This window comes from Corynebacterium sp. NML 150383 (assembly GCF_002285085.1).
GTDB classification, from domain to species: domain Bacteria; phylum Actinomycetota; class Actinomycetes; order Mycobacteriales; family Mycobacteriaceae; genus Corynebacterium; species Corynebacterium gottingense.
Window position 1 is genome coordinate 1 of sequence record NZ_NSGK01000003.1, and the last position, 226,818, is coordinate 226,818.

Consider the following 226,818-nt stretch of genomic DNA (forward strand, 5'->3'; position numbering starts at 1 on the left):
CCTTTCTGCGCTTGTGTAGTGGAATAGCCATCCGGCTATTCCACCGCTGCAGGCGTCCAAAAAGCTACTAGACATCCTGTCCAAAAACTTCCTGGACTCCTTGTCCAAAAAGTCCCTAGACATGACACATCTAGCTCGCTCACTGTCCACCGAACAAGCTTCTCCCGATATGACTCATCGCCAGTTGCGGTAGAAGGAACAGCTTTGTCGTTAGCAACCGGACTGACCGGTGGGACGTATTTGCCACCGGCGTTGTTTTGCTGACGCGCAAGCTTCTTCTTCTCTCGCTTCTTACTACCCACCGCTAGACAGTAGAAGCCGACTGCATGGCACTGTAGAAATCTTGCATGACTTCTTGACTAACTTCGTTAGTAGAAGAGGCACCATCTACCACACCCTCACGCGCCTCACGCCAAGGACGCTCGCTATGGGACAAGTCGCTCAACTGTTGCCCGCTTAGGTGACCATACGCACCAAGAACCGTGTCAATAGTTTCTTTTTCGTCGGCAGTGAGACGGTCGGAATCACCGGGGAACATGTTAACGTTCGCGGTGAACTCGCCACGGTGATAACCGTAAAGCTCCCGCGTCACCGGACCATTGGCCCACGCTTCAATCCGGGCGTTGAAAAGCGGCTTTTCATCCCAAACCAAGTTCCATGCTTGCGAGTAGTACACGAGCTTCTGAAGCTTCATGGTGCTCACGTGACCGCCTTGACGCTCCAAAATGTACCTTGCTACATCGTTCACACGTGCCATGACTTGCTCCTTTCACTCATGTAGCGGGTTTGCTCGATTACTTCTAACCGCCCCAATTATCCATGTATTCCGAGGAAGTTGTTAGCTCGACACGTCCACCTCCCCCTGTAAACACCATGTACAAGTCGAACTAGCAGCAAGAATGACCTTTCTCACAGCGGGTTAAAGCACCCCTGTCATCGGTACACCAAACGGGGCTGGGATACCCGTTCGATTGCGGTGATGGTGACGTTGCGCGCGATGGACTCGGATATTTTGACCCAGCAGACCCTGGGCCGTGGCCTGCGACTGCCGTTCGGCAAGTACACGGAGGAGGAACCCATTGACACGCTCGACGTGGTGGCGCACGATTCGTTCCGTCTCCTGCTCGATAGCGAGAAGGTGCTGCGCTCGTTCGGCGTGGAGAAGGTGCTGGACCCGGCACCACAGCCGGGCACCGGAACCGGCGCGGGTACTGGTTCGCCCCCAGCCCCCGCGCCCTCACCGGACCCGGACCCCGCGACGACGCTGCGCGAACTCGGCGGCGACGGCACGGACCCCGAGAAGTGGCACCTCACGCCCACGCCGCGCGCCGTGGTTGAACTCGTGGAACGTTTTCGCACCGTGTCGTTCCTGTTCCCGCGCACCACGCGCGTGCGCGAGGACTCCTACTACTCGCTGAGCAAACTGCCCAACAGCGAAGTGGAGCGGGCCGCCTACCGCGTCACGGAGATGGACACGGCGGTGATGGAGCGCTACAAACCGAACTTCAAGCCGCACACCATTACGCCGGAGCGACTGCGCCAGCAACCCGTGGCCGGGCTGGAAGTGGACGCTGAAACCGTGCGCAGGGAACTCAAGACGACGCTTTTGCGCCACCGGCTGATTGAGCCGAACAACGACAACATTGGACAGATTGACAACCGTATCCTACCCGAGTTCCTGCGCGCCGTACCACTTCACACATGGACAATGGACACGCTCGCCGTGGCCGCGACGTTGCTTAGTGAACTCGTTGACCGCGAGGTCGCCGCGTTCGCAAAGACACTGCAACCCGTGGTCAAACTGTGCCCGCCGGTCCTACGCACTCGCGGCGGGCAAAACCATCGCACCCCGCCCTGGCAACGGCGAAAAGTACGTGCGGTACCAGTTCTACACCGGCTGGGAGAACAACCTGTACAACGCCGCCGCATTAGACTCTGAAGCGGGCGAGGCCAAACTGGCCTGCGACCTCGACGTCTCCCCCGGCATTAAGTGGTGGACCCGGCTCTACCGCGAGGACGGGGCCAGCTCCACCCACCACCCGGACTTCATCGTCCGTGACAAGGACGGGCGGACCTGGATTGTTGAAGGCAAGGACGAACGTGGACGAACCGACGACGAGGTGCAGCGCAAGCGGGCCGCTGCCGAGGAGGCAATCAACCTCATGGCTGCGGACCCTGACATGCGCGATCTGAAGGTGGGCTACGTCATCGCCTACGAGAAGGACATTCGGGACTCCGGTACGTGGGCGAAACTCCTGGCGGTGAGTTCGCCCGTGACCTCCCCGAACTAGCACGGCGCGGGAGAACCGGGTCGGGTTTGCCGGGGACCGGGGTAAATGGCTACGCGCGGCTCCTGGCCACCCGGTTTCACAAACGTCTCCGCGCGCGTAAGTCAAAACCTCGAGGGTGTTCCCTCGGGGTTTGCTTATGCCCGGATGCCTAGGTCGAAGTCGTCAACTCCGGAGAGGCTTCGCGGGTTAAGTCGTGTGGTGATGCCGATCCGATTCCGGGCGTTGATCGCTACGATCGCCATGAGCAGGTTTCTCGCACCCTTCTCCCCGTGCAGGTGCTCGACCCGATCCCAGAGCTCGTCCGGCACGGACTCCTCCCCGTGGATTCACGTCACTGCGTCGGTGAGCTCGAGCGCTGCGCACTCTTCGTCGGAGAATTGCTCCTTGTAGTCGGTCCAGCGCTCGGTGCTGCTGATCTTTTCTTCGCTCCAGCCGTCCTTCTTCGCCTCACGACGGTGCATGGCCAGGCAATACACGCACTGGTTGAGCGCGGAAGCCCGCAGCTGCACCAGGTGCTGATAGCGCTTGTCGACGCGCGCTCGGACGTACGTTTCCAGCCCGAGCATTGGCGCGTAGGCGACTTTTGGAATCGGTTTTCTGTGTGCAGTCACAGGGTAAAGCTACGCGGCCCGGACCAAAGTGGCCCGGGCCGCGAGTGCATCGTTTCTCGTGGGTCGCGTTCTTAGCCTTCCTGCGGCTCGATGATCGTGGCCTTCGCCTCCACGAATTCGATACCCTGCCCCTGGCTTCCCAGGGCAATGGTCTCTCGGTCGATGAGGTAGACCGCCGGGTTGGCCTGCAGAATCGTCTTCAGGTCCTTGGCGGCAGCCTCTGCCGCCGGGTCGCACAGCGCCTGGGTCTGTGCAAGATCGCCGACGTGCAGCTTGCCCTGCTCATCGAAGTGATAGGTCCCGTTGCCTGAGTTGCATCCGTCGCCGTAGGAGAAGGTGCCATCCGGGCTGAATTCGATGGTCACGTTCTCGTTGGCCTTCGCCTGCAGCGGGCGCTCGACGGAAGAAGCCCACAGGTGCTCGGGAGCCTGCTGCGCGTACTCGGGCAGCGCGGTGATCAGGCCGCCCTGCTCGGCCGGATCACCCGGCTGCTGAGCGCTGGAGCCCGGCAGCTGCGGTGCGCCGCCGAGCAGGGTGGAGCTCAACCCGACTGCGGTCTCGACGATCGCAGGGTCAGACGACAGGCCCTGCGGCAGCTCCTGCGCGTGGGCGGTGCCGGTGGCGCCACCCATCAGGGCGACGGCAAGGGTAGCGGTGGACAGTTTCTTCATGATCTTGGAAGCCATGGCTCTCAACCTACCGAGCAAAACCGCCAAATCAACCACCTTGAGAGAACTAGAACGGTATCTCCAGGGCGCTCCTAAACGCGGCGGTCGAAGCTGAACATCGCATGAAAATTAACGCGAACAGTTGACAATCCGTTGTGTTTATACAACACTCTGAGTCATGTCCCCAAAGAAAAAACCTGTGGATCCGATCTTCAACCGTATCCGCGTGCTGCGCACCGAACGGGACATGTCGCGCGGGCAACTCGCGGAAGCGGTTGAAGTCAATCCACAAACCATCGGAGCGCTCGAACGCGGCGACCACTACCCCAGCCTCGACCTCGCCTTCAAAATCTGCGACGTCTTCGGGCTGCCGGTGGAAGCCGTGTTCTCCCGTACCGAGTTCACGCCAATGTCAACCGAGATCTACCGCACACCCTAAACCCCGAAAGGACTCCCCATGGCACCGAAAGATGTTCACGCGAGCGTCGTGAAGCGAAAGCGACTCACTCTGGCCACCGACGTCGGAATCGCGATCGTACTGCTCGCTGCGGTCCTCCAATTATTCAACCCCACCGTGTCCACTGCGCTGTGGCTCGGCGGGGGTGCGCTCGCCGCGGTCGGACTCTTGCTGCTTCGCAAGTCCATCGGCGGGCCGACCTGCCGCGCGCCGAGCTCGACGAGTATGAAACCCAGCGGCACATCGAGGCCCGCGACGAGGGACTAAGCTGGTCCATCTTCTCCTCGACCGCCATGTTTGTCCTAGCAGGATTCTTGGCGCTCGCGACGCGCCTCGGATTCGAACCTTCAAACGTGGACGTGGCGCTGTTCTTTGCCAAACTGCTCTTCTGCCAGATGCTCTGGATCCCGTTCGTGGTGGCGCGCTCGCTGGCGGGCAAGATCAACCGCGACGCGCTCATCGCCGCCGGGTAACTACTGCGCGGCGACCTTTGTAAACTCGATCGCCTTCGCCTCGCTCCCGAGCGCGACACCACCGGCGACCTCGTACACGGCCGGGGTGGACTGCAGCACCGACTTCAGCGCGGCGGCGTTGTTCATCGTCGCGGAATCGCACATGACGCGGGTCTCCGAAAGGCCGCTGACGTGCAGCGCGCCGGCGTCGTCGATGGTGTACAGGCCGTTGCCGGAGTTGCAGCCGTCGCTGTAGGTAAGCGTGCCGTCGGCGCGCAGCTCCACGGTCATCGCCTGGCTCTGCTTAGCCTCGAGCAGCCCGGTCACCGCGCGCTGCGCCTGGGACTTGGGCAGCGGCTGCGCGTCGGCGGGCAGGGTGGTCACGACGGAAGACTGCGACGCGCGCTGCTCCGCCGCCTTCCCGCTCGCGCCGCCAAGTACGGTGGCGTTGAGCTCGCCAAGGCGGTCGGTATCGACGTAGTCGGTCACGTTCAGGTTTGCGACGCTCGGCACAGACGACAGGTCCTGCGCCCCCGCCGTACCGACGCCGCTGAGCGCCAGCGCGCCGATCGCTGCCGCGGCAGCCGTCTTGGTGGTCAATTTCCGTACGATCTGGTTAGCCATGCGGACCAACGTACCGGCGCCCAGGCGCGATCTCCCGCGGAACGAACACGTCTCATGAAAGCGTTACGGTCCTGCCACCGCGCACCAAGGTCGAGTGTGGGGTGGTCTTTGCTACGCTTGAGGGACTTTTACGCTACGTCGATAAGGAGCCCCCATGCCGTTCCGTTTCCGCCGCTCCAAGAAGTTCGGGCCGTTCCGATTCACCCTGTCCGGCTCCGGCCTCTCCGCGTCCGTCGGCTCCGGGCCGTTCCGCTACACGTTCAACTCCAACGGCGGCCGCACGCGCACGATGCGCACCGGTATTCCGGGCTTGCGCTACGAGGAGCGCGACACCCCGAACCAGGTGCGCAGGAAGAAGCGCGCGAAGCAGCAGCGCAAGCAGGTTGGCAAGGAGCAGACTCGCTTCAACGAGATTTCGCAGCAGTACCGCTAGCCACCAGCCACCAAATCGCTGCGGTGGCAAGCACGGTCGCGCCTATCGACGCCACCGCATCCCCCACCGTCGCCTCAGCCAAGCCCGCAACGGGCACGTGGAAGGGATCCGGTAGGATCGCGAGCGTGTTCGCCACGGCGTGCACTGCCAACGACGCCTCTAGCCCGCCCGTTGCCCACGTGAGGAACGCGCCGCAGAGCGCGAACGTCGCGACGCTGAGCTGGCCTCGCCAGCCGTAGTCGTGGACGGAGACGAACATCAACGCGGGGACGAGGTAGGCCACCCACGGCGAGCGGGTCCACTGCCCTACTGCCTGCACCAGCGAGCCGCGAAACACCAGCTCTTCCGACAGCGCCTGCAGCGGGATGAGCGCGACGAGGATGCACAACGCACCGAAGTTCTCTGCGGTGAACGCACCGTCCGCGGGTTCGCTCCGCCACAGCGTGTACCCTAGCTCCGCACCGAACGCGACGAGCGCCGGCACCAGCGCGATGCCAAAGATGCGCCACCGGAAGCGGCGCTCCACCGACCACAGCGCGGACGGGCGCCGGCCCCGCAACCACGCGGCGATGAACGCCGCAGGGATCGTCGCGGCCTCTATTGACCCCGCCGCGAGCGCGAGCCAGGGCGTGTCCACGAACTCGAACTCGCCCATCGCTTTGACCGACGGGTTGAAGAACTGATCCGCCGCGCTGAAAAGCGCGAGCATCGCGGCGTAGATGCCGAAGAAGAGTATGAGGACGACGACGAACTCGAGAAGCGGACGCCACCAGGCAACGCGCGGCGCCCCGTCGCGGCCGAGCATATGATAGGAACCCATAACTTCATGATACGCCGCTGGGGTGGGGTAACGTGGCGTCGTGAAGCAATAGGGATTACCATAAGCCCGTGACTGACAAATTTCGCCAACTCCCGCCACCGGGCCCCGCGTGGGGCGGCAGCCTCATGGGCACCTCGATCGTCGCGCGCCTGCTCGTCGAGGAGGACCTCCTCTTCCTCGCCGGCGTCTTCGCCGCCATCGCGTGCGTGATCCTGGTCGTGCTCACCGTAGGCTTTGCGCGCTACCGCCAGCCCAGCTTCGAGCGCACCACGATGGCCGAGTGGTCGATGTACTTTATCGGCATCCTCGCGCTCGGCGCCGCGCTGTCCGGGCTCACCGGCGACGGCGTGTACAGGCTCATCGGCTTCTGGATCGGCGGCCCAGTCACCGTCATCACCTGGGCGATCCAGCTCACGCGATTCGACGGCGAGCCCCGGTTCACCTGGGGTCTGCCGCTGGTCGGGCCGATGATTTCCGCGTCCGTCTCCGGCTGGCTCGCACACGACTACGGCCCGCTCTACCACGTGATGGGCACCGCCCTGTTTGTCATGTCGCTGCTTACCGCGGTGCCGACGTTCGCCCGCGTCTACTGGGCCGCCTGGCACGGCCGCGTCGACTTCGAGGGCGCGAAGTCCGCCACCGCGTGGGTGCCACTCGGCGTGGTCGGGCAATCCACCACCGCGATGCAGATCCTCTTCCCCGGCCCAGTCTCCATCTACTACGGCCTGGTCGCGCTGATCATCGCGATCCCGCTCGCGATATACGCCATGATCACCTTCTACCCCAACGCCGCGCGCTGGGTACCGTACTCTCCGGCATGGTGGTCGTGCACCTTCCCGCCGGGCACCGTCAGCATGGGCGGACACCAGATGGCGATGGTCAGCGGGTCGCAGTGGCTGGACGCGATCGCACTGAGCATCCCGGTGCTGCTCGTCGCGCACTGGGCGCTGTGCTCGAGCCGGTTCGTCAGTTGGGTGGCGGAGGGGCGCACGAGCTAGGCGCGCACCGCGAGCACCGCGTAGGTGTAATCCAGCAGCGGGGTGGGCACGCCCGCAGCGGCGGCCTGCCGGCGGATCGCGCCGACCTGCGCGTCGAGCTCGCTCGGCAGTCCGTCCGCGATGTCGCGCTGCATCGAGCTCGTCGCGCCCGCGTATTGCTGGTCCGCAAACGCGAGGGTTTGCGAGACCGCGTCCGCCGGCAGCCGCACGCCAAGCCCGCGGGCTGCGGCCTCGACTTCTTTCATCAGGGCGCGGAGTTGGGGGCGCAAAGCGTCGCGAAGCACGCCCATCGGCACGCCGGCAACCGCGCCGAGCGCGCCCGTGGTGGTGACAAACATGGCTTTTGACCATACGTCCGTAAGCACGTCGCCCGGCGCGTACAGCTCGCCGCCGATCCCCGCCTCATCCAGCGCCGCGCGGAACGCCCGGGCAGTTTCGCTTATCGACGCCCCCGCCACCGGCCCAAAGCTCAACGCCAAAGGCCCGGGATTGAGCACGATCTCTGCCGGCCCGACACGCGTGGCGTAGCAGCGGGCCACCCCGGCGAGGACCCGGTCGGCGCCGAAAATGCGCGCGGCGGTGTCGTGGATTTCGACCGAGTTCTGCGTCGTGACGATGGGCACGCCGCCGAGCTGCCGCGCGTCCGCGAGGTCCGCGAACGTCGGGTTATCCGGCAGCGCCTTCGTGGCGACAACCACGATGTCCGCCCCGCCCATCAGGTCCGCGGCCTCCCCGGCGTGCTCCGCCGCGTGGACCCGGACGGCGCGCGCCGGCTCGTCGCCGCGGCTGAGCAGCACGCCGCGCTGCCTGAGCGCCGCGAGCGTCTCCCCGCGCGCGACAAACGACACCTCGTGACCAGCCTCTGCGAGCACGCCGCCGAAGTACCCGCCGATCGCGCCCGCACCAATGCACACCACCTTCATGGTGCACAGTCTATCCGCGCGCACGCCGCCGCGTGCGCCTTTACTCCGGCGGCGACGGCCCCGCGTAGGTGGGCTCACCGGCCGGCGCGCCCTGGGCCGGCCCGCCGATCACGGCGCCGGTATCGGCGTAGGCCCGGCCGGTGAAGCGCGGCGCGGCGTACTTCGGACCGACCCACGCGATGCGCCCGTCGATGCGGGTCATGCGGCCGCGCTTTGGGTCGCCGTTGACGGCATTGTGGTGCGGGCACAGCCAGCACATGTTCGCCGGGGTGGTCTCTCCCCCGTGCGCGTACTCGGTGAGGTGGTGGGCCTGGCACTTGGAAATCGGCGCGTTGCAGTCAGGCCAGCAGCACGTCGGCGAGTCCACCTCCAACGCGAGCCGCTGCACCCGGGACGCGAGGCGCATGCGGTGGGTGTTGATCGGGCCAAGGTGCTCCGCGGCGAGCGTGATGTAGCCGTCCGGCAGGATCCGGCGCTTGAGCAACTGGCTGGTGGTCATGCGGACCCCGGTGTTGGTGACGACGACCGGCTCGGTGTCGTCGCTGTCGTCGGTGCCGGCGAGCACGTGGTCGATGTCCTTGTCGGTGACAATCGCGTGCACCGCCACCGGCGCCTGGACGATGCGCCGGTTGTTGACAATCCAGTCGATCGCATCGATGGGCTTGCCCCGCTCGTCGGGCGTCTCAAAGGTGGTGACCACGTCCTGCAGCCGGTTAGTAGGGCCGGTGAGCCGGATGATGAACTTGTCGTTTTTCATGTCGCGCTGGATCCGCACCCCGTCCTCGGGCACGCGCGGCGCGATGAAGTCCTTGCGCAGCCGGGCGGCTTTCTTTGCGATGGTGGCGGTATCCCCCTGCGCGGCGCACAGCTCGGCGGTGTATTCCCAACGCTTGGTCGGGTTGCTGATGCGGCGAGCGGTGCGCTCGATCAGCTCCAGCGTCTCAATGCAGTGACTGTTGGCTTCCGCCGCGGAGCGTGCCTCGGCCTGGTAGCGCGAGTGGCTGGTCGGCCGAAAGAACCGCCGCGCGAGCCGCACCAGCGTATCCGCGTAGTCCTCGGCCGCGCCCATCCCCACCAGCGCGGGCGCGTCGAGCCCGGCCTCGTCGACGAGCCGGAGCGTGGCAATACCCCCAGCGCGGAAGGCCAAAAAGGCCCGTAGTTGTTCCTCCCCCATAGGCCCACAACCTAGCCCACCCCCATGCACCCCGCAACCGCAAGGTTGAGATCCACCGCGATCCCGCCGACGCGCCCGCGGGACGTGAACTGCCACACCTGCGGTGCCGGGAACCCGAGCGGCCGCGGCCACGGCCCGAGGCGCGCGGGGTCGGTCACGGAGTTGTCGCCCCACTGCGCCAGCCACAGCGCGCCGAACTCCGCCGGGTTGGCAAGGCGCATGTGGCGTCGCCAGTAGCGGGCGGTGGTGTAGATACCGGCGACGGGGACGTCGGCGGCACGGAAGGCGGTGGCGGCGGCGCGGACGTCGGCAAGCGAAAGCCCCGCGGGTGACTCCACGTCGAGCCACATCGGCAGCCGCCTCCCGCCCAACACGTCGAGGGCGGCGCCGACCTGCTCGGCGACGGTCGTGCCCTCCGACGGGCTGCGTAGGTAGTGGTAGGTGGACAGGGAGCAGTGGGACGAGTGGGCGTCGAGAAGCAATTGCTCGAAGCACGGGTCCTGGTAGGTGCCGTCGGTGGTGCGAAGGACCGCGAAATCGAAGCCTGCGAAGTCGAGGCCGGCCTGGTATTCGGAGCAGTCGACGCCGAGCCTCACCGCTTTGACAGCCCCATCCGCGGAGTGAACGACTCGGGGTGGCGGCGCTGGGCGGCCGCGTCCGCGATGGCCAGGCGCCACTTCGGGTCCGTGACGGGCATGCGCGAGATGGGGAACCAGCCGACCTCGGTCGACTCGTCGTCGCCCACCACCGGCTCCGCGGCGGGGTTTACCGGCTCGAGGCGCAGCTGCACGGACATGTAGCTGGCCTGGTCGCCGTTGGCGTGCACGAGAGGGCCGACGGACCCCGCGCCAAGGATCGCGGCGGGCGTAGCCTCGATGCCGGTCTCCTCGCGCACCTCGCGCACCGCCGCGTCGTGCGGCTGCTCCCCCGGCTCTGCGATCCCGGTCACCGGTGTCCACTCGCCGTTGTCCGCGCGGCGCACGAGCAGCACGTCCGGCACCGCCCAGGCGGACTGGTCGGCGGAATCGCGCAGCACGATCGCGGCGACCGACGGCAGCCAGAGCGGGTCGTGGCCGATCTTCTCGCGGATCTGCACGATAAATTCCGGGATTGGCACGGCGTGTCCTTTCGTTCGTCGTTCGCGTGCCCACGAGTCTACGTCGGCTAGGATAGCTGCGATGCACACCCTGAAGCGCCTCCCCAAAGCCGTATTTATCACCGTCTACGGCGCGGTGCTGATCGCGCTCGTGGTCATGATCGCGGCGCTGACCAGCTACCAGACCAACGCGCGCACCACGCAGACGACGCCGGCGCCGCCGGTTACCGCCTGGAACCCCGCGCCTGCCGACGCCCCCAACGTCGCCGCCAGCGTCCGCCCCAACGTCATCGCCGACGCGCAGGTAGGCGCCACGAAGACCGGTGTGATGCTGCGCGGTGACCTCACCCCCACCGCCATGGTGAGTGCGGAGACCGCCGGCCATATCTCGCGCCTGCTCGAGCAGAACTGCCTGGACACGCTCACTCTCGAGACACCCGACAACATGCGCTTCGAGCTGCTGGGCTTTTGCTTCACGACGCTCCCGCCCCAGACCATCGCCGACCTCCTCCACTTCGGCGACGAGCACGGTGCCAACTCGGTCACGGTGACCAACAACCTGGAGCGCCAGGGTGGCGGTCAACTCGCGCAGCTGTACTGGCTCGACGCGACGCACGAGCAGGTGGAGGCGCTGCAGCCGGCGTGGGAGGAGTTCGGCCTGCGCCCGTACCTGGACCGCGCGACCTTCGAGGCGTTCACGGAGGACGAGCTCACCATCATGGAGGCGAATCCCTCGCGGCCGCACACCTACAAGCACGAACCGACCGGCGCGGCGCTGCGCGAGAAGTGGGGCATGCCGGAGCCTGGCCAATCCTGGTAGCTTCGCAGCGCAGCGCTACCAGCGCTGCGTCTCCCACTGTGCGTCCGGCACGACCTGGTCGATCACGGTCATCATCTGCTCGACGTTTGAGTAGGACATGAGCTTCGGGTTCTCCATCCCCTCCCAGCAGTCCTCGCCGCTGCGGCCGGCCTCCGTGCCGGAGACGATGCCGATGATTACGGCGCGGCCGTTGACGTGGGTGAACACCGGGCCGCCAGAGTCACCGGCGGCGGCGCAGACTGCGGCGATGTCGCCGAAGGTTTCGCGGTCCTCGTCGTCACCCGCGTTCACGATCTGCACCCGCTGCGTGTCTTCGAACTCGCCGCAGGTGTAGCCGGTGGTGGCGCCGGTTTTGCAGACGTGGCCCACCGGCGGGACTTCGTCGGCGATGCCGGTGGGGATTGGGTCGCCAATCACGTCCATGTAGCGGTCCGGGTCGGTGATCTTGATGATGCCAACGTCGATGCCGTCGGAAGCGCTGGCGTCGTGAGCAAACAGCCCCGAGTAGACGAACTGGCCGACCTCGTGCGCGTAGTCGAAGGCGCGCGAGGCGTTCGTGGGCCACACGAGGTCACCGGCGTGGCCGCAGTGCCCCGCGGTGACGGCGTAGTGCTGGCCCGCCGCGTCGCTGAAGCTGAACGCGACGGTGCACGACTGCGCCGTGAAGCTCTCGCCGGGCTGCGGCTGGTGGTCCGTCGTCTGGATGCGCGTGCCGGGCGCCCACAGCGCGAACGCTGGCACGCGGACCTGGTTGGCCTGGCCGTCAGACTCGGCGGCCTCCGTCTCCAGCGGGGTCTGCACCGCCTCGCGCGCCTGGCGCTCCTCGACGGAGCCGGTGGGCAGCTGCGAGGTGGTCAAGCCGAGCCACACCACGGAGGCGACGAACAGGGCGACCGCGACGATGCAGACCACCCAGCTCACGGTGCGTGCCGTGGTGCTGCGCGGGGCGGGTGCGGCGCGGTGCTGCGGCGCGGGCTCCGGGAACGTCCAGCGCTCGCCGTAGGTCGGCTGGTACTTCCTGGCGTGGTTGCCGGTCGATGAATCGTTTGAGTGGGTCACGCTACTCGGCGTCCGAGTGCTCCTCCTCGTCGTTTTCCGACTCAGCATCGCCGGATGCCTGGATCTTCAGGTCGCGGATGAACTTCTCCGGGTCGAACTCGGTGAAGTAGTCGGGGCCGGCGAACTGTTCTTGTGCCATGGTGTGCTCCTTTTTCGTGCTGGGGCTTACTGCCCGAGGGTATCGACGATGAACTGCTTGACGCGCTCCGCGTCGTTGGGCAGGTCCGTGACGTGGCGGTCGGCGGCCAAGATGGAGGCGAAGCGCTCCGGCACCTCCGGCTCGCGGCCGGTTGCCTCGACGATTGTGTCGGCGAACTTGACCGGCAGCGCGGTCTCCAGGACCACGATGCGGGTGTCGGTCTCGCCGGCAAGGTCGCGTGCGACGTGGATGCCGTCGGCGGTGTGCGGGTCCACCATTACCCCGTGCTCCTCCCACGTCTGCTTGATCGTGGCGAGTCGGTCGGCATGGGTGGACGAGCCCGAGACGAAGCCGAAGTCGTTCCGGATGCGGTCCAGGACCTCCTGGCCGCCCAGATCGTCCAGGTCGAAGCCGCCCTCCTTCACCTTGGTACCGAAGAGGCGCTTGGTGGCGGAGGCGTCGCGCTGGAGGGCGTCGAAAAGCATGCGCTCGAAGTTGGATGCCTTCGAGATGTCCATGGACGGCGACGAGGTGGCCTGGGTTTCCGCCGAGGAACGCGGGCGGTAGTTGCCGGTGCGGAAGAACTCGTCGAGCACGTCGTTTTCGTTCGTGGCCACGATGAGGCGGTCGATGGGCAGGCCCATGCGCTTAACGACGTACCCCGCGCACACGTCGCCAAAGTTGCCGGTCGGGACAGCGAACGAGAGTTTTTCGTCGTTCGACTCGGTCACGCGCAGGTAGGTCGAGATGTAGTAGACGGTCTGCGCAAGCAGGCGCGCCCAGTTGATGGAGTTCACCGCGCCGATGGAGTACTTGGCCTTGAAGGCGGCGTCGGCGTTGACCTCCTTGACCACGTCCTGGCAATCGTCGAAGACGCCGTCGAGAGCGATGTTGTGGATGTTCGGGTCGTCCAGCCCGAACATCTGCGCCTGCTGGAACGGGGTCATGCGGCCGGCGGGGGTGAGCATGAAGACGCGGATGTTGTTGCGTCCGCGCATCGCGTACTCGGCGGACGAGCCGGTGTCGCCCGAGGTCGCGCCCAACACGGCGAGCGCCTCGCCGCGGCGGGTCAGCTCGTACTCGAACAGCTCGCCGAGCAGCTGCATCGCCATGTCCTTGAACGCGGCGGTGGGGCCCTCGGACAGGTGGGCGATGGAGAGCGTTTCGTCCAGCTCCGTGACCGGCACGATGTCCGGGTGGGCGAACTTGGGAGTGCTGTAGGCCTTGGCGGTGAGTTCCTCGATCACCGCTGGCGGGATGTCGTCCACGAACAGCTTCACAACCTCGGCCGCAAGGGCTGCGTACCCCTCGGCGGCGAGGAGGTCACGCCAGGCGTCGAGAAGCGAAGGCTCCAGGCGCGGATACGTGGCCGGCATGAACAGACCGCCGTCGGCGCTCAATCCCCCGAGCAGGATGTCGGTGAACTTGTGCGGTGAGGCGGTCGTATCGCGAGTTGAAATGTAATCCACGGGCGTCGAGTTTACGGGACCGGGTTGGAATTCGTAGATATTTTTGCGGCGCATCGGGCTGTGCAACGCGCACCAGCTGCCTCAAAGGTAATCCCAATTAAACATAACGGGCGTTAGGGTACTACCATTCATTGCCATGGCAAACAATCATCCACGCGAACAACTGACAACCAAAGCCCTTATCGTGTGGTTCGGCGCAGTCGCTGTGTATGCCGTAGCCATCCTCGGCCGCACCTCCTTCGGTGTGGCAAGCGTGGAAGCTATCGACAGATTCAACGTCGACGCATCACGAATCGCAGTCTTTACCGCAGTCCAGGTCGGTGTCTACGCCTTCGCGCAGATCCCCACCGGGCTGCTCATCGACAGGCTCGGCCCTCGCTTCATGCTCGTCGCCGGCGCCATCATCATGGCCGTGGGGCAGATCGTCCTCGGCCTGACCACGTCGTACGGCGTGGCCATTGTCGCCCGCGTCCTCATCGGCGCCGGCGACGCCACCGCGTTCCTGTCCGGCATGCGCATCCTGCCCTACTGGTTCCCGCCGCGGAAGACCCCGCTGTTCACCCAGCTCACCGCGGCGCTCGGCCAGCTCGGCCAGTTCCTCTCCGCGGTCCCCTTCCTCGCCCTGCTCACCGCCAAGGGCTGGACCGTCTCCTTCGTCTCCCTCGGCGCGCTCGGCCTACTTGTCGCGCTCCTCGCCGCGATCGCAGTCGCCGACACCCCGGAATGGGCCGAGATGACGCCCGGCCAGCGCCGCGAGATCAAGCAGCAGCGCCAGGACGACCGCACCCCGATGAAGGAGGTGCTCGGCGTGGTCCTGCGCTCCCCCATCGCCTGGGAGGCATTCTTCATCCACGGCTGGGTCATCTTCTGGATGTTCAGCTTCTGCCTCCTGTGGGGCCTGCCGCTCATGACGCTCGGCATGGGCCTTACCGAAAGCCAGGCCGGCACCGTGCTCATCCTGTTCACGGTGGTCAACATCGCCTCGGCGCCGTTCGTCGGCGCGGTCTCCGCCCGCATGGGCTCGAGCCGCGACCTCGGCGCCCTCATCCTCGGCGGCGTCACCCCGCTGGCGTGGATCATCTTCTTCCTGCCCAGCGAGCCGCGCAGCTACGCGGCCATCCTCACCATGGCCATCATCATGGGCCTGTGCGTGCCCACCTCGAACTTCGGCTTCGACGCCGTGCGCGAAAACCTGCCCACCAACATGGTCGCCACCGGCACCGGCCTGGGCAACATGGGCGGGTTCGTAGCGACCATGATCGGCGCGCAGACCGTCGGCGTGCTGCTCGACCACTCCTCACACGGGCAAGCCTACCAGTGGCACGACTTCCAGCTCGCCTGGATCGCCTTCTACGTCACGGCCGCCGTGTTGCTCATCGGCCTGCTCGTGTCGCGCCGCAAGGCGAAGCGCCTCACCGCGACACCGCGCGTCAAGATCGTCAACGAGGCGCCCGCCGAGCGGCAGAAGCTGCAGGACGCGTAGCCGTTACCGCCGGGGCGGCTCCTGGCGCCCGGTCAGGATGTCCACGACGGAGCGGATGGCGGCGTCGCCAAGCTGCGGCAGCTGCCCGCCCGTCGCCGGCGCGTGCTCGCCCCGCGCGGCGCCCCGCTCGGCCCGCACTTCGGGCTCGACCTCGAGCGACAGCGTCGTATCTTCAAGGTGCAGCGCGGCACGCTTATCGACGCCAGCCACACGCGCCCCCTCCACCAGCGCCACCAGGTCGGCGTAGGTCGCATCGGTCAGATCAATAGAAAAGTGAACAGCCATGCCCCCACTCTACGGGCGCGAGCGGGAGACGGCGCTAATCAAACTCGCGGGTGGGCTTTTCTCCCCAGAACACCTCTTCAATCACCTGGTGAGCCCGGCGCGTAATGCGCAGGTAGTCCTCCAAGAACTGCTGCTGGTCGTCCGGGTCGTAGCCGGCGGAGCCCGCCACCTGCGCCAGGTGCGGCCCCGGCGCGGGCAGCTGGTCGGTGCGCTTGCCCGCGACCAGCACGAGCGCGCTGCGGGCGCGCGTGGCCGTGAGCCAGGCGGTCCGGAGGATCTCCGCCTTCGACGCGGCCAGCACCTCCGGGTCGTCTAACTCCGCGAGGAAGTCCAGCGAGTCCAGGGTGGACGTGGTGTGGAGCCCCTGGTGCTCGTGGGCGTGCATCATGGTGAGGAGCTGGACGGTCCACTCGACGTCGGCAAGCGCCCCGCGCCCCAGCTTGGTGTGGGTGGCGCGGTCGGCGCCGCGTGGGAGGCGCTCGTTGTCCACGCGGGCTTTGATGCGGCGGATCTCGCGGATGTCGGCCCTGCTCGCCCCGCCCTTGGGGTAGCGGAACTGGTCAATCATCTGTAGGAACTGCTCGCCGAGCGGCGCGTGGCCGGCGACGCCGGTGGCGCGCAGCAGCGCCTGCTTCTCCCACACCTCGCCCCACTCGCGGTAGTAGCGCTCGTAGGAGGCGATCGTGCGCGCGACGGCGCCGGAGCGGCCCTCGGGGCGCAGCCCCAGGTCCACCTCGAGCGGCGGGTCGCCCGACGGCTTGGCCAGGCGCTTGCGCATCTGGTCCACGATGCGCGCCGCCCACGCGGTGGCGTCGGACTCCGAGGTCTCCCCCACGGGCTCGGCAACCACCATGACGTCGGCGTCGGAGCCGTAGCCAAGCTCCGCGCCGCCGAGGCGGCCCATGCCAATAAACGCGATGCGCGCCGGCTGCTCGGCCAGCTCCTGGTCCTGCAGGTCGGCGTAGATTTCAGATTCCAGCGCCGCCTGCAGCACCGCCTCCCACACGATGGTTAGCTCGGTGCACACCTGGCGCACCTCCATCAGGCCCAGCAGGTCCGCAGACGCGATGCGTGCCAGCTCCGCGCGGCGCAGGGAGCGCGCCACCGCGACGGCCTTGTCGGGGTTGCCTCGGTGCCGGTTGGCGGAGTTGATGATCGCCTTGTACACCTGGTCCGGCGCGGGTTCGAGCAGGCGCGGCCCGCTGGAGCCGTCGCCGAGCAGCTTGACCACGTCGGGGGCGGAGATGATGAGGTCGGAGGTGTACGGCGAGTTGCCCAGGATGTGCATGAGGCGCATGCCGACGACGCTTTCGTCGCGAAGCATGCGCAGAAACCAGCTGCGATCCAGCGCGGCGTCCGACAGTTTGCGGTAGTTGAGCAGGCCCGCGCCCGGGTCGGCAGTGCCGGCGAGCCAGTGCATGAGCGTGGGCAGGAGGATCGCCTGCAGCTTCGCCTTGCGCGAGGTGCCCTTAACCAGCGCGTTGAGGTGGTCGTAGGCGCGGGCGGGGTGGCGGTAGCCCAGCGCGGCCAGCTGCGCCTTGACCGCGTCGGCGGAGAAGGTCGCCTCGCCGATGGACAGGTCTACGACGGCCTCCAGCAGCGGGCGGTAGAAGAGGCGCTCGTGCAGGTTGGACACCACCTGGCGCAGCTGCGACAGCGCCCGCTGCATCTCCTCGACCGCGGTGCGGCGCGCGGTGGCCTGAAACCCGGCGGCGCGGGCGAGCCAGCGCAGCCGCTTCTCGTCGTCCGCGTCGGGCAGCTGGTGGGTCCGCTTGAAGCGCTGCAGCTGCAGGCGGTGCTCCAGGAGTCGGAGGAACTCGTAGGCGCGGATGAGTTTGCTCGTGTCTTCGCGGCCGACGTAGCCGCCGTCGCGAAGCGATTCGAGCGCCGCGACCGTGTTGGGGTTGCGCAGGTCGGCGTCGATGCGCCCGTGCACGAGCTGCAGCAGCTGCACGGCGAACTCCACGTCGCGCAGGCCTCCCTCCCCCAGCTTCAGCTCGCGCTGCCGCAGCGACTCGGGCACGTTGGCCAGCACGCGCCGCCGCATCGCCTGCACGTCCTCCACGAAGGATTCGCGCTGGGAGGCCTCCCACACGAGCGGAGCAAGCGTATCGACGTAGCACTGCCCCAACTCCAGCGACCCCGTCAGCGGCCGCGCCTTGAGCAGGGCCTGGAACTCCCACGTCTCGGCCCACCGCTTGTAGTACGCCACGTGGCTGTCCAGGGTGCGCACGAGCGCGCCGGCCTTGCCCTCGGGGCGCAGGTTGCCGTCCACCTCGAAGAAGCAGGCGGTGCCCAGCTGCATGAACTCGCTGGCGGTGCGGGTCGCCTTGGCGGTGGCGTCGTCGGCGACGAAGATGACGTCCACGTCGGAGATGTAGTTCAGCTCGCGGGCGCCGCACTTGCCCATGGCGACGACGGCGAGCCGTGTGTCCGGTTCCTCGTCGCCGTAGATGTGGCGGACGGCGACGGCGAGGGCGGCGGTCAGCGCGGCGTCGGCAAGCGCGGTCAGCGTCTCGGTGGTGCGGGTGTAGCCGAGCGGTTCCGTCCCGCCGTAGCCTTTCACCGGGGCGAACGTGCCCGCCAGGTCCGCGGCGGCGACCCGCATCATGAGCGTGCGGTACGCGTCGCGCAGCGCCTCCTTCGCGGCGTGCTTGTCGTCGAAGCGCGCGCCGGCGCGGTACGTCGCCTCCGCGATCGGCGCGGCGTCCACGGCGGCGAGCATCGCCTCGCGCATCTCCTCGGCGGTGGGCAACTCGCCCGCCAGCGCGCGCCACTGCTCCGGGTTGGCCACCAAGTGGTCCGCCAGCGCCGTCGAGCCGCCGAGCAGCGCGAAGAAGCGCGTGCAAAACGCCGGATCGGCCGCCAGCTGGTCGCGCACCTCGGCCCACTCGCCCGGCGCGTGCTCCTGCAGCGCCCCGGCGAAACGGTGCGTGTTGTTCAGGGCCAGGTCGGGGTCACCGGTGCCGGCGAGGGTCCAGAGCGAGGGGGCGTCGACAAGCGAAAGCTCCTCGATGTCCTCCGCGGCGCGCGGCGAGACGAGGCCGAGTTTTGCTGGGGTGGGAAGCGCCATATTAAAGGTCCATCCCGCTCTCCAGCTCCCACGGGGTGACCTGGCAGGTGTAGTCGTGCCACTCGTCCCACTTGGCGCGCAGGAAGTACTCGAAGACCTGCTCGCCGAGCACCTCGGCCATGAACTCGGACTGCTCGAGGTAGCGCAGCGCCTGGTCGAGCGAGTTGGGCAGGTCGCGGTAGCCCATCGCGCGGCGCTCGCGGCGGGTGAGCGAGAAGACGTCGTCGCGGGCGGGCTCGTCCAACTCGTAGCCCTGCTCGATCCCGCGCAGGCCGGCGGCCAGGACCGCCGCGTAGGCCAGGTAGGGGTTCGCGGCGGAGTCCAGCGAGCGGACCTCCACGCGGCGCGACTCCGCCTTGTGCAGCCGGTAGGTGGGCACGCGGACCATCGCGGAGCGGTTGGACACGCCCCAGGTCGCGGCGGTGGGTGCCTCGGAGCCGAACTGGAGGCGCTTGTAGGAGTTGACGTACTGGTTGGTCAGGGCGGAGATCTCGTTGGCGTGCTCGATGATGCCGGCGATGAACTGGCGGCCGGTGCGCGACAGGCTGATCTCATCGTCCGGGTCGTGGAAGGCATTCTCGTCGCCCTCGAACAGGGAGAAGTGCGTGTGCATGGCGGAGCCGTCCATGTCCCGGAACGGCTTGGGCATAAACGTGGCGTGCACGCCGTTGGCTTCGGCGACCGTCTTCACGATGTAGCGGAACGTCACCACGTTGTCCGCCATGGTCAGCGCGTCAGTGTGGCGCAGATCGATCTCCTGCTGGCCGGCGCTGGCCTCGTGGTGCGAAAACTCGGTGACGATGCCCATGTACTCCAGGGCGCTGATCGCCTGCCGGCGCAGCTTCGGCGCCTCGTTGCGCTTGGCCTGGTCGAAGTAGCCGCCCTTGTCGGCCGGCCGCGGATGCTCGCCCGGTTCGAAGGGCTTGACCACGTAGAACTCGATCTCGGGGCTGGCCAGGAACTCAAAGCCCATGTCGCGGGCGTTCTGGATCTGGCGGCGCAGCACCTGCCGCGGGTCCGCGTAGAGCGGGTCGCCGTCCGGCATGGTGATGTCGCAGAACATGCGCGCGGTCTGCAGCCCGGAGTCCTCGTCAAACGGCAGCGCCTGGTAGGTCGACGGGTCCGGCTTCAGCAGCGTGTCGGACTCGGAGATGCGGGTGAAGCCCTCGATGGAGGAGCCGTCAAACCCCGCGCCCTCATCAAACGCGGATTCCAGCTCCGCGGGCGACATCATCACGGTTTTCAGCGAGCCGAAGATGTCGGTGAACCAGAGCCGCAGAAACGCGATGTCCTGCTGCTCTACCTTGCGCAGGACCTCTTCCTGTTGAGTGTTCATACGGCCCACTGTAGCCGGGCTAGACTCTATGCCAGCCGAAGTGAGGAGAGGAACGTATGCCACAACCACAGGAATTTCTGGAACTCGAGGTCAAGCTCGCCGTCGACGCCGACACAAAGCCACCCAGGCTTTCGCTTATCGACGCCACACTGTCCCCCATCTCCACCACCACCCACGAACTTTCCGCCATCTACTTCGATACCGCGGACCTGCGCCTGACGCGCTCCAAGATCACCCTGCGCCGCCGCACCGGCGGCAAGGACGCCGGCTGGCACGTCAAGCTACCCGGCGAGTCCGGCGGGCGCCGCGAGCTGCAGCACCCGCTGTCGGACGGCACCGGTAGTGGCAACGGAGTTGGCAGCGATGCCGACACCGTCCCCGAGCCGCTGCTGGACGCGGTGCGCGACGTCCTCGGCCCCGTCCACCCGCCGCTGAAGCCGATCGCGCGCGTGGACAACCGACGCGTGGAAACCGTGATCGGCGTGCGCTACCCGGACCCGGCCGACTCGCTCGCGGTGGCGGAGTTCTGCGACGACCACGTCTCCGCCGAGTCCTACCTGCCCGGCGGCACGGCCTCCGAGTGGCGCGAGTGGGAGCTTGAGCTCACCGACGCCATCGCCGGCACCCCCGCCGGCGAGCGCCTGCTCAGCCGCGCCACCGAGGCGATGCTGGCCGCGGGCGCCCGCCGCGCGGACTCGCCGTCCAAGCTGGCCACGGCGCTTGGCGACAGCTTCAACAACGCGCCCCTGCCGTCCGCGGGCACCGGCGACGCGGCCGCCGACGCCGTGTACGCCTCCCTGCGCGACAAGCGCGACGCCATCATGAGCTGGGAGCCGCGCGTGCGCGCCGACGAATACGACTCGGTCCACCAGATGCGCGTAGCCACCCGCGAGCTGCGCTCCTTGCTGGAGACTTTCGACGGCGTGATTACCGCCGGCGACCTCGCCCACCTCGAGGCGGAGCTCAAGCACGCCGCGGCGGTCCTCGGCATGGCCCGCGACGCCGAGGTGGTCGAGCAGCGCTTCCACGACCTGCTGGCCAGCGACCAGTCCGACAAGATCGACGTGATCACCGCCGCCCACATCAACCGCGACATGCGCGGCGTCTACGAGGAGGCCCACGCCGACATCGTCGACATGTTCGACTCCGAGCGCTTCACCGCCCTGCTCGCCGAGGTCGACGCGCTGCTTCACGACGCCCTCACGCCCCACCTCCCCGGTGAGGTTGATGAGGATGAGGGTGGCGCGGACAAGCATGAGCCCGAGGAACCCGCCGACGCGGTGCTCTACGCGCACCTGCGGGCGGCGTACAAGAAGCTGAAGAAGCGCAACGCAAAGGTGGAAAAATACTACGGCGACACCTCCCTGCCGCTGCTGCAGCGCGAGTCGTACGTGCACGACGTGCGCAAGACGGCGAAGAAGCTGCGCTACGCCGCGGTAGCCGCCAAGGACGCGGGCCTGAAGACTGGGCCGCTGGCCAAGGCGTGCAAGCGGCTGCAGACCATCCTCGGCGATTTCCAGGACGCGGTGACCGCGCGCGAGCACATCGAGCGCCTCGCTCGGGCGGCGCGCGACCGCGGCGAAGATACCTTCGCGTACGGCATCCTCTACCAGCGAGAACTGGAGATCGGGCGCGCAGCGCTCGAGGACTACCCGAAGGCGATCAAGGACATCAAGAAGGCATTCAAGCAGGTGTAGAGCCGGGGGGCGCGTTGCAGGCCTTGTAGCTGGATGACGAACAGGGGGTGACGAAGATGCGGAATTTTTGTCGCACCCTCGTCATCCCCTTCTCGTCATGGAGCGGGTTCCCCTCGGGCGCACGGCTCGCGTCCTAGTCCTCCCAGGCCTCATCCTGGTCGTCGGCGACCTGGTTGCGCTGCGCCGCGGTCTCCAGCGCGCGCTCCGCCTCCTCGCGGGTGTCGTACGGGCCCATGCGGTTGTCCCAGGACGCAACCTTGCCCTGGGTGACCTCGCCGGTGGACGGGTTGAAGTAGAACTTTTCGTCTGCCATGGTCGGCTCCTTCGTGTATTCCGGGGGTTCGCGGTGGGCCGCAAACGGTGGACATTTTGCCCCACCATACCCGCCGACGGCGGTTGGTAGTCTGGAGTTTCCTCGTACCAATCCCCCTTTGCGCAGAGTGGAGAACGCTTTATGTCTTTGTGGCCTGCCCCCGACGCCCAACCATCCGACCTGGTGGAACGCGCTCGCAAGGAGCACGAACGGCGCGTTGGCGCGCAGCCGACACACGTCGCATCCGCCCCGGCAACGTGGATCCTCGCCGGGGAAAACGTGGACCACTTCGGCGGCGCCACGCTCATCGGGCTCGGCGGGCTGCGCGCCGCGGTGGCGGTAAGCCCGCGCGACGACCATAAGCTCCGCTTCGCGGCCTCCGCGCCGGGCTCGGAGCCGGTCCTGACCACCGCCCCGCTCGGCGACCCCGACGGCGCCGACCACCCCCTGGGCAAGCGGTGGGCCGGCCTGGTCCACCAGCTGATCCAACGACAGGTGCTCTCGCGAGAAACGGCGGGCCTAGACGTGACGGTCGTTTCCGACATCCCGCTCGGCGCCGGGCTCGGGGCGCTTTGGGCCGCGGACTCGGCCATGTGCCTCGCCCTCGCCGCCGGGCACGGCGACATCAACGACGCGCCCTTCCGCGCCCGCCTCGCCGACATCGCCGCCCACGCGGTGGAGACGTACTCGTCGCTCAACGGCCTGCGCTCCCGCCACACCGCGGCCCTGCGCGCCACCGGCAACGGCATCGCCGTGATCGATTACGCGGACGGCTCGCTCACCGAGGCGCCGCACCCGACCCGCGAGGGCGTGCGCATCTTCTCCGTCGCGGAGACGTTCGGTGAGGCGGACGCGGGCCAGGTGGAGGGCATCGCCACCCACCGCGCGTTCATCAGCGCGGCGTGCGCCAACTTCGGCGTCCACTCGCTGCGCAAGCTGCCCGACGCCATCGAGCGCGTCGTCGAGTGGGTCCAGGCGCGCCACACCGTCGGCGACACCACCGCGCCAGCGCCGGAGACGGCACGGGCGTGGGTCCACTTCTGCGAGGCGGAGACGCTGCGCAGCATGGCCGTAGCCAGGGCGCTGCGCTCTCGCCACACCAACGACCTGTTCGCCCTGGTGAACTCGCCAACCGAGCTGCGCGGACTCACTGTCCCCACCGAGCTCGTGGCCCTGTGCCGCGAGCGGGGCGCGCTCGCGGCACGGCCCGCGGCCACCGGCACCTCCAGGGCGGTGCTCGCGCTCGTGCCGCGCCGGGACGCGGACGAGTTCGCCCGCCGCATGGCCGAGCAGTTCGACGTCGTCGAGATCACGCCGGGCACCACCGCGCGCCTCGAGGACGCCCCGCGTCCTAGCCGGCAAACCTAGTCGGCAAAACCTAGTCGGCAGACCTAGTCGGCGGGCCAGGCGAAGGAGACTTCGCGCTGGGTGGCGTCGGCAAGCACGAGCGAAAACTTCGTCTCCGTGCCCTCCCCCGGCGCGCCGACGGACGGCGCGAGCACCGGCGGGTCCGCGATGAAGATGCGGGCGCGGTCCTCCTCGTTGACCGTGAGCGTCACGCCCTCGAAGTTGTGGCCGACCCACGGCTCGAGCACGGTCGCCTCGGTCAGGTTCAAGCACGCCTTGTCCACGGTGTTGGCCAGCTGGGACGTCCGCCCCATCGTCTTCATCACCCTTGGTGCGTCCTCGCGCACCCACTCCGGCACCTCCGCGCCCGCGCAGATAGCCAGGCAGACTTCGGTGGCGTAGCGGTCGACCAGCCGGCGCAGCGGCGCGGTGACGTGACTGTAGTAGCCGCCGATGCCCGCGTGTACCTCCGGCTCCTTCTCCGACAGGTCCACGTAGCCCGCTCCGCGCAGCAGCTTCTGCGCCTCGCGCATCATGGCCATCCCGCGCGGGGTGTCCGCGTCGATCCCGGCGAGGAACTCGCCGATGTTGCCGCCGACCTCGTAGCCCAGGTTCGACGCCTCGCGCCGGAACTCAGCCTCCGCCTCACCGGTCGCGGGCCCGAGCGTGCGCAGGAACCCGACGCCAGCCTCCACCATCATGTTGCCCGCCACCATGCCGGTGAGCAGGGAGATCTCCGAGTTGTAGTCCATGACGGGGTGGCGCGGCTCGATGACCAGCTCGAAGGTCCCGCCCTCGCCGACCACGCGCACGCTGGGCAGCCGCAGGTTGATCGCCTCGCGCCGCAGCGAGCTACGCTGCCGCAGCTGACCGACCTCGGGAAGCAAGCGTATCGACGCGTGCGGCTCCCCCCGCACGAAGTCCTCGTGCACCCTGTCGTAGTCCAGCCGGGCCACCGAGCGCACCAGGGCGCGCTCGACGTGGGCGCTGTCCACCTCGCCGTCCTGGTCCAGCTCGAACGTCCACAACACCGCCGGCCGGTCCACGTCCGGCAGCAGCGAGGCGGAACCCTCGCTCAGGCTCGGCGGGTGCAGGCGTGCCGGCTCGTCGGGAAGGTAGATGGTCTGGCCGCGCTGCAGCGACTCGTCCCTCACCGCCCCGCCCGGCTCCACAAAGGCGGCGACGTCCGCGATCGCGTACGTGACGGTGTAGCCGCCGCCTCCTCCTTCGCCGCGCTCGGCGATGTGCACCGCCTGGTCCAGGTCGCGGGAGCCGACTGGGTCGATGGTGACGAGGGGGATCGAGCGGGCGTCGATACGCTGCCCGGCGAACCGATCGGTGAGCTGCGTCGCTTCCTCGAGCACCTGCGGAGGGAAGTCGGTGGGGACGGAAAATTCGCTCGCGATAGCGCGAAAGTTCAGCGGCGCGGCATACAGTTTCATACCCCGCCATCGTGCCAGAGTCTGCGGGAGCGCGCAGTGCGAATGAGCCGGCCTATGAGCCGGATTCTGTGCCCCGGACGGGGCGGTGACCATCCATCTGGGCCACCCATCGCTGGGCGCCTCAAGCAGCTACCTTCGGACATGGGCGGGCAGCCTCATCGCGTCCGACGACCCCTGCGCACGCGCAGCGGTTCTTGCCTTGCTCCCGGTGGGGTTTACCTGGCCGCCGATGTCACCACCAGCGCCGGTGCGCTCTTACCGCACCCTTTCACCCTTACCCCGCGACTAGCGCGAGGCGGTCTACTTTCTGTTGCACTTTCCCGCGGATCACTCCGGGTTGCCGTTAGCAACCACCGTGCCCTGTGGAGTCCGGACTTTCCTCGGCCACCCGCCAGCCCGCATGCGCGGCGGTTCGGGCGGCCGCGGTCACCCGGCCGACTCATTCGCAAGCCGTCATTGTACCTTACCTGTGGTGCGCGACATCGTTGACGCAGCGTACGACCCCAAAATCGTCGTAGAAATCCACCACGGACACGCTGGCCAGGTCCAGATAGGTGTGCTTGAACACCTCAGCCCCGGCGCCGAGCCCCTGCCGGATCACACTCTTGATCGGCATCATGTGGCTGACCACCAGGATGGTCTGCCCGGCGCGCTCCTCCTGTAGCTTCAGCCGCGCGCGGGTCACCCGACGGTGCAGCGCGGCGAGCGATTCGCCCCGCGGCGGGGCTTTGCTTACCGACGCCTCCCATTCCCCAAACTCCTGCGGAAACTTCCCCCGGGCCTCGTCCCTCGTCAGCCCCTCGAAGTCGCCGAAGTTGATCTCTCGGAATCCGTCGTTGGTTGCAAACGCGTCGAACCCGAGCGCGTCGGCCGCAGCTTCCGCGGTCTGCTGGGCGCGCGCCTGCGGCGAGGCGACGATCGCGTCGATAGGCCCAAACTGCGACTCCTGCGCCAGCGCGGTGAGCGCCCCGGCGGCCCGGCGCGCCTGCGCCCGGCCCAGCTCGGTCAGCTCCGGGTTGGAGGTGCCGGAGAGGCGGTGCTCCGCGGAGTGCGCGGTCTGCCCGTGGCGCAGCAGGATGAAGCGCGTGCGGGTTGCGCCGCCGTTGCCGTAGACCAGCGCGCCGGGGTGGCCGGCTGCTGCCCGGTCGTTCGGAGCTTTGGCGGTAGCGCGGGCGGGCGGCCCGCTGTGCAGGCTTGCTTCCTCCACGATGCGGGGCGTGCCGTCCTTCGTCGCGGCGTCCATCGCCTTGTTGGACAGCTCGTCGGCCTTCTTGTTCTTCGCGCGCGGCACCCAGGTGTAGGTGACGCGGTCGAAGCCGCCGGCGAGCTTGCGGGCCTTGACGGCGAGCTTCTGCATGTCAGGGTGCTTGATCTTCCAGCGGCCGTTCATCTGCTCGACAACCAGCTTGGAGTCCATGGACACCGCCACCTCGGTGGCTCCCAGCTCGGCGGCGGCCTCGAGGCCGCGCAGCAGGCCGTGGTACTCGGCGACGTTGTTGGAGGACTTGGAGCCCACCACGTAGACGATCTCGGCGAGGGTCTCTCCGCCCTCGCCGTAGACAACGGCGCCGGAGCCGGCCACGCCGGGGTTGCCGCGCGAGCCGCCGTCAGTAAAGACGCTGACCTTCATCGGCTCCCCTACTCCTCGATGGTCAGTCCGGTGCGGGCCGCAGCCTCGTCCGGGGTGAGGCGCACGCGCACGAGCAAGGCGCCGCAGTTCGGGCAGGTGGGAACCTCGTCGGCGGGCGTGCCCATCACCGCGGCGCGCTCGGAGGCGGGCAGCTGGATGAAGCAGGCGTTGCAGGTGCGGCCGTTGAACGCGGCGGCACCCATCTCGTCGTAAACCTCGAGGACGTCGTCGGGGAGCTTGTGGCGCAGCGCGGCGGTGTCCACCTGCTCGCGGTCCGGCAGCGCCTCGACGGCGCGGCGGGCGGCCTCCACCTTGCGGTCCGCCTCGTCCAGGCGCGCGCCGTGGTTGTCGCGGTTGTTGCGCAGCGCGGCGATCTCGTTGTGCGCCTCCTTGAGCTCGGAGAGCAGGTCCGCGATGCGCGACTTCGCCGCGTAGCGGTCGTGCTCCAGGTCCTTGCGGCGCTCCGGGTTGGTCTCGGCGCCGAGCTGGCGCTTGTCATCAATCTCGCGCTTCTTCAGCTTGCGCTCGTCCTCCTGGATGCGCAGGATCTCCAGCTCCATGTCGTCCACGGCCATCTGCGCGGCGGCCGACGCCGCTTGCAGGTCCTTGCGCTCCTTGAGCAGCCTCTCCAGCTCCTGCTCCTCCGGCCGCGCCGAGTCCGGGTGCGCGGCCACGCGGTCCGCCTTGGCCAACTCGAGCAGGATCGGCTGCTCCTCTGCGGAAAGCTTCACGGGTACTCCTCCCTTGTCTTACTTCTCTGCCCCGGGGCGCCCGGGGTGTGCAGACACCGTCCACGGGTCGGTGCGGATGTCCAGCACCTGTGTCTGCACGCCTAGCGGCTCAACGATACTCGCCGCCTGCTCCGTCCACGGAAACTCGCTCGCCCAGTGCGCCGTATCAATCACGGCGGGCCCGCCCGCGCGCAGGTGTTCGTCCACCGGGTGGTGCCGCAGGTCCGAGGTCACGTATACGTCAACGCCAAGCTTTGCGACGTCACCGAGGAACCCATCCCCCGCCCCCGAGGACACCGCGACGCGGCGCACCAGCCGGTCCGGGTCCCCCGCAGCGCGCACGCCCCACACCGTTTCCGGCAGCGCGTCGGCCACCTGCTGCGTAAACTCGCGCAGCGTCATCGGCTCGGGCAGCTCGCCCACGCGGCCGAGCCCGTAGGCGCCCTCCAGCTCGCGTGTGCCCGCGGGCCGCGACATCTGGACCACGTCGAAGGCGGGCTCCTCGTAGGGGTGGGAGGCGCGGAGGGCGTCGGTAAGCGAGGCGCGCAGGCGCGTGGGGGCGACGAACTCGACGCGGACCTCGGGCGCGGTGAAGTGTGCACCCACCTCGCCGTCGGTGGGGTCGGCGCCCTCGACGGGGGTGAACTCGCCGGTACCGTCGTGGCTGAACGCGCACTCGCGGTAGTTGCCAATCGCGCCGGCGCCGGCGTCGAACAGCGCGCGCTTGACGCTGTCAGCATCGGCGGGCGGCACGTGGACGCCCCAGCGGTCGGTGCCGTCGAGGAAGATCGGCTTGATCGGGCGGCCCGGGGTGATGCCCACCAGCTCGGCGAGCTTGTCGGACACGCCCGGCCGGGCGGAATCCGCATTCGTGTGCGCGGCGAACAGGGCGCAACCGCCCGCGATCAGGGTGTGGACCACCTTGCCCTTCGGGGTGTTCGCCGCCACCGAGCTCACCCCGCGCAGCAGCAGCGGGTGGTGGACCACGAGGAGTTGCGCGCCCGCGTCCACCGCGGCCTGCGCAACCTCCAGCGTGCAGTCGAGGGCGAAGGCCACCTTGGTCACCTCCGCGTCCGGGTCCCCGCAGACCAGGCCCACCTTGTCCCAGCTCTCGGCCAGCTGCGGCGGGTAGGCGGTCTCCAGGGCGCGGACAACATCAGCTACAACAGTCATGGCACCAAGCCTACAAATTTGCCATGCTGGGGTCCGTGATTGATAGAGCAAACAACGGCGGGCAGGACACCATCCTGCTTGACGTGGACGGCACCATCATCGATTCCTATCCCGGCATCCGCGAAGGATTCCTCCGCGGGCTCGACGCAGTGGGCGCGACGCGCCCCGCCGAGGACTTCATCCGCCGCATCCCCGGTCCGCCGATGCGCGACTCCATGGCGGCAGCGGGCCTGGGACCCGACCAGGTCGAGCGTGCCATGCAGGCGTACTCCGACTACATGAGCAGCGAGGGCTGGCAGCGCTTCACCGTCTTCGACGGCATGGCGGAGCTCATCGCCCGGTGGGAGGACGAGGGGTGGAAGGTGTGCACGGCGACGTCGAAAAGCGAGCACTTCGCGCGGCTGGCGCTGGAGCGCGCGGGCGTGCTTGAGCACATCGACTTCCTCGGCGCGGCGAACTGGGACGCCGGGCGCAGCACAAAGATCGAGGTCATCCAGTACGTTCTGGACAACGCGGACCCGTACCACCCGGTGATGGTGGGCGACCGGATTCACGACTTCGCCGGCGCGGCCGAGTTCGGCCTGCCGTCCATAGCCGTGACCTGGGGCTACGGCGCCGAAGAAGAATGGGAACAGGCCACCTACGTGGCGCACACTTCGACTGAACTGGAGGACATTGTCCGTGAGTACTGCTAACCCCTTGCACATCGACTTCGTCTGCACCGGCAACATCTGCCGCTCGCCGATGGCCGAGGTCATCGTGCGCGACGCGCTCACCGCAGCGGGACTGGGTGGCGATGTCCGCGTCACTTCCTCTGGCATCGGCGGCTGGCACGTCGGCGGCCCGGCGGACGAGCGCGCGCAAGCCGAGCTCGCCGCACACGGCTACAACGGCTCGCAGCACAGAGCCGCGCAGTTCGGCGGCGACCGCTTCGACGCCGACCTCATCGTTGCCCTGGATACCAACCACGTCTCCGAGCTCGTCGCGCGCGGCGTACCGGAGCAGCGCGTGCGCCTGATCCGCTCCTTCGACCCCGCCGCGCCCGAGGGCGCCGGGGTCGCCGACCCCTACTACGGCGGCCCGGCCGGCTTTACCACCATGCGAGAGCAGATCGAGGCCGCCGCCGACGGCATCGTCGCCTGGGTCCGCGACCGGGTTCAGTCCCAGCCCCGCACCGACTAAACTAGGCCAGCGTGAAGGGCGAACAGGAACGAGAACAGAAACGAGACAGCACGCGCGGAACCGCTGAGAAGCGGTGGTGGAAAACCTTTCTCACCCCGGGCTGGATCATCGCCGCGATCCTGATCGCCCTGTTCTCCTACTACGCGTTCACCTTCCTCGCCCCCTGGCAGCTGGGGAAGAACGAGGCGCTCGAGCAGCGCAACGAGCACATCAGCGAAGCGTTCGACCACGACCCGGTCCCGCTTTCGGACCTGCTCGGAGCGGACGGCACCATCAGCCAGGACAGCGAGTGGGCCCGCGTCACCGCCACCGGCCACTACCTAGACCGCACCGTGCTGCTGCGCCTGCGCCCCGTGGACCGCAACCCCGCCTTCCAGGTCCTCACCCCCTTCGCGCTGGACAACGGCCCCACCATCCTGATCAATCGCGGGTGGGTCCCCGCCGAGAACTCCACCCAGGTGCCCGACATCGCGCCCGCCCCCACCGGCGACGTCACGCTGGAAGCCATGCTCCTGGCGGGCGAGCCCACGCACTCCAAGGCGCCGATGCAGGACCAGGGCTACGACATGGTCTACTCCATCGCCCCCGCCCAGGTCGGCGAGCTCACCGGCACCGAGCTGGTCGCCCCCTACCTGCAGCTGCTCTCCGGCCAGCCCGGCGAGCTCACCGCCATCCCGCTGCCCGTGCTCGAGACCGGCAACCACCTCTCCTACGGCCTGCAGTGGATCGCGTTCGGCATCATGGCGCCGGCGGGCCTCATTTACTTCATCGTCGCCGAGACCCGCGAGCGCCGTCGCTTCCGCGAGGAGCAGGAGCAAATGCTTTTCGACGCCCCCGCCTCCGGCCCCGGGCCCGACCCCGAGTCTGCGGATGGGGAGGGTCAGGGTGGCGTCGAAAAGCATGCCCCAATGCCCCCGGCCCCCGCGCGGTCGCGGGCGCGCTACGGCGACGGTCGGCGCAACCCGTGGCAGCGCGCCTACGATAGGCAGGAGGAACGCTGACCCCGGCGCAGGAAGGATCCCGATGCCACCGCAACTGACCGTCACCGACCACGACATTCTCGCCGCCCACCTGGACCTTTTCCGCCGCGCCGGGCTGACGCTCGCACCCGGCATCGAGATCGCCGACGTTGAGGACGGCGTCTGCGACGACCTCGAGGGCTTCCGCGTTGCCCCCGCGACAACGGTGCTTTCGCTTATCGACGCCGACGCACACCCCTTCTTCACCTCCGTCACCTTCTCCGACGGACTCGACGGTCCCCGCATCCCCACCACGCACGCGCAGCTGCCGGCCTACGTGCACGCGATCTGCGACCCCGCCGGCACGGACCTACGCGACGTCGCCGTCGTGCCCGACCCGGGCTCCGCTACTGCCGGCACGCTGCGCCTCCAGTTCGGCGAGTGGGACGTGGTCGACGTCTCCTACGACCTGGCGAACGGTGGCTGGGAGCCGGACCGCGTGAACGGGTCGCGCGGGCTGGTCCCCGACCTCATCGCCGCCGCACTGCCGACGGGCGGGGAGGCCGCCCTCTTTGCCACCGCCGACGGCGACACCGCGATCATCTACCTCACGCCGGAGACCGGCACGGATGCGGGCGTTGCGCACGGCCGCCCCGCGCCGCACACCTCCCCGGATGCAAAGAAGCCGGTCACCGCCGCGGCCGCGCGGGCGGCGGAGCGCAACACGGCGATTGACAACCTGCTCACGGTCCTGGCTGCGGAGTCCGAAGCAGACGCGTAGGGTTGGTGACATGACAATCACCAGCAAAGTCCTGCAGAAAGTCAGCCCCGACGCACCGTTCAAGGTCGTCGAGATCGAGCGCCGCGACCCGCGCGAAGACGACGTGGTCATTGACATCAAGGCCGCGGGTATCTGCCACTCCGACATCCACACGATCCGCAACGAGTGGGGCGAGGCCCACTTCCCGCTCACCGTGGGCCACGAGATCGCGGGCGTGGTCGAAGCGGTGGGCAGCAAGGTGACCAAGTTCAAGGTCGGCGACCGCGTGGGCGTCGGCTGCCTGGTCAACTCCTGCGGCGAGTGCGAGCAGTGCAAGAACGGCCAGGAGCAGAACTGCCTGAACGGCAACGTGGGCACGTACAACTCCGAGGACGTCGACGGCACGATCACCCAGGGCGGCTACGCCGAGAAAGTCGTGGTCAACGAGGGGTTTGTGTGCACGATCCCCGACGGGCTGGATTTCGACGTCGCCGCGCCCCTCCTCTGCGCCGGCATCACCACCTACGGGCCGCTCGCCCGCTGGAACGTGAAGGAAGGCGACAAGGTGGCCATCGTCGGGCTCGGCGGGCTCGGCCACATGGGCGTGCAAATCGCCGCCGCGAAGGGCGCCGAGGTCACCGTGATCTCGCGCTCGCTGCGCAAGGAGAAGGAGGCGTACGAGCTCGGCGCCCACCACGTGCTGGCCACCGGCGAGGACGAGGACTTCTTTGCCAACCACCGCGGCGCGTTCGACGTGATCCTGTCCACCATCTCCGCGCACTACTCGCTTGATGACTACCTGCAGCTTCTCAAGCCGCGCGGCATCATGTCCGTCGTCGGCCTGCCGCCGGAGCAGCTGGGCGTACACATGGGCAGCCTGGTCGGCGGCGGTAAGGTCCTGACCGGCAACAACATCGGTGGCATCGCCGAGACCCAGGAGATGCTCGACTTCTGCGCAGAACACGGCATCGGCGCGGTGATTGAGAAGATCGGCGTGGACGACGTCGACGCCGCCTACGAGCGCGTCGTGGCGGGCGACGTGAAGTTCCGCTTCGTCATCGACACCGCGACGTTCGCGGGAGCTACTTCCGCAGCAGTTTAATCACGGCGACGATTCCGGACAGGATCGTGCTGAGCGCCGCCCCCATGAACACGAGCGCGACCGTGATCGCGACCGGGTGCTCGCCCGGCATTCCCAGCCCGGCACCGAGCACGATGATCAGCACGGCGGTCACGGCCATCGTGATCGCCGACCACTTGCACACCCGCACGGCGCCGTTCCGCTTCTTCGCCAGCGGCGCCTCGTCCGGCACGGTCACCGTGCTCGACGGGGTGCTCGCCGGGGTGCTTGACGACGCCAACGGGTCCTCAAACAACTCATCCGCAGCCGAGTACGCATACGGACTCCCCGGCACCGGCGTGGCCACCGGGCGCGGGAGCGGCTCCGGCGCTGGCTCTACCAGCGCTTCAGGCGCTGCCGGCTCGGGCGCGCCGTCGGCGGCGAGCTCCACGACGAGCTCCACGAGCTTGCTGCAGCGCTTCTCCCCCACGCCGCGCAGCTGAAGCAGGTGGGCGGCGCTGGCCTTGAGCATCAGCGGGTGCTGCTCGCGCCAGGCATCGAGGTACTTGTCAATCCCGGTGCCCGTCGCCTCGGGCCGGTGCTCCGGGCGGAGGTGGTCGGACATCTCGTACAGCGGGCGTTCGGGGTTGCGTGCGATCCACAGCGCCGCGATCTGCGCCGGCGACGCGCCCGTCCGTTGCGCGTCCTCGGGGGTGAGCCAGGAGAAGGGGGCGGTGGCGGTGGCGTCGATAATCGCCCCCGCACTGCCTGAGCCCATTGCGGCGATGAGCTGGGCAAACCGGGTCTCTTTGACGATTGGCACGCCGTACTCACGGGCCTTGCGCGCCTTGCCGCTCATGGAGTCGGGGTTGGCGGCGACGAGCACCGCGCACTTCTTGGTCACCCCGCCCACGTCCAGGCCCGCGGCCGTGGCGCGCTCGGTCCACGTGTCGCGCGGGATGTCCAGCGCGCCGGTGAACGCGACCCGGTCGCCGGGCTTGAGCACGACGCCGTCGTCGTCAGATTGCGGGTCTTCGAGCAGGCCTGCTGTGTTCACGCCCAGGGCTTCGGCGACCGCGAGCAGCTCCGCGCGCTCATCGTCGGTGATCACCCCATCGGACCAGGCCTCGACGACGAGCTGCCGGGTGAACTCCTCGTTGATCGCCTCGACGTCCTCCGCCGCCAACCCGGTCGCGGCGGCCTCGAGCAGGCGCGCCTCGGCGCGGGTGATCTCCTTATCCTTGAGCGCGTGCGCCAGCCTGCGCCGATACGTCTCCTCGCCCCACTCGCCGCTCGACGGCAGCGCGCGCGAAAGCTGCGCAATCCGCGTGCCCGCCTGCCGCGCCTGCTGGCTGTAGAAGTACCGCAGGAGCTCCGCCGTGGCCTCGGCGTCCGCCAACGCGGAGTGCGCCCGCTTGTTCGTGATGTTCGCCAGCGCGAGAGCTTCGCTCAGCTTACCGACGCCCATATACTCCCTGGCCAGCCGCATCGTATCCACCCACGCCTCCGGCACCCAGTTGGCCATCCCCACCCTGGCCAGCTCGGTCTGCAGGAACCGCTTCTCAAACGACGCGTTGTGGGCGACCGGCGTGCGCCCCTGCATTAGGCCGCGCAATTCGTCCGCGACCTGGTCAAACGTCGGCGCGTCAACCACATCGGTCGCGGAAATGCCGTGAATGTGCGTGTTGGGGATGTCACGCATGGGCTGCACCAGCGTCCGCCACGTCCGCTCCGCCGACAGGTCCGGCCCCAATTGGACGACACCGATCTCCACGATCCGGTCGAACTTGCCAAACCCCGTGGTCTCGAGGTCGATGACCGCATACCCGCTGTCCTGGCCCACCGCTGACATCCTCCTCCGCGTCGCGCGACTGTTCCCTCCAGGCTAGTGGGCGGCCCGTGCGCGGAGTGCGCGTGGTCCGGGTGGGCACCTGCGCGCGCCTGGTGCGCCTCGGTTGCGCCCTGATGTGCTCCGGTTGCGCCCCCGCTTGGCCAGATACCGATACCAGCATGACGAAAAGCAACGAAATGGGATCGCGGACAAAAGGTTGGAGTGTCCCCGGGGGCGGAGAGGTTTCTTCGATGTCTGCTCGGTTTCCCCGTGAGATTCGGGAGCAAGCAGTTGATAAGTTCTTTGAAGGCATGCCGTACAAGCGCATCTGCGATTGGCTGGAAGAAAGCTATGGCCAACGCCCTTCTGCGTCTACGGTCGGGTTATGGGTCAGACAAAGGCGTTACGGTCGCCCTCTTAGCCCGCAGTCGGGTATGCATGCCCCGGAAACAGTCGCTGATGCGGTCGCACGTCGTGTGACCTCAACACAGTCGTTTGCAATTATCGGCGACCAAGTTGGCGTCGCCAGTGTGTCAGTGCGGAAATGGACTTCGCGGTACTGGCCCGATGCGCAAGAGGTTGCCGCTGCCGCGTCGCTGCCGTTCGACGAGGTCTATGCGATCACAATGGAGCGTGTGAGCAAAGACCGCAGAAGCAAACGCACCAAGCACCAACGACGCATCGCTGATAAGCACAACGCCTCGCCTCGCCCGGCACCGGTAGATTCCTGGTTGCCAGGCCCAGGTCCTGTCCCTGATATGGATGCGCTGCCTGATGACCCTGCAGAGTTAAAGAAACTCCTCGCCCAGGAACGCGAACGCCAAGCGGTCAAAGACGCGATCATTGAAGTGCTCATGGGCGGCAGCGAACACACCCAGGGCAGTGGTGATGCATCGGGAAAAGCCCTCGTCCGTGATGGTGCATTGTCCACAGCTGCGAAAGCTGCTGTGGACTGCGCCCTTACGGACACCCACCACATCAGTATCGCCAAAGCATGCGCGCTTGCCGGGATCGCGCAGTCAACGTTTTATCACCACCAGGGCAAACACCAACGCAGTGTGGCAAAACGCAAGGCACGCCGCGACAAGTACAAGGTACTCATCCGCCAAGCCGTCGATGAGTGCGGGCAAAGCTACGGCTACCGGCGCATCCACGCGTGGCTTGTTCGCAGCGGGCATCGCATATCGGAAAAAATCGTGCGTGAGCTGATGGACGCACTCGGCTGCCACCCACCAGCAAAAGCATCCACGAAGTACTCCTCATACACCGGTGAAACCGCACACCGCCCGACAAACCTGCTGCTCATTGGCGATAACGAGCGCCCTGCCAATGAGACCCTCTAACCCACAGAATGTACCGCAAAGCAAACGCCCCACCTTTAGGTGAGGCGTCGCGATAAGTACGGTAACAGATGCGGTTACGATATCCGCTGTTCACGGGTTGTGAGTCTGAGACTCGGCCCGAGCGACGCGCGCTGTTAGTCTGCGACTATGGCTTGAGCGTCTATCTCTAGACTACTTCATGACGCGCTCTCGTCAACTCCGTCAAAGACTTTTTGTGACTGGTTTGGAGTTTCAGCAAATGAGTTCGGCAATCAGCAAAGTGTGTTTCACCTAGTGCTGCAGCGATATCCTTAGCTAACCGGGCCTTTGGTGTTCTATCTTCTAGGAACCTCTCAAGTCCATGGTCTTCTATTTTCTTCCTTGTGTGAAATACGGCGCTGGCCAGAAGATCCGCAACCTGTAAAGCTGGGCAAGTCCTCGAATCTAAGCTGACTGCGGTGATTACACGCTTGTTACCAAATCGACAATTTAAGGAAGCTGCGAGTTCATCACCGTATGAGATTCCCGCCGGGACATCAATATGATCCAGCAATGCAACGCTGACTTCGCGACGAGTAATAAGTCCACGCAGCAGTCTGTCGGTTGCAAATAGATGCCCTTGCCACTGGTCTCTATCCGACCACGGGTCAAAATGACGCTTATCAAGCACGAAAGCTCCAAAAGTGCATCCCGAAGATACGGCCTCAGAAAAGATTTCAGAGAGAATAGGTTGGGAATTCCGATTCACTTTTGAAAATTTGATCTCGTCCGCATTAGTAAATCGATTTTTGTCTCGACATGCCTTGATAGTTCGACTAAGTTTGTCGGGATCGGTGGTTCTAACTGCCGCGGTTACGAAATGCTTGCCGAGGCTCCCTTTGCTCCCCGCCTCATCTACGAAATATGCCGCCCCTTCAGCGGAAAGAGGAAGGTGAATTGTGGGAGCCGTAGATCTATTCATGGATCGATAGTATCAACATCGACCACCACACGAATATTGATGATTGACCTGTCAGCTTGCCTTAAGGAACGCGATATAAGGCGGTTTGGTGCTCGCGTTGACAGCGAGTGTGGCCGGTCAACACTGACTGTCGTGCTTATCCGTTACCCTTCGCAATACCTCGCTGAGTAGATACTCGTTCCGACTCCCTCAGTGTGTGGCGGTAATCTTCCCTCGTTCTGCCCACTTCCGAAGCAGCTCCAGTGTCACATTCACCCCCTGTTGCGCGAGTAGTGCGCAGATGACTGTGGAGTTGTGCCGCGCTTCTGCCCGCGGGGGTGATGTATTGACTCGCTTGTCGATGTGGTGGGTGAGGTAGGCGGTCTGCTCGATGATGAGCTCCAGGAGGTCGTCATCACCACCACGACTCGCCGCCGAACTCGGCGTCACTACACACCTCATCAGCGTATGGCGCACCATGGCACTCCACGCCACCACATAAAAACAAGCCACCCCAGCACTCGCCAACAACCAAATCAGGAGTGCCAGGGTCCACCTATCCAACCCACAAGGAAGGACACACCCATTATGGCAAGCATTACACCATACACCACGAAATCCGGCAAACGCTGGCGTGTCCAGTACCGCGACCCTGCTGGCAAGGTCCGCTCAAAACGCGGGTTTGCGCGCAAGAGCGACGCCCAAGCATGGGCCGACAAACACGCAGTCGCCGTCGCAGACGGTGATTGGATCGCCCCGGAACTCGGCACCACCACCATCGCGGACCTCGCGAAAACATGGGAAAAGTCGTGGGCGCATCTCAAACCAGCGACCAAGAGTATCAACGAATCGACGTGGCGTATCCACGTGGTGCCCGCGTGGGGCGACCGGCAGATAAAGACGATCCGGCAGTCGGAAGTGCAGGTGTGGCTCGGCACGATCAAGTAGCACACGTCCGGCAAAGACCCGGAACCGACGGATTCGCCGGCGTCGCCGACGACGGTGCGCAACTGCCACATGGTGCTCGCCCAAATCCTCGACCTAGCCGTGCAAGATCGGATGATCGCGTCGAACCCCGCCCGCGGAGTGAAGCTGCCGACGAAGAACCCCGGGGTGAAGGTGTACCTCACGCCCGAGCAGCTGCAAGAGTTGGTCGACGAGTGCGGGGACATGGGCGACCTCATCGCCCTGCTGGGCACGTCAGGCCTGCGTTACGGAGAGGCGACCGCGCTACGAGTGGGTGATATTGATTTCCTGCGGCGTCGTGTGCGGGTGGAGCGAAATGTGCGCCACACCAGCGACGGGCCGGTGTACGGCACACCAAAGACTGGTGAGCGGCGCACTGTGGCTATCACCGCCTGGGTGGCTGGCATGTTGGAGAAGCGCACCCGTGGAAAGGCCAAGGAGGACTTGGTGTGGTCGGCGGGTGATGGTGGGCCGCTGCGACCGTTGGGGCACACCTCATTCTTTGCGCATGCGGTGAAGCGCTGCCAGGGCGCTGACTCGTCGTTCCCGTCGAAGTTGACCCCGCACGGGCTCCGGCACGTGGCTGCCGGACTCATGGTTGGTTCCGGGGCGAGTGTGAAAGTGGTGCAGCGGCAGCTGGGGCACGCGTCGGCGGCAATGACCCTGGACAGGTACAGCGATCTCTTTGATGGGGATTTGGATGTCGTGGCGGAGCGGTTGGATGCAGTGTTTTCTTCCGCGTGTCGTGGGAATGTCGTGGCGGAGTGAAAAAGCCCCTTCCCGGTTTCTCGGAAAGGGGCTTTGACCTGGTGCGCCATGAGGGGCTCGAACCCCCGACCTACTGGGTGTAAACCAGTTGCTCTTCCAGCTGAGCTAACGGCGCGCTAGCGGTAAAGGCTAGCAGAACTTGCCTCCGACCGCCTAACGCGCAGGTCAAGGCGCGCCGCGACGCTACTTCTTGGTGCCCGCGGGGGTGAGGCAGGAGCCCTGCCACTCGCCGAAGCGGTCGGCCTTGGTCTGCATCAGTCCGGCGAGCTGGGCGGACTCGGAGATCTCGCCCGGGTGGACGCCGCCGGGCTTGGAGGCGCCCGGGGTCATGAGCCAGACGCGGCCGGAGTCGCCGAGGTTGCGGATGGCATCCATGAGCGCGTCGACGAGGTCGCCGTCGTCGGAGCGGAACCAGAGCAGGACAACGTCGCAGAGCTCGTCGGTGGACTCGTCCAGAAGCTGTTCGCCGACCGCGTCCTCGATGGCCTCCGAGATGGAGGAATCGGCGTCTTCGTCCCAGCCGATCTCCTGCACGATGTCGTCGGCGTGAATGCCCAAGCGGTCTGCGTACGTGTTGACACCTGCGGCGCCCAAAGTCTTGTTTCCTCCATGTTTGGTAATGAACGACAGTGCAATAGAGCTTACATCTGTTGTAATGGGAGTGAGGGGTGAAAGGGGAAATGGGGGCGTCGATAGGCAACTGCCCCCGCGCAGGGGCAAAAACAAAAAACCAAGTAATGTGGGAAGAAACATTGCCCAACCATTTAGGGAGGATTTCTCGTGGCTGAGAAAGACAAGGCCAAAGCGTCAAACATCGAGCTGATTCGCGACGGTGTGGCGTCTTACCTACACGACAGCGACCCGGAAGAGACCCAAGAGTGGATGGACTCGCTCGACGGCCTGCTCGAGGAATCTGACCCCGAGCGCGCGCGTTACCTCATGCTGCGCCTGCTCGAGCGGGCGAACGCCAAGCGCGTCCACCTGCCCGCACTGTCCTCGACCGACTTTGTCAACACCATCCCCACCACCATGGAGCCCGAGTTCCCGGGCGACGAGCAGATTGAGAAGCGCTACCGCCGTTGGATGCGCTGGAACGCCGCCATCATGGTCCACCGCGCGCAGCGCCCGGGCGTGAAGGTCGGCGGCCACATCTCCACCTACGCCTCTGCGGCCGCACTCTACGAGGTCGGCTTCAACCACTTCTTCCACGGCAAGGACGCGGAGCAGCGCGGCGACCAGGTCTTCTTCCAGGGCCACGCCTCCCCGGGCATGTACTCCCGCGCGTTCCTCGAGGGCCGCCTGAGCGAGGACGACCTGGACGGCTTCCGCCAGGAGCACTCCCGCCCGCAGGGCGGCATGCCGTCCTACCCGCACCCGCACGGCATGCCCGAGTTCTGGGAGTACCCGACCGTGTCCATGGGCCTTGGCCCGATGAACGCGATCTACCAGGCACGCTTTAACAAGTACCTGCAGGACCGCGGCATCAAGGACACCGACGAGCAGCACGTCTGGGCATTCCTCGGCGACGGCGAGATGGACGAGCCGGAGTCCCGCGGCCTGCTCCAGATGGCGTCGCTGTACGAGCTGGACAACCTCACCTTCGTGATCAACTGCAACCTGCAGCGCCTCGACGGCCCGGTGCGCGGCAACGGCCAGATCATTCAGGAGCTGGAGACCTTCTTCATCGGTGCTGGCTGGAACGTCATCAAGGTCGTGTGGGGCCGCGAGTGGGACGAGCTGCTGGAGAAGGACGAGGACGGCGCGCTGGTCAACATCATGAACACCACGAAGGATGGTGACTACCAGACCTTCAAGGCCAACGATGGCGCCTACGTCCGCGAGCACTTCTTCGGCCGCGACGAGCGCACGAAGAAGCTCGTCGAGGACATGACCGACGAGGAAATCTGGGCGCTGCGCCGCGGCGGCCACGACTACCGCAAGGTCTACGCCGCCTACAAGCGCGCACTGGAGACCAAGGGCAAGCCGACCGTCATCCTCGCGCACACCATCAAGGGCTACGGGCTCGGCCACAACTTCGAGGGCCGCAACGCGACCCACCAGATGAAGAACCTCACGCTCGAGGACCTCAAGCAGTTCCGCGACAAGCAGGAAATCCCGATCTCCGACGAAGAGCTGGAGAAGGATCCCTACATGCCGCCCTATTACCACCCGGGCGAGGACGCAGAAGAGATCAAGTACCTCAAGGAGCGTCGCAAGGAGCTCGGTGGCTTCCTGCCGGAGCGCCGCGAGCAGTACACGCCGCTTGAGCAGGCCGACTTTGAAAAGACCTACAAGGCCATGTTCAAGGACTCGGGCAAGCAGAAGGTCGCGACCACCATGGCGCTTGTACGTACCTTCAAGGCCATGATGCGCGACAAGGAGCTGGGCAAGCGCGTCGTCCCGATCATCCCGGACGAGGCCCGCACCTTCGGCCTGGACTCCTGGTTCCCGGTGCAGAAGATCTACAACCCGAAGGGCCAGAACTACGTGCCGGTCGACCACGACCTGCAGCTGTCCTACCGCGAGTCGCCGCAGGGCCAGATCCTGCACGAGGGCATCAACGAGGACGGCTCCTCCGCATCCTTCATCGCCGCCGGTACGTCCTACGCCACCCACGGCGAGCCGATGATCCCGATGTACATCTTCTACTCCATGTTCGGCTTCCAGCGCACCGGCGATAACTTCTGGGCTGCTGGTGACCAGATGGCCCGCGGCTTCATCATCGGCGCCACCGCAGGCCGCACCACCCTGACCGGTGAGGGCCTGCAGCACATGGACGGCCACTCCCCCGTCCTGGCCTCCACCAACCCGGCCGTGGTCACCTACGACCCGGCGTTCGCCTACGAGATGCCGTACCTGGTGTCCAAGGGCATCGAGCTCATGTACGGTAAGGGCTCCGGCGAGGACGAGAACGTGATGTACTACATCACCGTCTACAACGAGCCGACCCACCAGCCGGCCCGCCCGGAGAACCTGGACGTCGAGGGCCTGCACAAGGGCATCTACCTGTACGACGAGGGCGAGAAGAAGGAGCACAACGTCTCCCTGCTCGCCTCCGGCGTGGGCATGCAGCAGGCGCTGCGTGCACAGGAAATCCTGCAGGAGCAGTACAACGTCGGCGCCGCGATCTACTCCGTCACCTCGTGGGTCGAGCTGGCCCGCGACGGCGCGCGCGTTGCCAAGGAGCAGCTGCTCCACCCGGGTGAGGACGCCGGCGAGGCGTTCGCCACCACGCAGCTGAAGCAGACCGAGGGCCCGTACATCGCCACCTCGGACTTCACCACCAGCCTGCAGGAGCAGATCCGCGCCTACGTTCCGGGCCAGTACATCGTGCTCGGCGCGGACGGCTTCGGCTTCGCGGACACCCGCGAGGGTGCCCGTCGCTACTTCAACATCGACGCGGAGTCTATGGCCGTCGCCGCCCTCCTCGGCCTGGCCAACGAAGGCAAGATTGACAAGTCCGTCGCCGCCCAGGCAGCGAAGGACCTGCACATCGACGACCCGACCGAGCCGAACCCGAATGGCGGCACCGAGTAAGGAGCTTTCGCTTCTCGACGCCCCGTCGCCCCCGCCGCGCCACGCGCGGCGGGGGCGTCCCGCGTTTCAGGAAACAGCGCGCATCAGGCGCGCCCGAGGCTCACACTCTAGGCCGAGCGCGTGGGGACGGTGATGCCGTCGCCAAAAATACCCGCCAGCTGCGGGAGTAGGAACGCGACGGCGCCACCGATGGCGGCAATCAGCCCGATGACCAGGGCCGCCACCTGCGCGTTAGAGGAACCCGCCTGCGCGGTTCCGGTCTTCCCCGGCTCCGCGGGCTTCCCGGTGCCAGCAGTGCCTGCAGTACCCGTACCCGTGCTCACGCCCTTGCCAGTGTTGCTCACCACGAACGTCGTGCTGTCAGTGGTCCCGTCTGCGTAGGTAGTGGTGACGGCGAACTCGGAGCCCCACGCCGTGTCCTTGGGGATCGTCGTGGTGACGGTCCCGTGCTCGTCCACGTGCACGTTCCACTTCTCGGAGGACTCGACGTGCCACCTGTTCACGTCGCTGCCAAGCGGCGTCTCGTACAGGTTGAACGGCGAGATGGTCAGCTTCTGGCCGGGGTCGCCCTCAACGGAGTCATACAGCGGCTCGTAGAGGTATTCGCTGGTGGGCGTGAGCTTCGGGGTCACCTGCACGATCTCAGTCGAGCCGTCCGGGTAGTTGATGCGGATGTCCACCTTGTCCGAGGTGTTCGGCCCAGCGTGCACCAGGGTGGGGCGCGAATGGGTGAGGTTGACCTGCAGCTGGTCCTTCTCACGCTTGGTCATCAGCGGCTTGGTCAGGTTGTCCTGCGCGATCAGCTTCCAGGTCGCCCCGTCGGGCATGCCCTCGAGGTCGAAGAAGGCTGAGGTGCTGATCCACTGCCCCGGGACGGTGCGCACCACCTGCGGCTCCGCGGAAACGTAGGGCTGGTAGGCGTCCTTCATTGCCTCGGCGGCCTGTGCTGCGGGCGCGACGACGGCGCTCGCACCCACGGCGAGGGCAACGGCGCAGGTGACCGAGGTGGGGGCGATTCGCAGCACGGCTAGGCTCCTTGGATCAGGCGGACGATGGCGGTGGTGACGGCACCGGGTGCGTCGAGCGGAGGCATGTGCCCGGAGTCCGGCAACACCTGCATGTACGCGCGCGGCCAGATTTCGTGCAACTTCTCCGACTGGGTGACGGGGGTGACGTCATCACGGTCTCCCACCAGGATATACCCAGGGATCTCAGAAAGGACTATACCTGCTTGCAGCTCGGAGTGAGAAAGCAGGTCCTGGAAGTAGCCGGCGTAGGTCTCCAGGGGTGTTTCGCGGATCATGGCGGCGTGGAAGTCCACGATGTCGTACGGCATCGGCCGGAAGTAGAACGCCAGCGCCAGGATGGGCGAGATGGTGTCCGTCACGATCTCGCGCACGCCCTCGGCAAACCCGGGTGTGTAGCGCACTGCCTTCTCCAGCACCCCGCCGATAGGCCCCGCGAGCACCTGCGGCAGACCCTGCATGGTGAACGGCTCGACGGCGCTGGACACCTGCACACTGCCGGTCCAGGTGAACTCGTCCGCGTAGCGGCGCATCATGGACAGCGACACCGGACCTCCGAGCGAGTGCCCCACCACGATCACGGGGCCGGTGGCGCCGCGCTCGCGGAGGACGGCGACGCAAGCGTCGGCGGCGTGGTCGATGGTCAGGGCTTCGGGTGCCGCGGTCGCGTTCTGCCCGTGGCCGGGCAGGTCCACGAGGAGCTGGCGCACCTCGGGGCACCGCTCGCGCACGTCCCGGACCTGCATGTAAAAGGTCTCCGCGGAGATGTTGAAGCCGTGGACGTAGATGACGGTGGGCGCCGCGGGGTCGGCCGGACCGACTTCGTACCAGTGGACGCTGGGGTGGTGGGCGGTGGCGTCGATAAGCGTGGTGCCCGTGCGCTCGTAGCTGAGGCCGAAGGCGCCGTCGGCGTCGTGCAGCTTGGCGCGCGTGTCCAGCAGGTTGCGGCGCGCGGCAGGAGTGAGGGTGCGAAGGTACGCGAGCGGATGCAGCATGTTTACACCTTATTATGAGGGTATGGAACTCTCACAACGCCTCAATCTCGGGGACTTGGGCAAGCTTGTCGACGCCCCCTCGACCGACACCTCCACCGAATCCGAAGGCAACGACGCGTTCTCCCGGCTCGCCGCGCTGATCGAGCGCATCACCGGCGAGGAGGACAGCGTGCACCGCGAGACAATGCTTGCGGACGCGGACGTGTCCTCGCTGGACCGGGTCGAGCTGGCCATCCGGATCGAGGACGAGTTCGGCGCGCGCGTGACCGAGCAGATCTACGATGAATACGAGACTGTTGGCCAACTCGCAGAGTACTTGGAGGAACACGAGTGAGCATCGCGTACTTAACCGACATGGACGGTGTCCTGCACCGCGAGGGCGACATGATTCCGGGCGCAGACCAATTCATCGCGCGGCTGCGCGAGGAGGACATCCCGTTCATGGTGCTCACGAACAACTCGATGCAGACCCCGCGGGATCTGTCCGCGAAGCTGACGCGGATGGGCCTGCATATTGAGCCGGAGCGGATCTGGACCTCTGCCACGGCGACGGCGAAGTTCCTCTCCCAGCAGGCCGGCGAGGCCTCTGCCTACGTGATCGGCGAGGCCGGGCTGACCACCGCGCTGCACGAGATGGGCTGGATCCTCACCGAGGCGGATCCGGACTTCGTGGTGCTGGGCGAGACCCGCACCTATTCCTTCGAAGCGCTGACCACGGCCTGCAACCTGATCCGCGGCGGCGCCCGCTTCATCGCCACCAACCCGGACCTCACCGGCCCTGGGCCCAGCGGCGTTATCCCGGCGACGGGCGCGGTCGCCGCCATGATCACCGCGGTGACCGGCCGCGAGCCCTACTACGTGGGCAAACCGAACCCGGTAATGATGCGCTCGGCGCTGAACAACATTGGCGCCCACTCCGAGCACACCGTGATGATCGGTGACCGCATGGACACCGACGTGAAATCCGGCATGGAGGCCGGCATGCGCACCGTGCTCGTGCGCACGGGCATTAGCGACGACGCCGAGATCGCCCGCTACCCGTACCGCCCCACCCAGATCGTGGACTCGGTCGCGGATCTGGTTGGGCGGATCCGCGAGCCGTTCGGGGACTAGTCAGCGACGTAGAAGCGCTGCTTGTTCACAAACTCGTCCATGCCGAGGGTGCCCAGCTCGCGGCCGAAACCGGAGTTCTTCACGCCGCCGAACGGCAGCTCCGGGCCGCGCGCCTGCGGGATGTTCACGTGGATCATGCCGGTGACCACGCGGTTGGCCACCTTCTTCGCGCGCTCCTCGTCCTGCGAGAAGACGGCGCCGCCAAGGCCGTAGTTGGAGTTGTTGGCCACCTCGACGGCCTCGTCCTCGCTGGCCACCTTGTAGATCTCGGCGACGGGGCCGAAGAACTCGGCGTAGTAGGACTCGGAGCCGACAGGGACGTCGGTAAGCACGGCGGGGGTGAAGTAGGCACCGTCGCCGGTCAGCTCGCCGCCGACGTGCAGCGTCGCGCCTTCCTCGACAGCCTTCTTGACCTGCTCGTCCAGGATCTCCGCGGCGCCGCGGGAGGACAGCGGGTAGAAGTGCCCCTCCTCGGGGTTCATCGGGTCGCCCTGGGTGAACGCCTTCGCGCGTCGCACCATGGCGTCGACGAAGTCGTCGTAGATGTCCTCCATGACGATGATGCGCTTGTTCGAGGTGCAGGCCTGGCCGGTGTTGGCGATGCGCTTGCCCCACGCGGTGTCGGCGGCGGCCTCAACGTCGTCGGTGTCCAGGATGATGTAGGCGTCGGTGCCGCCGAGCTCCAGCAGCGCCTTCTTCAGGTTCTGACCCGCGGTGGCGGCGACGGCGCGTCCAGCACGCTCGGAGCCGGTGAGCGAGACGCCCTGCACGCGCATGTCTTCAAGCAGGCTCGCGACCTGGTCGTGGGTGGCGCGGATGTTGGTGTACAGGTGGGCCGGGGCGCTGGTGGCCTGGATCGCTTCGTCGAGAATTGCCTGGATGGCCTCGGCGGAGCGCGGGCAGATCTCGGCGTGCTTGAGCAGCACGGTGTTGCCCGCCATGAGGGTCGGGGCAGCGAAGCGCGCGACCTGGTAGTATGGGAAGTTCCACGGCATGACGCCAACGATCACACCGGTGGGGACCTTGCGGATCACAGCCTCGCCGCCGGTGTGCTCGATCGGCTCGTCGGCGCTGAGCTCGGCGCCGTGGTCGGCGTAGTAGTTGAAGATGTTGACCACGTCGTTGAGCTCGTTTTCGCCCTGGTCGAGCGGCTTGCCCATTTCCTCGGCGATAATGCGGGTGAGTTCGGGGCGCTTGGCGTCGAAAAGCTCGGCGACCTTGTGCAGCAGGGCCGCGCGGTCCTCAAAGCTGACCTCGCGCCACTTGGCGAACGCGGCGTCGGCGCGGTCAAGCGCGGTGGCGAGGTCCTCGTCGGAGATGAAGTCGAAGGTCTCGACGACCTGGTTGTTTACGGGATTTTGTACGCGATACTGACTAGACATGCGCTCCATCGTACGACCGTGGCGTGACGCTCGCTACAAACCCATGCGATTTTGCGTATGCGTCCAACTTCTCGGCGAACGTGACCAGCGCCTCCGCAGGCGCCCGCAAGGTTTCGCGACACTCGTACGTGCCGTCGGCCGCGCGGCGCCACCGGGTAAACCAGATCGCGTCGTCCTCGCTCGTGGTCGGGGCCTCGGGCAGCTCGCAGAGCAGCTTCTCGACGCCACGCCTCCGCCGCCCCTCCATCCCGGCCACCGTGAGCGTGGCCGTAGCGGTGCTGTGCTGGCGGGTGTGGGTGGCTTCGCGCGCAGTCAACGAGGTGTACGGCGCGACCAATGTCGTAGTCATGGTGTGGGGGACCTTCCGTGGATTGCTTCGCGGTTTCGGTGAACAACACCCCACACCCGGTGACTAGGCGGGTTCCGGCGCGGTGACTAGGCGCGCCGACGGGGTGCAAGACGAGAGGTTCGTCTTCCCCAACGGCCTCTGGCTTAACGCGACCAATCTTGCGCCACACACGTTCACTCCGGCAACCCTAAACCCCAGGTTGATCCCCCTATTTACTCAAGCTGAGGTAGAGGGTGAGCGCCCCGAACACGGGCGAAGCCGCACCGCGTTCCACCACATCCACCCCTTTATATGGGATATGTCTCCCCCGTGGGTCTAGTGTGTGTAACAACACCCTAACCCATCACTTCGGAAAGATATCCCATGACTGAGACCCTGCAGGCCAACGCGGAACACGTGAGCGAAAACGACCAGTTGCGCGACGCTGCACAGCAATGGCTCGCCGACCTGGAAGCGGCGACGGCGACAGCCGACCCAGACGCGGCGGGCCAGGCCGCCGCCGACCTCTTCGAACCCGAAGGGTTCTGGCGCGACCTCATCGGCATGACCTGGAACCTCTACACCGCTGAGGGACGGGAAGAGATCGCGCGCATGGTCGCCGCGACGCACCCGGACAGCACGATCACCAACACGGAACTCACGGACGTCGCGGACGAGGGCGACGGCGTCACGCGCGTGCACTTCACCTGCGATACGGGCCATTTCCACTGCCGCGGCATCGCCAGGCTTCGTGGCGGCAAGGCGTGGACCCTGCTCATCTCCGGCCGCGAGCTGAAAGACTTCCCGGAGAAGAAGGGCCGCAACCGCGAGCTGGGCGCGCAGCACGGCCCGACGCAGGATCCGGAGAACTGGGCGGATCGCAGGGAGAAGCGCCGCGCCGCCCTCGGCGTTTCGGAGCAGCCGTACGTGCTCATCATCGGCGGTGGCCAAGGCGGCATCGCCCTGGGAGCGCGGCTGAAGCGTCAGGGGGTGCCCGCGCTGATCGTCGATAAGGCGGACCGCCCCGGCGACCAGTGGCGCGGCCGCTACCACTCCCTGTGCCTGCACGACCCGGTGTGGTACGACCACATGCCCTACCTGCCGTTCCCCGACGATTGGCCGGTGTTCACCCCGAAGGACAAGATGGGCGACTGGCTCGAGCACTACGTGGGCATCATGGACCTGGACTACTGGACCAACGCCGAGGTCAAGCACGCGGAGTTCGACGAGGCCCAGCAGCGCTGGGACGTGCGCCTGACCCGCGACGGCAACGAGATGACGCTACACCCGACCCAGCTCGTCTTCGCCACCGGCATGTCTGGTGTGCCAAACCGCCCGCAGCTGAAGGGCCAGGAAAACTTCGCCGGCGAGATCCGCCACTCTTCTGAGCATCCCGGCGGTGATGTGGACGCTGGCAAGGACGTGGTGATCCTCGGCGCAAACAACTCCGCCCACGACATCGCCGCTGACCTGGTGCACAACGGCGCGCGCCCGGTGATGATCCAGCGCTCGTCCACCCACATCTCGCAGTCGAGTTCGCTGATGAAGTACGTCTTCGGCCCGCTGTACTCGGAGGATGCGGTGGAGGCCGGCATCGACACCGACACCGCGGACCTGCTGTTCGCCTCCTGGCCGTACAAGGTGCTCCCCGACGCACAGCGTCCCGCCTTCGACCAGATCCGCAAGGACGACGCCGAGTTCTACGACTCGCTCGCAGACCGCGGCTTCATGGTGGACTTCGGCGACGACGACTCCGGCCTCTTCCTCAAGTACCTGCGCCGCGGCTCCGGCTACTACATCAACGTTGGCGCCTCCGAGCTCGTCGCGGACGGCTCGATCCCCGTCCACTCCCCCACCACGATCGCCGAGGTCAAGGAGCATTCAGTCGTGCTTGACAATGGCACCGAACTCCCCGCCGACGTCATCGTGCTCGCCACCGGCTACGGCTCTATGAACGGCTGGGTCGAGCGCCTCATTGACAAGGAGACCGCCGACCGCGTCGGCCGCGTCTGGGGCCTTGGCTCCGACACCACCAAGGACCCGGGCCCGTGGGAGCGCGAGCTGCGCAACATGTGGAAGCCCACCCAGGTAGACCAGCTGTGGTTCCACGGCGGCAACCTCCACCAGTCCCGCCACTACTCGCGCTACCTCGCCCTCCAGCTCAAGGCCCGCTACGAGGGCATGGCCACCCCCGTCTACGAGCTCGCGGAGGTCCACCACACCTCCTAGCAGTTTGCCTATCGACGCCACCGCGCCCCCTACAGCAGCCGCACCGCCAACACGCCGGCGATGATGACTGCGAGGCCGAGGGCACGGGTGGCGTCGATAGGCGTCTTGCGCGCGCCGAACGCCCCCACCGACTCCATCACCTGGCCGCCGACGATCGTGCCCGCGTTGAACGCGATGACCGTGGTGGCGGTGCCCAGGATCGGCACGAGCGTGGCGCCGCCGATGACGAAGATCGCGCCCACCACGCCGCCGAGCCACATCCACCACGGCCCTGGCTGCACCTTCCGGGTCAGCTGCTTCGGACTGGTGGCCAGCACCGCGATCAGCAGCAGCACCGCGCCGACCGCCAAGTTGATCTCGGCCGCGTGCAGCGACGAGCCCGCGATCGTGCCGAGGTACCCGTTGACAGCGGCCTGGACCGACGAGCACATCCCCACGCCCACGCCGATGAGCCGGTAGAGCCACACCTCGGGCCCGTGAGCATCGCCCGCAACATTCTTCCTGCCCACGCCCAGCGTGACCACGATGCCCACCAGCACCACCAGGGCACCGACGATGCGCATGAAGCTCACGTGCTCCTGCGGCGAGTGGAACAGGCCGAAGTGGTCGATGCTTAACCCCATGATGATCTGCCCAAGGATGGGCAGCACCACCGTCTGCACCGCGCCGAGCTTGGGAAACAGCAAAATATTGCCCAGCACGAAGCAGGACCCCATGAGTCCGCCGAGCCAGATCCACCACGGCGTCTCCGTGCCCGGCGCGAACTGCGGCAATGGGTTTCCTACCAGCACGGTAGTGGCCAGGATGGACAGCAGCAGCGCGATGCTAAACGACGTCAGCGCCGGGACCACCGGCTTATTGTTCACGCTCTGGCGCATGCGGGAGTTGGCGGCGGTTTGGATGGGGATGATCGCGCCGATCGCCAGCGCAATGGGGAGGTGCAACATAGGCACTCATGCTATCTGGTCGGGTGCCGCGAGGGGACGGCGCGCAATACTTCCCCGTCCCGCGAATGGCCTAGACCGTCCCAACTGGGGAAACGCTTGAGGGGGTCGCGGGGCCGCGGAAATTTTACGCATTCTCGTCATCCCGCAGCCCCGGAGACAACCCCGGAGGCAACCCCGGGCCCCTACCCCAGGTTCTCGGCGGCGCGCACGACCAGGTCCCAGAACCGGTCGGCGTCCAGCTCGGTGGCTACCGAGGTGTGGCAGCCGGCGGGGGCGGGGGCTCGGAAATCGGCGACGGTGCGGCCGGCGGTGAGTGCGCCGGAGAGCTCCACGTCCACCGGCACGGGCACGGTCTTTACCACCGACGGGTCGATGAGGTAGGCGATGCAGCAGGGGTCGTGGACCGGCGGGTTGTCAAAGCCCTGGTTGTCTTTGTAGTTGGTGCGGAACGCGCCGAAAAGCCCGACGACCAGGTCGCCCACGGGCGTGCCGAGCGCGGCGAACCGCTGCTCCACCTCGGGCGTGGCCAGGGCCTGGTGAGTGAGGTCCAGGCCGACCATCACCACGGGCCAGGACTCGTTGAAGACGATGTGGGCGGCCTCGGGGTCGGCGACCACGTTGAACTCGGCGGATGCGGTCCAGTTGCCGGTGCCGTAGGCCCCGCCCATGAGCACGACCTCGCGGACGCGCTCCACGATTCGGGGCTCCAGGCGGGCGGCGAGGGCGATGTTGGTCAGCGGGCCCGTGGGCACGAGGGTGACGGTGCCGGGTTCCTCGGCCATGATGGTGTCGATGATCGCGCGCACCGCGTGCCCCTCCTGGACCGCAACCTCCGGTTCCGGAAGGTCGAAGCCGTGGATCTCCATGCCGGAGTCGCCGTGGATGGCCTCAGCGGTTTCCACCGGGCGCACCAGGGGGCGGTGCGCGCCGCGGTAGACGGGCACGTCGGTGCGGCCGGCCACCGTGAGCACCTGGGCTGCGTTACGGGTGACCTTGTCGATGGTGTGGTTGCCGCCGATCGTCGTTAAGCACAACAGCTCGATCGAGGGGTCGCCGAGGGCGAGGAGAATGGCTACCGCATCGTCGTGGCCCGGGTCGCAGTCCAGGATGATCTTACGCACGCGCGGCCTCCTCGGCGGCGATCGTGTCGGGGAGGTCCTGCGGGCGCGGGATGAGGAACGAGGTGCAGAACGCGGCGATGAGCAGCACCAGGCCGGCGATCATGCCCGCGCGGTAGCCACCGCCGTTGTCCGCAAACGAGGTGACCACGGCGAAGATGACGGTGAAGGAGATGCCGGCGCCCAGGTTGAACGCACCCGCGTTTAGACCCGGCAGGTAGCCCTGGTTGGACTTCGGCGCGAGCACGACGTGGAGCGAGCCGAGCATGATGTTGGCAATGCCTGCGTAGGTGACGCCGGCGGCGACGGAGACGAGGAAGAGCAGCCACGGCGTCGGGTTGCCCACCACGAACACGCCGAGCAGGACGGACAGGGCGGCGCCGCCGATGCCGATCTTGAGCACCGTGGTGTAGCCGAGGCGGCCAGCCATGTAGCCCGCGATCGGCCCGAAGATGAGGCCGGCGATGGCGTAGGGGGTGAGCGTCCAGAAGGAGACGGTGCCGGCGGACAGGCCCGGGCCGTTCGTCGCGTCCTGCGCCAGGTTGGGCACCAGGCCGTTCATGACAGCGAAGATGCCAGTCATGGTGAGCGTGGTGGTGGTCAGCAGCGCCCAGGTGCGGCGCTGGGTAAGCAACTCGGGCTGGACCAGCGGGTGCGAGCTCGAATTTTCGGCGCGCCAGAAGAAGAACAGCGCGACCGCGCCGATGATGAGCAGCACGATGACCAGGAACCAGTTGGCCTCCGCGAGCGCGCCGGCCTCGTTGAACGCGGTGAGGATCGTGCCGATGGCCACCACCAGGAGGGCCACGCCCAGCCAGTCCATGCGCTGGGTCTCGCTGGACTTCGTCTCCGCCACGCCGAAGCGGATGGTAAAGACGGCTGCGAGCGCGAATGCGCCGATGACCCAGAACAGGGAGCGGAAGCCGAAGGCGGAGGTGAGCCAGCCGCCGAGCAGGGCGTCCACGCCGGCGATACCACCGTTGATGGAGGTCAGCACGCCAACCAGCAGGGCGAACTGCTTCTCATCGCGCACGGCCTGGCGCAGCATGACGGAGGTCAGCGCCACCGTCGGGCCGGACACGCCCTGCACCACACGCCCCAGGAACAGCATTGGCACGTTGGTGGACAGGGCGGCGATGATGGAGCCGATCACGGTCACGCACATCATGGCCACGAGCACCTTGCGGCGCCCGATCAGGTCTCCCCAGCGGGGCATGAACAGGGAGAACAGCGCCGCTGCGGTGAAGAACGCGGTCTGCGTCATTCCGATCTGGTTGGTGGTAGCGTTAAGCTCCACCTCCATGGTCGCCAGCGCCGGGGCGAGCATGGATGCGTTGAGCTGGAATGCGAAAATAGCGGTGAGCAGGGCCAGCATGAGCGGCCAGACCTGCGAGGACGGAAGTTTGTGCCCGGCCGCGCCGGGCGCCTGGTTGGGTTGCATACCCATCAGCCTAGGGCATGGGGTGCAAAATCACTTCCCCAGCGCTGCCCAGATCGCGGTGTTGGTCTCCTGCCACAGGGGCTTGGCCCAGTCGCCGAACTCGCGGTCCGTCAGCGCCACCATCGCCTGCCCATCGGCGACCCACAGGTAGGTGCCCGCCATACCGAAGTGGCCGACCGTGTCTGCAGGCATCCCGTCGCCCGTCCAGTGCGGCGCCTTCTCCCCCTTGATCTCAAAACCCAGCCCCCACGGGCACGGCTTCTGCATCCCGTAGCCGGGCACCACGCCGCGCAGGTCCCCGAACTGGTTGCTGAACGCCTCTCGCAGCGTCTCCTCGCTCAAAAGCTTCGGCGCCATAAGCTCCTGCGCGAACAGGGCGAGATCGCTTATCGACGCCCTCCCGCCATGCCCCGCCGACCCATACACTTCAGCCGTACGCATCCCCAGGGGCTCGAAGACCCCCTCGCGCATGTAGTCCGCGAAGGCGAACCCAGTCTCTTGTTCCAGGTAGTCCGCGAGGATCTCGTAGCCGGCCGAGGAGTAGATGCGTCGCTCGCCCACCGGCTTTTGCAGCTCGCGGGAGGCGAAGCCGACGCCGGAGGCGTGCGCGAGGAGGTGGCGGACGGTCGCGCCTTCGGGCCCGCAGGCACTCTCAAGGGAAAAAGCTCCTTCCTCGACGGCGAGGAGGAACCCGTAGGCCGAGAGCAGCTTGGTCACGCTGGCGAGTTCGTAGACGCGCTCGGCGTCGCCGTAGGTGGCGGTGCGCGTGCCGATCAGGGCGGCGCTGACGTTGTCGGCGGGCCAGGTGTCGAGGTAGTCGTCGAGGCGGAAATCCATGGTGCCGAGCGTACCTGCACTCCACTGATGTGGACGTGACACACGTGGCGTGTAAGCTAGCTCTCACCTAAGTGCCTCCGGGCCACGGGTCACCGGCCGAACGGCCTTCATAACTGCACGCAGCCTGCTCGGGGATCCGGGCAGGCCCCAACGAGCACGAGAGGGAGAATCGATGACCGGTTCCTCCAAAGTCAGGCCCGGTTCCGCGGGCACAAAGACGAAACCCGACAAGCGCGACCACCGCGCGCACGACACTCACGGCGAGGGCGCTGGCTTCCTCGGCATCATTGAAAAGATCGGCAACAAGCTGCCGGACCCATTCTGGCTGTTTGTCATCCTCGCGGGTGTCGTAGCCGTGACCTCCTGGATCGGCCACAAGGCTGGCATGTCCGCAGTAGACCCCGGCACGGGCGAGACGATCGAGGTCCAGTCCCTGCTGACCACCGAGAACATCTCGCGCATGGTGACCGACGCGGTGGAAAACTTCATCGCCTTCCCGCCGCTCGGCGTGGTGCTGTCGGTGATGCTGGGCGTGGCCGTGGCGGAGCAGACCGGCTTCCTCGGCGCGCTGGTGCGCGCGATGGTGGCCAAGGTCGGCCCCGGCATGCTCACCTTCATGGTGGCGCTGGCCGGCGTGACCGGCTCGGTCGCCTCCGACGCGATCTACGTCATCATCATCCCGTTGGGCGCGCTGGCGTTCCACGCGCTTGGCCGCTCTCCGGTGGTGGGCGCGATGGTGGCGTTCGCGGCGTCGTCGGCAGGCTTCAATGCGTCCCTGATCCTGAACATCACGGACCTCCTGCTCGCCGGTATCTCCACCTCCGCCGCCAATATTGTGGACGAGGCCTACGAGGTCTCGCCGCTGGCCAACATCTACTTCGTCATCCCGTCCGCCATCGTGCTCGCGCTGGTGATCACCGCCGTGACCGAGTTCTACGTGGACAAGAAGGCGCAGGCGCTGGTCAACCACGACCACATCGAGACCGAGGAGCTCTCCTTTGACAAGATTGAGAGCCGCGAGCACGCCAAGGCGCTGAAGGAGGCCGAATCCGGCGACCCGCTGCTGGAGGAGGCCGCCGGAAAGACCAAGGAGAAGGCCGCAGCCGAGAACGCGGCGGCCGACGGGCGCCCCGACGACTACCAGGAGGGCGAGCTCACCGAGGATCAGCTCAAGCTCTCCCCCATCGAATGGAAGGGCATGGTGTGGTCCACGATCGCGCTCGTGTTGTTCCTGATCGCGTACTTCTGCCTGCTGTTCATCCCGGGTTCGCCGTTCGCGCGCCCCGAGGAGGGTTTTATGGAGTCTCCGCTGATCCGCGCGATCGCAGTCCCGATTTCCCTGGCGTTCTTCCTCATGGGCCTGGTCTACGGCCTCATTGTCGGCACGATCACCTCGGCCGCGGACATCCCCGAGTTCATGGCCCGCGGCCTGAAGACGCTGCTGCCCATGCTGGTGCTCTTCTTCGCCGTCTCTCAGTTCCTGGCCTGGTTCAACTGGTCCAACCTGGGCGCCTGGACGGCGATCAACGGCGCGGAGCTGCTGCAGCGCTGGAACCTGCCAAACGTGCTGCTCTTCCTGGGCTTCGTACTCATGGTCACGCTGATCAACCTGTTCATCACGTCCGGCTCCGCGCAGTGGGCGCTCATGGCCCCGGTGGTCGTCCCGATGATGATGTACGTAGGCGTTGCCCCCGAGGTGACCCAGATGCTCTACCGCATTGGCGATTCCCCGTCCAACATCATCACCCCGATGTCGCCGTACTTCGCCCTCGCGCTGACGTTCCTGCAGCGCTACTACAAGAAGGCCGGCGTGGGCACGCTCATGTCGCTGGCCCTGCCTTACACGATTGCCATGCTGGCGGGCTGGTTCATCTTCTTCCTCATCTGGTACTACGTGGGCATCCCGCTCGGCCCGGGCTCGCCGATGCACTACCAGGTCTAAGTCAACGACGCGATTCGGCCCCACGCTTTCCCTGTTCCGGGAGAGCGCGGGGCCTCGGTGTTTTTGGGCGTTTACTTCGACGTCGACGGGATGATCCCAGGCAACGGGTTGGGCGCAATCCCCTGGAGCACCATGTAGTAGCCGGTCGACCCGGCCGCGAATGCACCGAGCAGCGCGGTAAGCACGATGTCGGCGCGGCTCGCGTTGCGCACCACCGCGGAGAGACTGCCCGCGGCGATGGCATCCTCGAAGCTGGAGCCGACGGCGCGCTCGTAGCTGTGCTTTACCGAGCTGCCGGAGTTGACCACTACGGTAGCGTCTCGCTGGAACTCGTCGTAGCTGGGACGACTTGGAGTGGCTGCGTGGGAAGAAATTGGGGAGATTGACATGGTGGCCACTGCAATTGCGGTGGCGACGACGGGGACTCGATATTGCATGCCGCTCACAGTAACACGTTTTTGTATCGCTTTTGTGGGGTTGCGGACCTAAACGATCGCTCCACACCATTGAGCGGCCGCCCCCCCCCCACTGCCCGCTTGATGGTCAAACACCACTCAGGCTCCCACACCCCCCTAGGGAACTCCCTACCGAGGCACTCTCTCCACCAAAGAGGGGAAACTGACAGCGCAACCGCCCCCGCTAGCAACTCAGCTGCCCTTTAGTTCCCTGAGATCTTACTGAGATAGGTTGCGCAGGCGACAGCCAGGTTATTAAATACGTTTGTCCGGCCTTTCGTAATCTTGAAGGATTTTTCATGAACAACTTCAAAGACATCAACAAGCTCCTCAACAACGTTGAAGCTCTCATCCCCCAAATTGTCGGCGCAATCGTCGCGTTGACCGCGCTCATCGGTACTGTCGCTGGCCTGGCGGAGAACGGCAGCAGCGTCAACCCGAGCAACGGCGACTCTGGAGCCGTCGCGCCCTCCAACCCCGGCTCGACTCCGAAGCTTGCAAAGGAAAAGCTGCTTATCCCAGGTAGCAGGGACGGCATCACCTACGACCACGTTGACTACGGCGTCGAGGTCAAGGCAGGCGATAAGGTCTACACCAACTCCGCGCGTAACGGCCAGTGCTATCGCTACAACGGGTGCTACGTGGAGCGCAAGCTGAACAGCGAATTCCGAAAGGCCACCTTCACCGCGGTGTGGGACGAGAACGTCGTCAACGACGCAGTCAAAGAGGGCGAGATCAAGATCTACGTCAACGGCAACCTCAACCAGAGCAAGATCGTGAAGAAGGGGGCCGCAATCAAATTCGAGGTGCCTGTCAGCAAGATTGACACACTGAAGATTCAGTTCCCCAAGAAGGATGGTCAGGGTCTCTCGATCATCAACGGTGTGCTGTACCGCTAAAACCAATCAGCACCAGCGAGTGGGCGGGGTCTGAAACCAAACCCCGCCCACTTTTGTATGCGCTAGCGACTACTCCAAATCGTCAGCGCCCATGCCCTCACCGACTGCCCCATCCCCAGCCGCGCCCGCCTCCTGCTCCGCGATCATCGCTTCCTGCGCGGGCCACATTTGCGACGCGCACTGCTGCGTCCAGCCGCTCGTCCCATCAGTGAAAAACGTGGTCCCGGTTTCGTGGATGCTCGGGTCGCCGCACGAGGCAATCTGCTTGTCCATCACGTGAGGTGCCTCGTTGCCCGGCGCCTCCGTAAAGCCAATGACGGGTTCAGCGGGCTCAGCCTCGGCCGGCGGGAAGGTCTGCTCAGTAACCACAGTTGCGGAGGCCTCCGATGCAGGCGCGTCCGCCGACTCCGTAGCCTGCGTCGCCGGAAAGGCGTGGGTAGCACTGCCCGTTTCCACTTCCGCTAGGTCGAATTTCGCGCCCTCAATCCCCAGCGTCATCGCAGCCTCCGGGACCGCAAACGCCCCGTACACACGCACCTTCTCCTCCGCGGATGCGTCAGTCGACCACGGCTCGTACCCCGATGGCTTCTCGCACGCATCCACAGGCTTGCCCGTGTTCTTGAAGTTCTCCTTGTCCCACACCACCGGCGCGTCAAGGCGAACCTCCCCGTCCTCCGCACTGAGTACGCCACGCACCTGCACGAGCGTCTCTCCCTCAGCCACGGCGGCGTCCCCGCCAGCTGCACACTGCCCGCCAAGCAGGATCTCTTCGACCTCAAGGCTGCCCTGGCACTCCCCTCCGTCGCAGCCAACGGGCAGGGTATCCCCAACCGCCGCGAACTCCGACACGGAGGTTGTCGACGTCACCGTCGTCGACTCCGCCTCCCCTGGTCCGGCCCCAGAACCCGAACAACTCGAAAGCACCAGCACGCACGCCGCACCGAGCGCCACCATCACACGATTCACTTTGACTCGTACTCCTTGCACAGGAAAAACAATGACACACTTCTCACACTAGTGAGCCACGACTCCATTACCCGTGTTCCTGCTCTTCCCCGGCCTGCCCTGCACCTGTGCGTTGAGGAAAGAGTCCCTCCGCAACGACTACCTCGATGCTCACGATTTACAACACGGTAAAATACATGCACGCGCTCATGTCCAAGGCTTCCGGTTAAAACCGTTCTGCGAAGCTTCACAGTATCAAGGCTGGATTGGGTCCCCGCATCATCTTCAAAACGGTCCTCTGCGGCGTCCCTGCCCGTATTCGCCAAGGCATTTGACAACGGTACAACGCACTGGTTCCACTCCCGTGCAGCGCCCTCTTCAGCTTGTTCCCGAAGCTTCCTTCAGCGGTTTCGTCATGCGTATTCATACCGAATGCCCCCCTCAGCTGATCCACTCCCCGTTTGCTGTACCAATGCAAGGGACAGGTCTGTGTGTGAGGCGGTGCCACCGACAGCGAGTGCACCGACGTGGGCCATCCCCAGGTGCGTGAGCCAAATCTGTGCATACACCCTATTCACGTGGCTGCGCTATCAACGTCTCGTTGTGGAGTTGGCACATGGGTTAAGGTCTTTAGTGCCCACCCGATAGGAGAACACCCCACATGTATCAACTCTTCGTTGACGAGTCCTACCAGAAAGGTCACTATTACGTGGCGGGCGTCCTCGTTGACGAAAAGCAATGTGAGACCTTGGTGACGCGACTCGATGAGCTTGCTGACGGTCTGCGAGAACGCAACGGCTGGCTTGCCTCACCCGAGTTTCATGGCCATGCCTTGATGAATGGGTTAGACGACTGGAAAAGCCTCAATGGCAACTTTGGAGCGTGTGTGTCCATCTATCAAAAGGTGCTGCACGCAATACAGAACTCGGGTGCCCGGGTATACCTTGAAGGCGTTGATGTTAACCGGCTTAATGCGCGATACAAGTACCCCGATAGCCCTCACGACGTGGCGCTCCGCCACACGCTTGAGCGCGTCAATGAGTACTGCGCACGCAACGGGGAGATGTGCAAGGTCATCGCCGACATGGTGCCGCAGCAAGACGATTTTAACGAGGCAATCCAAGGAGTTACCCGCGTCAGCACTCCGGGCTATCGCAGTCAAAAACTACTTTGCGTTGACGGCGACATCGAGTTTGTTGACTCTAGGGAAAGTAGGGGCGTGCAGGCAGCAGACATGTCTGTCTATGTGCTACGCCGCCACCGAGAAGAAACAACCGCTAGTAAGTTGGCACGCAGGGCAACTGCGCGACTCGTAAAGGCACTCGGTCCCGCTCTCGTCCACGAGCGCAAGTGGCTTCCTTAGCCCAGAAAAAGCTCTGGAGCCTACGCGGCTCCAGGCGACAACGTTCCGGTATCCGGCTCGTCGTAGTCTTAATTTAACCGATTTTGGCGCTTTTGGTCAAGATTTTGCACAGTTGAACTTGCGTTGCCCTCGTACACGGACAAAACCCGGGCACATCTATCGCCTCTCCCGAAGACCGCAGTGCAATCACCAATTCTGCCCGTGTCAACCTCTCCTTGCGCAGGGCATTTCCCAATCACCGCGGCGGAAACAGTGCTATCCCCCACACACCAAGCGCCACGGCAAGGCCCACGAGCACCCACCACAGCACCCCGCGCGGCCGCGCAAACCACAGATCCGCAGCGAGCCACACCGCGCTCGGCACCGCCAGCGCCAGGCCGAGGAATGTGAGTGCTCGCCAATCGGGCAGCTCCCGGGCGCTGAGCAGCATCACCACGCCTAGCGCGAGCAGCCCTCCCGCCAACGCGCGTGGCCGCGGCCATCCAAGCGGAATAATCATGGGCCCGATGCTACCCACGCCCTCCACACGCGCACCAACAAACTACGCTTATGCACCATGACCGGCCACTACCTCGACACCTATGACGCCGCCTGCAACCGCACAGCCGCGCAGGTCATGGCCCACTACTCCACCAGCTTCTCGCTGGCTACCAGGCTCCTGCCACAGCCCATGCGCACCGACATCCGCAACCTGTACGCGGTTGTGCGGATCGCGGACGAGATCGTTGACGGCACCACCGCCCAGGCCCACGAGTGCGCCGAAACCGCCATCGACGCCTATGAGGCCGCCGTCCTCCACGCGCCCGCGCACCGTTTCCACACCGATCCCGTCCTGCACGCCTTCGCCGCCACGGCCCGCGCGTGCCGCTTCCCCGATGCCGAGCTGCGCGCCTTCTTCGCCTCCATGCGCTCGGACTTGCCCGACCAGCCGGACCTTCCGCTCGACGACTACATCTACGGCTCCGCCGAGGTCATCGGCCTGCTCTGCCTGCGCGTCTTCTTCCGCGGCAACGAGGCCGCGCTCACCCCCGACCTCTCCGCCGGCGCCCGCGCGCTCGGCTCCGCGTTCCAAAAAATCAACTTCCTCCGCGACGTCGCCGAGGACTCGGCCCTCGGCCGCAGCTACACCGAGCACTCGCTTATCGACGCCCCCGTGCACCCCTTCATCCCCCAAATCCGCACCGAACTCACCCAGGCCAAGGAGCAGATCCCCAATCTACCGGCCCGGGTCCGCCCGGCGGTGAAGGTCGCCACCGCCCTCTTCGAGGACCTCACCGACCGCATCGAGGCGACCCCTCCGGCCCAGCTACGCACCACCCGCGTGCGCGTGCCCAATTACCGCAAGCTCGCGATCGCGGCCCGGGCGCTGCGCCAGTAGCAGCTACGCCGCGCAGGTGAGCAGCTTGTCGGTGAACTCCTGGGGCGCGCCCTGCTCGCGCAGGCGGCCGGTGTTGTAGCACTTGAAGCCGGTCTCCGTCTTGCCGTCGGGCTCGACCACGTGCCACTGCTCGCCGTCAGCGCGGAAGGCGACGATCCAGTCGGTCTGGTTCGCGCCCGCAACCGCCCACTTGCCGTCGCAGTAGTCCACGTTCGTGCCGGTGGGGTTGGGCCATCCGGGGACGAGCTGATCAAACGCGCCCGGCTGACAGGACGCGGCCTTCGCATTGCCGCCCTTGGCTGCGCCGGCGCCGAGCGCCGGGATGGCGATGCCGGCGGCGCCCGCCAGCGCGGCGAGCTCGCCGAGCCCCGGGACCTCCGGGATCTCCAAACCGGGGACGTCGATAAGCCCCTGCGAGACGGCGAAGTAGCTGCCGGCGCCGACGAGCGCCAGCACGCCCAGGCTAATGCCGGCGATGGCGCCGGGGCTCAGCGACGAAGACTCCTGGGCCGGTTCGGCGGCGTAGGCGGGGCAAACGGCGGTGGCGGCGACGGCGGAGGCGACGCCGAGGGAAAGCAGCGTGTTCTTCATGCCCACTACTCTAACGGGTTTTCGGCCGCCTGCGCGACGGCCTGGGCGGTGGCGAGGTCTTGCCACGGCATGCCGACCGTCTTGAACACCACGCGGCGGCTCGGGTCGAGCGCGACCTCGCCGCGCACCACCTGAGCCATCGTGATGAGGTCCTCGCGGCGCACGGTGCCTTCCTCGGTGGCGAGCACCACGTCCCCGCCCTCGCGGTAGGCCACGGTCGGGTCCTCCACGATCACCTGCGCGCCGGTGAAGACGTCCGCGGCCAGCTCGCGGGCGTCCGCGGTGTGGGCGCCGACGGCGAGGACAGTGGCGTCCTTGCGAAGCTCCGCTCCCGTGACGATGGGCTCAGGCGACGTGGTCGCCGTGATGACCAGCCCGGCGCGGGCGAGTGCGTCCTGCGCCGCCGCAGAGCCGGAAGCGGCCCAGGGGTAGGCCAGGTCCGCGGGCTCCGTGCGAGAGATGAAGGTGATGCGCGGCTCGCGCACCCCTTCCAGGACGCTTTCCAGGGTGGCGGCGTGGCCGAGGCCCTGCGCCCCGGTGCCGAAGATGGCCACGTCCAACGGTTCGTTCGAGGCCGTGAGCCGGTCCAGCACCCCAGCGATTGAGGCTGCGGGGGTGCGGAGGGTGGTGAGCGCGGTGGCGTCGATAAGCGTGTGCGGCGTGAGCGTCTTGGAGCCCATGAGCAGGTAGGACCCCTGCACGAGCGGGACGTCCACCGTGGAGTCCGCGGGCTGGATGCCCAGGATCTTCACGCCCACCGCGGTGCCGGCCGCCGACGGCATGAGGTGCATCTCTCCGTGCGGGAGCGGCACCTTGGTGCGGAGCGGGTCCGTGGCGGGGTCGAAACCCGCGGCGAGGGTCTGGCGCAGCTTCTCGACGGCCTCCGCCGGCGACACCGTGCGGAAGACGTCATCGTGATCAATAAAACGCATGGGCCCACCCTACGTGGAGGCGACTAGACGCGGCCCTTGAGCGAGGCTGCGCCGTCGTCGAGGTGGCGCGAGTCGTCCTTGTCCCTGTCCTGGTCCTGCTTCGGCTGCGGCGAGGGCAGCACGCCCGGCAGCGGGTTGGGGATCATGCCCTCCTGCACCATGTAGTAGCCGGTCACCGCGACCGCGCCGAGGCCAAACAGCACGGAAAGAACAACCTCCGTGGTGGTGGACTTGCCCTGCTCGGAGGAGCCGCCCTTGCCCGCGACCAGGTCGTCCAGGCTGGAGCCCGCGGCCTTTTCGTAGTTGTTCTTCACCGAGCTCATGCTGTCCACGATCTCGGACGCGTCCTGGCGGACCACAGGCATGCCGCCCAGATTGACGGTGTCCCCATTCGCGGCGTGGGCGGGTGCGGCGGTGAGCGAAGCAGTGGCCACCGTGAGCGCGGTAGCGGCGGCGATGATGCGTGAATTCATGAATCAAACACTAACACTTGCGCGTACTTTATGCGCGATTTACCCCTTCTGAACTGGCGATTTTGTTTTTGAAAAGATATACGCCAGAATGATTAACCGTTGCACAGAATGGCAACGTAAATATTCCTCCATAGCTCAGTTGGCAGAGCATTCGACTGTTAATCGAAGGGTCACTGGTTCGAGCCCAGTTGGAGGAGCAGTACTTGCAAAACCCCGCACTATACCGACAGAGTCGGTATAGTGCGGGGTTAAGCGTATGCGCAGGCTTTCCGCACATTACTTTCACCCCTACGCCATCCCTCCACAGCGCAGCCCCCAATTTCCTCTTGCCGTCACCCGTGCCTGCAATTACCCTAAGTGACACGTGCCATACATCATCCAACCATCCCCGGAGACCACCATGCACACTCGCCCTACCGCCGCGCTCGCAGGCGCCGCCCTCGCCCTCACAGCCATCGCCCTTTCCGCCCCCGCAGCTCACGCATCCACGCACACCTACTCCAACCAACGCGGCGACGTGCGCTGCGAGATCTACAACACCCCACAGGGCCACACCACCCTCTGCGTGTCCGACAAGGCCCGCAAGGCCCACCCCGAATGCAACCCACCGGAAGCGCTCATCCCCGCCGTCAAGGTTGAAGACGACTGGGCCGGCACACTGTGTTGGAACCAAGGCTTTACCCAACCCCCGCAAAAGCTCAGCCCCATGTCCATACGCTCCGGCGGTGGCGCCACCGTCTTCGCAGCACCAGGCGGCGACCTCTTCGTCCTCGACACCATCAAAATGGCACTGATCCAAGTCGGCAGCGCCACCAAGGTCCTATTCCCCGGGTTCTAGTACGGGTTCTAGTACCGCCACCGCAACAACAAACCGGTGACAGGAAGTGTTCTCCTGCCACCGGTTGTGTTGTGGGGCCAGCGGGGCTCGAACCCGCGACCAGCGGATTATGAGTCCGCGGCTCTAACCGACTGAGCTATAGCCCCTCTCTGAGCGTCGATGCGCTCCAAAAACTATACCGCGCGAGCCGTGGCATACGAATTCCGGCCCCGTCGCTTCCCTCGCCGATTTTCCATTCGGCAGCGTTTCCTCTTATAATCGTTACACTTTCCTCCATAGCTCAGTTGGCAGAGCATTCGACTGTTAATCGAAGGGTCACTGGTTCGAGCCCAGTTGGAGGAGCGCTTGCACACACCCCGCAACTAGCCTGGACGCTGGTCGCGGGGTGTTTTCCATTGTTCGGCTTGGGGTAAGGAATAACGGCGTCGCGCACGACGTTCCAACGAGTATTCAGGTGCCATGGCCGGGCCCGCCGAACGGGCCCGCGGTGGCGCCGAGAGAACCACCATGAAGGAGGAATGCGTTGACTACAGCCAAGCAGTGGGTTCTCGCCTCGCGCCCCGAGGGGTCGCCGAGCAGCGAGAACTTCCGACTCGAAGAGGTAGAGCTGCCTGAACTGGCCGATGGCCAGATTCTTGTAGAGAACACCTTCGCCAGCGTCGACCCTTATATGCGCGGCCGGATGAACGACACGAAGTCCTACATCGAGCCGTTTCAGATCGACCAGCCTCTGACCGGCACTGCTGTCGGCACAGTCGCAGAGTCCCGCTCGGAAGAGTTCAAGGTGGGCGACACGGTCCGGCACTTTGCTGGGTGGCGCACCCACGCTGTGTTGCACGAGGACCAGGTGGAACAGATTGACACCGGCATCGCTCCTGCCGAGGCGTATTTGGGCATTCTGGGCCTGACAGGTTTGACCGCATACGTCGGGCTGACCGCCGTCGGCGAGATGAAGGAGGGCGATGTCGTGTTCATCTCAGGCGCGGCAGGCGCCGTGGGCTCCGCGGCAGGACAAATTGCGAAGCACCTGGGCGCGGCGAAGGTGATCGGGTCTGCGGGTTCCGCGGAAAAGATCGACTACATCACCGGCCTCGGCTTCGACGAGGCGTTCAATTACAAGGACGGCGACGTGACAGGCCAGCTCGCCGATGCTGCGCCCGAGGGCGTCGACGTCTACTTCGACAACGTGGGCGGTGACCACCTCGAAGCTGCGATCGCGAACGCGAATACGTTTGGCCGCATCGCGATGTGCGGGGCGATCGCCCAATACAACGACACTGAACCGGCGCCAGGCCCGCGCAACCTGGGGCTTGCCATCGGCAAGTGCCTGACGCTGCGCGGATTCGTGGTTGGCCAGTACTCCCACCTTGCCGAGGAGTTTCAGGAGAAGATCGCCCCACTCGTGGTCGACGGTTCAATTGGCTACGAGACCACGGTGCGCGAGGGCATCGACACCATGCCGAAGGCGTTCCTCGAACTGTTCGAGGGCGGCAACACCGGCAAAATGATCGTCAAATTTTAGGCGGACACCATGACCAAGGTACTGATGGTTGTTTCGGCAGCGGAGCATTGGACGCTTAACGACGGCACGCTCCACCCCACCGGCTTCTGGGCCGAAGAGCTGGTGACCCCGTACTCGATCTTCACCGATGCTGGGTGGGACGTGGACGTGGCAACGCCGGACGGCAAGGCTCCGACCGTAGACAAGGTCAGCCTGGATGACAGCGCAGGCGACGCGGAGACCCTGGCAGCGGTAACAACGAAACTTGAGGCGTTGGAGCCAGTTCTGGCCAAACCGCTTGATCTCGACGACGTCAAGGTCGAAGACTACGACCTCGTCTTCTACCCCGGCGGGCATGGACCGATGGAGGACCTCGCGGTCAACGAGACGTCCGCCCGCATCCTCACCGAGCGCATGGCAGACAACGCGCCAGTGGCCCTTCTTTGCCACGCCCCGGCCGCTGTCCTTGCAACCGAGAATGCGCAGGGTGGCTCCCCGTTCTCCGGGCGGACGCTGACCGGGTTCTCCAATGATGAAGAACGCGCCGCTGGGCTCGCCGGCAAGGCACCGTGGCTGCTCGAGGACCGTCTCGTGGCCCTGGGGGCGGAGTACACCAAGGCACCAGAGCCGGCCGCACCCTACGTCGCCGTTGACGGCAACCTCTACACCGGGCAGAACCCGGCATCGTCGCAGGAGCTCGCAGAGCGCCTCGTGAAAGACCTTGCCTAAACGGAGACGATAGGCCTCGCCGCCCATTGGGGCTCCAGCGCTTGAATTCTTACAGCTGACTCTTCACCCCAAAGGGCGGTTAAGGCTCATTTCCGCCACCGCAGATGCTGTTCGCCCTACCGCAACTGCGCTAGGGCTTCTTGCGCTGCTCCGGGCCAACTATGAGTGGTTGTAAAGATCGTTGTATTCCTTTTCGATCCAGATGGGATAGAAAATGGCCCCATCCCTCCAACCAACAAATGGCAGGTTTCCTTGATGACGGAAAACTCTAAATTTTTCTACGTCCTGGAACTGTCGGGGAATTGCTGGCTTGATTTGGCTACTCGGGATAAACTCCGACCCCAATCCATGTCTCTGGTGCTGCGCCAACTCTTTCCACGTGAACGACGATCGTTTATGCCACTTTTCCAGAAAGGCGAGGCGCATAGAGTCGTCCAAGGGACTAAAACCCCAATCCTTTTGAAGAAACCTCATCGAAAGGAGCGGATACTCGTCTTTTTGACCGCGCAGTGAAGCTAAAACATCTTGATCAGGAGCACTTGGCTTTCCTCGGGAAGGCCGAGACCCCTTACGCTTACTACTCATTCCTAGCAGAAATGCTCTTTGAGGTCGGCGTCAGAGATCTCCGCTCCTCGCTCGCCGTCTACGAAATTCTTCTGCCACGGGGACTCAGCATGGGTCTTGTTGCGCAATGCCCAGGCGGAGTATGGGCCGTATTTATCCCAGGTTTCGATCAGCACTTGCTCAACATCGCGGTAATCGTCCCAGTTAAAATCTTTCGAGACGAACTCGTTGGGGTCAATAGGAAGCTTTCCATAGCTCTTGACCTGGTGATAAATGTCGACCACCACTGGCCCATGAGCCCAAGCCTCCATCCGATCTGCAAAGAGCGAGAGTCCGGCTGAGGATCGCATGTACAGCCCTTTTGCGTAGTAGAGAAGCTTTTGCAGCTTGAGTTGCGTAATGTCCGCACCATCAACTTCTTCGGCCCATGCTACAAACCATTCAGCAATTTGCCGTGCGCTTAGCTGTTTCATTGTGCTCCTCCTCTCGTCGCATCGCCAACGATACATCACCGGCATGACACCAATGCTATTACGTAAGATGCTCGGCAGATTGTGGCTTCAATAATTCGAACCCAAAAAATCTCCCAACCGAAGCAGAAACGTCAATGTCATATTGTCCCGCTCCATGAACAAGCGGTACAAGAATATCCCCCACAATTGTTCCACGATCTTCGTTTAACTCAACTGAAGCCGCGAAGTCATTTGGAGTCTCAAGGGGGAAACTCGCAAGAACAAGGTCTAGCGCATTCTGGAGGAATTTTACCGCTTCCTGTGCCTTCCGATCCGAATATTGTTGAGTCCCCCGCCCAAAATTCAGTCCTCCTGCAAAAGAATCTTTACGCGACACAATTCATCGTAGATGGCGCGTTCTTGCTGAGTCAGAGCCCCTGAATCCGCTAAGACCCGTAAGTTTTCCGGTGCAGCATCTTTTTCGCCTAACAACGCTTCGAACTCGGACAAAAGGCTCCGCTTCCGGACGCTCAGCTCTGCATCATTCGTACGCTTCAATTCTAACTGCATTTGGGACCCCCTCCTCGCGAAAATTCTACCCACATACTCACTTCGGAGTGGCAATCGTTTATCACCATAACGGTAGTCACTCTATTCCAAACTCTCCGCACCAACTACACTGACCTCGTACAATCCCACACTCACAACTCCGTGGAGCACCAATGCCAGATGCGCAGGATCTCGAGGCCCGCGTGCAGCTTCTGGAGCGCGCGCTCGCCAAACTGCTCGGCACCGACGACTTCGAGACCTTCCTCACGCAATCAGCGCCCACAACTACCTACCGCCGTACCGAATCCCGCAGCGCCAGCGCCGACCGCACAGAAACCCCCGCTCCACGGCTCCCGCTGGCCCCAGAAACCGCACCTCAAGCTGAACCCGCACCCGAAGCCAAAAGCACACCGGCAGAAACCACAAAAATCACCAACGCCACCGCCCCGGACGCGAAGCTCCGCCTGTTCGCGGACTACTTTCGCGGCCGCGAGGACGTGTTCGCCACCGCCTGGCGCAACGGCGAGAAGAAAGGCTGGTCACCCGCCTCCTACGGACGCTACGACCGGAACAACCCGAATCTCAAGCCGCTCACCCCGCAAATCCTCGAGCAGCACCTCCGCCGCGACAACACCCTCCACGTCGGCCTGTACCCGCTGTGCAAGGGCGATACCTGCTTCCTCCTGGCGTGCGATTTCGACGATGCAGACTTCCGCACCGCGGCCCGCGCCTACGCCACAATCTGTCGCGAGTTCGGCCTCGACCCGCTCATCGAGCTCTCCCGCTCCGGCACTGGCGCACACGTATGGCTCTTCTTCAACGAGCCCGTCCCGGCCTCCCTCGCCCGAACCGTAGGCATCGGACTGCTGGCCAAGGCCAGCCCGAAGCAGTACTTCGCCAGCTTCGACCGTTTCTTTCCTTCCCAGGACACGCTGCCTGGCAAGCGCCGTGGCTTCGGCAACCTGATTGCACTTCCGCTCGCCGGTCAGCATCGAGCCGAGCAGCGCACCGTCTTCGTCAACAACGACTTCGAGTCCGCCGACGACCAGTTCGCCGCCCTCGCCAACACCACCAAAGCCTCCATACAACAGCTCAAAGAGATCGTCTCAGCACTCGAGCCGGACCCGGAGACCCAACTGCCCCAACCACCCACCAAGGCAGAACTCAAAGCGCTCAAACGCTCCGGGAAGGTCCGAGTCACGCACGATTCCCGGGTCCACATCAGTCTCGAGGGCGTCGACCCCACCACCGCCACCGCACTTCGTCACCTCGGCGCGATTCCCAACCCGCAGTTCTACATCCGCCAGGCCCAGCGTCTGTCTACCTACCAGACACCGCGCCTGATCATCCGTTTCGACGAACACGACGGCACGCTCACCCTCGACCGTGGCGCTCTCGACGAAGCCATCAGCATCCTCAAAACCGCCGGCTACACCGTCACCCGCCGCAGCAAAACCCCAAAGCCGCGCATCATGCCCACAGAGTTCACTGGCGAGCTGCGGTCCGAACAGCGCACAGCCGTCGCCGCAATGCGCAAACATCGCACCGGCATCCTCGTCGCCCCGCCGGGTGCGGGCAAGACCGTCATGGCCTGCGCGTTGATCGCGCAACGACAAGTCCCCACCGCCATTATCGTGCCCAACGTGGAGCTCGCCGGCCAGTGGCGCGACGCGCTCACCACCTTCCTCAAGAGCCCCGCAAACAGCCCCACACAAAGCTCCACCATCGGCCAGTACGGCGGTAAGTCGAAGAAGCTCAGCGGCGACATCGACATCATCACTTCCCAGTCGATCAGCCGCACCGACTCCCGGACGGATTTCCTCGCCGACTACGGCTACATCATCATCGACGAGTGCCACCGCGTTGGCGCCGCCGGGCTTACCCGCGTGCTCGCGGATCTCAATGTCCGCTTCGTCACCGGGCTTACCGCCACTCCGTTCCGCTCCGACGGCCTTGACGCCCTCCTACCGCTTATCTGCGGCCCGATCCGTCACACCATGGAGATTGAGCGCCCGGGCCCAAAGCACTACGTCGTGCAGACCACCGACTTCACCTTCGACGAGCCGCACCTCTACTGGCCGGACCTCGACAACGCCCTTGCCGCCGACCCCGCCCGCAACGCTCTCATCGCCGAAACCATAGCCCGCGCCGCCACTAGTGGTAAGAACGTCCTCGTCCTGGTGAAGCGCCGCGAACACATCACCACGCTCGAAACGCTCCTCACCCGCAACCACCCCGACCTACCCGTCCCCGTCTTCACTCTTCACGGCGCGCAGCACGCGAAAGACCGCACAGCAACCCGCAAGTCGCTCACCACCGCGCCCCGTTTCGTGCTCATCGCCATGACGCAGATCGCCGGCGAGGGCGTGGACCTCCCGGCTCTCGACGCCCTCGTCTTGGCCGCCCCAGTCGCGTTCAAAGGCAACATCATCCAACAGATCGGCCGTGTCACCCGCGGCGCCACAGCTTCCGCCACCATCTTCGACTTCCACGACCACCGCGTGCCCGCGCTTACCGCCGCATTCCGCAAGCGCAGCCGCGTCGTGCGCCAGCAAGGCTTCACCCCGGGGCTTTCGCTTATCGACGCTTGCCAGATCCCCCGTTCACGATCGCGATAATGACAACAAGTGCAGCCTCCGGTGGCAGTCCTCAGATGACCACTTCAGCCTTCAAACGCAGCTCATGAGTCCCAAGGGAGGAAATCCATTCGCACCGCAGTGCAAAAATCCGAGCAGCAATTATTGATTAACTATTTATTAGCTTTGGTTCCTACTCGGCTGTCCACGCTTGCCCAATCTTCAAAAAGACCGGTGCCACACGACACCGGTCCACCTCAGGAAGCCAACAGCACGAGATCCAAAACAGAAACAGCAACCGGTCGAACGTATAGGCTACGGTTAGGGTTAGGCGGGGTCAGCTTGCCCGACAGATCTGATCACTACCGCCCCAGATAAGTATGACGACAAGGAGCGAATATGGCTAAACGCAGTGAACCACCTGGGCAACCGTTTGTAAAGGTAGTCTATTTTGACGAGGATTCTGCTTCTGATTTTCTCGATATGAGACTAGGAGGGCAGGTGTATAAGGAAGAAACGAACATCGCGGAGCGGAATAACGAAGCCGCTGCCAGGGCCGCAGCAGAGGCAGGCGCAAAATTCAAGTGGCTCAATTTCTTTTCCTTTGGGGTAGATGCCTCCGCCGAGGGAGAGCTGGGAAGAAGCAAACGTAGCTTGCTCAGCAAAACCCTTTCAAACACAATCCTGACCGACTACCTTAGGGAGACGAAAAACCCAAAAGGCATTACGGTACTCAACGGCTATTCGGTGACACCTGCACCAGAGTCGCTTACCCATGTCAAAATGTTTTCTCCATATATCAACCTGATTAAAGATGAGGGACTACCGCTTGACTTTTCGCGGATGGACGAAGTCTTGGCGAGCGCCAAGGGCTACTACGAAATGATCGCATCCCGCGACGATGGAGAAAAGTGCGTATTGAGGTTCAACCTAGAGGCTTTCCGCAACAATTACGGGCTGCCTGATCTTCCACGGATGAATCTAGAATACCACGGCATCAGGGTTGGAACGACAGCAGAGGACAGTCTCGACGCAGAGTCTGAGCTCGACCCCAACACGTCTAAGCCCAAACACACGCCGTCCTCCATACTAGATGGGCCAAAAGCGCAGAAGACCAATACGCTAAATGTTTATGATGTGCTATTTGCCGGAGTGAAGCCCAGTGAGCAAGACTAAGTCAAACATCCGCGTATTTTACGGGCCGTCTCACTGGTTTCTGGAGCAACTACCGAAAAATGCACAGTCTCTGGCTGAAATCGTGAGGGAGAGAGATGCTCAACGGCAGCACATATACGTAAGTTCCGATGGGCAAACCGTAAAAGATGATGCTCCTCTTGAGGGACCACGCTCAATATATGCTGAAACCACTGATTATGCCATGCTGACAGAGGGGGCGATCAATAGTTTTTCATCGATGATTCAATCGATAGATCCGCGTGAACTCATCCTTCAGAACCCACCGTCACCTTTGGTAAAGCAGCTCCAACAAGTCTACGAAAAAGTCTCCGAAGAACACTTTACATATCCACGGCCTCATTGGGATGCGTTGTTAAAGTTTAGAAACAGGCTTCAGGAGGAAATTGTCGGCCAAGAGGCGATGAAAGAAGAACTCGTCGCTAGCCTCTACCCCCTTACGAGAGAGCGTCAAAGAAAGCCGATTGTCCTACTTTTTTATGGCCCATCTGGTGTCGGCAAGACAGAAACTGCAAAATTAATTAACTCGCTATGCGGAGGAACGCTTTTCAGGCAACAGTTCTCCATGTTTAACAGTCAAAAGTTCTTCCCGTATCTTTTTGGAGGAGAGCACAGCGAAGCTTCTTTTGCGCGCGACTTACTTGAGCGAGACAACGGTGCCATACTCCTCGATGAGTTCGACAAAGCAAATCAAGTTCTTCATAGCGCGTTTTACCAATTGTTTGATGACGGTGTGTTCGTTGACAAAAATTACAGCGCACAGGTGGGGCCCGCAGTGATTATCTGCACTGCGAATTATAGAAGCAGAGAAGAAGCCTCAAAAGAATTGGGGGATCCTCTATCCTCAAGATTTGACGCGATGATCGAGTTTCAACAACTTACCGCTTCCGAGATTGCATTCGTCATCGACAAAGTGGTAGATGAACAAATGTCCCATCTACATGACGATGAAAGGGAGCTACTCAACGAGCGAGAGCTCAAGTCGAATTTGCAAGAGGCGCTTAGGCAGCACAAGAACATTAGAGAGCTATCAAGACTAATTGGTTCCACCATTAACTTGAGCATCGTAAGGGAACGCCTCAACAGAAAGTGTCAGTGATTTTGTTTGTGAGACTCTGATTTGAAAGCAGCTTCACCGATAAGGGAATTTATTCCTTGAATGCACTCACCATCGCGCCCCTGCGTCGTGCTCATGACCACGACGCAGATCGCCGGCGAAGGCATAGACCTCCCGACTCTCGACGCCCTCATCCTCGCGTCCCCAGTCGCGCTCAAAGGCAACATCATCCAGCAAATCGGCCGCGTCATCTAAGGCACCACCACCTTCGACTTCCACGACCACCGCGTGCCCGCGCTTAGCGCCGCATTCCGCAAGCGCAGCAGCGACGTGCGAAAGCAAGGCTTCACCCCAGGGCTTTCGCCTATCGACGCTTGCCCGATCCCCCACCCACCACCATCTTAAGTGACACTTGGCACACATCATCCAACACTCCAACCATCCCCGGGAGGTCACCATAAAGACACGTAGCACCGCCGCACTCGCCGGCACCACCCTCGCCCTTGCTGCTGCAGCGTTCGCCACGACCGCACCAGCAGCCCACTCCTCCGCGCACACCTACTCCAACTGACAAGGAGACGTGCGCTGCGAGATCTACAACGCCCGAGACGGCCACAGCACCCTCTGCGTATCCGACAGAGCGTGCAAGGCCCACCCCAGGTGCGGCCCACCGGGGTACCTCGTCCCGCAGTAAAGGTCGAAGACAATTGGTTGGGCACACTGTGCTGGAAGTCTTCACCCAACCCCGGAGAAGCTCAGCCCCACTTCGGTGCGCGCCGGCGGCGGAGCCATCATCTCCGCAGCCCCAGGCGGCCACCTCTCCGTCTTCGGCACCGTCACAATGACGTCCAGCCGGGTCGGCACAACCGCCAAGGTGCTGTTCCCCGGCTTTTCACGCACGGCTCCAAAGCACCGATTCGTAACGGCCCGTTCCTACGCACCTACTGCCGGGCTGCTGCCTACCAGCTTGACCTTCTCGTAGTAGTCGGAGTGCGACTGCACCACGTCGCTCACGTCGTGATTTTCTACAAAAGACTCCTCGGCGCCTTTAAAACCGATGGGTTTGCTGCCGAGCATTGCGGCAGGATAGAGGACGCCAAGAACGTTGTCTTTACCCGAATGGTAGTTGTGGATCACGCCTGCGAAATGCTCACCCTATTGATCGCGCTGAGGATCTGGACCTTCTAAGTAGAGGGTGACGCGACACCATCGTAGTGTGATTTCACGCAAACATTAACAATGAAAAAACCCGTTCTGTACCAGGCGTGCGGAACACCGGAACCAACTTGGCGGACTCGCGACACAAACCACCACAAATCAACATCCTAAACTGTTTTCAACTGTTAAAGACCTACCGAGCGAAATCAAAGTAACTTTTTTAGCTCGTCAGTTAGAAGCTCGGCAACCACAGTGTGGCCTAAGGGATTCAGATGGAGGGTATCGTAAAAAAGACTTGGTCTCCCGCTTAGAGCAGCGGCAAGGTCTATAGTGCGGACATTCATGGAGTGTGCAGCCCTTTTAGCCGTTTCGTTAATTTCGTTGTATCGATCCCGGTACTTTGAAAGACTTTCTTCGGTGCGGAAGAGATCCGTCAGGAAACTATCCGCCCCTAAGGGGGCGTACCGAAAAGGGGAAAGAACAACGATTGGTTCTTGACCAAATTCGTTACAAAGCGCGATGAGTGAGCGGAGAAGTGCGAATTGCGGCTCGGTGTTCGCAGGGACTTGCTTCCCATACGACGTCGTGGCTCGATCATGCACTATGGGCGAATGCATTTTGTGCTTAATCCAATATGAGTCGGCGTCAATTTGAGGGCGATTATCGCTCATTGAAGTAAATAACAAAACACGTTCCGTGTCGCGGAACAGAGGAATTACCTTATTTAGGACGATATTGTACACATGAAGCAAAGTTGCTCCAGAGTATCCCCCATTTAAAACCTGAAATGGATGCCCATCTTCGTTGAGGATCTTCTCCACTTGCGAAGGGAACCGCAGGGTCTCTCTAGAGAAGAGAGATTCTACAAACGATCCGCCGAGCATAACTATTTTCCGCTTCGACTCGGGGTTAGGGATAGTATTCCCAGTTCTGATAAAACCTGCTGAATCGGTTTGTAGATGGTAGGGCTCGCAACTAAGGGAACCATCAGTATGCTCCAAATAAGAGTCCTGGGGGGTTTTGAACGTGTCCTGCGAAAGGCCCCATTCCTTTAATCTAATGTACCGCTTTGAATCCATCGCGCGCTGTTTCACTCCCTGATCTCTTAGGTGTACAAAGTTGGATCCCGCGACTCTCAGTATGGACATACGCTAACTGTCCGCGGGGATCAACCTAGGATTCTTTAGGGTATCAGAGTTTGTGTAAAAATTAGCGCAGTGGAGGCTGCTGTCGAAAGCGGATGCTGCAATGTTATGGCAGGGTCAAGCTTACGAACTGGGGGTTCATCAGTTGCCATAGGCCCTTAAATTTTCGTTATGTACAGTGATTCGCTGATACTGTCGGCGAGGTATGCTCGTGGAAGCGCCGATTTAGTTCGATTTGACGTGCAGGTAGAGCCACCTCACAATAGCCAACAGTTAGGAACGCCTTTGTTCAATAGTCCAGTATATGTGTGTCTAGAAGAGTCCCCGGTGGGGGATAGCTGGAACAGGTCGCGGTGGATTTCGATTGGAGGCCGCCAAGTCGGTGCCGACAGCGCAAATCTGGAGGTTCAGAGTTTTAGTGGTGGCGGTCGTGTGGCAGGCACGTTTGTGTCTGACCTGATTGGCCTACAATCCGTTCTATCCAGTAGGGATGCTAATGACCTCCCCCAAATCATTGCGGCTAGCACAGGCTCTTTCACAGCTTCAATTCTTGACGGTGAATCGGAGGTGACTTACCTTCTGACGGATCCTCTGGGGGGTGGAATGCTTTTCCGATACCAGGGCGATGGGGTCGTTGCGTTTGGTTTCGATGTGGAATCCCTGAGAGGAGTTCTCACTTCATTCGGGTTTGTCACGAAGAGGGATCCCTTATTCGAGCTGGGGGCCATAGGTGTCGGTACAGGCTATTTGGGCGCGGACTCCCCTATTGAGGATTTCCAATTAATTGCCTCGGACACCGTTATCAAACTACATCCTGATGGTTCGTACGATGAACACCTGCTGGGGGTAGATCACAAATGCTACAGCGCAAACCGAAATGAATACGAGGATCTGATAAGCGAGGGTGTGCGGAATGTTAGGAACAATGCACTTGCTGTCGCCAAAGCCTCGCAAGGGGAGATCTATGCGGATATTACCGGTGGGTTTGACTCCAGGCTCGTAATATCTGGACTGAATAACGCACAAATTCTAGATAAGGCTTCGTTTTACAGCTTGAAGTCTTCAAGCGAGTGGGAGACAGCCTGTGGAATTGCGAGAGTCTGTGGCAGGCCCATCAGCTGGATATACCCGGTCTCTTCTGTGGTTGAGGAAAATACAAACTTCTTATTCAGTTGTCTTGAAGGTTCCCGAGATTCTTCCGGTACCATAAACCACTCCACGCGGGACTTTGCAGGTCGCTCTCCTGTTACGTCCCTATCTGGAGGGTACGGGGAAACCTTCCGAGATTTCTATTTGATTTCTGAAGAGCTTTTGCATAAGGGCGTTACAGGTACAAGCTTCGTTGAAGCGGTTTTCTCCAAGTACCCGATATACACCTGGTCGATAGACGGTCGGCGGATCTTTCTTCCCGAATTTGAAACGAAAGTTAAAGACCGGGTTGAAGGTGTTTTCGAGCGCGGGCGGCATGCTGGAGCGCGTGACGACCAGCTCGGTAACTACCTGTACCTAAAAGGGAGAAATAGATTCTGGATCGGCCAGCTCGCATACTGGAGCTCGCGGGCACAACTGAGGTTTGACATCCTTTACAGTCCTGAATTAATCTCGGCTGCAAATACACTCGACAGGTATCGCCGTCGCGCAAATTTCGTTGGTCTTGACGCGATGCGCAAAATGGCCCCCTACTTATTGAACTACCCGTTTCATGGTTCGGGCCATGAGCGCATCCCCGCCATCTACCGGAGCGAACGCTTCGACCCTCCCCGATACCATTTCCCAGAGGGGAGAAATGAGGTTGTGGCGCCTAATTTAGAACCGCGATTCTTGAGGGGTTACGAAATCCTACCGGATGAAATCACCGAGAATGATCAACTGGAATCGAAACGACTGGGGATCACGCCAGAACAAGTATACGGTCTTCGGACTTTTGGAGAAGAAGCTGCGGAGGCATTGAGTCACCCGGCCATTCGTGACTATCTCAATCAATCAGATTTGAAGCACATAATATCTACCTCGCTAGAATCCCCTGCGAAGGCGAAAATATCACTAAAATTCATCGTCGCGCTGGTGCGTTTGGGGCTGGTTGCTAGTGAGCGACTCAGTATTGAGGACCGCATTCGATTTGCGTATAGTACGAAGTCGCTGAGACTTTAAGCTGTATGAAGGCGCGGTTTGTCTAAGCGCTATCCGACAAATTGCTTAGCTGTGTAGGGGAACTGACCAAATCTATTCCGTTTCTTCCGTAGCGGATATTGGCGGTCCCCCTCCAATGGTGGGGCTGCCAACTATTGCGCGGCAGTAGCTGGTGCCTGAGACCATTTCGTAACGAAACATCGCGATGCTTCTCGCCGGCTTGAGTTATCTGCTGTCATGTTTGGGATTAAGGGTCAGTGTGTCTGGCTCGGCATGAGTGGGGGTGTTAGATTTGGTTTTTTGATGCCGATTGAGTGGGTGTAGTCGGTGTCTATAGCGTTGTCGAAGAGGCCTGGTCGTCCTATTTGGTGGTAGGCTTCGATCTCGCTGTGGCGCAGGGTGAATGTTCAGAAGACTGAAATGGTAGCGGTGTGGTGAGTATCTGGTAGCGCCTGAGTGAGTATCCGGTAGCGGTGTCTTGAAGCGTCCTGGGTTTAGTTCCTACCTCTGCTAAGGAAGGATTGGCACTATGCCCAGAAAATATTCCGCCGAATTCAAGGAGAAGGCGGTCCATCAGATCATCGAAATGGTCCGCCTGGAGTCTTGCTCACTGCAACGCGCCTACACGGAGGTCGGTGAGCTGCTTGGAGTATCCCACCACACGTTGCGGGCTTGGTACCGTGAAAGCGCTTCAGTACGCGATAATTCTGACGCTTCAGGCGGCGAAACAATGGAAGAAGAGCTTGGAGCGTCTGCGCCGCGAAAACCGTGAGCTGAAACGAGCAAACGGAATCCTCAAGACTGCCTCGGCTTTTTCGCAGCGGAACTCGACCGACCCACGACCAAATGATCTCCTACATCGACGCGTACAAAGATCAATTTGGGGCCAGGGCCATCTGCCGAGTCCTTAAACAAGCAGATCGTGGATTCATTACTTCACGCGGCTACCGGAAAGCCACCACACGTGTTCCCAGTGCAAGGGCCTTAAGCGATAGCCTGCTCATCCGAAGAGATACAGCGTGTGCATGCGGAGAATTTCTCGGTCTACGGCATCCGCAAAATGTGGCACGCGATGAACCGTGAAGGCTTTCATATTGGCCGCGATAAGACTGCCCGGTTGATGAAACTCGCAGGTGTTTCCGGCCGCCGACGTGGACGAACCCCTGTGACAACGATTAGCCCGAAGACACCGGATCATCGCCCGGACCTAGTGCAGCGAGACTTTCGTGCACAAGCGCCAGGCAGGCTTTGGGTTGCCGACATTACCTGTTCAGACCACTGATTTAGTAACGCCATGGTGAGGATCGAGTAACGCCCGGGTGAGTATCCAGTAACACCCGGGCGTTTGGGGTTGGGTGGGGTTAGTGGGTTAGGCGCATGTTGTCTCCTTCTAGTGTGATGATCTCGGCGCCGACGGCGAGCCGGTTGAGGATCGACTCAGCGATGACAGCGTCGGGGATGGACTTGCACCATTCGATGGGGGCGAACTGGGATGTCACGATGGTCGCTCCTCGGTTTTCTCGTTCCGCAATGATGGTCAACAGTTGGTGTGCGGTGGCTTCGTTGATCGGGGTGGTGAGAAAGTCATCGAGTACGAGCACATCGGTGTTGTGAATGGCCTCGAGGAATTTCATGCGTTCAGGATCCGAGTGATGCAGCACGGCAAGCTGGTTGGCCAAGGTGTCGGTGCGGAAGAACTTAGCGGAGTAGTCCTTTCTGCACGCTGCGTTGAGCAGTGCTTGGGCGAGGTAGGTCTTGCCAACGGAGGATTTGCCCAGGATGACAACGTTTTTCGAATCCTGGCACCATTGGCATTGAGCAAGTCGGGCGATTTGCTCTTTGTTGATGTTGCGGCTGGGCGTGTAGACAATGTCTTCAACACAAGCATCGGGGTTTGGCGATCGTGATGCTTTGAGCAGTTTGTTGACTCGTCTTTCGTGCCTGGCCGCGACTTCTTTATCGAGCGCGTAGAGGATTTTGTCGGAGAAGCTCCACTGGTCGAATGCTTGATCCGCGGCAATGTCGATGACCGTGCGGCCGAAGGCGGTCATCCGCAGTTGTGTGAAGATGGGCAGGACTGATTCGTCTAAGAATCGTGCGGTTGTTGATGCTGGTTGTGGCGCATCCATGGGTTAGTTGTTTCCTTTCTTTGTGAGGTTTTCGATGCTGAACTGCTCCGCGCCGCCGAGGTACGCACCGCGCGTATCACGCTTGCTAGGCGCTTTTGCGGTGGTGGAGGTGGCAGCGGCATCTCGCGCGTTGGGTTGAGGCTGTGTGGTGGTGCGTACCGTGTCTTCTTTGCGCACGGCTGCCATCATGTTTTTCACGGCGGTGTAGGACACTGCCTGACGTCGGCCGTCAAGGTCGACGAGCCGTCTACAGGCCTCTTCCAAGACGGGCTTGTTGTCGTGTTTTCCCATGGAAAGCACGTTGCGGCATGAGAAGAACGCTTGTGCTTTGATTGGGCGCGCATCCATAAGCTCAGCGATGACCCGGCGGGTGTGCGGTCCTACCCGGGCAGCTTCGCGCAGGAAGTATTCACAGGTCCAAAGTCCATGGGTGTTGGCCATCTGCGGCGGGATGTGGTCGGTATCGGTGACGAAGGCGCCGTGTTGGTGCCCAAGTGTATGTACTGCTTGCCGCTCGCCGGCATCGAAGACCGTAAGCGTGTTGCCGGTGATGCGTACATCAACAGTGCGGCCGACAAGTGTGTAGGGCACGGAGTAATGCACGCTGGCGACGGTGATATGGAAGTCGGGAGCGACTTTGGCCCGCTTCCATTCCGTGCGCTGCTACCGCTGTTTGGGAAGGTCAGTGAGCAACTCTGCTTCAAACTCTTCAAACAGCTGCCGCCGACTGGTGGTGTTGCCACGAAACGGGGTGTGCGCATTGATCGTGTCAACTCGTTTGAGTATGCGGCTGTTGAGCTCATCAAGGCTGACGCACTGATGATCGTCAAGAGCATGGATGACCTGTTGGGTAACGATTTTGACCGCTGCCTCAACATTGGCCTTGTCTTTCGGCCGTCTTGCCCGCGCTGGCAGCGCAGCGGTGTTGTAGTGCTCCAGAAACTCCTCGTAGGTGGTGTTGACACGACGGTTGCGATCAGCGGCGCTGATCGCGTTCGATGCCGTCGAGGCGTTATCCGGGACGATGACCTCTGCCACCCCGCCGAAGTACTCAAACGCCTGCATATGCGCGTCCAGCCACGCTTGTTGTCGTTCGTTGTTACACGCACAAGCAAACAGCATCCCGGAATACGGCAGCGAGGCGACAAACACACTGAGCTTGCTTGGACGTCCCCCGGTGGGGTCGAACAAGCGCATCTTCGTTCCTGCCCAGTCCACCTGCATAGTGTGAGCTGGTGCGTGCACGATCCGGGCGGTTACCCCGGTGGCATCAACATGCTGCGCCACAAGCTGGCGAAACCGCTCGTAGCTGTAGTACCGCTGCCCCGGCAGCGCTGGCGTTGAGGTGTACTTGCCCCACAGGACCTGCAGCGTGGTCTTATGTCTTCCGGTCCGTGCTTTCACCACGGAATCGAAATCGATCGGGACGAACACACCCTGACCTGTGGATCTTCCGTCATGAAACAGCACAGCTACGGCTTCATCATTAAGCCCAGCAATCTGGGCCGTGGTCGTGATCTGCTCTGCTTGCAGCATCTTACGAACTTTTTGCACGGTGGAATGCGAGCATCCCATCGCCGCTGTGATCTGGCGAACGGACCAACCTTTGAGCACAAGGTCCATCACCGCCCTGTAGTCAGTCACAATCGGACTCCTTTGGCAATGCCGCGTGCCCCGAAGTCACGCGGTCACCAAAGAGCTTCCCCCGAAAACTGCAGTGTTACTCGATACTCACCATCGCGTTACTCGATACTCACCACGGTGTTACTAAATGCACGCGCGCAACACATTACCTACGTTCGCACCCTGTCAGGATTCGCCTATACCGCGTTTGTCGTGGATGTATTCAGCCGAAAAATTGTTGGTGTCGCTACACGCTCGACGATGCGTACCGATGCGCTGCCGATGGAGGCTTTGGAGCATGCGTTAACGACTGCAGGGCGAATCCATGGAAACCAGCCTCATTGACCACAGCGATCGGGGCAGCCAGTATGTGTCACTGAAGTATTCCACTGCGCTAGCTGAGTCAGGAATCCGCCCGAGTGTGGGAACAGTCGGCGACTCCTATGACAACGCATTGGCGGAGACCGTCAACGGTCTCTACAAGGCGGAACTGATTCATGCCCAAGGTCCGTGGACGTCGGTCGGAGAAGTCGAACTGGCCACCTTGCGGTGGGTGCATTGGTGGAACACTAAGCGACTTCACGAAGCATTGGGCTACGCCACCCCACAGGAAGTAGAAACCGAGTACTATCTCACGCAGCCCGTCAGTACGGGGCCGTAAAAGAAGCGGAACTAAACCCAGGACGCTTCAGTTGGTTGATGGCTTGTTTCCGCCGATGGCTTTCGCGCCTTCAATATAGTCGTTGCCGTCGGTAGCGCGCTTGGTGTTCTTCGCCCGCTGCGCAGCACGCTTGTCCTCAATGTTGCAGATCATCAGCCAAAGCGTTTTCAGCGCCGCCGTATCATTGGGGAGTTGTCCCCGATTGCGAGTCGCTTTACACAGCTCAGCGTTGAGCGACTCGATCGAGTTGGTCGTGTAGAGCAAGTTTCTAGCCGCGGGTTTCTAGCCGCGGGTGGGAACTGCAGAAACGGTACCACCCGCTCCCACGCGTCGCGCCAAACCTTGGCCGGCGGTCCCCTATGGAAACTCAAAGTTGTCACGACGCTACTTACGTTCTCACTTACTCCGCATGCTTCTGTACGATCTGGCCGAGCTTGGGCAGGGAAGGGCTGACAACATTCGCCGCCTTATTGCGCAGCGAAACGTATACTTTCTTTACCGGGACCGGCGCTGCATTCACCACAGCGTCGGCAGTATTGACCAAGTCCTCGACGACCTCGTCCTCGTGGTCGGCAAGGTAGCTGCCAAAATCTGTGCCCCCTTCGGCCTGGAACTTCGACCAATGAGGGTTTAGCCCCTCAACAACCTTGGGAAGCACCTTGCTCATGCCTTTGGGGACTCCTTGTGCATCAGCCTTCCTGCTAGCGGACAGTGCGGATCTCAATGCCATCCCGGTAAGACCAGACTGGCTGGTAGTGGCGATCTCTGCCAGATCGGCCAGATCCTGGGCCACTGCGGGACGGGTATCGGGCTCAAGCAACTTCTGCAAATCAGACATGCAAGCAAGTCTACTTCCAAGGAATAAACAATCAACATATAGACGTACTTGAAATCACCAACGCTACGCACCATTGAGTCGCGGGGCGGGTTCACAACCAAAGCTTTTTGCACCGGAAAAGCACCGATACCACTTGGACAAAGAAACACTGCCTGGCCGATCACACCGGTAGCAGACGCAAACTCACAGATCTTAATTCCCGAAACAACTTGAGATAGTGTCTTGGTTTCTACGTCCTACAAAGTCCGAAAATAAGCTAAAGCGCATCTCAGATGAAATGGTACGTCCACCAGCCGGATAAAACCCTTAAACGTCCGACCCGCCAATCGGTGCTCTCCGAAATGTTAGTTTCTTTTGGTGTGGCCGTGTGATTCGAGGGCCGGTTCCTATTCTCGCCCCAAGCCGGCCCAAAGCCCTCTGAGTAACCCCTGCTCGTTCAGCTGCCCTCTGAGATTCACGCTCAAGCCTTACCAGCTTTGTGACTTCGCCTGCCCCAATTAGCGCAATCCCGACCCCATCTATCACAGATTGGAACCTGAGCCCACGCCTAGAAGCCCCAATTCGAGAAGCCACCATTGTCACGAACCCGAGGGCAGTAAGCCCAAGATTAATCCGAAAGAACTGAGGAAACTGCATGGCAAATACTCTACCCGCATACGTAACATGGAAACCACAACTATAGCTCTTTGACAGTCTTAATACTCACGACCGATAAATTACGCTGGACTTCCTGAAGAAACTCAGAAGATTTCACCTTCTTCCCTTCCCTCAAAAGCCCGGAAAACTCAGAGTATTGAGACGTAATCTCATCCGTCGGCCCATCCGCGATCACATCTCCCCGATGAATCCAGATACACCTATCACATGCACGTTTTACCGCGGCAAGCGTATGCGACACTAGGAAAATATTCCCAGCATCCTCCAAAAGCGAATCCATACGCTCCTGCGCTTTAGAGCCAAATGCGGAGTCCCCAGTTGAAAGCGCCTCGTCGACGAGCAGAATGTCCGGTCGCACTGCAGTAGAAATCGCGAAACTAAGCTTTGACCCCATACCTGAGGAATAAGTACCCATGGGGCGTGTTGCAGCCTCGCCTAACTCAGCCCATTCAATAATTTCAGGAACCGTGTCCCGCGCCTCCTGTGCTCGCATCCCCAACGCGAGAAGACCTAAGTAAGCATTCTGCTCACCCGTCAACCAACTTTGGAGTGCTGGTGCCACACCAAGAAGCGTCGGCTGGCTTGAAACATGAATGACTCCGGTAGTTGGCGCCTCACTTCCGGAAATTATCCGGAGCAGAGTCGATTTACCCGAGCCGTTACGCCCAATAATACCGATGGACTCACCTTTTCTTGCCACAAAACTAACGCCCCGCAACGCGTCAACTGTTCGCGAGCGCTTGTGTTTCCCAAAATTCCGACCACCGCTAGCAGCAGCTCCAGTGAGCACATATTCCTTGCCTAAACCCTGAGCCACAACAGCAGGCTCATCCACAACCGTCTCCTGCAGGCCTCCACGCAAACTACCTTGCCAGTCACTGTCGGACATTTATATACCTCTCTTCAGCACCCCAAAAAAAGACCAATCCCACGACCAGAAGACCCACACCCCAACCGGTAAGCGTCAACCACGTAGATAAAGACGGGACAACAGAATACAAAACACTATCCCTTACCGCGTCGAGAAAAACATAACCCGGGTTATACGAAAACAGAGCGTAAAGTGTCGGCGAATGAGCGAAGCGCTCAAGCGGGAAAAAAATTCCAGAACTAAAGAACCAGCCCCGGAGACCAACATTAATAATGACCTTAAAATCCGGAAGAAACGAGGTAATACGCGCCACGATAAACATCAGGCCAGTCCCGAACGCCCACATCAACAGAGTCAAAGGTACGACAAAAATAATCGTCCAGGACAATGGCTTATTCCACTGCGTAACCAACCCCACAAAAACAGCCACGAGCAGTGTCGGCAGATTATCGATAAGATATCGCAACGACTGGGAGAAAACCAGTGTCGCTTTAGGAAAAGAGAACGCCTGAATGAGATTCCTAGAAGTTTGAATCAGAGACTGCCCACCATTGACAAGAGACGTCATAAACCCAAAAAACGTGACACCAAGAATCAAAAACCCGACAAAATTATCAACACCCCGCGATGTTTTCAGCAGGAAACCGAAAATCAAACCGTACATCGCAGCATCCAACATCGGCTGAGCGATCAGCCAAAACCTCCACAAGTTGTAGCTCTTTGCCGTACGGAAAGCACGATACCGCGCGTCTGTAACAATAAAATACCGCCGCTCCCAAAGCTGAGCCATATAAAGCGGCAGCGCAGGACGAACATTCAGCTTGCGCATCCGCCGCATATTGACCACCAATGTCTCAGCAGCGACACCCTCTGACGAACCACCAACACCAGCGGCACCCGATTCCGAGCGACTTCGACCCATTCCCGGACTCCTCTCAATCTATAATCCAAATACTACGAGCTTCGGTCAGAACTACCACTGTTCCTGATTCGCCCAAGGTAGTTGGCAGCATTCCTTCTTTAACGTCGCTTATGTAGATTTCTGTGCCTGTTTGCCTGTGGCACAGCGCAACGGGCAGCGGCACGTTAAGATGACGAATCCGCCATCATAGGCTGTGAAGGATTCCACGACGTTATCGGCTACGCCTCCGACATATCGCCTATTCAAGACAATGAGGGTACGGAATCGAACACAGGGAATGCACCTTCTTGGCGCACCCGAGCATAATCCAAGAATCGCCACAAGTTTGGTGGTTGCGTCGCCACCATCGTTCCTGTGGGGTATCTTCGGAAGGCAATCCCTACTGGGCCGGCGCACTACAGATGTTGGGACGAGTGAAGTGCTGTGACAATTTAGCGTCGCTCACCTTTTTGCACGCCCGATTCAGGATGTCCGCTTGCTCACAAGACTAATCTCATATGGCCTGCCAGGTTGGGCCCTACCTCCTGACGGACACCCCAGCGAGAATATCCACCGCCATAACGAAAAATCCTAGCTATTGCGAAAATAATCCACGGTGCGTCGTATGCCCTCATCCAGAGACACTAGGGGCTCCCATCCGAGAACGTTCTTTGCCTTTTCAGAAGAAAGCGACGATCGCGCGACGTCACCTAGCCGTGCTGGTCTACTGGTGGGACGGTCGACAGAACCTACCGCTTTCGCTACTGCAGAGTGCAGTTCGCTGTCAGTTGTTTCAGTTCCAGAACCAATGTTGAACCTTTCTCCGTCTCCTTTTATCCCGGCAGCTAGGCAAAAGGCGCGCGCAACGTCTTCGACATACACATAGTCGCGGGTATTAGTACCGCCCCCGAAAACGCATGTTTCCGTTCCGTCCAGAAGATGGCGAGCAAAAATCGCAACTACGCCCGCCTCACCAAATGGGTTTTGTCGCGGCCCGTAAACGTTCGCAGGTGCGATAAAGCTAGTTTGAACTCCATAAAGGTGCCTGTACACGTTCAGGTACAGCTCGCCTGCGACTTTCGAGGCTGCGTAAGGAGATTTCGGATCCACAGGAGCCTTCTCGCAAGTCGGTAGCTGCTCAGGCTCCCCGTAAATCGAGCCGCCCGAAGAGGTATGGACAACTTTACGTACCCCGCACTTCCTCGCTGCCTCAGCTATTCGAATTGTCGCGAGTACATTAGTTTCCGCGTCTAAAATCGGATCACTAACGGATTTGCGTACATCAATCTGAGCAGCGAGGTGAAAAACCACTTCCGGCTCGACGCTGTTGAAGATGGATTCGAAATCAACATCTCGAATATCTCGCTCGATCAGATCTACTGCACCATTCGAGGAGTGCTCCGCCAGATTAGATGTTCGTCCACTACTCAGATTGTCAACGACCGTTACAGTGTGGCCGTTTCCTACGAGTTGATCCACCAAATGTGAACCAATGAATCCCGCTCCCCCGGTAACTAATGCACGCATCCGATTTCCCTTCTAACTGATTATCTAAAACTTCAAACGCACCAGGCCTCGCCCGTAACTGACTATACAAGCAATATCTCCAAGTCAGTTGTATTAGACCGGCGTCACATTGCCTTAGCTGCTCCATTTGCCCGTGAAATCCAACAACTGGGCACTTGCAAACAGGTCCTGATCGACGGTCAGAAACTGCTTGTGCCCCACCAGCATTACAGCCAACGTACTTTCATCGAGCGCCTTTTCAACGCTTACCAACGTAACGTTTGCAAGATCTTTTAATGCCGGGGGTAAACAGGTTACATACGGCTCAACTACCATTACCGAAACAGCAGGGTTCCGTTCGGCAACGTTTCGTACAATTTCCAGCGATGGCGATTCGCGCAGATCACCTACGTCCGCTTTGAATGCAAGACCGAACACGGAGAGCGCCTTAGACTCATTGGAATCAATGGCTTTTTGTATCTCTTCGACAACGAATGTCGGCTTAGAATCATTAACCGCTCTAGCTGCATGTATCAATGGTGCACTGGAGGCAGAGGCCGCCAAAAACCATGGATCAACCGCGATACAATGACCACCAACTCCAGGGCCTGGAGAGAGAATATTCACCCGCGGATGGTGATTCGCGAGCTCTATCAATTCCCATACGTCGACGCTCAATTCGGCAGAAATCAACGATAGTTCGTTTGCAAATGCGATATTGACATCGCGAAATGCATTCTCAGTTAACTTCACCATCTCAGCAGTTGTAGCATTTGAACACCTGATGCTTCCAGTTACGAAATTTGAGTAGAGCGCCTCAGCCATGAGAGTGGCAGTTTCTGTGGTACCACCAACCACACGGTCGTTCGCGGGCATTTCCAATGTTATTTTCCCTGGGATCACGCGCTCAGGACAATACGCAAAATAAACACTGTTATCCCTCCCTTCTTCGAGGCTAAGGTCCGGACGTTGACCGAGAACCCTGCGAGCAACTGTTTCAGTTGTCCCAGGGGTAGAAGTCGATTCGAGAATAATCAACTCACCTCCCCTCAGGTGAGGTGCAATCGCATCGACCGCCGATTTTATGTAGCTATCATCGAACGAACGCCCCTTGCCCAACGGCGTCGGAACAGCAATAACGAAGGCTTCTGACGGCTCGACGACCCCGCTGACTTGCAGTAACCCGCTATCGAGCGCATCACACAACAACGGCGAGAACCCCGGCTCATCGAACGAGGCTTGTCCATTGTTGAGCGAGTCAAGAACCCGACTACTAGTGTCCACACCCTGCACCGCTAACCCGGCGTTTGCGAAGAACACAGCAGTTGGAAGGCCAATATATCCGAGGCCGACGACTGTCAACTGGGTGATGGGCGACTGCTCCACGTTTGTATCCTTTCATCCTTTTACCGCATACACTACTCACGTCGTGACTACAGTTTCACTGAGGGCAAAGGCTAACGCGACCTAGCGCAACTTCATCCCCAAAGAGGACATCCAGAATGAAACAAGGCATAATGTCCACTTATGCGGATGACAGTAATTGGAACTGGTTACCTAGGCGCGACCCATGCGGCTTGCATGGCCGAACTCGGCCACGAAGTGCTCGGCGTAGACCTTGACGAAAGTAAAATCGAAGCACTGAGGAATTCAAAAGTTCCGTTCTACGAACCAGGGCTATCCAAGATCCTCAAGCGCAACATCGACGCAGGTCTTTTGGATTTCACGAAGGACTATGCCGAGGCTGCCACTTTTGCAAACGTGCACTTCATCGGAGTTGGTACTCCACAGTTGCGCGGCTCATACGCCGCTGATACTCGCCACGTCGAGGCAGTGATCGACAGCCTGGTCCCCCAGCTCGAAGGCGAGCACCTAATCGTGGGTAAATCCACAGTACCCGTCGGCACCGCGTCCGCGTTGCAAGAGCGGGCCAACGCACTGGCTAAGCCCGGAGCGACCGTGGAGATTGCCTGGAATCCCGAGTTTTTACGCGAGGGCTACGCAGTCAAGGACACTCTCCAACCAGACCGCATAGTCCTCGGCACGCACGGCAGCAGCAACGCTGAAACCATCGTCCGGGAAGTTTACGCCACCCCACTGGCAAATGACACCCCCTTCATCTTGACAAATCTGCAGACTGCGGAACTGGTAAAGGTTTCCGCGAACGCGTTTCTGGCAACCAAGATCTCCTTCATTAATGCAGTGAGCGAGGTTTGCGAAAAAGCCGGCGCAGACGTGGTTCAGCTTGCGGATGCCATCGGTTACGACGATCGAATAGGTCGAAAGTTTCTGGGTGCCGGCCTTGGCTTCGGTGGTGGCTGTCTCCCTAAGGACATCCGTGCATTCATGGCGAGTGCGGGCGAGGTCGGGGCAGATCAGGCCCTGATGTTCCTACGCGAGGTCGATGCAATCAACATGCGTCGTCGTCAGCGTGTGATCGACCTCGCACGCGAGGAGCTCGGCAGCCTTAGAGACCGAAGAGCCACGGTTCTCGGAGCAACATTCAAGCCAAACTCTGACGATGTTCGCGATTCGCCAGCGCTTGCCGTAGCAGATCAGCTTTCCCTTGCCGGCGCCTCGGTGCGAGTCTACGACCCTCACGGCATGGATAATGCGCGCAAGGTCAACTCCACTCTTGACTACGCCACCTCGCTCGAGCACGCTCTCAGCGGAGCCGAAATTACTATCCTGGCGACAGAGTGGCGGGAATTCAGGGAGATGGATCCTGTCTGGGCAGCGAACCTCGTTGACAGGCGATTGCTAATCGATGGGCGAAACGTTCTTCCCATTAGCGATTGGAAAGCCGCCGGGTGGAAGGTTCGTGCCCTCGGTCGGTCTGTAGGTTAATTTCGACAACTGTACCGGAAGAAAGGACCCCAGTTTTGGCACGGTCAAGCAGCAAGGCAATCGATTCCATCGTCTATTTTTTGGAAGACGCGTCGGCGTTAGGGGGTGTGCGAAAACACGTTATTGACTCTGCCAGGGAAATAACTCGAAGGGGATTCAAGGTATCCATCGTTTCCCGCTATTACTCTGCAGACATCCTTTTGGAAGGTGCCCCGACAGAATTTATATACGAGCCCGGATATCAAGAGCTCGTCAGGTCTCCGAAAAACACCGGATCTGATGAGGCTATTTTTTCGGCACGGATTCGAGCCAACACCAAAATTAATCAATTTTTTGGCGGACTCACTAGCAGTACTGTGGTGATCGCTGTCCAGTATGGATGCTTGGTCGATCTCGAGCATGCCAATTTTCTACGAAAAGCTGATCGCCAATTTCATTTGATCGGCGCATACCATAGTTCATGGAATTATGCTAAAGAAGCTGGCTACCTTCGCCTATTAGAACGACTTCTTCAGGCGTGTGATCGCGCGGTCTTTTTGACGTCGGAGGATCTTTCAAAATTTGAAGCTGACGGCATCACCAATGGAATGTCAATTCCGAATGCGATTGAAAATCACCTTGGCCCCCCGTCGGCGAATCGTGATGCAGCCTGTGTATATGTCGGTCGTTTGCATGCAGAAAAAGGCGTAGAAGAATTAGTGAACGTGTGGGCGGATGCGATCGCCAGCAACCAGGGGTATCCGGCTCTGAAGATTTACGGCACTGGCCCACTGGAAGGGCGCCTCAAGCAATTAGTATCAACAAAGGGCCTCTCGGAGTGGGTCGAACTCTGCGGTTTCACTTCCCGCCCGCAGGATATCCTTAGCCAGCACCGCATGGTAGTCTCCTGTTCACCACGAGAAGGTTTTCCAATGATGCTGCTGGAAGCAGGTTCTGTTGGAACCCCCTGTGTGGTCTACGATGCAGGACCGGGGACACGCGAGTTTGCAAGTTCCAGGGGGGCAGGTTTCGTCATTCCAAAAGGTGACCGGACCCGGTTCATGGAAGCTGTGGCTGACCTTTCCAAGGACGATGAGCTCTGGAAAGATCGATCGAAAGCAGCCCTTAATGCAGCGTCCGACTACTCCCCAGATAAGATATACACCCAATGGGAACAATTGATCGCGGTGCTTTCTGGTGCCTATGATATTGTGCCCACTCCCCGCGTAAGCACCCCACCTTCACAGGAAGAACCTACAGAGGACGAAATGTCAGAACCGAACACACACCCCAACCATATTGCGAAATACGTCATCCCCACAGCTGTGGATTTTTCGTCAAGCTCATTAATCTTTAGCTTCTCAACGAGGGTAAACCTCAAAGACTACGTCGCTGCATTCCGCTATTGGGATGAGAGGGGCGAACCCCTTCGCGATAAAGTTGACGCCTTGAACTATTCCGATTTTTTGCAAGCTCCTTTCGCGTACGTCCCCGACTCAGACGTATACGGGCCAGACAATCCGATGCTACTGCCCCTGGAAGTACCACCAGGGGCGGCTAGAATGGAAGTGCAGCTACACCAGTGGGGTAAGCAAAGCGACCCGCGAAAAGCAGTGACCGTGTTCCTTAAGCAGAAAACCACCTCGGGCACTGTCTCCTTTAAGCTACCGGAAAGCGAGTAAAACGAGTGAATACAGTATCTGTCGTCATTGGGTTCAAAAATTGGGGGCTCGAGCGTCTAAGCATTTCACTGGCGTCACTTGTACCCCAGGTGGAAAAGGCCGAAGGTGAGGTGATCGTAGTTGATTATGGCTCTGACGAACCGGAAGCCGTTGAGACGGTCGTTCGGTCGGTCGGCGCGAGAACAGTTCGCGTAGAAAATGGCAACCCCTGGTCGCGTTCCCGTGCCCTCAATGCAGGATTTGCCGCATCAACTGGACGAATACTCATCAGCACAGATGCGGATATGATTTTCACCCCGAATGCCATTAGTGGCATATTGAATCGATTTAATGCCACTACCTCCCGGGTGAGCATCCTCCAATGCAAGGACCTACCGGAGTATATGGATGCAGAGTATTTTGCCGGGTTGGACTCCATTGATTTCGATCAGTGCGAAGCTGAATCGCTTTTCCGGCCCAGATACGGCATGGGCGGAATGATCGCTTGCACTCGCGAGGCTTACCTCCGCGCTAGGGGCTTCGATGAACGGATGCATACGTACGGTGGCGAAGATATTGATTTCGCACAGCGGTTGCGGAAACTAGGGTACCGATTTGACTGGATTAGTGATCCTGAAATTGCTATCTATCATATCTGGCACCCATCATCGAGAGCGGCCAGCGAAAGCTATTTGGAAGGATCCAATGCTGTTCGCAGAAACTCAGAGATCCTCGTCAGCGATCATAGCCCAATAAGAAACCTAACCCGATGGACGCATAAGCCATCAGATGCCAGACCTCTGGTTAGTGTGGTGATTTCGACTAAAGATAGAGTTCACTACCTGAAGGAGGCACTTGCGTCTGTACTCATCCAAACCGTTCAAGATTTTCAGCTAGTCGTGATTGACGATGGATCAAGCGACGGAACCTGGGAGTTCCTAAGCTCAATCCGAGACCCACGGATCACCATCCATCGAACCGACGGTATCGGTTTAGCAGCTGCTAGGAATATTGGAACGAGTCTAGCTACTGCAGACTGGATCATCATTCACGATGATGACGACATAATGCTTCCTACACGAGTCGAAGACCACTTCACAGCCTTGTCTGAGGACGTTGACGGCACTTACGGGGGATGGGTCGATTTCGAAGATAAACCCGGTGGAGGATTTGAAGTGTTTCCGGGCCGTGAGTTTTCGGAGGATGCGATCCGATTCGGCGGACAAGTATACCTTCATCCGACGTTGATGCTGCGTCGTGCACTAATGCAGTCAACGCCTTACGATGAAACTTTCCGATCAGGTTCCGATCTGAACATGGCGCTTCGAATGCTTCGCAACGGCATGAAACTCAAACATACCGGCAAGCTCGCGATCTTACGGCGCCTTCATGAAAAACAGGTAACTCATGCTGACAGCGGTTATCAAAGAGCATCTTGGGCAACCTCTAAGCAATTTGGCCACCCCAGCGTTTCCCTTCCGCAAAGCAAATTCAAGCGAAAGGGCGCTGATTCAAAATCGCCTCGGGTAGCCGTAAGCAATAACACCCCGAAGACCCTGCTTTCCCTTTACGGGCCTTCAACTCGCTCAAGTCGCAAGGTGTTCGCCTATCGAACGCACACGACCAACGCTATGCCACATGAGCATCAGCTTTCGGGTGAATATGCCGTCCTGTCGCAAGACGGAAGAGCCCACCACTCCTGGGGAGTGTTGGAGGATTCCAGTTGGTCCAGCATTTTTGATCTATCAGAAGCCGGATACGATATCGAACTCTTCGACAACGCATCCGCAAACACAGATTGGATGGTTCGAAAGGGACTCTACCGTGCCGTTGAGACGGCGGTCGGTAAACCCGGGATGTATCTCGTCAAGGTCCAAAATACCGTCGACGATGCAGCTGATTCGCCAGCCCTGGAGTTAGTCACTCCTAGGGGAGAGCGGTCGTGGATAAATATCTACAACGTAGAACCAGAATTTGGCCCCATGGTGTATGACTTGGTAGGAGATCAAGACTTCCTTTTGACGATTGAAGGTGAAAAGTAATGAAGTTTAGTTATTCGTTTGACGATATAGTTGGCTTCAGCGATATCGTTGGAGTCCCCGAAGACTACGACGGGAGCCCAACACCGAGAAAGCTCCAGAGCGAATTCATTTCTCCCCGTCCGATCCCGCCTAACGTCCTAGCCACTGCGGGAGTTCTTGCCTTTCGACCTTTCATTGAAGGCAAGGTCAGCGTAGATGGTGAAATCGACCGGCCCGTTGCAGAAAGCCTCCAAAGCTACCTGGAGCAATCATTCGTTCACTTTTCCGCTGTAACTTTTAGGCCGAAAGATCCGAACAGGCGACCTAACTCAGCCCTCCTGAACACATCATCGAGTGGCCTCACATTGCCGCCGATCGACAACAGCTTCGATCAGGATCGCGAGTTTCAACTTACTTTCCACGATTCGAGCAAGCGCGTTGGTTGGAGCATGGACCTGCCCAACATTGACATTCCTTCTAACGCAGGAGCATTCGCTGCCCCCTACGCCCCCTTTACGCGCGAATGGTGGTCACCATTTATCGCGGTGACTGTACTATTTGCAGAGGCATTCGAGATTGGCACTGTCCGTCTACCCGTATTTAGGGGGCAAGGTGAACGGGCACTTCGAGACGTCTTGCGCTCAATTGACATGCGGTTGGTGATCGGTTAGTTGTTATCCAGTACCGCGTGGTTCATTATCCGTGACTAAACGGGACATACTTGGGGGCCGAAAATGATTCATCTTCGGCCTCACTTTTCAAATGCGAACAAGGCCACTCTCATCAGTAGTTGATTTCCGCTTGATTGGACTGCGTGCGTCCCGGAACTGCTTGCAGCTAAAGGTTATATTAACCATATCTCGTTTAAATGTTTAAAGACACTGCAGACAGAATCAGCCCCGTAAAAACTGGCCGTCGGTGGCTAAATTCCTGACTGCCCCACCGTCTCTGACCAAATCTTACCCTAAACTTATAAAAGCTGGCTATCGACTTTCTCCAGAAGCGTGACCGTACAGTTGCAGCAACGCGGCTTTGCCTCCAGCTTGAATCGACTCAAACTTTCGTAAGTTTCTGCACGAAAGAACAAATTCAACCATTGATTCATGATCGGGAAGGATGAATTCCGCCGGGTAAACAAAGGACGCTCCCGGCCACGGCCTAAGTACTCCGATGCCGCCGGCAAAGAATATTTCTGTGGCAGACACATGTGAGCCTTCGATGTCACTCAATGATAGTACAATGCCAAAGTTTGCCAGTTCTCGCTTTGGATTTACCCAACCTGCAAAATCAACGGCTTCTCCGAGATCATGGTCTTCGATATACCGTTGGCACTCTCGATAATAAGCCATCTCATCGGAATCGTTCGCGACCCACGGTAGATCAGATGGGTGTTTTCCGAGCAAAGTCAGGGTGTATTTAGGGTCTTTTTTTCGCAAGTCGGCCAATAGTCTTAGTGCCCTATGAAGGCCTTTCAGCTTTGGCACAACTCCCACCATCGCTAGCCTGTAGACGCGGTCACCATCATCACCTTGAACATACTCATTAATAGCTAGGTAGTTCGGATGGTATTCGATCTTCGTTCGCGGTATGCCGAAAGACAGTTGTAGCTCATCCATCAAGGCAGGTGCAATCACTACAAATTGATCAACGTTTTCTACCACTACATGCAGGCCGTAATTCCTATTCAGCTCAAACCTATGGACACGAATAGACAAGCGCTGATGAGGAAGCTTGTGCTCTGAATACCAAACCGCGTTACCGAGCATCCATTCACAGAAGATTACATCCGCCCAGGTCAAAAGCTCAATGCTACGACTTTCGTCGTGCTCGTCATGATCCGCCCAATCATCGAATCTAATATTGTATTGTCGCTCAAGAAGTGGCGTCGCCGGACGGATAAATTTCATGTCATGCCCGGCAATCACCATTCTTGGTTTTATCGACTGCAGAAACTCTTCGTACCTATCCGCAAGTATGAAGTCCCGGATCTCACTGTACCGATCACGATATGTATATTCAGCGACTACAGGGTAGCTCCGCAGAAGGTTCCCGAGGAGACGAAAAGCACTTCTACTAAATCCGCTGCGGTTTATTTCAACCATGCTTTGGATTGCCGATTGCAGAGCGACCTGCCCCCGTACAGCAAAGTAGTCAATGCCCAGCTCCATCAGAATCTGTTGGGACCTTGACCACGCTTCGACATGGTTTAGCATTTCAGCATCTCCGTACCGCTGAGTCGCCGAAATTTGTCCCCGTACGGTCGAAGCGTCATAGATGTACAGTGGCTCATTAGAGTATTCAACATCGCCTACAGCAAGAGCTTCATAGAGGAATACGGCATCTTCCGCCATATGTAGATCCGTGCACCACGTCAAGGAGTTCGCCGTTAGAAACTCGCGAGAGTATACGGCGGTCGGAGTGGTACTATGAAAACGGACGATAGCCTCTGCCCGTGCACTGCGGGTCCGCGCCTTTTTCCAACTCTCAATTACATTCATTACCCGATCCCCGCTGTCATCCCGACGTATCAAAGGAGCCCGGACAAAGTCAGCACCTGTTAGTCGTGCTCTGTCGAGCGCAGCAACAACACCTTCCGGAAGAAGCTCGTCGTCCGCATCCAGGTAAATCACATAGTCACCAGTTGCGAGGGTCAAACCGATATTCCTTGGCTCAGAGGGCGATCCAGAATTATGTGAGAGACGCTTGGTCGTGGCCCAATCTCTTTGGCTATAGAAATCGAGAATTTTGCCGTATGATCCGTCGGATGAGCAGTCATCGACGAACACAACCTGAATATCCATCAAGTCACGTAGAGCGTCAATAGACGTTAAACATCGTTCCAATTTCGGACCGGGATTGTAGATTGGAACAATTACGCTCATGTCTTGCTTCACTTTTAGCCCTCGTCTACTAGAAGTTGTCCGAAAGAGGAACCTTTCAAAATGGCTCCCAAAACTTCGTGGACTGCCCCTTCAGACACCAGGGTCGGCCCCATAAGGCCACGCTGCACCACATTGTATGCCTGTTGTTGATCTCCCGCGAATGCAACAGGATACGATGAATACTGGGAGTGAAGCAGTAGTTCCCGAGTTATAGTGTCTAAGTCCATAAAGCCCGGTATTTCATTCGAACATAATATAAGAAATTGTTCTGCATCTATTGCCCGAAGAACCTCTCCCCCGTGAGGAGCATCTTCTGCCAAACGAATCACTTGAACACCGTTACGGTTGTAGTCCCTTAGTAAAAGGCCATAGTCGAAAGGCTTAATAGCTGGGCCAACGATAATCACCCGATCTTTAATCGTTTGATCGTTTAGATTACACAACGTATCAAAGACCCGATCAATGTCGTGTACATCAGCAAGTACCGCGACAGCTGCAACATGCGGCGAAGTTGATTCGAAGGAAATGCCTGAGACCCGAACTATCTCCTCGAATCGTTTAGCATAGGTGTGGTCGCGCAGGACAGTACGAAGATTCCTTCTCCGCCACTCGTCTATATCTCCTCTACTCAATGAATCCAGAGCGCCCGGATCGCGATCAAGGAAGAGCACCGTATCCCCGAACATTTCGTCGATGCCCCTTGAGTAGTTAGATAGAACAAAAGTATTGCAAGCCATTAGCTCGAAAATCCGACGAGCGAACATCGTGTCCGACTCCGTTTCAGTATTGATAGTAATACCAAAAACGGATTCTTTATACGCCTTAGCCACGTTTTCCCCGGATAGCGGGGGAAAAACATATGGCGTGTAACGGAGTGGGTACTTGTGTGTGTTGTCGTCTCTAAAGTAGAAAAACCTGTCATAGATTTTAAGCTGGCGATTAGAGTCAATGACCGTGTCAAAAATGTGCTCCATGTCTTCGCATCGTTGGCTATGGTTCTGATACCAACCACCAGCGAAAACAGCATCATCAGTTCGCTCAGCTACCTCTACCGGGTTAAACAGCTTAGGTTGCGCCGCGAATTGCAGAACATGCACGCTAGGGTGCCCGTGCTCATCTCTATAGCGACGTACACAGTCAACGTCTGTGGTAAAAATATGATCAAACTTGAGAGCTGTATCGACAAAATTATGAACCCGATCGTCGAAATGTGATGGGTCCTCTTTGTTCCAGAAGACTGTCGGGATGCCCTGCTTCTTACAATAATCAAGCATTTCAAATAGGACAGTTCGATTCTCGTGCGGAAAGTTTTCCGAGGCATAGACTTTTCCCTGCCAGGGTCGCCTTTCTGAATCATGGCCAGACCACGCAGATTCACATAGAAACAGCTGAGGCGATAACTGATCGAATTGTTGTCTCCAATTATTCGGAGTTACTGACACTAGATTGCATTCAGGAGCGAAACTCTGGTACGAAAATTCGTCCAAAACTGCAGCGACGCGAATATCCTTCAGCTTCAAGCTATTTGTTAGTTTCTTTTGGTGTGGCCGTGTGATTCGAGGGCCGGTTCCTATTCTCGCCCCAAGCCGGCCCAAAGCCCTCTGAGTAACCCCTGCTCGTTCAGCTGCCCTCTGAGATTCACGCTCAAGCCTTACCAGCTTTGTGACTTCGCCTGCCCCAATTAGCGCAATCCCGACCCCATCTATCACAGATTGGAACCTGAGCCCACGCCTAGAAGCCCCAATTCGAGAAGCCACCATTGTCACGAACCCGAGGGCAGTAAGCCCAAGATTAATCCGAAAGAACTGAGGAAACTGCATGGCAAATACTCTACCCGCATACGTAACATGGAAACCACAACTATAGCTCTTTGACAGTCTTAATACTCACGACCGATAAATTACGCTGGACTTCCTGAAGAAACTCAGAAGATTTCACCTTCTTCCCTTCCCTCAAAAGCCCGGAAAACTCAGAGTATTGAGACGTAATCTCATCCGTCGGCCCATCCGCGATCACATCTCCCCGATGAATCCAGATACACCTATCACATGCACGTTTTACCGCGGCAAGCGTATGCGACACTAGGAAAATATTCCCAGCATCCTCCAAAAGCGAATCCATACGCTCCTGCGCTTTAGAGCCAAATGCGGAGTCCCCAGTTGAAAGCGCCTCGTCGACGAGCAGAATTTCCGGTCGCACTGCAGTAGAAATCGCGAAACTAAGCTTTGACCCCATACCTGAGGAATAAGTACCCATGGGGCGTGTTGCAGCCTCGCCTAACTCAGCCCATTCAATAATTTCAGGAACCGTGTCCCGCGCCTCCTGTGCTCGCATCCCCAACGCGAGAAGACCTAAGTAAGCATTCTGCTCACCCGTCAACCAACTTTGGAGTGCTGGTGCCACACCAAGAAGCGTCGGCTGGCTTGAAACATGAATGACTCCGGTAGTTGGCGCCTCACTTCCGGAAATTATCCGGAGCAGAGTCGATTTACCCGAGCCGTTACGCCCAATAATACCGATGGACTCACCTTTTCTTGCCACAAAACTAACGCCCCGCAACGCGTCAACTGTTCGCGAGCGCTTGTGTTTCCCAAAATTCCGACCACCGCTAGCAGCAGCTCCAGTGAGCACATATTCCTTGCCTAAACCCTGAGCCACAACAGCAGGCTCATCCACAACCGTCTCCTGCAGGCCTCCACGCAAACTACCTTGCCAGTCACTGTCGGACATTTATATACCTCTCTTCAGCACCCCAAAAAAAGACCAATCCCACGACCAGAAGACCCACACCCCAACCGGTAAGCGTCAAACACGTAGATAAAGACGGGACAACAGAATACAAAACACTATCCCTTCCCGTGTCGAGAAAAACATAACCCGGGTTATACGAAAACAGAGCGTAAAGTGTCGGCGAATGAGCGAAGCGCTCAAGCGGGAAAAAAATTCCAGAACTAAAGAACCAGCCCCGGAGACCAACATTAATAATGACCTTAAAATCCGGAAGAAACGAGGTAATACGCGCCACGATAAACATCAGGCCAGTCCCGAACGCCCACATCAACAGAGTCAAAGGTACGACAAAAATAATCGTCCAGGACAATGGCTTATTCCACTGCGTAACCAACCCCACAAAAACAGCCACGAGCAGTGTCGGCAGATTATCGATAAGATATCGCAACGACTGGGAGAAAACCAGTGTCGCTTTAGGAAAAGAGAACGCCTGAATGAGATTCCTAGAAGTTTGAATCAGAGACTGCCCACCATTGACAAGAGACGTCATAAACCCAAAAAACGTGACACCAAGAATCAAAAACCCGACAAAATTATCAACACCCCGCGATGTTTTCAGCAGGAAACCGAAAATCAAACCGTACATCGCAGCATCCAACATCGGCTGAGCGATCAGCCAAAACCTCCACAAGTTGTAGCTCTTTGCCGTACGGAAAGCACGATACCGCGCGTCTGTAACAATAAAATACCGCCGCTCCCAAAGCTGAGCCATATAAAGCGGCAGCGCAGGACGAACATTCAGCTTGCGCATCCGCCGCATATTGACCACCAATGTCTCAGCAGCGACACCCTCTGACGAACCACCAACACCAGCGGCACCCGATTCCGAGTGACTTCGACCCATTCCCGGACTCCTCTCAATCTATAATCCAAATACTACTGAAGGCTAAGGAGCGACCCGAAATGCCCAAACACACTAAAATGTACATACGAACAGCGCGTTCAACAGCAACACTCGTCAAACGCCTAATCCTACAAAAAGCACCAAAACCAGTCATCCACCAACTACGCCGCACCCAGAAACTCCTCAGGACAGCAAAGCTCAAACACGCATCTGCTGGTGGTTTCCCTTCCGTCACCCCGGGCAGCGAGCTATCCACGCCGCTTGGCAAACCACATTTTCCCTTCACAGTTGGGTGTATTCTCGATGAGTTCTCGTACGCTGCTTGGAGTCCAGAGTTTGCACTTGTACCACTAGAACCAGGTACACATGTGCCGCCGGTAGATTTTGTCCTCGTGGAATCCGCTTGGGCAGGCGATGGGGGAAAGTGGCAGTTTCAGCTCGTAGGAAAGAATGCGCCCTCGCCTGCTCTCCGCGAGATAATCGAACAGTGCCGATCCCGTAATATCCCCACAGTTTTTTGGAATAAGGAAGACCCGTCACACTTTGAGGACTTTCAGTCCACAGCGGAATTGTTTGACTTTATCGCAACGACGGACTCGAACAAGGTGGCTGAATACGAGAGTCTTTTTCCATCTGCGACGGCATTTGTCCTTCCATTTGCCGCCCAGCCAGCGCTACAAAATCCAGCGCGCAACGGAATTATGGAAACCGCTGGCGACATAGCTTTTGCCGGTACTTATTTCCGCCATAAATTTTCAAACCGACGAGAGCAAATGGACGTAATACTATCCGCGGCGCACCGTGTCAGTCAACAATCTGACGCGACTTTCACTATTTTTTCTCGCCATGCGGGAGGGGACTCCAAGTACCAGTTTCCACTCAAATGGCGCCAACATGTAGTTGGCTCACTCCCATATGCAGAAGTCCTCGCAGCTTACCGATCTTTCAATGTGTTTCTCAATGTGAATTCCGTGACCGAAAGCCCCAGTATGTGCGCGCGTCGGGTATTCGAAATCGCGGGTTCAGGCACACCGGTTGTAAGCACCGAATCGATGGCTTTACGAAACTTTTTCAAAGTAAATGAAGTACCCTCAGTCCGCGCTCAGGATGCTGAGTTAGTTTTGCGTGCGTTGTTGGAGTCAGACCTGCTTCGACGACGCACATCCCACCTCGCTTTACGGCGAGTTTGGGAAGAGCATACCTATCGCCATCGAGCGAACTCACTACTCCAAGCCCTTGGGTTTAGGGACGAAAAATCATCGCCACCGCTCGTGAGCATCGTATGCTCAACTAATCGTGACATAGAATTAAAGCATCTCCTCACGCAGGTTGCTAGGCAAACGTACAGCAACATTGAATTAGTCGTAGTGGGACACGGGGTCCACCTCAACCCTAACCTCGGTAAGCAAGCTAGCGCACTAGGAATAGAGAGGCTTACAGTTCTACACCGCGACGCATCGACTAGTTTGGGGGAATGCTTAAATGCTCTTGTACAAGCTAGTTCGGGCGAGATAATTGCGAAGTTTGACGATGACGACTTTTATCTTCCAAACTACCTCCGCGACCAAGTAAATACGCTGATAAATATGAACGCAGATCTAGTTGGTAAAGGATCAATTTACTTCTATCTACAGGGCAGTGACGTCATAGCTCGTCGTTGGAAACATCAAGAGCATATTTGGCGAAATTTCGTAGCTGGAGCAACTTTGGTGGGATGGCGGAGTGTGTTCGTCGAAACGCCATTTGCAAATCGCACAAAGGGCGAAGATAGCGATTTCTTGCTAAGGCTCGAAAGAAAGGGCCGACGAGTATACTCAGCGGACAGTTTCAATTATGTTTGCGTCCGTGGGAATGATAAGCACACATGGCAAATTTCTGAAACAGAGATCCTAGCGAATTCTGAAATAGAAACGTTTGGTAAAAACTTGAAACATGTGGAGGTGTAGTAGTGAAGCTGTCGTACGAACAAAAGCGAGCCTACCGACGTCAGCTTATACATGCACGCCGCGCATTATCCCGTTCAATTGCAAGTTACCTAACCCCAGAGCTTTTTAACGTGCCCTCGGATTCGAGAATTGCAAGAGACCGGGCGGTCGGTTTCTTCCCCACGATCCAACGTGTGTGGCCGAACCTCGATGTTTTTCTGGACACTCACCACGTCCGCAAGGGTGTGCATTCCGTGTGGCACCAAGGCTTGCCGATCGACTTTCAACTCACTAGAACACGGGCCGACGTATTACTTGTAGTCTTTCATGGTGCTTTAGAGCTCAACGCTGCATTGCCCTTATTCCCGGGGGCGAATGTAACCCGTGGCCTCAGAGCGTCTCGTTTAGCATTCACAGACCCCAGCTTGTATCTTTCTCCGGAGCTCCCCCTTGCGTGGTACGCAGGTAGTGTTTTTCAGCCCGACCTTGCGAGCCAAATCACTAAGATCATTCGCAAGGTTGCACGCTCCACACGCGCGAAGCGCATTGTTCTGTTCGGATCGTCAGGCGGTGGTTTTGCGTCTCTCGTTCAAGCAGCAGCAATTCCGCAAGCCACAGCACTCATAGCAAATGCTCAGACCAACGTACTTCTGTACCATGAGTATCACGTACAGAAATATCTTGATATTGCTTGGGGTGGAGACCGCAAGAAATTTGTGGCAGCTGGCCAAAGCTCCGCAATAGAGAGGTTAAACGCGTCTATGCCTAGGCCACGCGTGCTTTATATGCAGAACTCCACCGACGCCTTCCATATCCGCAGACACTTAAACCCGTTTATGCAGCGACTTGGCTCAGAACTGAATGTCCAGCTGCTTCTAGGTAATTGGGGAGATGGCCACGTCGCCCCACCGAAAGAGTTATTCCGTGCCTCGCTCGAGGCTGTGGTGGAAAATGACGACTTAGCGCTCGAAAGGATAGGATTCGTTCCTGGGGTAAATTACAGCCCAGAATAGAGTTCTCCATAGATACGCGCCGCGTCAGCCCAGGTAAATAAATGAGGCGATGCACGCACTGGGCTATGCAGTGCATCGACGATAGCTGAAGCTATATCGCGGGGAGAACCTGGCGCTACATAACGTTCCACGCCACGGGTTATCTCACATAGAGCCGGTAAGTCGCTGGCCACAATTGGGATACCAAATGCCTGAGCCTGTAGTGTCTTTATCGGTGTGATGTTACGGGTCACAGGCGTATCTTTGCGGGGCGCGACAAATACATTAAGGGCGCTATAATAGCGTGCAATTTCGTCATGTGATTGGTAACCGGAAAACACCACACGATCCAATAGTTGCTCAGCCCGCGCAAGGTCACGTAGAACTGACAGATGGCTACCGTCACCAACGAGGAGCACTGAAACGTCTCTAGGGAGATGATGAAGCGCGAGAATTAGATCATCGAATCCTTCATAATCTACAATTGAGCTCACAGCGCCTACGTATTGTCGCGGCGGCAAACTAAGGCTGCGCTGGGCCTCCTCTGCGGGAATGCGCTGGCTAGACCACTGCGGGTCAACAGCATTTGGGACAATTTCAATCAGACTCCTTATCCCGCGATCGCGCAAGGAAACAGCGGAAACTTCGCTCAGCGCAACTACGGCAGCTGCGGCATGCATCGCTTCTTCTTCTTTCAACCGAGAAGCTTTATAGAAGGCCGTCGATTGAGGATCAGACCCCTTGGGTTGATGTGCTTCCCAAGTAGCTTCAGGCTCTCCCCGGACCTCGTAGACCCAAGGTATCCCGAGTTCGCGTGCAGCGAGGGATGTAGCAGCTGCATTTGGCCATGGAGTTGTTGTGTGGAGGACGGTAGCACCACGGCGGAATGCCTCATCCCTAATCCCCCTTGCGTATTCTTTAATTTGGTTTGCAAACAACATTGGGCAAAGAGTTGGAAGAACACGAGCGTAAGTTAGCCCCTCGAAATCTTCGCATGCGCTCGAGGGAAAACGTCCAACGTTGACAGGATAACAAATCCGGGTGATCGCAGATGCACTCATCCCCGCATCTCGCTGAGCTTTCAGGATCTGGTGGCTCCGGACCGCATACCCACCGGTCGAATGAGGATATGAGTTCGTCAAGATATGCAGGGGCGCAGCGGAACCGCCACCAGTTGGTGAATCAAAGATGGGAACACGGAAGTCTCGCTGGCGATGTTCAGGTGCCAATGGTCGCTTGAACCCGCGCCCGAATAGGCGGGCACTTGCTTTAGAAGCAAATGCTGTAGGGTTCCGCACCACCTGCATAGTGTAGTTCGTAATAGCTAACGGTAGGTAATCCAACTTCATCAACGTAACCTATGCGCCCATTCAAGACAATCAGCAAGGCTTGCGGGAGATTCAGTTTCCCGCTGATGATGCACCCACTGCTTCCCGGTTTCAGGCAATTGGAGCTTTGATCTGTTTTGGGCCAAATTTACCCACATCTGAGCCAAAGCCTCAGGATTTTCCGGTTCAACCACATCTCCAGCTTGCAGCTTGCGAATAATTTCAGCGGTCTCACCCGCCACAACCCCTGAGATATGCAGTCCCTGGTTCATAAGTTCATATGTTTTCGAAGGCACAGCCTCTTCAAGCGGGGCCCAGTCAGTCAGATGAACAAGAGCAGTGTCCGCCCATTGATAGCACTCTTGAAGCAGCTCTGCGCTACGTCGCTGCTCGAACGTAGCCTCAACGCCTAGTCGCGCCGCCTTTTCCATCAGCTCAGCCTTCGCAGCACCAGCTCCTACGAACCGCAAACGCACCTGCACACTAGCATTCTCCGCTTTTTTCGCGGCCTGTAGCGCGTTTGCAAGGTTCTGAGCCCGCCCCAGAGTCCCAGCGTACAAAACGTTCAGTACATCGCTCGGCCCGCTAAGCCGCGGTTGCTTCACAATTAGCGTTTCTGGAGGGAAAACATTCCTCACAGTGAAAATCTTCTGGCCAGCAGAAGAACGTTTTTGCAAGTTCGTAGCTAAACGGCTCGAAGTAGATATGACCGCGGTGGCGCTAGCTAGCACCCTGTTCAGCCACATATTTGTGACCCCCACTACAACCTGCAAAGGTCCCCTTGAAAGTACCCGTTGACGTAGAGAAGGATTCCCAACTGCGGCATTCCATCGGTCTGACACAGAGAATAGCTCAGGCCAGGCGTCACGTAAGTCAATGATATAGGGAACCTTAAAACGCCATGCTGAAATCGCGGCTACAAACGCCGTGGGAATAGCCGGAACCGTCCCTATCACTACGTCCGGTTGAAAACTCGCTAGCGAACCGGAACGCCGAAAAACAACATGCAATTCACCAACGGCAACGGCTAGCTGATTAAGTACTTTGCGGGTAATAGAATTTCCGCCGGGGACGTAGCCGGAGCGAAGAACAATTCGAGCGGTGCTGACATCACGCTCTTCCTCACGACAACGATACCCCCTCCTAGCAATCCACTCCTTCAACGATACGTTTCGCTGATAGTGTGGAGGCGGAGCTACTACAAGGATTTCATGGCCTGCTTTTTCCAACGTACTCGCCAACCAAGCCCAACGACGCTGGGGAACACCATTTTCTGGCTCCCAATATTGAGTAATCAGGAGGATGCGCACCAGTATCTTCCTCCTGCTAGCTATAAATCGTAAGACCAGCAGGAGCCCGAAACCGGAACCGACGGAATATAACTCCGCGATCCCAATCGACGAACTATAGCCCCGGCTAGCAATCTACCGATGTCAATTATAGCCATCGCACCCCCGTGGGCAACAATTCCTGCTATACCCCATTTCTGGTTCAAACTCAGCAATTCGTTCACCAACTCCAGTCAACTCCGCGATCGCAGCAATCACCCGGGAAGACGCTCTACCATCACCATAAGGATTCACAGAATTTGCCATCATCTGGTAGCTCGAATCGTGGTCAAACAGATCTCGAACCTCTTTCACGATACGTTTTCGGTCTGTACCGACTAGTTTAACTGTTCCAGCGACAACTGCTTCTGGCCGCTCCGTGTTTTCTCGCATTACAAGTACCGGTTTCCCTAAAGACGGGGCCTCTTCTTGGATACCGCCAGAATCGGTAAGCACGAGATACGACCTCCCCATCAGTGCAGTGAACTGATCGTAAGGGAGTGGGTCAGCGATAATCACATTAGGAAAATTTTGAACTTCAGGGAGAATCGCATCTCTTACCTTCGGATTCAGATGCAGCGGCAGTACAAATGCACAATCGGGGTACGATCTCGCCAAGTCTTGAACCGCGCCAGCAATCTGCTTCATCGCCTCGAAATTTTCTCGGCGATGAGTAGTCACTAGAACAAGGCGGTTCTCACTAAGGCGCAAAGTTTCTAGGCGAGGATCCTCAAAAGCCACATCCCACGTTGAAGCTGTTAAAAGCGCATCAATAACTGTATTCCCTGTAACGACAATATCCTCGGCGCGAAGGTTTTCGCGCAGCAAGTTTTCCCTCGCAACAGACGTCGGTGCCAAATGCAAGCAAGCAAGCTGACTGATAATTCGTCGGTTCGCCTCTTCCGGGAATGGCGAAAAAATATCCTGGGTTCGTAGGCCCGCTTCCAGATGAACGACTCTTACTCCCCTATTAAACCCCGCGAGAGCCGCAGCCATAGCAGTGGAGGTATCACCCTGAGAAATAACGACGTCGGGCGCCTCTTTCGCAAAGAGAGAATCAAGCCCTTTTACTGCGCGCCACACCAGCTCATTGAGGGACTGCCCCGGCTTCATAAGGGCCATATCGTAATCAGGTACGATGCCGAAACGCTTGTTAACCTGCTCTAGCATTTCGCGGTGTTGACCGGTAGAAATAAGAACGGGTTCAAACCGATTATCTTCTCGCAAAGCACTCACGACTGGAGCGATCTTTATCGCCTCTGGGCGAGTACCGTAAACGGTCATGATCCTAGGTTTTGGAGACATGGCTTCATTTACTCTTCAGTGGGGTGGGAAAACAGTACATTCATTCCAACCTAGTACATTGCATTCGACTTAGCATTCCATCCCTGGGGTTGCCGTTTGCCCCAGCAACGCTACCAACAAGTTATACGGTAGGACGGACGAAATCAGTGGTTCCAGGGCTTTCTCAACTAGGCATAAGCAAGGATGCCCGCCGAACCTGCGTATGCACATTGTCTAACTACCACAGCGTGGAATTCAAGTACGCAGCGAGGCGATTACGTAAGGTGGACCGCCACTCCTTAGCCTATCCATTTCCTCTAGTGTAGGTAGACATGTACCAATTCGTTGTCGGAGCAGCCGCCGGGTACGTGTTCGGCACGAAAGCCGGCCGCAAGCGCTACCACCAGATTGTCAACGCCACCCAAGCGGCGGTGAACTCGCCGGTGACCAAGCAGGTCGTTGAGTCCACCCGTAAGGCCATTGCGAACAAGATTGACCCCGAGCCGCGCATGCGCGAGGTGAAGGATCTGCGCAAGGGACGCAAATTACGGGGCAGGAAGAACGCGGAGCTCGAGGACCAGATCCTCGAGCCCGACGAGGACTAGTCCGCGAGCAGGCCGGCGACGATACCGTCGAGGATGTCCTTCTCGCTGATGATGAAGGAGGACGCGCCGGCCTCGTCGGCGAATGCGTCCATCATCTCCTCCACGACCGTGGAGCCGGAGCCGATGACGTCGGCACGACCGGGGTGCATCGGGCCGTACTCGAGGCGTTGCTCGGCCGTACGGACGCGCAGATCCGTAGTGACTTGCCGCATACGGTCGAAGGGGATCTCCGACATGTGGATGCGCGTGGGGTCGTAGGAGTCGAGGTTCTGGGCGAGTGCGGAAAGCGTCGTAAAGGTGCCCGCACAGCCCACGAACGTGCGGGCCTGGGCGAAGGGGACAACCTCGGCGGCCTCGGCGATGCGATCGCGGATGTAGGCGCGCGCGGACTCGGTTTCTTGGGCGGTCGGCGGGTCCGTGCGCATGAAGCGCTCGGTGATCCGGACACACCCCATTTGGGTGGAGCGCGCGCCCTGCTCCATGACGAACTCGGTCGAGCCACCGCCCAGGTCGATGACGCAGAAGGGCCCACGGGCGGGGTCAATGTCCGCCGTGGCGCCGCGGAACGACAGGCGCGCTTCCTCGTCGCCGGAAATGACTTCAGCCTGCGCACCCGGCTGGATCTGGCCGAGGAGTTCGCGGGTCATGGCGAAGAAGTCCTCGCGGTTGGAGGCGTCGCGGGTGGCGGAGGTGGCGACCATGCGGACGCGCTGCACGCCCTCGGCGCGCATGCGCTCGGTGTAGGTGGCAAGCGCCTCGCGGGTGCGCTCGATGGCCTCCGGGTTGAAACGACCGGTCTCGTCCACACCTTGGCCGAGGCGGACGATGCTGTTCTCTCGGGTGACCTCCGTCAGCGTGCCGTCGTCGCTGCGGCGCGTGATCAGGAGGCGGATGGAGTTGGTGCCGCAGTCGACGGCAGCGACGGTCAGCGGCGTGTGCTGTGGAGAGGTCATGCGAGCCCCTCCCCTGCCTCGTCGAGGGTGATGCCCAGGTCTTCGAGCGTGGGCCACTCCGCGGGGACCGCGGAGCCGCGAAGGTTGCCGTGCTCGGCGGCGAGGGCGACGGCCTCGTCGCCGAAGCGGACGCGGCCTGGGCCCTCCGCAAGCGCGTAGGCGATCAGCACGTGCAGGCACTTGATGCGCTGCGGCATGCCGCCGCCGGAGAAGTCGGTGCCCAGGTCCTCGATGGCGTTGCGCTCGGCCAGGTAGTGCTCGTGCGCGGCGAGGTAGTCCTTGCGCAGCGCCTCGCCGTTGTCAGAGTCCTCGTTTAGGCGGGACTCCATCCACTTCATCACCTGGGCGACCTCGAGCCGGGACGCCTCGGCGGTGAGGCGTGGGTCTGTGAGGTAGTAGAGGGTTGGGAAGGGCGTGCCGTCGTCAAGCTTTGGCGCGGTCTTGAGCACAGCTGGCTGGGCGTCGGGCGTGCGGTAGGCGATGGCGAGGACGCCGCGGGGCGCGCGGCCGAGCTGCTCGGCGACGGTGGCGAGGTCGTCCTGCGTGGGAGTTTCGTGTTGCATGGGGCTATTGTCGCATAGCGTGCGCACGGGGCACTTGGCGCGGCGGGTAGGTTGGATGCAGTGTCTGGCCACGATTGGAGGAACCGTGCATCCTGAGCGCGACTACTCGCGGTACGCGGGCGACGTGTACACGTACGGGAGCCTCGACGAGTTTGCGGCGAGGAACCTGCCGAGCGGGATCCATGCCATCAGCTACGGCGCTGGGGCGTTGGAGGTGTGGCTGGTGCGGCGCTCGAGCAACGCGCTCGTGGTGGCGTTCCACGCAGCGGTTGACCTGTCTTCTGCCACGCTTCCGGTGTTTACGGGCCAGAAGGTCACGCAGGATCTCGACGCCTCCGTGCTGTTCGTATCGGACCCGTCGCTGGAATTGGGGCTGTCCATCGGCTGGTTCGCGGGAGACCGGGAGCGGCCACTCCAACGGGATCTGGTGCGCGTGATCGAGCACGTGGTGGAGGAGCTTGGTGTCGAGGTGGTCGTGTGCCAGGGATCCTCAGCCGGCGGGTTTGCGGCGCTGTACTACTCGCTGCAGTTGCCGGGGTCGCTGGCAGTGGCGATGAACCCGCAGACCAACATTATGAAGTACTACCAGCCACGGGTGCGCGACTATGTGGACGCGTGCTGGCCAGGAGGTGCGGATGATGTGACCACAGACTTAGTTGCGGCGTATTCGGCGGCCACGCCCAACAAGGTGCTCTACCTGCAAAATCGTGACGACGCGTTCCACTTGCACCACCATTTTGGTCCGTGGGCATCGCGGCTGCGAGAGCGCTACGGCGTGGACTGGTGCGCAATGCCGGGCGATTGGGGCGACGGGCACGCGGCACCGCCCTCGTTCGTGCAGTCAGCGGTACTGGAGTACGCCCTGTCGTTCGGCGGGGACTGGGCCGCGCTCATGTGCGACGACGAATTCCGGTTCGGGCTGGAGGCCCTGGGGGCGTAGCTCGGGCTATGGGTTTGCGGGTGCAGGGGCGTCGGCCGGTGCCTCCGCTGGTACAGCGTCTTCCGGCGACACGGCTTCCGGGTTCGCGGCGTCCGGCGCTGGGACGGGCTGATTAGCTTGCTCCTCCCCTGCCGGGGGCTCCACGGACTCCGGTGACTCCGGGGCTTCCGGGAGCTCGCGGAGCGAATCCCACATGACAGCGGGCCAGGAGCGCTCGTCGGGAAGCTCATCGGTGGTGATCGACGGGCTGTGGGACATGCGCGGGTCGATGATGCGCCAGGCGGACTCCCCCTCCGCCATCACGCCCAGGCGGCGGCGAGTCTCCTGCTCCACGTAAGCGGGGTCGTCGTACTTGGCGATGTCCTCTTCCAGCTGCGCTTTCCGGCGCTCCAGCTGCTCGATGGAGGACTGCGCACGGGCGATCTCGGCGCGACCCTCGTAGTAGTTGCGCAGCGGGACCGCGATGGCGATAAGGACTGCGATCACGAGCGCGATGAGGATGGCCATGCTGGTGATGTCCTGCTGGAACAGCGCGGGCAGGCGGCGCTTCTTCACGCCAGCGGCGGCCTCTTCGGCGCGGCGGCGCTGCTCGCGCTCGCGCGAAGCCACCGGCACCCTTCGAGGTGCTTTGTTGCGCCCGCGTCTCCGGCCGGGCTCCTGCGTTACGCGTGAGGACATAGTAATTGGAAGTGTAGCCCTCCGGGCCGGGCGCGCGTGAAGGCGCGCGGGCGACTACGGCAGCTGGATGCCGTACTGGGAGAGGTCGATTCCCAGCCGCGGCGCGAGCGCCACACCGGCGCCCATGGCGGCGAGGACGCCCAGGATCACTGCGACGGCCGTGCCCGCGGTAGTGCTGCCATCGGTACCGGTGCCTGCGGCAGGTGTCTCCGACGCAGCCGGCTCCTCCGGCTTGTCCGCTCGCGCCTTGGCTAGCGCAACGGTGGCGCGCCGCAGCTCCTCCCGCGCGTCCTCCACGGCCTGTGTGCGCACGGAGAGTTCGACGCGTTCGGTTTCGGCGTCGATGTTGGCGTCGTTGACTGCGTCGGTGGCGTCGGCAAGCGCTTGCTCGTCAGCGGCGTCCGCATCGAGCGCCTCGAGCTTGCGCTTTGCGACGTTGCGCGCCTCCACCTTCTGACCCAGCGTCACCTGCGCGGCGTCAACCTTGGCCTGCTGCGCCTCAACCGCCTGCTTCGCCTCCGCGAGCGCGGCCTTCGCGTCGGTCACGGCCTGCTCGGCGGCGGCGAGTTGGGTGGCGTGGGCGGATGCAGCGGCATCAGGTGCGAGCGCCAGCATGACGGAGCCGGCCGTGGCGACGGCGAGGGCGCGCGCGGAGCGGGAAGACACGGGGTGGCCTTTCTACGAGCATGAGGATGACACGCACAAGCCTAAGCGCCCGCCCACAGTTTGTCCCAAGGCGGGCGGGTACTGCGCCCCTCCCCTAGTGTCAGGGCAGCTGGATACCGAACTGGGAGAGGTCGATACCCAGTTGCGGGGCGAACGCGATCCCCGCGGCGAGGATTGCCAGCAGGCTGGCGACGACCGCGATGGCGGTCCCAGCCGTGCTGCTGCCCCCGGGCTCCGCGGGTGCATGGGCCGCGGTGGTGGCCGCCTCGGCCGGCGTGGCCGCGGTGGTGATCGTCTCGGCCGGCGTCGCTGCCGTAGTCGTCTCGGCCGCCGTGGTCGTCTCGGCCGGCGTGGCCGCGGTGGTGATCGTCTCGGCCGGCGTCGCTGCCGTAGTCGTCTCGGCCGCCGTAGTCGTCTCGGTCGGCGTGGCCGCCGTGATGGTTGTCTCGGCCGGTGTCACGTCCTCCGACGTTGGTATCGGAGCCGGGGCCGGCGGCTGCGGTTCCCGGGCGCGCACCTGCACGAGGGCAGCGCGGGCGGATTCGACGGCGTTGCGCGCGGGGCCCTGCGCGTCCGAGAGTTCGGCGGCTGCTGCACGTTCCGCTTCGAGGGTGGACTTGGCTTGGTCGAGGGTGACGGTGGCGTCGGCAAGCGATTGCTCGTACGGCTCGCGCGGGATTGCGCGCTTGCGCTCCAGCGCTGTGGATGCGGAGGTCAGGCGGGCCTTCGCGCTGACGACCTCGACGTCCGCGTCCACCTCGGCCTGATCCGCGTTCTGCTGCGCGGCGGTGGCCTCGTCGTGCGCGGCGTTCGCCTCGTCGAACTGGCTGGTGAGGCGGTCCAGCTCCGCGGAAGCCGCAGCCGCCTCTTCCGCGGCCTGGGTGGAGCGATGCTCCAGCGCGATGTACTGCTGGGTGAAGGACTCGATTGCCTCGGTAAGGTCAACCGGTTCAACTGACGGATCCAGTCCTGCATCGGTGTACTCGGACTTGTCCAAGCCGTCGAGGATTAGATCGCCGTAATCTCGTTCGTCGCCGGGGTTGAATTCTGGGTTGGCCAGGGATTCTGCTCGCATGAGGTCGGTCGCGCCCGCGGGGAGGTAGAACGGCTCGCCGCTTTCCAACGCCTTGCGGGTCATCTCGTCGAGGCCGTAGCTACCAGTATCAGTGCGCGCGTCTTCGATGAAGAACATCGTGGTTGCGAAAATTCCGCCTTTGCTGTCGGTCGCGATGCCCACGCCCATGCGCTGCACATGCGGTGCGAGCATGTTCCGGTTGTGCCCAGGCGAGTGGCGCCACCTGTCAAAGAACATGTACGGGACCGACTCCCAAGTCTGGCGCGTCCACGCGTCGACCTCTTTGCCACGACCCGAGTTGTAATCAAAGATGATGTTCTCTCCGGAATGGCCCCACCCGTCCATATCCGAGTGGCGGAACGCGGCGTCGAGGTCGCCGGACTCGTCGTAGTCACGCGCCATCACTTCGGACCAGGCCTCGGCTTGCTCGGTAAATACGGGGTGCACCGTCAGCGGGTGGAGGCCGTGGGCCTCGCGGTACTCATTGATCATTTCCTCGATGGACTGGGAGGCAAGGCGCTTCCAGTCCTGGACGGAGTAATCCGAACCGGAGATGTCGCGGCGCTCAAGGTCGTCGAGCTCCGCGCCGACGGAGTACAGCTGATCATCCGCCTCGTCGCTCGTGCGCTCGAGCTCCGCGAAGACGTCCGCCTGCGCATCGCGCCGCTGTTCCGCCTCGCCGAGGCGCTTTGCCGCCTCAGCTTCCGCGGCCGCGGCGTCCTGGGCAGACTGGGCGGCTGCCGACGCGGCGGCCTCCGCAGCAGCGAGCGCGTCCTTCGCCTGCTGCACGTCCCGCTCCAGCGCGGTCACGTCGAGGTTGGCCAGGTCGGCCTTCGCCTGCTCGTACCGTGTCGTGGCGGCGTCCAGGTCCGCCTGCGCCGCGTCGGCCTTCGCCTGCTGCTGCTGGGCTTCCGATTGCGCGGCGGCGAGCGCTGCGTCGGCGTCGGTGACGGCCCGCTCGGCGTCGGCGAGTTCCTGCTTCCAGGCGGCCAGGTCGGCCTGGTACTGGTCCGCAGGATCAGCGGTGGTGGCGATCGTGGCGCTGGCGGTGTCGGAGACGGCGGCGAGCGCCGTCGGCGCCTGGACGAGGGCAAGGGAAAGTGAGGTTGCCGCAGCAACGGCGACGAAAGTACGGGAATACACGGGGACGGCCTTTCTCGGCACGGGAAGTTGCATACATAACTCTATCCGCCCGTGCACAGAAAACCCCAAGCATTACCCAAGAAAATTGGAAGAACATGCGCGCACGCGAAACCCCCTTGCACTCCGCAGCGTTGGGCGGGGTGCAAGGGGGCGTCGAAAAGCGCTTACTTCTTAAAGCGCGGGAACGCGGAGCGGCCGGCGTACACGGCGGCGTCGTCAAGCTCCTGCTCGATGCGCAGCAGCTGGTTGTACTTGGCAACGCGCTCGGAGCGGGCCGGGGCACCGGTCTTGATCTGGCCGCAGCCCAGGGCGACGGCGAGGTCCGCGATGGTGGTGTCCTCGGTCTCGCCGGAACGGTGCGACATCATGGTGCGGTAGCCGTTGCGGTGAGCCAGGTCGACCGCGTCGAAAGTCTCGGTGAGGGTACCGATCTGGTTAACCTTCACCAGCAGGGCGTTCGCAGCTTTCTCCTCAATGCCGCGCGCCAGGCGGTCCGGGTTGGTGACGAAGAAGTCGTCGCCGACGATCTGGACCTTGTCGCCGATCGCGGCGGTGAGCTTGGTGTAGCCCTCCCAGTCGTCCTCTTGCAGCGGATCCTCGATGGAGACGATCGGGTACTGCTCGATGAGCTCCTCGTAGACCTTCGCCATCTCCTCGGCGGAGTGCTCGCCACCCTCGAACTTGTACACGCCGTCCTCGAAGAACTCGGAGGATGCGACGTCGAGCGCCAGGGCGATGTCCTCGCCCGGCTTCAAGCCAGCCTTCTCAATGGCCTCAACGATAAGGTCGAGCGCAGCCTTGGTGGAGTCGACGGACGGGGCGAAGCCGCCCTCGTCGCCCAGGCCGGTGGACAGGCCCTTGGCCTTAATCACGGACTTCAGCGCGTGGTAGACCTCGGCGCCCATGCGCAGCGCCTCGGCGAAGGATTCGGCACCGATCGGGGCGATCATGAACTCCTGGACGTCCACGCCGGAGTCAGCGTGAGCGCCGCCGTTGACGATGTTCATCATCGGGACCGGCAGGACGTGCGCGTTCGGGCCGCCGATGTAGCGGTACAGCGGCAGACCAGCGGACTCAGCAGCGGCCTTCGCAGCGGCGATGGACACGCCCAGGATGGCGTTGGCACCCAGGCGGGACTTGTTGTCGGTGCCGTCCAGGTCAATCATGGCCTTATCAATCAGGCGCTGGTCATCAGCATCGATGCCGGCCACAGCGTCAGCGATCTCCTCGTTGACGTTCTCCACGGCCTTCTGCACGCCCTTGCCGTTGTAACGGTCGCCGCCGTCACGCAGCTCGTGGGCCTCGTGCACACCCGTGGACGCGCCGGAGGGCACGCCAGCGACGCCGTTGGACATATCGTCGAGCAGCACCTCTGCCTCGACGGTGGGGTTGCCGCGGGAATCAAGAATCTCGCGGGCGAAGGCGTGGATAATGATAGCCATTGTGGCTCAACTCCTTGAGAGTGGACATTGAAGTTTCCGCCTCCCGATTGTTCCAGAGTTTTGCCGAGATTGCTCGCCCCGATGGGGAATCGGTAGCCCCGTTTGCGTTTGGATGCGCCCGGATGTGTGGTGTTAGCGGGGCGCTGACTGGTTGAGCGCGTAGTTCGCCGCGGCGTTGCACACCTTGCGCACGTACTCGTTGGACTGGTTGTAGGCGTGCACCGCGTCGTACCAGCCGTCCTCCGTGGCCAGGTCGCGCCCGTTCGCACACAGGAGGTTGGCGGTGCCGAGGGCAGCGTCGTCGATCTGCTGCGGGTCCGGGTAGCCGTCGCCGTTCGCGTCGCGCCCGTAGCGCTGCCACGACTCCGGGATGAACTGCATGGGCCCGAGCGCGCGGTCAAACGTCGTGTCGCCATCGAACTCGCCGCCGTCCGTGTCGTGGACCACCGCGAAAGATTCGCTGCCGTCAAGCTGGGGGCCGATTATCGACGGCACCGCCACCCCATCCTCACCCAACCGGGCAGAATCAAACGTGTGCCCCGTGTACGTACCATGGCGCGTCTCCACCCAGCCGATGCCGGCGAGCGTATTCCAGTTCAGGTGGCAGGCCGGCCACGCCTCCGCCGCGATGAGGGCCGCATTACCGTAGGCGCGCACCGCCTGCGCGTCGACGCCCGTCTGCTCGGAGATCGGGGCGGCCCACTCGGCGAGCTGGTCGGAGGTACGGCCGGGGGCGTGGACGTCGATGAGCGGGGGCGCCTCGGCGGCCGCCGGGGGGATCGTGTCCGGGACCGGAGTACGGGTCTGGCGCGGAATCGGCTGCCCCAGGAACGACAGGACCCACGCCACCACGGAGATGGCCAACACGACGGCGAGCGTCATGACGAGGAGGCCGACGCAGCCGCAGCCACGGGCGGCGCGACGGGCGTGAGTCGAATTTGCCATAGCTGCCGAGCATACCGGCCCCGCGGTGCCAGACAGGAACGGGCAGGCCGTGAGTCACACGAGTCACACGCGTCACTTGCGTAACGTGTAGGCTGTTGCGCGGACGGCCGAACGGCCCACGCCACGTACCCGAAAATTCTTGCTTCCCGGAAGGAACCCCCATGACCGCAATCGCTGCCCTGCGCCGCACCGCCCTCGCCGCCGCGGGCGTATTCCTCGCCACGTCGCTCGTCTCCCCCGCCACCGCCGGCGCCGACACCAACTACGTCGAGCTGGTCCGCGTCCTCAACGGCAACGTCAAGACGATGGACTGCAACGCCCTGCGCACCGTCATCCGCGGCACCGGGCTCGCCGACGAAAACACCACCCGCTCCCAGTTCGTCGGCAACGTCAACAAGGCCGTCGGCGAGGACGCAGCCCTGCGCCTCGTTGCCGCCCCCACCGTGAACACGCTCGGCGACCGCGCCCTCGAGTGCGGCGTGGTCAAGCCGGACCAGGCCACCCCGCTCTCCCAGGCCATCGCGATGAGCTCGCAGATGTCCTCGCAGGCCGGCCTGCCGGAGATCCGCAACCTCCTCCCCGCCGTCGCCGCGCAGTAACCGCGGCTAGTCCGCCTCGCGAGCCTTGCCCTCCGCCCAGAGGCGGTCCTGCGTCGCCTGATCCACGAGCCCCGTCGACCCGTCGAAGAGATACGGGGCCCGCGAGCGCATCTTCGCCACGAACGCCGCAGCGACGTCGCCGAAATCGAACGCGCCGCGCTCGTCGGCGATTTCGGCGTGGAAGAGGACTTGCAGGAGGACGTCGGCAAGCTCATGCTTCAACGCCTCATCACCCGCGCCCTGCTCGATCGCCTCCGCCAGCTCGGCTGATTCCTCGCGAAGAAACGGCAGCAGGCTCACGTGCGTCATCTGCCGCTCCCACTCGCCGCGGCGACGGGCGTCGCGCATGATGCGGCGGGCCTCCACGAGCGGGTCCTCTAGCGACGGCACGCGCACGACCTCCTCACCGGCCGCGACGCGCTCGCGCACCTCCGGGTCGGCGGGATCCGTCGTAACCAGCCACGGCTCGCCCACCGTCGACGGCGCGCTCAGCGACCACCGCACCGACACCGGCACCTCCGCGGTGAACGCCAGCGGCCCAACCAGCCGCTGCACCACGTCCACCGGCACCATCTGCGGCCACCGAGCATCAAGCACCAACACAGTCATACCGCGCATTGTAGCGGCCACCCGGACATGCAAGGATGGACGCATGACAATCGCAGAAGCGCTTCACGACGCCACCCCAACCCCCGAGGACGTCGCCGCAGACTCCTCGACCTTCTCCCCCATCCGCTGGAAGACCGGGTGGCCGCACCACCTCCGCCGCGTCCCGCCGTTCCGCGACGACGCCACCGCGTCGCTGACCCGCCGCGACGTGTTCCTCTTCGCGCAGGACGTGGTCGACTCGGAGTACAACCGCGACCAGATCATCGACTTCCTCGGCGCCGCATTCGCGTTCGCGGCAGGCCAGTCGAACCAGGTCATGCAGCTGCAACAGTTCTTGCGCAACAAGCACAACGCCAACCAGCTGCTGCAGGCGATCCGCAACATCGGCGGTAAGTCCGCGGTGGACGCCTACGCGTCGCTCGTTGAAACCGGGCTGGCGCCGAAGTTCGCGTCGCACGTGGCCTACTTCCTCGCCGGGCCGCAGGAGGCCAGCGACGAGAAGCCGGTGATCATCTGCTCCAAGCGCGCCGTCGGCGCCGGGCTGTCCAAGGACGCCGACTGGACCGCCGACGACTACGCCGAGTACCTCACGGCGCTTCGCGAGGCCCGCGACGCCCACGACTCCTCCCTGCCGCTCGACGCGGTGGAGTACGCGCTGCGCAAGCACGCCGACGTCTAACGCCCGCGCAACGCAGACGGCGCCCGTCCCCCAATGTTTCGGGGACGGGCGCCGTTTGTTGTATTGGGCGTTAGCTGCTCAGGCCGTTGATACCGGTGAGGCCGAGGTTGCTGAACCTGTAGCCGAGCGCCAGGACGATGCCGACGACCGGCGCGAGCATCGCGACGGTCGGGTCCGTGGTGATGGTCTTCGGAAGTCCCTGGAACTCCGTGATCTTCTGGCCCTCGACTTCGCAGGACTGCATGCCGGCCTTCGCGTTAGAGAGGCAGAGAATGCGGTCGCCCTCGAACTTGCCAAGGACGCGGACGCCGTTGGTGCCGTAGTCGAAGAAGCGGGGGTCGCCGAAGCGGATGACGTCGTAGCTGCGCCACGTGGTGGCGTAGCCGGGGTCAGACGGGAACTCCTCTTCGGGAACGTAGTAGCCGCCGGTCCAGTCGGTGCCTTCGAACGGCTCTTCTGCGGACGCGGGGGCGGCATTGATGACGGAGGTTGCGGACAGGGTCAGGACTGCGGAGAGGGCGGCGACGCGGGCCGCGCGGTGCTGTGTGCTCATACTCATTTAATCTACGGGTATGCGGTGCGCGTTACAGCTGTTCGGAAGTTTTTGGCACGCCAAAGCGGCGCCGCCTCACCGGCGCGCCTTGGCGTGAGCGTTTACGGGGACGTCGGTGGCGGCTCCCCGTCCACCGCGGAGTAGGCGCGCCCCGTCGGTACGACGTGGCCGCCCGGGCTGATCCACACGATCCGCCCGGCGCGCCGCTCCACCCGTCCGAACTGCGGCAATCCGTTGACTCCGTTGTGGAACGAGCACAGCCAGCACAGGTTCCCGGCGTGCGTCTCGCCGCCGTCGCGGTATTCGTGGATGTGGTGCGCCTGCGCCTTCGCGGCCGGCGCGCGGCAGTCCGGCCAGCAGCACCGGGCGCCGTCGGTGTCGATCATCCGCCGGTACTTGTCGTGGGCAAATCGCGCCCGGTACGTGTTGAGCGGCCCCTCCATCGGCGAGACAAGCGTGATGTAGCCGTTGCCCTGCAGCTTGCGCTCGAGCAGTTCCGCGCCCGTGAGCACGGCGCCGTTGGACATCTCGACCCGGATGTCGTCGCCGTCGCCGGTGAGGATCCGGACGTAGTCGGTCACGGTGAGCACGACGTTGGCGACGGCCGTGGTTTCGGCGACGGGTTTGCGGCTGAGGAGCCAGGCGGTGGCGTCGAAAAGCGAATCGCTTTGCGCGTCGGCCTCCATCGAGTCGACCACGTCCTGGAGCTGCGCCGAGGGCCCGACGAAGGAGAGCCGCATCGTGCCGTCGGCGTAGCGCGCCACGCGGTAGCCGTGCGCGGGCGGCGGCGTGGGTGTGCGTTTGAGGGCTCGCGCTTGACGACGCACCTCCGCCCCGTCGCCAGACGTCGCGCACAACGCCTCGCGGAACCGCCAGCGCTCCGTGGGGTCGGTGATCGTGCGCGACGCCCGGGCGATGTATGCGAGCGTGTCCAGGCGGTGACCGTTTTCCAGCGCCTTGTCGCGGCAGCGGCGCTGGTAGGCGCTGTGGGAGGTCGGGCCGTAGAAGGTGGTGGCGACGGTGACAAACTGCTCGGCGCGATCCGCCTCCATGCCGCGCGCGGTGAGCTCCGCGGCGGTCATGCCCGCGACGAGGCCCGCGAGCGCGATGGCGCGGCGGTCCAGGTCGATGAGCGCGTCGATGTCTGTCAAGGTGTCCATGCCGACCACATTATGGGCCCATCGGGGCAGGTCACAAGGGTTTGTGATTCTTCTCCGATTTTGCGGGCGGGAGGGAACCGAGGCGGTGTCCGCTGCGTCTAAAAGGGGTTAGGCGCGCGAGGCGCGGTCGTTGAGCTCGCGGCGCGCCTGCTCTAGCGCCACGAGGTCCGAGAACAGGGCGTTGTAGGCCTCCGGCTCCTCGGAAGGGCGCATGCGCTGGAGCTGGGACTTCAGCTGCGCGATCTGGTCGCCCACGCGCGTCTCCTGCAGGCGTGAGAGCACGGAGTCGACGTAGCGGTCCATGTCGTCGGCGTGGATCGGCTCGACGGCGAGCTCGGAGACGAAGTTGCGGCCGGCCAGGTCGCGCATCTCCGCGGCGACGGCGGCGAGGAAGTTCGCGCCGTGCTCGGTGGCGGAGGCGACGCCGCCCGCGCTGGCGATGGCCTCGCGGACCTGGCGGTAGGCGTCGTTGGTGAACGCGTCCGGGTTGATGCCCTCGAAGTAGGTGCCCGCCTTGTCCGGGTATTGCAGCGCGATCTTCAGCGCCTCGCGCTGCGGCCACAGGAGCGGGTCCTGCGGGTTCGGCGGTTGCAGGGCCGGGGGCTGGCCGGGGGCCGGTTCGGAGCCGGAGGGGGTGGGGCGGGGGCGTCGGTTGGGTTTCTGGGGGCGTCGAGAAGCACTCCGCACCTGGTCGAGCACCTCGTCCGGGTTGGGCCAGCCGACCCAGCCCGCGAGGCGGCGCGCGTACTCCTGCTGCAGGACGGTGTCCTTGATGGAGGCGACGACGGGGACGGTGCGGCGCAGCGCCTGCACGCGGCCCTCGGCGGAGTCGAGCGAGTAGTCGGCGAGCAGGGATTCGATGACGAACTCGAACATGGGCACGCGCTTGGCCACCAGGTCGCGCAGCGCCACGTCGCCGCGGGCCAGGCGCAGGTCGCACGGGTCCATCCCGTCCGGCGCGACGGAGACAAAGGACTGCCCCGTGAACTGCTGGTTGCCCTCGAAGGCGCGCATGGCCGCCTTCTGGCCGGCCTCGTCGCCGTCGAAGGTGTAGATGAGCTCGCCGCGGAAGTAGCTGTCGTCCAGCATGTGGCGGCGGATCGCGGAGAGGTGGTCCGCGCCGAACGCCGTGCCGCACGCCGCCACGGCGGTGGTCACGCCCGCCGCGTGCATGGCCATGACGTCCGTGTAGCCCTCCACGATCACGGTCTGGTGCCGCTCCGAGATGTCGCGCTTGGCCAGGTCCAGGCCGAACAGCACCTTCGACTTGTGGTACAGGAGCGTGTCCTGCGTGTTCATGTACTTGCCCATCGGGTCGTCGTCGAAGAGCTTGCGGGCGCCGAAGCCGATGGTGTTGCCGGCGGCGTCCTTGATCGGCCAGATGAGGCGGCGGCGGAACTTGTCGATGGGTCCGCGGCGGCCCATGGAGGAAATGCCGGCGTCGATAAGCTCCTGCACCTCGAAGCCGCGGCGGAGCAGGTGCTTCGTCAGGGTGTCCCAGCCGTCGGGCGCGTAGCCGCACTCGAAGCGGTAGATGAGCTCCTTGTCAAAGCCACGCTCAAGCAGGAAATTGCGGCCCGGCTCAGCCTCCGGGGCCTCGAGCTGCTCGCGGTAGAACTCGTGCGCCGCCTTGTTCGCGGCCAGGAGGCGCTGGCGGGTGCCGGGCTTGACGTCGCGCGCGCCCGTGGATCCGCCCTGGTAGTTGATGTGGTAGCCGATCGTGTCCGCGACCGCCTCGACGGCCTCGGGGAACGTGAGCTGCTCCAGCTCCATGAGGAAGTTGAAGACGTCGCCGCCCTTGCCGGTGGAAAAGCAGTGGTAGTAGCCGCGCGCGGGGCGGACGTGGAAGCTCGGCGTCTTCTCGTCCTTGAACGGGCTGAGGCCCTTCAGCGAGTCGTGGCCCGCTGGTTTGAGCTGGACGTACTCGCCGACGATGTCCTCGATCGCCGCGCGCTCGCGGATCGCCTCGATGTCGCTTTCCGGAATCCTGCCCCTTGCCATGCGCCCAATCGTAGTGTGCAACAATGCGTGGCGTGAAAAAGCTTGTCGTCGCACTCGCGGGCGTGCTCAGCGCATGCTCGCTTATCGACGCCCCCGCGTCCCCCACCATCCCAACCTGCGAAAACCTCCCGCAAGAGGCCCGCGAGACGATCTCGCTTGTGCAGCGTGGCGGGCCGTTCCCCTACCCCGACAACGACAACGCCCGCTTTGGCAACTACGAAGGCGTACTCCCCGACGAGGACTTGGGCTTCTACCGCGAGTTCACCGTGGACACGCCGGGTGTGTCGCACCGCGGCGCGCGGCGCATCATAACCGGAAGCCGCGACAACGACGGCGGCGCCGGCGACGAGACCCCCGAGGTGTGGTACTACACCGCCGACCACTACGAGAGCTTCTGCCAGGTGGAGGAGGTTCAAGATGTATAGGACAGGACACGGACGGAACCGAAACCCGGTGCTGCTCACCGCGCCGGTGCACACGGTCGCGGACGTTGCCGGGGCGATCTCCGTCGCGGTGTTCGGGCCCAACCGCCCGGCGCCGCGCAACCTCGACGGCCTCGCCGACCTACTGCGCGAGGCGCGGCCGGCGCGCGTGGTCGCCTGCGACTGGCACCTGCCGGCGGATGAGACGCGCAAGGTCGCGGCCGTCTTCCGCGACAACCGCGTCGAGCTGGTGCGCTAGCTAGACCTGGATATTCGCGAGGTCCGAGAGGTCCGGGAACTCCGGCAGCGCGATGCCGAGCTGGGGACCCACCGCGGCCACGATCGCGAGCGACACGCCCAGCGCCGCGAGCAGGGAGAACACCACCACGCCTGCGGTCGCGCCTGCCGACGACGCCTCGCCCCGGTGCGGCTGCGAGCTGCCCGGCGCGGGCGCGCTCTGCACGGGATCCGCAGTGGGCAGGTCGACGTTAGCCAGCTTCGCGCTACCGGCACGCAGGTCGTGGCAGCGCAGCTCCGCCTGCTCGAGCGCTTGGTGGTAGGCCAGACGGTCGTTGAAGTACTTGCCGGTGGCGTCGTTTTGCAGCACGTACGCCAGCGAATCCGCCTTTTCCTTGGCCAGCCCGGGGAACGCGGCCTGCAGCTGCTGCGTCAGCGAGCGCCCGTTTTCGCGGTCCCCCGCAGTGGTGGTGGCCGTGTTATCGGCGGCGTTGACGGCGCCCAGGCCCGCGACCGCCTCGGCGGTCGGGCCGAACGGGACGTCGGCGGCGGACTCGGACCCGCGCACCTCCAGGTAGTGCTCCGCCAGGCTGCGGGGCATGACCTTCTGCAGGAGGTCGAGGTCGTTGTAGGCGCTAGCCTCGGGGTAGACGTCCTCGATGGCGCGGACCCACGTGCCGGCGATCCGCTTGCCGCCCAGGTCCTTTTCCTCGCTCTTGAAGGAGTCGGCGTAGGCGCGCTCGGCGGCGGTCATCGTGAGCGTGCAGGACGCCTCGCCCTTGGGCGCGAGCTCCGCGGCCGTGGCGTGCGGGGCGACAAGGGCTGCGGCGGCGAGGGCCGCGGCGGAGAAGGCGGGGAGGTATGAAGTGCGCATGGTGCGTGTCCTTTCTGTGAGCCGTCTACTTGTTGTATCGGGAGTTGCGGTAGGAGCGTAACGGTGGCTGTGGCCAAGTTGCATGTTCCAGGGACGGTTTTAAGATGTGAGATATTACATTTGTATCTCTCAAAGGAGTCACGCATGCGTAGTCGTACCGTCATCGCGTTAGGGGTCTCAGCTTCGATCGCGCTCTCGCCAGTCACAGCCACTGCAGACCCGAGTGCTGCGGTTCCGGTCACGGTCGGCCAGAACGGCACTTCGCTTCACGTAGGCGAAGTAACGGTGCCGGTTACGGCGGCTGTCGCCGCCGTTGCCGGTATCGGCGTGCTCATAGGCGGCGCGCTCACTGTAGCCATTCAGGTGCTTCTGGCCGCAGGGGCAGAGAAGAACGAAGAGGGAGTGTCATCCAGCGATCTCCCAAGTGCAGAGTACGTCAGTCGTTTTGACTTCAGTGCGACTGAGCATGACCCCGCGATCGGCGGGCTCAGCGGCATGGATCAGCTCGAGGATGGGCGATACATCGCAATTTCCGATGACAAGCATGAACACGGCCCTATCCGCGCATACATCTTCACTACTCAGGATCATCGCAGGTTCGCGCATGAAGGTGAGGTGCGCCTCACGCTTCCTGACGGCTCCGACTACACCGAATTCATCGACGCGGAAGAGATTCGCCAGCTGCCCAATGGCAACTTGTTGTGGACCACCGAGGGAGACGCGCGCGAGGGACAGGTCGCTCCACCGCAACTGATTGAGTCGACCGCTGCTGGTCGCGAAGTCCGCCGAATCAATCCACCCGCATACCACTTCCCCGATGGACACGACACGAAGGGCATCCACCACAACAACGGACCGGAAGCAATGACATTGGCGGATGGTGGTACAACCGCGCTGACAATCAATGAGAATGCGCTCGCGCAAGACGGGACCAGCAACGATCCGAAGCACAGCTCAGTCAATCGCATCACCGAATATAACCTGGCCAACGGAAACGCCACTCACGAGTACGCGGTACGCGCGAACCCCGGTCGCGGAATCACATCCGTGCTCGAGGCAGAAGACGGGTCGCTCTATGTCCTTGAGCGCGGGTTCTACCCTGAGCTGGGAAAAAGCGGCGAAGTCCGCGGAGAGATTTACCGACTCACACTCAGCGGCGCGGACGATGTTCTCGGCAAGGACACGCTCGACGGGACTGAGCAGCTCGCAACTAAAGAATTGGTGTACGACTTCGCCGACAACCCACCGCAGCCCGACAACGTCGAGGCACTTTCATGGGGGCCAATGCTGGATGACGGCCGCCGTACCCTCCACATTGCTGTCGACGACAATTTCAACGACACACAGTCAACACTATTTCACACAGTTCTTGTGCCGTAAGGGGGCGGGGGAGCGTCGATAAGCAACGCCCCCCACTTTGCACCACGCCGTGTGATGTGTGGCATACTTCTCACAGTTGTGACACGAACCACGGAAAGAAAGTTGGCGTATGAACTCGCTACTCCTCGTCATCATCGGACTCGCCATGATGGTGGCCGGCTACCTGCTGTACTCCAGGTTCCTCGGCCGCAGCGTGTTCAAGCTATCGGACACGTTCCGCACGCCGGCGCACACCATGGAGGACGGCGTGGACTACGTGCCCACCAACAAGTACGTCCTGTGGGGCCACCACTTCACCTCCGTGGCGGGCGCGGCGCCGATCATCGGACCGGCCGTCGCCGTGATCTGGGGGTGGCTACCGGCGTTTCTGTGGGTCACACTCGGCACCGTGTTCTTTGCGGGGATGCACGACTTGGGGGCGCTGTGGGCGTCGCAAAGGCACAAGGGCCAGTCGATTGGCACGCTGTCCGGGCGCTACATCGGTGCGCGCGGGCGCAACCTCTTCCTCGTGGTCATTTTCCTGCTGCTGCTCATGGTGAACACCGCGTTCGCCGTGGTGATTTCGAACCTGCTCATCGCCACGCCGTCGGCGGTCATCCCCACGTGGGGCGCGATTATCGTCGCCGTCCTGATCGGCCAGGCAATTTACCGCCTCAAGTGGAACCTGCCGCTGGTCTCGCTGGTCGGCGTGGCCGCGCTCTACGCGCTCATCGTGCTCGGCGACCGCTTCCCCGTCGCCCTGCCGGAAACGGTCATGGGCATCCCGGACCGAGGCGTGTGGATCATCCTGCTCTTCGTCTACGCCTTCATCGCCTCGCTGCTGCCGGTGTGGGTGCTGCTGCAGCCGCGCGACTACATCAACGGCCTGCAGCTGTTCGTCGGCCTCTTCATCCTGTACGGCTCGTTCTTCATCGTCCGTCCGGAGATCGTCGCGCCGACGCTCAATGACGCCGTCCCCGCCGGCACCCCGAACATCTTCCCGCTCCTGTTCGTCACCATCGCGTGCGGCGCCGTCTCCGGCTTCCACGGCATCGTCGCCTCGGGCACGTCGGCCAAGCAGCTGGACAAGGAGACGGACGCGCGCTTCGTCGGCTACTTCGGCGCCGTCGGCGAGGGCCTGCTCTCCCTGGGCACCATCGTCGCCACCACCGCCGGCTACAAGACGCTCGCCGACTGGGAAAGCGTGTACAACGAGTGGAACGCGGGCGGCGTCAACGCGTTCGTCGAGGGCGGCGGCGCGCTCATGAACGAGGGCCTCGGCATCCCGACCTCCCTGTCCGCCACCATCCTGGCCACCATGGCCGTCCTGTTCGCCGCCACCACCATGGACTCCGGCGTGCGACTGCAGCGCATGGTCGTCGGCGAGATCGCCGAGATCATGGGCGTGAAGCTCTCCGGCCTGGTCGCCACCATCATCGCCGTCGGCGCCGCACTGGGCCTGACGTTCTCCACCGGCATGGACGGCTCCGGCGGCATGATCATCTGGCCGCTGTTCGGCACCACCAACCAGCTCATGGCCGGCCTCACCCTGTCCGTCCTGGTAGTCATCCTGACCAAGCTGCGCCGCCCCACCCTGCCGCTGCTCATCCCGCTGGTGTTTGTCACCCTCATGTCGCTCTGGGCCGCCGTGCTGCAGCTGCGCACGCTCTTTGAGGCCGGCAACTGGCTGCTGCTGGGCATCGACGTCGTCATCATTGTTGCGGCCGTGTGGGTGGTGGTTGAGGCGGTGGCGTCGATTAGCAAGGCGCGCCGCGAGCCCGCGATGACCTGGGACGACGAGTATGCAACTGCTTAAGCGCCTCGGGGCGGGCCTCAGCGAGTTCTACCAGGCGCCGTACCGCCGCGAGTTCGCCCGCGCAGCCCGCGAGGAGGACGACCTGTTTACGCTGCTCGTGGCGTCGGAAACGCTCGGCATCCCCAACCCGGCCAGCTACTACACGCTCGAGTTGCTGCCGCTGCTGTACGACGACTTCCACGCTTGGCACACCCGCATGGGCATGGAACGCTCACCACTCGACGGGATCTCATGCTGCTAGACGCACCAGTCATGTTCTTCGGCGGCAAAGGCGGCGTGGGCAAAACCACCATCTCCGCCGCCACCGCCGTGCGCCTCGCCGCGCGCGGTCGCCGCGTCTTGCTCGTCTCCACCGACCCCGCTCACAACCTCGGCCACATCTGGGGCGCAATGCTTCACGACGCCCCCGTCACCCTCGAGCCACGCCTCGACGCCATCGAGCTCGACCCGGCGGCCATCACGGAGCAGCACCTGCGCGCCGTCGGCGACTCCATGCGCGCGATGATGCCGGAGCGCCTCCACCGCGAAGTGGACCGGCACCTGGAAATGTCGCGCCACTCCCCCGGCATGCACGAGGCGGCGCTGCTCGAGCGCATCGCCGACCTGGTTGCTGGGTCCGAATACGACAACCTCATCTTCGACACCGCCCCCTCCGGCCACACCTCCCGGCTCGTGGCGCTGCCGGAGCTCATGGCCGCCTACACCGACGGGCTGCTCGAGCGGCGCGACAAGTCGGACAAGTTCAGCGACCTCGTCCGCGGCATGGGCGGCGATTCTAGCGGCGGGTCGCCCGTCGACCGCCGCAACCAGCAGATCCGCTCCACACTGCTCGCCCGTCGCCGCAAGTTCGAGCGCCTGCGCGCCGTGCTCACCGATCCCGCCAAATGCGTCTTCCACATCGTGCTCACCGCCGAGCGCCTTCCCGTGATGGAGTCGATGGAGTTCTACGAGGAGCTCACCGCAAACGGGGTGCACGTGGGAAGCGCGATTGTGAACCGGCGCGCGCCGGATGAGGCGGGGGCGTTCCTGGAGGGGCGGCGGGGCGTGGAAGCGCAGGCGCTCGCGCTCTTGGACCTACCGGTGCCGGTGGTGGAGCTGCCGTGGCTCCCGGGCGAAATCGGCACGCGCGAGGCGCTCGGGCAGATCGCGGAGCGGCTCTAGGCGGAGCTACAGGAACCCGTCGAAGGCGGCCGCCTTGTCCGCCACGCGCTCCAGGCGCGACTCCGTCATCGACGCGATCTGGTCCACGATCACCCGCTCGCGCTCCAGGTCCGTGTCCGCGGCCTCGAACCAGGCGCGGAACACGGTGTCCAGCGTGCCGGGCGCGCCGGCACGCAGGTACTCGTGGACGCGGAAGATGCGCTCGCGCTGCCGGTCCTGGCGCGCGATGTGGGCGGGCAGGTCCATCACGTAAAGGACGGCGACCGTCTTGAGCAGGCGGACCTCTGCCTCCGTGTCGGGTGGGACGACGAGGTTGCCGTGAGCCCGGCCGAGCCCCGTGACGAGCTCCTGGTTCGCTGCGCTCGCAAGCGTGGCCCCCGTGACCGCGCCGACGTAGCGCCCCACCAGCTGCGAGGTCAGGGACTTCAGCCCCGTCCAGGACCGCAGCGTGAAGTCGAAGTCCGCGGCCGCGGCGATGGCGGGCAGGGAGCGGAGGCGATCGGCGGCGTCAATGAGCTGGTCCGCCGTGCCGCCGAAGGCGTCCGCGCCCTTCTGCGCCAGCGCAGCAAGCTCCACGAAGTCCCACAAGACCTGCAGCGAGACGCGACCGGAGACGATGCCGTCCTCCACGTCGTGCACGGAGTAGGCGATGTCGTCGGAAAAATCCATCACCTGGGCTTCCATCGGCGGTCGGTCGTCGGTGTGGCCGGCGCGCGCCCACGCGAGCACGTCCGCGTCCTCGTCGTAGGCCGAGTACTTGCGGTTGAGGGAGCCGTCCGCGTTGGTGCGGGTGCGCGGGTACTTCACGGCGGCGTCGAGGGAGGCCCGGGTGAGGTTGAGTCCGTATGAGGTGGCGTCGATAAGCACTTTGGGCTCGAGGCGCGCGAGGATGCGCAGGGTCTGCGCGTTGCCCTCGAAGCCGCAGGGTGCGACGGCGTTGAGCGCGTTTTCCCCGTTGTGGCCATACGGCGGGTGGCCGATGTCGTGGGTTAGGCCGGCCATCTCGCACAGGTCGGGGTGCAGGCCGAGGCGGCTGCCAATCCCGCGCGCGATCTGCGCGACCTCCAGCGAGTGCGTCAGGCGCGTGCGCGGGGTGTCGCCGTCGCGGGGGCCCACCACCTGCGTCTTATCCGCAAGCCGGCGCAGCGCGGCGGAGTGCAGCACGCGGGCCCGGTCGCGCGCGAAGGCGTCGCGCGTGTCCTGCTCGGGCGCGATCTGCGCCTGCTTCGGGGCCTCTGGCGCGCGGCGGGCGAAATCCTCAGTTGTATAGGTGTACACGCCCCAAGCGTAAAGGCTGCAGCGCGCGTTCCCCGGTTGCGACTACCCTAGTTGGCATGAATTCGCGCTATCTACGCATCGTGGCAACCGCGCCGCTCATCGCCGGGGCATTGCTTATCGACGCCCCCATGACCGCCGCCCACGCCACCCCGCCAACCCCCGACGCACCGGCCGTCCTCGCGCAGGCCGTGGACACCGCGACGGCGCCGGGCAAGCTCGCGCAGCCCGTCACGGACGAGGCGGGCGTGCTCTCCGAGGCAGAGCTGGCCAGCGTCAAGGACGCCGTGACGAAGGTGAGCCAGGAGAAGCACCTCTCGCTGCGCGTGGTGTACGCGAGTTCGCTGGGCAACCTGACCGGCCCGCAGTGGGCGGAGCAGGCCGCCGCCGCGAACGGCCCGAACACCGCCGTGCTGGTCGTCGCACCCGACGAGCGCGACTACGGCGTCTTCGGCGGCAACGACTGGGCGCAGAAGGACATCGACGCGATGGACGCGGCCGCCTACGAGAAGCTGTCCGCCGAGGACTGGGCGGGCACCGGCACCGCTGCGGCTGAGGCCGCAATCAGCGGCGGTTCCGACGGTAGCTCGGGCGCCGGCTGGGCCGCGGGCGGCGTCGGCGTGCTCGCACTCGCCGGCGGCGGCGCCTACGTAGCGTCGCGCCGCAACACCAAGAAGCAGAACGCGAAGCAACTCGAGTCCGCCAAGGCGCTCACGCCCGGCGACACTGATTCGCTCGGCCGCCTGCCCACGCCGACGCTCGAGCAGGTGGCGCGCGACGCCCTCGTCGCCGCCGACGAGTCGATCACGCAGGGCAAGGAGGAGCTGCAGGTGGCGTCCGCGGAGTTCGGTGCCGAGCGCGTGCGCCCGTTCACCTCGGCGATGAACCAGGCGACCTCCACGCTGCAGCGCGCGTTCCACACCCACCAGAAGCTCTACGACGCCATCCCGGAGACCGAGCCGGAAAAGCGCGCCATGCTCATTGACATCATCTCCAGCTGCGGCAAGGCCGAGGAGGCGCTCAAGGCGAAGACGGATGAGTTCAACGCCATGCGCGGCACGCTCATGCGCGCCGACGAAGAGGTGAACGCGCTTCGCGCCCGCACCATCGACATCCGCGCGCGCATCGAGCCGGCGAAAGCGACGCTGGAGGAACTGCGCAGCCGCCACAACGCGGGGATGCTGCACTCGATCGATGAAAACGTCGACGTCGCCGAGTCCTCGCTCGCGGAAGCCGAGCAGCAGCTCGGCGAGGCCAGCGCGCTCGCCGCGAAGCCCGCGGGCCAGCAGGGCGCGCTTATCGACGTCCTCGCCACCGCCACCCAAGCCGTCAAGGTCGCCGACACCAACCTCGCTGCCATCGAGCACGCCGAGGACAACCTGGCCAAGGCGCAGCACAACCTGCCCGCGCTGATCAAGGAGATCGAGGGCGAGCTGCGCGAAATCGACCAGGTTAAAGGCTCCACGCAGCAGGGCGCGCGTATCGACGTCGCGTCCCTGGACACCATCGCCGCGCAGGCCCGCGAGGCCCTGTCGCAGATGGGCGACCGCGCTGAGACCGACCCGCTCGCCCTCTACACCGAGCTGACGGACCTGGATGGGCGCATCGACGCCGAGCTGGACCGCGCCAAGGGTGTTGCCAACGACCAGTCCCGCGCCCTCCAGCTGTTTACCCAGCAAATGCAGGTGGCCACGACCCAGATCCAGTCGGCCGAAGACCTCATCCGCTCCCGCGGCCGCATCATCGGCTCGCACCCACGCTCCCTGCTCGCCGAGTCCCAGCGCCAGTACGCCGAGGCACACCAGCGGCGGACCAGCGACACCCGCGGCGCGATCGACTTCGCCCGCGCCGCCACGGACACCGCGCGGCGCGCCTACCAGGCGGCCAAGGACGACGTGGACCACTACCGCTCCCAGCAGAACCGCCAGACCGCCGGCGACATCGCGCGCGCAGCCATGTGGGGCGCGATTCTCAGCGGCGGCTTTGGCGGCGGTGGCGGTGGCGGCGGCTTCTCCGGCGGTGGCGGTGGCGGCAACATTAGCCGCGGCGGCACGTTCTAGCAGCACAGACAGGTGTCCCGTTGCTAGAACGGCCGGGGTTCCGTAGTGTCTGAATCACAGCTGCGATACATTAGATCCACATAAGCTTTGGTTGGCAAACATCAGCCAGCCACCACGAGCGGAAGCGGGAGGTTTTCACGATGAGGGCGCTTATCACCAAGCAACTCACCCCTGAAGACCTCAACGAGCTCGACGCACTCCGCCGCTGCTCCAGTTCGGCTGCGGCGCGCGAAACACTGGCGCAGCTCGTGTCGGCGTTGCGCAGGGGCGAGAGCATCTACGTCGGCTCGCCGGACGACGCCGAGTAGGGGTGGATTAGTAGCGGGTGCGGCGCACGGGGGCGTCGATAAGCGTCAAGCACCACGTCATGAACACGATGTCCAAGGTGATCTCCCGCGGGACGGTGACCGCGAGATCGCCGTTCGCGCGCGCGACGGTCAGCGCGACGATGTTCCCCTGGGCGTCAACGATCTCGCGACGCGGGCGCAGCCCAGTCCGGTTGAGCTCGTATGCGGCACCGTTGCAGTCCGCGGCGTAGCGCGCGACGGTGAACGACGTTTTGCGGACCGCGAACTGCTCGCCGTGCGCGCCCTCAGCGCGCAGGTCAGCCGGGTTTTCGCTGGTGAAGCGGAGGGTCGTGGCGCCGAAGCGCAGCGTGCCGTCCTCCACCGCAGCGAGGCGCGCGCCGCCCCCGGCGGGTGGCTCATCGTCCTCGCGGATCAGCAGGTTGTCGCGCCAAATCACAGCACGAACACTAGCACGGCAACAAGCGAGAAGAGCAGGAGCGTTGCGATCAGCACGTTGGAGGAGACGATCTTGCGCGCCTCCAAGATTTCGCGGGAGACCCAGGCGAGCGCAGCGACGTCGAGAAGCGAAAGCTCAGTCTCGCCCTCGAACTCCAGGATGGCCTTGCGCACGCCGTTGTGATCAGAGGTGAACTGGGCGACCTTCGTGCCGGAGGCATCGTCGACGATCCAGTTCTTCGAGGTCTCCGCGACCATCTGGTAGGTGCGGCCCTCCACGTCGACGCGGATCTGCTTCGCGCGCTTCAGCGAATCGTGCGCGCGCACGAACTCGCTGCCGCCTCGCGACGCCACCGCACCCGACTCCGGCGACGCGAGCAGTTCCCACTGCTGCCCCGCCACGACGGCGCGGTCGTGCGTGAACTCGCCGAGCACTTCGGGGCCTGCCTCGGCGAGCAACTTCAGGTTGTCCCGATCCGAGCGGTCCCAGCTGACGTAGTGCATCGCGCTTATGCCCCGATCAGGCGGGCGGCGAGGTAGGCCTCGAGCTCGTCGATCTTCACGCGCTCCTGCTCCATCGTGTCGCGCTCGCGGACAGTGACCGCGTTGTCCTCGAGAGTGTCGAAGTCGTAGGTGACGCAGAACGGCGTACCGATCTCGTCCTGGCGGCGGTAGCGGCGGCCGATCGCGCCGGAGGTATCAAAGTCGACATTCCAGTGCTTGCGCAGCGTGTTCGACAGCTCGCGGGCGGGGACGGACAGCTCCTCCTTCTTGGACAGCGGCAGCACTGCCACCTTCACCGGAGCCAGGCGGCGGTCCAGGCGCAGGACGACGCGCTTGTCGGTACCGCCCTTAGCGTTGGGCGCTTCTTCCTCGTCGTACGCGTCCACCAGGAAGGCCATCATGGAACGGCCCAGGCCGGCGGCCGGCTCGATGACGTAGGGGATCCAGCGTTCCTCGTTGGCCTGGTCGTAGTAGGACAGGTCCTCGCCGGAGCCCTTCGCGTGCACCGAGAGGTCGTAGTCCGTGCGGTTGGCCACGCCCTCCAGCTCGCCCCACTTGGAGCCCTTGAAGCCGAAGGCGTACTCCACGTCGACGGTGCGCTTGGAGTAGTGCGACAGCTTCTCCTTCGGGTGCTCGTACAGGCGGAGGTTCTCCTCCTTGATGCCTAGGTCGACGTACCAGTTGTAGCGGTCATCAATCCAGTACTGGTGCCACTCTTCGTCCTCGCCCGGCTTGACAAAGAACTCCATCTCCATCTGCTCGAACTCTCGGGTGCGGAAGATGAAGTTGCCCGGGGTGATCTCGTTGCGGAAGGACTTGCCGATGTTGGCGATGCCGAACGGCGGCTTCATGCGCGACGAGGTCATCACGTTCTTGAAGTTGACAAAGATGCCCTGGGCGGTCTCGGGGCGCAGGTAGTGCAGGCCCTGCTCATCATCCACCGGGCCCAGGAAGGTCTTGAGCAGGCCGGAGAACGCCTTCGGCTCGGTCCAATCGCCGGGCTGGCCGGTCTCCGGGTCGTTGATGTCTGCCAGGCCGTTCTCCGGCTCGTGGCCGTGCTTCTCCTCGTACGCCTCGATGAGGTGATCGGCGCGATAGCGCTTGCCGGTATGGCGGGACTCCACCAGCGGGTCCGTGAAGACCTCGACGTGGCCGGAAGACACCCACACCTGGCGCGGCTGGATCACGGACGTGTCCACGCCCACGACGTCGTCGCGGGACTGCACCATGTGGCGCCACCACTGGCGCTTAATGTTTTCCTTCAGCTCTACGCCCAGCGGGCCGTAGTCCCATGCCGAGCGCGTACCGCCGTAAATCTCGCCCGCGGGGAACACGAGTCCACGGCGTTTGCAGAGGTTGACAACGGTATCGATCTTGCTGGCGGGCACGGATAGCCTCCTGTAATCCGGTTTCGGGTAACGGTGCCAGTGTAGCCTAGCGCACGCCCGGCGTATGCGCATGGGGCGCGCACCGCGCGATTGCCCCACGCCCGCTCAAGCCCTTGGGCAAGAAACTGGCAAAAGCCTCGTAAATTTCCTAAACTGAGAATTCTGAGAACGCCCACAGCAATTAGAAAGGGGCGGCGCCTTGGCACGACGTAAACGAAGCGCCCCAGCAAACCTCGACGCAACCGCGGAGCTCATCAGCGCGCTGAACTCCGAGCTGCGGCTGCAGATTTTGCTTATGCTGTACAACGGCGATCACGTGGTCCACGAGCTGGTGGCCAACCTGAAAAAGTCGCAGCCGCTAATTTCGCAGCACCTCCGCGTGCTCAAGTCCGCCGGGCTGGTCACCTCCTCGCGCTCCGGCCGAGAGGTGGTCTACAGCCTTGTGGTCCCGGAGGCCGGAGAGGTCATCTTCGCGCTCTCCCGGGCCGCCACTCGGGTGACCAAGGAGGCAGAGGAAGCGAACGCCGAGCGCGACGATCTGGCCGAGAAGCGCAGCGCGCGCGAACACGGCGATGCGCCGACCTCCCCCGGCGCGGGCGCCGGCATGGGCGCGGCGATCGTGGCCCCACCAACGATGTCCCCCACCGTGGCTCCCACCGCGGACCCCGGGATCGTTCCGCAGACCCCGCGGCAGCCGGTGGAGTAGCCGCGCTACCGTAGATAGGTATGGCACAGCAGCACCAGAGGACGCCGAAGGAGCCCATCCCCAAACTCGGAGCGCGCATGACGCGCCAGCGCACGGCGGTGGTGGAGACGCTGCGCGACGTCGATAAGTTCGCCACCGCCAAAGAAATCCACGCCGAGCTGGATGCGCGTGGAGAGAAGGTCGGCCTGACCACCGTGTATCGCACGCTGCAGTCGCTCGCGGAGATCGACGCCGTCGACGTGCTCCAGAACGCCGACGGCGAGACGCTCTTCCGCCACTGCATCACCGAGCACCACCACCATCACCTCGTGTGCACGAAGTGCGGCCGCAGCGAGGAGATCGACGGCGGGCCCATCGAGGCCTGGGCGCGCGAAACCGCGAACTCGTATGGCTACCGGCTGGTCGCCCACGACGCCGAGATCTACGGCATCTGCGCCGAGTGCAGGAAGCTTCTCGACGCCAACGCGTAGCCTTACTTCTCCGCGAACTTATCCACCGCGCCGCCGAAGCGCCGGTCGCGCTTGGCGTACTCGTAGACCGCGTCGAACAGGTCGTCCTTGGTAAAGTCCGGGAACAGCTTGTCCTGGTAAACCATCTCCGCGTAGGCCGACTGCCAGAGCAGGAAGTTCGAGGTGCGCTGCTCGCCGCTGGGGCGCAGGAACAAGTCCACGTCCGGCATGTCGGGCCGGTAGAGGTACTTGGAAAACGTCTGCTCGTTGATGTCCTGCGGGCGGATCTTGCCGTCGCGGGCGTCGGTGGCGAGCTGGCGTGCGCCGTCGATAATCTCTGCCCTGCCGCCGTAATTGATGCACATCGCGAGCGTAAGTCCGGTGTTGTCCTGGGTGAGTTCCTCGGCCGCTTCCAGCTCGCGCAACACCGAGCGCCACAGGCGCGGGCGCCGGCCGGCCCAGACGATGCGGACGTTCTTCTCGTTCAGCTCGTCGCGCTGGCGGTGCAGCACGTCGCGGGAAAAGCCGAGGATGAAGCGGACCTCGGACGCCGCGCGGCGCCAGTTTTCCGTGGAAAACGCGTAGGCCGACAGCCACTCGACCGTGCCCATCTCGATGCAGGCATCGACGCAGTCCATGAGCACTGCCTCGCCGCGCTTGTGCCCCTCGGTGCGCTTCATGCCGCGCTGCTGCGCCCAACGGCCGTTGCCGTCCATCACGAGTGCGATGTGGCGGGGGATGAATTCCGGATCGATCTGGCGCAAAGTCATGCCCTTATTATGCCTGTTCCATCATTCGCAAACTCTTCAACCCGGACTCCAGGTGGTACTGCAGGTGCGCGGTCGCCGCGCGGTGCATCTGCGCCTCCACCGTCGACTCCGCTGTCGCCGAGTCTGGCGTGTACTCATAGCCCCGCGCGAGCAGCCACATCGCGTGCAGGGTTTCCTCCGCCACCGTCATCGACCCCGGCGGGCGGCAGTTCGTGCACACCGCCCCGCCCACGGCGGCGTTGAACGCCCGGTGCGGGCCAGCCTTCTCGCAGTTCGCGCAGTTGTACAGCGACAGCCCCCAGCCGGCGTGGTCGGTGGCTCGCAGGATGAACGCGTCGAGGACCTGCGTCGGCGCCTCCGTCGTCTGCAGCTGGCGGATGCCGTCCTTGACCAGGTCGAATAGCTCGGGGTCCGCCTCCTCGTACGCGAGTTTGTCCGCCGCTTCCAGGATCGCGCACGCCGCTGCGTAGCGCTCGAAGTCCTCGATGATGCGCGCGCCGTGGTAGGCCACGGTGTCGGCGGCGGTGATTGTAGACAGGCCCTTGCCCGGGTAGATCTGCACGTCCAAGTCGACGAAGGGCTGCAGGCGGGAGCCGAACCGGGAGCGTGCCTTGCGCACGCCTTTGGCCACGCCGCGGACCAGGCCGTGGGAGCGCGTGAGCAGGACGACGACGCGGTCGGCCTCGCCGAAGTCGTAAGTGCGGACGACGAACGCGCGGTCGCGCCAGGACGGGCGGCCCGGGCGCGAGCGCCGAGTAGGCCGAGTCGCCTTAGAAGCCAAGGCGGCCCAGCGCCTTCGGGTCCTGCTGCCAGTTCTTCAGCACCTTCAGGCGCAGGTCAAGGTACACGTTGTGGCCTACCAGGTCCATGATCTGCTGGCGCGAGCGGTGGGTGATCCCGGACAGGCGGCGGCCGTTCGGCCCCTCCAGGATCCGGCGCTGACCGGGGCGCTCGAGGTAGATTACGGCGTAGATCATGGTGCGGTTCGGGTTGTCCGAGTCCGGCACCATCTCATCGATCTGGACGGCTACGGAGTGCGGCAGTTCGTCGCGAAGACCCTGCAGCGCCTCCTCGCGGATCAGCTCGGCGATGCGCGCCTCGAGGTCCTCGTCGGTGACGTCGCCGACCGGGTAGAAGCGCGGCCCCTCCGGCAGCTGGCCAACCAGGATGTCCATGAGCACGTCCGTCTGCACGCCGTCCGTGGCGGAGACGGGCACCACCTCGCAGTCGCCGCCGAGCAGCTCGTGCAGCGCGAGCAGGCGCTCGCCGACCATATCGCGCGAGGCCTTGTCCAGCTTGGTCACGATGCCAACGATCGGTGTGTTCGGCTTGATGCGGCGAATCTGGTCCAGAATGAAGCGGTCGCCGGGGCCGATCTTCTCGTCCGCGGGCACCGTGAACCCGATGACGTCGACGTCTGCGAAGGTGTCCTTGACCACGTCGTTGAGCCGCTCGCCGAGCAGCGTCCGCGGGCGGTGCATGCCGGGCGTGTCCACGATGATGACCTGCGCGTCCTCCCGGTTCACGATGCCGCGGATCGGCCGGCGCGTCGTCTCCGGCTGGTCCGCCATGATGGCCACCTTCTCGCCCACGAGCGCGTTGGTCAGCGTGGACTTGCCGGTGTTGGGCCGGCCCACAAAGCTGACGAACCCGGAGCGGAAGCCCTCCGGCGTGTCGGTGAAGCCGGGCACGGTCGGGCGGGGCGCCGCGTCCGTGCCGCCGGTGGCATCGGCGCGCGCGTCGTCTGGCAGGTCGGCCTCGTCGGGGAAGAAAGTGCTCATGGCGCGTAATCCTACCCGGTGCGAAGCCCCCGGTACCTGTTCACCGCGGCCAGGATCTCAAACCGCCGCGGCGCCGTGAGGTGCCCCGGGTGCGCGCGCCCCGGCACGAGTGCCGCGAGCCCTTCAGCCTCGAGCTCGCCGAGCAGCTTCTCGACGCCCACCGCCACCGGTGCCCCGCCGCGGCCGCACCACTCGTCCAGCCGCTCCAGCGCGGCGGCGATCGCCGCCGTCTGCGGCGCCCCGGCCAGCTGCGGCAGGAAGGACATGTCGATGTCGCTCTTGCCCACGCTGATGGTGTCCTGCCCCCGCGCCTTCGGCCCGCGGCGCCGCCCGCCGCCGGAGCCGCCGGAGACGAAGGTCGGGCCCGACAGCGTGCGCGCATCCGGCGCGAACATCTCCGGTGTGACCGGCAGCTGCGCGGGCTCGTGCCCGCGTCCGACCTCGTGGGCCCGCTCTGTCACGTCGCTCGGCGCGTAGGCGTCCAGGGCGATCACGGTGTCCGCGAGCCCCAGGTACGCGCCGGAGCCGCCGGCGACCAGCACCGTCGACACGCCGAGCTCCTCGTAGAGCCCGCGGACGCGCGCACTGAACGGCGTGATCGGTTCGCGGTCGGCGGCGATGAGCTCCGCCATCACGGTGTCTCTGATCATGAAGTTGGTGGCGGAGGTGTCTTCGTCGATAAGCAACGTGCTCGCACTCGCCTGGAGAGCCTCGATAACGTTGGCTGCTTGGGACGTGGAGCCAGAGGCGTTGGCGGTGGAGAAGTGCGCGGTGTCGGCGCCGTTCGGCAGGTTGGCAATGAACGCGGAGATGTCCTGCGACGTCACCGGGCGACCGTCCTCCGCGCGCACCGTGACGGCGTCGGCGCGGGTGATGGCGAACTCGCGGCCGTCGCCAGCCGTGTGCGGGTACACGCCGCGCTCAAGTGCGCGCAGCAGCGTGGACTTGCCGTGGTAGCCGCCGCCGACGATGACGGTGAGTCCCTCCGGGACGCCCATCCCGGTGACGGTGCGGCCGCTGGGCAGGTCGAACGTGACGCGCAGCGGCTCCGGACTGCGGAACGGGACGCCGCCGTTAAGCGGCAGGTCGCTCGCGCCCGATGCGCGCGGGAGGTTCGCGCCGTCGGCGACGAACGCGACGAGCCCGCGGCCCGGCAGCTCGGCGCGGAGCGCCTCCTGGTCCCGGAGCAGCCACACTGCGTCTTCCAGGGCTTGGCGCGACACCGCCGCAGCCCGCAGCGCGAGCCGGGGGACGTCCTGCGTGAGCAGCTGCGCCGCCTGCTTGCCCAGCACCCGCCGGCCGCGCGCGGGCAGCCCGACGAGCAGGCGGAATTCCACCTCGCGCTCCCCCACCAGTACGTTTGTGCGCTCGAGGACCTCCTGGCCGAGCGCCCCGATGCTGATGGTGTTGGATTTGCCGCTGCCCCCTCCGCGGCCGGGCGCGCCGCCGGAGCGCAGGAGTGCCGCAGCCTCGCGCGCCAGCACGTCGGCGACGGCGATGCGGTCGCCGCGCGTCGCGGTGAACTCGCCGCCCACATCGAGCGCATCGCGCGGCACGATGACGCGGATTTTCGACGGCGACGCGAACGGGTCCGACTGCACCTTGTCCACCACCAGGCGGAACTCGCCGGCCTCGTACTCGCCCGCGAGCTTCTTGTACGCGCCGTAGCCGGCGCCGTCGATGTCGCGGCACATCCGATCCAGCTGGTCGATGGTGCCGCGCCGCTGTGCGGGGCGCGAGCTCCGCGCGTCGGTTCGGTGGTTCCGGTGTCTGCGTTGCTGTGCCATGCCCGCCACCGTAGTCGGGGGCGCGCCACCCCCGATCGGCGGCCGGTGTCCGCGTACCCCTACTCGGTATGCATTACACTGGCCGTGCTGTTGTGATTGCACCCACTGCTGAAAAAGAAAGTGAAGCAGATGCCTTTCTATGAATTTCGTTGCCCAACCGGACACACCACCGAGCGGCTTCTTCCCATGTCCTCCGAGTCGCGCACGACGGACTGCAAGGACTGCGGCGAGCAGGCGACGAGGGTGATTAGTGCACCGGCTGTGGGAAGCGTCGATAAGCGAAAGGCCCAGCTGGTGGAGGCAACGCAGAAGAGCGCATACGAACCCGCGGTCGTGAACTCGGTCCCGCGTGCCGGCAACCGGCGCGCCACCCCGGTCTCGCACAACCCGCAACACGCCAAACTTCCGAAGCCTTAGGAGGCAGCATGCCGAAGAATCTTTTCCCACTCGATTCCGCCAAGCCGTTCCCGGATCAGGAGACCGTCGGCCACAACCGCTGGCACCCCGACATCCCGGCGATCCAGACGGTGCAGCCCGGTGACACCTTCCGCGTTGACTGCCGCGAGTGGTTCGACGGCGACATCCACAACGACGACAGCGCCGACGACATCCGCGACGCGCCGCTGAACAAGGTCCACGCACTCTCCGGCCCGTTCCGCATCGAAGGCGCGAAGCCGGGCGACCTGCTGGTTGTGGACATCCTGGACGTGGGGCCAATCCCGCAGGAGGAGGGCCCGCTCGCCGGCCAGGGCTGGGGCTACACCGGCATCTTTGCCAAGAAGAACGGCGGCAGCTTCCTCACCGACCAGTTCCCCGACGCGTACAAGGCCGTGTGGGACTTCACCGGCCAGACCGCGACCTCGCGCCACATCCCGGGCGTGAGCTTCACCGGCATTATCCACCCGGGCCTCATGGGCACCGCCCCGTCCCACGAGCTGCTGGGCAAGTGGAACCAGCGCGAGGCGGCGCTCATCGCCACCGACCCGGAGCGCGTCCCGCCGCTCGCGCTGCCGCCCGAGCCAGACCACGCCATCCTCGGCTCGCTCACCGGCGCTGACTTCGACCGCGTCGCCGGGGAAGGCGCCCGCACCGCCCCGCCGCGCGAAAACGGCGGCAACCAGGACATCAAGAACCTGTCCAAGGGCACGCGCGTGTTCTACCCCGTGTTTGTCGACGGCGCGAATTTCTCCGTCGGCGACCTGCACTTCTCCCAGGGCGACGGCGAGATCACGTTCTGCGGCGGCATCGAGATGGGCGGCTTCATCGACTTCCACGTCGACGTGATCAAGGACGGCATGGCCAAGTACGGCGTGACCGAAAACGCCATCTTCATGCCGGGCAACGTCGAGCCGCAGTACAGCCAGTGGCTCGCGTTCTCCGGGACCTCCGTCACGCTCGAGGGCGAGCAGCGCTACCTGGATTCCCAGCTGGCGTACCAGCGCGCGTGCCTCCACGCCATCGATTACCTCACCACGTTCGGCTGGTCCCCGGAGCAGGCCTACCTGCTGCTGGGCGCGGCGCCGATCGAGGGCCGCTTCTCCGGTGTGGTGGACATTCCGAACGCGTGCGCCACGGTGTACCTGCCGACGGAAATCTTTGACATTGACATCCGCCCCGGCGCCGGCGAGCCGCCGCGTATCGACCCGGGCATCGGCGCGCCGCGCTCGTCCTTCGCCTAGGCGGTACGTGCGGGGTCGACGATGCACTCCTGCAGCTCAACGAGCGGCAGTTCGTCGAGCCCGCGCTCGCGCACCGCGCGCACCATCGCGCCCATCGTCCCGGCGAGGTGGTCGAGGCGCTGCTGCGGCGCGACGTCGATGAGCGCGGCGTACAGCGCCGTCGCCAGGTCACCCGCACCAACAATGTTTCCGCCGAGCCGCGGGGCGTCAGTGCGCAGGACGCTTGTCGACGCCACGTCGACCATCCCAATCGTCTCCGGGTCCCCCGTCTCCACCGAGGTGATGAGCGCGTTGCTGCACAGCGACCGCGCGGCGTCTGCGAGCGCCTCGGTGTACTCCGCGGCTGCGGCGTCCGCGGCGTACGCAGCCTCGGAGGTGCTGCCCGCCTGGTCGAGGCGCCGGCCGGTCAGTAGCGAGAGTTCCCACTGGTTGGGCGTGATGGCGTCGGCAAGCGGGATGAGCGTCTCCGTGTACACGTCGGGGATGTCCTCGTTGACAAACGAGCCGACCTCCGAGTTACCGATCACCGGGTCGCACACGTAGCGCGCCTGCGGGTTGGCCTCCTTGATGGCCACGACGGCGTCGCGCACCACCTCCGCCATCTCGGCGGTGCCGAGGTACCCGCTGACAAACAGGTCCACCTGCGGGAACGCGAACTCCATGCCGCGTAGGATCTCGCGCACGTTGTCCGCGCCGAGTACCGGACCGCGCCACGTGGGGTACTCCGTGTGGTTTGAAAAGTTGACGGTGTGCACCGGCCACACCTCGTGGCCGAGGCGTTGCATGGGGAACACGGCGGCCGAGTTGCCCACGTGCCCGTACGCCACCGCCGACTGCAACGAAACGATGTTCACTACAGCGCTTCCACGTTGAACTGCAGCTGCGGGTTGGCGTAGTAGTCCTGCGCCTCCACAAGCTTGAGCTCCTGCGAGTCCGCCTCGTGGGTGAGGCGCAGCATGTCGTACACGGAGCTTGCGGTGCGAGCCAGCGCGTCCGCCGCGTCGCCGCCGCGCAGGTAGTGGCCGGTGAACAGGGCGGCGGTGACGTCGCCGGAGCCGTTGCGCTTAAACGGCAGGCGCGGGGTGCGCACGATCCACTTGCCCTTGTCATCCACAGCGATCATCTCCATGACGTCCTCCGGCGCGTCGGGGCGCTCGACGGAGGTGACCAGCACGGTCGACGGGCCCATCTCGCGGGCGGCGTCCACGGCGGCCAGCGTCGAATCCAGATCGTTGACGTCGCGCTCGGTGAGGTAGCCCAGCTCGAACTGGTTCGGGGTGATCAGGTCGGCGGCCGGCACGACCTTGTCGCGCAGCAGCGGCGGGATGTTGTCGGAGACGTGGCACCCGGACTTGGCGTTGCCCATCACCGGGTCGCACGCGTAGATGGCGTTCGGGTTCTTGGCCTTGACCTGCGCGACAGCCTCCACGATCACGTCGGCGATGTCGTCGCCGCCCTGGTAGCCGGAAAGCACCGCGTCGACACGCTCGAGGGCGCCGCGCTCATCCATGCCCTTGATGATGTCCGCGACATCCGAGGCCGGGATCATCAGGCCGGTCCAGTGACCGTAACCGGTGTGGTTGGAAAAGTTGACGGTGTACACCGGCCACACCTCGTGGCCGATGCGCTGCAGGGGAAAGACGGCGGCCGAGTTGCCCACGTGCCCATACGCAACTGCCGATTGGATGGAGAGAATGTTACTCATACCACCTATTGTGCCCCCGCCGCTTTGCGACGGGGGCGTCAGGGGCCACAAACGCAGCCCCGAGAATTTCCTAATATTCTCTACAGCTCCGGGGAAACGAGGATCTTCACCGCGGTCTCGTTGCGGTTGATCAGGGTGTCAAAGCCCTCGTCGACCACGCCGTCGAAACCGATCTTGCCGGTGATGAACGGCTTGAGGTCGATCTTGCCGGACTCGACGAGCTTGATGGTCTGCTCGTGGTCGTGTGCGTAGCCGATGATGCCGCGCAGCGTCAGCTCCTTCATGACGACGCTGTGGATGTCCAGCGATGCCTTCTTGGACCAGATGGACTCCACGACCAGGGTGCCCTTGAGCTTCAGGCAGTCCACCAGCTGGTCCAGCACCACGTTCACGGAGGTGGCCTCGAAAGCGATGTCCGCGCCCTTGCCGTCCGTGATCTTCATGATCTCTTCCTTGAGGTCCTGGCTGCTCGGGTCGATGGCGTAGTCGACCACGCCGGCGTCGAGCGCCTTCTGGCGGCGCAGCTCGGAGAGCTCAGAGACGACCACGGTGCAGCCGTATGCCTTCGCCACCGCGGCGGTGAGCACGCCGATCGGGCCGGCGCCGCCGATCAGCGCCACGTCGCCTTCCTTCGCGTCCGCGGCGGAGAAGCCGTGGTGGGCAACGGAGAGCGGCTCGATCAGGGCGGCCTCATCCAGCGGGATGTCGTTTGAAATCGTGTGGACCCAACGGCGCGGGACCGCGATCTTCTCGGAGAGGCCGCCGCCACCGCCAGCCAGGCCAATGAAGTTGACGTCCGGGTGCAGGTTGTACGGGCCCGGCTTCTTCGGGTCGACGTCATCCGGCAGGACGTACGGCTCGACGACGACGTGCTGGCCGACCTCCAGGTCGTCCACGCCCTCGCCCAGCGCGGAGATCACGCCGGAGAACTCGTGGCCCAGGGTGACCGGCGGCTCTTCGCCCGTGATCGGGTGCGGGTGGCCCGGCTTCGGGCAGAAGATCGGCCCCTCCAGGTACTCGTGCAGGTCTGTGCCGCAGATGCCGCACCAGGCGATGTCGATGAGCACCTCGCCCTTGCCCGCCTCCGGCGCGTCAATCTCTTCGACGCGGATGTCGTTCTGACCGTAGTAGCGCACTGCACGCATTGGAAAAGCCCCTTTCAAGAGGAAAAACTGACAGGTACTATCTTAGCGCGTTTCGTCAGTCGGCAGCGGCTCTTCGGGGGGTTCGGGGACGTCGATAAGCACTGTCCTCGTCTTGATGCGGCCGCGGCGGTCGAAGCCGCCCTCGGCGGTGTAGCGCACGCCGTCGATCACCGTCGACGACCCCGGGAGCGGGACGCGGCCAAGCTGGTAGGACAGTAGGCCGGCGAGGGTGTCCACAGAGTCGGTGAGCTCGTCGTCGAACTCGACCTCGTAATCGAAGTGGTCCTCGAGGTAGTCCACCAGATCATCGAGCGGCAGGCGGGACTGGGCGCGGAACTGGCGCTCGCCGATCTGCTCGATCGGGGCGTCCTCGTCCTCGTCGAACTCGTCGGTGATCTCGCCGACAATCTCCTCCAGCAGGTCCTCCATGGTGAGGAGGCCGGCCACGTTGCCGAACTCGTCAATGACGATTGCGATGTGCGTGTTTTGCTGCTGCATCTGCTTGAGCAGCTCATCCAGCGGCTTCGACTCCGGCACGAACAGCGGATCGCGCATCAGCCCGATCAGCTGTGTCGACGCGTCGACCGGGGCACCGTTGTCGCCGAACATGTCCTTGAGGTAGGCCACGCCGACGATCTCGTCGACGCTCTCGCCGATGAGCGGAACGCGCGAGTGACCCGAGCGAACCATCAGGCTCGTGGCCTGGCGCGCCGTCTTTTCGCTCTCGATCCAGATCATTTCCGGGCGCGGCACCATCACCTGGCGGGCGTGGGTGGACGCGAGGTCGAAGATGTTCTGGATCATGCGGCCCTCGGTGGTCTCCACCACGCCCTTCTCCTGCGCAATGTCAACGGCCTCGCGCAGCTCCACTTCGGTGGCGTACGGGCCGTCGCGGAAGTCCGCACCCGGGTGGAACAGGTTGCCCAGCTTGATCAGGAAACGGGACACCGGCCCCAGCACCGTGTGGAACACCACGAGCCACTGGGCCGCCTTCAGCGAGATGGTGTACGGGTTGCGCTTGCCAGCCGTGCGGGCGAAGACGCCGATGATGCTGAACTGCAGCAGCGCCACCGCCACGATCGCCGCGGTGATCGCCCAGCCTTCCGCGTCAATGAGGTCCATGGCTGTGATCGCCGCGAACACCGCCGCCGTGATGTCCAGCGTGGTAGACAGCAGCACGAGCATATTGACGTAGTTCGCGCGCGCGTTGACCACGCGCAGCAGCACCGGCGCGCCAGCGACCTCGTCCTTCACCATGTTTTCCACACGCGCCCGGGAGACCGGGGTCAGGGCGGATTCGACGGAGCCAAGGAGGCCGGACAACAGCATCGCCGCGAGCGCGATGATGCCGTAGAGAATGGTGTTGTGCATTGAGGTGTTAGTTCTCGTTCTGGGTCGGTGCGTTGGAGCCTCTGGGGCCGTGGGGGTCGGTGTGCTGCGCCTCGCGCTCACGCATCAGGCGGTCGAGCTCCTCGCGGTCAGCGGCGGAGGGGAACGCGTGCGCACCGGTCGGCTTCGGCTGGTACTCCACCCCGCGCGCGGTCATGGAGTCGTACCAGTCGGCGAGGATCTCGTTCTGCAGCGCGAACATCTCGCGCTCGTCGGCGGGCTGGATGTGGTCGTAGCCGAGCAGGTGCAGGACACCGTGGACAGTAAGCAGCGCGAGCTCGTGCGCCAAATCGTGGCCGGCCATCTCCGCCTGCCTGCGGTCAAACGCCGGGCACAGGATGATGTCGCCGAGCATCGCCGCGCCCATCGGGGTCGCGTCGGGGCGGCCGCCGCCCGGGGTCAGCTCGTCCATGGGGAAGCTCATCACGTCGGTCGGGCCCTCAAGGTCCATCCAGCGGACGTGGAGATCGGCCATCGTCGGCTCATCCACGAGCGTGATCGTGGCCTCGGTGTCCGGGTGGACGTCCATGGTTTGGAGGGCGAACGAGCAAACGTCGATAAGCATTTGCTCGTTTACGTCGGCCTCGCCGGACTCGTTGAGAACTTCAATGCTCACTGGCTGGCTTCCTCCTCGCGCTCGCGCTCAAGCTCCTGCTGGCGCTTCTCGTAGCGCATCGAATTCTGGGCATCGTGCCGGTCGTACGCGGCGACGATGCGGGAGATCAGGTGGTGGCGCACGACGTCCTCGCCGCGCATCTCCTGGAACGCGATGTCATCGATGTTGGACAGAATGCGCCGGGCAACGCGCAGGCCGGACACGGTGCCGCGCGGCAGGTCCACCTGCGAGATGTCGCCGGTGACCACCATCTTCGAGCGGAAGCCCAGGCGGGTGAGGAACATCTTCATCTGGGCACCGGTGGTGTTCTGCGCCTCGTCCAGGATCACGAACGCGTCCGACAGGGTGCGACCGCGCATGTAGGCGAGGGGGGCGACCTCGATGATGTTGGCGTCGACGAGCTTGGGGATCATCTCCGGGTCCAACATGTCCCGCAGCGCGTCGTAGAGCGGGCGCAGGTACGGGTCGATCTTGTCGTTCAGCGTGCCCGGGAGGAAGCCGAGTTTCTCGCCCGCTTCCACGGCGGGGCGGGTGAGGATAATGCGCTTGACCTCCTTGGCCTGCAACGCCTGCACCGCCTTCGCCACGGCCAGGTAGGTCTTGCCGGAGCCGGCGGGGCCGATGCCGAAGGTGATGGTGTGCTCATCAATCGCGTCGACGTACTGGCGCTGGCCCGCGGTCTTGGGGCGGATCACTTTGCCGCGGCGGGCGACGATCTCGGCGCCGAGGATCTCGGACGCGGATTCTGGCGTGTCCGTCTCCATAATGCGGGCGGCGTGGACGACGGAGTCCGGATCCACGGGCACGCCGCGGCGCGCCATGGACTCGAGCTCATCGACGACGCGCGCCGCGTAGGCCACGTCCGCCTCGGCACCGCGCAGCGTCAGCGTCGTGCCACGCGCGTGGATGTCAGCGGCGAGCTGCCGGTTGAGGACCCGCAGGTTGCCGTCGTTAACTCCGAGGACGGCCTGGGCGTAGGCGGAGTCCAATTCGAGTTTGCGGGTAACTGGATTTTGCATGCTGCTCCTCAACACTACCAGCGAGACGTCAACGCGCCGATGGCGCAAAGTGCCGCGAACCCGGCGCTCGCTGTGCGCAGGACTTGCGGCCCCATCCGCACGGGGTGGGCTCCGAGCAAATCTAACTCATCTTGGCCGATGCCGCCCTCCGGACCGACGATGAGGAAGACCTCTTCGCCGAAATTAAGGTCCTTGATGGAGTCGGTCGCATCTTCGTGCAGCACGACCGCGGGCTTGCCGGCGATGAGGTCCTTGAGTTGGTTGGTCGTCACCGCGTCGTGGACCTTAGGCAGCCACGCCCGGCGCGACTGCTTCGCGGAGGCGGCTGCCTGGTTTTGCCACTTCTGCACCTGCTTCGCCTGCTTGTCGTTCCCCCACCGCGCGATGGTGCGGTGCGAGATCCAGGGAATGATGGCGTCCGCGCCGCCCTGCACGGCGAGGTCGACGGCCAGCTCGGCGCGCTCCGACTTCGGCACCGCTTGCACGAGCGTGACGCGCGGCGTGGGCGCGGCTTCGGTGTGTTCGGCCACCACGTCGCCGACGACACGGTCGCGCGAGCAGTCCCGGACGACGACTTCGGCGGCGTTGCCGTGGCCGTCGACAAGCATGATGTGCTCCCCCGGGCCGATGCGCTTGACGTGGGCGTGTTTCGCTTCGGCGCCGTCGAGCTCGCCGGAGCTTGGCTGCGCGGCGTAAAAATACGGCAGGCTCATCAGCGGCGGAACTTACCACGCATGCGGGAGAAGAAGCTTTCCCCGCCGGACTCCTCGCTGGAGTGCACGCGCGCCTCGTCGTCGTGTGACTCGCGCAGCTGCTCCAGCGCGGCGCGCTCGTCCTTGTTCAGATCGGTCGGCACGACCACCTTCACGTGCGCAACCATGTCGCCCGCACCCTCGGCGCGCAGGCGCGGCATGCCTTCGCCGTGCAGGACGATCTCCTCGTCCGGCTGCACGCCAGCCGGAACCTGGATGGTGGTCTGCTCGCCGGCCAAGTTCTCCACGGCCAGATCGGTGCCAAGCGCAGCGTCATACATTGGCACGCGCAGCTGCAGGTGCAGGTCGTTGCCCTCGCGGGCGAAGACGGCGTGCGGGGCGGTGTGGACCTCCACGTAGAGGTCGCCGGCCGGGCCGCCGCCGTGGCCGACCTCACCCTGGTTGGCCATGCGGATGCGCATGCCGGACGCGATGCCGGCCGGGACATTCACGGTGAGGTCGCGGGTGGTGCGCACGCGGCCGTCGCCGGCGCACTGGCGGCACGGGTCCTTAATAATCTCGCCGTAGCCGTGGCACTTCGGGCACTCGTGGGTGGTCATTACGTTGCCCAGGAAGGACTGCTGCATCTCCTGCACCGCGCCCTGACCCTGGCAGTAGTCGCAGGTTTCCGGCTTGGCGCCCGACTCGGAGCCGGAGCCCTGGCACTTGTTGCACAACACGGCGGTGTCCACGGTGACGTCCTTCTTCACACCGGCAAACGCCTCTTCCAGCGTGATCTGGGTGCGCAGCAGGGCGTCGTTGCCCGGCTGCACGCGCGAACGCGGCTCGCGGCCCGCGCCGCCCCCGCCGAAGAACGCCTCGAAGATGTCGCCGACGCCGCCGAATCCACCGAAGCCGCCGCCGGGCCCGGCCGCGCCGCCCTGCTCCATTGGGTCTCCGCCGCGGTCCACAATGCTGCGCTTCTTCGGGTCCAGCAGGACCTCCTGCGCCAGCGAAATGTCCGCGAACTTCTCCGCTGCCTCCTCGGACGGGTTCACGTCCGGGTGGTACTTGCGGGCGAGCTTGCGGTACGCCTTCTTAATCTCTTGCTCCGTGGCTTCCCGGTCGACGCCGAGAATGCCGTAGTAGTCTCGTGCCAAAGTATTTACCCTTTCAGATTTATAGAGGTGTGAGGAAGTGCTCCGCCCGCTGGTCGCGGCTGCTATTCGCCCCGCAGGATGCGGCTAATGTATTGGGCCACGGTGGCAACCTTTTGAATCGTACCGGGGTAGTCCATGTACGTCGGACCGACCACCCCGAGTCCGCCAAGTGCCTCGTCGCCCGCGCCATATGCAGTAGTAACAATCGCCGCCTGGGAAAATTCCTCGTTTTCGTTCTCCCGCCCGATCCGCACGGACACCCGCTCCAGATCTTGCGCGCTGGCCAGGAGCTTCAGCACGACGACCTGCTGCTCCAGGGCCTCGATCACGTTGTGCAGGTCCGCCAGCCTGTGCACGGTCAGATTGCCCGCGCCGGCGATGAGCAGGCGGTCCGCGGTCGTGTCCACCAGCGTGTCCACGAGGACGGCGGCGCAGCGCCCGACGGCGTCGGCGAGTTCGCGCGGGGCCCTCGCGTGCAGCGCGGACAGCCCGGCGGCGGCCTCGCGCATCGTCCGGCCGACGAGGACGTCGTTGAGGAGGTCGCGAAGGACGGGCACGTGGGCGTCGACAAGCGGCCCCTTGAGCTCGACATTGCGCTGGTCGACGCGCCCGGTGTCGGTGATGACCACCAGCAGCAGGCGCGTCTGCGTGAGCGAGACAACCTCGCAGTGCTTCACGCGCGACAGATCGAGGTTGGGCAGCTGCACCACCGCAGCCTGGTTGGTCAGCTGGGCGAGCAGCTGGACGCTGCGGCGCAGCACGTCCTCGAGGTCCACGCCGTGCTCGAGAAAGTCCAGGATGGCGTGGCGCTCGGCGACGGAGAGCGGCTTGACGTCATCGTGCAGCGCGTCCACGAACGCGCGGTACCCGGCCTGTGTGGGGATGCGGCCGGAGGAGGTGTGGGTTTGGCTGATGTAGCCCTGTTGCTCCAACACGCTCATGTCGTTCCTGATGGTCGCCGAGCTCACGCCGAGCCCGTGGCGCTCCACCAGTGCCTTCGATCCGACTGGTTCTTGCTGCGCGATGTAGTCTGCAACGATTGCGCGCAGCACCGCCTTGCGGCGGTCATCAGCAGCACTCATTAGCACTCCCTCTCATCGACTGCCAGCTATCCTACTCGGCGGCCAGAATATCGGTCACGATGCCGTCGGCAAGCAATCGGCCCGCATCCGTCACCGCGATGCGCTCGCCCGCGGTGAGCAGGCCGCCGCGCACATGCTTGTCGACGACCCCGCGCGCCCCCTCCCCAACCCAGCCGGCAGGGATACCCTCCTTGAGCCGCAGACCGAGCATCACCTGCTCGTCGTGGTGCTCCGCATCCGTCACCGTCTCCGTGAACCCGATCGGCAGCTCGCCGCCCCGCAGGGTGTCGGCGTAGCGCTCTGGGCGCTTCACGTTGGCGAAGCGCTCGCGGCCGATATAAGAGTGCGCCCCCGGACCCGCGCCCCACCATTGACCATCGCGCCAGTACAGCAGGTTGTGCCGGCACTCCCCGCCCGGCTTCGACCAGTTCGACACCTCGTACCAGCCAAACCCCGCGCCCTCGAGCGCCTCGGCGATCAACTCGTAGCGGCGCGCGTACACCTCCTCCTCGGGCGCCGGAAGCTCTCCGCGGCGCACCTTGCGCGCCATCGCGGTGCCGTCCTCCACGATGAGCGAGTACGCGGACACGTGGTCCACGCCCGTGGACAGGATCGCGTCGAGCGTTTTGCGCACGTCATCGTCCGTCTCCGTCGGGGTGCCGTAGATCATGTCCAGGTTGACGTGGTCAAACCCGGCGGCGAGCGCCTCGCGGGCAGCGGCGACAGCGCGCCCCGGCGTGTGCGCGCGGTCCAGCACCTTGAGTACGGGCGTGGAGGCGGACTGCATCCCGAGCGACACACGAGTAAAACCGGCCTCGCGCAGCCCCGCGAAGTAGTCGGGGCTGGTGGACTCAGGGTTGGACTCCGTGGTGACCTCCGCATTCGGCGCGAGGCCGAAGGTGTTGCGGACGGCACCCAGCAGGCGCGACAGCCCGTCTGCGCCGAGCAGCGACGGGGTGCCCCCGCCCACAAACACCGTATCCGCGCGCGGCGGGGTGTGCTCGCCCCGCGCGGCGGCGGTGCGCGCGGCGGCGAGCTCCAGCTCGCGCTCGATCGCGTCCAGGTACTCCGCGTGCGAGGACGCTACCTCGGTGGGCGTGTACGTATTGAAGTCGCAGTAGCCACAACGGGTCGCGCAGAACGGGACGTGAAGGTAGACGCCAAAAGAGTCGTGTTCAGCCATACGGCCAGTTTAGGCACCGCGCCGGGAGCGCTTCGCCGCGACCTTCTCCACGATCCGGTTGATGCGGGCGCGCTCGTCCAAAAACTCCGGCGGGTTGGTCCCGCGCATGGTCCGCACGAACGCCGGGTGGTCGACGCACACGGTCTCCACCCACCCCTCGACGGCAGCCTCGACCAGCTCTGAGACGGTGGCGTAGAGGTGCGGCAGGCTCACCGCGCCGAGCTCGCGGGCGACCATGTCGGTCTGCTCAAGGGTGTAGGCGACAATCTCGGTGAGGTGCTGGACGGTGAGGTCGGTGCGGCCGGTGAGCGCGTCCTCCATCGTCTGCACGGAAAACGGCGCGGAGAGCGGGAAGAGCTCTTCCAGCCCGGTGGCGTCGAGAAGCTCCGGCTCGGGGACCTTCTCCTCGGGGCAGGCGGAGGCGGACAGGACGCCCGCGCGCATCCCCGAGGTCAGCGCCTGGCGCAAGCCGATGAGCTCGCCGACCACGCGGCGCGCGTCCACGCGGGCGTCGTCGGCGATCTCCACAAACTCAGCGAGGCAGTCGTCCGTGAGCTCGCCGTCGTAGTCCGCGACGGCCTCTGCAATGTGCTCGATGTACTCGGCGACCTCGTCGCCGATGTTGTAAATCTCCTGCGTGAGCTCGCGGTGCCGCAGCATTGCAGCCGTCTTGTGCACGGACAAGCCCCCTTTTGTATTGCTCAGGACGAGTTACGGATTTGCTGGGAGCAATGCTAAGGCACGCGCGCGCCCCGGCGCGGAAGGCGCGCCGAAGCTACGCCGCACCCACCCCGCCCCCGGCGGGCGCTACCGCTCGTAGAGCTTGTCGATGTCCTCGCGGAAGCGCTGGAAGACCACGTTGCGCTTGACCTTCATCGTCGGCGTCATCTCGTTGTCGCGCTCGGAGAGGTCGCGGTCCAGGATGCGGAACTTCTTAATCGCCTCGGCGTGCGAAACGGTCGCGTTGGCCATGTTGATCGCGTCCTGCACCTCCGCGCGCAGGCTGGCGTCCTGGGCGAGCTCTGAGAGCTTCTTCTGCTCCGGGATGTTGTGGGTGGCCTTCCAGCGGGCCAGCTCGTCCTCGTCCAGCGTGACCAGCACGCCGATAAATGGCTTGCCGTCGCCGACGATGAGCGCGTTGGAGATCAGCGGGTCCTGGCGGATGATCTCCTCCATCGGCCCGGGCGAAACGTTCTTGCCGCCCGCGGTGACAATGAGATCCTTCTTGCGGCCGGTGATGCGCACGAAGCCCTCGTCGTCCACCTCGCCCAGGTCGCCGGTGTTGAACCAGCCCTCGTCGAACGCCTCGGCCGTGGCGTCCGGGTTGTTCCAGTACTGCTTGAACACGCCGGGGCCGGAGAACTCGATCTCGCCGTCGTCGTTGATCCGCACCGAGTAGCCGTTGACCGGCGGGCCGACGGTACCGATCTTCTGCCCGACCTTGTTGTTCACACACGCCGCGGCGCAGGTCTCGGTCAGCCCGTAGCCCTCGTAGATGGGCACGCCCATGCCGCGGAAGAAGTGCGACAGCTCGGCGCTCATCGCGGAGCCGCCGGTAATTCCGTAGGTCACGGCGCCGCCCATGGCGTCCTTGAGCTTGGAGTAGACGAGCTTTTCAAACACCTTGCGCTTCGCCTTCTGCACGCGGTTCGGCCCCTCCGGCGTATCCAGCGCCTTGGAGTACTCGATGGCGGCGCGCTCGGCCTCGAGGAAGACGCGCTTGCCCACGGCAGAGCCGTCGGCGGCCTTGTTGTAGGCGGTGTTGCGCACCTTCTCAAACACGCGCGGCACGCCGAGCACCATGTTCGGCCGGGCACGCTGCAGCTCCACCGTGAGGGTGGAGGTGTCGGACCAGTGCGACTGGGTCGCGCCCGCCATCGCCAGCGCCAGCGACACCGCGCGCTGCAGCACGTGCGCGAGCGGCAGGAAGGTGACAACGCGCTTGCCGGGCACGGCGACCTCGCCAATCTCGTTCTTAATCAGCGCCGAGGTCTGGTAGGCCCAGTTGCCGTGCGTGAGCTCCACGCCCTTCGGCCGGCCGGTGGTGCCCGAGGTGTAGACGATCGAGCCGATGTCGTCGTGGGTGATGGCGGCCACGCGGGCGTCGATAAGCGACTGCTCCACCTCGCGCCCCTCAAACTTGAGCGTCTCCACGCCCGAGGCATTAAATTCATAGACCTTGCGCAGCTGGGACGTGGAGCCCGCCAGCCGCGGCGTGCCATCCTCCTGCAGCACGAACGAGCTGATCAGCTCCGTATGATCACGCGTCTCCGTCAGCGCCAGCTTCGCGCCGGAATCCTCCAGAATCCACTGGATCTGCGACATCGAGCTCGACGGGTAAATCGGCACCGACGCCGCCCCGGCTGCCCAGATGGCAAAGTCCATCAGCGACCACTCGTAGCGAGTCGCCGATAGGATAGCCACGCGATCGCCGGGCTCAATACCAGCCGCCACCAGGCCCTTCGCCGCCTCGTAGACTTCTTCGAGGAACTCGCCGGCAGTCACGTTCACCCAGTCGTAGTTACGCGGGCGGGAAAACAGCACCGTGTGCGGGTGCTCCGTGCACAGCGTGATCAGCTGGCTCAGGCAGTTTTCCGACGCGTCGAGCTCGAATCCGAGGTCCGTGGTGAAAGAATTCTGTGACATAAGCCCTCACCCTACCGCGTTAACAGCTGCTCGGCCCCGCTCCGGGCGAGCGCGCGGCGCGTTTGGCACAATGTTCGTTGTGTTCACTGTGATGAATGAAGAACTCCTGCTGTCACTCGCCCGGTCGTACGGCTTTGGCACCTCCTACCGCTCCGACGTTGGGAAACTTGTTACGCCGCCGGCGCAGTCCTTCATGAAACTGCTGCGCGCAATCGGCGTGCCCCTGTCCGAGTCCCCTTCGGACGAGGAGCTCCAAGAGCTTATCGACGCACGCGCGACCGCCCTGGCGACCCGCCCCCTCCCCCTGACTGTGGTCGCCACCGCGGGCGAGGAACAGCACTTCAACGTCCACGTCAAGGACGGCCACTACGCGCACTGCTGGATCCGCCTGGAGGACGGCTCCTCGCGCGACGCCTACCAGGACGAGAACTGGGCGCCGCCGACCACCGCCGCCGACGGCACCGTCTGGGGCGAGGCGACCTTCCACGTCCCCGGCGACCTGCCCGAGGGTTGGCACGAGCTGCACCTAGAGTCCGACGACCTGGACGAGGTCTGCCCGCTCATTGTCGTGCCGGCCCGCCTGACCACCAACGAGGCGCTCGAGCGCCGGCCCGCGTACGGCGTGATGGCGCAGCTCTACTCCGTGCGCTCCACGCAGTCCTGGGGCATCGGCGACTTTGAAGACCTCGCGCGCATCGCCGAGGCTGTCGCCGCCGAGGGCGCGGACTACCTGTTGATCAACCCGGTGCACGCGGCGCAGCCCGTCCCGCCGGTGGAGGACTCCCCGTACCTCCCCGCCTCGCGCCGCTTTGTCAATCCCATCTATATTTCCGTCGAGGCAGTCCCCGAGTTCACCAAGCTCGGCGTGGAAACGCGCGCGGAGGTCAACCAGCTGGTCAGCCCGCTGAAAGCGATGAACCACACCGCCGACCCGCTGGATCGCAACGCCGTGTTTGAGGTGAAGCTCGCGGTCCTGCGCGAGCTGTTCTACCTGTCCCAGCAGGACCCGGGGCGCTCGCACGATTTCGAGCTGTACACCCTGGACGAGGGCGAGGGCCTGCGCGAGTTCGGCGAGTGGTGCGCTGTCCAGGCCGACGCGGCCGAGCACGGCCAGCACGCGGCGAAGGCCGCCGACGAGGAAACGATCCAGTTCTACATGTGGCTGCAGTTCATCGCGGACGAGCAGCGCCGCGTCGCCCAGGACCGCGCGCTGGCCGCCGGCATGCGCATCGGCATCATGACGGACCTCGCCGTGGGCATTCACCCGGACGGCGCGGACGCGCACACGCTGGCTGATGCGCTGGTTGCCGACGCCTCGGTTGGCGCGCCGCCGGACATGTACTCCCAGCAGGGGCAGGACTGGTCCCAACCGCCGTGGAACCCGGAGGCACTCGCCCAGCAGGGGTACGGCCCGTGGCGCGACTTGCTGCGCACGGTGCTGCGCCACTCCGGCGGCATCCGCGTCGACCACATCCTGGGTCTGTTCCGCCTGTTCTGGATGCCGCGCGAGGACACGCCGGCCGACGGCCTGTACATGAACTACGACTACCGGGCGATGGTGGGCATCCTCCTGCTTGAGGCGCAGCGCGCAGGCGCCGTGGTGATCGGCGAGGACCTGGGCACCTTCGAGCCGTGGGTGCAGGACGTGCTGCGCGACACCGGTGTGTTCGGCACGACGGTCCTGTGGTTCGAGGCCACCGATTCCGACGACCCGCGCCCGGCCGACCAGTACCGGGCGCTGGCGCTGTCCGCCGTTGGCACGCACGACCTGCCGCCGACCGCCGGATACATGGAGGGCGTGCACAACGAGCTGCGCTCCCGCCTGGGCCTGGTGGCGGAGTCGCTCGAAGAGCTCAACGCCGAGGACGGCGTGTGGATCGGCCGCGTGCTCAACCAGGTGCGCGCCGAGGGCGCGTTCGCGGGCACGCCGTTCGCGGACACCGACTTTACCCAGTACGACCTCGGCGAGTTCGACAGCGCGGGCTCGCTGGATGACCTGCTTGTCGGCCTCACCCGCTTCATCGCCTCGACCCCGTCCGCGATGACGTGCACGAACCTCGTGGACATGGTGGGCGACCGCCGCATCCAAAACCAGCCGGGCACCAACGCGCACCAGTACGCAAACTGGTGTATCCCCCTCACCGATGCCGCGGGGAAGCCGGTGCTTATCGACGCCCTGCCGTCCCACCCCCTCTTCCACCGGGTCGCAGAGGCGTCGCGGCGGCCGCAGCGCTAGCTTGGCCGCTGTGCGCCGCCGCCGGCGCAGGTCTCGCGCAGGAGCGGGCTCGGCGTGCTACACCAGGCCGCCGACGATCGCCGCGATAACGACGAGCGCGAGCATCACGTACAGTGCCTGCGTCACCCGCGACTGCGGGTACTTGCGCTGCTGCCGTGGTAGGCGCTGATCCTGCTTGCGCAATTCTTCCGGGTTTGCCATGGCGCTAGTGTACTTCCCCATCCGCCGCGGCCGAAACTTCGCCGTGTGCGCTTCCGGTCTGTTGTGCACTTTTGGTCCCGCGAGTTCTGTCGCGCAGGAACGCCAGCCAATCCGCCACGCGCAGCATCGCCCACGCGGCGAGCCCGGCCGCCGGCAGCGCGACGGCAAGCACGATCGGGAGCTGGAGCCAGGGGCTCAGAGCAAACATGAAGGTCCCTCCTCCGTGTACGTCTACGCGCGCCCAGTGTTGGACCCAGCGTTGGACGCGATGTCGGTGCCCTCGAGCCCACGCCGCACGAGCAGCGGGCGCGTATCTTTCTCGCGGCCGCGGAACGCCGTGTACGCCTCGGTGTAGTCGCGCGCAGCGCCGCGCGACAGGATAGCGTCGCGGAACTTCGCGCCGGTCGCCCGGTTGATGCCTTCCTCCTGCACCAGGTCGTACCCGTCCGCGTCCAGTGCTTCGGCCCACAGATAGGAGTAGTACCCGGCGGAGTAGCCGCCGGCGAAGATGTGGTTGAACCACGTCGAGCCGTACCGGGGCGTGAGTCCGGGAACGTCGAGGTGGTAGCGCCGCAGGACGTCCTCTTCGAAGGCGTCGATGTCGGTCGGGGTGGCGTCGGTAAGCGAATGCCACTCAAGGTCGATGGCGCTGGCGGCGAGGTACTCGGCGGTGGCAAAGCCCTGGCCAAACTGGCGCGCGGCGCGGACGGACTCGAGCAACGCGGGCGGGATCGGCGCGCCGGTGTCCACGTGGCGGGCGTAGTTGCGCACGATTTCGGGCGCGAACGCGTAGTTCTCGTTGATCTGCGAGGGGAATTCCACCCAGTCCCTCGGGACATTAGTGCCGGACAGCGACGGGTAGCGCACGTTGGAGAGCAGACCGTGCAGCGCGTGGCCGAACTCGTGGAAGACGGTGGTGACCTCGTCGATGGTGAGCAGTTCGCTATTCACACTCATGACGTTGACCACCACCGGTGCCGTGCCGGCGAGCCGGGACTGGTCCATGAACGAGCTCATCCACGCCCCGCCGCGCTTCGTCTCGCGCGCCGAGTAGTCCGTGAGCAGCAGGCCGAGACCCGTGCCATCTTCTTCCTTGACCTCCCACACCTGCACGTCGTCGCGGTAGCCGCGCAGGTCCTCGCGGCGCGTGACGGTGATGCCGTAGAGCAGGTTCGCCGCGTAAAACACGCCGTCCTCCAGCACCTGCCAGAGCGGGAAGTAGTTGCGCAGCTCGGCCTCGTCCAAGTTGAGTTCCTCGGCGCGGCGCTGCGCCGCCCAGTACGGCCAGTCCGCACCGTCAGGGCCATCGGGGCTCCCAAGCTCCGCGCCGCGCGACCGCGCGAGCTCGCCGGCGAGCTTGCGTTCCGCCTCCGCGTTCGCCGCGGCAGCCGGAGCCAGGTCCGCGATCAACGCGCGGGCCGCATCGGCGGTGCCAGCGGTTTCCTCCGCAATCACGTAGTCCGCGTGCGTGTCGTACCCCAGGAGCTTGGCGCGCTCCTGCCGCAGCGTGACCGTCTCCACCACAATGTCAACGTTTGACTGGGCACCGCGCTGCTGGGAGGCGTCGAAAAGCGCGCGCCGTGCCGCGGGGTCCTCCAGCTCAGCCTGCAGCGACTGGGTCGTGGGAAGTTCGAGGGGCACGATGTACTCGCCGCTTCCGTCGTCTGCCGCGAACGCGTCGAGCTGGTCCTCGCTAAGCCCCGCGAGCTCGTCGCGCGAAAGCCGCACGGCGAGGCGCTTCGTATCGGCGAGCAGGTTGCGGCCGAACTGCTCCGAGAGCTCGGACAGCCTCCCGTTGATAGCCGCCAGGCGCGCCTTGCCGTTCGCGTCCAAGTCCGCGCCGCGGCGGACGAAGCGGCGCACGAGCAGCTCGTGCAGGCGCCGCGACTCCTCGTCATCGGGCACCGCCACCGCGCGCAGCCGGGAATACAGCTCCGCGTTTTGGTAGATCGCGTCCGTGTGGGCGGACAGCTGCGGGACGATGCGGTCGGCTACGGCGTCAAACTCCGCGGTGGCGTCAGTCCCCTGCAGGTTGAAGAACCAGGCGAGCACGCGCGTGAGGTCCTGGCCCGCGAGCTCGAGCGCCTCGACGGTGTTTTCCCAGTTCGGCGACTCCTGCGCGCAGATTTCCGCGATCTCCGCGTCGTGGCGCGCAAGCGCTTCCGCAAACGCGGGCTCGACGTGCGCGAGCCTGATGTGGGCAAAGTCCGGCAGCTGGTACGGCAGCTCCGACGGGGCAAGCAGTGGGTTGGTCATGGCGGCCATCATAGGCGGTTACGATTGCGGCATGATTACGCGCGAAACTCAGGTCACTTGCCCCGCCGGCGCTATCGTCGGCACCAGCGACGGAGCAGTCCGCGAGTTCCATTCGATCCCGTACGCGCGTCTCAACGCCGCGTTCGACCCGCCCGCTCCAGCGCCCACGGGCATGCTTATCGACGCCACTACTCCCCTCCCCCACGCCACCCGCCTGAGCATCACCGCCCCGGAGGGCGCTCGCAGAAACGACGACCTGCCGGTGCTGGTGTGGATCCACGGCGGCCGGTTCGAGGAGGGCACCCACGCCGATGACCGCGCCAACGGCCCCGCCTTCGCCCGCGACGGGATCATCCTGGTGCAGGTGGGGTACCGGCTGAAGTTTCCGGGGATGCTGCCGGTGGGCGGTGACGCCCCCGGCCAGTACCGGGCCGTGCAGGACTGCGCGGCGGCGCTGAGCTGGGTGCAGCGCAACATCGAGGCGTTCGGCGGGGACCCCACCAACGTCACCGTCGCGGGCCAAAGCGCCGGAGCGGACATCGCCGTCTGGCTGTGCCGGCGCGACCACTACAAGGGCGAGTTCCGTCGCGCGGTGGCGGCGTCGCCGGTGTTCCCGCGCCGCGGGATGGACTCGCGCCGGTGGGCGGCGCGCGGCGCAATCGGGGGCGCGCTGCTGCGCGAGGACCTCAACCCGCGCTACGCCCGCTCGCCGCAGCGGTTCGACCGCGCCTACCGCCGCTTCCGCACGCAGTACTTCACCGACATCGCGCTCGGCCCGTTCCCGTTGGAGCCCGCGAAGCTCGCTCGCGTCCCCCTGGTGGTCACCTCCACCCGCGACGAGTTCTTCCCCAACGGCGCGTTTGCGGACGGCACCGCCCTGGCCACCCCCGTGGCGCGGGCGTTGGGCCGGCACATGGGGTTGGCCAAGGGGCGCGTCGGCGAGTACCTCGGCGCGGCGTCGCGCATGGACCCGGACCACGTGGTGGGGCGCCTAATTTCCGACGCCATGTGCCGCCGCTGGGTCGACGACATTGCTGAGGGCGCGCCGGGAACGGTGTGGCAGGCGGAGCTCGTCGCCAGCGCCGACCTCCCGGCGCACCACGCCGCCGACCTCGCCCCCGCGTTCGGCGCCGATGGCGCCTACGGCACCGGGCTCAACCGGTGGCTCACCCAATTGGTGCGCGGCGGCGACGTCGGGTGGGAGCCCTACAGCGGCGGCACGCGCGCGGGGACGGGGCGGACCGCGCTGCGCGTGGCGCTGGACGGCTCGGGCGCGCAGGAGGTGACGGATCCGCTCGGCTACCTGCGGGGCGCGTTCAGCCCCGTGGCCCACGAGCTTTAGTTGGAGCCGGGCTCGGTGAGCGCGCGGCGCAGGCGCGGGTCCGCGAGCTCATCAACGAGCCACGGCGAGAACACGAACGGGGTGGCGTCGACGGCACGGATGAGCGCCTCCGGCGCGACCCAGTCCCAGGAGTCGACCTCGTCCGGGTTGGCGTTCAGCGCCGCGCCCGGCGCGAGACGGGCGACGTAGACCGGGCAGCACTCGTTTTCCACGATGCCGGAGGAATCAACGGCGCGGTAGCGGAAGTCCGGCAGGATCTCCGTCAGTCCGTTGATCGCAGCAATGCCCAGCTCCTCGGTGGCGCGGCGGCGCACCGCGTCGGCTACCGCTTCGCCCGGGCCCGGGTGGCCGCAAAAGGAGTTCGTCCATACCCCGGGCCACGCAATCTTGGAAAGCGCACGGCGCGTGAGCAGCACCTCGCCGTCGGCGTTGCGCAGCCAGCAGGAGAACGCGAGGTGCAGCGGGGTGTCGGTGGTGTGCACGATGGCTTTGTCGGCGGTGCCGATTGGGGTCCGCGTGGCGTCGACAAGCACTACTTGCTCGCGCATTAGTTGTTCAGATTCCCCTTGAAGGTGACATTACCGATGGTGAACTCGGCGTCCCACAGATTGCCGGTGGACACGTTGAAGGCATACTTCGCGTTCGTGGTGGCGCCGGGGCCGAGCGGCAGGTCCACGCCGACGATCTCCACACCGGCGTTCTCGCCGCTCATCGGGTCGGCATTTTGCATGTTGTTGTTGCCGGAGTTGTAGCGCAGCTTCGGGGTGAGGGTGTCCGCGGGCATGGGGACCTCACTCTCGTTGGTCACAGCTACGACGACCACGGTGCCGCCACCGGGCGCAGCGCTGGTGCCCTGCCACTTGTAGGAGAGGTCCATCGCCGGGTCCTCCACGCGCTCGCCCGTGATCTCGTCGCTGATTAGCGGGTCGGTCTCCTCGGCCTTGAACTCTGGCGCGGGGGCGCCAGTCGGCGTCGTGATCTCGATTTCAGATTCCTTCGCCTCCTCGCTCTCGTTGCCGCTCACGCACGCGGACAACGCAAAGACGGACGTGGCGGCAAGCAGCACGGCGGTGAGCTGCGAACGGTGTGACATAAACGCCTCTTTTACCTCGTTGTGGCACTGCACTGAAATGCGCCGATCAGGCGCCTTCCAATTCTTCCTCACTGTACAGCCCTAGTACCCTAACCAAATTATGCAGTCATTGTTGCGTGTCCTCCGCAGCGCCTCTGCGCTGTGGCCCTACTACCTCGCCGTCGTGATCATTTCCTCCGGTGTCGCAGCTCTGGGATTGGTCTCCCCCTTCATCATCCGGGAGGCCACCGACACCATCGTCGGATACGTCAGCGGTGGCAGCGAGGGGCCGTCGCCGGTGCGCGCTGTCGTGTGGCTGGCCATCGCGCTGTTTGCTGCCGAATCCGCTGCGGCGCTGCTGCGCAACGTCGCCGGCTACCTGGGCGACGTGATGGTGGCGCGCATCCGACAGATCATGTCCACGCGCTACTTTGCCAAGCTGCTCGCGCTGCCGCAGCGCTACTTTGACAACCAGGTCACGGGCACGATCATCGCCCGCCTGGACCGCTCGATTGCAAACGTCACCCAGTTCATCCAGTCCTTTGCCAACAGCTTCCTGCCGATGCTGTTGCAGGTCGTGGCGATCCTGGCGATCACGGCGTACTACTACTGGCCGCTCACCATCCTCCTGGCGCTGTTGTTCCCGCTCTACATGTGGCTCACGGCGCTCACGTCCACGCGGTGGCAGCGCTTCGAGCAGGAGAAAAACGCCAACATCGACGAGGGCAACGGCCGCTTCGCCGAGGTGGTCGGTCAGGTCAAGGTGACCAAGTCCTTCGTGGCGGAGGTTCGCGAGCTGGACAAGTTTGGCACCCACTACAACAACACCGTGGACATCACGCGCCCGCAGTCGCGCTGGTGGCACAGCATGGACACGGTGCGCGGCATCGCCATGACGGCGGTCTTTTTGGGCATCTACCTGATCCTGTTCGTGCGCACGCTCCACGGCGACTTCACCATCGGCGAGATGGTCATGCTCATCCAGATGGTCACCATGGCTCGCCAGCCCGCGCAGATGATGAGCTGGATCGTGGACGCCGCGCAGCGCGCCATCGCGGGCTCGCGCGATTACTTCACGGTGATGGACGAGCCGAACGAGCCCACCGCCAACCGCGAGCTCGTCGCCGCGCCCCAGTCCACCGGCGTGCCGGAGCTCACGCAGGTGACGCACGCACCGCTCGAGGTGCGCGAACCGGTCGTCGCCTTTGACGACGTCTCCTTCGCGTACAACCCGGGCGAGCCCGTCCTGGAGGGCCTGACCTTTTCCGCGCGCGAGGGCGAAAAGATCGCGCTGGTGGGCGAGTCTGGTGGCGGCAAGTCCACCATCGTCAACCTGTTGCTGGGGCTCTACCCGCTTCACGACGGCACGCTCACCATCTGCGGCCGCAACCTCGAGGACTTGAGCGTGGAGGAACTGCGCGCGTCTTCCGGCGTGGTCTTCCAGGAACCCGCGCTGTTTTCCGGCACCGTGGCGGAAAACATCGCCTACGGTAAGCCCGGCGCGACGCGCGAGGAGGTCATCGACGTGGCCAAGCGCGCGAACGCCCACGACTTCATCACCCGGTTCAAGGACGGCTACGACACCGTCATCGGCGAGCGCGGCCTGCGGCTGTCCGGCGGGCAGAAACAGCGCGTCGCCGTCGCGCGCGCCATGCTCAAGGACGCACCCATCCTGGTGCTCGACGAGGCAACCTCGGCCCTGGACACCAAGGCGGAGCGCGCCGTGCAGGCCGGCCTGGACGAGCTGATGAAGGACCGCACGACCATCATGATCGCGCACCGCCTCTCCACCATCGCCGACGTGGACACCATCATCACCCTGGACAACGGCCGGATCGATGAGATCGGCTCGCCGGCGGAGCTCGCTGCCTCCGGCGGTATTTATTCAGAGCTGCTCACGCTCACCGCGTCCTCGTCCGCCGCGGACCGGGCGCGCCTGAAGTCCTTCGGCTTCCAGCTAGACGGCGAATACGACGCCGAGGACGAGGACGCCGCGGACGCGGAGGGCGCCGCGCAGCCCCACAACGCCTGATCCCGCGCGGCGGCGTGGCGGAGGGGGCGGGTGGGCGTCGTTAAGCTTGGGGCCATGGATTTCCCCGAGCTTGAGCAACTCCGCGCACGCGGAACCCGCAAATGGACCCAGTACGACGACGATGTACTGCCGCTGTTCATCGCCGAGAGCGACTTCACCACCGCCGAGCCCGTGCGCGCGGCGATCGCCGACGCCGTCGAGCGCGAGATGTTCGGCTACACCCCCGCCCCGAGCGCGCAGCAGCTGCCTGGGCTGGTGGCCGACTTCTACGACGCGCGCTACGGCTGGCGGCCGGACCCCGCGCGCATCTTCCCCATCCCCGACGTGGTGCGCGGCGTGTTGCTATCCATCCAGCACTTCACCGAGGGCCCGGTCATCGTGCCGGTGCCCGCCTACCACCCGTTCTTGGAGGTGGCGGGGACCGCCGGACGCGTGCGCATCAACGTGCGCGCCGTGCCAGGGTTGGACCTGGACGAACTGGACGCGGCGTTTGCCCGCGGCGCGGGCTCGCTCGTGCTCACCAACCCGTACAACCCCGGCGGGTGGACCTTTACGCCCGAGCGGCTCGATGAGATCTGTGCCCTTGCCCGCCGCCACGGCGCGCGTGTGATCGTCGATGAGATCCACGCGCCGCTGGTCTACGACGGCGTCCACACGTGCGCGGCCGCGAACAATGCGGACGTGTGCATCACTATTACGGCGGCATCGAAGGCCTGGAACGTGGCGGGCCTGAAGTGCGCGCAGCTGATCTTCTCCAACGACGCCGATGTCAAGACCTGGCAGGGACTCAGCGGGGTGGCGAAAGACGGCACGGGCACCCTCGGCATCGTCGCCGCCGAGGCGTGCTACCGGGACGGGGGTGACTTCCTCGACGGTGAAATTGCGCAGCTGCGCGAGAACCGCGACTGGCTCGTGGAAACCCTTCCCCGCGAAATTCCCGGCATCGAGGTCGAGGTCCCGCAGGCCACCTACCTCATGCTCCTGGACTTCCGGAATACCAAGTTGACCACGGAAAAGCCCGCCACTTGGTTGCGCACGCACGCGAAGGTGGCCATGAACGAGGGCGTGAGCTTCGGCCCCGGTGGCCGGCACAAGACGCGCCTGAATTTTGCCACCAGCCCCGCGATCCTGCGCGAGGCAGTCGAGCGCATGGCGGGGGCAATTCGCCTACTGTAGGTGGGCATGGAGCAGACCCCGCAGGCCTCAGATTACCTACCCCCCGCACCCCCGGAACAGCCCTGGGAGCGGCCCGACCCCGAGTGGTACAAGGACGCCGTATTCTACGAAGTCCTCGTCCGCGCCTTCTACGACCCGGACGGCACGGGGTTGGGCACGCTCAAGGGGCTGGAGGAGAAGCTCGATTACCTGCAGTGGTTGGGGGTGGATTGCCTGTGGATCCCGCCGTTCTACGACTCCCCACTGCGCGACGGCGGCTACGACATCCGCGACTTCCGCAAGGTCCTGCCCGAGTTCGGCACCGTCGAAGACTTCATTTCGCTTATCGACGCCGCGCATAAACGCGGCATCCGCATCATCACGGACTTTCCCATCAACCACACCTCCGACTCCCACGCCTGGTTCCAGGCGTCCCGGCAGGACCCGGATGGGCCGTACGGCGACTATTACGTGTGGACCGACGACAACACCCAGTACGACGGCACCCGCATCATCTTCATCGACACCGAGGAATCCAACTGGACCTGGGACCCGGTGCGCAAGCAGTACTTCTGGCACCGCTTCTTCTCCCACCAGCCGGACCTGAACTACGACAACCCGGCTGTGCAGGAGGAGATCCTGGACATCATCCGCTTCTGGCTCGACCTGGGCATGGACGGCATCCGCCTCGACGCCATCCCCTACCTCTTCGAGCGCGAGGGCACCTCGTCTGAAAACCTGCCGGAGACGCACGGCTTTATCAAGCGCGTGCGCGCGCTCTTTGACGAGGAATACCCCGGCCGCTTCCTGCTCGCCGAGGCCAACCAGCTCCCCGCCGAGGTGGTGGAGTACTTCGGCGACGGCGGCACCGACGAGCACGGCAACCCCGACGGCTCCGGCGACGAGTGCCAGATGGCGTTCCACTTCCCCGTCATGCCGCGCATTTTCATGGGAATTCACCAGGAATCGGCGACGCCCATCATTGACATCCTGCGCGAAACCCCGGCGATCCCGGCGTCCGCCCAGTGGGGCATCTTCCTGCGCAACCACGACGAGCTCACCCTCGAGATGGTGTCGGAGGAAGAGCGCGACTACATGTACAAGCACTACGCATCCGACCCGCGCATGCGCGCCAACGTGGGTATCCGCCGCCGCCTCGCCCCACTGCTCGGCGGGCACCGCGACCGCTTGGAGCTCGCGCACGCCCTGCTGCTCAGCCTGCCCGGCTCCCCGTTCCTGTACTACGGCGACGAGATTGGCATGGGCGACAACATTTGGCTGCCCGACCGCGACGGCGTGCGCACGCCCATGCAGTGGTCCAACGACCGCAACGGCGGGTTTTCCAAGGCCGAACCGGAGCGGCTCTACCTGCCCCCGGTGCGCAACGACCAGTACGGCTACCACATCGTGAACGTGGAATCCCAGATGGACCGCGAGAACTCGCTGCTGCAGTGGGTGCGCACGCAGGTGCACATTCGCAAGCAGTACAAGGCGTTCGGGCGCGGCTCGTATATAGAGGTGGACCACGGCAACGAGCAGGTGCTGGCCTTCATCCGCGAGTACGACGCTTCCGCGGACGGGACCCCCGGCGGCGGGGTCGAGCGAATCCTGTGCGTGCACAACATGAGCTCGCGCCCGCAAGCGGTGGAGATGCACCTTTCGCAGTACGCCGGCGTCGTTCCCCGCGAGCTGTCCGGCGGCCTGGAGTTCCCCGCCATCGGCGAGCTGCCCTGGTTGGTCACGCTCGCGCCGCACGGCTTCTTCTGGTTCGACATCTCCTAGGGAGGGCGGCATGTTCGATCTCGCCTCGCAACGATTCTACGGCGCAAAGTCAGACACCATCGACGCGATCACCGTCGCCACCGCGCGGCCGATCGCCGTCGCTGGTTGCGGTGCCACGGCGCAGTGGCAGCTTCTCGACGTCGCACGCGGCGCCGACTCGGACACCTACCAGGTCCTCCTTGCGGAGTCGGCGAGCGGTGAGACGCAGGACATTCTGAGCACCGACTCCGGGGCCACGGCCTACGTGGCCGCGCTCCCCGAGCTCGGCGAGGTCCACGGCGACCTGATCACCGGCGCCGCTTCCCCACTGGGCGCCGAGCAGTCCAACACCAACCTCGTCGTCGGCAACACGATTGTGAAGGTGTTCCGCCACCTCGAGGACGGCCTCAACCCGGACGTCGAACTGCTCACCCGCATCGGCGACTGCCCGCACGTCGCCGCCGTGAACGCCTACGTCAACCGCGGCGAGCAGACGCTGGCGATGCAGCAGGAATTCATCCGCGGCGGCATCGACGGGTTCGTGCTCACTACCGGGGGCTCCGCCGAGGGGACGCTGCCGGAGGCCGAAGTCGCCGCGCAGGCGGTGTCGCTCGGGTGCGCGATGCGGACCGTGCACGAGGCGCTTGCCCACGCATTCGGCGTCCAGGAACGGCCGACGCGCGCGATCGCCGACACGCTCACCGCAAACCTGGATGCATACGTGCGCCGCGCACCGCTGCTCGCCGATTTCGCCCCGCGGATCCGCGCGCTCTACGCGGAGCTCGGCAACGCTGAGTCAACCGAGTCAACCGTGCCGATGCAACGGGTCCACGGCGACCTGCACCTGGGACAGACGCTCAAGACCCCCGAGCGGTGGTACCTCATCGACTTCGAGGGCGAGCCGGCGCGGCCCCTCGCGCAGCGGCGCCGCCCGGACCATCGGCTGCGTGACGTGGCCGGGATGGTGCGCTCGTACGGGTACGCCCGCGCCGTCGGCGGGTTTGACGTGGAATGGGAGCGCGACGGCGTCGAGAAGCTGCTCGCAGGGTACGGCGCCGAACGCGACGCGCTGCTCGCCGCCTACATCGTGGACAAGGCCGCCTACGAGGTGATTTACGAGGCGAACAACCGCCCGGACTGGGTGGACATCCCCCTCGACGCGATCCGCGACCTGGTGTAGGAGCGGATTAGGCCAGTAGGGCGCTGCCGAAGTAGTCGTCCTGGTCGGCGACGCCGGGCAGGGCGAAGAAGTAGCCGCCGCCGTAGGGGCGGATGTAGTCCGCGAGCGGCTCGCCCTCCAGGCGCTTCTGCACGGTGACGAACTGGCGCTCCAAGTCCTGCTGGAAGCAGACGAAGAGCAGGCCGACGTCGAGGGTGCCATTGTCGCGCACGCCGTTGTCGTAGTTGTAGGCGCGGCGCAGCATGAGCTGGTCCGCGGTCTCCGGGGTGCGCGGGTTGGCCAGGCGGATGTGTGCGTCGGTGGGGATCACGTCGCCGTTCGCGTCATCGAGGTAGTCCGGGGCGGCGTACTCGTCGCCGCCGGAGAGCGGCCCGCCGGTGGCGCGGTCGCGGCCGAAGATCTGCTCCTGCTCCGCGATGGAGATGCGGTCCCAAAACTCCGTATACATGGCGATCAGGCGCACGACCATGTAGCTGCCGCCCGCGGTCCAGTCGGGCTCGCCGTCGCCCACCCACACCAGGTCGTCGAACTGCTTCGGCGAGGGGTTGACGATGCCGTCTTTAAACCCGAGGTGGTTGCGCTGCGTGCCGGTCGGCCGGGGCTCGTTCATATAGCCGTTCTGGCGCCAGCGCACGGCAACGTCGCCGCGGGTGTGGCGCAAGATGTCGCGCAGCGCGTGGGTCACGGTGTCGTGCTGGTCGGCGCAGATCTGCAGCACCAGGTCGCCGTGGCAGAGATCGGGGTTGAGCGTGTCGTCCGCGAACGCCTCCATCGCGCGCAGGCGGGCGGGCTTGCGGTTTGCGAGCCCGAAGCGGGAGTCGAAGAGGGACTCGCCCACCGCGAGGGTGATGGACAGGTTGTCGGTGGGCAGGTCCGGGCCAAGCTCGCCCGAGTCGCTGGCGGGGAATGCGATGCCGTCGACGGCGGTCGCACCCCCGGCCGTGAGCGCGCGGGAGCGCTCGGTGATCGTGCGCAGGAGCTGCTCCAGGCGGGCGCGGTCCCCCTGCTGGATGTCCAGGGCGACGATTTCCGCGTACTTCTGCGGCTGGTTGATGATGCCCTGCTGGTGCTCGCCGTGGAATTCCAGGCGCGCCTCCGGGTTGTTCACGGTCGCGTTGTCGGAGCGCGGCGTGCCGTCGCCCCGGGGCGAGTCCGCCTGCTGCGCCTGCGTCGTCGCCTGGACCCCAAGCGCCGCCGTGGCCGTGGCGGCGCCGGCGAGGAACGTGCGTCGGTTGAAGTGGAACGGGCAAGTCACTAGTTCATCCTCCGGATCACAGTCATGGTGGCCACCGTGGCCAGCAGCTCATTCGCGCGGGCGACCTCGGCTTGTAGCCTCAGCCGGTCGTCTTGCTCCCAGTCGTCGTAGGCCGTCGGCGTGCCGCCGGCGCCGTACTTCGCGTCCATCTCGTTGGCGAGCTGCTCGAGCGCGTCCAGCTGGTCATAAATTGGGGTGGTGTCCAGGCCGCGCCCCTCCACGAGTTCGCGCACCGGGTCCATCGTCGCCCTGGTCGAGGTTACGTTTCCGCGCAGCGCCGTGGGCAGCGCGTGTGCGCCGAAGTCCCGCTCGCCGCGCATGTCAAAACGCTCGAACTCCTCCATCACCTCGTGCGTGCGCAGCCCATAATCGGGTGCCGGGATGGCAAAGTGCAAGGTCTGAAGCGCGTGCGCCGCCTTGTCGACGGCGTCGGCCAGCGCCTCCGCGGGCGCCACCGCGTCCTGCACCGGTGCCTCGGAGAAGAGCAGCTTTTCGACGTCCTCGTACCCGCCAAGTGCCGCGCCCGGCCACATCTCGGACGCGTCGTCGAAGGAGCGGTACGTCTCCAGGTATGCCAGGTAGGAGGCCTGCGCCTCGCTGCGGTTGCCGGAGCGGGTGGCGTCGACAAGCGCCTGCGCCTTGACCTGCAGCTCGGGGACGCGCTGTTTCTGCGCGGCGGCGTGGGCGGTGGAGACGGCGGCGACTTCTCGGTCTGTGATGGGCACCATCTTCGGGGCGTCCGTGATGGGGGATCCGGTGACCTGGAACGGTTCGGACTTCACCGCGGAATCACTGTGAAACACGCACGTCAGGTGGTACGTGCCGTTTTGAAGTTTGGGGGTCCAGGCGCGCTCGGCGGGGAAGCCGACGCGCTCGAGGACCTGGTAGGCGTAGCCGTCATCGTCCGATACGTAGACGGTGAGGGCCAGGCCAGAGGTGTTGTAGACATTCCAATTCGCCTGGTCCTGCACATCCCCGGGGGACGGGCAGTTGTACACGTCGCGCACGTGCAGCGTGAGCTGGTCGGGGTTGTCACTCGGTGCGGGCTGCGCGGAAGGCTGGCCCTGCGATTGCGACGAGGAGCCACTCGAGCCTTCCGTGCCACTCGAGCTTGAGATTCCTGGGATGTGCACGATGCCGACGATGACTGCGATGAGTGCAGCCAGCGCCGCCAGAGCGTATTGGATGTTTTCCTGCATTACTGAGCGCCTGCCTTAGAACGGGAGCTTGATGGAGTCCTTGATGTTCGCGGGCAGCCCCGGCATGCCGTTCATGACCCAAGCGCCGATGCCACCCAGGACAGCAAGGACGGCAACGACCGCGGCGATGATGCCGCCGGTGGAGGATCCGTCCTGCTCGCCGGCGGGATCATCCTTGCCCGGCTGCTGCGCACCCGGCTTCGCGTCGCGGTTGACCATCTTGGCCACCTCGGCGACACCGTTCTCGGTGACCAGCGGGTTGTTCATGCCTTCTGCGACCGGCTTGAGGTTAGAGATCTCGCGGGAGGTGTTGTCCACCTTCTCAATCGAGGCGTAATCCTTGGCCACGGTGCCGTCGGTCTCATTGAGGAACAGCTTCGGCGCCTTCTCACCGTCGAAGTCGAACATGTTGTTCAGCTCGCCGGCGCGCTCGTCGAAAGCGATGCCTCCCAGTCGGCCCAGCCCCCAGTTGTCCTGGATGAACTTAGTGATGGAGGTCTGCTCGGTGTAGGTGGAGTCGACAAAGTTGGTCTTTGCGTACGGGGAGACGATCAGCAGCGGCTGACGGGTACCCGGGCCGCACTGGCCGTGCTTGTCGCCCGCGACGCCGACCTTCTTGGCTGCAGCGGTGCAGATCTCCGCGTCCTGGTGCGGATCGTTGGAGCCGTTGAGGATCGTCGGTGCCTGGTGGTCGTACCAGCCGTCGGAGTCGTCGTAGGCGATGACGACCGCGGTGGAGTCCCACTCCGGCGAGTTCTGCAGCTCGTTGATGTAGTGGGTAATGAAGGCCTGCTCGTCGTACGGGTTGGAGTAACCGGCGTGGCCGTCCTGGTAGTTCGCGGCCTTGAGGAAGGAAACGGCCGGCAGGTTGCCCTGCTCGATGACCTTGTCAAAGTCGGTCAGGTCGTACTGATGGTTCGCGCGGTCGGTCTTACCAATCATCTCGTCGCTGGACGGCGCGAAGTGGTGCGGGTTCGCGGTGGATGCGTAGTACTGGAACGGCTGGTGGTGCGGGTTGTAGTCCGTCTTATCCTGGCCGGTCAGCGTCTTGTGCGCGGCGCCGCAGCGTGCACGGGAGGAATCGGTTGCCTCTTCGGTCGGGCGGAATCCGCCCTGGAACCAGCCCCAGGTGACGTCCTTCTCGTTGAGCTGGTCACCGATGTTCTTGGAGTGCATCGCGGTGACCTGGTTGGTACCCGCGGAGGAGGAGTTGGAGCAGTCGTCGAACAGCGGGTCCGGGTCGCCAACGACGGTCGCGGTCTTGCCGTCCTCGGAGACGCCGGCGAGGGCGTGGTTCTGGCCGTCGACGATCTTCTGCTGCTCGCCGGTCGCCGGGTCGTGCATGGTGGCGTCGGCCACGGTGCCGGAAATCAGGTTGAGCGCACCCGGGGTGGACGGGCCGAAGATGGTGGAGAACGAGTTGTCGTTCATGGCGAAGTTCTGCGCGTAGTTCCACAGGCCGGTGACGGTGTTGCCGTCGTAGTAGCCCATGGTCGTGCCGACAGTGGCGAAGGAGCCCTCGCCGTACTTGTCCACATCGGTGGACACGGTCTCTGCGAACTTGTCCATCTTGCCGCCGTTGTAGGCCTTCTGCTCGTCACCGTAGTGGTGGTTCTGGTCCGTAGTCACGGCCTGGCCCGGAGTGAGGCGGAACGGCTTCGTGGAGTTCGGGTTCTTCTCGCCGAGCAGGTCGTTGTTTTCCAGGTTGTTGACCTTCGGGGTGTCCTTCTTGGCGGTGAACTTCGGGGCGTCGTTGCCCGAGCCCTGCATTTTCTCGCCGTCGAGGTTTGCGGCGTTGGGGTAGGTGCCGAAGTAGTGATCGAAGGAGATGTTCTCCGAGTAAATGACCACGACGTGCTCGATCGGGGTCTTAGTGTCGGCCTGGGCCACACCCGGGACGATTACAGTGGTCGCGGCGACTGCGGCGCACGCGGCGATAGCGCGGTGACGAAGCTTCATGGCGAAGTCCAATCTTGAAGTAAGTGGATACTGCGGTAACAACGAAAGCTGCGGCACCCCTGCGCGAGGACCGTATCCTTTCAGCACCTATTTAAATTCCCACCAGGTCACTTTGCAAAGCCTGTCAATCCATCCATTTCCCGCGCGTTCAAGCCTGTGAGCTGGAACAACAGTGAAATTCTCGCCCGATCACACCTACTGTTGACGCAAAATTCACCAACAGTTTGCCTAACTTTCCACTTTCTCGCTCCGCTCGCGCCGATCGCTTATCGACGCAAACCCGCTGGCAAATTAGTTACGTTCCCCAAATTTTCCACTATTTGGGACAAATTTTCCCAAAAATGGAATCTTCGATGTACGCTGAAAACCACCCAACACCCACAAGGAGGGTTTCAATGAGTTCCACAGCAACGTCCGCCGGCGCCTCGGGCAGCACCGGCGGCCAGACGAAAACGATCGTCATCACCGCGCTTGCACTGTTTTCCATGTTTTTCGGTGCTGGCAACCTGATTTTCCCGCCGATGCTGGCCGTCTCGGCTGGCGACAACTTCTGGCCCGCCATTCTCGGCTTCCTGGGCACCGGCGCACTCCTGCCAGTGCTCGCGGTGATCGCGATCGCCATGTCCGGAGCAAACGTTCGCGACCTTGCGCAGCGCGCCGGTTCCGTCTTCGGCCTCGTCTTCCCGGTGCTCGCTTACCTGTCTATCGGCGCCTTCTACGCGTTGCCCCGCACCGGCGCCGTGTCCATGGAAACGGCGATCACGCCGCTGTTTGGGTGGGACGGGTTGTTCGCCTCCGGCGTCTTTAACGTGATCTTCTTCGGAGTCTCCCTGGCGCTGGCGTGGAACCCCACCCGCATTATGGAAACCCTGGGCAAATTCCTCGTGCCTGCCCTGGTGGTCCTGCTGATCATCATGATCTCCGTGTCCATTGTCAAGTGGGACGCGGAGCCTTCCGCCCCGAGTGAGACCTACGCCGACGGCCCGTTCACCTCCGGCCTGCTCGAGGGCTACCTCACCATGGACTCCATCGCCGCGTTGGCGTTCTCGATCGTGGTCATCTCCACGCTGCAGTTCAAAGGGTTCAAGGAGGGCAAGGAAATTGTCCGCGGCACGATCCTCGCCGGCGTTGGCGCGGGCATCATGCTGGGCGCCATCTACCTCGGCCTGGGCACCATCGGCCGCGTCATCCCTAACCCCACCCAGTACGACAACGGCGCGGGCCTGCTTGCAGACGCTTCCAACCTGACCATGGGCATGGCGGGCCAGATCATCTTCGCGCTGATCGTCCTGCTCGCATGCTTGACCACGTCGGTCGGTCTGATCACCGCGACCGCCGAGTACTTCTCCTCGCAGTTCCCGGGCTCCTACAAGATCTGGGCCGTCGTATTCACCGTTACGTCGATGGTCATCGCAACGCAGGGCCTCGACTTCGTCATGACGATTGCGGCCCCGGTCATCGGCTTCTTGTACCCGCCCGCCATCTCCCTGATCTTGGTAACGCTGGTCGAGCCGGCGTTTGCCAAGCGCACCCGTTTTACCTGGGCGTTCTTCCTGCCCATCTGGGTCGCTGTGATCTACTCGGCGATCGAGACCTGCATTTCCCAGGGGTGGGGCGCGGACGCGCTCACGCCGCTGGTGTCCTGGCTGCCGCTGCACGCCGAGGGACTGGGGTGGATCGTCCCGGTTGTCATCGCCTTCCTCATCGGCCTGGCCATCGACTGGGCACACCCCAAGACGCCGATGGCGGTGGGCACCAACGAGACCGTCGACGGTGACGTAGTCACCGCGTAGTGTGGGGGCATGAATACGCGTGCCCCACTGTCACTCATTGATTTTTGCACCCGCTACCCCGACGAATCCGTCGGCGAGGCCATGGAGCGCTCCGTAGCCTTCGCCCAGCACGCGGAGTCGTTGGGGTATTCGCGTATCTGGTACTCCGAGCACCACAACATGAGCTCGATTGTCTCCTCCTCGCCCGCAGTGCTCATCGCCCACATTGGCGCGAAGACTGAGCGCATCCGCCTGGGGTCCGGCGGCGTGATGCTGCCCAACCACTCCCCCTACGTCATCGCCGAGCAGTTCGGCATGCTCGAGGAACTCTACCCCGGCCGCATTGATTTGGGCTTGGGCCGCGCCCCCGGCACCGACCAGCAAACCCTGGGCCGCGCGTTGCGACGCGACCCCCGCGCCGCCGAAAATTTCCCGCAGGATGTCCTCGAGCTCCAGGCATGGCTGTCCAACGAGTCGCCGCTCCCGGGCGTAACCGCCGTCCCCGGCTTCAACACCAACGTGCCGCTGATCATCCTCGGCTCGTCCATGTTCGGCGCGTCCCTGGCCGCCAAGCTGGGCCTGCCCTACGCGTTCGCGTCCCACTTCGCGCCGCAACACCTGGAGCAGGCCACCGCCTACTACCGCGAAAACTACGAACCCTCCGAGCGCTACCCCGAGCCGTACTGTGTGGCCGCTGTCAACGTCACCGCCGCGGAGACCGAGGAGGACGCGGAGCGGCAGACCGGGCTGGTACACCGCAACCGCGTGCGCGCGATGTTGGGCCGAAGGGGCCAGGTGCTTGACGACGCCCAACTGGACGCCGTCGTCGACTCCTACCAGGGCCGGCAGATCATTGACATGCTGCGGTACACCGCACAGGGCACCGGCGAGCAGGTCGTCGAGTACCTCGACTGGTTTGCACAGCACGCGGGCGCGGACGAGCTCATGATTTCGTTGCAGGCACCCAGCCACGAGGAAGTACTCGCCTCCATGGACATCCTCGCAAGCCACTGGAAACATTAATTCGCCGATGCGTGAACACTCAGGATCCTGGTATAGGGTCTAGCCGAGTTCATACTTTTAGGCGCGCTATAGCTGGGAGAGTGTCATGTCCGTTTCGCCGCTTCGGCCCCCGCAACAACACGAGGAAATCGCGGCGCACCTGCGCGATGAAATCTTCACGGGCCGGATCCCCGCGGGCGAACCACTCCCCTCTGAGGCGGACCTGTGCGAGCAGTTCAATTCGTCCCGCGGCCCCGTCCGCCAGGCGATGGCGACCCTGCGTGCCGAGGGACTCATCTCCTCTGGCCGCGGTCGGCGCTCGCTCGTGCTCTCCAACATTCGCACCGAGTCGTTCGAAGAGATCCTGTCCAACACGGCCTGGATTGTGAACCTGGGGAAGGCCCCCGGCCAGGTCCTGGAGCACTACGGCCTCGCCCCGCTGCCCGAGCACGCGGCGGACGTGCTGCGCGTCCCCGGCCGCGAGGAGGCGGTGACCGTGCAGCGCACCCGCACCGCCGACGGCGCCCCGCTGGTGATCGAGTCTCTCTACTTCCACCCCAGTGTGACCAACGCCCTTGACGGGGTTGATCCAGAGCACGATTCCATTCACCGCCGCCTCGTGAGTAGTGGGATCGACTTCAACAACCTGTCCCGCGCGCTGACGGTCCACGCCGCGACCGACAACGAGGCGGACGCGCTCGACATCGCCCCAGGTACACCGGTGATTCAGGTGGAGATGCGCGTCTTCGACCACTCAGGCAGGCCCGTCGAGCTCGCGGTGCAAACCTACCGCGCCGACATGATCACCATCGGGCTGAACAATGTGCGGGGGCACTCTTCCCCCCTGTGGTTTGAAATCGATTCGTAGTCGCCGCGTGGACCCCGTTACACTCTGCCCATGGCTTCCACAGCTGGTTCCCACCTTCCCCGGCTCGCCGGGGCGCTTGCCGCGTCCTGCGCGCTACTGACCACCGCCGCGTGCGGCAGCGGAGGAGACACGGACGCGGCCTCCGAGCATGCCCGCGGAGAAGTCGTCGTCGCCACGCAAGCGGCACCCGCCAGCCTGGATTTCACCACCACCGGCGGCGCGGCCGTCCCCCAGGCGATGATGGGCAACGTCTACGAAACCCTGGTCCGGATCGACGAATCGGGTAAACCGCAGCCGTTCCTCGCCACCAGCTGGGAGGAAAGCACCGACGGCACCGAATACACCTTCCACCTGCGCGACGACGTCGCATTTGCCGACGGCACCCCCTTCGACGCCGACACCGCCGCGTTTTCCATCAACTACGTCAAAGACCAGTGGACGAACGGCCTGAAGAGCCAGATGGCGCCGGTGCGGGAAGCGGTGAGCGTCGATAAGCACACGCTCCGCGTCACGCTCGACTCCCCGAGCCCGGACTGGTTATGGTCCATGGGCACGCTGACCGGCGCGATGATGGCGCCGGCGAGCGTGGACCGGCTCGCCACGGATCCGCTCGGGACCGGCCCATACGTAGTGGACAACTTCCGCGTCGGCGAAGCCATCGAATTCAGTGCGCGCGAGGACTACTGGGGCGAGCCCGCCGAGCACGACGCCAAAATCCGCTACTTCGATGATTCGATTGCCGCCGTCAACGCGCTGCGCACTGGCGACGCCGACGTGGTGTGGGCGATGCAGGCGCCGCAGCTCATCGACGCGCTCCCCGACGACATCACGGTGGACATCGGCACCACCAACGGCGAGGTCCTGTTTTCCATGAATAATAATCGCGCTCCGTTTGATGACCCCGACGTCCGCCGCGCTGCTGCCTTCGCCATCGACCGCGAGGCGGTGAATAGCGTCGTGTACAACGGACTCGCCACCGACACCGGCGGCGCACCCGTGCCGCCGACCGACCCCTGGTATACGGGCGAGAATTACTACCCCTACGATCCGGAGCGCGCGCGAGAGCTTCTCGGCGGGCGCGCTCCGGAAATCACCATCACTGTGCCGAACCTGCCGTACGCGCAAACGGCCAGCGAACTTATCTACTCCCAGCTCACCGACGTCGGATTCCGCGTTCACCTTGAAACGGTCGAGTTCCCCGCGGTCTGGCTCGCAGACGTGCTCAAGGGGCACGACTACCAGGCGTCCTTGGTCGCGCACGTGGAACCGCGTGACCTGGGTGTGCTGTTTGGCGACCCCGACTATTACCTCGGCTACGACTCCGAGGCAGCGCGCGCCGCGCTCGGCAGCGGTGACCGCGTGCGCGCCGTGGACACGATCATGGCGGACGCCGGCGCGCTCACCCTGGTCAACGCCCCAAACGTCGTCCTCTACGCCCCGGGCGTGCACGGCCTGAACCCCAACGTCGTCACCGACTCGCTACCGTTAAAGGAGGTTGAACGGTGAGCACGCTCCTCTCGCGCGAGCACCGTGCGGTCAGCACCGGCAGAGCCAGGAATGGCGCTTCCGCGTTCGCGGCGCGCCTCGGCCGTGCGCTCCTGCGCTTTGTCCTATTACTCTTCGCCGCGAGCGTCATCATCTTCGTGTTGCTCCGCGCCGTCCCCGGCGACCCGGCGCGCGTCGCCCTCGGCGTGAGCGCAACCGACGAGGCGGTCGCGGAGCTCTCCCACCGGCTGGGCACCGACCGTCCGCTCGTGGACCAGTACCTGGACTGGGTAGGTGGAATGCTCACCGGAAACTTCGGCATCTCCATGGCCAGCGGCACTGAGCTCGCCCCCGTCGTGGCGGAGCGCGCAGGCGCGTCGCTCACGCTGACCGTCATCGCGATGGTGTGCTCGCTGGCCATCGCGGTGCCGGCGGGCACCTACCTGGCGCGCCGCCGCGGCCACGCCGACGCCGCGCTCATCAACGCGCTGACCCAGGTCGGCATCGTGGTCCCCTCATTCCTGGTGGGCATCCTCGCCGTCGCGTGCTTCTCCGTCCGACTGGGTTGGCTTCCCGCGAACGGGTGGGGCACGCCGTCGCACATCGTGCTGCCGGTGTTCGCGCTGACGTTGGTGCAGGCATCGATCCTCACCCGCTACGTGCGCGCCGCGATTTCGGAGGAGCTCACGAAAGACTATGTGCGCACGGCAAGGGCGAGCGGGGCGTCGGTAAGCACTGCCCTGGCTCGCCACGCGCTACGCAACGCCGCGCTGCCGGTACTGACGGTGACGGGCGTGCAACTGTCCACCCTCATCGTTGGCGCTGTGGTGATTGAGCGCGTGTTTGCGGTGCCTGGCCTCGGGAGCATGCTTATCGACGCCGTGTCGACCCGCGATCTCACCGCGGTCCAAACGGTGATGATGTGCATCGTCGCGTTTACGCTCGCGGTCAACCTCGCGGTGGACGTCAGCTACGCCGCGATCGATCCGCGAACAAGACAAGCTGGGCGGCCGGGGAGGTTCGCATAATGGTGACAACGCGTAAACGCTTCGGAGCGGGGCGCACCTTCGGGCTCGTGCTCGTCGCAGTGGCAGTGCTCGCCGCACTGCTCTCCCTGGTATGGACTCCGTACGACCCGCTACACGCCGACCCTGCCGCTCGCCTGGTCGGCTCCAGCTGGCAGCACTGGATGGGGACCGACGAGCTCGGCCGCGACATTCTGTCTCGCATCATGGACGGCGCACGCCTCACGCTTGCGGTCTCGCTTGCCGCCGTCGCCGGTTCCGCCCTGGTCGGTGTTCCACTGGGCGTCCTCGCCGGAATGCGTGGCGCAGCAGGCCGCGGCGGCGGCGTGGTCATGGCGGGCGCGGACCTGCTGCTGGCGTTCCCCGCGCTGCTGCTGGCCATCGTCTTTACCGCCGTGTTCGGTGCGTCGATGTGGGTGGTCATCCTCGCTGTCGGCATTGCCGGCGTGCCCGGATTCATCCGCGTCGCCAGGGTCGGCACTATGCAGATCATGCACCAGGATTACGTGCTCGCCGCACGCATCTCTGGCGTTGCTGGGTGGCGCATCGCGCTGCGGCACGTCCTCCCCAACATCGCACCCATTATTACGGTGCAGCTGTCAGTTGCGTTCGCGCTCGCAATCCTCGCGGAGGCGGGGCTCTCCTTCCTCGGCCTGGGTACCCCGGCGCCGTACGCGTCGTGGGGGCGCATGCTGCAGGCGTCGCAGCCGTTCTTGGCCACGTCCCCGCACCTAGCGCTGTGGCCCGGGTTGGCCATCGCGCTGACCGTGCTCGGGTTTAACCTGCTCGGCACCGGAACCGAACGGAGGGCACAGTGATTTTGGCGAATAGCACCGCAGACGGCTCGTCGGCACCGTTCATCACCGTCGACGGGCTGACCATCCCCGGCGTCCTCGACCACGTCAGTTTTACCCTCGAACGCGGCGAGCGGGTCGGCATCATTGGTGAATCCGGCTCGGGCAAGTCGCTCACCGCCTTGTCCATCATGGGACTCGCCGACCAGCCTGGACTTCCGCCGGCCTCAGGCTCGGTCACCGTCGACGGCATCGAGATGGTGGGGACCCGCGACAGGACCCGCCGAAAGGTACGCGGGCAACGCGTCGCCATGGTGTTCCAAGAACCGATGACGGCGCTGGATCCCCTGACCAGGATTGGGCGGCTCGTCCCCCGCGACCTGTTGCGCCAGGTCGGCGTGGATCGCCCGGACGCGTACCCACACCAGTTGTCGGGCGGACAGCGCCAGCGCGTCCTCATTGCGCTCGCCCTCTCGCAGGACCCCGACGTGCTCATCTGCGACGAGCCGACCACCGCGCTCGATGCAACGACGCAAACGGAGGTCCTCGACCTCATCGACTCGCTCGTCACCGAGCGAGGCATGGGGCTGCTGTTCATCTCCCACGACCTCGCGGTCGTGCACCATATGACTGACCGCACCCTTGTCTTCCACCGCGGGCGCATCGAGGAATCCGACGGGGAGTACGCCCGGTCGCTCGCACGCGCCGCGCAGCCGGGCCCGCCCGCGGCAGATCCGCATACGCACGACCGTGAGCTGCGCCAACCCGTGGTCGAGCTTGCCGACGTCACACTGACCCGCGGGGCAACGCGGGCACTCGACCGTGTCAGCCTCACCGTGCGTGAGGGCGACCGCGTGGCCATCGTCGGCGGGTCCGGCTCCGGCAAGACCACGCTCCTGCACGTCATCGCGGGGCTTTTGGCCCCGGATTCCGGTGAGGTGAGTGTTTCCAAGCGATTGCACATGGTGTTCCAGGACCCGTACTCGTCGCTGGACCCCCGCATGCGCGTGCGCGATTCCATCCGCGAGGCCGGCGTCGACGCCGAGCGCGCCGACGCGATGCTTGAGGCCGTCGAGCTCGGTGGGACGGGATCGCGGCTGCCGAGCGAGTTTTCCGGCGGGCAGCGCCAGCGCATCTCAATCGCCCGCGCCGCAGCGCCGCGCCCCGGGCTCTTGCTTGCCGACGAGCCCGTCTCCGCCCTCGACGCATCCGTGCAGCACCAGGTGCTCGACCTGCTTCGCTCCACCGTCGGCGACGGCACGCTCATCTTTGTCACCCACGACTTACAAGTTGCCCGCGAGCTGTGCCCACGGCTGGCGGTCATGCACCGCGGGCGCATCGTCGAGCACGGCGCGACCGAAAAAATCTGGGCCGACCCGCAGCACGAGTACACCCACCAGCTCCTCGACGCGATCATCCCTTACGAGACCCCGACCGATCTTCCGTACGATGAGGACCTATGAGCCAACACAGCGCACCCCGTCCCGCCGCAACGAGCAACACAGCGAACACCACAGCCACAGCCGACATTGTTGTCGTCGGCTCCGTCAACGCTGACCTGACCGTGAACGTGCCGCGGCACCCCGCACCCGGAGAGACGCTGCTGGGCAGCGGCGGTGGTATCACCGCCGGTGGCAAGGGCGCGAACCAGGCGTGCGCGGCGGCCAAGCTTGGAGGGCGCGTGGCGCTCGTCGGCGCCGTCGGACGCGACGCGAACGCCGCGCCAGCGACCGCGCTCATGCGCGAAGCTGGAGTGGACCTCGACCACCTCGAGGACGTCGACGACGTCACCGGGCTCGCCGTGATTACCGTCGCCGCCGACGGCGAAAACACCGTCCTGGTCATCCCCGGCGCAAACGCTTTGGTCGACGCAACGTTCGTGCGCGCGCACCGTGCCCCCATCGAACAGGCGCCACTGGTCTTGCTGCAGGGCGAAATCCCGGCGGACGGGTTCGCCGAGGCCGTTAAGCTGGCTCACGGGCGGGTGGTGATTAACCTTGCGCCCGTTGTCGACGTGCCGCGCGACGCGCTGCTCGCGGCCGATCCGCTGCTTGCCAACGAACACGAGGCCGGCTTGATCCTGGCGCAGCTTGGCCTCGACGGCTCGGGAACCCCGCCCGAACTGGCGCAACGCTTGCTCGACGCGGGGGTTGCGTCCGTCGTGCTCACGCTTGGTGCGGCGGGCGCGCTCGTCGCCGACGCTGACGGCCTGCGCGACATTGCGAGCCCGCGCGTGACGGCGGTAGATACTGTCGGCGCCGGGGACTCGTTCGCGGGCGCCCTGTGCTTCCGGCTCGTCGCCGGCGACTCGCTGGATGACGCGGCCGCCTACGCGGCGCGCGTCGGCGCGTTTTCGGTTCAGCGCCCCGGTGCCCAGCCGTCGTACCCAAACTCCGGTGACGAGCTGCCGGGGGCTGCGCGCTAGTCGCGGATGCGGGGCACCAGAGACCAACTCAGCAGGTGCTCCTCAACCCGCTCAAACACGGCCGTGAGGTCATCAAATTCGTGCGCCTCGGCGGGACTCAACTGCACTTGCTCGCGGGGAACCGGTCGTTGCATGCCCCGATCATAGCCCGCGCGCAACCGCGCGTGCACCCCACACGCACTACCGCTGCGCAGCCATCTCTAGCAGCCGCCCAATGACCTCCGTCCCGTGTCGGCGAAGGCCGTCGTGCTGGTACGTTGCAGTCTCCCACACGCTCACACCCAGCGCTTCCGCGGTGGCCAGCGACAGCTCGCGAGGTACGAAGATGTCGCCGGTGTAGACGGCTGCAACGCGCCTGCCTCCCGCAGCCTCGTGCGCCGACGCGCCGTCGATGAGGCCCGCGTACTGGTTGCCCCAATCCGTTTTCTCCGCGAGTGCGTGCGCCGCGTCCTTGAACGGACGCAACGCGGGGTCCTCGTCGAACTGGAAGGGGAAGATGTGTTCGCCGGTGAGGTAGAACTCGTTGTCGTCCGGCGAGGCGTCGGGACCGAACCCCGCGATGGTGCGCGAGACCCGCTCGGCAGACCAGTTCGTCGCCCCCGGCACGGTGCCGCCGTAGATGGATTCGTGGATAGCGGCGTAGAGCGGGTTGGGAGCGAAGCTAACGCGTTGCCCAACGCTTGCGAGGAAGTCGGTGCGCAGGCGTCCATTGGGGTGGAAGGGGGATTCGAGGAGGCTCGCGAGCGTCGCAAAGCCGCCCTCGCGCCCAAGCTCAATGCCGACGGTACGGAAGCGGCGCGCGGTGAGCCGCTCGCCCGTTGGCAGGTGCTCCTCGGCAGCCTCAAGGTGGCGGCACACCTCGCGCATCGTGCGCTCTGCCTCCGGGTAGCTGCGGTTGAACGCGCGGTGGCGGGCGCGCAGCTTGGCAAACGTCGCCTCGTACACCGCGTCGGGGCCCTCGCTTATCGACGCCAACCCGCCCGTAAACATCGCCACCCCGATATGTTCCGGCGCAACCGCCAAGTAGTGCAGCAGGCAGAACCCGCCGAAAGACTGCCCCAGCACGTCCCAGCGCTCGATGCCGAGCTTTTCGCGGACCGCCTCCGCGTCCTTGATGATCTCCGGCGCGCGCAGCTCCGTAAGCGTATCGGCGTTGATGAGCTCGGGCGTGGCGGCGTCGACGCGCGTCGACCGGCCCGTGCCGCGTTGGTCCAGCAGCACGACTCGGTAACCGCGGCGCAGCGCCTCTTCAATCCACGCGAATCGCTCGCGCGGCGCGGGCGAGCCCGGCCCTCCCTGCAAAAACAGCAACGCGGGGGCGTCGGTGTCTCCCAACACGCGAGCGAAGACGGACCATTGGCCTCGGGTGACCTCTACAGTTGACTCCATGCCTGCGATCGTAGACACTCCCCGCATGATCCCCGCCTTCCACCGCCTGGCGCGCCGCGACCGCATCCGTCCGTACCGCTGGTGGCGCCCGCTTCTTGAGATCGCAGTCGCCGCTGCACTGTTCGTCGCACTCCAGGCAGTGTGGGTGGTCGCGTTCATTCTCATCAACGGCAAAGAGAGTATCGGTCGTATTGCGGACGGCACCCCCACATCGATGCTGGTTGGCTTCGGCGCGCTCGCGATGACGGTCCCGGCCGCGTTCGTAGCGGCGTGGTCCTCAGGGCGCGACGTGCGCGCGCTCTGGTCGGTCGAGCGACGGTTCCGGTGGCGCTACTTCCTGCCCGCGCTCGCGGTCTTTGCCGCGCCAGGCCTGCTCACGCTCGTTGCCGACATCGCCATATACGGCGCGCCCCCTGCCCCGTTGGACCCAACTTTCTTCTGGAGCGTCGCCATCGTGCTCAGCCTGGTGCCGCTGCAGTGTCTCGCAGAAGAGCTGCTCTTTCGCGGAGTGGTTGTGCAAAGCTTCGGCGCGTGGATGCGCTCGCCGTGGCTCGCATACCTACTGGCCCTGCCGATCTTCGTCGTCGGGCACACTGCGGGCGGCGGCGGCATGGTCACCATTGTGGTCTTCGCGCTCATTGCCTCGCTGTTGGTCCACCGCTCGGGCGGGATCGAGCTTTCGGTGGCGCTGCACATTGTCAATAACGTCACTGTCTCGTACACAAGGTTTTCCGGTCTTATTGATCTGGAATCGGCGCGCGTCCTGCTGCCTGTCGTCGGCCAACTTGGCGCGTTTGCCCTCGCACTCATCGCGCTGCCGATCATTGGCAGTAAGGTTGCCCCCATGCCAACCACCGATGCCCACCTGCGAACCCTCCCCCACCTCACCGGCGACCTCCTGTTCAACTCGTCCGCCGGGCCCGAACACGGCGGCGTCCCCGTGGTTGCGCCGTGGTTCGCACAAACGCTGGGCCCGCAGATGCACGGGTGGGCGCGCGCCCTGCCGTGGATAGTCATCGAGGAGACTGGCGAGACCACCACTGCGGAACTCAGCAACGATCGCCTCCGCCTGATCTACACCGTCCGCCGCGGCCCCGAGCCCACGTTCACGCTGCGTGCGGTCAATGAGGACGAGGAGTCTCGCCGTATTCAGCTCGCGCTCCACCCTTACTGGGCCGTTGACACCGCGCGCGCACGCGTCACCGGTCTCGCCGACCAGCCCTACTTTGACAAGGTCGCGGGTGCGGAGCTCACGATTGACGGCGATCTCGCCTTCGGCCGGGAGGTCGACAGCGTCATTCGCACCACCAACGACTGCATGCTTATCGACGACCACCGTGCCCTCGCCTTCCGCACCCAGGGCACCGACCACGTCGTGGTGTGGAACCCAGGCCCTGAGGAATGCGCCGCCGCCGACGGGCTGCGCGCGGACGACTGGACCCGCTTCGTCTGCGTCGAACCCGCGCTCCTGGGCGAAAACCGCGAAGGTGTTGAGCTCGCCCCGGGTGCGTCTGCAGAACTCTCGCTGACAGTCACTGCGACTGCTGGCGGGAGCGTGCGCGCATGACGGTACCGCTCCATCGCACCGCCGACGCGCGCCCCGGGCGCAGCACGTGGGTTCGCACAGCGGAGCTCGCGCTGCTCGCGGCGTTTGCCACCGCCTTCGGCGTCGCCGCCGCGCTCGCCATCCAGTTGTGCAGCTCGCGCGGGATCCTGCTCGACGACCCCGCGCAGCGAGCACTCTTTGAGCCGCTGCTGATTCTCGCAGCGACGCTGCCGGCGGCTCCCCTCGCCGCCGCGTGCACCGGACGCCACCCCGCGTCACTGGTGTCAACTACGCGGCGCATCAGGTGGCCCGTAGCGGGGCGTGCCCTCGCCCTCGCGGTTGGTCTCTACGCTGCCGCCACGGCAGGCACCGTCGTGTGGGCACGCGTCAGCGGGGAGCCCGCCCCGGTGAGCGAAACGCGCTCGGTTGCAATGGTGTGTGCGCTGTGCGCCGTGATCACGCTGCAATCGGCAGCAGAAGAGCTCGTGTTCCGCGCCGCGCTCCCCCAGATCATTGGCTCAGGCGCATTCGGACGCTGGTGCACACACCCTGCTATCGCCTACGGCATGCCCGCGCTCGCGTTCATTGCGCTGCACACGGGCGGGACCGGCACGATTGTCGACGTCGCCGTGTTTGCCGCCTGCGCGGCGTGGCTGACCTGGCGCACCGACGGAATCGAGGCCGCGTGGGCTTTGCACCTGGTAGGAAACGTGTGGGTGATGGGGGCGTCGATAAGCTCCGGTCCCCTGGGCACAGTCGCGACGGTGGTGTCCGCGGCGCTGATTGCCGCTTTTACCCCTCGTCGGTAGACAGGGCCGCCACGAACGCCTCCTGTGGCACCGTCACGGAACCGATCGCCTTCATGCGCTTCTTACCTGCCTTCTGCTTCTCCAGCAGCTTGCGCTTACGCGAGATGTCGCCGCCGTAGCACTTCGACAAGACGTCCTTGCGCATCGCGCGAATGTTTTCGCGGGCGATGATCTTCGAACCAATCGCCGCCTGCACCGGCACCTCAAACTGCTGGCGTGGGATGAGCTCCTTGAGCTTCTTCGTCATCTTGTTGCCATACCACTGCGCGGAATCGCGGTGCACGATCGCGGAAAACGCATCCACGGGATCGCCCTGTAGGAGGATGTCTACCTTCACCAGGTCCGACTCCTGCCAACCTGCCTCCTCGTAGTTGAGCGAGGCGTAGCCCTTCGTGCGCGACTTGAGCATATCGAAGAAGTCAAAAATAATCTCGCCGAGCGGGATGATGTAGCGCAGCTCTACGCGGTCCTCGGACAGGTACTCCATGTTCTTCATCTGACCGCGTTTGGACTGGCACAGCTCCATCGTGGAGCCGACAAACTCCTGCGGCACGATGATCGTCATGTTGACCACCGGCTCAAAGACCTGCTGCAACTTGCCACCCGGCCAATCCGACGGATTGTGCACGAGGTGCTCAGTGCCGTCCTCGGCGATCACGCGGTAGGTGACCGACGGTGCCGTGGAAATCAAGTCCAGGTCAAACTCGCGCTCGAGGCGGTCGCGGGTGATCTCCATGTGCAGGAGGCCGAGGAATCCGCAGCGGAAGCCGAAGCCCAGGGCCACCGACGTTTCGGGCTCCCAAGTCAAGGAGGCGTCGTTGAGCTGGAGCTTCTCCAGGCTCTCACGCAATGTTGGGAAATCCTCCTGGCTGACCGGGAACAGGCCCGAGTAGACCATCGGCTTGACGTCTTCGAAGCCCTCCAGCGCCTCGGTGGCGCCCTTCTGCGCCCAGGTCACCGTGTCACCCACGCGCGTCTCGCGCACATCTTTCACACCGGTGATCAGGTAGCCGACCTCGCCCGGGCCCAGCCCCTTCGTCTTCTTCATGGTTGGAGAGACGACGCCGATCTCGAGGATCTCCAGCGTGGTGCCGGTATTCATCATTTGCACCTTTTGATTCGGCTCGAGCCTGCCGTCCATCATGCGCACGTACGTGACCACACCGCGGTAGGTGTCGTAGACCGAATCGAAAATCAAGGCGCGCGCAGGCGCGTCCGGGCCGTGTTCCGACGTCGGCGGCGGAACGAGCTCGACCACCTTGTCCAGCAGCTCGGCCACGCCCTCGCCGGTTTTCCCGGAGACGCGCAGCACGTCCTCCGGCTCGCAACCGATAATGTTGGCAATCTCCCCCGCGTACTTATCCGGGTCTGCGGCGGGCAGATCGATTTTATTCAGCACGGGGATGATTTCCAGGTCATTCTCCATGGCCATGTACAGATTGGCCAAGGTTTGGGCCTCGATCCCCTGCGCTGCGTCGACAAGCAAGATTGCGCCCTCACACGCGTCGAGGGAACGCGAAACTTCATAGGAAAAGTCCACGTGGCCGGGGGTATCAATCATCTGCAGCACCGTGTCCTGACCGGCGTACTCACCGGTCGTAGGCGTCCAAGGAAGGCGCACATTCTGCGCCTTGATCGTGATGCCACGCTCGCGCTCGATATCCATGTTGTCCAGGTACTGATCGCGCATCTCGCGCGCAGCCACCACGTTTGACAACTGCAAAATCCGGTCAGCGAGGGTAGATTTGCCGTGGTCAATGTGGGCGATAATGCAGAAGTTTCGGATCCGCTCGGGCGAAGTAAACGTCTCTTCCGCAAAATTTTTCGTAGTGGCAGCCATAGTTTCACCATCCTACCGGGCACAACCCACGCGAAACCACTTGTCCCGCCCGCTGCGAACGCCTAGAGTGTCCAGCAACACGGACGGAAGGTTCAGCAGCGTGGAATCACACGGAGACCCCACCCCTCAGGGCGACAAGCCGCGCCCGACCAAAAGGCCCAGAAGCTTTCAACCGCTGAACAAGATCAAGGCGACAACGTCCAAGCTGATCAGGCGCAACCGCGGGAGCAAAGACGAGCACCGCGTAGGTTCGCTGGACCAGGGGCTCGCGTTACTCAACGAGCGCCTGGGGACCCGCAACCCGGCGCACGAGCCCCGCACCGCCACTTACGTCACGGTGAGGCCGACGGCGCACCTGCCACGCAACATTTACTACGCACCCGATATGGACGGCAACGCCGAACCCGGCGAGGTTGTCTGGGTCACCGTCCCCTCACACCCGCCACGGCAACGCTCGATGCTGGTCGTCGGCCGCGAACGCGGCGAAGTTCTCGGCTTGCTCATCTCCTCCGAAGCCGAGCACGCCAGCGACGAACGCTGGCTGGGCATCGGTGCCGGCGAATGGAACGCCTCTGGAAAGCCCTGTTGGGTGCGCCTGGACAAGACAATGATTGTGCCGGAAAGTGACCTGCACCGTTCCGGCACCATCATCCCGCAGCGCCGATTCGAGCGTGTAGCAAACCGCCTGCGCGACAGGTTCGACTGGGAGTAGCCCACGTTTTGGGGTTTCTCCTGCTGAACTGCTAGGTTTGAGTGGTTGTTTCAGCCCGGGGCATTTCGGGGCTTGCTTGACGACGCGGTCAGGACCTTGGGTCCGCGTAGACCAACGCACGGCGCACGCCGACGAGGGTCGCTACAGCCAGGCAGTTTCTTCCCCGCTTCCGGGAGATCGACACGAACCGATCCGTTTTTACGAAAGACCAAGAGGTACATCATGGCAAACATCAAGCAGCAGAAGAAGCGCGTTCTCACCAACGAGAAGCGTCGTCTGCGCAACAAGTCCATCCGTTCCGCCACTCGCACCGAGATCCGCAAGTTCCGCGAGGCTGTCGAGTCCGGCGACAAGGCTGTCGCAGAGGCTCAGCTCCGCGTGGCTTCCCGCAAGCTTGACAAGGCTGTGACCAAGGGCGTCTACCACCGCAACAGCGCGGCGAACAAGAAGTCCAACATGGCTACCGCCCTAAACAAGATGGCGTAACTGACGCTGAGCGTCGTCGCTCCCGCCCCGGCCGCAAGGTCGGCGCGGGAGCTTTTTCATATTCGCGCACGGGAGGCGCAATACTTGCTCCCAGGTTGGATTACGATTGCCGGGTGATCATTTCCCAATCGTCCAATCCCCGAGCGCCGCGCCTGCCACGATCGTGGCGACGAACAATGAGTGCGGCCGCATTGACCACTGCACTCGCCCTCAGCACCGCGGTTGCATTCAGCGAGGAGGACGGCTTCCTTGCCGTCGCTTCCGCGGATACCCCTGCGGAGAGCCGCCCGCAGGACGCCTCGGTCGGCGTCCTGCCTGCCACGAATGCGTCGCTCGCAGAAGAGCTTCTCAAGAGCCCGCCACGCGGCCTGAACGGAGCTTTCCCTCAGCTTCCCGGGGTAGATCCGGTGGTGGCGCAGCGCATTGGCGTCCTCATCGCACTCATCGCGGTACTGGGCGTTGCGCTTCCGATTGTGGGCACCGACGGGTCGTCGAAGAACGCTGCTCCCGACGGTGACTATGAAGGCGGAGGGTCGCTTCGACGTCGCACCGTGCAGGCAGGCGGTAGAACCCGCGAGTTCAACGTCGTACTGCCCGCCCACTATCACCAAGGCGATGCCTACCCGGTCATCATCGCCTTTGGCGGTTGGCAGCATTCTGCTGAGCGCTCGCGTGAATACATGCGACTCGAATCGGTCGCTCGTGACGCAATCATTATCTATGCGCAAGGAATCAACAATGCTTGGGGCGGCGCACCATACGCTGACACGACTGTGGACAACGACATCGACTTCGTCCGTGCCGCGATCGACGATGTTGCGACCAACTTCGGTGGCGAGCGGGACCACGTTGCTGCGATCGGGCTATCCAACGGCGGTGGCATGGCTGCCGCGTTGGCGTGCCACGCACCAGAATTGGTCAAAGCAGTTGCTTCGGCTGCCGGTGCGTACTACGACCCGACCGTGAGCAACTGCACGTCCGGCGACGTGGCGACGCTCCTGCTGCACGGGACGAACGACGACGTCGTGGGGTATTTCGGCGGAACCCGACACGGCGCGCACTTTCAACCCGTCGACCGTGTGTTTGCTACGTTTGGCCGGAAGAACGGTTGCTCGACGCAGCTCATTGAAACCCCCGGAGCGTTTTCCACCAGTTTTGAGCCCACGAGTTGTCTCACGCCCACTCGGCTTGAGCGCGTCGACGGTGGCGGCCACACGTGGTTTACCAACCCAGACGCGACGACGGAGTCCGTCAATTTCGTCCTCAACGAGCTCTAACGCGGTGCCAAAGCGGTGCTGCGGGGACTATGCCGCAGCCTTGCACGTTACTGCCCCAATGCGAGTGCGCCGCGTAGAAAGAGCACAACACCGACGACGAAAAAGAAGCAGCCAGCGCCGATGTCGATGAAGGGGCCTGCCCCTAGCATCCGGCGCCGGACGCGATCTGTAGAAATGAACTGGGTATACGCCGCAAACAACGCGAATGAGCTCAGCCACAGCGCCAAGATAACGACAACCGCCGTCAGCGCCGAAGGGTGCGCTGGCAGTAGCGGGGCGATCATCGCTGAGAGGCCGAGAACAATTTTCGGGTTCGCCAGGTTCGTGGTCAGCCCTCGAATGTAGCTGGCCCGTGGCGTGCCGAGTCGGCGTGCAGCCTCAACCGTATTTGGAGGAGGCTTCCTCCTCTCTGCCCAACCGCTACGTACGTTGCCGATCCCCATCCATGCCAAGAAAGCGCCGCCCAATACCTGCACGGCCTCGAGCGCCCACGGAAATGCGTTGAGGAGCGCAGTCGCACCGATCACTGTCAACGTGCACCACAACAGCACCCCAGTTTGGGTCCCCAGGGTCGTGGCCCACGCATGGGTGCGCGACCGAGTCCCTGTCCGCGTAACCAGAATAATGTCCGGCCCCGGTGATGCCGCACCGAGCAAGTTCAGGCCGACGATGACAGCCAGGTCCCCGAACCCGATCATGCGGTCGGTCCCAGCAGATCTTCGCGGCCAAACATACGCGCAGTTTCCCGCGCTGAAGGCTGCCCTGCCTCTGGGCTCGCGTCGGCAGCAAGCAGCACGCTCACCATGTTCTCGTCGCCTTTAAACACCGCACCGGCGAGGATGCTCTGGCCACGGGAGTTGAGGAGTTCAACATCTGCGCCACGGCCGAGCAAACCACGGACCACATCCACATGCCCTGAATAGGCGGCGAGCATGAGCAAGCTATTGCCGTCCTGATTGGACAAATTCACATCCACTCCGGCGTCAACGTAATCCAAGAGCGATACGTGGCCGGAACGTGCCAAGTTGAACATCTTTGTGGCAAATTCCCGTACTTCCTCGGGAATCTTCTCGTCTTGGTGGGCAGGATTGCTCGTGCGCTCACTGGTCATACCGAAAAACTATCACGCGAGCTGTGCGAGGCGGCGGACAGCGTTCTCCACCGCAAACTCGGGAATACCGCCATTGCCTTTCACCTCTGCGTCCAGGTCTGCCACGATGATCACGGCCTGCGACACTGCCTCAGAAGACCACCGTCGCGCGAGCTGCATGGTCTTCTTCACCCCATACGGTGGCATACCGACAACCCTGGCAAGCTGATTTGGGTCCCCACGCTCCCCTTGCAGCTTTGCGAGGTCGCCGACCTTATACGCCAACGCCGCTGCAATAGCTACAGGATCCGTGCCCAGTTGCAACGCCCGGCGCGTCGACGCCAACGCTTTGTCCGCACGGCCCTGCAGCGCGAGTTCCGCAATATCGAACCCGGCTACTTCTGCAACGCCCGTGTAATACTGACGGACTGCTTCGACCGTGATTTCGCCGTTTGTGTCCGCCACGAGCTGACTGACAGCGGACGCCAGCTCCCGCAAGTCAGATCCCACAGATTCAAGCAGCGCGGCGACGACATCCTGATGCGGGCGAACGCCGTGTCGACGAAACTCGGATGTAACCCATGCGGGTCGGTCCCGAGGGCCAACCGGATTTGCTGGATGTACTTCAGCGATTTTCTGGAATTTCTTTACCATCGCTTTTTGGCGCCCACCGCCGGTGTGCTCGATGATGAGCGTCATGCCCGGGGCAGGATCCATACATGCGTTCAGGAGCACCTGGGTGGGATCTTTTCCCGCTATTTCTGCCTTTTTCACCACCACGACACGTTCTTCGGCGAAGAGGGATGGGCTTGTTGCCATCGCGATTTCGCCTTCGGTGACGTCGCCTGCACGCAGCGTGGAGACCTCCGCAGCAGGGCCAATCTGGTCGATGATCTCGTTGGTGATGCGCTCCGCAAGAAACGCCTCTTCACCGAGTACGAGGTGCACGGGGTTGAGCATGTCCACCATCTTAGGGGCCGGAACCGCGAAGCTCCTGCGTGCCATCGGCGTAGAGTCGCACGGGGCCATCACGGTTGGGAAACAGCACCGGGATACCGGATGCCGTTTGCACCGGCCGCGAGTGTGGCCGCCCGGATTCAAGCACCACCACAACCTGGGTTCCGGCTGGAATTGGTTCGACGTCTTCCTTGCTTTCTACGACGTGTGCAGTAAGCTGCCCCGGATCAAGCGTGCGACCATGTCCGGAAAAGGGGGCCTGCATCACGAGGATCAACGACACAATCGTGGCTAACGTCAGTCTCGGGCGTCCCGCGACCAGGCCCGCGACGATCCATCCGTAGGCGACGAGTGCGGACGCTGGCGTGGCGTCGATAAGCGCAAAAGGCATCTCCGATCCCCATGTTGCGACCTTGTGGACCCACCACGCGAACGGTTCTATTGCGCGCAGGAGCACCACCTCGAGGCCTCCTGGCAGCAACGCGAGAACCACCGCGATCAAGCCGAGGACCGTGATGAGGGGAACCACTGGGGCGACGAGGACATTCGCAGCCACCGAGACAAGCGAGACCTGTCCCGTCATCAGCGCAATGATTGGTATCGTCGCAAGGTCAGCAGCGATTGCTACAGCCAGCGCTCGAACCGCAATGTCCGGCCACCCGGTAACTGCAAGGGCGCGGTAAAGCAGTGGGTTGAGCGCGACAATCCCGGCAGTAGCCGCGATGGACAGCGCAAAACCGAAATGCACCGCCAGGTCTGGGTCGATAAAAATCAAGACGATCACCGACAAACACAACGCGTGAATGGGCTCGACTCTTGATGACGCCACCACCGCCACGACACCGACCAATCCGGTCACAGACGCACGCAGCACGCTCGGATCTGGACCAATCAGCGCGGCAAAGAGCGACAGTGCTATCGCCGCGGCAATGAGGCGCCCCCGCAATCCAAGGCCTACAAGCGATGCGACGACGATCGCAAACGTTGTCACAATTGCCACGTTCGCACCAGACACCGCAGACAGATGGCTCAGCCCCGTGTCAATGTATGCCTGTTGCTCCGCCTCGGTTTGATATTGCGTATCCCCAAGTACCATTCCCGGGATGAGGCCTCCCGCAGCATCCCCAACATTAGCCTGCACAGATTGTCCAAATGTCGCACGGACATGGTGCGCAAACGCGGCATAACCGCGCGGCGCAGCCACAGTGTCCACTTCGCCGTTTACTGTCACCGTCCCGATCCCAGGAAACGTGGACTCCCGTACCTGGCCAGATACCGCTACGCTTGCGCCTGAAACGACAGAGTCATCCAGCTCCGGTGCGAAGACTGGAATCTTCGCTGGGTAGCCATCAAGGCTCACGTTTGTAAGGAACCCGCCCGAGCTCAACGGCTTAGGCTGGCCAAGCACCGTAGCGGGGAATTCTGCACTGCGACCAACCTCGTGGCTCAGTGCAAAGGATGTTGCAATACGGATACGCAGAGACGTACAAATAAGGGATGCAGCGCCAAGTCCGGCGACCAGGATCGCCTGCCCCTTTTGCCGCGCACAGAAAAACACCAATGCTGTCGCCACTACAAAGAAGCCTGCGGGGAGCAGGCCGATGAGCAGGCAGCAGATGGTTGCTCCCCACACGACGAGGGCTGCCGGAGCGAGTCGGAGTTCCTGCATAGCTACAGCGTGATCTGGTCTTTGAGGGCGTCAAATTTGGCTGGGCCGATCCCCTTGACGTCCATGAGGTCCTCCAGCTTGGCAAACGGGCCGTTTGACTCCCGGTGGGCAACAATCGCCGCCGCTGTGGCGTCACCAACACCTGAAAGACTGGTCAGCTCTTCTGCTGTAGCGAAGTTGAGTGAAACGAGCCCACCTGCGCCACGCGCCGGAGGCGCACCGCCCGACTGGGCACCGCCAGCTCCGAGCTCGTGAGGAACCGGCGGCGCGCCTTTGCTTGGCACAAGGATCTGTTGGCCGTCGACGAGCAACTGCGCTTGGTTGAGCTGGTAGATGTCCGCGTCACCGGTTGGCCGTGCCACGTTAACGGCATCCGCGATTCGGGCTCCGTCTTGCAGCGTGACAAGCCCCTGGTTTTCCACTTGCCCGATCACGGAAACCACGATTTGGCCACTGGATTCTGCTTCAGTTGCAGTCGATTCCCACTGGGGCACAGATTCGCTGTGAGAGGGTGGGCGGGTGATGGCCCACCCACCGACCGCCAGAAATACGAGCACCACCGCGCTGATGGCATGTTTTGGAGCCACCTGGATGCGCGGCGGCGGATATTTTACGTTGAGGAGATCCTCTTCCCCCGTTGGACGAGTGAGTTCTTTAATTCTTGCTAAAGATTCCATATCGCGATTATACGCACTATTCGAATCATTCGGAAGAGGAAACGCACTATTCACTCAACATCGCAAGTAAGTGAATCTGGCCCGTGGGGCACCGACGAAGATCACGCAGGCGAATTACGCCGCAGGCCGCCCCTGCGAAGAGAAGACGACCGAAAGTCCAATAGCCCCACTACCGGTGTGAACTGCGAGCACATCCACCAGAGGCGCGACAAGTACGCGTGACCCGTTTGGCAGCACCTCTCTGAGTGTTTCCGCCAACTGCTCAGCAGCGTCCTCGCATTCGGCGTGTTGGACCGCAGCAAACACAGGGAGGTCCTCAGCGCGCTCCATCACAAGTTCTGCCAGCTTGGCAAACGCCTTCGTCTGCGTCCTCGTCTTCCCCGCCAGCTCGAATTTTCCCTCGTGCAACCGAAGAATGGGCTTCGTTGCCAACAGTGCTGCAGACAGCACCGCCGTGCCAGTTGAAAGCCGCCCGCTCTTACGAAGGTCATCAAGCTGGCTCAAGTACAACCACGTTTCGGAGCGCTCGATCGTGGCCCGTGCCATCTCCTCGCATTCGTCCAAATCAGCTCCCTCACGTGCAATCGTTGCCGCCGCCATCGCTGCGGCTCCAACTGCCATACCGGCAGCGTTTGTGTCCACCACTCGCACGTTTCCAGGAAAGACTCCCGCCGCCTGGACAGCCGCGGACCACGTTGAAGAAAACGATTTCGACAGATGCAAGGCGACGACGCCGTCGTCGCCTCCACGCTCGAGTTGGCGGCCGTAGCACGCAGCAAGCTCGATAGCGGTGAGTCCGCTTGTCGACGCCCCCTCGTCCCCGTCCAGCACGTGGAGGTCAACCACGGCAATATCCAACTCTCGCAGGAGCTCCTCCGAGAGTCCCGCTGCAGAATCAACGACTACGCGCACCGTCATGGCACGACCAGCCCTTGGTTCCAGGCTTCGAGGTACCACTGCATTCCGGCATCGGGCTCACTATAGGCAGGCATCGCGTACAGGCGCGCTGTATTTGTATTGCCTAGGCTCTTAAATAATGGGAATTGTGACACGTCAAGTCCCAGCAGGTTCGCTGTCAGCGCCGAGATCGTCCCTCCGTGCGCAACCAGGAGCACCGCGGAGTCATCCCACGCGTCGTATTCTGCAAGCAGCTCCTCAACAACCGGACGCGCGCGCTGCGCAACTTCGACGCGGCTTTCCCCTTCTGGTGGTGCCCACGCGGCATCGTTGCGCCAGCGAGCCCGCGCACCTGGGTGGGCCGCATCGACTTCTGCGTGCGACTTGCCCTGCCACTCGCCGAGGTGGGTCTCTCGGAGCCGAGCATCAGTCGACACGGGAAGCCCCAGCCGATCCGCGATGATCTGCGCAGTATTTGCCGCACGCTGGAGATCGGAAGCAACAATCTTTGACACTCCGAGCTTGGCCACCAATTCCGCAGCCGACCGCACCTGCGCCAAACCGGTCTCCGAAAGCGGGGAGTCTAGGTGTCCCTGCATCCTGTTGGTCGCGTTATATGTAGTTTGCCCGTGCCGCAGCAGAATTAGCCGGCGCTGCATCGGCGCTCCTTTGCTCGTAATCAATGTGGCGCGTTGAAAAGGGGATCAACGACGTTGGTTGCTGACGGGGTGGGCGTCGTCAAGCGTTAGTCTTCGTCCTCCGCGACCTCACCGGCAAGCGGCAGGTCTTCCAAGGTTTCGACCTCGCGAACGTCTCCGAAATCGCTCGGGCGCTCATACGGCGCGATGCCCTCAACCGAGATCGCCGGGCAATCGGCGTACAGCCGGTCCAAGCCGTAAAACTCGCGCTCCGCTTCGCGCTGCACGTGGACCACAAAGTTTCCGTAGTCAAGCAGCACCCAGCGGAACTCACGGTTCCCTTCCCGGCGCTTCGGCTCGAGTCCAGCCGCAGTGAGCTCAGACTCGACCTCATCGACAATGGAAGCGACCTGCCGCTCACTGCTTGCAGAGACGACTACAAAAATGTCCGTGATGCCCATGACCTGGGAGACATCGAGGACGGCAATGTTCGTGCCAAGCTTTTCGTCGGCCGCCTTAGCGGCAATCGTGGCTTGATCGATGGAGACCTGCGCTGCACTCAAGAAGCAATTCCTTTTCGCTGATAACAATAATGCGCCCCCCATTCTCCCACGATGAGCGCGCAAATTGCCACTTACTGGTAGAGCTGGTTCTTCCCGATGTATTGCACGACGCCGTCGGGAACCAAATACCAGACTGGCCTCCCCTGTCCTGACCGTTCCCGGCAGTCGGTCGATGAAATCGCCATTGCTGGAATCTCAATCAGATGCACGCGCCGCTGAATTTCCTCCGGAAACATGTCCTCGCTGAGCTCGTAACCGGGGCGCGTCACGCCGACAAATTCCGCGAGCTCAAACATGTGCTCCCAGTCGCGCCACGACATAATCGAGCTCAGCGCGTCCGCTCCCGTGATGAAGTACAGCTGCGCGTTGGGAAACTGCTCGCGGAGATCACGCAGCGTGTCCATCGTGTAGGTGGGCCCTCCCCGGTCAATGTCGACGCGAGAGACAGAGAACCGCGGATTTGACGCTGTGGCGATCACCGTCATCAAATACCTGTCTTCAGCGGCAGTAATTGTGCGTCCCGCCTTCTGCCACGGGTTACCTGTGGGCACAAACACCACCTCGTCGAGCTGGAAGCGGTCCGCGACCTCACTCGCGGCGACGAGGTGCCCATGGTGGATGGGGTCGAAGGTGCCGCCCATGATGCCAATGCGCGCGGCATCATCCAACGAGTCTGCAAAAGCGTCGTCCATGCTGCTTAGCGTACGCGGGACGTCGTTCGTATGATGCCATGACTCCGCTTTTCTGACCGGACCGCGGCAATTGGCCTAGTAGCGGACTTGGTCCACGAACCTGCCGAACGAGTCCGATACCTGGTTGTCCCACCGGGAGCCCCAGATGAAGTAGCGCCCGTGATTACCGCCGTTTCCCTGAGAAGCGCGCAGCGTTTGCACGGAAAGGTCGCAGACACCATCGAGGGGCAGGCAGTAGTTCACGCGGTTGCCAGTGCCAGCGGCCGTGCGGGAGTTAAACGGCAGGAATCCGAGAATGCCACCCGCGCCACCGCCCGGCACGCCAACGGTGGACGGGTCACCGGCAGCGGTATTCGGATTGCCAAAGTAGACCACACCGGCGAGCTGGCCGCGCCGCGCGAGCTCACGCTCGTGCTCAAGCATGATCATCGCGCCCTGGGAGTATCCCGACAGGATGTACTGCGGGTGGCAGCCCGTCGTGGCTTCGTACCCGTTGATCATGGCCATCACGCCAGTGCGACCAACCTGCACAGAGTCGAGGAACTCGTTCCCGGCGCGCATCGCCATGCGGAGCACGGGGACGGAGTATTGCATTGCGAGGCTAAACGCCTGCAGCGCTGTCGTCGGTGCAATGACGTTGGGGACCTCATACTCGGGGTACACAGCCGGGTAGAAACGAGGCTCAAGGCCGAGTACTTCGACGTCCTTCATCAGGGAATTGCCGCCGTGCGTGGCCGCGTAACGCCCCTCAGCGTGGCGGAGGAAGGCACGGATCGTCTGCCCTTCCCAGCCGTTCGACACCCACGGCGCCTGCGGGGAGTAGCTTGTGCGGAAAATCTGGTCGTTTTGTCCGGACCCGCGTGCGGCAACAAAGGCGACGGCTGGGCATCGGTGCTGCGCTTCGGCCTTTGGGGTCGGGCTCAGCGGACTCGCGACAACGGTAATTGCGGCAACCAGGGCGATGACAATCGCGCAGAGGCGAGCGCGGAGATTGGCATGAGAATTTAACACGCCAATGAGCATATAGCCAGTTGCCACCAATGTCTCATTACGATCACGGGCGGGTCTGACCAGCCCCCTCCAAGATCCACTTTGTGCTGGTCAGCTCGGGAAGTGCCATCGGTCCGCGCGCGTGCAACTTCTGGGTCGAGATACCAATCTCTGCGCCCATTCCGTATTCAAAGCCATCAGTAAAGGCAGTCGAAGCGTTCAGCACGACTGCCGCAGCATCGACCGAATCGGCAAACTGCTGCAGCGTCGACGCGTTCAGCGACGCGATCGCCTCGGTGTGCCCGCTGCTGTACGCAGCGATGTGCTGAGTCGCACCGTCGACGCTCTCAACCACGGCGCACGCAATGTCCATCGAAAGGTACTCCTCAGCCCAATCAGCCTCGGTAGCCTCAATAATTCCTTGCGCCTGAAACGCGCCAAGCTTTTCGACGTCGCCGTGCACCGTCACCCCCGCTTCCTGCAATGATTGGACGATTCGGAGTTTGTCTGCGTCCGGGAGCGCGGCGTCGATAAGCACTGTCTCCGTCGCGTTACATACGGAGCACCGGCGGGTTTTGCCATTGAGGAGCATCGCTATGGCGTCATCGAGATGGGCGTCACGGTCAATGTAAAAGTGACAATTGCCGGTACCGGTCTCAATAGTCGGAACAGTGGCGTGTTGAACGACTGCATCGATAAGCGCCGCGCTACCGCGCGGAATGACAACGTCCACTAGACCGCGCGCGGTGATGAGTTCCTGCACCGAATCGTGACTCTCACACGGCAGGAGTTGCACCGCTTCGCGCGGGAGGTCGAACTGGTGGAGGGCGTCCTGGATAATAGTCACCAAGGCGGAGTTGGAATGAACCGCCGACTTCGAGCCCCGCAAAAGCGCGGCGTTGCCTGACTTCAACGCCAACCCGAATGCGTCAACGGTGACGTTGGGTCGTGCTTCGTAGACCATGCCCATCACCCCGAGTGGAACGCGAACTTGTCGCATGCGGATGCCGTTAGGCATGGTATGACCTCGGAGCACCTCGCCGATGGGATCGCCGAGGTTCGCCGCCTGCTCCAGGCCGGCAGCCATCGCCTCGACACGCTGTTGGCTGAGCGCCAGACGGTCCACCATCGCCTCTGACATACCGTTGGCGCGCGCCGCCTCGATGTCCTTCTCGTTGGCGGCCAGGATTTCGTCCACTCGCTCCACTAGAGCACCCGCGGTAGCAATGAGAACGCGGTTCTTCACCGCGGTCGATATTTTCGCAAGCAGCGGCGCGACCCGCTTCGTTTCACGCGCGAGTTCCTCCACAGACACCGTTTTGTAACCGGATTGGGCAGTGCCATCCGCTGCTGTGTTTCCACTCATTCTAGTACCCCGCCTCGACGTCGACTTCGGTGCTCATCGATTCGCCCGCGGCAAACAACTCCCAGTTTCTGGCCGCAAGCGCGCCAACCCGGCGGGCCATAAAGCGCGGAATGTTCGCAGTGTGGGGCGTAATCACCACATTATCCATCTCCCAGAGCGGATGGTCTGCAGGCAGCGGTTCGGGGTCCGTTACATCCAATCCGGCACCCGCAAAAGCGCCGTCTTGCAAGGCTGTTGTCAGCGCCTCCGTATCAATCAGCGCTCCCCTCCCTACGTTGACGATCACCGCGTTATTCCGCATCTTCGCCAGCACCGAGGCATCAACCAAGTGTCGAGTTTCCGGAGTCAGTGGCGCCAGGAGAACGACACAATCGGATTCGGACCACACAACCTCCATCGCTTCGACATCCCCCATGGCAACGGTGCGTTCAGCCCCGTTGACGTCACGGCCCGACCGATTCACCGCGGTAATCTCAACGCCGAACGGCGCGGCAAATTCGATGAGCTTCTTCCCGATTCCACCCGCGCCGATGATCGCGAGCTTCTTCGTGTCAAAAAGGTACTCAGTTTCGCCAAAGAGTTGCTCCTGGTTCCACTCGCGAGACACTGCCTTGTGGCGGTGGAGCACAGCGAGGAGCAGTGCCAGCGTAGCTTCTGCAACCGTGTCATCGTAAATTCCAGCTGCGTTGGCAAAACGGACACCGCGCTCAGCGTGGCGGGCAAGAATTCCAGCTTCAAGCAGCTGCTCAACACCCGCATAACCGATCTGCACGACCTTGACGCTATCCGGCAGTTCAGCGGGGAAATCCGACGGTCCGCCGCGGAAGATCAGCAAGTCAGGGTTCTCCGAAAGGTCGACCAATTCATGACCCGCTGCGCGCAGGTGGTCCGCGGACTCTTTCCACGGTGAGGGCAAAAATGCGTACTTCATGCCCCCACAGTAATCGCTACAGGCGGCTCGCGTACTGAGAAAGGTAGTCCGCATGCACTACCGGCCGACGCTTGGATTCTTCCAGCTCGGTAGTGTGCTTGCCCAACATCCCATGGAGCTCTGCGGCATCAAATGCAACTTCACCGCGCGCAACGACCTCGGAGTCAGGGCCGAGGATCTCTACAATGTCGCCTGCGTGAAAATCGCCCTCGACATCAGTAATACCCACCGCGAGCAAACTCGTCCCACCCCGAGTCACCGCGTCAACCGCGCCGGCGTCCAAGCGCAGCACGCCCTCTGCGTCTGCCGCATAGAGCGCCCAGAACTTCCACGCCCGTAACTGTGATTCCGGTCGTGTATGGAATACCGTCCCGCAATCGGCCGGACCGAGCGCCTGGTCAATATTGCTTGCCGACGTCAACAACACCGGTACCCCACCCCGCGCCGCAAGCCGCGCCGCCGACACTTTGGCCGCCATACCCCCGGTTCCGAACGCGCCTCCGTCGCCCGCAGCGACTCCCTCGAGGTCGCGGCCACTGCGAACCTCACTGATGAACGTTGCATTGGGGTCGGAGGGGTTTCGGTCATACAACCCGTCGACGTCGGACAAGAGCACGAGTGCGTCCGACGAAGTCAGCGTGGCTACGATGGCCGAGAGCCTGTCGTTATCACCAAATCGCATTTCTGTCGTGGCGACCGTATCGTTCTCGTTCACGATTGGCACCGTGCCAAGCTGCCGCAGCCGGTCAATGGTCCGCTGCGCGTTGCGCGCACGCTCGCGTGCCCCTGCGTCTGCTTGCGTCAGCAGCACCTGGCCGGTGGTTCGCCCGTAGCGTGCAAAAGACGACCCCCAAGCCTGAGCAAGATGGACTTGTCCCACTGCTGAGGCGGCCTGCTTGGTCGCCAGATCGCGCGGACGCTGGTGCAGACCCAGCGGCTTGCAGCCGGCCGCAACAGCACCAGACGAGACGACGATGATGTCTGTTCCCGTGCTCATACGTGCATGCATTGCATCCACGAGCGCGTCGATTTTCGCAGTGCTGACTGCCGAATCCTCATTGACTAAGGAACTCGAACCAATCTTCACCACGACCCGGCGCGCCGCAGCAATTTGTGCACGCAGCTGGGATTCAGAGGCCATGGGTTGCTAGCCCTCCCAGCGCTTCCGCTCGGCTTCTTCACCGTCGCCGTAATCAAACTCATCGATCAGGCCACGGCGAGCCTGCGAGGCACGCTTGCGTTCTGCCGCGGAGACGCGATTCGTGTCGTAGAGGCGAGCGTCGCCACCGCGGCCAGCAAGTGTCGGGTCGCCGCCACGCATCGGTTCCCAATCAAACGAGATTTCACCGATCGTGACCGTATCGCCCTCCTTGGCGCCGATCCGACGGAGCTCGTCCTCAACACCAGCCTTTTCCAGACGGTCGGAGAGATAGCCCACTGCCTCGTCGTTGTCAAAGTCGGTTTGCCGGATCCATCGCTCAGCTTTCTCGCCCGTAACAATCCAGCCCTCGGGGTACAGCGGATCGCGCTCGACAGTGATGCCGGAACCGGACCGCCCTTTTCTCCCCACTGCGCGTGGTCGGATGATCTGCGGCTCCGCGCCCAGTGCGTTGCCGCTCGCACCGGCGGCCTTTCGAGCTGCTTTACGCTGCGCGTCACGCGACTTCTTCACAACGTCCCACATCGCCCACTTCAGCTCTTCGAGCCCCGCGCGAGTCACTGTGGACACGAAGTACACCGGCCAATCAAACTTGTCCTTGATGTCACTGAGCAGGAACTCTGCAAGCTCCGCCGCGTCGGGAATATCCAACTTGTTCAGCACGATGACCCTTGGCCGTTGGCGAAGGTCCCCGAGCCCGGAATCGTGGTCGAGTGCCTCGGCGTAGCTATCAAGCTCAGCCTCGAGTGCTTCAATATCCGAGATCGGATCGCGCCCAGGCTCAAGTGACGCAACATCGACCACGTGAATGAGCACGGCGGTTCGCTCGATGTGGCGAAGGAAATCAAGACCGAGCCCCTTCCCTTCGCTGGCACCCGGAATAAGTCCCGGCACGTCGGCGATGGTAAACGTGTCGTCGCCGACGTCGACCACGCCGAGATTGGGCGCAAGTGTGGTGAACGGGTAGTCCGCAATTTTCGGCTTCGCAGCGGACAGTACTGAAATGAGGGATGACTTACCGGCCGATGGGAAACCCACCAAGCCCACATCTGCGACAGACTTCAGCTCAAGAATGAGATCATGCGCTTCACCAGGTTCCCCCTTCAGTGCGAACCCCGGGGCCTTCCTCTTCGCGGTGGCCAGTGCTGCATTACCTAGCCCGCCAAAACCGCCTTCTGCGGCAATAAACTTCGTCCCCGGAACGGTGAGGTCGGCGAGTATCTCGCCATCTTCACTGCGTACGACAGTGCCGACGGGCACATGGAGGATGAGGTCTTCGCCCCGGGCGCCATTGCGGTGATCGCCCTCGCCGTTTGCACCACGTTCAGCCTTCACATGCGGCCGGTACTGAAAGTCGAGCAGCGTGTGCACCTGGGTCGACACCTCGAGGACAATGTCCCCACCGTGTCCACCGTTGCCGCCGTCCGGCCCACCGAGTGGCTTGAACTTTTCGCGGTGCACGGAGACACAACCGTGCCCGCCGTCGCCCGCTTGCAGGTGCAGAACCGCACGATCAACAAACTGCGCCATGGTTACGCCCGCCTTTCCGTGATTTCGTGCTTCTCACTTGCAGGGTACCGGGTCGGGGATCGACTACTCGCCGATACCCGCCACCGCGCGAACGGTGTCGTCTGAAATTCGACGAAGCTCCTCACCGGACACATTGTTCTGACTGATCCACAGCTTGTGCTGGTGCTCTAGCCGGTCCGCGAAATTGCGGGCCCAGCGACCATTGCTTCGCTCCGCGGGCGGAAGTGCTTCGTAGGCTGCGACGACAGTATCGGTGAGCAAGTCAGCGTCGACAAGCCAGCCCCTGCCGGTGATGCTTGCTTCCACAATGCGCGCGACGTCGACGGGCGAATAGTCGGGGAACTCAATGGAGTTCGGGATACGCGAACGCAAGCCTGGGTTTGCATTCATGAACTCGTCCATCTCCTTTGTATAACCGGCAAGAATGGCGATGAACTTACTCCGGTCATTCTCCAGGCGAGGAAGCAGTGTCTCCACTGCTTGCAGACCGAAATCGTTAGCGCCGCCTGCTGCGGTGAGCTGGTACGCCTCGTCGATGAACAGGACGCCGCCGAGCGCTTCATCCAGCGCACGGGTGGTCTGCTTTTCAGTCGCGCCAATCACCGATCCGACGAGGTCAGAGCGCGTGACTTCCTTGACAGTGGGGGATTCCAGAATGCCGAGTGCGTGGAAAATTTCCGCCACTATACGCGCAACGGTCGTCTTGCCAGTACCCGGGTTGCCAGAAAAGACCATGTGGTAGGTCGGCGACGACGTCTGCAGACCTTGCGCTTCGAGGCGCTGATTCGTTTCCGCAACGCGCACCAATTCGGCCGCCCACTGCTTGACCTCTTCGAGGCCAATCAGGCTCTCCAGCTGATCCAACAGCTCTTCGACACGCTGACCACTCGATTCTCCGCCCGAAACCGCGCGAATATCGGCGTCAGTCACGCTCGTAATTTCCTCATTCGTCACCTTCGACAGATCACCCGCGTATTCGCGTGCAAGTCGACTACTAATGGAGCTGATGAGCTTATCCTCGAAGTTTCTCGCCCAACGGCCATTCGAACCGTCGCCGGAACGTCGATACTGACGGCGGATCGCCGAATGCAGCGCTTCCTCATCAAAGGTGTAGCCCTTCTTTGCCAAGCTCGCCGCACCGATCTGCGCAAGCTCGTCGGCAGAGTAGTCCTCAAAGTCAAACCGGTTCGGGATGCGGGACTTCAAACCGGGGTTCATTGAGAGGAAGTCCTGCATTTTGTCTGTGTAACCTGCAAAGATAATCACGATGTCTTCGCGGTTGTTCTCCATAAATGTGAGGATCGCATTCACGGCTTCCTTGCCAAAGTCGTTGCCTCCCTCAGAGTGAAGGTCGTAGGCCTCGTCCACAAACAGGACGCCGCCGCGGGCTTCTTCAAGCACCTTGTTCGTCTTCTGGGCGGTGCCACCAATGTGCTCCGCAACGAGGTCCGCACGTCCAACCTCGACGAAAGTGTTCGTGCGCACCGCTCCTGCGCTATACAGCGCCTGGCCAAGAAGGCGAGCGACGGTCGTCTTACCTGTACCCGGGTTGCCGAGGAACATGGAGTGCATAACCACCGGCTCGGATGCGAGGCCAAGCTCATTGCGGCGCTGATTGAATTTCACGCGGTCCATAAAGGAGGCGATCTGCCGCTTCACGCTCGCAAGGCCGATGAGCTCGTTGATCTGCGCCATCGGATCGCCAGGTGCCGAGGCGACAGCCCCTGCAGCGCCGCGTCCTTGGGAACTTTCGCTGACTTGACCGCTCTTCCCCGTGTTTGCTGACGTGGGCCCGTTGACCGGCGTGGGCGCTTGGACCTGCTTCCATTGCCCATCGACGCTTTCGAATACGGCGGCAACGTCGACGTCCACCTGGCTGCCATTCTGCGAGTAGATTGCAATCTGCGCACCCTGCGTGAGCTTTGTATCTTCGACGCTGAGCACGGAGCCATTGACCAGAAACTCACCGTAGGAGGCAAAGAGAGTGAGCTCATCGAACTCGCCTCGACTGCCGTTTTGGAGGACGAGCTGGCGGAAGTTTGCCATCGACGGGTGGAGCACCAAGGAACCAGATAGCCGCGAGTTTTCAGCCATGATCGAGAACGCTCGCGTGTTTTCAAATACGGCCAGCACACCGTCGAGAATCTGCGACCACCCGAGAAATGACCGCTTGGCCACAAGTTCCCCTCCGCTCACCGAGAGCGTCGCATTTGTTACACCCGCGGGAGATTCAACAATCGCATCCTCAAGCAAGAGCCTTCTGCCCCTGGCAAAAATGGCGGGCATATTGCTCGACCGTTGCGCGGTGACGACACGCGTACGAACTAGCTCGCCAAACGACTGGTCAAACACGTTGAAGCAGTTTTGCCCATCTGCCTGCAGAATCGTTGCGTCCTCAATGCGCACGGTGCCGCCGTTTTTCGCACAAAGCGCGCCGGTGACCGCGATCGTGGTTTCGTCGCGACCAGCCCCTCGAATTGTGAAGTGCCGCATCTTTTCCGGCACCGACTGCATCCGGTACTCCCCGGCTTCAAGAATCACCGTCGCCTCTGGCGCAAGCCTTGGGGCTACAACGCGGTCAAAGTCCGCACCTTCGGAAGCACTCCACCGAACTTCTGTTTCGTCAGCGCTCTCCCGCTCCACGACGCATGAGCTCTGATCAACATCAACCGTCGCGCCACCGGAAGCCTTGACGGTAATGCGCTCTCCAGTTTGGCTGCTCATCTGCGGAATCCGGACCGTAGCGTCCTTCACAAAGATCTCGGGGCGGCTCGTATCGACGTGCGCGCGCTGCCCCTCGAGCACACCTCCGCCAGCGACAGCTGCAATTCTCTTACCTGCCGGAGTCTTGATGGCTACGCCTTCGCCGAGGTGGGCACGTCCGCCCTTATTAATGATGAGGGTCCCCACTGTGGACGAAGCGATCGTTGCACTCACATTTGAAAGAATTTCGAGCGCGTCGGTGTGGGATCGTTCAACTGCGATTTGAGCATTTTGCGCGCCAAGGATCGCCTTCTTGGCGTCGCTGCCACGTACATCAGAATTCACCACGTTGAGCTGCGCATCTTTGACCCCGACAGCAGGGTACGTCGAAACTGTCGGGATTCGCACAGTGCAATAGCTCAGGGTTGCTTGTCCAAGGTTACAAATGACAGCGTTTGCCTCATTCGGCCCCATCACGCTCACACCAACTAATGCCGCACCATCGGCAAGTACGACGCGGCCATGGAAGATTACACCCCGACCACTCGCCTGCACGGTGCGCCCTACAACGCGAAGTGTTCCAACTGAGTACTCCCCAGGTGTTACCGTCAGCGTTCCACCCAAAGGGAGCTGCTCAAGTAGGGTTGCGAGATCATCGTGCGTGGTTGCCTGCATCTACACTCCTTTTCGCGAATTCTGCTCCACCTTACGTCAGCCCCGCATGCATGTGCGCTCAATATGCATTTTCGCAACCCCTTGACGACACACACAATTTTTCGGTAGGTTCGACTCATGGACTACTCAAACGAAATTAGCAACTACTTTATGTTCCGTCGCAATGGCATCAAACTCGCCGAGTGGGTTGCCAGATCAAATAAAACACTCGGCGAGCTCGTTCAACTAGGGATGCCAGAGGATTACGCGATGGATGTGCTCGACCTCGCGGAGCTGCTCTTTCGCCCGGTAGTGCACACGAGATACCAGAAACGGTGCCGAAAGTACGCAGCGAACAACGAACATTGCGTCGAAACTCTAGCGCTCATTTTCCGTGCTTCTCGCAGTATTAAAGATCCGACACAGCGGTGGAAATTCCGCGAAGAACTCTGCAATACTGCAGGTGACACAGACGTTGTCCGTCGCACAGCGCGGAGAATCAAGAAGGCATATCAACCGACCCAGAGCCCCCAGGACGGGGTGCGAGTAAGGCGCTCCGGCGCGAAGACGACTGTGACGTTTACAGGCGATTCCAGCGCTCTAGAGGATGTCGTCAATACGCTCAGGAGCGGCACCAATAAAACCGGTGATCCACTTGATCCAATTCTTTGGCTGTGCGGAAAAAGGCAGGCTCACTCGACAGGAGGTTGCGCGCACGCGGTTATGCCGATGAGTGACTTGCAGGCCATTATGAAAGGAAGCGCCTGTTCCACCGGGGTGCGGCTCGCGGATGGATCAGTAGTTCACGGATCCGATTTCGCCGACCGCGAGTTGATCTCATTAGGCCGCATTACGCTTGTAGCCGAGGGATATGGCCCTCCAGGTCACACCACCGTTCCGGCAGATTCTCCAGGCATGCAAAAAGCCGCGTAGCCCCCGAAATCGGGGCCACGCGGCCTAGCGTGTTGCCAACTTTGGCTTACGCGGTGGCTTCGTCCTCAACGACGCCTGCAGCCTCTGCCTGCTCCAGGACCTCGGAGGCAACGCCCTCACCATCGGCCGGGATGATGTTCACGATGCGACGCTTACGCTTGATACCGAACTGGACAGCGCCCGGCTTGAGCGCGAACAGGGTATCGTCCCCGCCACGGCCGACGTTGTCGCCGGGGTGGAACTTGGTACCGCGCTGACGGACGAGGATCTCGCCGGCCTTGACCTGCTGGCCACCAAAGCGCTTCACGCCGAGGCGCTTGGACTCAGAGTCACGACCGTTCGAGGAGCTGGATGCACCCTTCTTGTGTGCCATTTGTCTATCTCCTTAAAAGTAAGTCTTACTTGATGCCAGTGATCTTGACCGTGGTCAGCTGCTGGCGGTGGCCCTGGCGGACCTTGTAACCGGTCTTGTTCTTGTACTTGAGGATGTCGATCTTCTTACCCTTGCCGTGCTCGACGATCTCAGCCTCAACATTGACCTTGGACAGTGCATCTGCGCCGGAGGTGACGTCTGCGCCATCAACGAGAAGGATCGGGGTGAGTGCAACCTTGTCGCCTGCTTCACCCTCCAGCTTCTCGACCTTGACGAGGTCGCCTTCGGCAACCTTGTACTGCTTGCCGCCGGTCTTGACGATCGCGTACATAGAGGGTTACCCCTTATCTCTACTCGCGCATCCGCCGGCATGCTTCGGTGGACGCATGGAACTTCATTTCAGTGCTTCAGGACCTGATCGATCCGCCGTGCCCGCATGCTTGGGCAACGAGGCGGCACGCCCCAAAAACAACGACTGCCAAAGACTACACCGAACCGGGGCGTTTCTCCAAACCGCGACCTGGGGCGCTGTGCCTCAACGACCTCGGGCGCTAGGAGCGGCGCTTGCGTGCGGCCCGTCGGCGGCCGCGCCGGCTTCGCTGGCGTCCTGCCTCCTCACCATGCTGCTCCGAGTCCTTGTCCTTACCTTCGTGTCCACGGGTGCCGCGTTGGCGGCTGGTGTCCTCGTGGGCGCCGGCATTGCGAGGGTTACGCCCGCCATCTTGTCGGGGGTTGGGCGCGGAACCGTGCTCGGACGACTCACTCCGATTCGTCCGCCGTACCGCTCGACGGCGACGACGGCCTCCAGAGGCATCACGGGAAGTTTCGGCGCTGCCACGCTTTCCCGTCGATTCACCGGCGTTCGCCCCTCGGTCTTGCGTACCAGATTGATCCGTCGTGCCTCGCCTTACAGGTTGCTGGGCTTCACTCGCCTGCGGATCGTCGTCCCACTCGTTGCGTTGTGGCCGTTGATCGGAGCGAGAGTTGCCCCGTGTCTTCCGTCGACGCCGCGGTGACTTCTCAAAGTCCGCCACTGCATCTTCAAAGCTCTGCCGCGAGTTGCCAGTGTTCTCGTTTTCTCCCTGCGCAGGAGCTTCAGTCTCGATCGAGGAACTGCGGGTTGCTGCTCTCCGAGCGCTGCGACGCTTCTTGGATCGCCCTGCTCGCGAGGTTCGCTGCGCCGGCGCGTCTTCATGATCGTTGTCGTCGTCGGCATCCCCGAAAGCTCCGCCCGACGCCTCAACTGGCTTCGAGTGCTCGGCCTTCGCGTTCTTTCGCTGCGCTTGACGTCGCCTGCGCCTGTTGCGTCCACCACGCTCATTGCCACCATCGGACTGCTGAGTTTCACTTCCGGCCTCATTGACGCCGTCGTTCTCTGCTGGCTCCGAGCTAAGAACAGTGTTTTCCTCACTGCCGCGCTGATCTCGGTGCTCCTCGGCGTCTGGTGCGTTCTGCTCAGGCGATTGCGAACGATTTCGTCCGCGACCTCGACCGGAGCCGCGACGACCGCGTCGCCTCGACGAAGTCTTCGGCTCGTCCTCCTTCTCCTTTTCTGCCGCCACAACAGCATCCGCCAATTCGTCGATGGCCTCGTCATCCAGCGCCTTCTCTACGGGTTTCGGTGCCTCGGAGAGCGCAGAATGCATCGCTCTGGCCGCAGGGTGCTGCCCGGACGGGAGTCGCCTGGAATCGACGCGCCCGTATCGCGCTCGCTTCTCTTCAACAACTGGATCTTCGGTCAGCAGAATGCCTCGACCGTCGCAGCAGTGGCAGGGTACAGAGAACGTCTCAAGAAGACCGTTCCCAAGACGCTTTCTAGTGAGCTGTACCAAACCCAGAGAAGTTACCTCGGAGACATTGTGGCGGGTGCGGTCGCGCCCCAGTGATTCCTTGAGACGTCGAACAACCAATTCTTGGTTCTCCGGCAGGATCATGTCGATGAAGTCGATGATGATCATGCCGCCGATGTCGCGCAGGCGGATTTGGCGAACAATCTCCTCGGCTGCTTCGAGGTTGTTCTTTGTCACCGTCTCCTCGAGGTTTCCGCCGGATCCGGTGTACTTGCCGGTGTTGACGTCGATAACCGTCAGCGCCTCGGTGTGTTCGATGATCAAGGTGCCACCGGACGGTAGCCACACCTTCCGAGCCAAAGCCTTTTCGAGTTGCTCATCCACGCGGTACGTCTCAAAAGCATCGCGTCCATCGTGCTTCTTGCTGCGGTACTTCTTGACGCGTCCGAGCAAGTCAGGCGCGACGGATTCAACGTACGCGCGAATAGTTTTGTACGACTTCTTGCCGTCAACGATGAGTTTATTGAAGTCTTCGTTAAAAAGATCCCGCACGACCTTGATCAATAGTGCCGGCTCCTCATAAAGGGTCACCGGCTTCGCGCCATGAGACTTCTTCTCACGTTCGGCGAGTTCCTTGATCTCCTCCCACTGGCTGTGAAGGCGCTGCACGTCCGCCGCAATAGCTTCCTCAGTGATGTTTTCGGCAGCGGTGCGGATGATCGCCCCACCCTCCTCAGGTACAACCTTGTGGAGGATCTCCTTCAAGCGCTTACGCTCCGGGGCCGGAAGTTTGCGGGAGATCCCGGCTGTCCGTCCTCCCGGAACATAGACAAGGAACCGCCCCGCCAACGAAATTTGGGTCGTCAGACGGGCGCCCTTATGCCCAACCGGGTCTTTGGTGACCTGGACGACGACCTGGTCGCCGGACTTCAGCGCGTTTTCAATTCGTCGCGCGCGACCCCCGAGTCCAGCAGACTTCCAGTCGATTTCGCCCGCGTACAGCACACCGTTTCGGCCTTGTCCGTAGTCAATAAACGCGGCTTCCATGCTGGGCAGCACGTTTTGCACGCGCCCAAGGTAGATGTTCCCAACCATGGTGACCTGGTCTTCTGTGTCAACAAAGTGCTCAACAAGCAGGCCGTCCTCGAGCACCCCGACCTGTGTCACCATTCCCGTGCCATAGTGCCGCTCGCGGTCCCGCACCACCATGGTGCGCTGAACGGATTCGCGGCGCGCAAGAAACTCTGCCTGGCTGACGATGCGCGAGCGCTTACGCTCCTCCGCGCTCCGCTCACTGCGGCGACGTCGCTTCGCTTCCAGACGAGCCGATCCCTTGATCGCCTTCGGTTCGTCTATCTGCTCAGCCTCTTGCGTATCGACGCCACGCTCTGCACCATTAGCGTTTTCCTGCCCACGTGAATCGCTGGCCTTGCTCGCCTTTGCGTTGCCGCGGTTCCGTTTCTGCCGCCCGCTGCGCGCGGAGTCCGCAGAGCTTCCTTCCGCTGTGCGCAAGGTACCGTCCCCAGAATCAGAAGATGAGGCGTCCGAGTCATCCAGTCCGTCGGATCCTTCTGCCACCTCGCGGTCAGCGGCACGGGCAGCTTGCGCTGCACGACGAGCGCGTCGACGCTGCGAACGAGTCGGAGCCTTGAACAGCGGAGCGTACTCGGTGACCGACTCGTCCTCTGGCGCCGGCGTCACGTCAGGTTCCACGTCAGTAAGCGGCTCGTCGGAAGCATCGCCGCTCGGATCCGTGCCCGGTTCATCTGCGGTGGCCAACTCGGCATTGACCTTGTCCTCAATTTGGTGGATCTCGTTCTCTACGTCTTTGCGTACGCGGTGTCGGATCTTCTCGTCCGCGTCGGAAGACTCGTCCCCAGCGTCGCTTGATTGGGGTGCGTTGGTGTCGGGAGACAGTGCGTCGAGAAGCTGCTCGCTCTCCGCGCGAGTGAGCGAGGACTGCGCTACCTTGACTACTCCCATGTCCGACAGCGCAACGACCAGGTCTTTCGAAGGCACGTTGAGCTCTTTGGCCAACTGGAAGACGCGCATCTTGTCCTTGAGGCGAGAGCGGTCAAACGTCGCGTACGGGTTGACCGTTGGCTCATTGGCTGGCTGTTCGCGCTTCGCAGGAGCCTTCTTTGTTGACTTCTTTGTCGATTTCTTGGCCGGCTTTGTCGACTTCTTCGCCGTCGCCTTCGTGCTGCGGCGCTTCTTTGGCGTGGATTCCTCGTTCTGTGCCACGAACCTATTCTCCTGTTATGCGTCTGCCCGCACAGCTTCTGCGCCGGGCACCGGGCGCTGGCATTTCCTGCCGCCGCCGCACAGTGCCGCGCGAATGCGCGGGACTTCAATGTCAAAGTTTGTCAGCACGCGCGGCGTCAACAACGTCAACAACGTGAATATCGTCAAGGACGTCAACGACGCGATGCTTGCCATCTATTGTGGCACAGGCCCCCGCCCCGCGCGTTTACCCCGCCCTGTCCACGGTCAGTCCTCTTGACCAACCGCTAGTGGTTCTCGCTCTGCGGCCCCTCCGCAAGCTCGAGGAAGCGCACAACTCCGCCAATAGTTGTTTCGACGACTGGTTTATCCCAACCCGCAACAACAAGGGATGACCCAACAATTGCTCCGAGAATTGCTTCGCCGTCCGCGTTGGTAACGCCCGCGTACTTGAGCAGTGCGTCGATGGCGTTGACTGCCTCGTAAAACTGCTCTTTGACCATCTCCTGCAACGCGGGTGCCTCGCGCTCGGCATCGACGGTTGCGGAAATAATCCCGCGCACCCAGTCTCGGTGCCCACAGGTCACAAGATCCAGCGTCGCTGCAGCGAGCTCACGCCGATCTTCTCGAATCTTGGGGTCCTTCAGCGCCTCCTCAAGGATCGCCGCCTGTACGGCGTGGAATCGCTCAAAGCACGTCTGGATGAGCTTCTCACGGCTCTCGTAGTAGTAACCAATCGAGCCAACCGGCACCCCAGCACGCGCGGCCACGTGCCGATGAGTGACTGAGGACATTCCCTCCTGCAGGAGAAGATCAATCGTGGCCTTTTCAATAGACGCGCGCTTCGCTTTTGCACGTTCTTGCTCTGGCTTGTCGTTGACCATCTCCGAGCCTTTCTCCGATAAAGCATACGATGGACTCATCGCAGCGTGACGCTTTCCTATGCATTGTGACATATGTATTGAGTCGCAATAAATCATCTGAATGATTTACGAGTTTTGCCCAGGAAAGCATAGAAAAACGCTACCCCAGGATGCGCTCTTCCGGGGGTAGCGTTGTCGAAAGTTTGGTGTGGTTGGTTACTTGTTGGGGAACCAGATGGCGATCTCACGCTCTGCAGATTCCGGGGAATCGGAACCGTGCACCACGTTCTCACCGACGGTCAGCGCGAAGTCGCCACGGATGGTACCCGGGGTCGCCTTCTCCACCGGGTGGGTGCCGCCTGCCAGCTGGCGCCAGGCAGCGATCGCAGACTCGCCCTCAACGATGCCAGCAACCAGCGGCGCAGAGGTGATGAAGTCTACGAGGTCACCGAAGAACGGCTTATCCTTGTGCTCTTCGTAGTGCTTCTCGGCGGTCTCGCGGTCCGCGGTACGCAGATCCATCTCCACCAACTTCAAGCCCTTGCGCTCGATGCGGGAAATGATTTCACCGACGTGCCCGTGGGCAACGCCGTCCGGCTTAATAAGAATCAAAGTACGTTCGGTCATGGACCAGACTCTACCGAAACCTCTCGCACGATGCGCGATGCATCTGCGGGCGTCGCGTCACGTTTCCACAACTGCACCTGCCGAACCGCACCATCTTCATTTCCCTCACGGATCATCCGCATAATTGTCGTACGCTGTTCCGGGTCAAGCGAAAGATCCGGGGCACCCATGTCCTGATACTTCATGTACAGCGCACATGCCAAAGCACCGCCCGCGATCACGATCGCAGCGGCGCCGACCCAACTCGGCCACGCAAACAACGACGCACCAACGGCGACAAGCGACATCACCGCAGCAAGCACCAGCAGGAAGAATCGCATGCCCTCCAAGCTACTAAGATTTAGGGGGATGTACCAGCATGTTCCGCTCCATGAGCTCGCGCTTAGCCAAGGCCTTCCTGACGCACCCGCGTTGACAGACCTGTCCACGGGCACGACGGTGACCTACCGCGAGCTCCGCACACTCGCTAACAACGTCTCGCGCGTACTGGCCCACGCCACAACATCACCCTCCCCCGTCATCGCGGTCCAACTCCCAAACTCGGTGGAGTTTGCGGCCGTGATCCTCGGCATCGCCCAGGCGGGTGCAGCGTCCAGTCTGATCGGCCCGCTACTTCGCAACCATGAAGCGAGACATCTCGCCGAGCTCGCCGGCGCAGACCCACAACTCGGCCTCATCCGGATGGAGCAGGCGCAAGCGCTGATACGCGGCACGACTCCCGCCGGTTGGCCACGCCGCGACGCTGCTAACCACACGCCCGCAGTCAGTGCTGCGAATGCACAAGAGCTCGCCTTCGTTCCGTACTCGTCGGGCACCACGGGGATGCAGAAGGCGGTGGGGTTGACGGGGGCGTCGGTAAGCGCAAACATGACCCAGTTTGCTGCAGCGATTGCACGAAGTGGGGTGGGTACTCACACCCCAACGATGTCGCCGCTGCCCTTCTCACACATCTATGGCTTGACCGCGCTGCTGCTCACCCCGCTCATGCTGGGGCATCACGTGCTCACGATGCAGCGCTTTGATCCGGAGCGCTTTGTGAGCGCGCACCGCGATTTCGCCGTGCAGCTCACATTCATCGCCCCGCCGCTCGCGCGCGTCCTCGAGACCGCCCCGGCCGATGCCTTCAACGCACTCGAACTGATCATCAGCGGCGCGGATCGACTCGACCCCACGGTGGCACGAACGGTGGAGTCGCGACTGGGCGCGAGCGTGATCCAGGGGTACGGAATGACCGAGACGTCGCCGGTCACCTTTGTTGGCGTGCGCGGCGAAACGCCTCCGGACTCGGTGGGGTTCCCGCTCCCCGATACCCGCTTCCGCATCGGTTCCGACGGTGAATTATCCGTCGCCGGGCCACAGCTCATGCGCGGCTACCTCGGGCAAGAGCCGATCGGTGAATGGTTTCAAACCGGGGACCTCGCGCGCGTGGGAACGCACGGCGAGCTCTACATCATCGGACGCGCCAAAGACACGATCAAATACAAGGGCTACCAGATCGCTCCGGCCGAGCTGGAGGCCACGCTGCTCGAGCATGAAGCAATTGTCGACGCCGCCGTCACCCCCTTTGTGCTCAATGGCACCGAGGTCCCCCGCGCCTTCGTCGTGCCCGCACCCTCACCGGCAGCCACGTCTGCCCGCCTCACAGCCGACGGTGTCATGCGGTTCGTGGCTGACCGGGTCGCGCCGTACAAGAAGGTGCGCGTCGTAGATTTTGTCGAAGAGATCCCCCGTAGCGCAGCCGGGAAAATCCTCCGCACCCAGCTGCGCGACCTGCCGCACGCAGACTAGCGCGCCGGGTCTTCTGCAGTGCCCAGGTGCTGGGTAACTAGGTACCCGGCGCGCATACGCTGCAGCATCTCCGAGCGCAGCTTGATGATGAAGAACCACACCACGCCGAACGTGATGCCGACGGCAGTGACGGACCAGTGGATGAAAAACCCGAAGATGAGCGGAATCTGGAGCGCCAGGTCCACCCACAGCATCACCGGCTTCTTCTGGAAGAACGCAACGACCACGTGCGCGAGGCCGATGACGGTGACGTAGACCCAGTTAAACGTGGTCCAGAGCTCCCCGTTCTCAACCTTGAGAATCACGGTGAGGATGAGGAAGATCGTGATCGCTTCCATCACGAGCGTGCCGGAAAGTACGCCGGTCAGGCCTGCCATCGGGTCTTTGACCGGGGCCTTGCCCGGGCCGAGGGGGCTCATATCCGGCTCGCGACGCGCGCCGCGGCGCGAGCGCCGGGTGTTGTTCTGGTCAGCCATGCCCTCATCGTATCGCTGAGAACGGTTGGGCCATAACTGGTGCGCGGTGGCGTCGACAAGCGCTTCGATCAACGCGCCTGGACGCAGTACTCAATTACTCGAGCGGCGACGTCGATTCCCGTCACCTCCGTGAGGGAGGCAAATTGGGCGTTCGAGTTCACCTCGCCGACAAGCGGGCTGGACGCATGGAGGAAATCGACCGAACCAATATCCAGGCCGAGCGCGCCCATCGCTGTGCGTGCAGTGTCCACGAAGTCCGCGGGCGGATCCCACGGCACCGCGCGACCGCCACCGGTCACGTTGGCGCGGAAGTCACCTCCCTGGCCGAACCTTTGCATCGCAGCAACTGGGGTCTCACCAACCATGAAGATGCGGGCGTCGTGGCCGTGGGATTCAGCGATGTATTCCTCCACGATCACGGGCGCGGGATGAGCGGCGCGGAGGAACGCGACCAGCTCCGCGGGGGCGTGGATCAGCTCGACCCCCTGCCCCCACGAGCCGATTGCACGTTTCGCCACGACCGGGTAGCCCAACTGACGGTCCACGGCAGCGAGGAATTCGCTCTCCTCCCATTCCGCGGCCGATAAGTTCCGGTACGCCAGCGGCGCAGTCAACGTGCACGGGTGCGCAATGCCGGCGTGAGAAAGCACCGCGTGCGTGTACGCCTTGTTATCGCACGCAGCGATCGCGGCCGCGGTGTTGATGGTGCGCACCCCCAGCGCTTCGAGCTGCGCGACGACGGCAACGTCTTTGTCCTGGATAAGCGCGACGCGCGGCAGCGGACCGGTGCCCATCGCGGCGACAACCTCATCGGTACTCACTCGCCGCAAATCAAGCCCGACCGCGCCGGCCGCACGCGCAAGAGCGCCGAACTGCCACTCAAACTTGTCCCAGTGCAGCCAGCGGTTGGTCACCAGCCAGGCAGCGTCGCAGCCCACCGCACTACGCCTCGGGCTCTTGCGCGTCCAGCGCAGTGAGGTAGGTGCGGGCATCACCGGCGGTGGCGATGGACCCGGTGACCAACACGCCCATGCCGTCTTCGCCAGACTCTTCGGCGACCTCGCGCGCCAGTTCCACCGCCGCCGGCAGATGCGCCTCGATCCGAACGCGGTCGTCACCGAACACGTCGTACGCCACATCCGCCAGCTCGTCGACGTCCATCGCACGTGGGGATGAGTTCTGAGTAATCACTACATCGCGCAGCTCGGACTCCAGCGCTGTCAGCATCTGGCGTGCGTCTTTGTCCCCAAAAATCGACACCACGCCGATCAGACCCGTGTAGTTGAAGTCTCGCTCGAGTGCGGAGGCGAGGGTGCGGGCGCCGTGGGGGTTATGGGCGGCGTCGATAAGCACGACCGGGTCCTTACCAAACCGCTCAATCCGCCCCGGGACCGTCACCTGGTCAAATCCCGCGCGAACGGCGTCGGCATCAAGCGGGTGCTCGCGGGTCACGCCGAAGAACGCCTCCACCGCGGCGAGCGCAAGCGACGCATTCGCCGCCTGGTGGGCGCCCGCGAGTGGGAGGAAGATGCCGTCGTACTCTCCACCGAGTCCGCACAGCGTGAGCTGTTGGCCGCCGACGGCAACCGTGGACTTCCCTACCGAGAACTCGCTGCCGCTCCGAGCAACGATTGCCTCTGTGTCCACCGCACGCTCGAGAATCGCGTGCATTGCGTCCGGCTCCTGCTCGGCGACCACCGCAATGTTTTCCGCCGGGCTCAACGCGCTCAACGCGTCCGCCTCGCGGGGCTTAATAATCCCGGCCTTCTGTGCCGCGATCGCGGCAATGGTCTGGCCAAGGAACGCTTGGTGGTCAAGCCCGATCGGGGTAATCACGGCGACATCGGCGTCCACCACATTCGTCGCGTCCCAGGTCCCGCCCATGCCGACCTCCAGGACGGCGACGTCGACGGGCGCGTCCGCAAACGCCACGAACGCCATGGCTACGAGCACCTCAAAGCGGCTCAGCGGGGTGGCAAACTGCGCGTCGACCATTTCCACGAAAGGCTCGAGCTCGTCAAAAATTTCCGCGAAGCGTTCCGGCGCGATCTCGGCGCCGTCGATGAGCATCGTCTCGGTCACCCGCGTGAGCTCAGGGCTGGTGAACAGCCCCACGCGGTGTCCCAGTGCGCGCAGCAACGACTCAGTCATCCGCGCGGTCGACGTCTTCCCGTTCGTGCCCGCGACCTGGATCACCTTCAGCGTGTGCTCGGGCGAACCGAGTAAATCCATCAATGCGGCAACGCGGTCAAGGCTCGGGTTCGGGTCGGCAGCACCGGCGCGAGCATCAAGCTTCTCGCTGACCCGCGTGAGTGCAGCGCTATCCCCGGAGTACTCAGGAACCCGACTGATCGGCTCGCCGTCGTCGCTCGCCAGCTGCCCAACGCGCATCCCCACCAGCCCAGCGAGGCGTGCAAGCTCGTCGTTCTCCGAGCCTTCCGGAGACCCGTCGGGCTCGACGCTGTCGGCGGCCCGAGTATCACCCAGATTCAGCGTCATGCCACTGTCCGTCATGGAGATACGGCCGAACTCCGTGTCGCGCTCACGCACCGGCGTGAGCTCGTCACGTTCCTGCTCGTCGCCGTGGGTGGTGCTGTCGCTGTGGTCGTACTGCTCGCTCATGCGAGCCAGTCTACTTCTCCGGCAGCGTTTCCAGTCGCGCGGTCACGCGCTCGAATTCCTCTTGCGCAACCTTCTGCCGCACCTTGATCTTCTCCACGACCTGCTCCGGCGCGTTGGTCAGGAACTGCTCGTTGGACAGCTTCGCACCGGTGGTGTCCAGCTCTTTCTGCGCGGCGGCGAGCTCCTTCTCCAGGCGCTTGCGCTCGGCAGCCACGTCGACCGTGCCGGAGGTATCCAGCGCCACGTCGAGGTTGACCTGGCTCAGGCGCATCTCGATGCTTGCCGACGCAGCAAAGTCCTCACCCGGCGCCTCTACTCGAGCGATCTGGCGCACCATGTCCTCCTGGCCAGCCAGATCCGCGGACGCGAAGTCCAAGCGCGCCGGCACCTTCTGTGACGGCTTCACCCCCTGGTCGGCGCGGAAACGGCGCAGCTCGGTGATGAGCTTGATGGAGTCCTCGACGCGACGGCGCGCGTCGAGGTCCGTCTCCACACCACCGTTGGTGTCGTCTGCGGTCGGCCACGCAGCCGTGGTTACGGTCTCCTCACCGGTCAGCGCAGTCCACAGGACCTCGGTAATAAACGGCATGGTCGGGTGCAGCAGGCGCAGGACCACGTCGAGGACACGGCCCAGCACGATCTGGGTTGTGCGGCCCCGTTGCTGCTCTTCCGCTGACGCGTCAGCATCAGTACGCGGGATCTGGGTCTTGGCAATCTCGAGGTACCAGTCGCACAGCTCGTCCCAGGCGAAGTGGTAGAGCGCCTCGTTGGCCTTTGCAAACTGGTAGTCGTCCAGGTAGGCGTCGACGCGCTTGCGGAGTTCCTCGGCGCGGTCGAGGATCCAGCGGTCGGCGTCGGTAAGCGCTTGGCGCTGCGGCAGCTCGCCGACCCCGGCGCCGTTCATCAGCGCGAACTTCGTGGCGTTGTACAGCTTGGTAGCAAAATTGCGGGCGGCCACGGCGTGGTCGTCGCCGATGGGCAGGTCCACGCCCGGGTTCGCGCCGCGGGCCAGGGCGAAGCGCAGCGCATCCGCACCGAAGCGGCCGACCCAGTCCATCGGATCGATGCCGTTGCCCAGGGACTTCGACATCTTGCGGCCCTTTTCGTCGCGCACCAGGCCGTGCAGGTAGAGGTCCGTGAAGGGCACCTGCGGCCGGCCACCCTTGCCCTCGCCGAGGATTTCCGGGGTGAACTTACCGGCAAAGGTGCCAAACATCATCATGCGCGCCACCCAGAAGAACAGGATGTCGTACGCGGTGACGAGGACGGAGGTCGGGTAGAACTTGTCCAGCTCAGGCGTCTTCTCGGGCCAGCCCATCGTGGAGAACGGCCACAGCGCGGAGGAGAACCAGGTGTCCAACACGTCCGGGTCCTGCTCGTAGCCGGCGGGCGCTTCCTCGTCGGGGCCAACGCACACCACGTCGCGCTCGCCGTTTTCGTCTTCCGGCCCGTACCAGATCGGGATGCGGTGCCCCCACCACAGCTGGCGCGAGATGGTCCAGTCGTGCATGTTGTCTACCCAGTCGAAGTAGCGCTTCTCCATCGACTGCGGGTGGATCACCGTGTCGCCGTTGCGCACGGCGTCGCCGGACATCTTCGCCATCTCATCCACCTTGACAAACCACTGCAGCGACAGGCGTGGTTCGATCGGCTCGCCGGAGCGCTCCGAGTGGCCCACGGAGTGCACGTAGGGGCGGATCTCCTTGACAATGCGGCCCTGCTCCGCGAGCGCCTCGCGCACGGCGACGCGCGCTTCCTCGCGGCTCAAACCGTCGAAGCGGGTGCCAGTGTTGGCAATGCGGGCCTGCTCATCCATGATGATCGGCATGTCCAGGTTGTGGCGCAGGCCCATCTCGTAATCGTTCGGGTCGTGCGCCGGCGTGATCTTCACCGCGCCCGTGCCCAGCTCCATATCCACGTAGCCGTCGGCGATGACCTTGACCTTGAGGTCGTCGCGCAGCGGGTGGTCGAACTCCTCGCCGATGAGGTGCGCGTAACGCTCGTCATCGGGGTGGACGGCGATCGCCACGTCACCCAGCATGGTTTCGACACGGGTGGTGGCCACGACGAGGTGCGGCGCATCGTCGTCAAGCGAGCCGTACCGGATAGAGACGAACTCGCCCTCGACGTCCTTGTATACGACCTCAATGTCCGACACCGCGGTCTCGAGCACCGGCGACCAGTTCACCAGGCGGTAGTCGCGGTACACCATGCCCTGGTCGTACAGCTGCTTGAAGATGGTCTGCACCGCCTTGGACAGCCCATCATCCAGCGTAAAGCGCTCCCGCGACCAGTCGACCGAATCGCCGATCGCCCGCATCTGCGTGGTGATCGTGCCGCCGTACTGCTGCTTCCACTCCCAGACGCGCTCGATGAACTCTTCGCGGCCGTAGTCGTAGCGGTCCTTGCCCTCCTCGGCCTTGAGCTTCGCCTCCACCTTGGTCTGCGTAGCAATGCCGGCGTGGTCCATGCCGGGCAGCCACAGCACCTCGTAGCCTTGCATGCGCTTGCGGCGCACGAGGGAATCCATCAGCGTGTGGTCGAGCGCATGGCCCATGTGCAGCTGGCCGGTCACGTTCGGCGGCGGCAGCATGATGGAGTAGGCGGGCTTGTCGGATGCGGGGTCCGCCGTGAAGTAGCCCTTGTCCACCCACTTCTCGTACAGCGTGGACTCGTGGTCCTGCGGTTCCCAGCTCTTGGGAAGGGCGTCCGCGCGGTTCTTGCCTACTAAATCATTCGTCGCTTCACTCACGGTTGCCCATCATAGCCCCCGCTCAGAACAGCGCGTCAGCCACTTCGGCTTCCTGCCTGAGCGCGTCCACGTTCGCCTGGATGCGCTCGCGCTGGAAGTCGCTCACCTCCAGCCCTGCGACGGGCTCCCACGTCCCGCCGGTCCCCACTGCCGGCACGCCGAAGACCAGGCCAGCGTCGACGCCGTATTCGCTTGTCGACGCCTGCGCCACCGTCACCCAACGCCCATCGGTCCCCTGCACCCAGTCCCGCATGTGGTCCACGGCGGCAGACGCCGCCGACGCCGCGGAGGACTTCCCGCGCACCTCGATGATCTCGCCGCCGCGCTTGGCCACGCGCGGGATGAACTCGTCGACGTACCAGTCCCGGTCCACCTTGTTGGCCAGCGGCTCGCCGTTCACGGTGGCGTAGGTGATGTCTGGGAACTGCGTGTCTGCGTGGTTGCCCCACACCACCAACCGCTCGAGCGCGGTGGAGGGCACGTCGAGGTGCTGTGCCAGCATGGACAGCGCGCGGTTGTGGTCCAAGCGCATCATCGCATTGAAGCGATCGTCGGGAATGTCCGGGGCCGACTTCGAAGCGATGTAGGCGTTAGTGTTGGCGGGGTTGCCGACGACGAGGACGCGGATGTCCTGCGCCGCGGCGTCGTTCAGCGCCTTGCCCTGCTCGATGAAAATCTTGCCGTTGGCCGCGAGCATGTCGGCGCGAGACTCGCCCTTTCCGCGCGGCTTGGCGCCGACCAGGAACGCCGCGTTCGCTCCCTCGAATGCCTTGGCCGCGTTGTCAGCGACAGTGATGGTGTTGAGCAGCGGGAGTGCAGAATCGGCGAGTTCCATCGCGGTCCCCTCCGCGGCGCGCACGGCAGCGGGGATCTCCAGCAGCGTGAGGTTGACCGGCTGGTCCTTGCCAAAGACGTCGCCGGAGGCGACACGCCAGAGCAGCGAGTAAGCAATGTTGCCTGCGGCTCCAGTGACCACAACGTTGACGGGCTGTACCGGGGATTTCGTCATCATGACTCCTTGGCTCGGATGTGTGCTCGACTGCTTGCTCGCCGTCTGAAATGGCCCTGCGATGACCCTCATGATGCAGACGACGCGATCGCATACCCGACGAGTATAGAAACGCGACGCCGGTGGGTTCTCGCGCTGCTCCCCCCATTTGGGCACAACTTTGGCTAGCTTCTGTGGTTTTCGCTTCGAATGGAGACATCGGGGGCGCATGTGGTGCACGATGGAAACGTATGACCTTGGCGTTGACGCGCACCGACCCCTGCCCGCCCTGCATGACCCGAAGGAGACCCTGTGACGCAACAGCACAAGAGCAGTGACGCGGCTGACGCAGTTGACGCAATTGACGGGGCTGCCCAGACCTTACATACGGGTGAAGCGAGGGCCGACTCCGGCGCCGCATCTTCCGATTCGCTGGACGCGGTCGTCGATACCGCGCTGCGAATGTTTTCCGCGGACGGGTTTCACGACACAAAGCTGGACGCGATTGCCAAGGAATCCGGCATGTCCAAGCGCAAGATCCACTACAACTTCGGGGACAAAAAAGGGCTGTATACGCGGGCGACGCTGCGCGCCCTCGAGCGCCTCACCCCACCCGAGCACGTGCTGAATCGCTCCTACGCTGTACCTGTCGAGGGGATGCGCAAGTTCATCGACGCGCTCTACACGGCCGTCAAGAATAACCCCGATTCCGCAGGCATCCTGCTGCGCGAGGAGTTGGACCCGGTGCTTGACGGCACCACGTCGGTACTCACCCAGCGCACCGACACCGTCGCGCTGCACCTGGAGCGCCTCCTGCTCATCGGCCAGGACTCGGGCGCGTTCCGCCCCGGAATCTCGGCCGACGACGTACTGGTGTTGCTCGTCTCGCTCAGCTTCTTCCCCACTGCCTTGGGCGACGTCTCGGAGGGGCTGCGCAGCATAAACTTTCGCTCCGAGCGCAACAACACTGGCCTGCGCAGGATGGTCATCGACGCGGTCATCGCGTTCCTGACCACCAACATTTCCCCGTCCGGGTACGACAGCTACTTGGAACCGACGCCTGCGGCGGACGCGGCGGAGTTACCCGAAGTCCACACCATCGCGGGTGTGAGCGCCGGTTACCTGGGCGACCCGGAAACGCGTATTTACTAACGCGCGCTGCGGCCGGGGCACACGGCGCACTTAGGCCGAGCGCTGCTCTTCGTCCGTCAGGTACTGCGGCTCGGCCTCGCCCCGCACCACGTCCGCGGAGATGACCACGCGGTTCACGCCCTCACGGTCGGGGAGGTCGTACATGATGGGCACCAACAACTCCTCCATGATCCCGCGCAGCCCGCGAGCGCCGGTCTTGCGTTCCGCCGCCTTGTCCGCAATGAGCCCGAGCGCCTCGCTATCCAACTCAAGCTCGGCACCGTCCATAGCGAACAGGCGCTGATACTGCTTCACTAGGGAGTTCTTCGGCTCCGTGAGCACACGCACCATGGCGTCGCGGTCCAGGTCCTCCACGCTTGCCAGCACCGGCAGACGGCCGATGAACTCGGGGATCAGTCCAAACTTCACCAGGTCGGCCGGCTGCACCTGGGAAAGTAGGTTAGCCTCGTCGCGCTCCGCCTTCGAGTCGATCTCTGCGCCGAAACCGATCCCCTTCTTGCCCACACGCTCCGCGATGACCTTGTCCAGACCGGCGAAAGCGCCGGCCACGATGAACAGGATGTTCGTGGTATCAAGCTGAATGAATTCCTGATTCGGGTGCTTGCGCCCGCCCTGCGGCGGGACCGACGCGACCGTGCCCTCCAGGATCTTCAGCAGCGCCTGCTGCACGCCCTCGCCGGAGACGTCGCGCGTGATCGACGGGTTCTCCGACTTGCGCGAGATCTTGTCCACCTCGTCAACGTAGATGATCCCGGTCTGCGCGCGGTTGACATCAAAGTCCGCCGCCTGCAGCAGCTTCAGCAGGATGTTCTCCACGTCCTCGCCCACGTACCCGGCTTCGGTGAGGCTCGTCGCGTCCGCGATAGCAAACGGGACGTTGAGCATTCGCGCCAGCGTTTGCGCAAGGTACGTCTTACCGGAGCCGGTCGGGCCGAGCAGAAGAATGTTGGACTTGGAAATCTCCACGTCCTCCTCGCGGCGGCGCGCCGTCGATGCAAGCGACTCTGCCTTGATGCGCTTGTAGTGGTTGTACACCGCGACAGCGAGCGTCCGCTTTGCCTGGTCTTGCCCAATAACGTACTGATCCAAAAACGCCGTGATTTCGGACGGCCGCGGGAGCCGCTCCGGGTCACCAGCCTGCCCCTGCTGCGAGCTCGCGAGCTCCTCTTCGATGATCTCGTTGCACAGTTCAATGCACTCATCGCAGATGTACACACCGCCACCTGCGATGAGCTTGCGGACCTGCTTCTGGCTCTTTCCGCAAAACGAGCACTTGAGCAGATCCGATCCGTCGTGTGTTGCTGCCATGTGCGCTATTTACTCCCGTTCGTGCAATCGCCGTGCGGTCTTTCCGTGCAATATACGTGCCCCCGCCACAGACTGACCAAAAGGTTAGGTTTCAAGTGTAGTTCCTACGTCAAACCAACGGGCGCACGCCCACGCTGGTTCCCGTTTTGCGCAACAATGGTTGCCGGACCTGCATTTCAGCGGAAAGGACGCAGACAATGACTCACCTTCACGTCACCGAACACGGGGATCCGACTCGCCCGACAGTGGTGCTGCTCAGCTCCATCGCCACGACGCACGAGGCCTGGTCCAAACAAATCCCCGCCCTCGAGGGTGCCTTCCATGTCGTCACCGTGGATCACCGCGGTCACGGCAAGTCCGACAAGGCTCGGGTTGCGCCCGGGGCATCGCTTATCGACGACCTCGCGTCCGACATCCTCCACGCCCTCGACGAGGCGGGCGTGGACCGCTTCAGCATCGTCGGACTTTCGCTCGGCGGGGCGCTGGCGCAGTACATTGCCGCCACCAGCGGCCGCGTGGACAAGGCCGTGTTCGCGTGCACCGCCACCTACCTTGGTGGGCAAGACAAGTGGTCCGAGCGCACCGCTCTCTCCCGCGAGCAGGGCACAGCGGCGCTGGCTGACGGGATGATGGGCAACTGGTTCACCGACGCTTTCCGGGAATCGCACCCGGACGAGGTGCAGCGTATCCATGACATGGTGTCCGGCATCGACGGTGAAGGCTACGCGCAAAACGGCGATGCCCTGGCCAAGTGGGACTTCGCCGACCGGCTGGGCGAGATCACCTGCCCGGTGCTAACGATCGCCGGAGCACAGGACCCGTCAACGCCTCCCGCAGAGTTGGAGAAGATCGCGCGCGGTGTCGCGGGGCCGATGACGTCGGTGGTGATCGACCCTGGTTCGCACCAAGTTGGCATCGAGCGTCCCGAGGAATTCAACCGGGCCTTGACCGCGTTTCTCTAGGCCGCATCGGCTACGCTAGTAGCGTTCATCGTCGCCGGAAAGGATCTGCTCGTGAAACGCAACCGTACCCAGTCTGTTCTCGCAGCGCTCGTTGCTGCAACGGTATTGGCGGGTTGCTCGTCTTCCGAGGGCGACGAAGCTCGCCTGGCGGAGCCGGTGATCGACTTCCCCGCGACGAGCACGACGGCGTCGTCGACGAGCTCGTCGAAGACCTCTGAAAAGTCCAGCTCGGAAAAGAAGACCTCGACGAAGAAGACCTCCGAGAAGTCCACGAGCACGCGCAAGACCAGCACCCGCCGAGCTGCAAAGGACGAGGTGGAAGAGCAGGTGATCACTGAGACGGTGCCGGTGGATGACGGCTCGAATGGGTGCGCGTGGCCGGCGCAGGGCGAGGGCAGCGGAAACCAGGAGTACAGCACGTTCTGCGACGGCACCTGGGCGCGCACCATCACGCCTGAAAACGAGCAGGAGTACTTCTGGACTTCCGACGGCGGCACCTGGACCAGCGTGGACCCGACTGGGTCGAACGAGAACGGCGTGTGCTGGGCCCGCGAGCCGTTTGCGCAAGCGCCTGAGGCCGTGAAGAACGCTGTGCCGTTCTGTGCGTAATACAGGATAGTCCGCGCGCAAACAACGCCACCCGGTTCACTGCCGGGTGGCGTTGTTGTGTGCAGCGCGGGAAGCACCCGCGCGAAGCGTTAGGCGTTGAGCTTGCGGTAGTCAAAGACCTGGTCGATGATCCCGTATTCCACCGATTCCTGGGCGGTGAGGATCTTGTCGCGGTCGGTGTCCTCGCGGACCTGCTCCGCGGTGCGGCCCGTGTGGCGGGCCAGCGTGTCCTCCATGAGGCGGCGCATGCGCTCGATCTCGTTGGCCTGGATCTCCAGGTCAGAGACCTGCCCCTGGGTGCCCTGGGTGGCCGGCTGGTGGATGAGCACGCGGGAGTTGGGCAGCGCAGCGCGCTTTCCCGGGGCACCGGCGGCGAGGATCACGGCAGCTGCGGACGCGGCCTGCCCGAGGCAGACGGTCTGCACATCGGGGCGGACGTACTGCATCGTGTCGTAAATCGCCATCAGTGCGGTGAACGAGCCGCCCGGCGAGTTGATGTACATGGTGATGTCGCGGTCCGGGTCCTGCGACTCGAGGACCAGCAGCTGCGCCATGATGTCGTTGGCGGAGGTATCATCCACCTGGGTGCCCAGGAAGACGATGCGCTCTTCAAAGAGCTTGCCGTACGGGTCGATCTGCTTGGTACCAAAGGAGGTTTCCTCCAGGAACTGCGGCAGGACGTAGCGGGAGTTCGGCATCTGGAAAGTCATAAGTTCAGTCCTTTGCGTTGAGGGTGTTCCGGGTTAGTTACCAACTGGGCCGTCGGTCTGCGCAACGTTCTCAATGACGTGGTCGACGATGCCGTACTCCAACGCCTGCTGGGCGGTGAACCAGCGGTCACGGTCCGAGTCCTTGGTGATCTGCTCGAAGGTCTGGCCGGTGTGCTCGGCGATGAGCTCAGCCATCTCACGCTTGGTCTGCGCGAACTGCTCCGCCTGGATCGCAATGTCCGCCGCGGTGCCGCCGACGCCTGCGGACGGCTGGTGCATCATGATGCGCGCGTGCGGCAGCGCGTAGCGCTTGCCCTTCGTCCCGCCGGAGAGCAGGAACTGGCCCATCGACGCGGCGAGGCCCATGCCGTACGTAGCCACGTCGCACGGCGCGTACTTCATCGTGTCATAGATCGCCATGCCGGCCGTCACGGAGCCGCCGGGAGAGTTAATGTACAGCGAAATGTCGCGCGTGGGGTCCTCCGCGGACAGCAGCAGGATCTGCGCGCAAAGCTTGTTCGCAATCTCATCATCAACCTGCTGACCGAGGAAGATGATGCGTTCACGCAGCAGGCGCTCGTAGACGGAGTCTCCGAGGTTCATGCCGTTAGCTGGGGATGTCATATGACGCTCCTTTAATCCTTCGTTTCCGTTGAGTCAATGCCCCTACCCTACTCGGGGCCGCGCGCAATGTGGACCCTGTTCGCTACCGGCGTACGCGCCTCCGATTCGCGCCGCCCGCGCACGAAAAAAGCCACCGCCCGCACGTGGGGCAGTGGCTTCACTGGGCAGGGGCAGCGTATCGACGCCCCCGTGACCACTTACTTCTCTTCGGTCGCCTCAGCGGACTCGTTGGACTCTGCAGCTTCAGTGGACTCTGCAGCCTCGTCCTCATCCTCGATCTCACCGAAGTACTCGTTCGGGTCGATGGTGTTGCCGTCCTCGTCGGTAACGGAGGTGCGGCAGATGGCTGCGGCGAGGGCCTTGCCGCGACGCACGTCTGCGAACAGGTTGCCAATTTGACCGGACTGCTGCAGCTGGGCCACGAACTGGTTCGGGTCCATGCCGTAGGACTGCGCGGTGAACAGGATATGGTCGGTGAGCTCTTCCTGGGAGACCTCCGGCTTCTCCTCCTCAGCGACGGCGTCGAGGAACAGCTGGGTGCGCACAGACTCCTCTGCCTGCTCGCGGGTCTGCTTGTCAAACTCCTCGCGGGTGGTGCCCTGCGCCTCGAGCAGCTGAGCCAGCGCGTTCTCGTCGTGCGCCATCTGGCCGAGCAGCTGGTGCAGCTGGTTGTGCGCCTGCTCCTCAACAACGGAGTCCGGCAGCTCGAAGGTGGACTCGGAGAGCGCGGCCTTGAGGACCTCGTCGCGGATGTCCGCGGCCTGCTTCGTCTTGGTGTCCTCTTCCAGCTGGGACTTGGTAGCCTCGCGCAGTTCGTCGACGGTGTCGTATGCGGAAGCTTCCTGCACGAAATCGTCGTCAAGCTCGGGGAGCTTGCGCTCCTTGGACTGCTGGACGTGGACCTTGAAGGTGGCCTCCTCGCCCTTGTGCTCGCCCTGCTCAATGGTGGCGGTGAACTCGGCGTCCTCGCCGGTCTTCATGCCGCGCAGCGTGGTGTCCAGCCCCTTGACCAGGTCGTCGCTGCCGATCTGGTAGGTCAGGCCCTCGGAGGAAGCGTCCTCGAGCTTCTCGCCGTTGACGGTTGCCTCGAGGTCGATGATGGCAAAGTCATCGGTCTTCATCTTGCGCTTGGTGTCCTTGAGCTCGCCGAAGCGGGAGCGCAGGTTGTCCAGCTCTGCCTCGACGGCCTCGTCGTCGACCTTAATGGCCGGGACGGTCACAGCGATCTTAGAGAAGTCCGGCACGGTGATCTCCGGGCGAACGTCGACCTCAGCGGTGAACTCGACGACGTCGTTGTCCTCGATCTTGGTGATCTCCAGCTCCGGCTGGGCCAGCGGGGTCAGCTCGTTCTCCGCGATGGCCTGCTCGTAGCGCTGCGGCACCATGTCGTTGACAACCTGCTCGAGGATGGGGCCGCGGCCAAAGCGCGCGTCGATAAGCTGGCGCGGAGCCTTGCCACGACGGAAGCCCGGGATGTTGACCTGCTGTGCAATGGACTTGTAAGCCTGGTCAATTTCCTTACCGAGCTCGTCGAAGGGGACGCTCACGTTCAGCTTGACGCGAGTCTCACTGAGCTTATCGACGGAAGTCTTCACGAAGTAACTCCTGTACTAGTTGATTGAAAAAGATTCGTATGTGCAGCAAGCCCGCTCACGAGGAGCGGGCTTGCTCTTGTCGGGGCGACAGGATTTGAACCTGCGACCCCCTGCTCCCAAAGCAGGTGCGCTACCAAGCTGCGCCACGCCCCGCAATTTTTACGGCATGAGCTGCGGTAAAGCAGGATGGTGGGGCACCCTACCAACTCACGCCAAGCAATTGTAGCGTGCAGCGTACGCGATATGGAATTAAGGCCCCGTTAAACCGAGTGCGGTGGCGTCGACAAGCAATTACTATGGCAAAACAACAAGGAGGTAGCCATGAAACGCACTGTCGCGCTCTTTGCACTACTCCCCCTCGCTGCATGCGCGCCCAGCCAGGACCTGCGGGAGCACCTGCTTCACGACGCCCCATTCACCCTCGCAGACGTCGCCCACGAGTCGACCGGCAAAACCGTCGATCGGGCGTTCGCGTGGTGCCCTCACCACGACGCGTCGCAGGCCGCGGCGCTCGGCTTTGACGAGCAAGACTTCTTCAGCATCAACCGCAACCCGAGCGCATGGGAAACCCACACCGGCATCGGGCTCATCTTTACGGATGGAAGCTCCTCCGTCGAATGGTTCGAGCCGGAAGAGATCAACGCCTGCGGAAACGGAATTGAGTCTGGGACCGAGCTCGACCCGGGCGCGGAGCTACGCACACACGTGGAAAAGGTAGAATATTCCGGATCATCTTCCGGGATTGACCAACGCGAGGTGAGGGTGCTCGAGCGTTGAGGGCGGCGTCCCGCACTACCGGTTTTACCGGGAGAAAGTGGAGGGAATGACGGGAATCGAACCCGCGTCTTCAGCTTGGAAGGCTGAGGTATTAGCCACTATACGACATTCCCATAACGCGAAATCAGCGCGAAATCGCTGTGGAAAGTGTAGCGCAGGGCCTCAGCGAAACCAAACCCGCGCCGCATACGCTGCTGCGCGATCATCCCGGCGCACATACTCTCGGTGGAAACAAACCTCGACCTCCCCAAGGATGTGACGTTCGTGTTGTGGCCGTTTGTTTTCTTGATCGTCGGCATCGCGCTGTGCGCCTTCATCGTGAACCGCAGTGGCGACGACCCGCGCGAGCGCGTGCTTTTCGACACCGCCGAGTCCGATGCAAAACACTGGACGGACCACCTCGGCACGCAGTTGCCGGGGCTCACGGGCAAGGACGAGGCGTCCCGGCAGGCGCTGGCGGACGCAAACGAGCGGCACGACGCGGCGCAAAATGCACTCGCGTACGCCCAAGCACCTGACGAGGTGCGCGCCGCCCGCAACGCGGCGCTGGAGGGCATGCACTACCTCAACG

General features: G+C 63.4%; 213 protein-coding genes, 6 tRNA genes, 1 other RNA gene and 3 pseudogenes (1 of these 223 only partly in view). 88 read left to right on the top strand and 135 right to left on the bottom strand.

Features of this window, described 5'->3' with window-relative positions:
* Positions 1–304 precede the first annotated feature (304 nt).
* On the bottom strand, positions 305–757 hold the full coding sequence (locus CKJ85_RS03885) for a Panacea domain-containing protein (protein WP_095553477.1): 453 nt from the start codon (positions 755–757) through the stop codon (positions 305–307).
* Between the two features lie 222 nt (positions 758–979).
* Here CKJ85_RS03885 and CKJ85_RS03890 point away from each other — a divergent pair, with 222 nt between their 5' ends.
* Positions 980–1,939 (top strand): hypothetical protein, encoded by a 960-nt coding sequence (locus tag CKJ85_RS03890; RefSeq protein WP_143340137.1) that lies wholly within the window; start codon positions 980–982, stop codon positions 1,937–1,939.
* Positions 1,875–2,291 (top strand): hypothetical protein, encoded by a 417-nt coding sequence (locus CKJ85_RS11780; protein ID WP_143340138.1) that lies wholly within the window; start codon positions 1,875–1,877, stop codon positions 2,289–2,291. Before CKJ85_RS03890 ends, CKJ85_RS11780 begins: the two co-directional genes overlap by 65 nt.
* A gap of 326 nt (positions 2,292–2,617) precedes the next feature.
* Here CKJ85_RS11780 and CKJ85_RS12200 read toward each other — a convergent pair whose 3' ends face one another.
* Positions 2,618–2,902, bottom strand: coding sequence for a carboxymuconolactone decarboxylase family protein (locus CKJ85_RS12200; RefSeq protein WP_233126937.1), 285 nt, complete (start codon positions 2,900–2,902; stop codon positions 2,618–2,620).
* A gap of 71 nt (positions 2,903–2,973) precedes the next feature.
* Positions 2,974–3,588: an META domain-containing protein gene (locus CKJ85_RS03900; protein WP_095278169.1), complete on the bottom strand. Its 615-nt coding sequence runs from the start codon at positions 3,586–3,588 to the stop codon at positions 2,974–2,976.
* 160 nt (positions 3,589–3,748) lie between these two features.
* On the opposite strand from CKJ85_RS03900, the gene CKJ85_RS03905 reads away from it, so the two are divergent.
* Genes CKJ85_RS03905 through CKJ85_RS11785 form a run of 3 tightly spaced genes read left to right on the top strand, consistent with a single transcriptional unit; the run spans position 3,749 to position 4,500 of the window.
* Positions 3,749–4,009, top strand: a complete 261-nt coding sequence (locus CKJ85_RS03905) for a helix-turn-helix transcriptional regulator (RefSeq protein ID WP_095553479.1) — start codon at positions 3,749–3,751, stop codon at positions 4,007–4,009.
* 18 nt (positions 4,010–4,027) lie between these two features.
* Positions 4,028–4,294 carry a hypothetical protein gene (locus CKJ85_RS03910; protein ID WP_095553480.1) on the top strand — a complete coding sequence of 89 codons (267 nt, stop codon included), beginning with the start codon at positions 4,028–4,030 and terminating at the stop codon, positions 4,292–4,294.
* 26 nt (positions 4,295–4,320) lie between these two features.
* Positions 4,321–4,500 carry a hypothetical protein gene (locus tag CKJ85_RS11785; RefSeq protein WP_143340139.1) on the top strand — a complete coding sequence of 60 codons (180 nt, stop codon included), beginning with the start codon at positions 4,321–4,323 and terminating at the stop codon, positions 4,498–4,500.
* Here the strand turns inward: CKJ85_RS11785 and CKJ85_RS03915 are convergent, their stop codons facing one another.
* Positions 4,501–5,103 carry an META domain-containing protein gene (locus CKJ85_RS03915; protein ID WP_095553481.1) on the bottom strand — a complete coding sequence of 201 codons (603 nt, stop codon included), beginning with the start codon at positions 5,101–5,103 and terminating at the stop codon, positions 4,501–4,503. It lies immediately after the preceding gene.
* A gap of 154 nt (positions 5,104–5,257) precedes the next feature.
* On the opposite strand from CKJ85_RS03915, the gene CKJ85_RS03920 reads away from it, so the two are divergent.
* Positions 5,258–5,536, top strand: a complete 279-nt coding sequence (locus tag CKJ85_RS03920; RefSeq protein ID WP_095278178.1) for a DUF4236 domain-containing protein — start codon at positions 5,258–5,260, stop codon at positions 5,534–5,536.
* Here the strand turns inward: CKJ85_RS03920 and CKJ85_RS03925 are convergent.
* Complete coding sequence (locus tag CKJ85_RS03925) at positions 5,508–6,356, bottom strand: CPBP family intramembrane glutamic endopeptidase (protein ID WP_095553482.1); 849 nt, start codon at positions 6,354–6,356, stop codon at positions 5,508–5,510. The two genes, CKJ85_RS03920 and CKJ85_RS03925, sit on opposite strands and share 29 nt — an antisense overlap.
* A gap of 68 nt (positions 6,357–6,424) precedes the next feature.
* On the opposite strand from CKJ85_RS03925, the gene CKJ85_RS03930 reads away from it, so the two are divergent.
* Entirely contained in the window at positions 6,425–7,354 is a 930-nt protein-coding gene (locus tag CKJ85_RS03930; protein WP_095546927.1) for a TDT family transporter, read from the top strand.
* On the opposite strand, the gene CKJ85_RS03935 is transcribed toward CKJ85_RS03930, so the two are convergent.
* The 4 genes from CKJ85_RS03935 to CKJ85_RS03950 are packed head-to-tail and all read right to left on the bottom strand — an operon-like array spanning position 7,351 to position 10,568.
* Positions 7,351–8,277 carry a 2-dehydropantoate 2-reductase gene (locus tag CKJ85_RS03935; protein WP_095553483.1) on the bottom strand — a complete coding sequence of 309 codons (927 nt, stop codon included), beginning with the start codon at positions 8,275–8,277 and terminating at the stop codon, positions 7,351–7,353. The genes CKJ85_RS03930 and CKJ85_RS03935 overlap by 4 nt on opposite strands.
* 40 nt (positions 8,278–8,317) lie before the next feature.
* Positions 8,318–9,451 (bottom strand): HNH endonuclease signature motif containing protein, encoded by a 1,134-nt coding sequence (locus tag CKJ85_RS03940; RefSeq protein ID WP_143340140.1) that lies wholly within the window; start codon positions 9,449–9,451, stop codon positions 8,318–8,320.
* A gap of 11 nt (positions 9,452–9,462) precedes the next feature.
* The gene (locus CKJ85_RS03945) at positions 9,463–10,047 is read right to left on the bottom strand and encodes a GH25 family lysozyme (RefSeq protein ID WP_095553485.1); all 585 of its coding nucleotides are present in this window, start codon (positions 10,045–10,047) and stop codon (positions 9,463–9,465) included.
* Positions 10,044–10,568: an NUDIX domain-containing protein gene (locus tag CKJ85_RS03950; RefSeq protein ID WP_095553486.1), complete on the bottom strand. Its 525-nt coding sequence runs from the start codon at positions 10,566–10,568 to the stop codon at positions 10,044–10,046. The genes CKJ85_RS03945 and CKJ85_RS03950 overlap by 4 nt, the downstream gene beginning before the upstream one ends.
* Before the next feature lie 61 nt (positions 10,569–10,629).
* Here CKJ85_RS03950 and CKJ85_RS03955 point away from each other — a divergent pair, with 61 nt between their 5' ends.
* Positions 10,630–11,367, top strand: a complete 738-nt coding sequence (locus CKJ85_RS03955) for a hypothetical protein (protein ID WP_095553487.1) — start codon at positions 10,630–10,632, stop codon at positions 11,365–11,367.
* A gap of 15 nt (positions 11,368–11,382) precedes the next feature.
* Here CKJ85_RS03955 and CKJ85_RS03960 read toward each other — a convergent pair whose 3' ends face one another.
* From CKJ85_RS03960 to thrC, 3 genes are read right to left on the bottom strand one after another with little or no spacing between them, the layout of a single operon-like run.
* The gene (locus CKJ85_RS03960; RefSeq protein ID WP_233126938.1) at positions 11,383–12,426 is read right to left on the bottom strand and encodes a S1 family peptidase; all 1,044 of its coding nucleotides are present in this window, start codon (positions 12,424–12,426) and stop codon (positions 11,383–11,385) included.
* A gap of 1 nt (position 12,427) precedes the next feature.
* Complete coding sequence (locus CKJ85_RS12090) at positions 12,428–12,565, bottom strand: hypothetical protein (RefSeq protein WP_165765497.1); 138 nt, start codon at positions 12,563–12,565, stop codon at positions 12,428–12,430.
* Between the two features lie 26 nt (positions 12,566–12,591).
* Positions 12,592–14,034 carry a threonine synthase gene (gene thrC / locus CKJ85_RS03965; protein WP_095553649.1) on the bottom strand — a complete coding sequence of 481 codons (1,443 nt, stop codon included), beginning with the start codon at positions 14,032–14,034 and terminating at the stop codon, positions 12,592–12,594.
* Between the two features lie 136 nt (positions 14,035–14,170).
* Between thrC and CKJ85_RS03970 the strand changes: the two genes are divergently transcribed.
* Positions 14,171–15,517 (top strand): nitrate/nitrite transporter, encoded by a 1,347-nt coding sequence (locus CKJ85_RS03970; RefSeq protein WP_095553489.1) that lies wholly within the window; start codon positions 14,171–14,173, stop codon positions 15,515–15,517.
* 3 nt (positions 15,518–15,520) lie between these two features.
* Here the strand turns inward: CKJ85_RS03970 and CKJ85_RS03975 are convergent, their stop codons facing one another.
* The 3 genes from CKJ85_RS03975 to CKJ85_RS03985 are packed head-to-tail and all read right to left on the bottom strand — an operon-like array spanning position 15,521 to position 20,211.
* Positions 15,521–15,802: a hypothetical protein gene (locus CKJ85_RS03975; protein ID WP_095553490.1), complete on the bottom strand. Its 282-nt coding sequence runs from the start codon at positions 15,800–15,802 to the stop codon at positions 15,521–15,523.
* 34 nt (positions 15,803–15,836) lie between these two features.
* Positions 15,837–18,875 (bottom strand): bifunctional [glutamine synthetase] adenylyltransferase/[glutamine synthetase]-adenylyl-L-tyrosine phosphorylase, encoded by a 3,039-nt coding sequence (locus CKJ85_RS03980; protein ID WP_095553491.1) that lies wholly within the window; start codon positions 18,873–18,875, stop codon positions 15,837–15,839.
* A gap of 1 nt (position 18,876) precedes the next feature.
* The gene (locus tag CKJ85_RS03985; protein WP_095534934.1) at positions 18,877–20,211 is read right to left on the bottom strand and encodes a glutamine synthetase family protein; all 1,335 of its coding nucleotides are present in this window, start codon (positions 20,209–20,211) and stop codon (positions 18,877–18,879) included.
* A 56-nt stretch (positions 20,212–20,267) separates the two neighbouring features.
* Here CKJ85_RS03985 and CKJ85_RS03990 point away from each other — a divergent pair, with 56 nt between their 5' ends.
* A complete protein-coding gene (locus tag CKJ85_RS03990) occupies positions 20,268–21,908 on the top strand; it encodes a CYTH and CHAD domain-containing protein (RefSeq protein ID WP_095553492.1) in 1,641 nt (546 codons plus the stop codon).
* A gap of 133 nt (positions 21,909–22,041) precedes the next feature.
* Here CKJ85_RS03990 and CKJ85_RS03995 read toward each other — a convergent pair whose 3' ends face one another.
* A complete protein-coding gene (locus CKJ85_RS03995; RefSeq protein WP_095278206.1) occupies positions 22,042–22,221 on the bottom strand; it encodes a hypothetical protein in 180 nt (59 codons plus the stop codon).
* A gap of 141 nt (positions 22,222–22,362) precedes the next feature.
* On the opposite strand from CKJ85_RS03995, the gene CKJ85_RS04000 reads away from it, so the two are divergent.
* Complete coding sequence (locus tag CKJ85_RS04000) at positions 22,363–23,589, top strand: hypothetical protein (RefSeq protein ID WP_095553493.1); 1,227 nt, start codon at positions 22,363–22,365, stop codon at positions 23,587–23,589.
* A 23-nt stretch (positions 23,590–23,612) separates the two neighbouring features.
* On the opposite strand, the gene CKJ85_RS04005 is transcribed toward CKJ85_RS04000, so the two are convergent.
* The 5 genes from CKJ85_RS04005 to CKJ85_RS04025 form a co-directional block, all read right to left on the bottom strand.
* The gene (locus CKJ85_RS04005) at positions 23,613–25,010 is read right to left on the bottom strand and encodes an RNB domain-containing ribonuclease (protein WP_095553494.1); all 1,398 of its coding nucleotides are present in this window, start codon (positions 25,008–25,010) and stop codon (positions 23,613–23,615) included.
* 39 nt (positions 25,011–25,049) lie between these two features.
* An RNA gene (rnpB, locus tag CKJ85_RS04010) (RNase P RNA component class A) lies at positions 25,050–25,452 on the bottom strand.
* Between the two features lie 21 nt (positions 25,453–25,473).
* Positions 25,474–26,640, bottom strand: coding sequence for a bifunctional RNase H/acid phosphatase (locus CKJ85_RS04015; protein ID WP_095553495.1), 1,167 nt, complete (start codon positions 26,638–26,640; stop codon positions 25,474–25,476).
* Between the two features lie 8 nt (positions 26,641–26,648).
* Entirely contained in the window at positions 26,649–27,371 is a 723-nt protein-coding gene (locus tag CKJ85_RS04020; protein ID WP_095278215.1) for a zinc ribbon domain-containing protein, read from the bottom strand.
* 18 nt (positions 27,372–27,389) lie between these two features.
* Complete coding sequence (locus tag CKJ85_RS04025; protein ID WP_095553496.1) at positions 27,390–28,544, bottom strand: Nif3-like dinuclear metal center hexameric protein; 1,155 nt, start codon at positions 28,542–28,544, stop codon at positions 27,390–27,392.
* Between the two features lie 35 nt (positions 28,545–28,579).
* Between CKJ85_RS04025 and CKJ85_RS04030 the strand changes: the two genes are divergently transcribed.
* Genes CKJ85_RS04030 through CKJ85_RS04050 form a run of 5 tightly spaced genes read left to right on the top strand, consistent with a single transcriptional unit; the run spans position 28,580 to position 32,547 of the window.
* Positions 28,580–29,239, top strand: coding sequence for an HAD-IA family hydrolase (locus CKJ85_RS04030; RefSeq protein WP_233126939.1), 660 nt, complete (start codon positions 28,580–28,582; stop codon positions 29,237–29,239).
* Positions 29,226–29,726, top strand: a complete 501-nt coding sequence (locus tag CKJ85_RS04035; protein WP_304441674.1) for a low molecular weight protein-tyrosine-phosphatase — start codon at positions 29,226–29,228, stop codon at positions 29,724–29,726. The genes CKJ85_RS04030 and CKJ85_RS04035 overlap by 14 nt, the downstream gene beginning before the upstream one ends.
* Before the next feature lie 11 nt (positions 29,727–29,737).
* Positions 29,738–30,727 (top strand): SURF1 family protein, encoded by a 990-nt coding sequence (locus CKJ85_RS04040; RefSeq protein ID WP_198947140.1) that lies wholly within the window; start codon positions 29,738–29,740, stop codon positions 30,725–30,727.
* 22 nt (positions 30,728–30,749) lie between these two features.
* Positions 30,750–31,466, top strand: a complete 717-nt coding sequence (locus CKJ85_RS04045; protein WP_095534942.1) for a hypothetical protein — start codon at positions 30,750–30,752, stop codon at positions 31,464–31,466.
* 10 nt (positions 31,467–31,476) lie between these two features.
* Complete coding sequence (locus CKJ85_RS04050; RefSeq protein WP_095553498.1) at positions 31,477–32,547, top strand: NAD(P)-dependent alcohol dehydrogenase; 1,071 nt, start codon at positions 31,477–31,479, stop codon at positions 32,545–32,547.
* Here CKJ85_RS04050 and CKJ85_RS04055 read toward each other — a convergent pair.
* Positions 32,528–34,348, bottom strand: a complete 1,821-nt coding sequence (locus CKJ85_RS04055) for an exonuclease domain-containing protein (RefSeq protein WP_158221611.1) — start codon at positions 34,346–34,348, stop codon at positions 32,528–32,530. The genes CKJ85_RS04050 and CKJ85_RS04055 overlap by 20 nt on opposite strands.
* 239 nt (positions 34,349–34,587) lie before the next feature.
* Here CKJ85_RS04055 and CKJ85_RS04060 point away from each other — a divergent pair, with 239 nt between their 5' ends.
* The gene (locus CKJ85_RS04060) at positions 34,588–35,679 is read left to right on the top strand and encodes an IS3 family transposase (protein WP_158221612.1); all 1,092 of its coding nucleotides are present in this window, start codon (positions 34,588–34,590) and stop codon (positions 35,677–35,679) included.
* Positions 35,680–35,845: 166 nt separating this feature from the next.
* Here the strand turns inward: CKJ85_RS04060 and CKJ85_RS11975 are convergent, their stop codons facing one another.
* Positions 35,846–36,619 carry a DUF3800 domain-containing protein gene (locus CKJ85_RS11975; protein ID WP_158221613.1) on the bottom strand — a complete coding sequence of 258 codons (774 nt, stop codon included), beginning with the start codon at positions 36,617–36,619 and terminating at the stop codon, positions 35,846–35,848.
* 567 nt (positions 36,620–37,186) lie between these two features.
* Here CKJ85_RS11975 and CKJ85_RS12205 point away from each other — a divergent pair.
* A complete protein-coding gene (locus CKJ85_RS12205; RefSeq protein WP_233126940.1) occupies positions 37,187–37,546 on the top strand; it encodes a hypothetical protein in 360 nt (119 codons plus the stop codon).
* A gap of 99 nt (positions 37,547–37,645) precedes the next feature.
* Complete coding sequence (locus tag CKJ85_RS12210; protein WP_233126941.1) at positions 37,646–38,332, top strand: site-specific integrase; 687 nt, start codon at positions 37,646–37,648, stop codon at positions 38,330–38,332.
* A 39-nt stretch (positions 38,333–38,371) separates the two neighbouring features.
* Here CKJ85_RS12210 and CKJ85_RS04080 read toward each other — a convergent pair.
* Together CKJ85_RS04080 and CKJ85_RS04085 are read right to left on the bottom strand one after the other, a co-directional pair.
* A tRNA-Val gene (locus CKJ85_RS04080) sits at positions 38,372–38,447 on the bottom strand.
* A gap of 68 nt (positions 38,448–38,515) precedes the next feature.
* Positions 38,516–38,926 (bottom strand): DUF3052 domain-containing protein, encoded by a 411-nt coding sequence (locus CKJ85_RS04085; RefSeq protein ID WP_095546598.1) that lies wholly within the window; start codon positions 38,924–38,926, stop codon positions 38,516–38,518.
* A 186-nt stretch (positions 38,927–39,112) separates the two neighbouring features.
* Between CKJ85_RS04085 and aceE the strand changes: the two genes are divergently transcribed.
* Complete coding sequence (gene aceE / locus CKJ85_RS04090; protein ID WP_095553503.1) at positions 39,113–41,869, top strand: pyruvate dehydrogenase (acetyl-transferring), homodimeric type; 2,757 nt, start codon at positions 39,113–39,115, stop codon at positions 41,867–41,869.
* Between the two features lie 107 nt (positions 41,870–41,976).
* Here the strand turns inward: aceE and CKJ85_RS04095 are convergent, their stop codons facing one another.
* Together CKJ85_RS04095 and CKJ85_RS04100 are read right to left on the bottom strand one after the other, a co-directional pair.
* Positions 41,977–42,894 carry a Rib/alpha-like domain-containing protein gene (locus tag CKJ85_RS04095; protein ID WP_095553504.1) on the bottom strand — a complete coding sequence of 306 codons (918 nt, stop codon included), beginning with the start codon at positions 42,892–42,894 and terminating at the stop codon, positions 41,977–41,979.
* A gap of 2 nt (positions 42,895–42,896) precedes the next feature.
* Positions 42,897–43,889 carry an alpha/beta fold hydrolase gene (locus CKJ85_RS04100; protein ID WP_095553505.1) on the bottom strand — a complete coding sequence of 331 codons (993 nt, stop codon included), beginning with the start codon at positions 43,887–43,889 and terminating at the stop codon, positions 42,897–42,899.
* Between the two features lie 22 nt (positions 43,890–43,911).
* Between CKJ85_RS04100 and CKJ85_RS04105 the strand changes: the two genes are divergently transcribed.
* Positions 43,912–44,223, top strand: a complete 312-nt coding sequence (locus tag CKJ85_RS04105; protein WP_095553506.1) for an acyl carrier protein — start codon at positions 43,912–43,914, stop codon at positions 44,221–44,223.
* Between the two features lie 20 nt (positions 44,224–44,243).
* The gene (locus CKJ85_RS04110) at positions 44,244–45,002 is read left to right on the top strand and encodes an HAD-IIA family hydrolase (protein ID WP_095547319.1); all 759 of its coding nucleotides are present in this window, start codon (positions 44,244–44,246) and stop codon (positions 45,000–45,002) included.
* On the opposite strand, the gene CKJ85_RS04115 is transcribed toward CKJ85_RS04110, so the two are convergent.
* Positions 44,999–46,384, bottom strand: coding sequence for an NAD-dependent succinate-semialdehyde dehydrogenase (locus tag CKJ85_RS04115; protein ID WP_095553507.1), 1,386 nt, complete (start codon positions 46,382–46,384; stop codon positions 44,999–45,001). The two genes, CKJ85_RS04110 and CKJ85_RS04115, sit on opposite strands and share 4 nt — an antisense overlap.
* Positions 46,377–46,733 (bottom strand): hypothetical protein, encoded by a 357-nt coding sequence (locus tag CKJ85_RS04120; protein ID WP_095553508.1) that lies wholly within the window; start codon positions 46,731–46,733, stop codon positions 46,377–46,379. Before CKJ85_RS04120 ends, CKJ85_RS04115 begins: the two co-directional genes overlap by 8 nt.
* Positions 46,734–47,096: 363 nt before the next feature.
* Between CKJ85_RS04120 and CKJ85_RS04125 the strand changes: the two genes are divergently transcribed.
* Complete coding sequence (locus CKJ85_RS04125) at positions 47,097–48,941, top strand: NAD(P)/FAD-dependent oxidoreductase (protein ID WP_095553509.1); 1,845 nt, start codon at positions 47,097–47,099, stop codon at positions 48,939–48,941.
* Positions 48,942–48,970: 29 nt separating this feature from the next.
* Here the strand turns inward: CKJ85_RS04125 and CKJ85_RS04130 are convergent, their stop codons facing one another.
* From CKJ85_RS04130 to CKJ85_RS04145, 4 genes are all read right to left on the bottom strand, one after another.
* Complete coding sequence (locus tag CKJ85_RS04130; RefSeq protein WP_095553510.1) at positions 48,971–49,888, bottom strand: DMT family transporter; 918 nt, start codon at positions 49,886–49,888, stop codon at positions 48,971–48,973.
* Positions 49,889–50,070: 182 nt separating this feature from the next.
* A complete protein-coding gene (locus tag CKJ85_RS04135; protein WP_095553511.1) occupies positions 50,071–51,009 on the bottom strand; it encodes a nucleoside hydrolase in 939 nt (312 codons plus the stop codon).
* A complete protein-coding gene (locus CKJ85_RS04140) occupies positions 51,002–52,447 on the bottom strand; it encodes an MFS transporter (protein ID WP_233126942.1) in 1,446 nt (481 codons plus the stop codon). The genes CKJ85_RS04135 and CKJ85_RS04140 overlap by 8 nt, the downstream gene beginning before the upstream one ends.
* Positions 52,448–52,477: 30 nt before the next feature.
* Positions 52,478–53,284: a serine hydrolase gene (locus CKJ85_RS04145; RefSeq protein WP_095553513.1), complete on the bottom strand. Its 807-nt coding sequence runs from the start codon at positions 53,282–53,284 to the stop codon at positions 52,478–52,480.
* A gap of 172 nt (positions 53,285–53,456) precedes the next feature.
* Here CKJ85_RS04145 and CKJ85_RS04150 point away from each other — a divergent pair, with 172 nt between their 5' ends.
* The gene (locus tag CKJ85_RS04150) at positions 53,457–55,226 is read left to right on the top strand and encodes an AbgT family transporter (RefSeq protein WP_095553514.1); all 1,770 of its coding nucleotides are present in this window, start codon (positions 53,457–53,459) and stop codon (positions 55,224–55,226) included.
* 71 nt (positions 55,227–55,297) lie between these two features.
* Here the strand turns inward: CKJ85_RS04150 and CKJ85_RS11790 are convergent, their stop codons facing one another.
* Entirely contained in the window at positions 55,298–55,663 is a 366-nt protein-coding gene (locus tag CKJ85_RS11790) for a hypothetical protein (protein ID WP_143340142.1), read from the bottom strand.
* Positions 55,664–55,980: 317 nt separating this feature from the next.
* On the opposite strand from CKJ85_RS11790, the gene CKJ85_RS04160 reads away from it, so the two are divergent.
* On the top strand, positions 55,981–56,580 hold the full coding sequence (locus tag CKJ85_RS04160; protein ID WP_095553516.1) for a hypothetical protein: 600 nt from the start codon (positions 55,981–55,983) through the stop codon (positions 56,578–56,580).
* 69 nt (positions 56,581–56,649) lie between these two features.
* Here the strand turns inward: CKJ85_RS04160 and CKJ85_RS04165 are convergent, their stop codons facing one another.
* Positions 56,650–57,546: a hypothetical protein gene (locus CKJ85_RS04165; RefSeq protein WP_143340143.1), complete on the bottom strand. Its 897-nt coding sequence runs from the start codon at positions 57,544–57,546 to the stop codon at positions 56,650–56,652.
* A gap of 640 nt (positions 57,547–58,186) precedes the next feature.
* Here CKJ85_RS04165 and CKJ85_RS04170 point away from each other — a divergent pair.
* Positions 58,187–58,888 carry a DUF3800 domain-containing protein gene (locus CKJ85_RS04170; RefSeq protein WP_095553518.1) on the top strand — a complete coding sequence of 234 codons (702 nt, stop codon included), beginning with the start codon at positions 58,187–58,189 and terminating at the stop codon, positions 58,886–58,888.
* A gap of 235 nt (positions 58,889–59,123) precedes the next feature.
* Here the strand turns inward: CKJ85_RS04170 and CKJ85_RS04175 are convergent, their stop codons facing one another.
* On the bottom strand, positions 59,124–59,387 hold the full coding sequence (locus tag CKJ85_RS04175; protein ID WP_143340144.1) for a hypothetical protein: 264 nt from the start codon (positions 59,385–59,387) through the stop codon (positions 59,124–59,126).
* 57 nt (positions 59,388–59,444) lie between these two features.
* Between CKJ85_RS04175 and CKJ85_RS04180 the strand changes: the two genes are divergently transcribed.
* Positions 59,445–60,266 carry a phytoene/squalene synthase family protein gene (locus CKJ85_RS04180; protein WP_095553520.1) on the top strand — a complete coding sequence of 274 codons (822 nt, stop codon included), beginning with the start codon at positions 59,445–59,447 and terminating at the stop codon, positions 60,264–60,266.
* Between the two features lie 3 nt (positions 60,267–60,269).
* Here CKJ85_RS04180 and CKJ85_RS04185 read toward each other — a convergent pair whose 3' ends face one another.
* From CKJ85_RS04185 to CKJ85_RS04195, 3 genes are read right to left on the bottom strand one after another with little or no spacing between them, the layout of a single operon-like run.
* Positions 60,270–60,857 carry a hypothetical protein gene (locus CKJ85_RS04185; protein WP_143340145.1) on the bottom strand — a complete coding sequence of 196 codons (588 nt, stop codon included), beginning with the start codon at positions 60,855–60,857 and terminating at the stop codon, positions 60,270–60,272.
* A gap of 5 nt (positions 60,858–60,862) precedes the next feature.
* Complete coding sequence (locus tag CKJ85_RS04190; RefSeq protein WP_095553522.1) at positions 60,863–61,789, bottom strand: ornithine cyclodeaminase family protein; 927 nt, start codon at positions 61,787–61,789, stop codon at positions 60,863–60,865.
* A gap of 23 nt (positions 61,790–61,812) precedes the next feature.
* Positions 61,813–62,262, bottom strand: coding sequence for a hypothetical protein (locus CKJ85_RS04195; RefSeq protein ID WP_095553523.1), 450 nt, complete (start codon positions 62,260–62,262; stop codon positions 61,813–61,815).
* Positions 62,263–62,386: 124 nt separating this feature from the next.
* On the opposite strand from CKJ85_RS04195, the gene CKJ85_RS04200 reads away from it, so the two are divergent.
* Both CKJ85_RS04200 and CKJ85_RS04205 read left to right on the top strand, forming a co-directional pair.
* A tRNA-Asn gene (locus CKJ85_RS04200) sits at positions 62,387–62,459 on the top strand.
* Between the two features lie 167 nt (positions 62,460–62,626).
* On the top strand, positions 62,627–63,100 hold the full coding sequence (locus tag CKJ85_RS04205; protein ID WP_143340146.1) for a hypothetical protein: 474 nt from the start codon (positions 62,627–62,629) through the stop codon (positions 63,098–63,100).
* A 72-nt stretch (positions 63,101–63,172) separates the two neighbouring features.
* Here CKJ85_RS04205 and CKJ85_RS04210 read toward each other — a convergent pair.
* Positions 63,173–63,246: transfer RNA gene (locus CKJ85_RS04210), tRNA-Ile, on the bottom strand.
* Positions 63,247–63,369: 123 nt separating this feature from the next.
* Between CKJ85_RS04210 and CKJ85_RS04215 the strand changes: the two genes are divergently transcribed.
* The 3 genes from CKJ85_RS04215 to CKJ85_RS04225 all read left to right on the top strand — a co-directional run bounded on the left by CKJ85_RS04215 (position 63,370) and on the right by CKJ85_RS04225 (position 65,330).
* Positions 63,370–63,442: transfer RNA gene (locus CKJ85_RS04215), tRNA-Asn, on the top strand.
* A gap of 181 nt (positions 63,443–63,623) precedes the next feature.
* Positions 63,624–64,622 carry an NADP-dependent oxidoreductase gene (locus CKJ85_RS04220; RefSeq protein WP_095553525.1) on the top strand — a complete coding sequence of 333 codons (999 nt, stop codon included), beginning with the start codon at positions 63,624–63,626 and terminating at the stop codon, positions 64,620–64,622.
* 9 nt (positions 64,623–64,631) lie between these two features.
* The gene (locus tag CKJ85_RS04225; RefSeq protein WP_095553526.1) at positions 64,632–65,330 is read left to right on the top strand and encodes a type 1 glutamine amidotransferase domain-containing protein; all 699 of its coding nucleotides are present in this window, start codon (positions 64,632–64,634) and stop codon (positions 65,328–65,330) included.
* A 587-nt stretch (positions 65,331–65,917) separates the two neighbouring features.
* Here the strand turns inward: CKJ85_RS04225 and CKJ85_RS04230 are convergent.
* Together CKJ85_RS04230 and CKJ85_RS11795 are read right to left on the bottom strand one after the other, a co-directional pair.
* The gene (locus CKJ85_RS04230; protein ID WP_095553527.1) at positions 65,918–66,367 is read right to left on the bottom strand and encodes a Panacea domain-containing protein; all 450 of its coding nucleotides are present in this window, start codon (positions 66,365–66,367) and stop codon (positions 65,918–65,920) included.
* Between the two features lie 58 nt (positions 66,368–66,425).
* Entirely contained in the window at positions 66,426–66,743 is a 318-nt protein-coding gene (locus CKJ85_RS11795; protein WP_143340147.1) for a hypothetical protein, read from the bottom strand.
* 325 nt (positions 66,744–67,068) lie between these two features.
* Here CKJ85_RS11795 and CKJ85_RS04240 point away from each other — a divergent pair, with 325 nt between their 5' ends.
* The 5 genes from CKJ85_RS04240 to CKJ85_RS11980 all read left to right on the top strand — a co-directional run bounded on the left by CKJ85_RS04240 (position 67,069) and on the right by CKJ85_RS11980 (position 72,293).
* Positions 67,069–69,513, top strand: a complete 2,445-nt coding sequence (locus tag CKJ85_RS04240; protein ID WP_095553529.1) for a DEAD/DEAH box helicase — start codon at positions 67,069–67,071, stop codon at positions 69,511–69,513.
* A gap of 357 nt (positions 69,514–69,870) precedes the next feature.
* Positions 69,871–70,647, top strand: coding sequence for a DUF6414 family protein (locus tag CKJ85_RS04245; RefSeq protein WP_198947141.1), 777 nt, complete (start codon positions 69,871–69,873; stop codon positions 70,645–70,647).
* Positions 70,634–71,764: an AAA family ATPase gene (locus tag CKJ85_RS04250; RefSeq protein ID WP_233126943.1), complete on the top strand. Its 1,131-nt coding sequence runs from the start codon at positions 70,634–70,636 to the stop codon at positions 71,762–71,764. The genes CKJ85_RS04245 and CKJ85_RS04250 overlap by 14 nt, the downstream gene beginning before the upstream one ends.
* A gap of 60 nt (positions 71,765–71,824) precedes the next feature.
* On the top strand, positions 71,825–71,977 hold the full coding sequence (locus tag CKJ85_RS04255) for a helicase-related protein (RefSeq protein WP_095553530.1): 153 nt from the start codon (positions 71,825–71,827) through the stop codon (positions 71,975–71,977).
* A gap of 157 nt (positions 71,978–72,134) precedes the next feature.
* The gene (locus tag CKJ85_RS11980; protein WP_158221614.1) at positions 72,135–72,293 is read left to right on the top strand and encodes a hypothetical protein; all 159 of its coding nucleotides are present in this window, start codon (positions 72,135–72,137) and stop codon (positions 72,291–72,293) included.
* Positions 72,294–72,655: 362 nt separating this feature from the next.
* Here the strand turns inward: CKJ85_RS11980 and CKJ85_RS11800 are convergent, their stop codons facing one another.
* Positions 72,656–72,859, bottom strand: coding sequence for a hypothetical protein (locus tag CKJ85_RS11800; protein ID WP_143340148.1), 204 nt, complete (start codon positions 72,857–72,859; stop codon positions 72,656–72,658).
* Between the two features lie 227 nt (positions 72,860–73,086).
* A complete protein-coding gene (locus CKJ85_RS11805) occupies positions 73,087–73,701 on the bottom strand; it encodes an SGNH/GDSL hydrolase family protein (protein WP_143340149.1) in 615 nt (204 codons plus the stop codon).
* A 771-nt stretch (positions 73,702–74,472) separates the two neighbouring features.
* Between CKJ85_RS11805 and CKJ85_RS11810 the strand changes: the two genes are divergently transcribed.
* Together CKJ85_RS11810 and CKJ85_RS11815 are read left to right on the top strand one after the other, a co-directional pair.
* Positions 74,473–76,176 (top strand): hypothetical protein, encoded by a 1,704-nt coding sequence (locus CKJ85_RS11810; protein ID WP_143340150.1) that lies wholly within the window; start codon positions 74,473–74,475, stop codon positions 76,174–76,176.
* 508 nt (positions 76,177–76,684) lie between these two features.
* Positions 76,685–77,422: pseudogene (locus tag CKJ85_RS11815) on the top strand (IS3 family transposase); the annotation flags it as partial.
* Positions 77,423–77,516: 94 nt separating this feature from the next.
* Here CKJ85_RS11815 and CKJ85_RS04280 read toward each other — a convergent pair.
* The 3 genes from CKJ85_RS04280 to istA are packed head-to-tail and all read right to left on the bottom strand — an operon-like array spanning position 77,517 to position 79,928.
* Entirely contained in the window at positions 77,517–78,284 is a 768-nt protein-coding gene (locus tag CKJ85_RS04280) for an ATP-binding protein (protein WP_095553534.1), read from the bottom strand.
* 3 nt (positions 78,285–78,287) lie between these two features.
* A complete protein-coding gene (locus CKJ85_RS12215) occupies positions 78,288–78,887 on the bottom strand; it encodes a hypothetical protein (RefSeq protein WP_233126944.1) in 600 nt (199 codons plus the stop codon).
* 60 nt (positions 78,888–78,947) lie between these two features.
* The gene (gene istA, locus CKJ85_RS12220; RefSeq protein WP_233126945.1) at positions 78,948–79,928 is read right to left on the bottom strand and encodes an IS21 family transposase; all 981 of its coding nucleotides are present in this window, start codon (positions 79,926–79,928) and stop codon (positions 78,948–78,950) included.
* Positions 79,929–80,072: 144 nt separating this feature from the next.
* Here istA and CKJ85_RS04290 point away from each other — a divergent pair.
* Positions 80,073–80,568 (top strand): annotated as a pseudogene (locus CKJ85_RS04290) (integrase core domain-containing protein); the annotation flags it as partial.
* On the opposite strand, the pseudogene CKJ85_RS04295 reads toward CKJ85_RS04290, so the two are convergent.
* The 6 genes and pseudogenes from CKJ85_RS04295 to wecC form a co-directional block, all read right to left on the bottom strand.
* Positions 80,552–80,912: pseudogene (locus CKJ85_RS04295) on the bottom strand (transposase); the annotation flags it as partial. The pseudogenes CKJ85_RS04290 and CKJ85_RS04295 sit on opposite strands and share 17 nt — an antisense overlap.
* 56 nt (positions 80,913–80,968) lie before the next feature.
* Complete coding sequence (locus tag CKJ85_RS04300) at positions 80,969–81,406, bottom strand: hypothetical protein (RefSeq protein WP_095553535.1); 438 nt, start codon at positions 81,404–81,406, stop codon at positions 80,969–80,971.
* Positions 81,407–82,082: 676 nt separating this feature from the next.
* Positions 82,083–82,952: an ABC transporter ATP-binding protein gene (locus tag CKJ85_RS04305; protein ID WP_095553536.1), complete on the bottom strand. Its 870-nt coding sequence runs from the start codon at positions 82,950–82,952 to the stop codon at positions 82,083–82,085.
* Positions 82,939–83,856 (bottom strand): ABC transporter permease, encoded by a 918-nt coding sequence (locus tag CKJ85_RS04310; protein WP_095553537.1) that lies wholly within the window; start codon positions 83,854–83,856, stop codon positions 82,939–82,941. The genes CKJ85_RS04305 and CKJ85_RS04310 overlap by 14 nt, the downstream gene beginning before the upstream one ends.
* Positions 83,857–84,426: 570 nt before the next feature.
* Positions 84,427–85,362, bottom strand: coding sequence for an NAD-dependent epimerase/dehydratase family protein (locus tag CKJ85_RS04315; protein ID WP_095553538.1), 936 nt, complete (start codon positions 85,360–85,362; stop codon positions 84,427–84,429).
* Positions 85,363–85,476: 114 nt separating this feature from the next.
* On the bottom strand, positions 85,477–86,727 hold the full coding sequence (wecC, locus tag CKJ85_RS04320; protein ID WP_233126946.1) for a UDP-N-acetyl-D-mannosamine dehydrogenase: 1,251 nt from the start codon (positions 86,725–86,727) through the stop codon (positions 85,477–85,479).
* Between the two features lie 141 nt (positions 86,728–86,868).
* Here wecC and CKJ85_RS04325 point away from each other — a divergent pair, with 141 nt between their 5' ends.
* The 4 genes from CKJ85_RS04325 to CKJ85_RS11820 are packed head-to-tail and all read left to right on the top strand — an operon-like array spanning position 86,869 to position 92,520.
* On the top strand, positions 86,869–88,188 hold the full coding sequence (locus tag CKJ85_RS04325; RefSeq protein ID WP_186439444.1) for a UDP-glucose/GDP-mannose dehydrogenase family protein: 1,320 nt from the start codon (positions 86,869–86,871) through the stop codon (positions 88,186–88,188).
* A 35-nt stretch (positions 88,189–88,223) separates the two neighbouring features.
* The gene (locus CKJ85_RS04330; RefSeq protein WP_143340151.1) at positions 88,224–89,849 is read left to right on the top strand and encodes a glycosyltransferase; all 1,626 of its coding nucleotides are present in this window, start codon (positions 88,224–88,226) and stop codon (positions 89,847–89,849) included.
* 5 nt (positions 89,850–89,854) lie between these two features.
* On the top strand, positions 89,855–91,870 hold the full coding sequence (locus tag CKJ85_RS04335) for a glycosyltransferase (protein ID WP_095553540.1): 2,016 nt from the start codon (positions 89,855–89,857) through the stop codon (positions 91,868–91,870).
* Positions 91,870–92,520 carry a hypothetical protein gene (locus CKJ85_RS11820; protein ID WP_143340152.1) on the top strand — a complete coding sequence of 217 codons (651 nt, stop codon included), beginning with the start codon at positions 91,870–91,872 and terminating at the stop codon, positions 92,518–92,520. The genes CKJ85_RS04335 and CKJ85_RS11820 overlap by 1 nt, the downstream gene beginning before the upstream one ends.
* 312 nt (positions 92,521–92,832) lie before the next feature.
* On the opposite strand, the gene CKJ85_RS04340 is transcribed toward CKJ85_RS11820, so the two are convergent.
* The 4 genes from CKJ85_RS04340 to CKJ85_RS04355 all read right to left on the bottom strand — a co-directional run bounded on the left by CKJ85_RS04340 (position 92,833) and on the right by CKJ85_RS04355 (position 98,365).
* Positions 92,833–94,743, bottom strand: a complete 1,911-nt coding sequence (locus tag CKJ85_RS04340; RefSeq protein ID WP_095553541.1) for a glycosyltransferase — start codon at positions 94,741–94,743, stop codon at positions 92,833–92,835.
* Between the two features lie 2 nt (positions 94,744–94,745).
* Entirely contained in the window at positions 94,746–96,251 is a 1,506-nt protein-coding gene (locus CKJ85_RS04345) for a glycosyltransferase (RefSeq protein WP_158221615.1), read from the bottom strand.
* A gap of 340 nt (positions 96,252–96,591) precedes the next feature.
* Positions 96,592–97,461, bottom strand: coding sequence for an ABC transporter ATP-binding protein (locus CKJ85_RS04350; RefSeq protein WP_095553543.1), 870 nt, complete (start codon positions 97,459–97,461; stop codon positions 96,592–96,594).
* A complete protein-coding gene (locus CKJ85_RS04355; RefSeq protein ID WP_095553544.1) occupies positions 97,448–98,365 on the bottom strand; it encodes an ABC transporter permease in 918 nt (305 codons plus the stop codon). Before CKJ85_RS04355 ends, CKJ85_RS04350 begins: the two co-directional genes overlap by 14 nt.
* 59 nt (positions 98,366–98,424) lie before the next feature.
* On the opposite strand from CKJ85_RS04355, the gene CKJ85_RS11825 reads away from it, so the two are divergent.
* Positions 98,425–100,311, top strand: coding sequence for a glycosyltransferase (locus CKJ85_RS11825; RefSeq protein ID WP_158221616.1), 1,887 nt, complete (start codon positions 98,425–98,427; stop codon positions 100,309–100,311).
* 2 nt (positions 100,312–100,313) lie between these two features.
* A complete protein-coding gene (locus tag CKJ85_RS11830) occupies positions 100,314–101,303 on the top strand; it encodes a hypothetical protein (protein ID WP_143340154.1) in 990 nt (329 codons plus the stop codon).
* Here the strand turns inward: CKJ85_RS11830 and CKJ85_RS04365 are convergent.
* The 3 genes from CKJ85_RS04365 to wecB form a co-directional block, all read right to left on the bottom strand.
* Positions 101,288–102,631, bottom strand: a complete 1,344-nt coding sequence (locus CKJ85_RS04365) for a glycosyltransferase family 4 protein (RefSeq protein ID WP_095553545.1) — start codon at positions 102,629–102,631, stop codon at positions 101,288–101,290. The two genes, CKJ85_RS11830 and CKJ85_RS04365, sit on opposite strands and share 16 nt — an antisense overlap.
* Positions 102,631–103,920, bottom strand: a complete 1,290-nt coding sequence (locus CKJ85_RS04370) for a glycosyltransferase family 4 protein (protein WP_095553546.1) — start codon at positions 103,918–103,920, stop codon at positions 102,631–102,633. The genes CKJ85_RS04365 and CKJ85_RS04370 overlap by 1 nt, the downstream gene beginning before the upstream one ends.
* 123 nt (positions 103,921–104,043) lie before the next feature.
* Positions 104,044–105,243 carry a non-hydrolyzing UDP-N-acetylglucosamine 2-epimerase gene (gene wecB / locus CKJ85_RS04375; RefSeq protein ID WP_095553547.1) on the bottom strand — a complete coding sequence of 400 codons (1,200 nt, stop codon included), beginning with the start codon at positions 105,241–105,243 and terminating at the stop codon, positions 104,044–104,046.
* Between the two features lie 311 nt (positions 105,244–105,554).
* On the opposite strand from wecB, the gene CKJ85_RS04380 reads away from it, so the two are divergent.
* The gene (locus tag CKJ85_RS04380; protein ID WP_095553548.1) at positions 105,555–105,827 is read left to right on the top strand and encodes a hypothetical protein; all 273 of its coding nucleotides are present in this window, start codon (positions 105,555–105,557) and stop codon (positions 105,825–105,827) included.
* Here the strand turns inward: CKJ85_RS04380 and CKJ85_RS04385 are convergent.
* Positions 105,824–106,780 (bottom strand): Ppx/GppA phosphatase family protein, encoded by a 957-nt coding sequence (locus CKJ85_RS04385; protein ID WP_095553549.1) that lies wholly within the window; start codon positions 106,778–106,780, stop codon positions 105,824–105,826. The genes CKJ85_RS04380 and CKJ85_RS04385 overlap by 4 nt on opposite strands.
* Positions 106,777–107,343, bottom strand: a complete 567-nt coding sequence (locus CKJ85_RS04390) for a DUF501 domain-containing protein (protein ID WP_095553550.1) — start codon at positions 107,341–107,343, stop codon at positions 106,777–106,779. The genes CKJ85_RS04385 and CKJ85_RS04390 overlap by 4 nt, the downstream gene beginning before the upstream one ends.
* Positions 107,344–107,428: 85 nt before the next feature.
* Between CKJ85_RS04390 and CKJ85_RS04395 the strand changes: the two genes are divergently transcribed.
* On the top strand, positions 107,429–108,283 hold the full coding sequence (locus tag CKJ85_RS04395; RefSeq protein ID WP_143340155.1) for a hypothetical protein: 855 nt from the start codon (positions 107,429–107,431) through the stop codon (positions 108,281–108,283).
* Between the two features lie 6 nt (positions 108,284–108,289).
* On the opposite strand, the gene CKJ85_RS04400 is transcribed toward CKJ85_RS04395, so the two are convergent.
* The 5 genes from CKJ85_RS04400 to CKJ85_RS04420 form a co-directional block, all read right to left on the bottom strand.
* The gene (locus CKJ85_RS04400; protein ID WP_233126948.1) at positions 108,290–108,892 is read right to left on the bottom strand and encodes a septum formation initiator family protein; all 603 of its coding nucleotides are present in this window, start codon (positions 108,890–108,892) and stop codon (positions 108,290–108,292) included.
* Positions 108,893–109,015: 123 nt separating this feature from the next.
* Complete coding sequence (locus tag CKJ85_RS04405; protein WP_095553552.1) at positions 109,016–109,627, bottom strand: hypothetical protein; 612 nt, start codon at positions 109,625–109,627, stop codon at positions 109,016–109,018.
* Positions 109,628–109,727: 100 nt separating this feature from the next.
* A complete protein-coding gene (locus tag CKJ85_RS04410; RefSeq protein WP_143340156.1) occupies positions 109,728–111,845 on the bottom strand; it encodes a CAP domain-containing protein in 2,118 nt (705 codons plus the stop codon).
* A 164-nt stretch (positions 111,846–112,009) separates the two neighbouring features.
* Positions 112,010–113,287, bottom strand: coding sequence for a phosphopyruvate hydratase (gene eno / locus CKJ85_RS04415; RefSeq protein ID WP_095547355.1), 1,278 nt, complete (start codon positions 113,285–113,287; stop codon positions 112,010–112,012).
* A 132-nt stretch (positions 113,288–113,419) separates the two neighbouring features.
* Complete coding sequence (locus CKJ85_RS04420) at positions 113,420–114,232, bottom strand: lytic transglycosylase domain-containing protein (protein ID WP_233126949.1); 813 nt, start codon at positions 114,230–114,232, stop codon at positions 113,420–113,422.
* 161 nt (positions 114,233–114,393) lie between these two features.
* Here CKJ85_RS04420 and CKJ85_RS04425 point away from each other — a divergent pair, with 161 nt between their 5' ends.
* Positions 114,394–114,831, top strand: a complete 438-nt coding sequence (locus CKJ85_RS04425; RefSeq protein ID WP_095553555.1) for a hypothetical protein — start codon at positions 114,394–114,396, stop codon at positions 114,829–114,831.
* Between the two features lie 6 nt (positions 114,832–114,837).
* On the opposite strand, the gene CKJ85_RS04430 is transcribed toward CKJ85_RS04425, so the two are convergent.
* Positions 114,838–115,440 (bottom strand): MazG nucleotide pyrophosphohydrolase domain-containing protein, encoded by a 603-nt coding sequence (locus CKJ85_RS04430; protein ID WP_095553556.1) that lies wholly within the window; start codon positions 115,438–115,440, stop codon positions 114,838–114,840.
* A 43-nt stretch (positions 115,441–115,483) separates the two neighbouring features.
* On the opposite strand from CKJ85_RS04430, the gene CKJ85_RS04435 reads away from it, so the two are divergent.
* Positions 115,484–116,119 carry a hypothetical protein gene (locus CKJ85_RS04435; RefSeq protein WP_095553557.1) on the top strand — a complete coding sequence of 212 codons (636 nt, stop codon included), beginning with the start codon at positions 115,484–115,486 and terminating at the stop codon, positions 116,117–116,119.
* A gap of 70 nt (positions 116,120–116,189) precedes the next feature.
* Here CKJ85_RS04435 and CKJ85_RS04440 read toward each other — a convergent pair whose 3' ends face one another.
* The 3 genes from CKJ85_RS04440 to dnaG all read right to left on the bottom strand — a co-directional run bounded on the left by CKJ85_RS04440 (position 116,190) and on the right by dnaG (position 119,833).
* Positions 116,190–116,672: a hypothetical protein gene (locus tag CKJ85_RS04440; RefSeq protein WP_095553558.1), complete on the bottom strand. Its 483-nt coding sequence runs from the start codon at positions 116,670–116,672 to the stop codon at positions 116,190–116,192.
* Positions 116,673–116,773: 101 nt separating this feature from the next.
* Positions 116,774–117,832 carry an HNH endonuclease signature motif containing protein gene (locus CKJ85_RS04445; RefSeq protein ID WP_095553559.1) on the bottom strand — a complete coding sequence of 353 codons (1,059 nt, stop codon included), beginning with the start codon at positions 117,830–117,832 and terminating at the stop codon, positions 116,774–116,776.
* Between the two features lie 108 nt (positions 117,833–117,940).
* Positions 117,941–119,833 (bottom strand): DNA primase, encoded by a 1,893-nt coding sequence (dnaG, locus tag CKJ85_RS04450; RefSeq protein ID WP_095553560.1) that lies wholly within the window; start codon positions 119,831–119,833, stop codon positions 117,941–117,943.
* Between the two features lie 23 nt (positions 119,834–119,856).
* Between dnaG and CKJ85_RS04455 the strand changes: the two genes are divergently transcribed.
* Both CKJ85_RS04455 and CKJ85_RS04460 read left to right on the top strand, forming a co-directional pair.
* On the top strand, positions 119,857–120,258 hold the full coding sequence (locus CKJ85_RS04455; RefSeq protein WP_095553561.1) for a ribonuclease domain-containing protein: 402 nt from the start codon (positions 119,857–119,859) through the stop codon (positions 120,256–120,258).
* Positions 120,251–120,514, top strand: coding sequence for a hypothetical protein (locus CKJ85_RS04460; protein ID WP_095553562.1), 264 nt, complete (start codon positions 120,251–120,253; stop codon positions 120,512–120,514). The genes CKJ85_RS04455 and CKJ85_RS04460 overlap by 8 nt, the downstream gene beginning before the upstream one ends.
* Here the strand turns inward: CKJ85_RS04460 and CKJ85_RS04465 are convergent, their stop codons facing one another.
* Positions 120,515–121,366: a hypothetical protein gene (locus CKJ85_RS04465; RefSeq protein WP_095553563.1), complete on the bottom strand. Its 852-nt coding sequence runs from the start codon at positions 121,364–121,366 to the stop codon at positions 120,515–120,517.
* A gap of 144 nt (positions 121,367–121,510) precedes the next feature.
* On the opposite strand from CKJ85_RS04465, the gene CKJ85_RS04470 reads away from it, so the two are divergent.
* The 4 genes from CKJ85_RS04470 (at position 121,511) to CKJ85_RS04485 (ending at position 125,702) form a co-directional block, all read left to right on the top strand.
* Complete coding sequence (locus CKJ85_RS04470) at positions 121,511–122,746, top strand: esterase-like activity of phytase family protein (protein ID WP_095537295.1); 1,236 nt, start codon at positions 121,511–121,513, stop codon at positions 122,744–122,746.
* A 109-nt stretch (positions 122,747–122,855) separates the two neighbouring features.
* Entirely contained in the window at positions 122,856–124,541 is a 1,686-nt protein-coding gene (locus tag CKJ85_RS04475) for a carbon starvation protein A (RefSeq protein WP_095553564.1), read from the top strand.
* A complete protein-coding gene (locus tag CKJ85_RS04480; protein ID WP_095275508.1) occupies positions 124,528–124,782 on the top strand; it encodes a cory-CC-star protein in 255 nt (84 codons plus the stop codon). The genes CKJ85_RS04475 and CKJ85_RS04480 overlap by 14 nt, the downstream gene beginning before the upstream one ends.
* Positions 124,773–125,702 carry an ArsA family ATPase gene (locus tag CKJ85_RS04485; RefSeq protein WP_198947142.1) on the top strand — a complete coding sequence of 310 codons (930 nt, stop codon included), beginning with the start codon at positions 124,773–124,775 and terminating at the stop codon, positions 125,700–125,702. Before CKJ85_RS04480 ends, CKJ85_RS04485 begins: the two co-directional genes overlap by 10 nt.
* 6 nt (positions 125,703–125,708) lie before the next feature.
* On the opposite strand, the gene CKJ85_RS04490 is transcribed toward CKJ85_RS04485, so the two are convergent.
* Positions 125,709–126,980: a deoxyguanosinetriphosphate triphosphohydrolase gene (locus CKJ85_RS04490; protein WP_095553565.1), complete on the bottom strand. Its 1,272-nt coding sequence runs from the start codon at positions 126,978–126,980 to the stop codon at positions 125,709–125,711.
* Between the two features lie 56 nt (positions 126,981–127,036).
* On the opposite strand from CKJ85_RS04490, the gene CKJ85_RS04495 reads away from it, so the two are divergent.
* Both CKJ85_RS04495 and CKJ85_RS11985 read left to right on the top strand, forming a co-directional pair.
* A complete protein-coding gene (locus CKJ85_RS04495; RefSeq protein ID WP_095553566.1) occupies positions 127,037–129,037 on the top strand; it encodes a TPM domain-containing protein in 2,001 nt (666 codons plus the stop codon).
* Between the two features lie 140 nt (positions 129,038–129,177).
* Complete coding sequence (locus CKJ85_RS11985) at positions 129,178–129,345, top strand: hypothetical protein (RefSeq protein ID WP_158221617.1); 168 nt, start codon at positions 129,178–129,180, stop codon at positions 129,343–129,345.
* Positions 129,346–129,352: 7 nt separating this feature from the next.
* Here the strand turns inward: CKJ85_RS11985 and CKJ85_RS04500 are convergent, their stop codons facing one another.
* Genes CKJ85_RS04500 through CKJ85_RS04510 form a run of 3 tightly spaced genes read right to left on the bottom strand, consistent with a single transcriptional unit; the run spans position 129,353 to position 131,672 of the window.
* Positions 129,353–129,781, bottom strand: a complete 429-nt coding sequence (locus CKJ85_RS04500) for a hypothetical protein (protein ID WP_095553567.1) — start codon at positions 129,779–129,781, stop codon at positions 129,353–129,355.
* Positions 129,778–130,284, bottom strand: a complete 507-nt coding sequence (locus CKJ85_RS04505) for a hypothetical protein (RefSeq protein WP_095275504.1) — start codon at positions 130,282–130,284, stop codon at positions 129,778–129,780. The genes CKJ85_RS04500 and CKJ85_RS04505 overlap by 4 nt, the downstream gene beginning before the upstream one ends.
* Before the next feature lie 5 nt (positions 130,285–130,289).
* Positions 130,290–131,672, bottom strand: a complete 1,383-nt coding sequence (locus tag CKJ85_RS04510) for a glycine--tRNA ligase (protein WP_095535447.1) — start codon at positions 131,670–131,672, stop codon at positions 130,290–130,292.
* 199 nt (positions 131,673–131,871) lie between these two features.
* Here CKJ85_RS04510 and CKJ85_RS04515 point away from each other — a divergent pair, with 199 nt between their 5' ends.
* Entirely contained in the window at positions 131,872–132,378 is a 507-nt protein-coding gene (locus CKJ85_RS04515) for a helix-turn-helix transcriptional regulator (RefSeq protein WP_233126950.1), read from the top strand.
* Between the two features lie 20 nt (positions 132,379–132,398).
* Positions 132,399–132,848, top strand: a complete 450-nt coding sequence (locus tag CKJ85_RS04520; protein WP_095553568.1) for a Fur family transcriptional regulator — start codon at positions 132,399–132,401, stop codon at positions 132,846–132,848.
* Positions 132,849–132,850: 2 nt separating this feature from the next.
* Here the strand turns inward: CKJ85_RS04520 and CKJ85_RS04525 are convergent, their stop codons facing one another.
* From CKJ85_RS04525 to CKJ85_RS04540, 4 genes are read right to left on the bottom strand one after another with little or no spacing between them, the layout of a single operon-like run.
* Entirely contained in the window at positions 132,851–133,597 is a 747-nt protein-coding gene (locus CKJ85_RS04525) for an isoprenyl transferase (protein ID WP_095553569.1), read from the bottom strand.
* A gap of 7 nt (positions 133,598–133,604) precedes the next feature.
* The gene (recO, locus tag CKJ85_RS04530) at positions 133,605–134,378 is read right to left on the bottom strand and encodes a DNA repair protein RecO (protein WP_095553570.1); all 774 of its coding nucleotides are present in this window, start codon (positions 134,376–134,378) and stop codon (positions 133,605–133,607) included.
* A complete protein-coding gene (gene era / locus CKJ85_RS04535; protein ID WP_095553571.1) occupies positions 134,368–135,378 on the bottom strand; it encodes a GTPase Era in 1,011 nt (336 codons plus the stop codon). Before era ends, recO begins: the two co-directional genes overlap by 11 nt.
* Before the next feature lie 11 nt (positions 135,379–135,389).
* On the bottom strand, positions 135,390–137,165 hold the full coding sequence (locus tag CKJ85_RS04540; protein WP_255395996.1) for an ABC-ATPase domain-containing protein: 1,776 nt from the start codon (positions 137,163–137,165) through the stop codon (positions 135,390–135,392).
* 129 nt (positions 137,166–137,294) lie between these two features.
* On the opposite strand from CKJ85_RS04540, the gene CKJ85_RS04545 reads away from it, so the two are divergent.
* A complete protein-coding gene (locus CKJ85_RS04545) occupies positions 137,295–137,582 on the top strand; it encodes an FmdB family zinc ribbon protein (protein WP_095535442.1) in 288 nt (95 codons plus the stop codon).
* Between the two features lie 8 nt (positions 137,583–137,590).
* Positions 137,591–138,844: a formamidase gene (gene fmdA, locus CKJ85_RS04550; protein WP_095535441.1), complete on the top strand. Its 1,254-nt coding sequence runs from the start codon at positions 137,591–137,593 to the stop codon at positions 138,842–138,844.
* Here fmdA and pdxY (CKJ85_RS04555) read toward each other — a convergent pair.
* The 12 genes from pdxY (CKJ85_RS04555) to CKJ85_RS04610 all read right to left on the bottom strand — a co-directional run bounded on the left by pdxY (CKJ85_RS04555) (position 138,841) and on the right by CKJ85_RS04610 (position 151,481).
* Positions 138,841–139,698: a pyridoxal kinase gene (gene pdxY, locus CKJ85_RS04555; RefSeq protein ID WP_095553572.1), complete on the bottom strand. Its 858-nt coding sequence runs from the start codon at positions 139,696–139,698 to the stop codon at positions 138,841–138,843. The genes fmdA and pdxY (CKJ85_RS04555) overlap by 4 nt on opposite strands.
* Complete coding sequence (gene pdxY, locus CKJ85_RS04560; RefSeq protein ID WP_095275494.1) at positions 139,698–140,549, bottom strand: pyridoxal kinase PdxY; 852 nt, start codon at positions 140,547–140,549, stop codon at positions 139,698–139,700. Before pdxY (CKJ85_RS04560) ends, pdxY (CKJ85_RS04555) begins: the two co-directional genes overlap by 1 nt.
* Before the next feature lie 80 nt (positions 140,550–140,629).
* Positions 140,630–141,694, bottom strand: coding sequence for a 2,3-butanediol dehydrogenase (locus CKJ85_RS04565; protein ID WP_095553573.1), 1,065 nt, complete (start codon positions 141,692–141,694; stop codon positions 140,630–140,632).
* 42 nt (positions 141,695–141,736) lie between these two features.
* Complete coding sequence (locus tag CKJ85_RS04570) at positions 141,737–143,065, bottom strand: hemolysin family protein (RefSeq protein ID WP_095553574.1); 1,329 nt, start codon at positions 143,063–143,065, stop codon at positions 141,737–141,739.
* Between the two features lie 7 nt (positions 143,066–143,072).
* Entirely contained in the window at positions 143,073–143,699 is a 627-nt protein-coding gene (gene ybeY, locus CKJ85_RS04575; RefSeq protein ID WP_095553575.1) for an rRNA maturation RNase YbeY, read from the bottom strand.
* The gene (locus tag CKJ85_RS04580) at positions 143,696–144,718 is read right to left on the bottom strand and encodes a PhoH family protein (protein ID WP_095537309.1); all 1,023 of its coding nucleotides are present in this window, start codon (positions 144,716–144,718) and stop codon (positions 143,696–143,698) included. Before CKJ85_RS04580 ends, ybeY begins: the two co-directional genes overlap by 4 nt.
* Positions 144,719–144,732: 14 nt before the next feature.
* Positions 144,733–145,431, bottom strand: coding sequence for a 16S rRNA (uracil(1498)-N(3))-methyltransferase (locus CKJ85_RS04585; RefSeq protein WP_095553576.1), 699 nt, complete (start codon positions 145,429–145,431; stop codon positions 144,733–144,735).
* A complete protein-coding gene (gene dnaJ / locus CKJ85_RS04590; RefSeq protein ID WP_095546530.1) occupies positions 145,431–146,570 on the bottom strand; it encodes a molecular chaperone DnaJ in 1,140 nt (379 codons plus the stop codon). The genes CKJ85_RS04585 and dnaJ overlap by 1 nt, the downstream gene beginning before the upstream one ends.
* 62 nt (positions 146,571–146,632) lie before the next feature.
* Positions 146,633–147,652, bottom strand: a complete 1,020-nt coding sequence (gene hrcA, locus CKJ85_RS04595; RefSeq protein WP_095553577.1) for a heat-inducible transcriptional repressor HrcA — start codon at positions 147,650–147,652, stop codon at positions 146,633–146,635.
* 31 nt (positions 147,653–147,683) lie between these two features.
* Positions 147,684–148,835: a radical SAM family heme chaperone HemW gene (gene hemW / locus CKJ85_RS04600; protein WP_095553578.1), complete on the bottom strand. Its 1,152-nt coding sequence runs from the start codon at positions 148,833–148,835 to the stop codon at positions 147,684–147,686.
* Between the two features lie 9 nt (positions 148,836–148,844).
* Positions 148,845–149,513 carry a hypothetical protein gene (locus CKJ85_RS04605; protein WP_095275579.1) on the bottom strand — a complete coding sequence of 223 codons (669 nt, stop codon included), beginning with the start codon at positions 149,511–149,513 and terminating at the stop codon, positions 148,845–148,847.
* 129 nt (positions 149,514–149,642) lie between these two features.
* Positions 149,643–151,481, bottom strand: coding sequence for a long-chain fatty acid--CoA ligase (locus CKJ85_RS04610; protein ID WP_095553579.1), 1,839 nt, complete (start codon positions 151,479–151,481; stop codon positions 149,643–149,645).
* Between the two features lie 70 nt (positions 151,482–151,551).
* Between CKJ85_RS04610 and malQ the strand changes: the two genes are divergently transcribed.
* Positions 151,552–153,717 carry a 4-alpha-glucanotransferase gene (gene malQ / locus CKJ85_RS04615; RefSeq protein WP_369825020.1) on the top strand — a complete coding sequence of 722 codons (2,166 nt, stop codon included), beginning with the start codon at positions 151,552–151,554 and terminating at the stop codon, positions 153,715–153,717.
* A 57-nt stretch (positions 153,718–153,774) separates the two neighbouring features.
* On the opposite strand, the gene CKJ85_RS12095 is transcribed toward malQ, so the two are convergent.
* From CKJ85_RS12095 to CKJ85_RS04630, 3 genes are read right to left on the bottom strand one after another with little or no spacing between them, the layout of a single operon-like run.
* Positions 153,775–153,918 carry a hypothetical protein gene (locus CKJ85_RS12095; RefSeq protein WP_095553580.1) on the bottom strand — a complete coding sequence of 48 codons (144 nt, stop codon included), beginning with the start codon at positions 153,916–153,918 and terminating at the stop codon, positions 153,775–153,777.
* Between the two features lie 4 nt (positions 153,919–153,922).
* Positions 153,923–154,126: a hypothetical protein gene (locus CKJ85_RS04625; protein WP_095553581.1), complete on the bottom strand. Its 204-nt coding sequence runs from the start codon at positions 154,124–154,126 to the stop codon at positions 153,923–153,925.
* A 23-nt stretch (positions 154,127–154,149) separates the two neighbouring features.
* Positions 154,150–156,174: a M3 family metallopeptidase gene (locus CKJ85_RS04630; RefSeq protein ID WP_095553661.1), complete on the bottom strand. Its 2,025-nt coding sequence runs from the start codon at positions 156,172–156,174 to the stop codon at positions 154,150–154,152.
* Positions 156,175–156,205: 31 nt separating this feature from the next.
* Here CKJ85_RS04630 and CKJ85_RS04635 point away from each other — a divergent pair, with 31 nt between their 5' ends.
* The gene (locus tag CKJ85_RS04635) at positions 156,206–157,516 is read left to right on the top strand and encodes a carboxylesterase family protein (protein WP_095553662.1); all 1,311 of its coding nucleotides are present in this window, start codon (positions 156,206–156,208) and stop codon (positions 157,514–157,516) included.
* Here the strand turns inward: CKJ85_RS04635 and idi are convergent.
* Both idi and CKJ85_RS04645 read right to left on the bottom strand, forming a co-directional pair.
* Positions 157,513–158,064, bottom strand: coding sequence for an isopentenyl-diphosphate Delta-isomerase (gene idi / locus CKJ85_RS04640; RefSeq protein ID WP_095553582.1), 552 nt, complete (start codon positions 158,062–158,064; stop codon positions 157,513–157,515). The genes CKJ85_RS04635 and idi overlap by 4 nt on opposite strands.
* Positions 158,064–158,609 (bottom strand): hypothetical protein, encoded by a 546-nt coding sequence (locus CKJ85_RS04645; protein ID WP_095535429.1) that lies wholly within the window; start codon positions 158,607–158,609, stop codon positions 158,064–158,066. The genes idi and CKJ85_RS04645 overlap by 1 nt, the downstream gene beginning before the upstream one ends.
* Before the next feature lie 100 nt (positions 158,610–158,709).
* Here CKJ85_RS04645 and CKJ85_RS04650 point away from each other — a divergent pair, with 100 nt between their 5' ends.
* From CKJ85_RS04650 to CKJ85_RS04665, 4 genes are read left to right on the top strand one after another with little or no spacing between them, the layout of a single operon-like run.
* Positions 158,710–160,620: an ABC transporter ATP-binding protein gene (locus CKJ85_RS04650; protein ID WP_095275481.1), complete on the top strand. Its 1,911-nt coding sequence runs from the start codon at positions 158,710–158,712 to the stop codon at positions 160,618–160,620.
* 54 nt (positions 160,621–160,674) lie between these two features.
* Positions 160,675–161,796 carry a MalY/PatB family protein gene (locus CKJ85_RS04655; RefSeq protein WP_095553663.1) on the top strand — a complete coding sequence of 374 codons (1,122 nt, stop codon included), beginning with the start codon at positions 160,675–160,677 and terminating at the stop codon, positions 161,794–161,796.
* Between the two features lie 6 nt (positions 161,797–161,802).
* On the top strand, positions 161,803–163,557 hold the full coding sequence (treS, locus tag CKJ85_RS04660) for a maltose alpha-D-glucosyltransferase (protein ID WP_095275480.1): 1,755 nt from the start codon (positions 161,803–161,805) through the stop codon (positions 163,555–163,557).
* A gap of 10 nt (positions 163,558–163,567) precedes the next feature.
* A complete protein-coding gene (locus CKJ85_RS04665) occupies positions 163,568–164,716 on the top strand; it encodes a phosphotransferase (protein ID WP_095553583.1) in 1,149 nt (382 codons plus the stop codon).
* Between the two features lie 7 nt (positions 164,717–164,723).
* On the opposite strand, the gene efeB is transcribed toward CKJ85_RS04665, so the two are convergent.
* From efeB to CKJ85_RS04680, 3 genes are read right to left on the bottom strand one after another with little or no spacing between them, the layout of a single operon-like run.
* Entirely contained in the window at positions 164,724–165,971 is a 1,248-nt protein-coding gene (gene efeB, locus CKJ85_RS04670) for an iron uptake transporter deferrochelatase/peroxidase subunit (RefSeq protein WP_095275478.1), read from the bottom strand.
* Positions 165,971–167,170 (bottom strand): EfeM/EfeO family lipoprotein, encoded by a 1,200-nt coding sequence (locus CKJ85_RS04675; protein ID WP_233126951.1) that lies wholly within the window; start codon positions 167,168–167,170, stop codon positions 165,971–165,973. The genes efeB and CKJ85_RS04675 overlap by 1 nt, the downstream gene beginning before the upstream one ends.
* Before the next feature lie 15 nt (positions 167,171–167,185).
* Positions 167,186–169,129, bottom strand: a complete 1,944-nt coding sequence (locus CKJ85_RS04680; RefSeq protein WP_095553584.1) for a phospholipase C — start codon at positions 169,127–169,129, stop codon at positions 167,186–167,188.
* A gap of 395 nt (positions 169,130–169,524) precedes the next feature.
* On the opposite strand from CKJ85_RS04680, the gene brnQ reads away from it, so the two are divergent.
* The 8 genes from brnQ (at position 169,525) to CKJ85_RS04720 (ending at position 178,500) form a co-directional block, all read left to right on the top strand.
* Entirely contained in the window at positions 169,525–170,922 is a 1,398-nt protein-coding gene (gene brnQ / locus CKJ85_RS04685) for a branched-chain amino acid transport system II carrier protein (RefSeq protein ID WP_095275476.1), read from the top strand.
* Between the two features lie 9 nt (positions 170,923–170,931).
* On the top strand, positions 170,932–171,924 hold the full coding sequence (locus CKJ85_RS04690; protein ID WP_095275475.1) for an LLM class flavin-dependent oxidoreductase: 993 nt from the start codon (positions 170,932–170,934) through the stop codon (positions 171,922–171,924).
* An 85-nt stretch (positions 171,925–172,009) separates the two neighbouring features.
* Complete coding sequence (locus CKJ85_RS04695) at positions 172,010–172,771, top strand: GntR family transcriptional regulator (protein ID WP_095553585.1); 762 nt, start codon at positions 172,010–172,012, stop codon at positions 172,769–172,771.
* Positions 172,772–172,801: 30 nt separating this feature from the next.
* Positions 172,802–174,277, top strand: a complete 1,476-nt coding sequence (locus CKJ85_RS04700) for an ABC transporter substrate-binding protein (protein ID WP_095553586.1) — start codon at positions 172,802–172,804, stop codon at positions 174,275–174,277.
* Positions 174,278–174,369: 92 nt separating this feature from the next.
* On the top strand, positions 174,370–175,284 hold the full coding sequence (locus CKJ85_RS04705; RefSeq protein ID WP_198947144.1) for an ABC transporter permease: 915 nt from the start codon (positions 174,370–174,372) through the stop codon (positions 175,282–175,284).
* Complete coding sequence (locus tag CKJ85_RS04710) at positions 175,284–176,099, top strand: ABC transporter permease (protein WP_095553588.1); 816 nt, start codon at positions 175,284–175,286, stop codon at positions 176,097–176,099. Before CKJ85_RS04705 ends, CKJ85_RS04710 begins: the two co-directional genes overlap by 1 nt.
* A 2-nt stretch (positions 176,100–176,101) precedes the next feature.
* Complete coding sequence (locus tag CKJ85_RS04715) at positions 176,102–177,538, top strand: ABC transporter ATP-binding protein (protein WP_233126952.1); 1,437 nt, start codon at positions 176,102–176,104, stop codon at positions 177,536–177,538.
* Entirely contained in the window at positions 177,535–178,500 is a 966-nt protein-coding gene (locus tag CKJ85_RS04720) for a ribokinase (RefSeq protein WP_095553589.1), read from the top strand. Before CKJ85_RS04715 ends, CKJ85_RS04720 begins: the two co-directional genes overlap by 4 nt.
* Here CKJ85_RS04720 and CKJ85_RS12100 read toward each other — a convergent pair.
* Together CKJ85_RS12100 and CKJ85_RS04725 are read right to left on the bottom strand one after the other, a co-directional pair.
* Positions 178,497–178,634: a hypothetical protein gene (locus CKJ85_RS12100; RefSeq protein ID WP_173783194.1), complete on the bottom strand. Its 138-nt coding sequence runs from the start codon at positions 178,632–178,634 to the stop codon at positions 178,497–178,499. The two genes, CKJ85_RS04720 and CKJ85_RS12100, sit on opposite strands and share 4 nt — an antisense overlap.
* 46 nt (positions 178,635–178,680) lie before the next feature.
* Positions 178,681–179,889, bottom strand: a complete 1,209-nt coding sequence (locus CKJ85_RS04725) for an alpha/beta fold hydrolase (protein WP_233126953.1) — start codon at positions 179,887–179,889, stop codon at positions 178,681–178,683.
* Between CKJ85_RS04725 and CKJ85_RS04730 the strand changes: the two genes are divergently transcribed.
* Together CKJ85_RS04730 and CKJ85_RS04735 are read left to right on the top strand one after the other, a co-directional pair.
* A complete protein-coding gene (locus CKJ85_RS04730; protein ID WP_095553591.1) occupies positions 179,888–181,456 on the top strand; it encodes a type II CAAX prenyl endopeptidase Rce1 family protein in 1,569 nt (522 codons plus the stop codon). The genes CKJ85_RS04725 and CKJ85_RS04730 overlap by 2 nt on opposite strands.
* Positions 181,453–182,244, top strand: a complete 792-nt coding sequence (locus CKJ85_RS04735; protein WP_095553592.1) for a CPBP family intramembrane glutamic endopeptidase — start codon at positions 181,453–181,455, stop codon at positions 182,242–182,244. Before CKJ85_RS04730 ends, CKJ85_RS04735 begins: the two co-directional genes overlap by 4 nt.
* Here the strand turns inward: CKJ85_RS04735 and lepA are convergent.
* Positions 182,228–184,084, bottom strand: coding sequence for a translation elongation factor 4 (gene lepA / locus CKJ85_RS04740; RefSeq protein ID WP_095546509.1), 1,857 nt, complete (start codon positions 184,082–184,084; stop codon positions 182,228–182,230). The genes CKJ85_RS04735 and lepA overlap by 17 nt on opposite strands.
* A 100-nt stretch (positions 184,085–184,184) precedes the next feature.
* On the opposite strand from lepA, the gene CKJ85_RS12105 reads away from it, so the two are divergent.
* The 3 genes from CKJ85_RS12105 (at position 184,185) to CKJ85_RS04755 (ending at position 186,559) form a co-directional block, all read left to right on the top strand.
* Positions 184,185–184,796: a type II toxin-antitoxin system PemK/MazF family toxin gene (locus CKJ85_RS12105; protein WP_233126954.1), complete on the top strand. Its 612-nt coding sequence runs from the start codon at positions 184,185–184,187 to the stop codon at positions 184,794–184,796.
* Positions 184,797–185,018: 222 nt separating this feature from the next.
* The gene (rpsT, locus tag CKJ85_RS04750; RefSeq protein ID WP_095553593.1) at positions 185,019–185,282 is read left to right on the top strand and encodes a 30S ribosomal protein S20; all 264 of its coding nucleotides are present in this window, start codon (positions 185,019–185,021) and stop codon (positions 185,280–185,282) included.
* Positions 185,283–185,473: 191 nt separating this feature from the next.
* Positions 185,474–186,559 (top strand): PHB depolymerase family esterase, encoded by a 1,086-nt coding sequence (locus CKJ85_RS04755; protein ID WP_158221618.1) that lies wholly within the window; start codon positions 185,474–185,476, stop codon positions 186,557–186,559.
* 47 nt (positions 186,560–186,606) lie between these two features.
* Here the strand turns inward: CKJ85_RS04755 and CKJ85_RS04760 are convergent, their stop codons facing one another.
* The 15 genes from CKJ85_RS04760 to CKJ85_RS04830 all read right to left on the bottom strand — a co-directional run bounded on the left by CKJ85_RS04760 (position 186,607) and on the right by CKJ85_RS04830 (position 203,096).
* Positions 186,607–187,257 (bottom strand): LysE family translocator, encoded by a 651-nt coding sequence (locus CKJ85_RS04760; RefSeq protein ID WP_095553595.1) that lies wholly within the window; start codon positions 187,255–187,257, stop codon positions 186,607–186,609.
* Positions 187,254–187,670 (bottom strand): ankyrin repeat domain-containing protein, encoded by a 417-nt coding sequence (locus tag CKJ85_RS04765; RefSeq protein ID WP_095553596.1) that lies wholly within the window; start codon positions 187,668–187,670, stop codon positions 187,254–187,256. The genes CKJ85_RS04760 and CKJ85_RS04765 overlap by 4 nt, the downstream gene beginning before the upstream one ends.
* Before the next feature lie 12 nt (positions 187,671–187,682).
* Entirely contained in the window at positions 187,683–188,618 is a 936-nt protein-coding gene (holA, locus tag CKJ85_RS04770; RefSeq protein WP_095553597.1) for a DNA polymerase III subunit delta, read from the bottom strand.
* A gap of 1 nt (position 188,619) precedes the next feature.
* A complete protein-coding gene (locus CKJ85_RS04775) occupies positions 188,620–190,275 on the bottom strand; it encodes a ComEC/Rec2 family competence protein (RefSeq protein WP_095553598.1) in 1,656 nt (551 codons plus the stop codon).
* A 2-nt stretch (positions 190,276–190,277) separates the two neighbouring features.
* Complete coding sequence (locus CKJ85_RS04780) at positions 190,278–190,952, bottom strand: helix-hairpin-helix domain-containing protein (RefSeq protein WP_095553599.1); 675 nt, start codon at positions 190,950–190,952, stop codon at positions 190,278–190,280.
* A gap of 114 nt (positions 190,953–191,066) precedes the next feature.
* Positions 191,067–191,870, bottom strand: a complete 804-nt coding sequence (locus CKJ85_RS04785; protein ID WP_095275457.1) for a DegV family protein — start codon at positions 191,868–191,870, stop codon at positions 191,067–191,069.
* A complete protein-coding gene (locus tag CKJ85_RS04790) occupies positions 191,867–192,508 on the bottom strand; it encodes a histidine phosphatase family protein (RefSeq protein WP_095553600.1) in 642 nt (213 codons plus the stop codon). The genes CKJ85_RS04785 and CKJ85_RS04790 overlap by 4 nt, the downstream gene beginning before the upstream one ends.
* Before the next feature lie 86 nt (positions 192,509–192,594).
* Entirely contained in the window at positions 192,595–193,050 is a 456-nt protein-coding gene (rsfS, locus tag CKJ85_RS04795) for a ribosome silencing factor (RefSeq protein ID WP_095275455.1), read from the bottom strand.
* Positions 193,051–193,121: 71 nt separating this feature from the next.
* The gene (gene nadD, locus CKJ85_RS04800; RefSeq protein WP_095275454.1) at positions 193,122–193,742 is read right to left on the bottom strand and encodes a nicotinate-nucleotide adenylyltransferase; all 621 of its coding nucleotides are present in this window, start codon (positions 193,740–193,742) and stop codon (positions 193,122–193,124) included.
* A 75-nt stretch (positions 193,743–193,817) separates the two neighbouring features.
* Positions 193,818–194,753 (bottom strand): cutinase family protein, encoded by a 936-nt coding sequence (locus CKJ85_RS04805; RefSeq protein ID WP_233126955.1) that lies wholly within the window; start codon positions 194,751–194,753, stop codon positions 193,818–193,820.
* A 43-nt stretch (positions 194,754–194,796) separates the two neighbouring features.
* The gene (locus CKJ85_RS04810; protein ID WP_095553601.1) at positions 194,797–196,098 is read right to left on the bottom strand and encodes a glutamate-5-semialdehyde dehydrogenase; all 1,302 of its coding nucleotides are present in this window, start codon (positions 196,096–196,098) and stop codon (positions 194,797–194,799) included.
* 1 nt (position 196,099) lies between these two features.
* Positions 196,100–197,029, bottom strand: a complete 930-nt coding sequence (locus CKJ85_RS04815) for a D-isomer specific 2-hydroxyacid dehydrogenase family protein (RefSeq protein ID WP_095553602.1) — start codon at positions 197,027–197,029, stop codon at positions 196,100–196,102.
* Between the two features lie 16 nt (positions 197,030–197,045).
* Positions 197,046–198,170, bottom strand: a complete 1,125-nt coding sequence (gene proB, locus CKJ85_RS04820) for a glutamate 5-kinase (protein WP_095553603.1) — start codon at positions 198,168–198,170, stop codon at positions 197,046–197,048.
* A 6-nt stretch (positions 198,171–198,176) separates the two neighbouring features.
* On the bottom strand, positions 198,177–199,718 hold the full coding sequence (gene obgE, locus CKJ85_RS04825) for a GTPase ObgE (protein ID WP_095553604.1): 1,542 nt from the start codon (positions 199,716–199,718) through the stop codon (positions 198,177–198,179).
* A gap of 63 nt (positions 199,719–199,781) precedes the next feature.
* Positions 199,782–203,096, bottom strand: coding sequence for an AAA family ATPase (locus tag CKJ85_RS04830; protein ID WP_095553605.1), 3,315 nt, complete (start codon positions 203,094–203,096; stop codon positions 199,782–199,784).
* Positions 203,097–203,213: 117 nt separating this feature from the next.
* Here CKJ85_RS04830 and CKJ85_RS11835 point away from each other — a divergent pair, with 117 nt between their 5' ends.
* Positions 203,214–204,008, top strand: coding sequence for a hypothetical protein (locus tag CKJ85_RS11835; RefSeq protein ID WP_143340158.1), 795 nt, complete (start codon positions 203,214–203,216; stop codon positions 204,006–204,008).
* 46 nt (positions 204,009–204,054) lie between these two features.
* Here the strand turns inward: CKJ85_RS11835 and rpmA are convergent, their stop codons facing one another.
* The 6 genes from rpmA to CKJ85_RS11990 all read right to left on the bottom strand — a co-directional run bounded on the left by rpmA (position 204,055) and on the right by CKJ85_RS11990 (position 210,204).
* On the bottom strand, positions 204,055–204,381 hold the full coding sequence (gene rpmA, locus CKJ85_RS04835) for a 50S ribosomal protein L27 (protein WP_095275447.1): 327 nt from the start codon (positions 204,379–204,381) through the stop codon (positions 204,055–204,057).
* A gap of 25 nt (positions 204,382–204,406) precedes the next feature.
* Positions 204,407–204,712, bottom strand: coding sequence for a 50S ribosomal protein L21 (gene rplU / locus CKJ85_RS04840; RefSeq protein WP_095275446.1), 306 nt, complete (start codon positions 204,710–204,712; stop codon positions 204,407–204,409).
* 220 nt (positions 204,713–204,932) lie between these two features.
* Entirely contained in the window at positions 204,933–208,223 is a 3,291-nt protein-coding gene (locus tag CKJ85_RS04845; protein WP_369825024.1) for a translation initiation factor IF-2 N-terminal domain-containing protein, read from the bottom strand.
* Between the two features lie 458 nt (positions 208,224–208,681).
* The gene (locus CKJ85_RS04850) at positions 208,682–209,278 is read right to left on the bottom strand and encodes a TetR/AcrR family transcriptional regulator (protein WP_158221619.1); all 597 of its coding nucleotides are present in this window, start codon (positions 209,276–209,278) and stop codon (positions 208,682–208,684) included.
* A 195-nt stretch (positions 209,279–209,473) separates the two neighbouring features.
* Positions 209,474–209,884 (bottom strand): nucleoside-diphosphate kinase, encoded by a 411-nt coding sequence (gene ndk, locus CKJ85_RS04855; RefSeq protein ID WP_095535401.1) that lies wholly within the window; start codon positions 209,882–209,884, stop codon positions 209,474–209,476.
* The gene (locus CKJ85_RS11990) at positions 209,881–210,204 is read right to left on the bottom strand and encodes a hypothetical protein (protein WP_158221620.1); all 324 of its coding nucleotides are present in this window, start codon (positions 210,202–210,204) and stop codon (positions 209,881–209,883) included. The genes ndk and CKJ85_RS11990 overlap by 4 nt, the downstream gene beginning before the upstream one ends.
* Before the next feature lie 28 nt (positions 210,205–210,232).
* Between CKJ85_RS11990 and CKJ85_RS04860 the strand changes: the two genes are divergently transcribed.
* Positions 210,233–211,672, top strand: coding sequence for a class I adenylate-forming enzyme family protein (locus tag CKJ85_RS04860; RefSeq protein WP_158221621.1), 1,440 nt, complete (start codon positions 210,233–210,235; stop codon positions 211,670–211,672).
* Here the strand turns inward: CKJ85_RS04860 and CKJ85_RS04865 are convergent.
* The 5 genes from CKJ85_RS04865 to CKJ85_RS04885 all read right to left on the bottom strand — a co-directional run bounded on the left by CKJ85_RS04865 (position 211,669) and on the right by CKJ85_RS04885 (position 218,534).
* Positions 211,669–212,148: a DUF4233 domain-containing protein gene (locus tag CKJ85_RS04865; RefSeq protein WP_095535399.1), complete on the bottom strand. Its 480-nt coding sequence runs from the start codon at positions 212,146–212,148 to the stop codon at positions 211,669–211,671. The two genes, CKJ85_RS04860 and CKJ85_RS04865, sit on opposite strands and share 4 nt — an antisense overlap.
* A gap of 68 nt (positions 212,149–212,216) precedes the next feature.
* Positions 212,217–213,086, bottom strand: coding sequence for a RimK family alpha-L-glutamate ligase (locus CKJ85_RS04870; protein WP_158221622.1), 870 nt, complete (start codon positions 213,084–213,086; stop codon positions 212,217–212,219).
* A 4-nt stretch (positions 213,087–213,090) separates the two neighbouring features.
* Positions 213,091–214,770 carry a folylpolyglutamate synthase/dihydrofolate synthase family protein gene (locus CKJ85_RS04875; RefSeq protein WP_233126956.1) on the bottom strand — a complete coding sequence of 560 codons (1,680 nt, stop codon included), beginning with the start codon at positions 214,768–214,770 and terminating at the stop codon, positions 213,091–213,093.
* A gap of 10 nt (positions 214,771–214,780) precedes the next feature.
* The gene (locus CKJ85_RS04880; RefSeq protein ID WP_095553610.1) at positions 214,781–217,522 is read right to left on the bottom strand and encodes a valine--tRNA ligase; all 2,742 of its coding nucleotides are present in this window, start codon (positions 217,520–217,522) and stop codon (positions 214,781–214,783) included.
* A 22-nt stretch (positions 217,523–217,544) separates the two neighbouring features.
* Positions 217,545–218,534, bottom strand: a complete 990-nt coding sequence (locus tag CKJ85_RS04885; RefSeq protein WP_369825021.1) for a malate dehydrogenase — start codon at positions 218,532–218,534, stop codon at positions 217,545–217,547.
* A gap of 288 nt (positions 218,535–218,822) precedes the next feature.
* Between CKJ85_RS04885 and CKJ85_RS04890 the strand changes: the two genes are divergently transcribed.
* Positions 218,823–219,662 carry a TetR/AcrR family transcriptional regulator gene (locus CKJ85_RS04890; RefSeq protein WP_095553612.1) on the top strand — a complete coding sequence of 280 codons (840 nt, stop codon included), beginning with the start codon at positions 218,823–218,825 and terminating at the stop codon, positions 219,660–219,662.
* Between the two features lie 30 nt (positions 219,663–219,692).
* Here the strand turns inward: CKJ85_RS04890 and clpX are convergent, their stop codons facing one another.
* Positions 219,693–220,970 (bottom strand): ATP-dependent Clp protease ATP-binding subunit ClpX, encoded by a 1,278-nt coding sequence (gene clpX, locus CKJ85_RS04895; protein ID WP_095547417.1) that lies wholly within the window; start codon positions 220,968–220,970, stop codon positions 219,693–219,695.
* 197 nt (positions 220,971–221,167) lie between these two features.
* Here clpX and CKJ85_RS04900 point away from each other — a divergent pair, with 197 nt between their 5' ends.
* Both CKJ85_RS04900 and CKJ85_RS04905 read left to right on the top strand, forming a co-directional pair.
* Positions 221,168–221,932, top strand: coding sequence for an alpha/beta fold hydrolase (locus CKJ85_RS04900; RefSeq protein WP_095547418.1), 765 nt, complete (start codon positions 221,168–221,170; stop codon positions 221,930–221,932).
* Between the two features lie 51 nt (positions 221,933–221,983).
* The gene (locus CKJ85_RS04905) at positions 221,984–222,541 is read left to right on the top strand and encodes a hypothetical protein (RefSeq protein WP_095553613.1); all 558 of its coding nucleotides are present in this window, start codon (positions 221,984–221,986) and stop codon (positions 222,539–222,541) included.
* Positions 222,542–222,630: 89 nt separating this feature from the next.
* On the opposite strand, the gene CKJ85_RS04910 is transcribed toward CKJ85_RS04905, so the two are convergent.
* The 4 genes from CKJ85_RS04910 to CKJ85_RS04925 all read right to left on the bottom strand — a co-directional run bounded on the left by CKJ85_RS04910 (position 222,631) and on the right by CKJ85_RS04925 (position 225,623).
* A complete protein-coding gene (locus tag CKJ85_RS04910; RefSeq protein ID WP_095275433.1) occupies positions 222,631–223,251 on the bottom strand; it encodes an ATP-dependent Clp protease proteolytic subunit in 621 nt (206 codons plus the stop codon).
* A gap of 33 nt (positions 223,252–223,284) precedes the next feature.
* Entirely contained in the window at positions 223,285–223,875 is a 591-nt protein-coding gene (locus tag CKJ85_RS04915; protein ID WP_095275432.1) for an ATP-dependent Clp protease proteolytic subunit, read from the bottom strand.
* A gap of 197 nt (positions 223,876–224,072) precedes the next feature.
* Positions 224,073–225,470, bottom strand: coding sequence for a trigger factor (tig, locus tag CKJ85_RS04920; RefSeq protein ID WP_095553614.1), 1,398 nt, complete (start codon positions 225,468–225,470; stop codon positions 224,073–224,075).
* A 79-nt stretch (positions 225,471–225,549) separates the two neighbouring features.
* Positions 225,550–225,623: transfer RNA gene (locus tag CKJ85_RS04925), tRNA-Pro, on the bottom strand.
* Between the two features lie 168 nt (positions 225,624–225,791).
* Here CKJ85_RS04925 and CKJ85_RS04930 point away from each other — a divergent pair.
* Positions 225,792–226,247, top strand: a complete 456-nt coding sequence (locus tag CKJ85_RS04930; protein ID WP_095553615.1) for a hypothetical protein — start codon at positions 225,792–225,794, stop codon at positions 226,245–226,247.
* Positions 226,248–226,285: 38 nt separating this feature from the next.
* On the opposite strand, the gene CKJ85_RS04935 is transcribed toward CKJ85_RS04930, so the two are convergent.
* Positions 226,286–226,360 (bottom strand) — tRNA-Gly (locus CKJ85_RS04935).
* Between the two features lie 112 nt (positions 226,361–226,472).
* Between CKJ85_RS04935 and CKJ85_RS04945 the strand changes: the two genes are divergently transcribed.
* Positions 226,473–226,818, top strand: partial view of a DUF1542 domain-containing protein gene (locus tag CKJ85_RS04945; protein ID WP_143340159.1) — the 5' end (the start) only. The gene runs 551 nt beyond the window's last position; the window shows 346 of its 897 coding nt (coding positions 1–346); it begins with the start codon at positions 226,473–226,475; its stop codon lies off the right edge, out of view.

What these genes read in the sequence shown, in the direction of transcription:
- CKJ85_RS03885 (WP_095553477.1), bottom strand. Translation starts at nt 757, where the DNA reads ATGGCACGTGTGAACGATGTAGCAAGGTACATTTTGGAGCGTCAAGGC.
- hrcA (WP_095553577.1), bottom strand. Translation starts at nt 147,652, where the DNA reads ATGAGTGCTGCTGATGACCGCCGCAAGGCGGTGCTGCGCGCAATCGTT.
- CKJ85_RS04190 (WP_095553522.1), bottom strand. Translation starts at nt 61,789, where the DNA reads ATGCGTTTTATTGATCACGATGACGTCTTCCGCACGGTGTCGCCGGCG.
- CKJ85_RS04150 (WP_095553514.1), top strand. Translation starts at nt 53,457, where the DNA reads ATGACCGGTTCCTCCAAAGTCAGGCCCGGTTCCGCGGGCACAAAGACG.
- era (WP_095553571.1), bottom strand. Translation starts at nt 135,378, where the DNA reads ATGAGCACTTTCTTCCCCGACGAGGCCGACCTGCCAGACGACGCGCGC.
- CKJ85_RS04430 (WP_095553556.1), bottom strand. Translation starts at nt 115,440, where the DNA reads ATGACTGTGTTGGTGCTTGATGCTCGGTGGCCGCAGATGGTGCCGGTG.
- CKJ85_RS04465 (WP_095553563.1), bottom strand. Translation starts at nt 121,366, where the DNA reads ATGCGCACTTCATACCTCCCCGCCTTCTCCGCCGCGGCCCTCGCCGCC.
- CKJ85_RS04140 (WP_233126942.1), bottom strand. Translation starts at nt 52,447, where the DNA reads ATGCAACCCAACCAGGCGCCCGGCGCGGCCGGGCACAAACTTCCGTCC.
- CKJ85_RS03910 (WP_095553480.1), top strand. Translation starts at nt 4,028, where the DNA reads ATGGCACCGAAAGATGTTCACGCGAGCGTCGTGAAGCGAAAGCGACTC.
- CKJ85_RS11990 (WP_158221620.1), bottom strand. Translation starts at nt 210,204, where the DNA reads ATGCGATTCTTCCTGCTGGTGCTTGCTGCGGTGATGTCGCTTGTCGCC.
- CKJ85_RS04100 (WP_095553505.1), bottom strand. Translation starts at nt 43,889, where the DNA reads ATGCTGCATCCGCTCGCGTACCTTCGCACCCTCACTCCTGCCGCGCGC.
- CKJ85_RS04655 (WP_095553663.1), top strand. Translation starts at nt 160,675, where the DNA reads ATGGATTTCCCCGAGCTTGAGCAACTCCGCGCACGCGGAACCCGCAAA.
- CKJ85_RS04885 (WP_369825021.1), bottom strand. Translation starts at nt 218,534, where the DNA reads ATGATGACGAAATCCCCGGTACAGCCCGTCAACGTTGTGGTCACTGGA.
- CKJ85_RS04735 (WP_095553592.1), top strand. Translation starts at nt 181,453, where the DNA reads ATGACGGTACCGCTCCATCGCACCGCCGACGCGCGCCCCGGGCGCAGC.
- CKJ85_RS04830 (WP_095553605.1), bottom strand. Translation starts at nt 203,096, where the DNA reads ATGCAGGCAACCACGCACGATGATCTCGCAACCCTACTTGAGCAGCTC.
- wecB (WP_095553547.1), bottom strand. Translation starts at nt 105,243, where the DNA reads ATGTCTCCAAAACCTAGGATCATGACCGTTTACGGTACTCGCCCAGAG.
- CKJ85_RS04570 (WP_095553574.1), bottom strand. Translation starts at nt 143,065, where the DNA reads ATGCACAACACCATTCTCTACGGCATCATCGCGCTCGCGGCGATGCTG.
- CKJ85_RS04455 (WP_095553561.1), top strand. Translation starts at nt 119,857, where the DNA reads ATGCGTGGCGTGAAAAAGCTTGTCGTCGCACTCGCGGGCGTGCTCAGC.
- CKJ85_RS04385 (WP_095553549.1), bottom strand. Translation starts at nt 106,780, where the DNA reads ATGACCTCTCCACAGCACACGCCGCTGACCGTCGCTGCCGTCGACTGC.
- holA (WP_095553597.1), bottom strand. Translation starts at nt 188,618, where the DNA reads ATGGTGGACATGCTCAACCCCGTGCACCTCGTACTCGGTGAAGAGGCG.
- clpX (WP_095547417.1), bottom strand. Translation starts at nt 220,970, where the DNA reads ATGGCAGCAACACACGACGGATCGGATCTGCTCAAGTGCTCGTTTTGC.
- CKJ85_RS11975 (WP_158221613.1), bottom strand. Translation starts at nt 36,619, where the DNA reads ATGAATAGATCTACGGCTCCCACAATTCACCTTCCTCTTTCCGCTGAA.
- CKJ85_RS03970 (WP_095553489.1), top strand. Translation starts at nt 14,171, where the DNA reads ATGGCAAACAATCATCCACGCGAACAACTGACAACCAAAGCCCTTATC.
- CKJ85_RS04845 (WP_369825024.1), bottom strand. Translation starts at nt 208,223, where the DNA reads ATGCGCGTCTTCCAGTTGGCCAAAGAGCTCAACGTGCCTTCGAAAGAC.
- CKJ85_RS12205 (WP_233126940.1), top strand. Translation starts at nt 37,187, where the DNA reads ATGGCAAGCATTACACCATACACCACGAAATCCGGCAAACGCTGGCGT.
- CKJ85_RS04565 (WP_095553573.1), bottom strand. Translation starts at nt 141,694, where the DNA reads ATGCGTGCAGTGCGCTACTACGGTCAGAACGACATCCGCGTCGAAGAG.
- CKJ85_RS04930 (WP_095553615.1), top strand. Translation starts at nt 225,792, where the DNA reads ATGAAACGCACTGTCGCGCTCTTTGCACTACTCCCCCTCGCTGCATGC.
- CKJ85_RS04780 (WP_095553599.1), bottom strand. Translation starts at nt 190,952, where the DNA reads ATGGAATCTTTAGCAAGAATTAAAGAACTCACTCGTCCAACGGGGGAA.
- CKJ85_RS04175 (WP_143340144.1), bottom strand. Translation starts at nt 59,387, where the DNA reads ATGATTATTCCGCTTGGATGGCCGCGGCCACGCGCGTTGGCGGGAGGG.
- CKJ85_RS03955 (WP_095553487.1), top strand. Translation starts at nt 10,630, where the DNA reads ATGCACACCCTGAAGCGCCTCCCCAAAGCCGTATTTATCACCGTCTAC.
- CKJ85_RS11835 (WP_143340158.1), top strand. Translation starts at nt 203,214, where the DNA reads ATGGACTACTCAAACGAAATTAGCAACTACTTTATGTTCCGTCGCAAT.
- CKJ85_RS04185 (WP_143340145.1), bottom strand. Translation starts at nt 60,857, where the DNA reads ATGAAGAACACGCTGCTTTCCCTCGGCGTCGCCTCCGCCGTCGCCGCC.
- CKJ85_RS03975 (WP_095553490.1), bottom strand. Translation starts at nt 15,802, where the DNA reads ATGGCTGTTCACTTTTCTATTGATCTGACCGATGCGACCTACGCCGAC.
- CKJ85_RS04730 (WP_095553591.1), top strand. Translation starts at nt 179,888, where the DNA reads ATGCCTGCGATCGTAGACACTCCCCGCATGATCCCCGCCTTCCACCGC.
- CKJ85_RS04650 (WP_095275481.1), top strand. Translation starts at nt 158,710, where the DNA reads ATGCAGTCATTGTTGCGTGTCCTCCGCAGCGCCTCTGCGCTGTGGCCC.
- CKJ85_RS04015 (WP_095553495.1), bottom strand. Translation starts at nt 26,640, where the DNA reads ATGAAGGTCAGCGTCTTTACTGACGGCGGCTCGCGCGGCAACCCCGGC.
- fmdA (WP_095535441.1), top strand. Translation starts at nt 137,591, where the DNA reads ATGCCGAAGAATCTTTTCCCACTCGATTCCGCCAAGCCGTTCCCGGAT.
- CKJ85_RS04245 (WP_198947141.1), top strand. Translation starts at nt 69,871, where the DNA reads ATGGCTAAACGCAGTGAACCACCTGGGCAACCGTTTGTAAAGGTAGTC.
- CKJ85_RS04300 (WP_095553535.1), bottom strand. Translation starts at nt 81,406, where the DNA reads ATGTCTGATTTGCAGAAGTTGCTTGAGCCCGATACCCGTCCCGCAGTG.
- CKJ85_RS04850 (WP_158221619.1), bottom strand. Translation starts at nt 209,278, where the DNA reads ATGGTCAACGACAAGCCAGAGCAAGAACGTGCAAAAGCGAAGCGCGCG.
- CKJ85_RS04775 (WP_095553598.1), bottom strand. Translation starts at nt 190,275, where the DNA reads ATGCAGGAACTCCGACTCGCTCCGGCAGCCCTCGTCGTGTGGGGAGCA.
- CKJ85_RS04900 (WP_095547418.1), top strand. Translation starts at nt 221,168, where the DNA reads ATGACTCACCTTCACGTCACCGAACACGGGGATCCGACTCGCCCGACA.
- hemW (WP_095553578.1), bottom strand. Translation starts at nt 148,835, where the DNA reads ATGGCTGAACACGACTCTTTTGGCGTCTACCTTCACGTCCCGTTCTGC.
- CKJ85_RS04710 (WP_095553588.1), top strand. Translation starts at nt 175,284, where the DNA reads ATGGTGACAACGCGTAAACGCTTCGGAGCGGGGCGCACCTTCGGGCTC.
- CKJ85_RS04440 (WP_095553558.1), bottom strand. Translation starts at nt 116,672, where the DNA reads ATGAGCACACAGCACCGCGCGGCCCGCGTCGCCGCCCTCTCCGCAGTC.
- CKJ85_RS04000 (WP_095553493.1), top strand. Translation starts at nt 22,363, where the DNA reads ATGTCTTTGTGGCCTGCCCCCGACGCCCAACCATCCGACCTGGTGGAA.
- malQ (WP_369825020.1), top strand. Translation starts at nt 151,552, where the DNA reads ATGTTCGTTGTGTTCACTGTGATGAATGAAGAACTCCTGCTGTCACTC.
- CKJ85_RS04025 (WP_095553496.1), bottom strand. Translation starts at nt 28,544, where the DNA reads ATGACTGTTGTAGCTGATGTTGTCCGCGCCCTGGAGACCGCCTACCCG.
- CKJ85_RS03925 (WP_095553482.1), bottom strand. Translation starts at nt 6,356, where the DNA reads ATGGGTTCCTATCATATGCTCGGCCGCGACGGGGCGCCGCGCGTTGCC.
- CKJ85_RS04545 (WP_095535442.1), top strand. Translation starts at nt 137,295, where the DNA reads ATGCCTTTCTATGAATTTCGTTGCCCAACCGGACACACCACCGAGCGG.
- CKJ85_RS11785 (WP_143340139.1), top strand. Translation starts at nt 4,321, where the DNA reads ATGTTTGTCCTAGCAGGATTCTTGGCGCTCGCGACGCGCCTCGGATTC.
- CKJ85_RS04810 (WP_095553601.1), bottom strand. Translation starts at nt 196,098, where the DNA reads ATGAGTGGAAACACAGCAGCGGATGGCACTGCCCAATCCGGTTACAAA.
- CKJ85_RS03940 (WP_143340140.1), bottom strand. Translation starts at nt 9,451, where the DNA reads ATGGGGGAGGAACAACTACGGGCCTTTTTGGCCTTCCGCGCTGGGGGT.
- CKJ85_RS04665 (WP_095553583.1), top strand. Translation starts at nt 163,568, where the DNA reads ATGTTCGATCTCGCCTCGCAACGATTCTACGGCGCAAAGTCAGACACC.
- CKJ85_RS04420 (WP_233126949.1), bottom strand. Translation starts at nt 114,232, where the DNA reads ATGGCAAATTCGACTCACGCCCGTCGCGCCGCCCGTGGCTGCGGCTGC.
- pdxY (WP_095275494.1), bottom strand. Translation starts at nt 140,549, where the DNA reads ATGAGTAACATTCTCTCCATCCAATCGGCAGTTGCGTATGGGCACGTG.
- CKJ85_RS04675 (WP_233126951.1), bottom strand. Translation starts at nt 167,170, where the DNA reads ATGCAGGAAAACATCCAATACGCTCTGGCGGCGCTGGCTGCACTCATC.
- CKJ85_RS04815 (WP_095553602.1), bottom strand. Translation starts at nt 197,029, where the DNA reads ATGAAGTACGCATTTTTGCCCTCACCGTGGAAAGAGTCCGCGGACCAC.
- CKJ85_RS11985 (WP_158221617.1), top strand. Translation starts at nt 129,178, where the DNA reads ATGAGGGCGCTTATCACCAAGCAACTCACCCCTGAAGACCTCAACGAG.
- CKJ85_RS03985 (WP_095534934.1), bottom strand. Translation starts at nt 20,211, where the DNA reads ATGAACACTCAACAGGAAGAGGTCCTGCGCAAGGTAGAGCAGCAGGAC.
- CKJ85_RS04520 (WP_095553568.1), top strand. Translation starts at nt 132,399, where the DNA reads ATGGCACAGCAGCACCAGAGGACGCCGAAGGAGCCCATCCCCAAACTC.
- CKJ85_RS04380 (WP_095553548.1), top strand. Translation starts at nt 105,555, where the DNA reads ATGTACCAATTCGTTGTCGGAGCAGCCGCCGGGTACGTGTTCGGCACG.
- CKJ85_RS04180 (WP_095553520.1), top strand. Translation starts at nt 59,445, where the DNA reads ATGACCGGCCACTACCTCGACACCTATGACGCCGCCTGCAACCGCACA.
- CKJ85_RS12090 (WP_165765497.1), bottom strand. Translation starts at nt 12,565, where the DNA reads ATGGCACAAGAACAGTTCGCCGGCCCCGACTACTTCACCGAGTTCGAC.
- CKJ85_RS04110 (WP_095547319.1), top strand. Translation starts at nt 44,244, where the DNA reads ATGGACGGTGTCCTGCACCGCGAGGGCGACATGATTCCGGGCGCAGAC.
- CKJ85_RS04005 (WP_095553494.1), bottom strand. Translation starts at nt 25,010, where the DNA reads ATGAAACTGTATGCCGCGCCGCTGAACTTTCGCGCTATCGCGAGCGAA.
- CKJ85_RS03920 (WP_095278178.1), top strand. Translation starts at nt 5,258, where the DNA reads ATGCCGTTCCGTTTCCGCCGCTCCAAGAAGTTCGGGCCGTTCCGATTC.
- lepA (WP_095546509.1), bottom strand. Translation starts at nt 184,084, where the DNA reads ATGGCTGCCACTACGAAAAATTTTGCGGAAGAGACGTTTACTTCGCCC.
- eno (WP_095547355.1), bottom strand. Translation starts at nt 113,287, where the DNA reads ATGGCTATCATTATCCACGCCTTCGCCCGCGAGATTCTTGATTCCCGC.
- idi (WP_095553582.1), bottom strand. Translation starts at nt 158,064, where the DNA reads ATGCGCGAGCAAGTAGTGCTTGTCGACGCCACGCGGACCCCAATCGGC.
- CKJ85_RS04485 (WP_198947142.1), top strand. Translation starts at nt 124,773, where the DNA reads ATGCTGCTAGACGCACCAGTCATGTTCTTCGGCGGCAAAGGCGGCGTG.
- CKJ85_RS04435 (WP_095553557.1), top strand. Translation starts at nt 115,484, where the DNA reads ATGACAATCGCAGAAGCGCTTCACGACGCCACCCCAACCCCCGAGGAC.
- CKJ85_RS04470 (WP_095537295.1), top strand. Translation starts at nt 121,511, where the DNA reads ATGCGTAGTCGTACCGTCATCGCGTTAGGGGTCTCAGCTTCGATCGCG.
- CKJ85_RS04865 (WP_095535399.1), bottom strand. Translation starts at nt 212,148, where the DNA reads ATGGCTGACCAGAACAACACCCGGCGCTCGCGCCGCGGCGCGCGTCGC.
- CKJ85_RS04680 (WP_095553584.1), bottom strand. Translation starts at nt 169,129, where the DNA reads ATGAAGCTTCGTCACCGCGCTATCGCCGCGTGCGCCGCAGTCGCCGCG.
- ndk (WP_095535401.1), bottom strand. Translation starts at nt 209,884, where the DNA reads ATGACCGAACGTACTTTGATTCTTATTAAGCCGGACGGCGTTGCCCAC.
- obgE (WP_095553604.1), bottom strand. Translation starts at nt 199,718, where the DNA reads ATGGCGCAGTTTGTTGATCGTGCGGTTCTGCACCTGCAAGCGGGCGAC.
- CKJ85_RS11790 (WP_143340142.1), bottom strand. Translation starts at nt 55,663, where the DNA reads ATGCAATATCGAGTCCCCGTCGTCGCCACCGCAATTGCAGTGGCCACC.
- CKJ85_RS04145 (WP_095553513.1), bottom strand. Translation starts at nt 53,284, where the DNA reads ATGGATTTCCGCCTCGACGACTACCTCGACACCTGGCCCGCCGACAAC.
- CKJ85_RS04725 (WP_233126953.1), bottom strand. Translation starts at nt 179,889, where the DNA reads ATGGAGTCAACTGTAGAGGTCACCCGAGGCCAATGGTCCGTCTTCGCT.
- CKJ85_RS04720 (WP_095553589.1), top strand. Translation starts at nt 177,535, where the DNA reads ATGAGCCAACACAGCGCACCCCGTCCCGCCGCAACGAGCAACACAGCG.
- CKJ85_RS12095 (WP_095553580.1), bottom strand. Translation starts at nt 153,918, where the DNA reads ATGGCAAACCCGGAAGAATTGCGCAAGCAGGATCAGCGCCTACCACGG.
- CKJ85_RS04170 (WP_095553518.1), top strand. Translation starts at nt 58,187, where the DNA reads ATGTATCAACTCTTCGTTGACGAGTCCTACCAGAAAGGTCACTATTAC.
- CKJ85_RS03935 (WP_095553483.1), bottom strand. Translation starts at nt 8,277, where the DNA reads ATGAAGGTGGTGTGCATTGGTGCGGGCGCGATCGGCGGGTACTTCGGC.
- CKJ85_RS04525 (WP_095553569.1), bottom strand. Translation starts at nt 133,597, where the DNA reads ATGACTTTGCGCCAGATCGATCCGGAATTCATCCCCCGCCACATCGCA.
- CKJ85_RS03990 (WP_095553492.1), top strand. Translation starts at nt 20,268, where the DNA reads ATGCCACAACCACAGGAATTTCTGGAACTCGAGGTCAAGCTCGCCGTC.
- CKJ85_RS04240 (WP_095553529.1), top strand. Translation starts at nt 67,069, where the DNA reads ATGCCAGATGCGCAGGATCTCGAGGCCCGCGTGCAGCTTCTGGAGCGC.
- CKJ85_RS04050 (WP_095553498.1), top strand. Translation starts at nt 31,477, where the DNA reads ATGACAATCACCAGCAAAGTCCTGCAGAAAGTCAGCCCCGACGCACCG.
- CKJ85_RS03995 (WP_095278206.1), bottom strand. Translation starts at nt 22,221, where the DNA reads ATGGCAGACGAAAAGTTCTACTTCAACCCGTCCACCGGCGAGGTCACC.
- CKJ85_RS04105 (WP_095553506.1), top strand. Translation starts at nt 43,912, where the DNA reads ATGGAACTCTCACAACGCCTCAATCTCGGGGACTTGGGCAAGCTTGTC.
- CKJ85_RS04195 (WP_095553523.1), bottom strand. Translation starts at nt 62,262, where the DNA reads ATGAATTCACGCATCATCGCCGCCGCTACCGCGCTCACGGTGGCCACT.
- CKJ85_RS03980 (WP_095553491.1), bottom strand. Translation starts at nt 18,875, where the DNA reads ATGGCGCTTCCCACCCCAGCAAAACTCGGCCTCGTCTCGCCGCGCGCC.
- CKJ85_RS04580 (WP_095537309.1), bottom strand. Translation starts at nt 144,718, where the DNA reads ATGCAAAATCCAGTTACCCGCAAACTCGAATTGGACTCCGCCTACGCC.
- rpmA (WP_095275447.1), bottom strand. Translation starts at nt 204,381, where the DNA reads ATGGCACACAAGAAGGGTGCATCCAGCTCCTCGAACGGTCGTGACTCT.
- CKJ85_RS04225 (WP_095553526.1), top strand. Translation starts at nt 64,632, where the DNA reads ATGACCAAGGTACTGATGGTTGTTTCGGCAGCGGAGCATTGGACGCTT.
- CKJ85_RS03890 (WP_143340137.1), top strand. Translation starts at nt 980, where the DNA reads ATGGTGACGTTGCGCGCGATGGACTCGGATATTTTGACCCAGCAGACC.
- CKJ85_RS04540 (WP_255395996.1), bottom strand. Translation starts at nt 137,165, where the DNA reads ATGGCACAGCAACGCAGACACCGGAACCACCGAACCGACGCGCGGAGC.
- brnQ (WP_095275476.1), top strand. Translation starts at nt 169,525, where the DNA reads ATGAGTTCCACAGCAACGTCCGCCGGCGCCTCGGGCAGCACCGGCGGC.
- CKJ85_RS04475 (WP_095553564.1), top strand. Translation starts at nt 122,856, where the DNA reads ATGAACTCGCTACTCCTCGTCATCATCGGACTCGCCATGATGGTGGCC.
- CKJ85_RS04695 (WP_095553585.1), top strand. Translation starts at nt 172,010, where the DNA reads ATGTCCGTTTCGCCGCTTCGGCCCCCGCAACAACACGAGGAAATCGCG.
- CKJ85_RS04760 (WP_095553595.1), bottom strand. Translation starts at nt 187,257, where the DNA reads ATGATCGGGTTCGGGGACCTGGCTGTCATCGTCGGCCTGAACTTGCTC.
- CKJ85_RS04350 (WP_095553543.1), bottom strand. Translation starts at nt 97,461, where the DNA reads ATGTCCGACAGTGACTGGCAAGGTAGTTTGCGTGGAGGCCTGCAGGAG.
- CKJ85_RS04315 (WP_095553538.1), bottom strand. Translation starts at nt 85,362, where the DNA reads ATGCGTGCATTAGTTACCGGGGGAGCGGGATTCATTGGTTCACATTTG.
- CKJ85_RS04630 (WP_095553661.1), bottom strand. Translation starts at nt 156,174, where the DNA reads ATGACCAACCCACTGCTTGCCCCGTCGGAGCTGCCGTACCAGCTGCCG.
- CKJ85_RS04060 (WP_158221612.1), top strand. Translation starts at nt 34,588, where the DNA reads ATGTCTGCTCGGTTTCCCCGTGAGATTCGGGAGCAAGCAGTTGATAAG.
- CKJ85_RS04585 (WP_095553576.1), bottom strand. Translation starts at nt 145,431, where the DNA reads ATGAGCCTGCCGTATTTTTACGCCGCGCAGCCAAGCTCCGGCGAGCTC.
- CKJ85_RS04480 (WP_095275508.1), top strand. Translation starts at nt 124,528, where the DNA reads ATGCAACTGCTTAAGCGCCTCGGGGCGGGCCTCAGCGAGTTCTACCAG.
- CKJ85_RS04765 (WP_095553596.1), bottom strand. Translation starts at nt 187,670, where the DNA reads ATGACCAGTGAGCGCACGAGCAATCCTGCCCACCAAGACGAGAAGATT.
- treS (WP_095275480.1), top strand. Translation starts at nt 161,803, where the DNA reads ATGGAGCAGACCCCGCAGGCCTCAGATTACCTACCCCCCGCACCCCCG.
- CKJ85_RS04700 (WP_095553586.1), top strand. Translation starts at nt 172,802, where the DNA reads ATGGCTTCCACAGCTGGTTCCCACCTTCCCCGGCTCGCCGGGGCGCTT.
- CKJ85_RS12100 (WP_173783194.1), bottom strand. Translation starts at nt 178,634, where the DNA reads ATGCAACGACCGGTTCCCCGCGAGCAAGTGCAGTTGAGTCCCGCCGAG.
- CKJ85_RS04255 (WP_095553530.1), top strand. Translation starts at nt 71,825, where the DNA reads ATGCACTCACCATCGCGCCCCTGCGTCGTGCTCATGACCACGACGCAG.
- CKJ85_RS03915 (WP_095553481.1), bottom strand. Translation starts at nt 5,103, where the DNA reads ATGGCTAACCAGATCGTACGGAAATTGACCACCAAGACGGCTGCCGCG.
- CKJ85_RS04325 (WP_186439444.1), top strand. Translation starts at nt 86,869, where the DNA reads ATGCGGATGACAGTAATTGGAACTGGTTACCTAGGCGCGACCCATGCG.
- CKJ85_RS03905 (WP_095553479.1), top strand. Translation starts at nt 3,749, where the DNA reads ATGTCCCCAAAGAAAAAACCTGTGGATCCGATCTTCAACCGTATCCGC.
- dnaG (WP_095553560.1), bottom strand. Translation starts at nt 119,833, where the DNA reads ATGGCAAGGGGCAGGATTCCGGAAAGCGACATCGAGGCGATCCGCGAG.
- CKJ85_RS04625 (WP_095553581.1), bottom strand. Translation starts at nt 154,126, where the DNA reads ATGTTTGCTCTGAGCCCCTGGCTCCAGCTCCCGATCGTGCTTGCCGTC.
- CKJ85_RS04915 (WP_095275432.1), bottom strand. Translation starts at nt 223,875, where the DNA reads ATGACATCCCCAGCTAACGGCATGAACCTCGGAGACTCCGTCTACGAG.
- CKJ85_RS04425 (WP_095553555.1), top strand. Translation starts at nt 114,394, where the DNA reads ATGACCGCAATCGCTGCCCTGCGCCGCACCGCCCTCGCCGCCGCGGGC.
- CKJ85_RS04310 (WP_095553537.1), bottom strand. Translation starts at nt 83,856, where the DNA reads ATGGGTCGAAGTCGCTCGGAATCGGGTGCCGCTGGTGTTGGTGGTTCG.
- CKJ85_RS04445 (WP_095553559.1), bottom strand. Translation starts at nt 117,832, where the DNA reads ATGGACACCTTGACAGACATCGACGCGCTCATCGACCTGGACCGCCGC.
- CKJ85_RS04875 (WP_233126956.1), bottom strand. Translation starts at nt 214,770, where the DNA reads ATGAGCGAGCAGTACGACCACAGCGACAGCACCACCCACGGCGACGAG.
- CKJ85_RS04230 (WP_095553527.1), bottom strand. Translation starts at nt 66,367, where the DNA reads ATGAAACAGCTAAGCGCACGGCAAATTGCTGAATGGTTTGTAGCATGG.
- CKJ85_RS04125 (WP_095553509.1), top strand. Translation starts at nt 47,097, where the DNA reads ATGACTGAGACCCTGCAGGCCAACGCGGAACACGTGAGCGAAAACGAC.
- CKJ85_RS04305 (WP_095553536.1), bottom strand. Translation starts at nt 82,952, where the DNA reads ATGTCCGACAGTGACTGGCAAGGTAGTTTGCGTGGAGGCCTGCAGGAG.
- CKJ85_RS04860 (WP_158221621.1), top strand. Translation starts at nt 210,233, where the DNA reads ATGTACCAGCATGTTCCGCTCCATGAGCTCGCGCTTAGCCAAGGCCTT.
- proB (WP_095553603.1), bottom strand. Translation starts at nt 198,170, where the DNA reads ATGGCCTCTGAATCCCAGCTGCGTGCACAAATTGCTGCGGCGCGCCGG.
- CKJ85_RS04690 (WP_095275475.1), top strand. Translation starts at nt 170,932, where the DNA reads ATGAATACGCGTGCCCCACTGTCACTCATTGATTTTTGCACCCGCTAC.
- CKJ85_RS04910 (WP_095275433.1), bottom strand. Translation starts at nt 223,251, where the DNA reads ATGACTTTCCAGATGCCGAACTCCCGCTACGTCCTGCCGCAGTTCCTG.
- CKJ85_RS04460 (WP_095553562.1), top strand. Translation starts at nt 120,251, where the DNA reads ATGTATAGGACAGGACACGGACGGAACCGAAACCCGGTGCTGCTCACC.
- rpsT (WP_095553593.1), top strand. Translation starts at nt 185,019, where the DNA reads ATGGCAAACATCAAGCAGCAGAAGAAGCGCGTTCTCACCAACGAGAAG.
- nadD (WP_095275454.1), bottom strand. Translation starts at nt 193,742, where the DNA reads ATGGACGACGCTTTTGCAGACTCGTTGGATGATGCCGCGCGCATTGGC.
- CKJ85_RS04610 (WP_095553579.1), bottom strand. Translation starts at nt 151,481, where the DNA reads ATGTCACAGAATTCTTTCACCACGGACCTCGGATTCGAGCTCGACGCG.
- CKJ85_RS04365 (WP_095553545.1), bottom strand. Translation starts at nt 102,631, where the DNA reads ATGAAGTTGGATTACCTACCGTTAGCTATTACGAACTACACTATGCAG.
- CKJ85_RS04645 (WP_095535429.1), bottom strand. Translation starts at nt 158,609, where the DNA reads ATGTCACACCGTTCGCAGCTCACCGCCGTGCTGCTTGCCGCCACGTCC.
- CKJ85_RS04355 (WP_095553544.1), bottom strand. Translation starts at nt 98,365, where the DNA reads ATGGGTCGAAGTCACTCGGAATCGGGTGCCGCTGGTGTTGGTGGTTCG.
- CKJ85_RS03900 (WP_095278169.1), bottom strand. Translation starts at nt 3,588, where the DNA reads ATGGCTTCCAAGATCATGAAGAAACTGTCCACCGCTACCCTTGCCGTC.
- CKJ85_RS04390 (WP_095553550.1), bottom strand. Translation starts at nt 107,343, where the DNA reads ATGCAACACGAAACTCCCACGCAGGACGACCTCGCCACCGTCGCCGAG.
- CKJ85_RS04785 (WP_095275457.1), bottom strand. Translation starts at nt 191,870, where the DNA reads ATGACGGTGCGCGTAGTCGTTGATTCTGCAGCGGGACTCTCGGAGGAG.
- CKJ85_RS04635 (WP_095553662.1), top strand. Translation starts at nt 156,206, where the DNA reads ATGATTACGCGCGAAACTCAGGTCACTTGCCCCGCCGGCGCTATCGTC.
- CKJ85_RS04115 (WP_095553507.1), bottom strand. Translation starts at nt 46,384, where the DNA reads ATGTCTAGTCAGTATCGCGTACAAAATCCCGTAAACAACCAGGTCGTC.
- CKJ85_RS11825 (WP_158221616.1), top strand. Translation starts at nt 98,425, where the DNA reads ATGCCCAAACACACTAAAATGTACATACGAACAGCGCGTTCAACAGCA.
- CKJ85_RS04505 (WP_095275504.1), bottom strand. Translation starts at nt 130,284, where the DNA reads ATGCACTACGTCAGCTGGGACCGCTCGGATCGGGACAACCTGAAGTTG.
- CKJ85_RS04495 (WP_095553566.1), top strand. Translation starts at nt 127,037, where the DNA reads ATGAATTCGCGCTATCTACGCATCGTGGCAACCGCGCCGCTCATCGCC.
- CKJ85_RS11820 (WP_143340152.1), top strand. Translation starts at nt 91,870, where the DNA reads ATGAAGTTTAGTTATTCGTTTGACGATATAGTTGGCTTCAGCGATATC.
- CKJ85_RS04045 (WP_095534942.1), top strand. Translation starts at nt 30,750, where the DNA reads ATGCCACCGCAACTGACCGTCACCGACCACGACATTCTCGCCGCCCAC.
- rplU (WP_095275446.1), bottom strand. Translation starts at nt 204,712, where the DNA reads ATGTACGCGATCGTCAAGACCGGCGGCAAGCAGTACAAGGTTGCCGAA.
- CKJ85_RS04280 (WP_095553534.1), bottom strand. Translation starts at nt 78,284, where the DNA reads ATGGATGCGCCACAACCAGCATCAACAACCGCACGATTCTTAGACGAA.
- CKJ85_RS04160 (WP_095553516.1), top strand. Translation starts at nt 55,981, where the DNA reads ATGAACAACTTCAAAGACATCAACAAGCTCCTCAACAACGTTGAAGCT.
- CKJ85_RS04130 (WP_095553510.1), bottom strand. Translation starts at nt 49,888, where the DNA reads ATGTTGCACCTCCCCATTGCGCTGGCGATCGGCGCGATCATCCCCATC.
- CKJ85_RS04790 (WP_095553600.1), bottom strand. Translation starts at nt 192,508, where the DNA reads ATGCAGCGCCGGCTAATTCTGCTGCGGCACGGGCAAACTACATATAAC.
- CKJ85_RS04120 (WP_095553508.1), bottom strand. Translation starts at nt 46,733, where the DNA reads ATGACTACGACATTGGTCGCGCCGTACACCTCGTTGACTGCGCGCGAA.